184 protein-coding genes, 1 tRNA gene and 2 pseudogenes are annotated in these 187,282 nt (G+C 57.9%); 117 read left to right on the forward strand and 70 right to left on the reverse strand.

Annotation, left to right across the window (positions count from 1 at the left end; genetic code table 11):
• Nucleotides 1–320: 320 nt before the first annotated feature.
• Both AC2TAD_RS16785 and AC2TAD_RS16790 read left to right on the forward strand, forming a co-directional pair.
• On the forward strand, nt 321–695 hold the full coding sequence (locus AC2TAD_RS16785) for a DUF4345 domain-containing protein (protein ID WP_480869042.1): 375 nt from the start codon (nt 321–323) through the stop codon (nt 693–695).
• Nucleotides 696–711: 16 nt separating this feature from the next.
• Nucleotides 712–1,569 (forward strand): DUF302 domain-containing protein, encoded by an 858-nt coding sequence (locus AC2TAD_RS16790; RefSeq protein ID WP_480869043.1) that lies wholly within the window; start codon nt 712–714, stop codon nt 1,567–1,569.
• 240 nt (nt 1,570–1,809) lie between these two features.
• Here the strand turns inward: AC2TAD_RS16790 and AC2TAD_RS16795 are convergent, their stop codons facing one another.
• Nucleotides 1,810–2,235: a GFA family protein gene (locus AC2TAD_RS16795; RefSeq protein ID WP_480869045.1), complete on the reverse strand. Its 426-nt coding sequence runs from the start codon at nt 2,233–2,235 to the stop codon at nt 1,810–1,812.
• A gap of 947 nt (nt 2,236–3,182) precedes the next feature.
• Here AC2TAD_RS16795 and AC2TAD_RS16800 point away from each other — a divergent pair.
• From AC2TAD_RS16800 to rfbC, 5 genes are all read left to right on the forward strand, one after another.
• Complete coding sequence (locus AC2TAD_RS16800; RefSeq protein ID WP_480869047.1) at nt 3,183–4,250, forward strand: hypothetical protein; 1,068 nt, start codon at nt 3,183–3,185, stop codon at nt 4,248–4,250.
• A gap of 320 nt (nt 4,251–4,570) precedes the next feature.
• Nucleotides 4,571–5,875, forward strand: a complete 1,305-nt coding sequence (locus tag AC2TAD_RS16805; RefSeq protein ID WP_209195820.1) for an NAD(P)H-dependent oxidoreductase — start codon at nt 4,571–4,573, stop codon at nt 5,873–5,875.
• A 19-nt stretch (nt 5,876–5,894) separates the two neighbouring features.
• Complete coding sequence (locus AC2TAD_RS16810) at nt 5,895–7,004, forward strand: NAD-dependent epimerase/dehydratase family protein (RefSeq protein WP_480869049.1); 1,110 nt, start codon at nt 5,895–5,897, stop codon at nt 7,002–7,004.
• Entirely contained in the window at nt 7,004–8,353 is a 1,350-nt protein-coding gene (locus AC2TAD_RS16815; RefSeq protein WP_480869050.1) for a UDP-glucose dehydrogenase family protein, read from the forward strand. The genes AC2TAD_RS16810 and AC2TAD_RS16815 overlap by 1 nt, the downstream gene beginning before the upstream one ends.
• Nucleotides 8,354–8,384: 31 nt before the next feature.
• Nucleotides 8,385–8,918 (forward strand): dTDP-4-dehydrorhamnose 3,5-epimerase, encoded by a 534-nt coding sequence (rfbC, locus tag AC2TAD_RS16820; RefSeq protein WP_480869051.1) that lies wholly within the window; start codon nt 8,385–8,387, stop codon nt 8,916–8,918.
• Nucleotides 8,919–9,166: 248 nt separating this feature from the next.
• On the opposite strand, the gene AC2TAD_RS16825 is transcribed toward rfbC, so the two are convergent.
• From AC2TAD_RS16825 to AC2TAD_RS16835, 3 genes are all read right to left on the reverse strand, one after another.
• Nucleotides 9,167–10,336, reverse strand: coding sequence for a glycosyltransferase (locus AC2TAD_RS16825; protein WP_480869052.1), 1,170 nt, complete (start codon nt 10,334–10,336; stop codon nt 9,167–9,169).
• Nucleotides 10,337–10,445: 109 nt separating this feature from the next.
• Nucleotides 10,446–11,360 carry a glucose-1-phosphate cytidylyltransferase gene (gene rfbF / locus AC2TAD_RS16830; protein WP_170355784.1) on the reverse strand — a complete coding sequence of 305 codons (915 nt, stop codon included), beginning with the start codon at nt 11,358–11,360 and terminating at the stop codon, nt 10,446–10,448.
• A 187-nt stretch (nt 11,361–11,547) separates the two neighbouring features.
• Nucleotides 11,548–12,750 (reverse strand): O-antigen ligase family protein, encoded by a 1,203-nt coding sequence (locus AC2TAD_RS16835; RefSeq protein ID WP_480869053.1) that lies wholly within the window; start codon nt 12,748–12,750, stop codon nt 11,548–11,550.
• 394 nt (nt 12,751–13,144) lie between these two features.
• Between AC2TAD_RS16835 and AC2TAD_RS16840 the strand changes: the two genes are divergently transcribed.
• Nucleotides 13,145–14,572 (forward strand): oligosaccharide flippase family protein, encoded by a 1,428-nt coding sequence (locus AC2TAD_RS16840; protein WP_480869054.1) that lies wholly within the window; start codon nt 13,145–13,147, stop codon nt 14,570–14,572.
• Nucleotides 14,573–14,867: 295 nt separating this feature from the next.
• Here the strand turns inward: AC2TAD_RS16840 and AC2TAD_RS16845 are convergent, their stop codons facing one another.
• On the reverse strand, nt 14,868–15,218 hold the full coding sequence (locus AC2TAD_RS16845; protein ID WP_480869055.1) for a hypothetical protein: 351 nt from the start codon (nt 15,216–15,218) through the stop codon (nt 14,868–14,870).
• 258 nt (nt 15,219–15,476) lie between these two features.
• Here AC2TAD_RS16845 and AC2TAD_RS16850 point away from each other — a divergent pair, with 258 nt between their 5' ends.
• Together AC2TAD_RS16850 and AC2TAD_RS16855 are read left to right on the forward strand one after the other, a co-directional pair.
• Nucleotides 15,477–16,181, forward strand: coding sequence for a sugar transferase (locus AC2TAD_RS16850; RefSeq protein WP_170355789.1), 705 nt, complete (start codon nt 15,477–15,479; stop codon nt 16,179–16,181).
• 42 nt (nt 16,182–16,223) lie between these two features.
• Entirely contained in the window at nt 16,224–17,528 is a 1,305-nt protein-coding gene (locus AC2TAD_RS16855) for a polysaccharide biosynthesis/export family protein (RefSeq protein WP_353392688.1), read from the forward strand.
• Between the two features lie 120 nt (nt 17,529–17,648).
• Here the strand turns inward: AC2TAD_RS16855 and AC2TAD_RS16860 are convergent, their stop codons facing one another.
• Both AC2TAD_RS16860 and AC2TAD_RS16865 read right to left on the reverse strand, forming a co-directional pair.
• Nucleotides 17,649–19,484, reverse strand: a complete 1,836-nt coding sequence (locus AC2TAD_RS16860) for an AAA family ATPase (RefSeq protein ID WP_480869210.1) — start codon at nt 19,482–19,484, stop codon at nt 17,649–17,651.
• A 63-nt stretch (nt 19,485–19,547) separates the two neighbouring features.
• Nucleotides 19,548–19,883: pseudogene (locus AC2TAD_RS16865) on the reverse strand (Wzz/FepE/Etk N-terminal domain-containing protein); the annotation flags it as partial.
• 266 nt (nt 19,884–20,149) lie between these two features.
• On the opposite strand from AC2TAD_RS16865, the gene AC2TAD_RS16870 reads away from it, so the two are divergent.
• The 11 genes from AC2TAD_RS16870 (at nt 20,150) to AC2TAD_RS16920 (ending at nt 30,932) form a co-directional block, all read left to right on the forward strand.
• Nucleotides 20,150–20,950 (forward strand): WecB/TagA/CpsF family glycosyltransferase, encoded by an 801-nt coding sequence (locus tag AC2TAD_RS16870; RefSeq protein ID WP_170355795.1) that lies wholly within the window; start codon nt 20,150–20,152, stop codon nt 20,948–20,950.
• 73 nt (nt 20,951–21,023) lie between these two features.
• Nucleotides 21,024–21,905, forward strand: coding sequence for a sulfotransferase family protein (locus AC2TAD_RS16875; protein WP_480869056.1), 882 nt, complete (start codon nt 21,024–21,026; stop codon nt 21,903–21,905).
• Between the two features lie 37 nt (nt 21,906–21,942).
• Nucleotides 21,943–22,908: a glycosyltransferase family 2 protein gene (locus AC2TAD_RS16880; protein ID WP_480869057.1), complete on the forward strand. Its 966-nt coding sequence runs from the start codon at nt 21,943–21,945 to the stop codon at nt 22,906–22,908.
• Nucleotide 22,909: 1 nt separating this feature from the next.
• Complete coding sequence (locus AC2TAD_RS16885; protein ID WP_480869058.1) at nt 22,910–23,836, forward strand: glycosyltransferase family 2 protein; 927 nt, start codon at nt 22,910–22,912, stop codon at nt 23,834–23,836.
• Between the two features lie 334 nt (nt 23,837–24,170).
• Nucleotides 24,171–26,459 carry a glycoside hydrolase family 9 protein gene (locus AC2TAD_RS16890; protein ID WP_480869059.1) on the forward strand — a complete coding sequence of 763 codons (2,289 nt, stop codon included), beginning with the start codon at nt 24,171–24,173 and terminating at the stop codon, nt 26,457–26,459.
• Nucleotides 26,460–26,594: 135 nt separating this feature from the next.
• Complete coding sequence (locus AC2TAD_RS16895) at nt 26,595–27,029, forward strand: hypothetical protein (protein ID WP_480869060.1); 435 nt, start codon at nt 26,595–26,597, stop codon at nt 27,027–27,029.
• Nucleotides 27,026–27,691, forward strand: coding sequence for a MotA/TolQ/ExbB proton channel family protein (locus AC2TAD_RS16900; RefSeq protein WP_170755150.1), 666 nt, complete (start codon nt 27,026–27,028; stop codon nt 27,689–27,691). Before AC2TAD_RS16895 ends, AC2TAD_RS16900 begins: the two co-directional genes overlap by 4 nt.
• A 31-nt stretch (nt 27,692–27,722) precedes the next feature.
• The gene (locus AC2TAD_RS16905) at nt 27,723–28,049 is read left to right on the forward strand and encodes a biopolymer transporter ExbD (protein WP_170356050.1); all 327 of its coding nucleotides are present in this window, start codon (nt 27,723–27,725) and stop codon (nt 28,047–28,049) included.
• A complete protein-coding gene (locus AC2TAD_RS16910; RefSeq protein WP_170755151.1) occupies nt 28,046–28,423 on the forward strand; it encodes an ExbD/TolR family protein in 378 nt (125 codons plus the stop codon). Before AC2TAD_RS16905 ends, AC2TAD_RS16910 begins: the two co-directional genes overlap by 4 nt.
• The gene (locus AC2TAD_RS16915; protein ID WP_480869061.1) at nt 28,420–29,583 is read left to right on the forward strand and encodes a TonB family protein; all 1,164 of its coding nucleotides are present in this window, start codon (nt 28,420–28,422) and stop codon (nt 29,581–29,583) included. The genes AC2TAD_RS16910 and AC2TAD_RS16915 overlap by 4 nt, the downstream gene beginning before the upstream one ends.
• A gap of 341 nt (nt 29,584–29,924) precedes the next feature.
• Nucleotides 29,925–30,932 carry a porin gene (locus AC2TAD_RS16920; protein WP_170355807.1) on the forward strand — a complete coding sequence of 336 codons (1,008 nt, stop codon included), beginning with the start codon at nt 29,925–29,927 and terminating at the stop codon, nt 30,930–30,932.
• Between the two features lie 51 nt (nt 30,933–30,983).
• Here AC2TAD_RS16920 and AC2TAD_RS16925 read toward each other — a convergent pair whose 3' ends face one another.
• The 5 genes from AC2TAD_RS16925 to AC2TAD_RS16945 are packed head-to-tail and all read right to left on the reverse strand — an operon-like array spanning nt 30,984 to nt 35,181.
• Nucleotides 30,984–31,526, reverse strand: a complete 543-nt coding sequence (locus AC2TAD_RS16925) for a DUF3833 domain-containing protein (RefSeq protein WP_170355810.1) — start codon at nt 31,524–31,526, stop codon at nt 30,984–30,986.
• Nucleotides 31,523–32,140 carry a DUF3833 domain-containing protein gene (locus AC2TAD_RS16930; RefSeq protein WP_170355811.1) on the reverse strand — a complete coding sequence of 206 codons (618 nt, stop codon included), beginning with the start codon at nt 32,138–32,140 and terminating at the stop codon, nt 31,523–31,525. Before AC2TAD_RS16930 ends, AC2TAD_RS16925 begins: the two co-directional genes overlap by 4 nt.
• Complete coding sequence (locus tag AC2TAD_RS16935; RefSeq protein ID WP_480869062.1) at nt 32,137–33,360, reverse strand: MFS transporter; 1,224 nt, start codon at nt 33,358–33,360, stop codon at nt 32,137–32,139. Before AC2TAD_RS16935 ends, AC2TAD_RS16930 begins: the two co-directional genes overlap by 4 nt.
• Nucleotides 33,360–33,896, reverse strand: a complete 537-nt coding sequence (locus AC2TAD_RS16940) for a hypothetical protein (protein WP_480869063.1) — start codon at nt 33,894–33,896, stop codon at nt 33,360–33,362. The genes AC2TAD_RS16935 and AC2TAD_RS16940 overlap by 1 nt, the downstream gene beginning before the upstream one ends.
• A complete protein-coding gene (locus AC2TAD_RS16945; protein WP_480869064.1) occupies nt 33,859–35,181 on the reverse strand; it encodes an NAD(P)/FAD-dependent oxidoreductase in 1,323 nt (440 codons plus the stop codon). The genes AC2TAD_RS16940 and AC2TAD_RS16945 overlap by 38 nt, the downstream gene beginning before the upstream one ends.
• Nucleotides 35,182–35,370: 189 nt before the next feature.
• Between AC2TAD_RS16945 and AC2TAD_RS16950 the strand changes: the two genes are divergently transcribed.
• On the forward strand, nt 35,371–36,096 hold the full coding sequence (locus tag AC2TAD_RS16950) for an SDR family NAD(P)-dependent oxidoreductase (protein WP_480869065.1): 726 nt from the start codon (nt 35,371–35,373) through the stop codon (nt 36,094–36,096).
• A gap of 15 nt (nt 36,097–36,111) precedes the next feature.
• Here AC2TAD_RS16950 and AC2TAD_RS16955 read toward each other — a convergent pair whose 3' ends face one another.
• Together AC2TAD_RS16955 and AC2TAD_RS16960 are read right to left on the reverse strand one after the other, a co-directional pair.
• The gene (locus AC2TAD_RS16955; protein ID WP_480869066.1) at nt 36,112–37,764 is read right to left on the reverse strand and encodes a Y-family DNA polymerase; all 1,653 of its coding nucleotides are present in this window, start codon (nt 37,762–37,764) and stop codon (nt 36,112–36,114) included.
• A gap of 61 nt (nt 37,765–37,825) precedes the next feature.
• Nucleotides 37,826–38,113, reverse strand: a complete 288-nt coding sequence (locus AC2TAD_RS16960; protein ID WP_480869067.1) for an I78 family peptidase inhibitor — start codon at nt 38,111–38,113, stop codon at nt 37,826–37,828.
• Between the two features lie 129 nt (nt 38,114–38,242).
• Between AC2TAD_RS16960 and AC2TAD_RS16965 the strand changes: the two genes are divergently transcribed.
• Complete coding sequence (locus AC2TAD_RS16965) at nt 38,243–39,355, forward strand: S-(hydroxymethyl)glutathione dehydrogenase/class III alcohol dehydrogenase (protein ID WP_480869068.1); 1,113 nt, start codon at nt 38,243–38,245, stop codon at nt 39,353–39,355.
• A gap of 52 nt (nt 39,356–39,407) precedes the next feature.
• Here the strand turns inward: AC2TAD_RS16965 and AC2TAD_RS16970 are convergent, their stop codons facing one another.
• The 3 genes from AC2TAD_RS16970 to AC2TAD_RS16980 all read right to left on the reverse strand — a co-directional run bounded on the left by AC2TAD_RS16970 (nt 39,408) and on the right by AC2TAD_RS16980 (nt 43,861).
• The gene (locus AC2TAD_RS16970; protein WP_170355825.1) at nt 39,408–40,346 is read right to left on the reverse strand and encodes a DMT family transporter; all 939 of its coding nucleotides are present in this window, start codon (nt 40,344–40,346) and stop codon (nt 39,408–39,410) included.
• 134 nt (nt 40,347–40,480) lie between these two features.
• Entirely contained in the window at nt 40,481–40,894 is a 414-nt protein-coding gene (locus tag AC2TAD_RS16975; protein WP_480869069.1) for a group III truncated hemoglobin, read from the reverse strand.
• A gap of 48 nt (nt 40,895–40,942) precedes the next feature.
• Complete coding sequence (locus AC2TAD_RS16980; protein ID WP_480869070.1) at nt 40,943–43,861, reverse strand: error-prone DNA polymerase; 2,919 nt, start codon at nt 43,859–43,861, stop codon at nt 40,943–40,945.
• A gap of 110 nt (nt 43,862–43,971) precedes the next feature.
• Between AC2TAD_RS16980 and AC2TAD_RS16985 the strand changes: the two genes are divergently transcribed.
• Complete coding sequence (locus AC2TAD_RS16985) at nt 43,972–44,436, forward strand: DUF1203 domain-containing protein (protein WP_170755163.1); 465 nt, start codon at nt 43,972–43,974, stop codon at nt 44,434–44,436.
• Between the two features lie 11 nt (nt 44,437–44,447).
• Here AC2TAD_RS16985 and AC2TAD_RS16990 read toward each other — a convergent pair whose 3' ends face one another.
• Nucleotides 44,448–45,380: an ABC transporter ATP-binding protein gene (locus AC2TAD_RS16990; protein ID WP_480869212.1), complete on the reverse strand. Its 933-nt coding sequence runs from the start codon at nt 45,378–45,380 to the stop codon at nt 44,448–44,450.
• Between the two features lie 87 nt (nt 45,381–45,467).
• On the opposite strand from AC2TAD_RS16990, the gene AC2TAD_RS16995 reads away from it, so the two are divergent.
• From AC2TAD_RS16995 to polA, 4 genes are all read left to right on the forward strand, one after another.
• Complete coding sequence (locus AC2TAD_RS16995; RefSeq protein WP_170355833.1) at nt 45,468–45,659, forward strand: zinc-finger domain-containing protein; 192 nt, start codon at nt 45,468–45,470, stop codon at nt 45,657–45,659.
• Nucleotides 45,660–45,748: 89 nt separating this feature from the next.
• On the forward strand, nt 45,749–46,411 hold the full coding sequence (locus AC2TAD_RS17000) for a YrbL family protein (protein WP_480869071.1): 663 nt from the start codon (nt 45,749–45,751) through the stop codon (nt 46,409–46,411).
• A gap of 156 nt (nt 46,412–46,567) precedes the next feature.
• The gene (locus tag AC2TAD_RS17005; RefSeq protein ID WP_480869072.1) at nt 46,568–47,038 is read left to right on the forward strand and encodes a hypothetical protein; all 471 of its coding nucleotides are present in this window, start codon (nt 46,568–46,570) and stop codon (nt 47,036–47,038) included.
• Between the two features lie 70 nt (nt 47,039–47,108).
• Complete coding sequence (gene polA / locus AC2TAD_RS17010) at nt 47,109–49,904, forward strand: DNA polymerase I (protein ID WP_170355839.1); 2,796 nt, start codon at nt 47,109–47,111, stop codon at nt 49,902–49,904.
• 44 nt (nt 49,905–49,948) lie between these two features.
• On the opposite strand, the gene AC2TAD_RS17015 is transcribed toward polA, so the two are convergent.
• Together AC2TAD_RS17015 and AC2TAD_RS17020 are read right to left on the reverse strand one after the other, a co-directional pair.
• Nucleotides 49,949–50,179: a DUF2798 domain-containing protein gene (locus AC2TAD_RS17015; RefSeq protein ID WP_170356052.1), complete on the reverse strand. Its 231-nt coding sequence runs from the start codon at nt 50,177–50,179 to the stop codon at nt 49,949–49,951.
• A 62-nt stretch (nt 50,180–50,241) separates the two neighbouring features.
• Nucleotides 50,242–50,997 (reverse strand): hydroxypyruvate isomerase family protein, encoded by a 756-nt coding sequence (locus tag AC2TAD_RS17020; RefSeq protein WP_480869073.1) that lies wholly within the window; start codon nt 50,995–50,997, stop codon nt 50,242–50,244.
• Between the two features lie 173 nt (nt 50,998–51,170).
• On the opposite strand from AC2TAD_RS17020, the gene AC2TAD_RS17025 reads away from it, so the two are divergent.
• Nucleotides 51,171–52,109, forward strand: coding sequence for a DMT family transporter (locus tag AC2TAD_RS17025; protein ID WP_480869074.1), 939 nt, complete (start codon nt 51,171–51,173; stop codon nt 52,107–52,109).
• Here AC2TAD_RS17025 and AC2TAD_RS17030 read toward each other — a convergent pair.
• Nucleotides 52,106–52,696 (reverse strand): DUF1285 domain-containing protein, encoded by a 591-nt coding sequence (locus AC2TAD_RS17030; protein ID WP_480869075.1) that lies wholly within the window; start codon nt 52,694–52,696, stop codon nt 52,106–52,108. The two genes, AC2TAD_RS17025 and AC2TAD_RS17030, sit on opposite strands and share 4 nt — an antisense overlap.
• A 52-nt stretch (nt 52,697–52,748) precedes the next feature.
• Between AC2TAD_RS17030 and AC2TAD_RS17035 the strand changes: the two genes are divergently transcribed.
• The 6 genes from AC2TAD_RS17035 to AC2TAD_RS17060 all read left to right on the forward strand — a co-directional run bounded on the left by AC2TAD_RS17035 (nt 52,749) and on the right by AC2TAD_RS17060 (nt 62,409).
• A complete protein-coding gene (locus AC2TAD_RS17035; RefSeq protein ID WP_170755170.1) occupies nt 52,749–53,756 on the forward strand; it encodes an AAA family ATPase in 1,008 nt (335 codons plus the stop codon).
• Complete coding sequence (locus AC2TAD_RS17040; RefSeq protein ID WP_480869076.1) at nt 53,753–54,628, forward strand: DUF58 domain-containing protein; 876 nt, start codon at nt 53,753–53,755, stop codon at nt 54,626–54,628. The genes AC2TAD_RS17035 and AC2TAD_RS17040 overlap by 4 nt, the downstream gene beginning before the upstream one ends.
• Nucleotides 54,625–57,387: a DUF4159 domain-containing protein gene (locus AC2TAD_RS17045; protein WP_480869077.1), complete on the forward strand. Its 2,763-nt coding sequence runs from the start codon at nt 54,625–54,627 to the stop codon at nt 57,385–57,387. The genes AC2TAD_RS17040 and AC2TAD_RS17045 overlap by 4 nt, the downstream gene beginning before the upstream one ends.
• Nucleotides 57,384–59,426: a hypothetical protein gene (locus AC2TAD_RS17050; RefSeq protein WP_480869078.1), complete on the forward strand. Its 2,043-nt coding sequence runs from the start codon at nt 57,384–57,386 to the stop codon at nt 59,424–59,426. The genes AC2TAD_RS17045 and AC2TAD_RS17050 overlap by 4 nt, the downstream gene beginning before the upstream one ends.
• A 302-nt stretch (nt 59,427–59,728) precedes the next feature.
• A complete protein-coding gene (locus tag AC2TAD_RS17055; RefSeq protein WP_480869079.1) occupies nt 59,729–61,936 on the forward strand; it encodes a response regulator in 2,208 nt (735 codons plus the stop codon).
• A gap of 188 nt (nt 61,937–62,124) precedes the next feature.
• Entirely contained in the window at nt 62,125–62,409 is a 285-nt protein-coding gene (locus tag AC2TAD_RS17060; RefSeq protein ID WP_353392909.1) for a VOC family protein, read from the forward strand.
• Here the strand turns inward: AC2TAD_RS17060 and yaaA are convergent.
• The 3 genes from yaaA to AC2TAD_RS17075 form a co-directional block, all read right to left on the reverse strand.
• The gene (yaaA, locus tag AC2TAD_RS17065) at nt 62,397–63,167 is read right to left on the reverse strand and encodes a peroxide stress protein YaaA (protein WP_480869080.1); all 771 of its coding nucleotides are present in this window, start codon (nt 63,165–63,167) and stop codon (nt 62,397–62,399) included. The two genes, AC2TAD_RS17060 and yaaA, sit on opposite strands and share 13 nt — an antisense overlap.
• A gap of 33 nt (nt 63,168–63,200) precedes the next feature.
• On the reverse strand, nt 63,201–65,240 hold the full coding sequence (gene recQ / locus AC2TAD_RS17070) for a DNA helicase RecQ (protein WP_480869081.1): 2,040 nt from the start codon (nt 65,238–65,240) through the stop codon (nt 63,201–63,203).
• Nucleotides 65,241–65,318: 78 nt separating this feature from the next.
• Nucleotides 65,319–65,606 (reverse strand): YggT family protein, encoded by a 288-nt coding sequence (locus tag AC2TAD_RS17075; protein WP_480869082.1) that lies wholly within the window; start codon nt 65,604–65,606, stop codon nt 65,319–65,321.
• Between the two features lie 129 nt (nt 65,607–65,735).
• Here AC2TAD_RS17075 and AC2TAD_RS17080 point away from each other — a divergent pair, with 129 nt between their 5' ends.
• The 10 genes from AC2TAD_RS17080 to smpB all read left to right on the forward strand — a co-directional run bounded on the left by AC2TAD_RS17080 (nt 65,736) and on the right by smpB (nt 73,881).
• Entirely contained in the window at nt 65,736–67,103 is a 1,368-nt protein-coding gene (locus AC2TAD_RS17080) for an MFS transporter (protein ID WP_480869083.1), read from the forward strand.
• On the forward strand, nt 67,100–67,963 hold the full coding sequence (gene mepA / locus AC2TAD_RS17085) for a penicillin-insensitive murein endopeptidase (RefSeq protein WP_480869084.1): 864 nt from the start codon (nt 67,100–67,102) through the stop codon (nt 67,961–67,963). Before AC2TAD_RS17080 ends, mepA begins: the two co-directional genes overlap by 4 nt.
• On the forward strand, nt 67,936–68,820 hold the full coding sequence (locus tag AC2TAD_RS17090) for an esterase-like activity of phytase family protein (RefSeq protein WP_480869085.1): 885 nt from the start codon (nt 67,936–67,938) through the stop codon (nt 68,818–68,820). Before mepA ends, AC2TAD_RS17090 begins: the two co-directional genes overlap by 28 nt.
• A gap of 90 nt (nt 68,821–68,910) precedes the next feature.
• Entirely contained in the window at nt 68,911–69,555 is a 645-nt protein-coding gene (locus AC2TAD_RS17095) for a queuosine precursor transporter (RefSeq protein ID WP_170755180.1), read from the forward strand.
• A gap of 263 nt (nt 69,556–69,818) precedes the next feature.
• Nucleotides 69,819–70,238, forward strand: coding sequence for an alternative ribosome rescue aminoacyl-tRNA hydrolase ArfB (gene arfB / locus AC2TAD_RS17100; RefSeq protein WP_480869086.1), 420 nt, complete (start codon nt 69,819–69,821; stop codon nt 70,236–70,238).
• Nucleotides 70,239–70,293: 55 nt separating this feature from the next.
• On the forward strand, nt 70,294–71,037 hold the full coding sequence (locus tag AC2TAD_RS17105) for an SDR family oxidoreductase (RefSeq protein WP_480869087.1): 744 nt from the start codon (nt 70,294–70,296) through the stop codon (nt 71,035–71,037).
• Between the two features lie 81 nt (nt 71,038–71,118).
• Nucleotides 71,119–72,135, forward strand: a complete 1,017-nt coding sequence (locus AC2TAD_RS17110; RefSeq protein WP_480869088.1) for a P1 family peptidase — start codon at nt 71,119–71,121, stop codon at nt 72,133–72,135.
• Between the two features lie 113 nt (nt 72,136–72,248).
• Nucleotides 72,249–72,662, forward strand: coding sequence for a c-type cytochrome (locus AC2TAD_RS17115; RefSeq protein ID WP_170755183.1), 414 nt, complete (start codon nt 72,249–72,251; stop codon nt 72,660–72,662).
• 152 nt (nt 72,663–72,814) lie between these two features.
• Nucleotides 72,815–73,357, forward strand: a complete 543-nt coding sequence (gene idi, locus AC2TAD_RS17120; protein ID WP_480869089.1) for an isopentenyl-diphosphate Delta-isomerase — start codon at nt 72,815–72,817, stop codon at nt 73,355–73,357.
• A gap of 41 nt (nt 73,358–73,398) precedes the next feature.
• Nucleotides 73,399–73,881: an SsrA-binding protein SmpB gene (gene smpB / locus AC2TAD_RS17125; RefSeq protein WP_170755184.1), complete on the forward strand. Its 483-nt coding sequence runs from the start codon at nt 73,399–73,401 to the stop codon at nt 73,879–73,881.
• Between the two features lie 13 nt (nt 73,882–73,894).
• Here the strand turns inward: smpB and glpK are convergent, their stop codons facing one another.
• From glpK to panB, 3 genes are all read right to left on the reverse strand, one after another.
• A complete protein-coding gene (gene glpK, locus AC2TAD_RS17130; protein ID WP_480869090.1) occupies nt 73,895–75,373 on the reverse strand; it encodes a glycerol kinase GlpK in 1,479 nt (492 codons plus the stop codon).
• A 70-nt stretch (nt 75,374–75,443) separates the two neighbouring features.
• The gene (panC, locus tag AC2TAD_RS17135; protein WP_480869091.1) at nt 75,444–76,286 is read right to left on the reverse strand and encodes a pantoate--beta-alanine ligase; all 843 of its coding nucleotides are present in this window, start codon (nt 76,284–76,286) and stop codon (nt 75,444–75,446) included.
• Complete coding sequence (panB, locus tag AC2TAD_RS17140; protein WP_480869092.1) at nt 76,283–77,122, reverse strand: 3-methyl-2-oxobutanoate hydroxymethyltransferase; 840 nt, start codon at nt 77,120–77,122, stop codon at nt 76,283–76,285. The genes panC and panB overlap by 4 nt, the downstream gene beginning before the upstream one ends.
• 170 nt (nt 77,123–77,292) lie before the next feature.
• Between panB and AC2TAD_RS17145 the strand changes: the two genes are divergently transcribed.
• From AC2TAD_RS17145 to AC2TAD_RS17170, 6 genes are read left to right on the forward strand one after another with little or no spacing between them, the layout of a single operon-like run.
• On the forward strand, nt 77,293–78,780 hold the full coding sequence (locus AC2TAD_RS17145) for an ABC transporter substrate-binding protein (protein WP_480869093.1): 1,488 nt from the start codon (nt 77,293–77,295) through the stop codon (nt 78,778–78,780).
• 59 nt (nt 78,781–78,839) lie between these two features.
• Entirely contained in the window at nt 78,840–79,901 is a 1,062-nt protein-coding gene (locus AC2TAD_RS17150; RefSeq protein ID WP_170355880.1) for a ligand-gated ion channel, read from the forward strand.
• A 40-nt stretch (nt 79,902–79,941) separates the two neighbouring features.
• Entirely contained in the window at nt 79,942–80,889 is a 948-nt protein-coding gene (locus tag AC2TAD_RS17155) for an ABC transporter permease (protein ID WP_480869094.1), read from the forward strand.
• Nucleotides 80,886–81,701, forward strand: a complete 816-nt coding sequence (locus AC2TAD_RS17160; protein ID WP_480869095.1) for an ABC transporter permease — start codon at nt 80,886–80,888, stop codon at nt 81,699–81,701. The genes AC2TAD_RS17155 and AC2TAD_RS17160 overlap by 4 nt, the downstream gene beginning before the upstream one ends.
• On the forward strand, nt 81,698–83,296 hold the full coding sequence (locus tag AC2TAD_RS17165) for an ABC transporter ATP-binding protein (protein ID WP_480869096.1): 1,599 nt from the start codon (nt 81,698–81,700) through the stop codon (nt 83,294–83,296). Before AC2TAD_RS17160 ends, AC2TAD_RS17165 begins: the two co-directional genes overlap by 4 nt.
• 32 nt (nt 83,297–83,328) lie before the next feature.
• Nucleotides 83,329–84,780, forward strand: coding sequence for an aldehyde dehydrogenase family protein (locus tag AC2TAD_RS17170; RefSeq protein ID WP_480869097.1), 1,452 nt, complete (start codon nt 83,329–83,331; stop codon nt 84,778–84,780).
• A gap of 3 nt (nt 84,781–84,783) precedes the next feature.
• On the opposite strand, the gene pncB is transcribed toward AC2TAD_RS17170, so the two are convergent.
• Nucleotides 84,784–86,076, reverse strand: coding sequence for a nicotinate phosphoribosyltransferase (gene pncB, locus AC2TAD_RS17175; protein WP_480869098.1), 1,293 nt, complete (start codon nt 86,074–86,076; stop codon nt 84,784–84,786).
• 163 nt (nt 86,077–86,239) lie between these two features.
• Between pncB and AC2TAD_RS17180 the strand changes: the two genes are divergently transcribed.
• Nucleotides 86,240–86,773, forward strand: a complete 534-nt coding sequence (locus tag AC2TAD_RS17180; RefSeq protein ID WP_170755195.1) for a hypothetical protein — start codon at nt 86,240–86,242, stop codon at nt 86,771–86,773.
• On the opposite strand, the gene pncA is transcribed toward AC2TAD_RS17180, so the two are convergent.
• Nucleotides 86,770–87,363, reverse strand: a complete 594-nt coding sequence (gene pncA, locus AC2TAD_RS17185; RefSeq protein ID WP_480869099.1) for a bifunctional nicotinamidase/pyrazinamidase — start codon at nt 87,361–87,363, stop codon at nt 86,770–86,772. The genes AC2TAD_RS17180 and pncA overlap by 4 nt on opposite strands.
• A gap of 93 nt (nt 87,364–87,456) precedes the next feature.
• Here pncA and trhO point away from each other — a divergent pair, with 93 nt between their 5' ends.
• Together trhO and AC2TAD_RS17195 are read left to right on the forward strand one after the other, a co-directional pair.
• Nucleotides 87,457–88,362: an oxygen-dependent tRNA uridine(34) hydroxylase TrhO gene (gene trhO, locus AC2TAD_RS17190; RefSeq protein WP_480869100.1), complete on the forward strand. Its 906-nt coding sequence runs from the start codon at nt 87,457–87,459 to the stop codon at nt 88,360–88,362.
• A 69-nt stretch (nt 88,363–88,431) separates the two neighbouring features.
• On the forward strand, nt 88,432–88,932 hold the full coding sequence (locus AC2TAD_RS17195) for an ion channel (RefSeq protein WP_480869101.1): 501 nt from the start codon (nt 88,432–88,434) through the stop codon (nt 88,930–88,932).
• A gap of 3 nt (nt 88,933–88,935) precedes the next feature.
• On the opposite strand, the gene AC2TAD_RS17200 is transcribed toward AC2TAD_RS17195, so the two are convergent.
• Entirely contained in the window at nt 88,936–89,265 is a 330-nt protein-coding gene (locus AC2TAD_RS17200) for a hypothetical protein (RefSeq protein WP_170755199.1), read from the reverse strand.
• A 371-nt stretch (nt 89,266–89,636) separates the two neighbouring features.
• Between AC2TAD_RS17200 and AC2TAD_RS17205 the strand changes: the two genes are divergently transcribed.
• Together AC2TAD_RS17205 and AC2TAD_RS17210 are read left to right on the forward strand one after the other, a co-directional pair.
• Entirely contained in the window at nt 89,637–92,081 is a 2,445-nt protein-coding gene (locus tag AC2TAD_RS17205; RefSeq protein WP_480869102.1) for a GcvT family protein, read from the forward strand.
• Nucleotides 92,078–93,439: an MmgE/PrpD family protein gene (locus tag AC2TAD_RS17210; RefSeq protein ID WP_480869103.1), complete on the forward strand. Its 1,362-nt coding sequence runs from the start codon at nt 92,078–92,080 to the stop codon at nt 93,437–93,439. The genes AC2TAD_RS17205 and AC2TAD_RS17210 overlap by 4 nt, the downstream gene beginning before the upstream one ends.
• Before the next feature lie 19 nt (nt 93,440–93,458).
• Here the strand turns inward: AC2TAD_RS17210 and AC2TAD_RS17215 are convergent, their stop codons facing one another.
• From AC2TAD_RS17215 to AC2TAD_RS17235, 5 genes are read right to left on the reverse strand one after another with little or no spacing between them, the layout of a single operon-like run.
• Nucleotides 93,459–95,600, reverse strand: coding sequence for a hypothetical protein (locus AC2TAD_RS17215; RefSeq protein ID WP_480869104.1), 2,142 nt, complete (start codon nt 95,598–95,600; stop codon nt 93,459–93,461).
• The gene (gene motA, locus AC2TAD_RS17220) at nt 95,597–96,466 is read right to left on the reverse strand and encodes a flagellar motor stator protein MotA (RefSeq protein ID WP_353392759.1); all 870 of its coding nucleotides are present in this window, start codon (nt 96,464–96,466) and stop codon (nt 95,597–95,599) included. The genes AC2TAD_RS17215 and motA overlap by 4 nt, the downstream gene beginning before the upstream one ends.
• A 46-nt stretch (nt 96,467–96,512) precedes the next feature.
• Nucleotides 96,513–97,085: a MotE family protein gene (locus tag AC2TAD_RS17225; protein ID WP_480869105.1), complete on the reverse strand. Its 573-nt coding sequence runs from the start codon at nt 97,083–97,085 to the stop codon at nt 96,513–96,515.
• A complete protein-coding gene (locus AC2TAD_RS17230; protein WP_480869106.1) occupies nt 97,082–97,549 on the reverse strand; it encodes a hypothetical protein in 468 nt (155 codons plus the stop codon). Before AC2TAD_RS17230 ends, AC2TAD_RS17225 begins: the two co-directional genes overlap by 4 nt.
• Before the next feature lie 9 nt (nt 97,550–97,558).
• Entirely contained in the window at nt 97,559–97,999 is a 441-nt protein-coding gene (locus tag AC2TAD_RS17235) for a flagellar basal body-associated FliL family protein (protein ID WP_480869107.1), read from the reverse strand.
• A gap of 176 nt (nt 98,000–98,175) precedes the next feature.
• Here AC2TAD_RS17235 and fliF point away from each other — a divergent pair.
• The 4 genes and pseudogenes from fliF (at nt 98,176) to fliP (ending at nt 101,372) form a co-directional block, all read left to right on the forward strand.
• Nucleotides 98,176–99,765, forward strand: a pseudogene (gene fliF / locus AC2TAD_RS17240) (flagellar basal-body MS-ring/collar protein FliF).
• Nucleotides 99,765–100,361, forward strand: coding sequence for a FliH/SctL family protein (locus tag AC2TAD_RS17245; protein WP_480869108.1), 597 nt, complete (start codon nt 99,765–99,767; stop codon nt 100,359–100,361). The pseudogene fliF and the gene AC2TAD_RS17245 overlap by 1 nt, the downstream one beginning before the upstream one ends.
• Nucleotides 100,354–100,641 carry a FliM/FliN family flagellar motor switch protein gene (locus tag AC2TAD_RS17250; protein ID WP_480869109.1) on the forward strand — a complete coding sequence of 96 codons (288 nt, stop codon included), beginning with the start codon at nt 100,354–100,356 and terminating at the stop codon, nt 100,639–100,641. Before AC2TAD_RS17245 ends, AC2TAD_RS17250 begins: the two co-directional genes overlap by 8 nt.
• Complete coding sequence (fliP, locus tag AC2TAD_RS17255; protein ID WP_480869110.1) at nt 100,641–101,372, forward strand: flagellar type III secretion system pore protein FliP; 732 nt, start codon at nt 100,641–100,643, stop codon at nt 101,370–101,372. The genes AC2TAD_RS17250 and fliP overlap by 1 nt, the downstream gene beginning before the upstream one ends.
• A 4-nt stretch (nt 101,373–101,376) precedes the next feature.
• Here the strand turns inward: fliP and AC2TAD_RS17260 are convergent, their stop codons facing one another.
• Both AC2TAD_RS17260 and AC2TAD_RS17265 read right to left on the reverse strand, forming a co-directional pair.
• A complete protein-coding gene (locus tag AC2TAD_RS17260; protein WP_170355920.1) occupies nt 101,377–102,819 on the reverse strand; it encodes an ATP-binding protein in 1,443 nt (480 codons plus the stop codon).
• A complete protein-coding gene (locus AC2TAD_RS17265; protein WP_170755211.1) occupies nt 102,816–103,550 on the reverse strand; it encodes a response regulator transcription factor in 735 nt (244 codons plus the stop codon). The genes AC2TAD_RS17260 and AC2TAD_RS17265 overlap by 4 nt, the downstream gene beginning before the upstream one ends.
• Nucleotides 103,551–103,769: 219 nt before the next feature.
• Between AC2TAD_RS17265 and AC2TAD_RS17270 the strand changes: the two genes are divergently transcribed.
• Genes AC2TAD_RS17270 through AC2TAD_RS17285 form a run of 4 tightly spaced genes read left to right on the forward strand, consistent with a single transcriptional unit; the run spans nt 103,770 to nt 107,943 of the window.
• Nucleotides 103,770–105,014 carry an ABC transporter substrate-binding protein gene (locus AC2TAD_RS17270; RefSeq protein WP_480869111.1) on the forward strand — a complete coding sequence of 415 codons (1,245 nt, stop codon included), beginning with the start codon at nt 103,770–103,772 and terminating at the stop codon, nt 105,012–105,014.
• 58 nt (nt 105,015–105,072) lie between these two features.
• Nucleotides 105,073–105,945: a carbohydrate ABC transporter permease gene (locus tag AC2TAD_RS17275; RefSeq protein ID WP_170355925.1), complete on the forward strand. Its 873-nt coding sequence runs from the start codon at nt 105,073–105,075 to the stop codon at nt 105,943–105,945.
• Nucleotides 105,938–106,843, forward strand: a complete 906-nt coding sequence (locus AC2TAD_RS17280; RefSeq protein ID WP_180885230.1) for a carbohydrate ABC transporter permease — start codon at nt 105,938–105,940, stop codon at nt 106,841–106,843. Before AC2TAD_RS17275 ends, AC2TAD_RS17280 begins: the two co-directional genes overlap by 8 nt.
• A gap of 5 nt (nt 106,844–106,848) precedes the next feature.
• A complete protein-coding gene (locus AC2TAD_RS17285; RefSeq protein ID WP_480869112.1) occupies nt 106,849–107,943 on the forward strand; it encodes an ABC transporter ATP-binding protein in 1,095 nt (364 codons plus the stop codon).
• A gap of 72 nt (nt 107,944–108,015) precedes the next feature.
• Here AC2TAD_RS17285 and AC2TAD_RS17290 read toward each other — a convergent pair whose 3' ends face one another.
• Nucleotides 108,016–108,624, reverse strand: coding sequence for an MlaC/ttg2D family ABC transporter substrate-binding protein (locus AC2TAD_RS17290; protein WP_170355932.1), 609 nt, complete (start codon nt 108,622–108,624; stop codon nt 108,016–108,018).
• On the reverse strand, nt 108,614–109,411 hold the full coding sequence (locus AC2TAD_RS17295) for an MlaA family lipoprotein (RefSeq protein WP_480869113.1): 798 nt from the start codon (nt 109,409–109,411) through the stop codon (nt 108,614–108,616). The genes AC2TAD_RS17290 and AC2TAD_RS17295 overlap by 11 nt, the downstream gene beginning before the upstream one ends.
• 315 nt (nt 109,412–109,726) lie before the next feature.
• Between AC2TAD_RS17295 and AC2TAD_RS17300 the strand changes: the two genes are divergently transcribed.
• Genes AC2TAD_RS17300 through AC2TAD_RS17315 form a run of 4 tightly spaced genes read left to right on the forward strand, consistent with a single transcriptional unit; the run spans nt 109,727 to nt 112,469 of the window.
• Nucleotides 109,727–110,182, forward strand: coding sequence for a RidA family protein (locus AC2TAD_RS17300; protein WP_170355934.1), 456 nt, complete (start codon nt 109,727–109,729; stop codon nt 110,180–110,182).
• A complete protein-coding gene (locus tag AC2TAD_RS17305; RefSeq protein WP_480869114.1) occupies nt 110,179–110,946 on the forward strand; it encodes a glycerophosphodiester phosphodiesterase family protein in 768 nt (255 codons plus the stop codon). Before AC2TAD_RS17300 ends, AC2TAD_RS17305 begins: the two co-directional genes overlap by 4 nt.
• Before the next feature lie 45 nt (nt 110,947–110,991).
• Nucleotides 110,992–112,179 (forward strand): GNAT family N-acetyltransferase, encoded by a 1,188-nt coding sequence (locus tag AC2TAD_RS17310; RefSeq protein WP_480869115.1) that lies wholly within the window; start codon nt 110,992–110,994, stop codon nt 112,177–112,179.
• On the forward strand, nt 112,176–112,469 hold the full coding sequence (locus AC2TAD_RS17315) for a 4a-hydroxytetrahydrobiopterin dehydratase (protein ID WP_170355939.1): 294 nt from the start codon (nt 112,176–112,178) through the stop codon (nt 112,467–112,469). The genes AC2TAD_RS17310 and AC2TAD_RS17315 overlap by 4 nt, the downstream gene beginning before the upstream one ends.
• On the opposite strand, the gene AC2TAD_RS17320 is transcribed toward AC2TAD_RS17315, so the two are convergent.
• The 4 genes from AC2TAD_RS17320 to AC2TAD_RS17335 all read right to left on the reverse strand — a co-directional run bounded on the left by AC2TAD_RS17320 (nt 112,466) and on the right by AC2TAD_RS17335 (nt 113,995).
• Nucleotides 112,466–112,777: a hypothetical protein gene (locus AC2TAD_RS17320; RefSeq protein WP_480869116.1), complete on the reverse strand. Its 312-nt coding sequence runs from the start codon at nt 112,775–112,777 to the stop codon at nt 112,466–112,468. The two genes, AC2TAD_RS17315 and AC2TAD_RS17320, sit on opposite strands and share 4 nt — an antisense overlap.
• Nucleotides 112,778–112,805: 28 nt before the next feature.
• A complete protein-coding gene (locus AC2TAD_RS17325) occupies nt 112,806–113,153 on the reverse strand; it encodes an EF-hand domain-containing protein (RefSeq protein WP_480869117.1) in 348 nt (115 codons plus the stop codon).
• A 10-nt stretch (nt 113,154–113,163) separates the two neighbouring features.
• The gene (locus AC2TAD_RS17330; protein ID WP_480869118.1) at nt 113,164–113,409 is read right to left on the reverse strand and encodes a glycine zipper 2TM domain-containing protein; all 246 of its coding nucleotides are present in this window, start codon (nt 113,407–113,409) and stop codon (nt 113,164–113,166) included.
• A gap of 100 nt (nt 113,410–113,509) precedes the next feature.
• Nucleotides 113,510–113,995 carry a redoxin family protein gene (locus AC2TAD_RS17335; RefSeq protein WP_480869119.1) on the reverse strand — a complete coding sequence of 162 codons (486 nt, stop codon included), beginning with the start codon at nt 113,993–113,995 and terminating at the stop codon, nt 113,510–113,512.
• Nucleotides 113,996–114,094: 99 nt separating this feature from the next.
• On the opposite strand from AC2TAD_RS17335, the gene AC2TAD_RS17340 reads away from it, so the two are divergent.
• From AC2TAD_RS17340 to AC2TAD_RS17355, 4 genes are read left to right on the forward strand one after another with little or no spacing between them, the layout of a single operon-like run.
• On the forward strand, nt 114,095–115,306 hold the full coding sequence (locus AC2TAD_RS17340; protein ID WP_480869120.1) for an NAD(P)/FAD-dependent oxidoreductase: 1,212 nt from the start codon (nt 114,095–114,097) through the stop codon (nt 115,304–115,306).
• Nucleotides 115,303–115,860, forward strand: coding sequence for a 16S rRNA (guanine(966)-N(2))-methyltransferase RsmD (gene rsmD, locus AC2TAD_RS17345; RefSeq protein ID WP_480869121.1), 558 nt, complete (start codon nt 115,303–115,305; stop codon nt 115,858–115,860). Before AC2TAD_RS17340 ends, rsmD begins: the two co-directional genes overlap by 4 nt.
• Nucleotides 115,853–116,488: an HAD family hydrolase gene (locus AC2TAD_RS17350; protein WP_480869122.1), complete on the forward strand. Its 636-nt coding sequence runs from the start codon at nt 115,853–115,855 to the stop codon at nt 116,486–116,488. The genes rsmD and AC2TAD_RS17350 overlap by 8 nt, the downstream gene beginning before the upstream one ends.
• 22 nt (nt 116,489–116,510) lie before the next feature.
• A complete protein-coding gene (locus AC2TAD_RS17355) occupies nt 116,511–116,690 on the forward strand; it encodes a hypothetical protein (protein ID WP_170755222.1) in 180 nt (59 codons plus the stop codon).
• On the opposite strand, the gene map is transcribed toward AC2TAD_RS17355, so the two are convergent.
• Entirely contained in the window at nt 116,678–117,490 is an 813-nt protein-coding gene (map, locus tag AC2TAD_RS17360) for a type I methionyl aminopeptidase (protein ID WP_170755223.1), read from the reverse strand. The two genes, AC2TAD_RS17355 and map, sit on opposite strands and share 13 nt — an antisense overlap.
• Nucleotides 117,491–117,794: 304 nt before the next feature.
• Between map and AC2TAD_RS17365 the strand changes: the two genes are divergently transcribed.
• On the forward strand, nt 117,795–118,106 hold the full coding sequence (locus AC2TAD_RS17365; protein ID WP_480869123.1) for a hypothetical protein: 312 nt from the start codon (nt 117,795–117,797) through the stop codon (nt 118,104–118,106).
• Here the strand turns inward: AC2TAD_RS17365 and sfsA are convergent.
• Nucleotides 118,099–118,800, reverse strand: coding sequence for a DNA/RNA nuclease SfsA (sfsA, locus tag AC2TAD_RS17370; RefSeq protein ID WP_480869124.1), 702 nt, complete (start codon nt 118,798–118,800; stop codon nt 118,099–118,101). The genes AC2TAD_RS17365 and sfsA overlap by 8 nt on opposite strands.
• A 51-nt stretch (nt 118,801–118,851) precedes the next feature.
• Between sfsA and AC2TAD_RS17375 the strand changes: the two genes are divergently transcribed.
• The 4 genes from AC2TAD_RS17375 to AC2TAD_RS17390 are packed head-to-tail and all read left to right on the forward strand — an operon-like array spanning nt 118,852 to nt 121,765.
• The gene (locus AC2TAD_RS17375) at nt 118,852–119,574 is read left to right on the forward strand and encodes a competence/damage-inducible protein A (RefSeq protein WP_480869125.1); all 723 of its coding nucleotides are present in this window, start codon (nt 118,852–118,854) and stop codon (nt 119,572–119,574) included.
• Complete coding sequence (locus AC2TAD_RS17380) at nt 119,571–120,278, forward strand: GNAT family N-acetyltransferase (protein WP_480869126.1); 708 nt, start codon at nt 119,571–119,573, stop codon at nt 120,276–120,278. Before AC2TAD_RS17375 ends, AC2TAD_RS17380 begins: the two co-directional genes overlap by 4 nt.
• Nucleotides 120,279–120,293: 15 nt before the next feature.
• The gene (locus tag AC2TAD_RS17385) at nt 120,294–120,866 is read left to right on the forward strand and encodes a peroxidase-related enzyme (protein WP_353392798.1); all 573 of its coding nucleotides are present in this window, start codon (nt 120,294–120,296) and stop codon (nt 120,864–120,866) included.
• Complete coding sequence (locus AC2TAD_RS17390) at nt 120,863–121,765, forward strand: OmpA family protein (RefSeq protein ID WP_480869127.1); 903 nt, start codon at nt 120,863–120,865, stop codon at nt 121,763–121,765. The genes AC2TAD_RS17385 and AC2TAD_RS17390 overlap by 4 nt, the downstream gene beginning before the upstream one ends.
• 51 nt (nt 121,766–121,816) lie before the next feature.
• Here the strand turns inward: AC2TAD_RS17390 and AC2TAD_RS17395 are convergent, their stop codons facing one another.
• Nucleotides 121,817–122,722 carry a LysR family transcriptional regulator gene (locus tag AC2TAD_RS17395; RefSeq protein WP_170355969.1) on the reverse strand — a complete coding sequence of 302 codons (906 nt, stop codon included), beginning with the start codon at nt 122,720–122,722 and terminating at the stop codon, nt 121,817–121,819.
• 227 nt (nt 122,723–122,949) lie between these two features.
• Between AC2TAD_RS17395 and AC2TAD_RS17400 the strand changes: the two genes are divergently transcribed.
• Nucleotides 122,950–123,390 (forward strand): DUF4399 domain-containing protein, encoded by a 441-nt coding sequence (locus tag AC2TAD_RS17400; protein ID WP_480869128.1) that lies wholly within the window; start codon nt 122,950–122,952, stop codon nt 123,388–123,390.
• A 39-nt stretch (nt 123,391–123,429) separates the two neighbouring features.
• On the opposite strand, the gene AC2TAD_RS17405 is transcribed toward AC2TAD_RS17400, so the two are convergent.
• Complete coding sequence (locus AC2TAD_RS17405; protein WP_480869129.1) at nt 123,430–125,457, reverse strand: FAD-dependent oxidoreductase; 2,028 nt, start codon at nt 125,455–125,457, stop codon at nt 123,430–123,432.
• 139 nt (nt 125,458–125,596) lie between these two features.
• On the opposite strand from AC2TAD_RS17405, the gene AC2TAD_RS17410 reads away from it, so the two are divergent.
• Entirely contained in the window at nt 125,597–126,082 is a 486-nt protein-coding gene (locus AC2TAD_RS17410) for an RNA pyrophosphohydrolase (RefSeq protein ID WP_480869130.1), read from the forward strand.
• On the opposite strand, the gene AC2TAD_RS17415 is transcribed toward AC2TAD_RS17410, so the two are convergent.
• On the reverse strand, nt 126,070–126,747 hold the full coding sequence (locus AC2TAD_RS17415) for an NYN domain-containing protein (RefSeq protein WP_480869131.1): 678 nt from the start codon (nt 126,745–126,747) through the stop codon (nt 126,070–126,072). The genes AC2TAD_RS17410 and AC2TAD_RS17415 overlap by 13 nt on opposite strands.
• Before the next feature lie 143 nt (nt 126,748–126,890).
• Here AC2TAD_RS17415 and AC2TAD_RS17420 point away from each other — a divergent pair, with 143 nt between their 5' ends.
• The gene (locus AC2TAD_RS17420; RefSeq protein WP_480869132.1) at nt 126,891–128,264 is read left to right on the forward strand and encodes a radical SAM protein; all 1,374 of its coding nucleotides are present in this window, start codon (nt 126,891–126,893) and stop codon (nt 128,262–128,264) included.
• A complete protein-coding gene (locus AC2TAD_RS17425) occupies nt 128,261–129,100 on the forward strand; it encodes a DUF547 domain-containing protein (RefSeq protein ID WP_480869133.1) in 840 nt (279 codons plus the stop codon). The genes AC2TAD_RS17420 and AC2TAD_RS17425 overlap by 4 nt, the downstream gene beginning before the upstream one ends.
• 4 nt (nt 129,101–129,104) lie before the next feature.
• Here the strand turns inward: AC2TAD_RS17425 and AC2TAD_RS17430 are convergent, their stop codons facing one another.
• A complete protein-coding gene (locus AC2TAD_RS17430) occupies nt 129,105–130,094 on the reverse strand; it encodes an adenosine kinase (RefSeq protein WP_480869134.1) in 990 nt (329 codons plus the stop codon).
• Nucleotides 130,091–130,735, reverse strand: coding sequence for an endonuclease III (nth, locus tag AC2TAD_RS17435; protein WP_170355982.1), 645 nt, complete (start codon nt 130,733–130,735; stop codon nt 130,091–130,093). The genes AC2TAD_RS17430 and nth overlap by 4 nt, the downstream gene beginning before the upstream one ends.
• A gap of 116 nt (nt 130,736–130,851) precedes the next feature.
• Here nth and AC2TAD_RS17440 point away from each other — a divergent pair, with 116 nt between their 5' ends.
• On the forward strand, nt 130,852–131,694 hold the full coding sequence (locus tag AC2TAD_RS17440) for a bifunctional helix-turn-helix domain-containing protein/methylated-DNA--[protein]-cysteine S-methyltransferase (protein WP_480869135.1): 843 nt from the start codon (nt 130,852–130,854) through the stop codon (nt 131,692–131,694).
• Nucleotides 131,695–131,744: 50 nt separating this feature from the next.
• Here AC2TAD_RS17440 and AC2TAD_RS17445 read toward each other — a convergent pair whose 3' ends face one another.
• A complete protein-coding gene (locus AC2TAD_RS17445; RefSeq protein ID WP_480869136.1) occupies nt 131,745–133,184 on the reverse strand; it encodes an aldehyde dehydrogenase family protein in 1,440 nt (479 codons plus the stop codon).
• A 208-nt stretch (nt 133,185–133,392) separates the two neighbouring features.
• Here AC2TAD_RS17445 and AC2TAD_RS17450 point away from each other — a divergent pair, with 208 nt between their 5' ends.
• Nucleotides 133,393–134,043, forward strand: coding sequence for a peroxiredoxin (locus AC2TAD_RS17450; protein ID WP_170355987.1), 651 nt, complete (start codon nt 133,393–133,395; stop codon nt 134,041–134,043).
• Nucleotides 134,044–134,087: 44 nt separating this feature from the next.
• Here AC2TAD_RS17450 and AC2TAD_RS17455 read toward each other — a convergent pair whose 3' ends face one another.
• From AC2TAD_RS17455 to AC2TAD_RS17465, 3 genes are all read right to left on the reverse strand, one after another.
• A complete protein-coding gene (locus AC2TAD_RS17455; protein WP_480869137.1) occupies nt 134,088–134,810 on the reverse strand; it encodes a glycosyltransferase family 25 protein in 723 nt (240 codons plus the stop codon).
• 69 nt (nt 134,811–134,879) lie between these two features.
• Nucleotides 134,880–135,569: an outer membrane protein gene (locus tag AC2TAD_RS17460; protein ID WP_480869138.1), complete on the reverse strand. Its 690-nt coding sequence runs from the start codon at nt 135,567–135,569 to the stop codon at nt 134,880–134,882.
• Between the two features lie 133 nt (nt 135,570–135,702).
• Complete coding sequence (locus AC2TAD_RS17465) at nt 135,703–136,188, reverse strand: PACE efflux transporter (protein ID WP_480869139.1); 486 nt, start codon at nt 136,186–136,188, stop codon at nt 135,703–135,705.
• A 256-nt stretch (nt 136,189–136,444) separates the two neighbouring features.
• On the opposite strand from AC2TAD_RS17465, the gene AC2TAD_RS17470 reads away from it, so the two are divergent.
• Nucleotides 136,445–137,080: a DUF1326 domain-containing protein gene (locus AC2TAD_RS17470; protein ID WP_170355995.1), complete on the forward strand. Its 636-nt coding sequence runs from the start codon at nt 136,445–136,447 to the stop codon at nt 137,078–137,080.
• A 40-nt stretch (nt 137,081–137,120) separates the two neighbouring features.
• Here AC2TAD_RS17470 and AC2TAD_RS17475 read toward each other — a convergent pair whose 3' ends face one another.
• The gene (locus AC2TAD_RS17475; protein WP_480869140.1) at nt 137,121–138,002 is read right to left on the reverse strand and encodes an amidohydrolase family protein; all 882 of its coding nucleotides are present in this window, start codon (nt 138,000–138,002) and stop codon (nt 137,121–137,123) included.
• Complete coding sequence (locus AC2TAD_RS17480) at nt 137,999–139,012, reverse strand: ester cyclase (RefSeq protein WP_480869214.1); 1,014 nt, start codon at nt 139,010–139,012, stop codon at nt 137,999–138,001. Before AC2TAD_RS17480 ends, AC2TAD_RS17475 begins: the two co-directional genes overlap by 4 nt.
• A gap of 153 nt (nt 139,013–139,165) precedes the next feature.
• Here AC2TAD_RS17480 and AC2TAD_RS17485 point away from each other — a divergent pair, with 153 nt between their 5' ends.
• The 16 genes from AC2TAD_RS17485 (at nt 139,166) to AC2TAD_RS17560 (ending at nt 154,434) form a co-directional block, all read left to right on the forward strand.
• Nucleotides 139,166–140,212 (forward strand): ABC transporter ATP-binding protein, encoded by a 1,047-nt coding sequence (locus tag AC2TAD_RS17485; RefSeq protein ID WP_480869141.1) that lies wholly within the window; start codon nt 139,166–139,168, stop codon nt 140,210–140,212.
• Between the two features lie 75 nt (nt 140,213–140,287).
• Nucleotides 140,288–141,499, forward strand: a complete 1,212-nt coding sequence (locus AC2TAD_RS17490; protein ID WP_480869142.1) for an ABC transporter substrate-binding protein — start codon at nt 140,288–140,290, stop codon at nt 141,497–141,499.
• A 67-nt stretch (nt 141,500–141,566) separates the two neighbouring features.
• Nucleotides 141,567–142,589 carry a carbohydrate ABC transporter permease gene (locus AC2TAD_RS17495; protein WP_480869143.1) on the forward strand — a complete coding sequence of 341 codons (1,023 nt, stop codon included), beginning with the start codon at nt 141,567–141,569 and terminating at the stop codon, nt 142,587–142,589.
• 1 nt (nt 142,590) lies between these two features.
• The gene (locus AC2TAD_RS17500) at nt 142,591–143,745 is read left to right on the forward strand and encodes a carbohydrate ABC transporter permease (RefSeq protein WP_480869144.1); all 1,155 of its coding nucleotides are present in this window, start codon (nt 142,591–142,593) and stop codon (nt 143,743–143,745) included.
• 4 nt (nt 143,746–143,749) lie between these two features.
• Complete coding sequence (locus AC2TAD_RS17505; protein ID WP_170755243.1) at nt 143,750–144,280, forward strand: ester cyclase; 531 nt, start codon at nt 143,750–143,752, stop codon at nt 144,278–144,280.
• 11 nt (nt 144,281–144,291) lie between these two features.
• Nucleotides 144,292–145,623, forward strand: coding sequence for a histidinol dehydrogenase (gene hisD / locus AC2TAD_RS17510; protein WP_480869145.1), 1,332 nt, complete (start codon nt 144,292–144,294; stop codon nt 145,621–145,623).
• Entirely contained in the window at nt 145,620–146,672 is a 1,053-nt protein-coding gene (locus AC2TAD_RS17515) for an ester cyclase (RefSeq protein ID WP_480869146.1), read from the forward strand. The genes hisD and AC2TAD_RS17515 overlap by 4 nt, the downstream gene beginning before the upstream one ends.
• Nucleotides 146,672–147,436: an SDR family NAD(P)-dependent oxidoreductase gene (locus AC2TAD_RS17520; RefSeq protein WP_480869147.1), complete on the forward strand. Its 765-nt coding sequence runs from the start codon at nt 146,672–146,674 to the stop codon at nt 147,434–147,436. Before AC2TAD_RS17515 ends, AC2TAD_RS17520 begins: the two co-directional genes overlap by 1 nt.
• Nucleotides 147,436–148,191, forward strand: a complete 756-nt coding sequence (locus tag AC2TAD_RS17525) for a hypothetical protein (RefSeq protein ID WP_480869148.1) — start codon at nt 147,436–147,438, stop codon at nt 148,189–148,191. Before AC2TAD_RS17520 ends, AC2TAD_RS17525 begins: the two co-directional genes overlap by 1 nt.
• Nucleotides 148,184–149,227 (forward strand): LacI family DNA-binding transcriptional regulator, encoded by a 1,044-nt coding sequence (locus AC2TAD_RS17530; RefSeq protein WP_480869150.1) that lies wholly within the window; start codon nt 148,184–148,186, stop codon nt 149,225–149,227. The genes AC2TAD_RS17525 and AC2TAD_RS17530 overlap by 8 nt, the downstream gene beginning before the upstream one ends.
• Entirely contained in the window at nt 149,224–150,213 is a 990-nt protein-coding gene (locus AC2TAD_RS17535) for a nuclear transport factor 2 family protein (RefSeq protein ID WP_480869152.1), read from the forward strand. Before AC2TAD_RS17530 ends, AC2TAD_RS17535 begins: the two co-directional genes overlap by 4 nt.
• A gap of 142 nt (nt 150,214–150,355) precedes the next feature.
• Entirely contained in the window at nt 150,356–151,315 is a 960-nt protein-coding gene (locus tag AC2TAD_RS17540; RefSeq protein ID WP_480869154.1) for a cupin domain-containing protein, read from the forward strand.
• The gene (locus AC2TAD_RS17545) at nt 151,312–151,914 is read left to right on the forward strand and encodes a class I SAM-dependent methyltransferase (protein ID WP_480869156.1); all 603 of its coding nucleotides are present in this window, start codon (nt 151,312–151,314) and stop codon (nt 151,912–151,914) included. Before AC2TAD_RS17540 ends, AC2TAD_RS17545 begins: the two co-directional genes overlap by 4 nt.
• 11 nt (nt 151,915–151,925) lie before the next feature.
• Entirely contained in the window at nt 151,926–153,050 is a 1,125-nt protein-coding gene (locus tag AC2TAD_RS17550) for a cobalamin-independent methionine synthase II family protein (RefSeq protein ID WP_480869158.1), read from the forward strand.
• Complete coding sequence (locus AC2TAD_RS17555) at nt 153,047–153,742, forward strand: alpha/beta fold hydrolase (RefSeq protein ID WP_480869160.1); 696 nt, start codon at nt 153,047–153,049, stop codon at nt 153,740–153,742. Before AC2TAD_RS17550 ends, AC2TAD_RS17555 begins: the two co-directional genes overlap by 4 nt.
• A complete protein-coding gene (locus AC2TAD_RS17560) occupies nt 153,739–154,434 on the forward strand; it encodes an RraA family protein (RefSeq protein ID WP_480869162.1) in 696 nt (231 codons plus the stop codon). Before AC2TAD_RS17555 ends, AC2TAD_RS17560 begins: the two co-directional genes overlap by 4 nt.
• A gap of 17 nt (nt 154,435–154,451) precedes the next feature.
• Here AC2TAD_RS17560 and AC2TAD_RS17565 read toward each other — a convergent pair whose 3' ends face one another.
• Nucleotides 154,452–155,984 (reverse strand): phospholipase D family protein, encoded by a 1,533-nt coding sequence (locus AC2TAD_RS17565; RefSeq protein WP_170755255.1) that lies wholly within the window; start codon nt 155,982–155,984, stop codon nt 154,452–154,454.
• Nucleotides 155,985–156,206: 222 nt separating this feature from the next.
• On the opposite strand from AC2TAD_RS17565, the gene AC2TAD_RS17570 reads away from it, so the two are divergent.
• Nucleotides 156,207–156,620, forward strand: a complete 414-nt coding sequence (locus AC2TAD_RS17570) for a VOC family protein (protein WP_353392843.1) — start codon at nt 156,207–156,209, stop codon at nt 156,618–156,620.
• A gap of 9 nt (nt 156,621–156,629) precedes the next feature.
• Here the strand turns inward: AC2TAD_RS17570 and AC2TAD_RS17575 are convergent, their stop codons facing one another.
• On the reverse strand, nt 156,630–157,508 hold the full coding sequence (locus tag AC2TAD_RS17575; RefSeq protein WP_480869164.1) for an FCD domain-containing protein: 879 nt from the start codon (nt 157,506–157,508) through the stop codon (nt 156,630–156,632).
• Between the two features lie 168 nt (nt 157,509–157,676).
• Between AC2TAD_RS17575 and mgrA the strand changes: the two genes are divergently transcribed.
• The 11 genes from mgrA (at nt 157,677) to AC2TAD_RS17630 (ending at nt 172,595) form a co-directional block, all read left to right on the forward strand.
• Nucleotides 157,677–158,714 carry an L-glyceraldehyde 3-phosphate reductase gene (gene mgrA / locus AC2TAD_RS17580; RefSeq protein ID WP_480869166.1) on the forward strand — a complete coding sequence of 346 codons (1,038 nt, stop codon included), beginning with the start codon at nt 157,677–157,679 and terminating at the stop codon, nt 158,712–158,714.
• Nucleotides 158,674–159,654: an NAD(P)-dependent oxidoreductase gene (locus AC2TAD_RS17585; protein ID WP_480869169.1), complete on the forward strand. Its 981-nt coding sequence runs from the start codon at nt 158,674–158,676 to the stop codon at nt 159,652–159,654. Before mgrA ends, AC2TAD_RS17585 begins: the two co-directional genes overlap by 41 nt.
• 79 nt (nt 159,655–159,733) lie before the next feature.
• The gene (locus AC2TAD_RS17590) at nt 159,734–161,947 is read left to right on the forward strand and encodes a hybrid sensor histidine kinase/response regulator (RefSeq protein WP_480869171.1); all 2,214 of its coding nucleotides are present in this window, start codon (nt 159,734–159,736) and stop codon (nt 161,945–161,947) included.
• Nucleotides 161,948–162,085: 138 nt separating this feature from the next.
• The gene (locus tag AC2TAD_RS17595) at nt 162,086–163,192 is read left to right on the forward strand and encodes a cytochrome-c peroxidase (RefSeq protein WP_480869173.1); all 1,107 of its coding nucleotides are present in this window, start codon (nt 162,086–162,088) and stop codon (nt 163,190–163,192) included.
• 11 nt (nt 163,193–163,203) lie between these two features.
• On the forward strand, nt 163,204–164,391 hold the full coding sequence (locus AC2TAD_RS17600) for a cytochrome-c peroxidase (RefSeq protein WP_480869175.1): 1,188 nt from the start codon (nt 163,204–163,206) through the stop codon (nt 164,389–164,391).
• A 5-nt stretch (nt 164,392–164,396) separates the two neighbouring features.
• On the forward strand, nt 164,397–164,966 hold the full coding sequence (locus AC2TAD_RS17605) for an arsenate reductase (azurin) small subunit (RefSeq protein WP_480869177.1): 570 nt from the start codon (nt 164,397–164,399) through the stop codon (nt 164,964–164,966).
• 17 nt (nt 164,967–164,983) lie between these two features.
• A complete protein-coding gene (locus tag AC2TAD_RS17610; protein ID WP_480869179.1) occupies nt 164,984–167,665 on the forward strand; it encodes an arsenate reductase (azurin) large subunit in 2,682 nt (893 codons plus the stop codon).
• A 168-nt stretch (nt 167,666–167,833) separates the two neighbouring features.
• Nucleotides 167,834–170,041, forward strand: a complete 2,208-nt coding sequence (locus AC2TAD_RS17615; RefSeq protein ID WP_480869181.1) for a HEAT repeat domain-containing protein — start codon at nt 167,834–167,836, stop codon at nt 170,039–170,041.
• 16 nt (nt 170,042–170,057) lie between these two features.
• Nucleotides 170,058–170,543: a plastocyanin/azurin family copper-binding protein gene (locus AC2TAD_RS17620; RefSeq protein WP_480869183.1), complete on the forward strand. Its 486-nt coding sequence runs from the start codon at nt 170,058–170,060 to the stop codon at nt 170,541–170,543.
• Nucleotides 170,536–171,780 (forward strand): molybdopterin molybdotransferase MoeA, encoded by a 1,245-nt coding sequence (locus tag AC2TAD_RS17625; RefSeq protein WP_480869185.1) that lies wholly within the window; start codon nt 170,536–170,538, stop codon nt 171,778–171,780. The genes AC2TAD_RS17620 and AC2TAD_RS17625 overlap by 8 nt, the downstream gene beginning before the upstream one ends.
• 89 nt (nt 171,781–171,869) lie before the next feature.
• Nucleotides 171,870–172,595: a response regulator gene (locus AC2TAD_RS17630; protein ID WP_480869187.1), complete on the forward strand. Its 726-nt coding sequence runs from the start codon at nt 171,870–171,872 to the stop codon at nt 172,593–172,595.
• Here the strand turns inward: AC2TAD_RS17630 and AC2TAD_RS17635 are convergent.
• The 7 genes from AC2TAD_RS17635 to AC2TAD_RS17665 all read right to left on the reverse strand — a co-directional run bounded on the left by AC2TAD_RS17635 (nt 172,592) and on the right by AC2TAD_RS17665 (nt 176,311).
• Nucleotides 172,592–173,110 (reverse strand): N-acetyltransferase family protein, encoded by a 519-nt coding sequence (locus AC2TAD_RS17635; RefSeq protein ID WP_480869189.1) that lies wholly within the window; start codon nt 173,108–173,110, stop codon nt 172,592–172,594. The two genes, AC2TAD_RS17630 and AC2TAD_RS17635, sit on opposite strands and share 4 nt — an antisense overlap.
• Nucleotides 173,107–173,661: a helix-turn-helix domain-containing protein gene (locus tag AC2TAD_RS17640; RefSeq protein WP_480869191.1), complete on the reverse strand. Its 555-nt coding sequence runs from the start codon at nt 173,659–173,661 to the stop codon at nt 173,107–173,109. Before AC2TAD_RS17640 ends, AC2TAD_RS17635 begins: the two co-directional genes overlap by 4 nt.
• A 112-nt stretch (nt 173,662–173,773) precedes the next feature.
• Entirely contained in the window at nt 173,774–174,790 is a 1,017-nt protein-coding gene (locus AC2TAD_RS17645; protein ID WP_480869216.1) for an extracellular solute-binding protein, read from the reverse strand.
• Nucleotides 174,791–174,958: 168 nt separating this feature from the next.
• A complete protein-coding gene (locus AC2TAD_RS17650) occupies nt 174,959–175,336 on the reverse strand; it encodes a hypothetical protein (protein ID WP_480869193.1) in 378 nt (125 codons plus the stop codon).
• 78 nt (nt 175,337–175,414) lie between these two features.
• Nucleotides 175,415–175,816, reverse strand: a complete 402-nt coding sequence (locus tag AC2TAD_RS17655) for a DM13 domain-containing protein (protein WP_480869195.1) — start codon at nt 175,814–175,816, stop codon at nt 175,415–175,417.
• 203 nt (nt 175,817–176,019) lie between these two features.
• Entirely contained in the window at nt 176,020–176,145 is a 126-nt protein-coding gene (ykgO, locus tag AC2TAD_RS17660) for a type B 50S ribosomal protein L36 (protein WP_008755722.1), read from the reverse strand.
• 91 nt (nt 176,146–176,236) lie between these two features.
• A tRNA-Val gene (locus AC2TAD_RS17665) sits at nt 176,237–176,311 on the reverse strand.
• 149 nt (nt 176,312–176,460) lie between these two features.
• Here AC2TAD_RS17665 and AC2TAD_RS17670 point away from each other — a divergent pair.
• On the forward strand, nt 176,461–177,318 hold the full coding sequence (locus AC2TAD_RS17670) for an N-formylglutamate amidohydrolase (protein ID WP_353392869.1): 858 nt from the start codon (nt 176,461–176,463) through the stop codon (nt 177,316–177,318).
• 2 nt (nt 177,319–177,320) lie between these two features.
• On the opposite strand, the gene AC2TAD_RS17675 is transcribed toward AC2TAD_RS17670, so the two are convergent.
• On the reverse strand, nt 177,321–178,574 hold the full coding sequence (locus AC2TAD_RS17675) for a DNA polymerase IV (RefSeq protein ID WP_480869197.1): 1,254 nt from the start codon (nt 178,572–178,574) through the stop codon (nt 177,321–177,323).
• 348 nt (nt 178,575–178,922) lie between these two features.
• Nucleotides 178,923–179,627: an orotidine-5'-phosphate decarboxylase gene (pyrF, locus tag AC2TAD_RS17680; protein WP_480869199.1), complete on the reverse strand. Its 705-nt coding sequence runs from the start codon at nt 179,625–179,627 to the stop codon at nt 178,923–178,925.
• Between the two features lie 131 nt (nt 179,628–179,758).
• On the opposite strand from pyrF, the gene AC2TAD_RS17685 reads away from it, so the two are divergent.
• Together AC2TAD_RS17685 and clpB are read left to right on the forward strand one after the other, a co-directional pair.
• Nucleotides 179,759–180,091 carry a hypothetical protein gene (locus AC2TAD_RS17685; protein ID WP_480869201.1) on the forward strand — a complete coding sequence of 111 codons (333 nt, stop codon included), beginning with the start codon at nt 179,759–179,761 and terminating at the stop codon, nt 180,089–180,091.
• A gap of 126 nt (nt 180,092–180,217) precedes the next feature.
• On the forward strand, nt 180,218–182,836 hold the full coding sequence (clpB, locus tag AC2TAD_RS17690) for an ATP-dependent chaperone ClpB (RefSeq protein WP_480869203.1): 2,619 nt from the start codon (nt 180,218–180,220) through the stop codon (nt 182,834–182,836).
• Between the two features lie 127 nt (nt 182,837–182,963).
• Here the strand turns inward: clpB and AC2TAD_RS17695 are convergent, their stop codons facing one another.
• The 3 genes from AC2TAD_RS17695 to AC2TAD_RS17705 form a co-directional block, all read right to left on the reverse strand.
• Nucleotides 182,964–183,725 carry a hypothetical protein gene (locus tag AC2TAD_RS17695; protein WP_480869205.1) on the reverse strand — a complete coding sequence of 254 codons (762 nt, stop codon included), beginning with the start codon at nt 183,723–183,725 and terminating at the stop codon, nt 182,964–182,966.
• 131 nt (nt 183,726–183,856) lie between these two features.
• Nucleotides 183,857–184,672: a cyclase family protein gene (locus AC2TAD_RS17700; protein ID WP_353392880.1), complete on the reverse strand. Its 816-nt coding sequence runs from the start codon at nt 184,670–184,672 to the stop codon at nt 183,857–183,859.
• A 287-nt stretch (nt 184,673–184,959) separates the two neighbouring features.
• Nucleotides 184,960–185,151 (reverse strand): hypothetical protein, encoded by a 192-nt coding sequence (locus tag AC2TAD_RS17705; RefSeq protein WP_170755276.1) that lies wholly within the window; start codon nt 185,149–185,151, stop codon nt 184,960–184,962.
• 367 nt (nt 185,152–185,518) lie between these two features.
• Between AC2TAD_RS17705 and msrP the strand changes: the two genes are divergently transcribed.
• Together msrP and msrQ are read left to right on the forward strand one after the other, a co-directional pair.
• Entirely contained in the window at nt 185,519–186,430 is a 912-nt protein-coding gene (gene msrP / locus AC2TAD_RS17710) for a protein-methionine-sulfoxide reductase catalytic subunit MsrP (protein ID WP_170755277.1), read from the forward strand.
• Between the two features lie 4 nt (nt 186,431–186,434).
• On the forward strand, nt 186,435–187,049 hold the full coding sequence (gene msrQ, locus AC2TAD_RS17715) for a protein-methionine-sulfoxide reductase heme-binding subunit MsrQ (RefSeq protein WP_480869208.1): 615 nt from the start codon (nt 186,435–186,437) through the stop codon (nt 187,047–187,049).
• Nucleotides 187,050–187,282: the final 233 nt, after the last annotated feature.

Genomic DNA, 187,282 nt, shown 5'->3' on the forward strand with positions numbered 1-187,282 from the left:
TGGCACGCGATGTACCGGCACGACATCCAAAACACTCTGGCTGCATTATTTCGGTCAAACGAAAGCAGCAGTAGCGCCAGTCTGGTAAAGGCACATCTTGAAACCTTAGAGGAATTCTTCCGAGTGGGAAGCTGGTTTCCAACCAAGGTTAAGTTGAAGAATAGACATCAACCGAAGGTGTCATCTCTCAGAAGGTTAATGAGTCATACAATATGCCTTTCTGAGTGCTGTTTGGGCATCCGGCTCGGATCATCGGATGCCCCAAAAAACCGACTAGGAATTTCGCAAAAGAGCGAAACCTCTACGAGAAGGAGTCCTCCATGAGTGCTAGATTGGTCCTTCTGCTTGCTGCCGTCGGCCTCGTGCCAATTGCGTTATCATACGGTCTGATGCCCGGCAGTTCGATCCCAGTTTTGCTGGGATTTCCGGTGGAAGGGACGAACCAAACCCACGTGTTCCGAGCGATTATGGGTCTTTACCTGGCAAACGCATTGTTTTGGTTGGCGGCCGCTTCGAAACCAGAATTACAGCGCCCTGCGCTTTGGGTTCTGTTTTTGTTCATGTCGGGACTTGCCGTTGGACGCATGCTAAGCATTCTTATCGATGGAGTTCCAAACGAGCTACTTCTATTTTATCTTGCGGCCGAGATAGCTTTTGCAGCTCTGGCGGCGGTTTCCCTGAGAAAAGTACAATAAAACAGAAAGTGTTAAAGTGCTGAGGTTTTTCTTTGTTCTCTCGATGATTACAACAGCGTCGGTTTCGACATCCGGTCTGGCACAATCGATATCTGTCCAGACTGCGGTGGACAAAAACTTTTTAGAGCTTGAGACTGCCGTTGTCGAAGCGGGAGCTACTCCAATCGCATCAATAGATCACGCGCGCTTGGCCAAAGCTGAAGGCGTAGAAATGCCAGCATCACGTGTACTCATTTTCTCTGATCCAGAGATAAACACGCCCATTCTGGAAGAGAACGTACGAGCAGGTCTGGACCTTCCTTTTCGCGTTCTCTCCTTCGATCAGGATGATCGCCCGCAGATCGCCTATACAGACTCTCAGTTCCTCAAAGTGCGGCATGGTCTGAATGATACCCAAGCGTTAAATACATTTGATAGCAAGCTGCTCGAAGTTCTGAACGGCTTGGATGCAGCACCAGGGCCGACGAACGGATTGTTTGCCGACTATGGGGTCATCGAACTGCAATCTCAGCTCAGCGTACCAAAGGCAGTGGAACGTCTCAGTAAAGCAGTGATGGAGCAGGACGACACGGTCTGGTTTGGGGAAGTCGATTTTGCGGCCGAAGCGTCCCACCTGGGGGTGGAACTGCCGGATGCAGTTCTCTTACTGTTTGGCGGACCAGCACCCGGTGGCGTGGCAATGACGGGCTTTCCAGCAATTGGTTTGGATGCCTTTTGCCAAAAACTACTGGTCTATGCGAATGAAGAGGGCGGCTCCGTAGTCATTTTCAATGACATCGCTGCCTTGGCAGAGTTGCACTACGGTTCCTCAGCCGAGCCTCATCACGGTTTGAACAAACGACTTACCTCAACATTTCAAACCGCAATTGAGTAGCCGCTGTTTGGAAACCGCAATAGAAACCCGATACCGATTGGCCAACTTTTTATCTTGCGCTTTGTGCTCGATGAGCAAAATGACGATGTACGCTTTGGACGGCGAGTTGCCGGATGCAAGTGCAGCATGCCTTTAACTTTGCATTGTAGGTCTGGAATCGATGCAGAGGTTCACCAAATTGTTGCGAACAACCGCAATGCGGACAAAGCCGCCATATGGAACATCAGGTGAGTTCCCAACCTACTGATATCCGTCTGGGTCGTTAGGGGTGTGCAGTAATGTGCCTTCAAACGCGTCGAGATCATCTGTCATATGCAGCCAAGGCAACTTGCTTTGCTTGTTGACGTGAAAAGTGGGTTTGAAATCTTCCGGGTTTTCGAGAGACGCAGCGTAGAGGTGCATTCCGCCCGGATAGTGATCAGCTTCAAATCCAATGGGTGACCCGCACGTCCCGCAAAAGTGCCTGAAAACGCCTTTGGTACTTTCATAAGTACGGGGTTTATCACCAGTCCACTCAAAGCTCTCTATTGGCACACCGAACCACGCAACCACCGGCGCGGCACAATTCCGACGGCAGTCATCACAGTGGCAATAGCATGCCCATGTTTGATCACCCTGGTAGACCCAGCTTGTTTTTTTACACAGACAATACCCGCGCGTCGCCATTCGGTTTTCCTCCAACCCTTCGGCAACATAGGACGCAGGCGGGTTTTGAGATGGGTACTTTCGGACGTTTCATCAGTAGAAAACGTCGAAGCTCGGGGGCAATTCGGGCTCGAAACGGTCATCTGAACCTTTCTGTAAAATTTTGGCTGAGCCACGTAAACTAGCCCTTCAGAAGCGACCTGCGCGAGCGTAACGCCCGCTTTCACGCCTCAACGACCGCGGTTGGAGGAATCGGATATTGGGTTGAGGCGAGGCTGTTGCATGCAGGGTATCTCACTTTAGCATTGGACTAGCCTGGAAAAATTTCTACTAAGCCACTGATATAATGAAATCATTAACGGTCTTTTAATCAGTGGGTCGCAGGTTCGAATCCTGCACGGCTCACCACTTTTTCGAATAAACACAAGCTGTTGATTGGTTGCACAAAGGTGGCCATACGTTCTCACTTGGTTTCTGAAAGCAATACGGAAGCATAGTGACACCGATTGAACTGTACCCAACGAACCACAGCGAGAACGCCTTAGCAAAGGGTTTAAATTTCGAACCCTTCACGGATCACCGCTTTGCCGGAAAAGCGATATCCTTTTGGGAAAGGACCTCAGACACAAGAGCGACGCGGCCTGGCAAAGACCGAAGCTAAGGGTATGGTTAGTCAATATCGCTTTCACTGGGCAGCAGGAGCTTGGAAACTATCGGGACTATGGGTCGTCGCTTTGATGGAATAACTCGATTTTCGTACCCGTCTTGCGGCAAACGACGGCCGAGTTGCGAGAGAACTGCAAATGTGTCAAGTTTTCCAAGTAAGGTTTTACCGACAAGGAAGCTACGTTTTTTAGCGGGAACGACAGACCAGCTAATGGTCAAAAAGCTTTAGGTGTCTGTTAGCGAAGCAAGACGGCAGTTTTGAAACTTCGGTTTGTTACTCTGTTTTAGACTGGAATTCCATTGTGTTAAAAGAATTCGCCAAGCAAGTACTGCAGATTTCTCCGAAGATACCGCTTTTTATCCTCGATCGGCTAATTAAAGAATCGCAGCCAACCGACAAACGCGCAAAAGTCGTATTTTCGGCCCTGACAAAGGCTGGGCCACTCGCCAACGGAAAGGTTTCGGCATTCGAGTTCCTTCCGACGTTCTGTGACACTTTGCGAAGGAATGGGTTCGCAACCGAATGGGCGTCGAATGTTGCCGAATTGGATGCGTCTCTGAGCGATGAAGTGCCGGTTTTTCTGGTCCACCTATTTGGTGAAGACCATAGTGATATTTTCAGTGCGAAGGTGCTGGATCTCGAAAAGAAAGCCATCGCGACATTCAATACCGCCGAGGCTGGTCAGTTGTTGGCGGACAAGCTGGCGTCGCACAAGGCATTTGTGGATGCTGGTATCCCGGTTCCGACGCTCAGGGAAACCGGGGGCTTCGTCAGAAGTCGTTTCGGGACGGCCTTACCGACCGAGATTCAAGAGGGAACCGAGGCACTACCTGCTGAGGATGAACGGCGGATATTTACTGACTTCATTGACACGCGGATCGAGTACGACGGCCGACTGTTCTACACGACCGTCAGAATCGTTTGCATCGACGACACGATCCTTCATTCATATCCGAGGGCCCGCGACGCGAAGGAAGAGAACCCTAGTGTGCATGCCAAAGATACTCCCCTTGAACCCGCTTTGGTCGAATACCTGAACGACGCTCTGGTCGTCCCAAATGCTGAGGCATTCGAAGGCATAGCGCGGAATCTACACCATGTTCTTGGCCACGGTTTTTTCGCGCATGACTTGGTAATCGATAACGTTTCAGGTGAAATCTTTGTTTGTGAAGGGGGGTTTAAGTTCGACGACCCTTCCTACTGGCGGCATATGAAGCGCATTTCCTCTGATTTACCCAGTCAAGCTGTCCTGTTTCCAATTCAAAACTTTGCAAAACATTCGTCGGAAACATTTTGTCGACGCTGCCTGTCCATTCTTGAAGAAACCCAGGTCAAAGTGGCGTCTGCAGCAGGCCTAGGGTCCAATTGACAGAGCTGACAGATGCGGAGCGCACCGAGCCATTGATCACGAGGCGAGTGACGCATGGTTCGGATGGTTTTAAGGGAAGCACACCCCCGAATCCGGTGTCACTTTTGACTATTCTTTGGAATGCGCCGTGTTCAATCAGCCACTGAATGCTCAGATAAATCGAATCGTTTATGTGAATCACGATTCCAGTTTATCCTTTGATCAAGTGCTTGTGAGCAAAGCGCGTTGGTTTGCGCAAGGCCCAGTCTGACTAAAGTCTGCCATTTGCTATCTACTGGCGCAAAGATCGAACTGTTAGTTTTTTTATTGGTTGTATGTAAATGATCATTGTTGATACCCTTCTCAAGAACCGTGCTGCCGAGAATAATCCAGTCCGGATCGGTGTATTTGGCGCCGGGTTCATGGGACGCGGTCTGGTCAATCAGGTTGTGCGATATACCCCCGGAATGCATGTCGGCGTCTTGTGTAACCGCACTGTTTCCGCCGCGCGGCAGGCATTGCTGGATGCCGGCGTTCCCCCCAGTGATATCGTCGAAGCTGAAACTGTCGCTGCCGCTGACATAGCCGTCGAACAGGGCAAGTCCGTGATCACCGCAGACCCTTTGGTGGCCTGTGCGATGTCACAGGTCGATGTGTTGATCGAAGCAACTGGCCATGTGGAATACGGCGCTCGGGTCACGACAGCTGCGATTGAGAACAGCAAACACATGGTTCTGATGAATGCCGAGTTGGACAGCACGGTCGGGCCTCTGCTTAAGCAAATGGCAGATCAGGCGGGCGTTATTCTGACTGGATGTGATGGCGATCAGCCGGGCGTGCAGATCAACCTGCTGCGATTTGTTGAAAGCATCGGTCTGATCCCTCGGGTTTGCGGCAACATCAAGGGCTTGCAGGATCGTTACCGCAATCCGACCACGCAGGAGGGTTTCGCCAAGCAATGGGGGCAAACCCCGCACATGGTCACCTCGTTCGCGGATGGCACCAAGATCAGCTTCGAGCAGGCAATTGTGGCCAATGCAACCGGGTTCAAAGTGGCGCAACGTGGCATGATCGGGATTGAGCACAAAGGTCATGTGGACGAGTTGACCGGGGCCTATGATCTTGACCAGATCCGCGCATTAGGCGGGATCGTTGAGTATGTGGTCGGTAGTCAGCCCAGCCCCGGCGTATACGTCTTTGCCGAGGCGCAGGACGATATGCAGCGCCACTATCTGAACTATGGCAAACTGGGGCAGAACGACCTTTACAGCTTTTATGTGCCTTACCACCTGACGATTTTTGAGGTACCGCTGTCCGCCGCGCGTGTGGCTTTGGCCCAGGATACCGTGATCGCGCCTATCGCCGGTCCCGTCGTGGATGTAATCACCTGTGCCAAGACCGACCTGAAAGCCGGGGCCAAACTGGATGGTCTGGGCGGATACATGACCTATGGCATGTGCGAAAACTATGACGTGGTGCGGTCGCAGAACCTGCTACCGATTGGTCTGGCCGAGAACGCAACGCTAAAGCGCGATATCTCGAAAGATGCCGTCCTGACATATGACGATGTCGATCTGCCAACCGATAGCCTCACGGTCAAACTGCGCCAGCAACAAGACGAAATGTTCCCTGTTACCAGTCCTTAACTTTAAAGAGAAAACTCTCGTGAAAACTGCTCAAGATGTTGTTTCTGCTGATTTAGACTATATCGCCCGCAAGATTGGGCCCGAGTTTCAAGCCATGTCGGGTCAAAACCTTCTGATCCTCGGAGGCGCAGGGTTTCTGGGATTTTACCTTGTCCAATCCGTCCTGCATTGGAACAAGCTGTCCGGCCAAAAGCCGATCTCATTGACCGTTTTCGACAATTATATCCGGGGCGTTCCCGATTGGCTGAAAGCGATCGAAGGTGATGCCAACCTGACCTTGGCCACGCATGACATCACGAACCCCTTGCCGGATGATATGGGCGATTATGACTATATCATCCACGCGGCCTCGATCGCGTCACCGATCTACTATCGCCAACACCCGCTCGAGACGATGGACGCGAATGTTGGTGGCCTGAGGTATATGTTGGAATATGCTTTGAAACAGGCTCAAAAGGGCAAGCCGATCAAAGGGTTCCTGTTCTACTCGACCTCCGAGATTTACGGCGATCCGACCCCCGAAAACATTCCCACACCCGAGACGTATCGGGGTAATGTGTCCTGCACTGGCCCACGCGCCTGTTACGACGAATCCAAGCGGTATGGAGAAACGCTGTGCGTCGTGTTCGCGCAACAGCACGACCTGCCGATCACGATCGCGCGGCCCTTCAACAATTATGGGCCGGGGCTTAAGATCTCGGACCGGCGGGTTTTGCCGGATTTCGCCCGCGATATCTTTGCGGGGCGCGATATCGTAATGCTCAGCGATGGCGCACCAACCCGGACGTTTTGCTACGTCGCCGATGCGGTCTGTGGCTATTACAAGATCATGCTGAACGGAAAACCGGGTGAGGCCTATAATATCGGGATCGAAGAACCTGAGATTTCGATGGCCAATCTGGCCGAGCGTGTCACCGCGATTGCCAAGGATGAATTCGGGTATTCCGGCAAGGTCGTGTTTCAGGTCTCGGACGACAAGGACTATCTGGTCGACAACCCAAACCGCAGGTGTCCGGTGATCGCCAAGGCCCGCGCCGAAATCGGATATGACCCCGAGATCGGCGTGGATGAGGGCCTGCGGCGTGCGCTGCTGTGGTACAGCGACAATCAAGAGTCAGAGGATAAGTGATGCGCGTCTCGGTTATCGGAACAGGGTATGTTGGGCTGGTTTCAGGCGCTTGTCTTGCGGGTAAAGGGCACGATGTGGTTTGCGTGGACACGGTTCAGCAAAAAATCGACCAGATCAACGCCTGTACCCCGCCCATACACGAAGACGGACTGGCCGAGCTGTTGCGCGAAACTGTTGGCAAGACCCTGCGCGGAACAACAGACCTGCGCGAAGCGGTGCTCAACTCAGACATTTCACTGATCGCGGTTGGAACGCCGTTCGACGGCAGTGAAATTGACCTCAAATACATCCGCGACGTGTCCCGTCAGATTGGCGAGGTGTTAAAAGACAAAGACGCCTACCATGTCGTGGTGGTCAAAAGCACGGTGGTGCCCGGCACGACGGATACGGTGGTCACGCCCATTCTTGAGGAAGCCTCTGGCAAAAAAGCAGGCCAGGATTTCGGCACCGGTATGAACCCCGAGTTTCTGAAAGAGGGTGAAGCGATTGCCGATTTCATGCATCCCGACCGGATCGTGATCGGCGGCAATGACAGTCGCGCAATCGCCGTGATGGATGAGCTTTATTCGGTTTTCCCCGGCGTCGACATTGTGCGGACAAACCCGGCGACAGCGGAAATGATCAAATATACAGCCAACTCCTTGTTGGCGACGTTGATTTCCTTCTCGAATGAAATCGGAAATCTCTGTGCCAAGGTCGGTGTCGACGTTGTCGAAGCGATGGAGGGGATGCATCTGGACAAGCGGTTCACGCCGATCCTGCCGGACAACGCGGAAAGGGTCTGGCCGGGGTTCATAACCTATCTGGCGGCGGGTTGCGGCTTTGGCGGAAGTTGCTTTCCAAAGGATGTAAAAGCGTTGATTGCCTATGGCGAAAATGCAGGTGCACCCATGCCTCTGCTGAACGCGGTGATCCAGACGAACACCAAACAGCCGCATCAGATGATGGATCGGCTCAGATCGCATATCCCGGCTTTGGCCGGGCGGCGCGTCACTGTTCTGGGCGTGGCGTTCAAGCCGGGTACGGATGATATCCGCGAAAGCCCTGCTTTGACCATTATCAGCGAGTTGTTGGCAGATAAGGCTGTTGTGACCGCTTATGATCCAATTGCCCGGCATGAGGCCGAAGCACTGTTCGGGGACAGGATTACCTATGAGGACGATCTGAAACAGGCTCTAAATGGGGCAGATGCAGTCATGATCGTCACGCGTTGGCCCGAGTTTTCCGAGCTTCCCATGCTGTTGAACGGTCAAACGGTACAGCCTTTGGTGATCGACGGGCGCCGGATGATACCCAAGGACAGCGTTTCTCGGTACGAAGGTATCGGTCTGCAGCCTGCGGTGTCCTAACCATCGGCAGTGGAAGGAAAAGGGGACAACGATGATCTTTCAGGAAACGCCTCTGTCCGGTGCCTATCTGATCGAGTTGGAGCGGCGCGGCGATGATCGCGGCTTCTTTGCCCGGACGTTCTGCGCGCAAGAGTTCGCAGCGCATGATCTTGTGACCAATTTCGTGCAGGGGAACATGAGCCTCAGCCGTGACGCAGGGACTTTGCGCGGTCTGCATTTCCAACACGCCCCGGCGCAAGAGACCAAGTTGATCCGATGTGTTGCGGGCGCGTTGTTCGATGTAATTGTTGATATTCGCCCCGGTTCCAAGACCTATCTGCAGAGTTTCAGCGCTGAATTGAGCGCACAGAACGGACTTGCCATGTATGTGCCCAAGGGCTTTGCACACGGGTTTCAAACGCTTCAGCCAGACTCAGTCGCCAGTTACATGGTTGACGAGTATTACTCGCCGCAAAATGAGGGTGGGTTTCGGTACGACGACCCCGCGCTTAGTATAACGTGGCCGCATGAAGTGACTGAGATTTCAGCCAAGGACACAAGTTGGCCGCTGATCGAAAACGACTGATACGGGGGGCGTGTTCTCAGGCGAACGCGATTCCTGAAAGCGATCAATCGAATCGGTTTTCAAGCGATAGTTTCCAAAAAGCTAACAATCAGTTTCCATTCGAGGAGTGGACACAATTTTGCCACAATGTCATTCTTCTCGTGTGGGCGGCAAGTTTGATTTTAGCACGTTCTGGTTTTTTGACTGGTTTTGAGGGGGTACTGAGTGCGACCTGCCGCCCCACGACTTCACCACAGAAATGGGATGGATCAAGTGGCCGCCACGGCATTCGGACCAAGTGTCTGTTCCTGTTGCGTTGCACCTAGTTTCCCCGCGATATCTGAAAGGTGCTGACGACGTTTTAGCATACCGTCGGGCTCGGGCAGGTTAAGATGGTCCAACACTTGCGCCCAACGATGCATCCAGTCGTGTTTTTGCAGGCCGTGCGCAAAATTGACCCTGCGAATCCGATCCTGTTCGGCGGGATCATCCCAAAGGGCCACGATCCTTTCCAAGGCTTCATCGGGGTCTTCGGGCAATCTGATGACCGAGTCGGGCCAGTCGAAGAACCGATGATAGTCCTCCATATCCGGGGCGTATCCGACCTGAATAGCACCGCCTGCAAAGCCCTCAATGTGTCGCGGGCCCCAGGCGATATTGCCTGCTTTTTGGTCTGCATGGCCCAGTTTGGCGATATCCACCATGAACAGCTTTGAGTGCTGAATCAGATTCGCCAGCAAATCGCGATGCACCGTATGATCACCGGTGATCGGGGGTTTGGTGGCAGAATCGTAGATGTAAAAGCCCTGTCTCTGCTTGATTGCGGCAAGCAGGTTCTGGTGCAATTCAGCGCGGCGTCTGCCCATGGAATACATGTCGACCGGCCGATCGACGTTCAGGGAGTCGGGCGCGAACCGGACCATATCCGCGGCGGCGGGCATCTGGATGACGGGGGTGTCGGTCAGATCCTGAATCATGCCGCAAGTTTCGGCAAAGGCGCAGGCGATCAGGTCGAATTGCGAGAGGGACTTGATCAAAGGAGTGTATAGATCGATATCGCCGCTCCAAACCTCTTCCAGTACACAGACTGCCGTGTCGCATTGGTCGCGCCAGTTCGGTACCGCATCCAGTACCAATAGCTCATCAGGTCTTTGCACATTGCAAAGAAAAAGATCGTAATCCTTGGTCAAGCGAGATTGCGGCACACCAGAGGGCCAGTGCTGGAAAAGGTCCGTCCGTTTGGACAACCATCGCTTGGGATTCAACGGAATGCGAGGTTGTCTGGTACGGGTCGGTGTCAGAACCTGAGCGTCCTCGATCTCGGCAACGACATCCTCGAACTCATAGCCCGAGCACCGAGAGATATTTGTGTTGAGTTTGCGTTGCGAGAATATCAATACCTCGCGTCGCACCGGCGCGGAAACTGCGGAACTGGTCACACTTTTACTCCTTACACACAACGCACGCCTGGACCTGATCCAAGCTTAACGCCTTGTCGCAACGCCTTTCTGACAGACGGTCTATGCCCGGCCCGAATGGCGGTTTGTGTCACAGGGACTTGTATCTCACCCAATCGCCGGGATTGCCGCCTCGGCCTATTCCGGGGCGGTGTTTTCCGTTGCCATCTTCTGTGGCCTGGGGCGCGTTGCCGTTCGCGTTTTCCCAGGTTGCCCAGGGCCGGTTGCCGCTTTTCCACATATCTTCAAGGCGACGTTTGTCGGCAAGGTGATCCATGCAATACCAAAAGCCGGAATGGCGATAGGCCATCAGTTGGCCCAATTCCATCAGCTTGGGCAGAGGGCCTTCTTCCCACATGATTTCGTCGCCATTGACGTCCGCCACTGCGTCGAACACCTCGGGTTCCAGTACGAAAAACCCGCCATTGATCCAGTCAGCAGCCGTTTCGGGTTTTTCCATGAAGCCTTCGACCAAACCATCTTCGCGGACCTGCAAATGGCCGAACGTCGTAAGGGGTCGTACCATGGTGATCGTGGCCAGCTTGCCATGTGACCTGTGGAAGGCCAGCAACGCATCAAGGTCGACGTTGGACACGCCGTCGCCATAGGTCAGCATGAAAGTTTCGTTGCCCAGATAAGGCTGCAGTCGGGCAAGGCGCCCGCCGGTCATGGTATTGGTCCCAGTATCAATAAGATCAACCGTCCAGGGCGGCATCTGCGCGTCCAGCACACTGTTGTGATATTCGGGCTCGCCGAACAATTCGCGTTTGGCGAAATCCACTCGGAGGTTTCCGTCGTGCTGGCATAGATCGGATATATACTGCTTGATCAGATCGCCCATATACCCAAGGGCCAAGACAAAATCGTGATGCCCATAGGTCGAGTAGTGCTGCATGATATGCCAAAGGATCGGCCGGTTGGCGATTTCAACCAGAGGCTTGGGGCGGATGCGGGTTTCTTCGATCAGGCGGGATCCTTTGCCACCTGCAAATATTGCTGTCTTCAATTGGGCCTCCCCAAAAGTTCCTAAGATTAGAAAAAGACTCGAATTTTCAATATTCAAAGTCGACAACACTTGGCGGGTTGCTGTCAATCTTCCCGCAAGATCAAAGCGCGATTGCAGAAGCAGTTTTTGGAAACATTGCGCAAAATATGCAATATTATTTCCATAACGGAAACGCACGGCGCGAATTTTATTGTTGGGTTGAAGCTTGACCAGTGCGCACGGTTTTAACGATCAAGTTCATCTTGGTCGCATAAGCCACGAAAAACATCCAAGTGGCGGAAAGCCTCTCCAGAATAAAACTTTCAGTTATGTTGCCAAAGACGAACATCATCCCAAGAACTAGGGTGAAGGCGATCGAGTCGCGGTTCTGGATGAACCACAGGCTGTAGAAAATCGCGTAGAAGAACCGCATGAGCGCAAGAAAAAACAAAACAACGCCGACAAATCCGACATTCAGGAAAGTTTCAATCAGGCCATTGTGGGAATAGAAAGGCTGAAACGCCAGTTTGATGAAGTAAATGCGTAAGTACGGTGCGTCTTCGTACCAATGCGCAACATAGCCGTATCCCAGCCAAAACCTGTCCATCGCGTAAGGCCATACGATTTCCCACAGCGGAATACGGTCTGAAAGCGTTGGCTTGCGCCCGATCAGCGCGAACAAAGGCTCTGCGACAGTCGATGTCAGAACAAATGCAGTCACGCCCACCAAAAACAGCGAGATTAGTGTGAAGCAGATGGCCCACATGATTTCGCGATTTGGGAAGAGGCCGCGGAAAAAAAGGGCAGACATCGTCACCACAGCCAGGATCTGAGAGGTTCTGGATTCTGATGCAATAAGCAGAAACAGGGACAGCAGTGTTAGAAAAACAAACAGAGTTTTCAGTTTTCCCGTAAGTGTTTTCACTGCATAGGTGCAAGACAACAAGGCAGCTGTGGCCGCTGCCCCAAGCCCATTTTTGTGCATATAGATTCCATTCCAAGTGTCCCCCCACGGCGGGATACCCCTTGCTTGCGGGAACGCAATGATTGCCCCCATTGCCAGCACCATGGATAAGCCGAAAAATGTCGCAATGAACAAAAGCAACCCTCGCAGCGACATCATACTACCCATGGCCAGGCCGAATGCGGTTGTTACGATTAGCGGAATGCTGCGTTCCAAAGACTCGGCGGGATAGGTGCTCCACGTCACTGATGCTGCAGCAAGGATCACAATCAACACGATCTCGGGTGATGCGACGGCCCCCCGGAGCAAATGCCGATAATAGAGGCACGTGATCGCAAGCATCGGCGCCAGAGATAGGATTTCGATTTTATTCGCCAGCGAGTTTTGCCACAGCACGATGGACAAAAGCCCAGTTCCCGTCAGAACGATCAGAACCTGGCACACCATTAATACGACCTGATGGAATGTGCTCCCATCCAGGGTCTGGCTCGAAAATGTGCGGTATGTTGCTTTCATAGGGTCAAGGCACGATTCAGGGTTCTGATTAAAAGAGCCTATAAGCTCCAATAGACGGCTCAGGCCGGGAAAGCGTACTAACCACCCTACGCCTTGTCTATCTTCGTGAACTCAATCGAAACGGGTCGGTCTCGAGAACGCTCGTTCAAGTCTGCTTCAGAGCCCACTTTGCCTGCTCGAGCAAGGGGGAAAGTTGACAGGTCAAAAGGAGGGCTCCATCCTTGCTGCAATTCCAATGCAGTTGTGTATGAGTCGTGTAAGTGCCTGATCACGGCAGTTAGGTTCTAATGAGTTTCAAAGAGGCGACCACAGGGTGCCGGTCTCGATGACTTGGTTCTTTGTTCCCAGAATCCTGTCCGCAGTTTTTGTGGTGGCGATCCTAGTCGTAATTACCCGTGTTTTGGGGCCGGCAGATTTTGCCAGGTACAATCTGACAATGTTACTGGGGACTATTCTGTTCTCGTTCACGTTTCTCTGGCTGGTTATCGCGATCAGCCGATTTCACCATGCTAAGGAATTCGAAGGTACCACGATTGCAATGACCTTGGGCGCGGGCGCGATCTTGTCGGTCATGGTGTTGGTCGTTTCCGTAATTGCTTCCTTGATTTTGCCCGGAGCATGGGTGGACGGGCTGTTTTACGCTGCGATCTTCAGCGTCAGTCTGGCAATGCACGAAGTGGGAACAACGTGCCTTCGGCTGTATCACGAAGGCCCGAAATTCGCTGCGGTCACCCTGCTGCGTCATGCGCTTGGCGTAGCCTTCGCGATCGGGCTTGTGCTAAGTGGCGGGGGGTACAAAAGTGCGGTGATCGGAATGTCACTGGGGGCTGCGCTGACGGGTGCCTATGCGCTGGGTATCGCGTTAAAGAAGTCTGGTATCGCCTGGCCACAGCTCAGCGCAATAAAAACCTACCTGTGGTTCGGTTTTCCGCTGGCCGTGGTTGCGTCAAGCTCAACGTTCTTCGCGATGTCGTCGCAATCTCTTTTGGCTGCGTTGGCCGGGTTAGAGGTTGCCGGATACTTCGCCGCTGCGCAGGCACTGGCTACACGAACCTTGGGGCTACTGATGAGCACCATAATGCGCGTTGTCGCACCCTCTGTCTTTGAAATGCAGGAAAAGCATGGCACCGCAAGCTCGAACGCTTATCTGGAGCGTTACTTTTCGTTCTTGATGCTGGTGTCGATTCCCCTTGCTGCGGCGCTGATCTGCGCTCCTGAGGTCTTGGCCAGTCTTCTGTTCGAGGCTGATTTTGTCGAGAATTCTTCAGAATACCTTCGGATATTGACGCTTGGTTCGTTTATTTTCGGGCTTCAGGGTGCCTATATCAGCTTTTCTTTCACGCGGGCGAAACGGACGGGGTTGCAACTGACCATAACCTGCTGTGCCCTGATAGCGCATGTGATCCTGTCTTACTTAATCATCGAGCTCTTGGGCGCGCGAGGCGCCGCTCTTGCCTTTGCACTGAGCGCCCTCCTGAGTTTTATGGCCTATCAGTATTTCGGTCGCAAAATTGATCCGGTCACTGTGCCAGCGCCTGAAATCTACAAGGCCATTGCCGGGACCGTTGCCTTTGTTCCATTGGGGCTATTGGCCAACTCGTCATCGGGCTTGCCGGTTCAACTTGGCTTGTTGACCCTTGCCGCAGTGGCGATGTTTGCCACTCTTGTGGCCGTAAAACAAACTGCCGCTCTTGTTGTCGTCGCAAAAATCAGGCGCGGGCTGAACATCGGCGAATTTCCCTCTTTGAAATAGCGTATTATAAACAGCTTCTTAACCAATGCCCGCAAAGCCCAAAAATATTGGGTGGCACAATTTTGCCTAACGACGCTGCGTATTTTGGTTTTTTGTGCCGGATGAGTCGTTGTTCCAGAGATATGATGGTACTATGACACCAGCTTCAAAATTATGTGTCAAAGCATAACGAAAGGATTCACTGACCTATATTGGTGAGTGGGTGCCCCAAAAAACGCACATTTGAGGCGCATGATAGGCAGAGTAAAATACGCGAAACACCAAGAGCAAGAGCTTAGAGAACAATGCTAGCAGTCTACTTACTGGCAGGTCCGTTGATCGCCGCAATGTGTTTTGTAGCATTTCTTATTTCCGGAACGACCATTGGATCAGCTGCGTTGACCAGCTTGTTCATCGGATGTTGTGCTCCGGTTCTGATCGCGGGTCTTAATTTTGCGTTCAACTTAAAGTTGCGTGAAAAATTCACGCGTAAAGTGTCGATGAAAACCGAAAACTCTTCTGGTCGCAATGCCTGACGGCGTGTTGTACGATTAGCTAATCTGACTCTTCGAGCAAAAAATTCTACATCGTCCTGCGAACCGTCGGCGCCTGGAATTTGCGGAAAATTCAGGCAGCTGAGCCTATTCACTTTGTCAATTAATAACAAAAAAGTTGTTTCGCCTCGTCAGAAGTGCGATCATCTTGTGGGGCTACAATTCTGACCACGTTTTTTAGTGAGTCGGGAGAATATAATGGGTGGGTAAACGCGCATCATCGCGCGCGACCTCGAATCTATTGAGCGAAAATTAGGTTTGCTGGAACGTCGTGAGCCATTTGGGTTCCAGGCGTGTCTCGGGTGCATTTTGTTTGAAGAATGCTCCGTCGATGTGGCCGTTGTCCGAAAGTGCTAGTTTTGGGGGTTACCATGAACCAACTTCGAGGTTCTTTCCAATTAGAAGACGCTGAAATTTATCAAAATAATCAAGCTTCTGTACAGCTTGAGAGTGACAAAGACAGTTTGAAGAGTTTTTATGCCGTAAAAGGGAAGCGCATTCTGGATGTTTTTCTGGTTGTGATTGGTGCCCCATTTGTCCTTCCGCTGATGGGTTTAATTGCCCTTATGATCAAGCTTGAGGGGGGGTCTGTCATCTACCGGCAAAAGCGCATTGGATTGGGTGGCAGGGAATTCGACTTTTTGAAGTTTCGCTCGATGGTGCCTAACGCCGATCAGCTTTTGCAGAAACATTTAGACGATAATCCTAACTTTGCGTCTGAATGGGAAACAAAGCAAAAGTTGGACGACGACCCAAGGGTGACGAAACTCGGGCGATTTATCCGCATGACCTCCTTGGATGAACTGCCTCAGCTATGGAATGTTTTGATTGGTGACATGAGCCTTGTTGGACCACGTCCCATGCTGCCTGAACAGCAGAAGATGTATCCCGGGAAGGAGTACAATCTGATGAAACCGGGCATTACCGGACTTTGGCAGGTTTCCGAACGCAACGACGTTGGATTCTCGCATCGCGCGATTTTTGACAGCGACTATTCGCGGAAGATCAGCCTTTGGTTTGACCTTAAGATACTGGTTCGAACCGTTGGGGCGGTTTGCAACGGTACCGGCTGCTGACTGCGGCGTGTCACGGTGTTTTTCGGTAAGAGATATTTTGAAATGAAACGCGACGAAAGAAACGGCGACTGCGGCGTGCAACGGGCGAAAGCCATTCGCTTGGTCTCCGGAGTGATATTGGGCTTGTCCCTTAGCCAGTTGGTGGCGACCACAGCAGCCGCAGATTTTGATCTTGAGCCGGGGGACGAAGTGACTGTCGCCTTCACCGGGCTCGAGGATCTGTCCTTTGACGCGACCATAGATGCGCATGGGGATGTCAATTTAAAATGGTTGGGACAGTTTCAAGCTCAGGGCAGGTCCACGGATGAACTTGAACAACTCGTCCGACTGGATGCGGCCGGAAAAATCGTCAAGCAATACGACCAGAACGGCGAGATCTACATTATCCAGCTGGACGGCGATGAGATTGAAATCGTGCGCAACGGCTACCGGCCGATTATTGTAGGGGGCGATGTTGCGCAAACCGGTCAAATCGATTTTCGGGTGGCAATAACCGCGCGCGAGGCCGTGGCTTTGGCCGGTGGTGTCCGAAGCCGCCTGCTGACTGACGATATCACCATTGATCCTATTCAATTGCTGCGATGGCAAACCGCTTACGGACAAGCAGCACTAAAACATGCAGAAGGTATTGTTACGGCGTGGCGTGCCTCGTCCGAGATTGCTCAGGACATGGATTTGCTGCCTCCGGTGGAAACTGCGGTTTCGGTATCACCTAAAGTTCTGAGTGAATTGGTGGCCGAGCAAATCAGAATCCGGAAAATCAACCAGGAAAATGAAGCCGGTGAGCGGGAATTTTTCACGAATGCAAAAAAACAGGCTTCTGAAAGAATTCGGATTCTCGAAGAGCAAAAGACCGAATTGGCCAAGGCGCTGAAGGCCGACGAAGAGGAAGAAGCTAGAGTCGTCAGCCTGGTCGACAAAGGTCTGGCTCCTGGGTCCCGTTTGGCTGATACGCGGCGTACGACCGTTCTTTCAGCGACCCGCCTTTTGGATGTCGAGGAAGACCTCGCGGGCACAAGTCTGATCATGACCCGGCTGATACGGGACCAAGAGCAATACGAACAAGAGCGATCGTTGCGGCTGCTTCAGGAACGAAGGGCAGCTACTTTGGACGTTCGCGACGCGCGGCATCAGATGGACACTATTTCGAAGTATCTTGCGGGCGCCTCGGATGAAATCGGTACTGAAAGCCTGATTATGGATATCGACTACACCGTTACCGTTTTTCGGATGGTAGATGGCCAGTTGCAATCCCGAGAGGTCGACAAGCTGACTCAGTTGCTGCCTGGGGATAGCCTTGAGATCTCGGTCCAGGAAATCGCGCCGGAGCCTCCGCTGACGGAGTGATCGCGTTCTCTTCCGACCTTGTGCTGAACCGAAACTGGCTAAACTGTGTTTATCGGCAGGTCGCATTCAAACTCACGACGGCAGACGTTCTGCACGCTTGAACCCACCGGCTAACCCGGCTTAAGCCATTAGCGGATCGCCATATTTTCTAATTTGCTTCATATCCACGCGAGTTGCGACCAAGGCAGCCGGACGTACCCCTGCATTTTCCAGCTCACGCATTGCCTGCATAACATAGTTTCTGTCAGTCTTGTTCCAGCGCGTGAACAGAATGACACGCTGCGACACCTGAGAAAGATAGGCGGACTCCACGGCCTGCAAAAGTGGTGGCGTGTCCAACAGAATGACCTCGTATGAATCCGCCAACCCATGCAGTAGGTTCAGGAAAGTTTGAGAACACAGAAAATCCTCAACGGACTTGATCAGTTTGGTGTCTTTTTGCGTTCCGACAAGGGGAAGAACATCCAACCCGTCCTGTGGTGTTCCAACTATGAAATCCTGCAGAGATAACGGGTGGTTGACAGCGTATTTCAGAGACTCTTCGGTGACTTGAGACAGGTCTCGATAAGTCGATGTTACTGTGTCGCAATCCACGATCAATGTTCGATACCCCGCCTGGGCACCGACAGCACCAAGCAGTAGAAGCGTAGAGGTCTTGCCTTCATCCGCCAGCGCGGTTGCGCCTGAAAAGATCATGCACCCGTTTTCCGGAGTACGATGGTTGCTTTTGATGTCCAGACTCTTCGAAAAAAACTCAGCAGCTTGAGACGTCGACAATTCCCCATCCTGGCGAAGTGTTCGTAAGCCAAAATCGGCGTTCGCCAAAAGCTTGCGCCCGTAGTGAAGAAGCTGGGAATCGATCTTACCGTTCTTTGTAAAAAATGTTTCGAACGGACGGTTCCGTTTCATTTCTGGCACAATCGCCGACAACTTGATGCCAGTGGTGTTTTCAAGTTCGTAAGTCGTTCTCAGGCGTTTTTGGAATAGTTCGCGAATAACAACATATGCCAACCCAAAGAAAACAACCACGATCATGACCATAAGCGCAGTAACGGAGCGCCGTGGTTCGGAAGGCTCAACGGGAACCCGCGCGGTTTCGATAATATGCGCGCCAGCGTCCAGGTACTCTCCTTGCTCTGCACGACGGCCAAGCTGAGAAACAAAATCCCGATAGATTGCTTCAGCGACCAAAATTTCGTTTTCAATTCTCTTGGTGACTGAATCGTGCTGAACTTGACGAACCTGTTGTTCCTTGAAGTTTTCGATAGTGAGATTCAATGCCGCAAGTTGCCCTTTCAGAACGTCAGATCTGCGTTCTGCAGCATTTTGGGCATCTTCGAGCACCGCAACGCTTTCCTTAGAGTCGAGGGCCTTGCCCGGAACTTGGGACATCAGCCCGGTCTCTGTCGCGAACTCGACCGCTTCAATCAGTTGATCATTGCTTTTCAGGAAACGCAGGGTCTTTAACTTCCCGTCGATCTCGAACAGTTCATCACCAACCAGAGCTGCTCGTTTTTCGGCCTTAATTCTCTGCGCCTTGATTGTCGCGTATTCGTCCGGAGTGAAGGGGGTATCAATCGAGTGCGCCTCGAGATCCGAGCTGAGCGTGTTCAGGTCCTCGCGTATTTGACCGATCCGGGTGGCAAGCCATTGCTGCGATTGCACAAGGTCGTCGCGCTTCATTCTGGTCAAAAGCGTCATATATTCACTGGCCAGACTGTTTGCGATTAACGCCGCTTTTTGCGGAGATTCCGAGATTACCCGAATTTCGTAAACCGCCGAAAGATCGCCAATCTGTTCAATACTTCTTGAGTCTTGCAGGTTTTTTATGGTGGTTTCTCGCGTCAGGTCCAGTTCTGGTTGACCTTCACCGCTGGTCGCCAGCTCGTTGTCTTCTCCAACAAGGTAGGCGACCAGCTGGTCTTTCAGCCCCCGTGCCAGATCAATCGGAGACAACGAAATAGCTTCGTCTTGCCCTGAAAACTCGGGGTCGTTCTGCAACTCCAACCGGTCAACGACAGTTTCTATCAAGTCAGTCGAGCGCAATAAGACCAGTTCGCTTTCAAGGGAAGTTAGCGACAAGGGCAAACCGGATACTTGCGGTGTGAATTCAGTTTCCGTCTGAACGCGGGTTTCGATCATTACCTTGGCGTTCGACGTATATTTTGAAACCGACAGATACGTCAGGGCATAGGCCACAACTGCCCCCATGAAGCCTAAGCATAGTACCCAAAACAAAGAACGCCGGATTGCCCAGGCAATGTTTGACAGAACCCTAAGCTCCGGGTCGCCTGCCGAGGTCAGTCCCAGTCCTGATAGTTCCGCATCCAAACTTCTTCGGTACTGATCGGTCATAACTCACAAACAAACTAAATATCTATATCTTGAAACATAAGCCGAGAGGGGGGCATTCAACAGAAAAATCTGCAATTGCGCGAACAATAGACTAAAATTTTAACTATTGATGCTAAAAGTCGAGATAACGTGATAAGAATAGTCTTAACTTAAGTTAATTCGCCCGCAATCCGGGTTTCAGAGCCAAATTTAATAGTAAGAATCACTACGCCTGCTAACCTTACGCCGTACCTAGTATCTACCTTTGTTTTTAGGGACGACTGATTATGAGTAAACATGCCGAAATGCGTTTGCCGCATATTTTGGTGGGTGGAATGCCTGTCGCAGTTGCAAGTGACGAAGAACTCACGTCAGCCATGGTTGAAGACGTGAAGCAACGTAGGTCAGGACAGCTGGGCCGTGCGTTGACTGTGTTTTCGTCTAATGCGCATGCAATTTCCGCGTATTCCACGGATGAACGGTTCACAAAGGTCATGAACTCTGCCGATATTGTCCATGCGGACGGCCAGATTGTTGTCTGGGCCTCCAAGTTCATTAAGGGCCAACCCCGAATCCCCGAACGAACTGCGACCACTGACTTTATTCATTCGGCGGCAAAAGTCGCCGTGAAGAATGATCTTAGTTTTTATTTGTTGGGCGGCGTCGAAGAAATAAACCGCGACTGTACCGAAAAACTCAAGGATTTGTATCCCGGTTTGAAAATTGCCGGACGGCGCAATGGGTACTTCGACGAAAGCGAAGAAGATGCCATTATCGAAGATATCAATGCGAGCGGCGCGGATATTCTTTGGGTTGGGTTGGGTAAGCCGAAAGAGCAATATTTCGCTGCGCGCATTGCTCCAAAGTTGGAAAACTGCGCTTGGATTGTGACCTGTGGCGGGTGTTATCATTACATAGTTGGTGATTACGCTCGGGCGCCTTTGTGGATGCAAAAGTCGGGGCTGGAATGGTTGCACCGAATTGCAACTGGTCCGCGATACCTGATCAAAAGGTATGTGCACACCATTCCGCACGCGCTGAGTATTGTTCTGAGAAAAGACATATCCCGGCGATTGCGGCGGCAATAACACACACCGCCGGCGTATTTCGTATTTCAAGTCGTCGGGCGGGTTCTGTTGATGAGTTGGAAGGTGTTTTAAAGTGGCGAAAGTCGGATTTATTGGCATTGGCGCGCAAAAAGCCGCGACAACATGGCTGCATCATGTCCTCGCGGAACACCCGGAAGTGGTAACCAGCGAAACGAAAGAGCTGAACTTTTTCACTGCAAATTATGACCGTGGGTACACGTGGTACGAATCCTGTTTCGACGACAATTCTGAGGGCCGTATCAGGGGTGAGTGTTCGCCCACCTATTTTTTCAGTCGCGACGCAGCTCAGAGGGCACGGGCCTACAACAAAGATCTCAAACTGATCTGCATTTTGCGTGATCCGATCGAGCGGGCGTTTTCGAACCATATGCACGAAATACGCAAGGGCCACATTGATCCGGCAACTTCGTTCGAGACCGCATGGGCGCAAAACCCTGCCTATGCGCTTCAAAGTCACTACAAGGCCAATCTGGAAAGTTGGCTTGCCCATTTTGATCGAGATGCGCTGCTGTTGCTGTTCTCCGAGGATATTTCCGCCGATCCCCGTGGCACCTATGATAAAGTTTGCGACCACCTTGGCGTCGCGGCCGAGGCCAACCCTGTGTCCCTGGGTGCCCGCCACCATGAAAGCATCACGTATAGGATGCCCGGGGTGCAAAAAACACTCCGATATGGCGGCGATACAATCCGTTCGTTGGGCATGCCGGGTCTGGTAAGTTCCCTGAAGGAATTGCCGGGATTGAAACAGGCGCTGTCGATGAACAGGCAGCACCTGAAAACCAAAGTGGCACCGCCGATGCCGGAAACGCGGCAACGCCTGGCAAGTCAGTTCATGCCGGACATGGAATATGTGGCCCAACAAGCTGGTCGGGATGTCTTGCCGTGGCCGACATGGCGGGACGTGTTTGCTGACCGTTCCGAATCCCAAGGGTGAGTCATGGGGTTCTTCCAACCAGTTGGGGCGATTGAAAATGTGCGCTAAGGTTCAGCAAGACCCCGTTCTGCATGTCGCGATTTGCATTGCGACTTATCGGCGACCCCATGGGCTGAAAATGCTGATCGAAAGCCTGAATGCGCAGTATCTGGACGGTTGGAATGTCCGGATCACGCTGGTCATCGCGGACAACGCGCCGGATGAAACGGCACAATCCCAGTTGGGCGACATACACGGGCTCAGCCTTTGGCCGGTGATCTACGTGATCGAGCACGAGCGCGGAATTGTTTCGGCGCGCAACCGGACTCTGGCTGAGGCCCCATATGATGCAAGGTATTTCGCCTTTTTGGACGATGATGAAACGGCCTCTCCTACTTGGTTGGCGCGCATGCTTGATGTGATTGAAACACCCGAGACGGTTGCTGTGCAGGGCGCAGTCCAGCCCAAGTATCGGAAACAACCGCCAGATTGGGTGGACGCATTAGGGCTGTTTCAAATGGGGCCTTATGAACATCGGGCTCAGTTACCTTCTGCTGCAACGAACAACTCGATCGCGGATGCTGCGGTCATTCGGGCGCATGGCCTGCGGTTCGACATGCGCTTCAACACGACCGGAGGCGAGGATGAAGAGTTCTTTTCGCGGTTAAAGCAAACGGGCGGCATGATCCGGTCTGCAGCCGATGCGCTGGTTTGGGATGATGTCCCGGAAAACAGGACCACCATGCGTTGGCTAAGCCGACGTTGGTTCCGCAAGGGCAATACATTGGGGCGCATCGCATTGATCCGGCGTAAGGGGGTGGTTCTACGGATGGTCAAAGGCGTCGGGGCCATCGGGTGGGGGGCAACCTTGTGCCTGTGTTTGGGTTTCGGCTCCAGAGCAAGGATGTATCGGGGTGTTCTTGAAGTCTGTCGTGGTGCGGGAATGCTGGCGGCGATGGCGCGATTAACCTTTTCCGAATATAGCGCGGCGGCCGTTCAGGTCGATCGCATAGGGGGGCGTTGACATGCAGCAGGCAAACCCGGTGTTTTCGGTGGTTATTCCCGCACGCAACATGGAACGTTTCATCGAAGAAACGTTTCAAAGCCTTGTTGCCCAAACCTTCGCAGATTTCGAGGTTCTTTGTATTGACGACGGCTCGTCCGACGGAACTCGGGGCATCATCGAAGAGTTTGCCGGTCGCGACCCGCGTTTCATTCCCGTTGTCGGGCCGGCCAAGGGTGTTAGCGCCGCACGAAACTTGGGTCTAAGTCTGGCGCGTGGTGTCTACGTGTTATTCCTGGATGCGGATGATCTGCTGCACGCTGATGGGCTGCTGTTTTACAAGGACGCTCTCGAAGGTTCTGACGCAATCGGAGCGCTGGCGGGCGTCCAGCGTATAAATGTCGATGGTGAACATCTGCGCGGTGCTGATAACAGGTCGCTGGTACCGGACGGAGAACAACTGCCTGCCTTGTTGAAAAAGAACTTTGTCGTAAACGGAGGCGCGCTTGCCCTGCGCACCGAGGTGGCACGGCTGTCCGGAGGATATGACGAAGACCTGACCGCCGGGGAAGATTGGGAATTCTGGTGCCGTGTCTTGCTGCATGGCCAATTCAGCGTGATCCGAGGCCCGGCTTTGTTGTATTACCGTCAGGTCGCAAACGGGGCGAATTTCAAAACACGCAGTTCGCTGTTTGTGCAGCAGGTGCCTTGCGTCAAGAAGATTGCGGTTAATCCTGAGATGCAAAAAGAATTCGGCGCGCGTTTGCGTTTTCTTTTACGTGCGCGGCACATAGATGCGTTTTGGTCGGGTGTCCGAAATCAGTACCTGTATGGGCGCAAACCCGTCGCCTTGTTCGAAGGCTTGTGTGGCGTGATCATGTACCCGGACAGCTTGTTTCGCCCGAAATTGATCTGGCGCTTCGTTCGCAGTTTGGATCGAAGGGTGTAAGATAGGCGAATGATCAGAAGGGGGCGCATGATCAATGGCTTTGTCTCGGCGTATTTTTTTGTTGCAAAGCACCTGTTTGGCAGGGCTTTTGTCGATTGGGGCCGCGCCGGTTCATGCTCAGGCGCGACAGCATGTGACAGAAAATAGTGTTGGATTTATTGGCGCAAGTACTGTCCAGCTCACTCTTGTTGATACCAAATTGGCAGCACCTGAATCTGTTGAAGTGACCGCAAGTGACCGAGTCGTATGGTCGCCGGACCCAACAAAGGATTTCGGTTCGGTTGGGAAGTTGAATGGTCGGTCAGGGAACTTCTCGGGGAATGAGAGTGCAACCATGCCTCAACTTTTCACAAGTTGGGCCAAAGTCGAGAAGGGCAGCCGCTTGGGCGGGTTTCGTCTGGGCAAAGAAGACCATCAAAAGCAGGCTTTGGCTGATGAGGCTGATCAGTGGCAAGTGACCGTCGACGGTACAGCCGTGCAGGTGAAAGCGCTGTACCGCAAATCGACACCTGTTCAGACGATGGCAGTCGCAAACGGACGTTTCGAAAGCACGAAAAGGCATGTTGTAACCTTCGAACTGGATCAAGACATTCCCGAAGGTGCGGTCGTTGCCATCAAGGGGCCATCTGTAAAAAGGATCGAACACCGCCGAGAAAAAAACCCGTTCAGCGAAGCGATCCACGTTTGTCACGCCGGATATCCTTTGACCGGGCCAAAGAAGGCATATGTCGGTGCGTGGTGGGGGCAGGACCAGAACGGCCGGGTCGGAAACACGGATGGCGCAGTATCGGAGGACACGGTTTGGCGCCTCACGTCCACCCAAGACGGGGCCGAAGCGATGTCAGGTCGTCTGCGACTAGTGAAACCTGGGGCCGAGCCGCATCGGAAAGACCTTAATTTCAATGGCTGCGATATATATGAGGCTGACTTTTCTGACCTGAATCTCGAGGGAGATTTTCATCTTCATGTCGACGGGTTGGGTCGGTCCTTTCCCTTCCCTGTATCACTTGCACCTTACGACAAAGCCCTTCGACTGGCTGCCCGCTGGTACTATTACCAGAGATCCGGTTGTGAAATTGCGGAACCATTCGGCGAGGGGATATCGCGGCCGCGCGACGGCCACCCCGACGATGGGCTCAGAATATGGCAAACGGACGTTAAACTGGGCGTTACAAGCGAGGGCTACGGAAAAGCGCGCGTTTTTGAATTGCTGTCCGAGTATGTGCAGGGGGCAGGAGGTACCGACGCCGCGCCCGAACTGTCGACGATGTCGACCAATCCAAGCGCATGGGGTGGATGGCATGACGCGGGTGACTGGGATCGCCGCGTGCAGCACATGGATGTGGTCTTTCACATGGCCGAACTTGTCGAGGCTCATGATCACTGTCGAACTCTGGACCTGAATCTGCCTGAAAGCGGCAAACCTTTCGCGCATCCGGCCGTGAAGGCCAAAAAGAACGCGCAGGATATCGGAGATGGTCAAACCGTCCTGCCTGATCTGATCCACGAGGCACTTTGGGGCGCGTCTTTGTGGCGTCGCACACAGCACGAGGATGGTGCGATCATAGGGGGCGTCGAGTATTCCAGAAGCGGGATATTTGGATCGGTTTCATGGAACCCGGTGCAGAAAATCTATGCCTATGGACCCGAGGTCTGGGCCGCTTATCGGTTCGTCTTCGGCGCAGCCAAGCTGGGGCATGTGATCAAGAACACCTGCGCAGACCAGGTGCTGGGCGATGCGATCATTGCCGAAGCCCTGTTGGCGTGGAATTGGGCGGAACAGCAACCCGTGCCGGACATGGACGAAGCTGATGAGACGGCCGTTTTGTCGAAAAGCAGGGTCGCCGAGGCCCGTGTCGCTGCCGCGGCGGCTTTGTATCGGGCGACCGGTAACAAACAGGCGCGCGCCGCGTTTGAAGCTCATAACCCGTTTGCCCCGCAGGCTGATACGCCTGTGGACGGCGTTCGATTGGGTGTCTATCCCTACAGCAATACCGAATATATGAAGGCCGCCAAAGAAGGCAGGCCCGTAAACAGCAAGGTGTATTCCGCGATCGGTCGATGGATAAAATCGCGCGCTTTAAAAGGCGAAAGAATGGGGCGGGATTTCGGGTTGCACACGACGGCCACGTACCCTTGGGGCCGGGGTTGGATGCGTTTTGGTCCCGGCTCGAACTGGAGAGCCGGGCAGTTTGCCATGTACGGTGCGTTGGTAGAGGACGTCCCGCAGGATTTGCTGGACAAGGCTGCGGAAGGCATGTGGTTCGGGCTGGGCTGCAATCCCGCCAATGTCAGTTTTGTGCAAGGTATGGGGCATCGCGATTTTTCGGACCCTTTGATGACCGACCGGCGTGGAACGGCCACGATTCCCGGCCAGGTCAGCTTTGGAGTAGCAGGAGGCAAGATGCACAAATGGGAGCAGAGAAAGACACAAGGGTCGATTTACCCTTCTCTCCAGGATGACTGGCCGATTTACAATCAGATCTTCGAAAGTCGCAGTATCGCCGTGACAGCGGAACATGACATGAAGGCGAACGCGATGGAATGGTTGGTTGCCTGTGCATTCGCAACGCGTCGACCCTCTGATGAGGCGTCGGGAAATGGTGACACTACAACCGAATAGGCGCAGGTCTGCCACGAAATTCACAAAGCCGTCTGCTACTCTTTTACCGGCTTGCGGTGTTCGCTATGTGTAGCGGATCGCCAGTCAAGTGTCGTCGGTCTTCGATGTCCACTTTGAACAATCGGGAGCACGTAAATGCCGTTTCTCCGCCCGGCCCTTGTGGCTTTGATCTTCTGTAGCTTGCCGTTCGCGTCTGCCGCGCAGTCTCAGGACAGTGGGCCGGGGAATTTGCAGATTGAATTGAATGCCTTGCAGGATGTCGAACAGGGCTGTCGTATGAACTTCCTGGTCGAAAACAAAACCGGTGTCGACATAGAAGACGCCAGTTTCGAAACGGTTATCTTCGACACATCTGGCAGTCTGATCACCCTGACGCTGTACCCTTTTCGCGAACTGCCCGTGGATCGCCCCCGGTTACGGCGATTTGACCTGCGCGACGTAAGCTGCGCGTCCATCGGCCAAGTGCTGATCAACGGTGCAAAGAAATGCTCGGTCGACGGCGCAGACAGTCCGATCTGCATTGAGGCACTGAAGCTGCGTACCCGCACAGACGTGGAGCTTCTGGGATGAGCCCGATTGACGCGCTGCGCGAAATCCTGAACCTTGGCGGGCCGGTTGTTGCGATCCTGATTGCCATGTCCGTCGTGACCCTTGCGGTGACGCTCTATAAGGTCTGGCAGTTCACCGTGTCAGGTGTTGGACGGCACCGGGTGTTGTCGCAGGCATTGGCCGCCTGGGATGATGGCGACAAGCAGACGGCGCGCGCGCGGCTGGCCAAAAGCCGCAGCTATCTGGCCCCGTTGGTCGAAGTGGCCATGGATGCGCCGGATGCACCGGGGCTGGACCAACGTCTGGATGCCGAAGCCGGGCTGGCGCTGGCCGGGCTTGAACGCGGCTTTCGCCTGTTAGACACGGTGGCGCAGTTGGCCCCGCTGCTGGGTTTGTTCGGGACTGTTCTGGGTATGATCGAGGCGTTTCAAAGCCTGCAATCCGCTGGCTCGTCTGTTGATCCGTCACTTTTGGCGGGCGGAATTTGGGTGGCTCTGATCACGACTGCCGTAGGGTTGGCCGTGGCTATGCCGACCTCAATGGTCCTGTCTTGGTTCGAAAGCCGGACGGCACGTGAAAGAGTATTCGCCGACAAGGCGCTGCGCACGATCCTTGTGCCTGGGCAAGCGATCCCGCTCGCCGATACTGACCAACCCATGGAAACCGCACCGGGACATGCGTAACAGGGCGCCCTTTGTCAGACGACCGCTGTCGATGACGCCGCTCATCGACGTGATCTTTCTGCTGCTGCTGTTCTTCATGCTCACGTCAACTTTTTCGAAATACGCCGAAATCGAGCTGAGTAACGCGACCGGCGGCGGCACTCCCTCTGATACCCCGACCGAACGGTTTTTTGTTCAACTCGGGCCCGAGACGCTGACTTTGAACGGTGCTGACATTACGTTCGATGATCTGACGGCGCAGGTCGAAACCGGCCAGATTCTGATCAGTTTGGGCGAGGCGACCACCTCGCAGCGGTTGGTGGACCTTTTGGTCCGGCTCAGGGGACGCGAAGGTCTCAGCGTTTTGGTGCTGGAATGATCCGCTCAATCCGTCCCCGCCGCAAACGCGACTCCACGATCGCTCTGATCAATGTCATCTTTTTGATGTTGATCTTCTTTCTGATCGCCGGAACGGTTGCGGTGCCGCTGGATCCGGATCTTCAGCTTGTGGATACGTCCGAATTGGATGGGCGCGAACCTCCCGATGCTTTGGTAATGCACAGTGACGGCAGCCTGAGTTTTCGCGGAACAGAGATTGAGCCCGAAGCCTATATGCAAGGTCGAGAGCCCGGCCCGGTGCGGATCGTCCCTGATCGCGAGGCGCTGGGCGCGCGTCTGGTCGAAGTTACGGGGACATTGCGTCGTCTTGGGGCAACATCTGTATTCGTGGTGACCCAAAAGGCGTTGGAATGATCCGGGGGTCCATTTTCATCGCGGTTGTCGCCGTGCTGGTGTCATTGCTTCTGCATTTCATGGGGCTTGCTTTTACGACGCCAAATCTGGTTCAGGATGCTGGCACTTCGGACGCGCAAGATACGGTTGAACTGGGCAACAGTTTCGAATACCTTGCCGAACCCGCATCAGCACCGGAAGAGCCGGAGCCTGTCCCCGAGCCCGAGCCGCCAGCCGAAGAAGAAGTTGTCGAAGAACTGCCAGAGGAACCTGAAGTGCCGGTCAGCGAGGCGCTAGTCGCCTCGGAAAACCCTCAGCAGACCTTCTCACCGGATGTTGGTGAGGCCGAAGTTGTGCAGCCCGTAGAAACCGAGCCAGTCGAACCGGATGTGGCTGAGACTGAAGATACATCTGAAGGCGAAGAAGCCGCGAGCGATGAAATTGAAGAAACTCCGTCCGTGGAAACAGCAGAGGTGGTCGAGATACCCGAAGGCGATCCGGACGTTTTGCCCGAGGAACTTGAGGCCCCCACCGAAACGCCGCCCGTGACACCGGAGGTCGAAGAACTGGCAGCGCTTCCTGAACCCGAAGCTGAACCTGTGCCCGAAATTTCCGTCGTGCCGGTTGTGCCGCTTGAAGATGAAGCGGTCGATCCCGTTCTGCCCGAAGCAACCGCCGAGCCGGAAGAGACCGAGGCGGATTCGGAACTGGCTGTTCGGTCCTCGATCCGGCCACAACGGCCCGAACGCGAGCCGACACCCCGACGGCAGGGCGCAAGTAATGGCGCGCGGGATTTCAGTGATCTGAGATTCCCTTCGCAAGAGATCGAGTCGCCCTTATCCACCTATCGGCGCAGCGGGGTCGATAACTTCACCCGAGGCAACAGTGGCACTCGGTCTGGTGGGCGAGGGCCCGGGAATTCGGACACCACCAACTATGCGGGCGAGGTTCTGGTCCATCTGAACCGCGCCCCGGTCGTCTTTGTCTCGGCGCGCGGCTTTGCGCAGGTTTTCTTCCGGATCAATCCTGACGGATCACTGGCCTTTGTCGATGTGGTGGACAGTTCCGGCTCGCCCGAAGTCGACCGCGCTGCCCGCGCGCAAGTTCGCGCCGCCGAGCCGTTCCCTCTGCCGCCCGGAGGAACCAGCCGCAGTTTGTCGTTCTTTTACACCAGCAATTGACCACCATCGGACATGCAGATCGTTTTATCTGCACTCAAAAATTTGGGTTTTGAATTTACCTTTATTTTCAATGCGACAGTCCGGCGCTTGGCCGTTTCAAGGCCCGCCGCCATTTTTGTTGATCACACCTTTGTAATGTTTCTGGTGAATCCCCGAATGGTTCTTAAATAAACGCTAACCGCATGCGGCGGGATCAACGATCAGTGCAAAGATGCAACAAACTCCATTGCGCTGACAAAAAAACGCAAGATACATATTGCGTAATTTCTGTAAATCTAAGAATGGAAGCTCAAGTCGCAATTGCGCGGCTGTCCTCCTCTCGAAATTTATGGAATCACACCATGAAAAAACTCCTCATCGCATCGACCGCGCTGATCGCAACCGCAAGCGTTGCTGCCGCGGAAGTTAAATTCAGCGGCTACGGTCGTTTTGGTATTGGCTACGAAGAAGATCGTTCTGCACAAACCACAACCACGACCGCCGGCGGCGCCGTCAACGTGAACAATCCTTCGACCGACAATACCATTCTGGTGTCGCGTTTCCGCCTGAACATCGACGCCAATGTCGAAACCGACAGCGGTGTCGAATTCCAGGGCCGCGTTCGTTTGCAGGCCGACGACGACTCGTCCACCGGTGAACAGAACGAAGCTGGTCTGAACGGCGCCCGTTTCTCGGTCATCTACGGCGGCTTGCGTGTTGACGCGGGCAACGTCTCGGGTTCGTTCGACAACCTGGATGACTATTTCGGCAACGAACCCGGCCTGGAAGAATTCCTTGGCCAGTACGTTGGCGTTAACTACTCGTTCCTCGAGTACAGCTCGACCGGTTCCGGTGCAAACGCGGTATTCTTCCGTTACACCGTCGGCGATTTCGCGTTCTCGGCCTCGTATGATCAGGACACTCAATTCCTGGGCGCGGGTCAGACTGACGATCGCGATCGCTGGGACGTAAGCGGTTCGTACACATTCAACAACATCACCGCGTCGCTGGCCTATGGTGAGACCGACGAAGGCGCTGGTGTTGAAAAAGAAAGCCTGGCCGTTCTGACCATCGGCGCAGAACTGGGCGATTTCTACGGCACCCTGTTCCTGGCAGACGACGACGTTGCTGACGATGCCGAAAACGGCACTGCCTATGGTCTGTCGGCATCTTACAACGTTGGCGCAGCAACCACCCTGCAGTTCGTTTACGGTGACGGCAATGCGGATGACGATACGCGCAACATCGGTGTTGGTGCCATCTACGACCTGGGCAACGGTGCGACCCTGCGTGGCGCTGTTGGCGAGATCAAAGACGGTGACGAAGACGGCCGCATCCGCGCTGACTTTGGTGCTCAGTTCAACTTCTAAGTTGATCTGAACCATACAGTCTATTGGGCGGGTCCTTAGATCCGCCCTTTTTCATTTCTTTTCAAAGAACAGAATGACTTCGCCCAACCGCACGCCGTAACGCGAAACATAAGCGCGGTTCAGCAACCGGTCATCCGACAACAGCCACATCCAATCGTCGAAGTTCACGCGCATTGTGCCTTCTTTGATAGGCAGGTCGATTTTGTATTTCCAGTTGAACGTATCCCCACGCTCGACACCCGAGGCGGTGCCAAGCACGCCCGGAGCGGTTCCTGTCCACGTATCTTCACCTGTTTTGGTCAGAGTCCAGATCCGCTGTTCCGTGGCGCCATCGTCATAAACAAAATCTTCGACAAGCGTCAGCGTTTTGCCGTCCCATGTGCCGTCAATATCCACAGTAAACCGTCGCGGGACATTGCCCAGAACGTCTTGGAACTGCCCATAGGCTACGGTTTCGCCCTCAAAGAACTCTTCCAGATTCAATTGCCGGTCTGACAGGAACGTCTTTGGAACGCGCGGCTTGGCCGAACAAGATGCTAAAGCCACAATCCCCACGATCGCCAGAGCTGAGACAGTAAGCCGCCGGATCATCATTGCAGCGGCCTCATGTCGCTGTCTGCATCATATCCGTTCGCCCCGTTCAGATGCGCGGTCTTGACCTCGGGCGCAGGGCGCATCGTGGCAACCAGTTCGGCAACCTTTATTCCGAACTTGCGCATCTCGGATCGGTTCATGATCACACCGTTTTCGGTCAGATACATCCAATCGGTCACGTCCAGAGTATGCCCGCCTGAATCTTGCGGCAAAATGATCCGGTACTTCAACTTGACTGTAGACCCCGAGATCGTGCCTTGACCCTCGCCCACGATGTCATCTGCAGTGGCGGTAAATGTGTTGCCAGTGCCAAGTGTCAGATACCATTTGCGGGTCATCTGCTTGCCGTTGGAATAGGTGAAATACTCGGCCAGTGTACCGGTGTTTCCGTCCCATTCGCCAACCATACGGGCAACAAAGCTGTTGGTCATCTTGCCGTTGGGTCCATAGATCAACCCCTCGGACAGGATTTCCCCGTTCAGGTTCTGTTTCATGTTAAAGGCAGGGCCTGTGCTTGCGTAGTCCGCAGGCACCTGTGAGCGAAAGCTCAGGAACCTCCGCTTTGCAATGATCACCAAAAGGATGGCGGCAAGAAGGATGGCAACAAGTGTCATTTGGAAGTGACCTCCGTTGGCAACGTCAGAACCATTCCGAACGCGCCGAGTTTCAGGATGCAGGGCAGCACTGCGTAAGCGAGGTTGAGCGTATTCAGAGCCTCGGCCGAGTTTGCTTGTCCCGGAGCGAATCCGCTGCGTTCGAGCAGCGGCAAAGTGAAGAAGGCGGCCAATGCAAGGCCCAGTTTGCCCGCAAATGACCAGATGCCAAACGCCGCGGATGCGTTCAGGCCAGCGCGCGTCAGTACGACCGAGAACATCGCTGGCAACACGACCATATCCGCGCCCAATGCGGCACCAGATGCAATACAGATCACTGCGAACCCAGTCAGGTTCCCCGCCGACAGAGTGGCGGCACCGATGAAGCCTGCGATCGAAAGGGGCATGGCGATTATCAGAGTCTGTTTCGGGCCAATTCGGTTGCTTAGGCGTGCCCAAAGCGGAACGCTTGCCCCGGCGCTGAGGAAAAACAGGATCAATAGTGGCCCGGCTTTTCCAGGCAATTGCAGGCGATCTTCAACGAAGAACAAAAACAAGGTTGAAGTGATGGCCACAGGCAAACTGTTCACCAGCGCCAAAGCCAACAGACGCAGCGCACCTGCCTGACCCAGCCCTGCAAAAGATAACCCATCGCCGGTAATCGGCGTACGCAGCCAAATGGGGTACGTCACCGCGCATGTCAGCACCGCTAACAGGCCCAAGAATATGCCGAAAGCTGGATATCCCTGAGCGGCCGCTCCGAACGCCAGAAACAGAGCAGGGGCACTGGCTGCGACGACCACTCCTAACAATTGGCCGCCTTCGCGCCATGCGGCCAATGTCATCAGTTCTTTCGGATCTGTCTGTTTTGCAAGGGTGGCGCTGCGGCCATACAAAAGGATCGTGCCGAGGCTGTAGGCCGAAAACAGTAACACCAGAACAGAGACTAATGCTGTGATACTTGCGCCTTCGGGCAAGTTAAAGAGGACCGGAAAGCCAATGGCCAATCCCAGCGCAGCCATTGCTGCGAACACAAGTTGGGCCTTGGGCCAACGATCGATGGCCCAGCCGATCAAAGGATCCTGCACCAAATCGACCAACCGTATCACCAGCAGGACAGTACCGATTACGCCCAGTCCGATACCAAGATTGACGGCGGCGAAACGCGGCAGATGAATATAAAGCGGGATACCCGCTGCCGCGAGCATCAGCGCATAGAGGCTGACCCGCGGATACAGCATTATTGTCCCCGCAACTTCTGCGAGAAGGAGGCCGAGCGTGTGTTTTCACCCAAGAAAACAGACATGAAACTGCGCTTGATGCCCGGATAGGACATCGTGCAGGTCTTGGCTCCATTCAGCCAGAAAGATACGCGATCTGGTCCATCTGATACGGCCAGGTATCGGTCGCCTTTCTTCACGGCCTTGAAGCAGATTTCAAGCTGATCGCGCACTGGGGCCGGGCTGCCGATGCGCTCCATCTCATCCAGTGTCGAATTGATCAGCGCCTTTTTCGTCACGTTGCGGCGGTATTGAAGTTCAAGGGCAAAGTCCTGCCCCCAATCAAACGACGCACCGCGCTGTGTGAACAGCTGGGCATTATACAGAGGCAACCCCAAGTACCGGTAGGTTGCCGTGCCATGCAGTTGAGGGTTGTCCAGCGTGTTCAGGCCCGGTGAGGCTGCAAGCCCGCCAGAGGCCAGCAGCAACACCGAAATCAACGCCGCGCGGAAGCCACCCTTAGGCAGGGATGGCCGGGCCTTTTGCAAGAGTGTCATTTTCAGCTCCGAGGGTTTGCGGGGTGCCGTTCAGCTGCGCAACGACATGCATCGCGCTGGCAATCCCGTCTTCGTGAAAGCCGTGCCTGTTATAGGCGCCGGCAAACCAGGTTCGGTTCTGTCCCTGCATCTCGCGGATTTGCCCTTGTGCCTTCAGGGCTGCTTTGTCGAATACCGGGTGGGCAAATTCTACCTGATCATAGATTTTATCCGCAGAAATTTCTGATGAAGCATTCAGCGACACGAACAGGGGGTCACTGTCCGGAATATTCTGAAGCCGGTTCATCCAGTAGGTTACGCCAACATTTCCAGCCTGCGACCGATAGGTCCAACTGGACCAGCAGGCGCGTCGCCGGGGCATCTGGCGTTCGTCGCAATGCAGAATCGCTGTATTGGGCTGATACCGGATTGCGCCAAGTGCCGCGCGCTCGGCTTCGGTCGCGGCATCGCCCAGAATGGCCAGCGATTGATCGGAATGCGTGGCGAGGATAATCTCGTCAAACTGATCCGCGTGCCCTTGGCTGTGGACCGTAGCACCCACATCGTCGCGTTTCACGTGATCAACCGGAGAGGCCAATCGGATATCACATCCGCGCGCGCGCAGCGCGGCATCGATGCGGCGCACATATTCGATGCTACCGCCTTTGACGGTATACCACTGATGCTGCTTCGCGCGTCCACTAGCCAGCAGAGCGTGGTTTCGGAAGAATTGCACCAGCGAGCGGGCCGGGAACTGATCCACGAACTCAACTGGGGTCGACCAGATCGCGCCACACATGGGCATCAGATAGTTGTGGCGGAACCAATGGCCCAGGCGTAGCTGATCCACCAACTCTCCGATTGTGGTGTCATCGTCTTGGGCGGCCTCTGGGGCCTCCTTTCCGAACCGCAGGATGTCGGCGATCATTTTGTAATAGGCGGGGCGGGCCAAGTTGCGTTTCTGCGCCGTCAGGGTGCGCAGGTTGTTCAGCCCGTATTCGATGCGGCCATTGTCAATGGTAGCGCCAAAGCTCATTTCCGACTTGATGACCGGAACGTTCAATTCGTCAAATAGTGCGGTCAGGTAGGGATAAGTCACATAGTTGAAGACGATGAACCCGGTATCCACCGGTTGGTCGCCATTCTTTCCGGCCATAACCGTGCGCGCGTGACCGCCCAGCCGGGGTTCGGCCTCAAAGACGGTTACGTCGTTGTTTTCTGACAGGTAGTAAGCTGCGGAGAGACCCGAGATGCCTGCGCCAATGACTGCGATTTTTTTCCGGCCGCCCCGGGATTCGTCGAACATTCAAGCCTCGTTATGTAACGTATTACAATAAGATACGCAGGATAGGCGGGGGTGGATCAATCGGATTAGGTGTTTTTCTTGAATGCACTATGTTGTGACCTCGGGTTACAGAAGACCTGGCGGATCTGCTTTTGATCCAGCGCCCCGTCGCGGTCGTAAAAGAAACACAACATATGAAACGGTCGCGGAATGAGCAGCTTTGACGGAAAAACCTATTGGATCATTGGTGCCAGCGAAGGTCTGGGGCGGGCTTTGGCCCAAGCTCTCAGCCGTCAGGGCGCTCATCTGATCTTATCCGCGCGCAATGCCGACCGTCTGGCCGAGATGTGTGAGACTTTGCCCAACGCTCGCGCAATCCCCATGGATGTGACCGATTTGGATTCGGTTCGCGCCGCAGTGGCTGGCGCGGGCGCGGTGGATGGTCTGGTTTATAATGCCGGGGCCTATGATCCCATGCGCAGTGGCGATTGGGATACGGAAACCGCGCTGAGGATGGTCGATGTGAATTATCTGGGGGCCATGCGCGTTTTGGGGGAAACCGTGCCCGGTTTCGTCAAGGCCGGACAGGGTGAGATCACGCTTATCGGGTCTCTGGCCGGATACCATGGATTGCCTGCTGCAATTGGCTATGGGGCCAGCAAAGCCGCGCTGGTGTCTCTGGCAGAGACGATGCGGCATGATTTGGCTGGAACTGGTGTGACTGTGCGGATCGTCAATCCGGGCTTCATCAAGACCCGCCTGACCGAGAAGAACAGCTTCAAGATGCCCATGCTGATGACGCCCGAGGATGCAGCAAATCGCGTGGTCAAAGCGATGGGGCGTCGCCGGTTCCGCACCGATTTTCCCGCGCCGTTTTCCTGGGTGATCCGGCTGATCGATTACCTGCCGGATTGGTTAGTATATCGCAGAAAATAGACCCTAATTAGGCATTTATCCAAACTGACCGTGGCAAAACCAACCCGCCGACATGGTGCCTCCGTGGCCGTAAAACAGCCACAGCCGTTCGCCCTGTTCGGTCACAACCACCCAGTAATCGCGCACACCGCTGCGCCAGTTGGGGTCATCCAGCCACCATTCGGGTGCGATCCGTTCCGGCCCCGTCGCCTGCGCCAACTGCCAGTCTCGCCCGCGCCAGCGGAATGTGCTGGGCACGTCCGGGGTATCGGGGGCCGTTACCGGCTCGGGCTGCCACATCTGCAAGGGGCGCGGACGCGGTGGTGCAGGCCAGTCTTGCGCGGGCTCCGACCACGCAGCGGCCAGCACCTGTGCGGTTTTCTCGGGGATATGCGAGGCCGCCGGGTGCCGCCTTGTGATCGCCTCCAACCCGACCCGCGCGCCCAGCTTGGCCGTAAGGTCTTCGACGGCGGTGTTGCCGTCCAACCGGTTGCGGGCGACGCGGCGGGCCTCGGCATGGCCGGCCATGGTGCGGGCGTGTAGGGGTTCCGTCTGCACCGCCTCAAGCCGCAGCATGTCGATGCCATAGCCCGCGTCGATCTGGTCAATTTTCATCTCTAACAAAGGCCGAATACGGTGTTTGTCATAGGTTGGGCGGGCCAGTCCGACCTCGATAACCTCGGCGGCCTGATCGGCGCGATGAGCTTCCAGCCGTAGGGTGCGTACCCCGCGCGCTTTCTCCTCTAGCTTGGTACAGAGCGTTGGCAGAACGCGGTCGATGGCGGCCATCACATCCTCGGTCAGGCCGATCGGGTTGGGTAGGGTCATCCGCACCGCAAAGTGATGCGGCGGGCGGGCGGGGGAGACCGGCTCGGGCGCGCTGCCCATCGCCTGATCCAGCCGTAGCACCAGCCCCCGCCCAAATCGCCGCGCCAGCGAGGCACGCGGCTGCCCCAACAGATCGCCGATCCGGCGCAGACCCAGACGGTTCAGTTGTGCGACCACCTGATCCTCAAGCCGCAGCGCCGCGATGGGCAGGGGGCTGAGCGCGCCATAGGATTGCCCCGGCGCTGCGATCCGCGCGCCACTGCCCACAGCCACCACTTGCGGTGCGGCCCCGCCCTTGGTCCAGTGCCGCCGCTTGGTGGCGCGGGCGCGGGTGGCGCGAGCCTCTTGGCTGATGGCGTCGCCATTGCGGTCGGAGGTGGCCTGTTGCCCCGCGTAGCGCGCCAGCGCCCAGGCCGCGCCCAGCGTGTCGGCGATGCCCATCTGTACGCTCAGCCCCATATCTGCGCAGTCGGTTTCGATCACGTTCAACAACGCTTCTTCCCCGCCGAACAGATGCGCGCAGCCTGACAGATCCACGATCAGGCCATCGGGGGCTTCTTCGGCAACCCATGGGCTGAACTTGCCCACCCACCGGCGCAGGGCGGTCAGAAACGCAGCCTCGGCCGGGGCGTTGCGGGGGCGTGTCACCAGATTGGCGCACATGGCATGGGCATCGCGCACTGGTTGGCCCACGCGCAACCCGGCGGTCTGCGCCGTGGCGTTCAGCGATGTGATCACCTGCATGTTCGACTGCTCGGTCACCACAGCCAAAGGCCCATCCTGCAGCCCCCGCGCAGCGCGGATCAGCCGTTCAGCCCCCAGACGAGGAAACCAGAGCGAGAGTATTCGGCGTTTTGGCATCGGCAGACATCAAAATGTTCTCATTTTGTTCTTACCGTAGAATCGTCTGCCGAGTCCACGCCTAGCCGCAGGTCAGGCGCTGAATGATCCCGGTCTCATCTACAAACACATTCAGCCGGTCGATCCGGTAATCTTGCGTAGCAATGCCGTCGGGCCCCAGAACGCGGGACCGTTCAGGCAATTGGGCCTGAATGGTCGAGACAGGTTGACCAATGGAATTGGCAAAGGGCTCACCCAGACAAAACGCCAGATCAACCGGCGCAGGTTCGGGCGACAGGGGCGCGTCCTCGGGCGCGGGTGTCTGGGTGCAGGCGACCAGCAGGGCCAGCGCGGGGATAAAACGGTACATTGGCGTTCCTCTTTCCGGCAATGTCGTTTCTGCAATATCAGATATTTAACAAACCTGTCACCAAAGCGCAGTTGAAAACCTCCTGCGATTGCCGCAGGGTCGGGGCAAAGAAGACAGGGAGACAAAGATATGCGTACCCGTGCCGCCGTCGCCGTTCAGGCGGGCAAACCTTTGGAAGTGATGGATGTGAACCTTGAAGGCCCCAAAGCGGGTGAGGTTCTGGTGGAAATCAAGGCCACCGGCATCTGCCACACCGATGAATTCACCCTGTCGGGTGCCGACCCTGAGGGGCTGTTCCCCGCGATTCTGGGCCATGAAGGCGCAGGCGTCGTGGTTGAGGTTGGCCCAGGCGTCACCAGCCTGAAGCCAGGCGACCACGTGATCCCGCTTTACACCCCCGAATGCCGCGAGTGTGAATACTGTCTGCATCCCAAGACCAATCTGTGTCAGGCGATCCGTGAAACGCAGGGACAGGGCCTGATGCCTGATGGGACCTCGCGCTTTTCGACTTTGGATGGTGATCCAATCCTGCACTACATGGGCTGCTCGACTTTCTCGAACCACACGGTTCTGCCGGAAATCGCGCTGGCCAAGGTGCGCCCGGACGCCCCGTTCGACAAAATCTGCTATATCGGTTGCGGCGTGACCACCGGTATCGGCGCTGTCATAAACACTGCCAAGGTGGAAATCGGCAGCCGTGCCATCGTTTTCGGTCTGGGCGGCATTGGTCTGAACGTGATTCAGGGCCTGCGTCTGGCTGGGGCCGATCAGATTGTTGGCGTTGACCTGAACCCGGCCAAGGTCGAGATGGCGACCAAGTTCGGTATGACCGATTTTGTGAATCCGGCCGAGGTTGAAGGCGATCTGGTTCCTTATCTGGTCAACCTGACCAAAGGCGGCGGCGATTACACCTTTGACGCCACCGGCAATGTGGGCGTAATGCGCGCTGCGCTGGAGTCGGCGCATAAGGGCTGGGGTGAGTCGATCATCATCGGCGTGGCACCTGCGGGGGCCGAGATCTCGACCCGTCCGTTCCAGCTGGTCACGGGCCGCTCGTGGCGCGGGACGGCCTTTGGTGGCGCGCGGGGCCGGACCGATGTGCCAAAAATTGTCGACTGGTACATGGAAGGCAAGATCGAGATCGACCCTATGATCACCCACACCATGGGTCTAGACGACATCAACCACGGTTTCGACCTGATGCATAAGGGCGAAAGCATCCGCTCGGTTGTGGTCTACTAAGGCCCTGAACCTGCGATTTCGAGGACGGCGCGCTGTGAATGGCGCGCCGTTTTTATTTGCCGGGACGGCTTGCGCCTGTGTCGGACCGGGGCGAGCGGACCCTCAGAACCGGGGTATTGACCGACGAGGTGTTCGCCCGGCTTTCGCGCCAGACCACATAGACGCCTGAGGCTATAATGATGCTGGCCCCAACGGCGACCCAGCCATCGGGCCGCTCGTTGAAAAAGACCATGCCGAACAATGTAGCCCAGATGATCTGACTGTATTGGCTGGGGGCGACCACGCCTGCAGGCGCGGCGCGATAGGCAAGGATGATCAGGTGTTGGGCGATGACCGAAAACACGCCCACCAGCGCCATCATCGCCAGATGCAGCAGCGAGGGTGGTTGGTAAACAGCGGGCTGCATCAAGCTCATGACCACAATGGCCAGCAGCATCGGATAAAGGATCAGTACGGCCGAGCGTTCCTCATTCCCGATCTTGCGTACCAAAACAGACCCTAACGCGCTGGAAAACGCCGCAGTCAGGGCCGCGAGATGCCCCAGAGTGATATCCGTGGCACCGGGGCGCAGGACGATCAGAACTCCGATCAGGCCACAGCCGACGGCGGCCCAACGCTGTGCGCGCACGACTTCCCCCAGGATCGGGATCGACAGGACGGTGACGAACAGAGGGAAGGCGAATAACAGCGAGTAGACCTCGGCCAGCGGCAGCGCCGAGAAAGCGTAGAAGGCGCAGACCATGGATGTCACCATCAGGGCCGAGCGCAGCAGGACCAGCCACGGATGATGTGGTCGGAAATTGCCCGTTGTCCGGTCGGTCAGGATCGTCACCGCCATTGGCACAAAGGAAAACAGCGTTGCGAAAAAGATGATCTGCATCACCGAATAGGTGCTACCCAGCACTTTGATCAGCACATCGTGGCTCGCAAAAACGGCAAAGCCCGCAAACGCATAGCCAAGCCCCCGAAGGGTGGTGTTCTGAGTGCTCATGAGGCGGCCTCGGGTGATGTGTCGGTGTAGGGGCGCAGCGCATTGGGGCTGTCGTACCCCTGAGTAAACTCATTTGGCCGACCCGCATAGCCCCTATTTTACCGCTAACATGGCAAAACTGCCATGCCCTGGGATCAACGCAGGATGGGAGGTGCGTGTTTGGGTTGGCGTGCAGATTGCACACCGGCCGTCATCCCCACGCCGATTCTTCGGGCCAGCGCGACCCATGGTGTGGAGGTTTCCGGGGGTAAGGTCTGGGTGGCGACCTCTTCGAACAAATCCAGCCAATGGGCGAACATGTCGGGCTGCACGTCGGGCCGTTCAATATGGACCCGCTGCGGATTGCCGTCATAGCTGCGCTCATACAGGATGGCGTTGCGCCAGAAGGCGGCGATCTTTTCCTCATGCGTGGACCAGTCTTGGACATGTGTGTTGAAGACCGGTCCTAGCACCGCGTCCTCGCGCACGCGGGCGTAAAAGGCGGCGACCTGAGCATTGATCTGATCTGGGGTCGCGGGAAAGCGCGGCGGCAGCGTGGGGCGGGTCATGTTTGGTCCGTTTTCGACTCTGTTCTGGGCCGATACCCGGTTTGGGCGTCACGCAACAGGTGTGGTTTTGTCGCGCGGCTCGGGCGTCAGCAGATGCCGGATCAGGGCCACTGGATGCGCCTTGAGGCTGAGGCGGGTGGCCACGTAATCTTCGACTACCTGCTCGCCTAGCGTCATCTGTGGCAGATAGGCTGCGGGCTCGTCCAGCGCCTCGCCCTCCAGATCCTGCGAGAACAGCGGCAAGGGCTTCGCGGTGGCAATCGCTTTGGCCTGCCACAACGCCTCGCGCCTTGTCAGATCGCAGGCGGAGAAGGCATCGGCCTCAGCCAACCGTTCGATTACCGAGGGGCCAAGTCCGGCACGACGCCACACATCATCCACCTGATGGTAGCCATTACCGCGCGCGGCGGTCAGCCAGCTGGCATCTTCCTCGCTCAGGCCCTTGATCTGGCGGAACCCCAGCCGCAGAGCCAACCCGCCGTGACCGTCGGGTTCCATCACATTGCCCCAGAAACTGGCATTGATACAGACGGGGTGCACCTGAACCCCATGTTCACGCGCGTCGCGCACGATTTGCGCTGGGGCATAAAATCCCATGGGCTGTGAATTCAGCAGCGCGCAGGCGAAAATCCCCGGATGGTGGCATTTGATCCAGGCCGAGGCATAGACCAGCAGCGCAAAGCTGGCCGCGTGACTTTCGGGGAAACCGTAAGAGCCGAAGCCTTCGATCTGCGAAAAACAGCGTTCGGCGAAATCCTGTTCATAGCCGTTCCGCTCCATCCCGCGCAGGAACAAGGACCGGAATTCGCTGACATTACCATGTTTCTTGAACGTCGCCAGCGACCGCCGCAGCCGGTCCGCCTGTTCGGGGGTGAAGCCCGCGCCGACGATGGCGATCTGCATCGCCTGTTCCTGAAACAGCGGCACGCCCAGCGTTTTGCCCAGCACCTCACCCAGCGCGTCCGAGGGGAAGCTGACCTCCTCTTCGCCATTCCGGCGGCGGATGTACGGGTGGACCATGTCGCCCTGAATGGGGCCGGGGCGGATGATGGCGACCTCGATCACCAGATCATAGAAATTGCGCGGACGCATTCGTGGCAGAAAGTTCATCTGCGCGCGCGATTCCACCTGAAACACCCCGACCGAGTCCGCCTTACACAGCATGTCATACACCGCCGGGTCCTCGGGCGGCAGGGTGGCGAGGGTATAGCCCGTCTGATGGTGCTGGGTGATCAAATCGAACGCCTTGCGGATACAAGTCAGCATCCCAAGGCTGAGGACATCGACCTTCAGAATACCAAGACTGTCGATATCGTCCTTGTCCCAGCAGATGACTGTGCGGTCCTCCATCGTGGCGTTTTCGATGGGGACGAGTTCGTCCAACCGCCCCTCGGTGATGATGAACCCGCCGACGTGTTGCGAGAGGTGACGGGGGAAGCCGTCGATCTCATAAACCAATGTTAGAGTCTGTTTTAAGCGGCGATCTTCGGGATCAAGACCGATTTCGCGCATCCGTTCCGCCTCGAGCCCCTTGGCCGAGAAGAACCCCCATAGCTGTGAGGACAGAGCCGAGATCGTGTCTTCGGTCAGGCCCATCGCCCGGCCCACTTCGCGGATGGCGCGCTTGCCGCGATAGTGGATCACAGTTGCGCAGAGGCCCGCGCGGTGGCGGCCATAGCGGTCATAGATGTGCTGAATCACCTCTTCGCGGCGTTCATGTTCGAAATCGACGTCTATGTCGGGGGGTTCGTCCCGCGCCTCGGAGACGAAGCGTTCGAACACCATCGTGCCCAGCTCGGGGCTGACCTCGGTGATGCCGAGGCAGTAGCAGACGACGGAGTTGGCTGCTGAGCCGCGTCCCTGACACAGGATATCGCGGGATCGGGCGAAGGTGACGATGTCACGGACGGTCAGGAAATAGGGTTCATATTTCAGCTTGCCGATCAGGGTCAGTTCATGCGCCAGCATCTTTTTGGCTTTTTCCGAGGCTCCTGCCGGATACCGCCATTTCAGCCCCTCATGCGCCAAACGGTGCAGGCGTTGGGTCGGGGTTTCCTGGTCACTGCCCTCGCTGGGGTATTCGTAACGCAGCTCATCCAGCGAGAATTGCAACTGTTCGCTGAGCATATGGGCGCGGGTGACAGCGCCTTCATGGCCTTTGAAAATGCGCAGCATCTCGGATTCCGAACGCAGGCGCTGCTCTCCATTGGCTAGCGCGTCGCGGCCCAGATCGTCGACCTTGCGGCGCAGTCGGATGGCGGTCAGCACATCGGCCAGTTTGCGACGGGTACCATGGTGCATCATCGGCGCAGCGCTGGCGAGGGTGGGAAGGTTGAGTTGCTTTGATTCAGTCTCTAATAAAATGAAATATTCACTGTCTGCGCCATCATACCGAGGATGCATCAACAGATGCATCCGCCCGGCAAAGCGGCGCGTCAGCTGTTGCGCCTGTGTCCGCCAAGCACTCGCGCCGCCCTGCGACCGGGTCGCTTGTGGCCAGAGCAGCAGGTGCAGACCGTCAGAGAATTCCAACAGGTCGGACAGGTGCAGGATGCAGTCGCCTTTTTCCGCACGCAGGCGGCCTTTCGACAGGATACGGCACAGGTTGCCCCAACCCTGCCGGTTCAGGGGCAGGGCGGTGACGGTGGGCGCGTCGGTGAAGATCAGCCGGGCTGCCGGGATCAGGCGCGGCACGGCGTGGATCGGGTAGGAGGGCGGTTTGGGGATATGATCGGGGCAGGGCGGGCCGATGGGCGTGTTCTGCCCTTCCCATTCGATACGTTCGCGCACCTTTCGGGTGATCTCGCGCGCCTGGGTATGGGCACGCACGATCCCGGCGACCGAGTTGTCATCGGCAATCGCGATGGCGGGCAGACCAAGTGTGACGGCACGCTGCATATACTCCTCGGGGTGCGAGGCCCCGGTGAGAAAGGTGAAATTCGACGTGATCGACAATTCGGCATACATGGCGATTCCACATTATATTCACCTTTTGTTCTTTTTCGAGTCCTTTGCGCAGGAAACGGGTCGCTTGCAGTGTCCCCTCTGGGCAGGGTGGCAGAAAAAGGAGACCCGAGATGTTCAAGATCACAGCATTGCCCACCCGCCAAGTCCGCGCGCTTCAGGCCGGAGGGCCGGACGCATATGGCGCCTCGCCCGAGCGCGCCGTTTCCGAAGGTGCGGGCAATCCATGCCGCCATTGCCTGCAGAACATTCCGGAAGGAAAAGAGATGCTGATATTGGCGCATCGCCCTTTTTCTGAGACACAACCCTACGCGGAAACGGGTCCGATCTTTCTGTGTGCCGCCCCGTGTGAACAGTATGAAGGGGATGAGATGCCCGAGATTCTGACCACCTCTCCCGACTATCTGATCAAAGGGTACGGGTTGGATGATCGGATCGTCTATGGCACCGGAGAGATTACGCCCACAGATCGGATCGGCGCAAAGATCAGTGATATCTTTGCTCGTCCCGATGTGGCCTATATCCACATCCGGTCCGCGCGGAACAACTGTTATCAGGCGCGGATAGATCGAGTCTAACGGTCAAATTCTTATCCGCGTGCGGATGTCAGGGCGAGGAACACATCCTCGAGGTCTGCCTCTTCGGTGCGGACGTCGCGAATACGGATGCCTGCGGTGCGGACCGATTCCAGAACTTGTTCGGCGCTGGTCGCAGCGCTGCGATATTGCAGCACCAGGCTGCCATCGTCACGCAGAGTGGCCTCGACCCCTTGCGCTGTTGGCAGTTCGGTCACCGGGCTGTCCGGAGCAATGACCATTGTCCGGCTGTCCATGCGACTCAGCAGGTTGGCGGTGCTGTCCTGCGCGATCTTTTCGCCGTGGTTGATGATCGCGATCTCGTCACACATTTCTTGCGCTTCTTCCAGGTAATGCGTGGTCAGGATGATCGTCATGCCCTGTTCGTTCAGTTTGCGCACATTGGTCCAGAGCATCTGGCGCAGTTCGATGTCCACGCCCGCCGTGGGTTCATCCAGGACCAGAATGCGGGGATGGTGCACAAGAGCCTTCGCCAACAGCAGCCGCCTACGCATACCCCCAGACAGAGTGCGCGCATAGGCTTCGGCCTTGTCGCCAAGGCCGACCAGTTCCAGAATCTCGTCGCTGCGGCGCTGGGCCTTGGGGACGCCATAAAGACCGGCCTGAACCTCTAAGGCGCCACGCGGGGTGAAGAACGGATCGAGGTTCAGCTCTTGCGGCATTACGCCAATTGCTGCGCGGGACTGGCGCGGATTTTTATCCTGATCAAACCCGCCGATAGAGACCGTTCCGGCCGATTTAACCACTAGCCCGGCAAGAATGTTGATCAATGTCGATTTCCCGGCCCCGTTTGGCCCCAGCAATCCAAAGACCGACCCGCGCGGGACCGTCAGGTCAACGCCTTTTAGCGCGTGTTTCTCGGGCTGTGCCTTGCTGCCGCGATAGGTCTTGTGCAGACCTTCGATCCTGATTGCCGCATCGCTCATGTGGCTCTTGCCCCCGGTTTGCTCATCGCTCATAAACGCACCTAATACATGCCCGCGAGGCCGACAACCGAAGAAGGATCGCCAACCGTGACCATCGAAGCGCCGGAAACCAAGATCGTGGAAACCACCCGTGTCGCCTGTGACGGTGGCGAAGGGGCACTGGGCCATCCACGTGTCTGGCTGCAAATCCCTGAAGACACTGGTTGGGTCGAATGCCCCTATTGCGATTGCAAATACATTCTCAAAGGGTCCGCGGCCGAAGAGGCGCAATCAATCTGACATAAAACTGTTACAAGGGCTGACGCCGGGCAGGATATGCTGTAGCGTGCTGCGTCAGAATTCTTGTGTCATTACCACGCGGATCCGGAATGATCTTTCCAGTGCAACTGGTTCACCTGTCCGACAAAGATCTTGTTGCCACAGGTGGCCACAGAAACGTCTACGCCTACCCTGACCAATCCGATCTTCTGATCAAGGTGACGCGCTCGCGCACGCGGCCCAACCGATCTTTTGCCAAGCGCTTTGTGCGGTATTTGCTGCCGGACTCGGTCTATCGCAATGCATTGCAAGAGCTGGAGTGCGAGATGAAGGCGGCGTTGAAAAGCGGCCCGGATATCGCGAAAATGCCATTGGCCCGGTCTTTTGGCGTTGTGCAAACGGATGCCGGGCCGGGCATTGTGGTCGAGCGTATGGAATCTGAGGACGGCTCGCTGGCGCAGGATCTGATGTCGTTGTGCCAGCAGCGCCGGCTGCCCCCCGAGGTTCTGAACAAGCTGAATGATTTTGTTCACAAGCTGTTCGACTTTCAGATCGTGGGTCGCGATATTCATGCGCAAAATATCGTTTACGGCACGCGCGACTCAGTGTCGATGTTCGTGCTGATCGACGGGTACGGGGAACGCAATCTGGTCCCATTGCGCAGCCTGAGCCGTCGACTGAATGACAGGTCGTTGAACAAGCAGATGCACGGAATCGCTGAAAAAACCGGATTGCGATGGGATGCGGCGACCAGAGCGTTCAGCGCTCCATAGCTTTGGTTTGCTGCTTGCCTGACGGCGGATCGCTGAATCGAAGAGATATGGTCATACAGGCACAGTTGCGGTGCGTTTTCCGCAAGCAATAATGTTCTCCCAAATGCTACCGTGGTTTTATGCTATGGCCGATTTGCAGATATTGGGGTGAGTTCGATGACGGATGTTGCATCTACTGACACTGCTAGTCCGGTTTTCGGCTGGATCGGGTTTGGTATTGGTGCCCTTGCGCTGTTTGCCGCGTTGTTCGTGGTTTGGGCAGGGCCGTTTGCGCCGCAGCAATCGACGGGCGTTTCACTGGGCGAATTGGCCGCCGAGATCGGCAAGTCCACCCTGCGCTCGGCCGCGGGGCTGGAACAGCCCGAGCCCGTCGCGCGCAGCCGTGATCTGGATGACTTTCTACAGATCGGCGTGGCCATGCTTGGGGCCTTGGCAATCGTTGTATCTGTGATTGGGCTGCTGCGTCACGAAAGACGGCGCCCTGCAATTGCCGGTACCGTGATTGGCGTAGGTGCGATTCTGTTTCAGTTTTTTGCCATGGCCTTCTTCGCCTTTTTGGGCGTGCTGGTTATCATGGCGCTGCTCAACAGTTTTTCTGACGTGTTCAGCGGCTTGTTCGGTGGCTGACGCGCGTTCTTGACTGGCCACATGAGCGGCCCTGTGGCACAACGTCCCCTGACCGACAGGGAGAGCGCGCATGAGCAACTTCGGAAAAGGATGTCACCTGCATCTGATCGACGGATCGGCCTTTATTTTCAGGGCCTATCACGCGCTGCCTCCGCTGACACGTAAGTCGGATGGTTTGCCAATTGGCGCGGTGTCAGGTTTCTGCAACATGCTGCAGAAATATGTCGAAGGGAACGCGGGGCCGGATGCGCCGACCCATGTGGCGGTGATCTTCGACAAGGGGTCACACACGTTCCGCAACGATCTCTATGACCTATACAAGGCCAACCGCGAGGCCATGCCCGAAGATCTACGCCCGCAGATGCCCCTGACCCGCGAGGCGACCCGCGCCTTCAACATCGCCTGCAAAGAGTTGGAAGGCTATGAGGCCGATGACATCATCGCCACGCTGGCCGTGCAGGCGCGCGAGGCTGGGGGGCGGGTGACTATTGTCAGCTCGGACAAAGACCTGATGCAGCTTGTGGGCGGCGGCGTTGAGATGCTGGACGCGATGAAGAACAAACGTATCGACAAGGATGGCGTGTTCGAGAAGTTCGGTGTGGGTCCCGAACGCGTGGTTGATGTGCAGGCGCTGGCAGGCGACAGCGTAGATAACGTGCCCGGCGCGCCGGGGATCGGGGTCAAGACCGCCGCCTTGCTGATCAATGAATATGGCGATCTGGAGACCCTGCTGGATCGCGCTGAAGAGATCAAGCAGCCCAAACGCCGCCAGACCCTGATCGAAAAGCGCGACCAGATCGAGCTGTCGAAGAAACTGGTGCAGTTGGACGAAAACACGCCGCTGGATTTCACGCTGGACGATTTGGAGGTGCAGGACCCCGACCCCGAAACCCTGCTGGGGTTCCTGGCGGATATGGAGTTCCGCACCCTCACCAAACGCATTGCCGACAAGCTGGGGGCCGAGGCTCCGGTGATCGCTGATGCGCCTGCGCCCGAAGTGGTGACCGAGGCTGAGGATATCCCCTTTGACGCCTCGAAATACGAATGTGTGCGCGATGCGGCGGCGCTGCAGGCGTGGATCGACCGGGCCTATGAAACCGGCTGGGTGGCTGTCGATACTGAGACCACCGGATTGAACGAAATGATCGCCGATCTGGTGGGCATTTCTCTGTGTGTCACGGCGGGCGAGGCCTGCTACATCCCGCTGACCCACCGCGATGGGGCCGCTGATGATCTTTTCGGGTCGGATGCACTGGCCGAGGGGCAGATGCCGTTGGATGAGGCTCTAACTTTGCTCAAACCGATGCTTCAGGACGCCTCGATCCTGAAGATCGGGCAGAACATGAAATACGACGCCAAGATTTTCGCGCGTTATGGCGTAGAAGTGGCGCCGATCGACGACACGATGCTGATGTCTTATGCGATGCATGGCGGTGAGCACGGGCATGGGATGGATACGCTGTCCGAGCGTTACCTGAATCACACGCCGATTCCGATCAAACCGCTGCTGGGGTCCGGCAAATCGGCCATCACTTTCGACAAGGTGCCGATTGACGAGGCGACGGCTTACGCCGCCGAGGATGCGGATATCACCCTGCGCCTGTGGAAGCTGTTCAAACCGCAACTGCATCAGGTGCAGGTGACGACGGTTTATGAGACGCTCGAACGCCCGCTGGTGCCGGTTCTCAAAGAGATGGAGATGCATGGCATCAAGGTGGACCGCGATGTGCTGTCCCGCATGTCTAACGCTTTTGCGCAGAAAATGGCCGGGTTAGAGGCTGAAATCCACGAATTGGCGGGAGAGAACTTCAATGTCGGTTCGCCCGCGCAACTGGGTGAGATCCTGTTCGACAAGATGGGGCTTGAGGGCGGTAAGAAAGGCAAGACCGGGAAGTATTCGACCGGGGCGGACATTCTGGAAGACCTCGCCACCGAACACGAGTTGCCCCGTCGCGTGCTGGATTGGCGGCAGCTTTCAAAGTTGAAATCGACCTACACGGATGCGCTGCAAACCCATATCAACCCGGATACAGGCCGGGTGCACACGTCGTATTCGATCACGGGGGCCAACACGGGACGTCTGGCCTCGACCGATCCGAACCTGCAGAACATTCCGGTGCGCACCGAAGAAGGTCGCCGCATCCGCGAGGCCTTTATCGCCGAGCCGGGTAATGTGATGGTCAGCCTCGACTACAGCCAGATCGAGCTGCGCATTCTGGCTCATATCGCTGAGATACCGGCGTTGAAACAGGCCTTTGCCGATGGTCTGGACATTCACGCCATGACCGCGTCCGAGATGTTCGACGTGCCGCTGGATGAGATGACGCCTGATATCCGCCGCCAGGCTAAGGCGATCAACTTTGGCGTGATTTACGGCATCTCGGGTTTTGGTTTGGCGCGCAACTTGCGCATTCCACGCGCCGAGGCGCAGGGTTTCATCGATCGGTATTTTGAGCGGTTCCCGGGTATCAGAGCCTATATGGACGACACCGTCGCGTTCGCCAAAGAGCATGGCTATGTGCAGACGTTGTTTGGCCGTAAAATCCACACGCCCGAGATCAATGCCAAGGGGCCGCATGCCGGGTTCTCGCGTCGAGCGGCGATCAACGCACCGATTCAGGGGACAGCAGCAGATGTGATCCGGCGGGCGATGGTGCGGATGCCGGACGCCATCAATGGGCTGCCTGCCAAGATGCTGCTACAGGTGCATGACGAATTGCTGTTCGAAGTGGCCGAGGATGCGGTGGATCAGGTGATCGGTGTGGCGCGCGACGTGATGGAGGGAGCATCGGATCCCGCCGTTAAACTGGATGTCAAGTTGAGTGTCGATGCCGGGCAGGGCGCCAACTGGGCCGAAGCGCATTAAGTGCGCGCTGCTCATCGGGCCCGGCGGGCCCTCTTTGCAGCGGGTCAATCCTGCGTCTTGACCCAACCTTCGACCATACGTTTGACGAAAGGTCCAAGGCTTAGAATAACAAGAAATGCGATGGGCCAACAAAAGGCCCAGGACCCGAACCAGTCACCCAGGGTGGTGGGACCAAAACCAACTGCCTTGACGGTTGCGATACCTGTAACGATACAGGACATCAGTCCTGACATGATCAGACCGAAAAGGGCGTGGGCGAAACGGGCTGGTATCATTGAAGGCGCTTTCGAAGTCGAGACGTTCTTCATTTGCTGGATTTTTTGTCAAGAATCCAGAGTTACGGAGTCATCCAACCAAGACTGTCTGCGGAATTTTGCGTGGACGGGGTGTATTCGGCACTGACCCAACCTGTGTACCCATGTTGGTCCATTGCCGCGAACAGGGCCACGAAGTCCGTTGGGCCTTTGCCCGGTTCAGCCCGGTTCGGCGCGGCACCGATCTGAGCATGAACAACATGTGGGCGATAGCGGTTCCAGATTTCCAGCGCGTCGCCATGGATCATATGCGCGTGAAAGCTGTCATATTGCAGGCCTATATTCGGGCGATCCACCTGGGTCAGAACCTCGGCGGCAAGCGCGTAGTCGTTCAGGAAGTAATCCGGTTGCGAGACAGGGTTCAGCGGCTCGATCGTGAACTGCTGCTGTGGCGCGGCATCGGCGGCCCATTGCAGGTTACGCACAAACGTTTCAAGCGCAAAAGGGCCCGAAGAATAGCCCGACATGATGTGGATCAGCCCCGGTTTCAGCACTTCCGCATAGCGTATCACCCGGCGGATATCGGACTGAAATCGCCCTTCGCCGCCTGGTACGGCCGCATAGCCCGGCTGCCCGCCGGTATAGTTGGGAGGTGGTGCGTTGATCAGCACAAGTTCAAGCCCATTGGCCAGTAGGGCGCGGCGGGTTTCCTTGGCGGCCAAATCATAGGGAAACAGGATTTCGACGGCTTTGAACCCGGCCTCAGCCGCTGCTTGGAACCGGTCGAGATAGGGCAGTTCGGCGAACAGCAATGAGATATTGGCGGCAAATTTCGGCATGATCAGACCCGGTTTGATGGTGGCTGGACCTTAGCGGGCCGGGTTTGGCGGTGAAAGGGCTTGAAAACGACAGATTGTCGAAAATCGGCCAGAACGCCCGGCGCGGATCAGAGACATTCGGGACAATGCGGCGAATCATTTCCGGTCGCCGATCCAACAGAAGGTCTGACACCATGGCGATGAGCCCTGACCCCGTGCGCGGGAACGCCCTCTCTGTGTCTGCCGGGCGCAGTTCTGCCTTATCGGGCAATGGCTTGGCGGTCGCCAGTATGTTGACGTGGGCGGCTGGGTTTCCGGCGGCTGAGGTGCTGCTGCAAAGCTGGCCTCCGGTCGCGTTGCTGGTGGCGCGGCTGGCGTTGGCGGTGCTGGTTATGGTGCCGATCTGGGTGCTGTTTGACGGCCCGACCCGTGTGCTGCGAGCACGTTGGGGTCATGCGATGCGGGTCGGCGGCACGCTGGGCGTGGCAATGTTCCTGATCATCCTCGCGCAGAAGCTGACCGATCCCGTGACCGTGGCGATCATTGCATCCTGCGCGCCCTTGTTCGCAACGGTATTAGAAGTGGCGACGGGCGCACGGCGGCTGCGGTGGAATTTTGCGTTGGGCGTGATCGTGTCGATTGTCGGTGGTTTAATTGCCACCAGCGCGGTGGCCCCGGCGCAGCTGGGCTTGGGTGCGGTTTGCGCCATTGCGTCCACGGGCCTGTTCTGCTGGGCCAGCATGGCGATTGCGCGGGATTTCCCCGATCTCAGCCAGACAGGGCGCAGCACCATCACCTTTGTCGGGGGGCTGGGAACCGCTGCCGTGTTGTTCGCCGGTGCCGCGCAGATGGGGATGGAGGTGATGCCTACCACCGCACTCGACATGCAGCAGGCGGGGATGCTGGTGATTTATGCGCTGATCTCCATGGGGTTGAGTCAGGTGTTTTTCATCGCGTCCGTGGGCAAGATCGGCGTGGCGCTGGCCTCATTCCACATCAACATCGCGCCATTTTACGTGATGCTGATCATGCTGGTGCTGGGCGAGGAGTGGAACTGGACCCGCGCGCTGGGCGCGGGGATCGTGGCAGTGGCCGTGATCCTGGCACAAGAGCGTCAGGCGCAGGCGGCCTAATCCGGTAGATCATCCGAGCGGATCAGAGGAAAAAACTGCCCGCCGGACCAGACGCCGAACCACTCACCACTATGCTCGGCGATGTCGACCAGCCGGTAAAAGCTTTTGCGGTCGATCCGCGCCTCTAGGTTTGCGCGTACCAATATATAGGGGGCAGGCTCCTCTGTTTCGGTATCAATGACAATCCGGAGCGGATGGTCGGCACCTGCGACTGCCGTGTCGCCCACATGTGTGGTGAATGTCAGCTTTTGCGTCTGGCCGCTGCCCTCGACCTCGAAATCGACGGCTACGAAAGGCACGTCCTCGACAGTGATTCCCACCTTCTCGACCGGGGTGACGAGGTAATATTTCCCGTCTTCTTTCTTAAGAATTGACGAAAACAGCTTCACAAGCTCGAACCTGTTGATCGGCGACCCTAGATAAGACCAAGAGCCATCTTTGGCGACATGAATGTCCAGATCGCCACAAAACGGAGGATTCCAAAGGTGAACCGGCGGCAAACCCCGCGTTTTGGCAGCTTTGACTGATGCTTCAATGCCATCTGGTGACGGGGTCACAGGTTTTTGTCCGCTCATTGCTTTTGCCATTTCCTCTCAGCGCGATACACTCTGCTTATAATAGTCCACGGAAGGGAAAGTCATGACCGAACCTGCCGACCTCGTGTCCGAGATCGAAGCGCTGGAATCGAAACTGCAAGAGGCGAAGGCCTCGATCACCCGTCGCTTTATCGGACAGGAGAGGGTCGTGGACCTGACCCTGACCGCGCTGCTGTGCGGCGGGCATGCGTTGCTGATCGGTCTGCCCGGTCTGGGTAAGACGCGACTGGTTGAAACGCTGTCGACCGTGATGGGCCTGCATGGCAACCGCATCCAGTTCACACCGGACCTGATGCCTGCTGATATTCTGGGGTCCGAAGTTCTGGATACCGCTGAAGATGGCAGCCGCCATTTCCGGTTCATTTCTGGTCCGATCTTTTGCCAACTGCTGATGGCGGATGAGATCAACCGCGCCAGTCCCCGGACGCAATCGGCGCTGCTGCAAGCGATGCAGGAGCGAACAGTGACAGTGGCGGGCGAGGATCGCTCGCTGGGTACGCCCTTTCATGTATTGGCGACGCAGAACCCGATTGAGCAGGAAGGCACCTATCCGCTGCCCGAGGCGCAGTTGGACCGGTTCCTTGTGCAGATCGACGTGGAATACCCCGATCGCCAGACCGAACGTGACATTCTGCTGGCCACCACGGGCGTCGAAGAAGATGACGCGCATGAGATTTTCACCAAAGAGGAATTGCTAGCCGCTCAGGTTCTGTTGCGGCGCATGCCCGTCGGAGATTCGGTGGTTGAGCTGATCCTCGATCTGGTGCGCGCCTTCCGCCCGGATGAGGCTGGCGTGTCCGAACGTGTGGCGGAAACGGTCGCTTGGGGGCCGGGTCCACGTGCGGCGCAGGCGCTGATGATGACAGTGCGCGCGCGCGCAATGCTGCAAGGGCGGTTGGCCCCGAATGCCGAGGACGTCTTGGATATGGCGCGCCCTGTGCTCAGCCACCGGATGGCGCTGAACTTTGCCGCCCGGGCGCGCGGGGACAGCCTTGCTGATCTGATCGAAAGCACCGCTGCCGGCTTGATCCGCACCGAGGCTGCGGCGTGAATGCTGCGCTGACCCTTCGTGAAAGATCCGAGGCCGAGGCGTCTCGGCTGCCGCCGCTGTTGGCGCGGGCTGAGCATCTGGCCGGAACCGTTCTGCTGGGCGATCACGGGCGTAGGCGTTCGGGGCTGGGTGATGATTTCTGGCAGTACCGCCCGGCCCAGATCGGGGACAGTCGCCGGATGATCGACCATCGCCGCTCGGCGCGCGGGGATCAGCAGTTTGTGCGCGAACGCGAATGGCAGATTGCGCAATCGGTGATGCTGTGGGTCGATCAGGGGGCCTCGATGCGATTTGCGTCTGACAATAACCACCCTACCAAGGCCGACCGTGCGCGTCTGCTGGGGCTGGCCACGGCCATCCTACTGGTGCGAGGCGGAGAACGCGTGGGCCTGACCGGCACCACCCTACCGCCACGGCGCGGCAACGCACAGATCGTGCGGCTGGCGCAGGCCTGGTCCGAAGATGCCGAGGCCGATTATGCGCCGCCCGAACACCGCGCCATGATCCCACATGCGCGGGCTGTGTTCATTTCCGATTTTCTCGGACCGATGGATGAGGTCGAACTGGCCCTGACCAAGGCTGCCGACCGGGGCGTGCGCGGTGTTCTGTTGCAGGTTCTGGACCCAAACGAGGAAAGTTTTCCCTATCGCGGTCGGACCATATTCGAAAGCGTCGGCGGCACGACCCGCCACGAGACATTGAAAGCCGGAGAGCTGCGCGACCGCTATCTGGATCGGCTTGCCAGACGCAAGGACGCGCTGACGCAGTTGTGTCGCGCGACTGGCTGGCAGCTTGGGTTGCACCACACGGGTGACAGCGCGCAGGCGGCTCTGCTGTGGCTCTATCGTGCGTTGGATCGGGGGTCTGTATGACGGTTTTGGCGGGTATTGGCTTTACTGCGCCTTGGGTGCTGCTGGGTTTGCTGACCTTGCCGATCCTGTGGCTGATCCTGCGTGCTGTGCCACCTGCGCCGATCCGTCGGTTGTTCCCGGCGGTGACGTTGCTGCTGGGCTTGAAAGATGAAGAAAGCGTCTCGGATCGGACACCCTGGTGGCTATTGCTGTTGCGAATGCTGGCAGCTGCGGCGATCATCATCGGGCTTGCAGGTCCGGTTCTGAACCCCTCGCGTGATCAAGCCGGGTCAGGACCGTTGATGTTGGTGCTGGATGCCAGTTGGGCCGGGGCCACGCAGTGGTCGTCGACGCTGGACCAGATCGATGCGCAACTGGCTGAGGCTGGGCGCGCTGGGCGGACCGTTGCAATCCTGAGCCTGACCCAACCTGAGATGCCGGTGTTCCAGTCTGCCGAAGACTGGCGCGGCAGGTTGCCCGGTCTGGCGCCCGCCCCGTGGCAGCCAACCGAGATCCAGATAGAACAAAGCGCTGCTGCGTTGAACCAGCTAGATGGCGGGTTCGATACGCATTGGTTCAGCGACCGATTGGACTATGACGGGTATGACGCGATCCTTGCAGAGTTGCAGCGGCGGGGCGAAGTGACGGTGTATCAGTCTGCCTCGCCTGTATTTGCGATCCTGCCGGCGTCTTATCAGGACGGGCTTATACAACTGACCGCGCAACGGTCTGAGGCCGGACCGGCTGAGGAAATCTCTGTTCTAGCACAGGGCCGCGATCCAGCCGGTGCGATGCGTGTTCTGCAGTCGGTGGATATGACGTTCGACAGCGGTGAAACACAGGCCCAGGTCGATCTTTCCTTACCGTCCGAGTTGCGCGCCCGCATCACGCGGTTCGAAATCCAGGGCCAACGCTCGGCCGGCGCTTTGACACTGACCGATGACAGCCTGCGGCGACGCGAAGTTGCCCTGATCGCCGGCACCTTGAACCGCGAAGGGCTCGAGCTGTTGTCACCGCTGCACTACCTGACGCAGGTGCTGATCCCAACGGCAGATTTCGTCGAGGGTGGTTTGCTGGACGTTTTGCCCGCCAACCCGGACGTGATCGTTCTGGCTGATGTGGCGAAACTGTCCGCGGGTGAGCAAGAGGCCGTGGTCGAATGGGTTGAACAGGGCGGGTTGCTGTTGCGCTTTGCCGGGCCACGTATGGCCGCCAGCGATCTGGGTCGCGACGCCGAGGATGCTTTGCTGCCGGTGCGCCTGCGCAGCGGGGGCCGCTCGGTCGGAGGTGCGATGAGCTGGGGCGAGGCCAAGGGGCTGGCTCCGTTCCCGGAAGAATCGCCCTTTTACGGGCTCGAGGTGCCGTCGGACGTTTCGGTGACCACGCAAGTAATGGCCCAACCCGACCCTAATCTGGCGGATCGGGTGATTGCCTCGCTTTCGGATGGCACACCGCTGGTGACACGCAAGGCTTTGGGTCTGGGGCAGGTGGTGCTGTTTCATGTGACTGCAGATGCGGAATGGTCCAGCCTGCCGCTGTCGGGTCTGTTCGTCGAAATGCTGGACCGTCTGGCGGTCGCGTCGGCGGCCAAGTCACGGCAAGAGTCACAGTTGCAGGGCACCACGTGGGAGCCGATTCAGGTAATGGACGGCTTTGGTACCCTAACGGATGCAGGCAACCTGTCCGGTGTGGACGGTGTCGATCTTGTCTCGGGCCAGATCGGCCCGGATCTGCGTCCGGGGCTGTATGAAAGTGGTAAACAAAAGCTGGCGCTTAACGTTCTGACCGAGGATGCGGCTCTGACCCCTATTTCCTGGCCAGCTGATGTGCCGATCAAGGGGCAAGAGATCAGTAGCGAGACCCCGATCGGCGGCATACTCCTTAGCCTCGCGCTTTTGCTGCTGACGTTGGATGTTATAGCGTCACTTGCGCTGTCAGGACGTCTGGGATTGGCGCGCGCTGCGGCTGTGGCGCTGGGCGCTGTGCTGATTGCCCCCGACGCGCAGGCGCAGACGCCAGAAGATACCGAGTTTGCCTTGAATGCCACGACCGAGCTGGTGCTGGCGCATGTGTTGACCGGCAACGCAGAGGTTGACGATATCGCAGGCGCGGGCATGCGCGGGCTGGCGCAGACGCTGTTCTACCGCACATCGGTCGAACCGGCCGACCCAATCGGAGTGGATCTGGAACGTGATGAGCTAGCCTTTTTCCCGTTGCTCTACTGGCCGATCACTCCGGATCAACCGCAACCCTCGGCCGAGGCATATTCCAAGCTGAACGCCTATTTGCGGTCGGGCGGGATGATCCTGTTTGACACGCGCGATTCAGATGTGGCGCGGTTCGGCGCCGCCAGTCCCAATGGCCGCAAGTTGCAGCAACTGGCAGGACCGCTGAACATCCCATCGCTCGAACCTATTCCCCGTGACCATGTGCTGACGAGGACCTTCTATCTGCTGCAGGATTTTCCCGGTCGGTATGCAAGCACGGATGTTTGGGTCGAGTCTGCACCGCTGGATGCTGAGCAGATCGACGGGATGCCGTTCAGGAACCTCAACGACAATGTGACGCCTGTGGTGATCGGCGGCAATGACTGGGCCGGGGCATGGGCCGTGGATCGAAATGGTCAGGCGCTTTTGCCCGTTGGGCGCGGCTATGCTGGGGAACGTCAGCGTGAGCTGGCCAACCGCTTCGGGGTCAATCTGGTGATGCATGTGCTGACCGGAAACTACAAATCGGATCAGGTACATGTACCTGCGCTGTTGGACAGGTTGGGACAATGACCGGAACCGTACTTTTTGACCCGTTGATCCCGTGGACGGTTTTGGCTGTTGTGGCTGCCATTGCCGTGGCGGGTGTGGCGTTGGCCCTGTGGCGTGGGCTGTCGGGCTGGGCGTTGCGTGGTTTGGCGGCGCTGGTGGTGGTCGCGGCATTGACTGGGCCCGTTTATCAGGTCGAAGATCGCGCTCCGCTGACCGACATCGTATTGATGATCGAAGACGAAAGCGCCAGCCAGACTTTGTCGGACCGGGCTGAACAAACGGTCCAAACCGCCGATAATCTGGCCGCCGAGATCGAGTCTCGCGACAACACCGAACTGCGTCGTATCAAAGTTGGCGACGGTGAGGGCGACGAGGGTACTCAGGTCATGGCTGCGCTGAACGAAGCGCTGGCCGAAGAGCCCCGCGCCAGAATTGCGGGCATTCTGGTCGTCTCGGACGGTATCATCCACGACGCAGAGCAGGCGCCGGACCTTCCTGCGCCAATGCACCTTTTGCAGACGGGACGTGCCGATGATTGGGATCGTCGTCTGATCGTTCGTAACGCTCCGGCCTTTGCCATTATCGGCGAGCCCGTCACCCTGACATTGCGGGTCGAAGACAGCGGTGCCGCTCCGGCGGGTGCGGCAACCGCCCCGCTAGAAATCTCGGTCGATGGCGCCGAGGCAGAGCATTTTACCATTCCCATCGGTGTCGATGTCGAGTTGCCCATCACGCTGCCCCATGGCGGGCGCAATGTTCTGCAGTTCACGGTACCACAGGCCGAGGGCGAGCTGACCGACCGCAACAATACAGCGCTGATCCAAATGAACGGTGTGCGCGACCGGTTGCGGGTGCTGCTGGTCTCGGGCGAGCCGCACCCCGGCGGGCGGACTTGGCGGAACCTGCTGAAATCCGACAGCTCGGTTGATCTGGTGCATTTCACCATTCTGCGCCCACCCGAGAAACAGGACGGTGTACCGGTTGACGAACTTTCGCTGATCGCTTTTCCAACGCGCGAGCTGTTTCTCGAGAAGATCAACGATTTCGACCTGATCATCTTTGACCGCTACAAGCGTCGCGGCATTCTTCCGGCGATCTATCTGGACAATGTCAGCAACTATATCAACGAAGGTGGCGCTGTGCTGATCGCCGCGGGGCCGGATTTTGCCAGCGCCGACAGTATCTTTCGATCTCCGCTTGCGCCCATACTTCCCGCACAGCCGACCGCGCGTGTGATCGAGGAGCGGTTTGTTCCGATGGTAAGTGATCTGGGTCGCAGGCATCCGGTGACGACCGATTTGGGCGACTCGGATCAATGGGGGGCGTGGTTACGCCAGATCGACGTCAAGCAACGCAAGGGTGACGTGCTGATGACCGGAGTGGAAGACCGGCCATTGTTGGTGCTGGACCGGGTGGGCGAGGGTCGCGTGGCCATGCTGGCCTCGGATCACGCCTGGCTGTGGAGTCGCGGTTTCGAAGGCGGCGGGCCGCAGTTAGAACTGTTGCGCCGTCTGGCGCATTGGATGATGAAAGAGCCCGAGCTGGAAGAAGAGGCCCTGTGGGCCGAAGCCAACGGCCAAGTCATGCGCATTATTCGCCAGACTTTGGAAGATGAAGTTGGCCCGGTCACTGTCACGCAACCCAATGGCGAAACGCTTGAGGTGACATTGGACGAGGTCTCACCCGGTCGGTTCGAAGCGCAATATTACGGGCCCGAGATTGGCCTTTACCGTTTGCAGGAGGGTGAGCACTCGGCGGTGATCGGCCTTGGCCCGGCCGCGCCAAAAGAGTTCGAGCGCACGATTGCCACCTCGGAGGTGCTGGACCCTATTCTGGCGGAGCTGCGCGGAGGCACCATCCGGATCGAGGATGGTATGCCGTCAATCCGCAATGTGCGGGCCGGTCGACCGGCCTCGGGTCGCGGTTGGATCGGCCTGACGCCGCGCAACGCTTATGAAACGCGGGATGTGACTCAGGCCGGATTGTTGCCGCCATGGTTGGTTTTGCTGTTGGCTGGCGGTTTCCTGATTGGTGGATGGATGCGCGAAGGGCGGCGTTGATCCCGAAGTCTCTGACGACAAGGCCCCGTTTGGTCAGAGCACCGAGCGTCGTTCCGCCCGCTGGCAACAGGGTGGTCAGAGTATTTGGCATGCAAGCTTGGGCAAACCGATCTGGCCGTCTGTTACGCATTCTGACAGCGTCGAGCGACAGGGCCGATGGCTGACAATTTTCTGTGCGCGGCATGAAGCTCCTTAGGTTTCATCCAATCCCTGATCCACGATCAGCTGCTCAGGTGACGGCTTAAACACTTCTTCACGCTCTGCCGCGATGCTGGGTTGGAAATGCTTTGGGATCGTCACGGATGAGTCTTGCAACAAAACTGGCACAGGAAAGACGCGCGCGGCTGGCTGCCGAACGGTTGCTTGAGATGAAACAGGCCGAGCTGTCGGCGGCCAATCGCAAACTTGGCTTGCACGCGATGGCCCTGACCAAACGTATTGGCGAAACGCAGGCCGAGGTTGAGACCGTTCGCGATGAGAACGAAAAGGTCAAATCTGATCTGACGCTGGCCAATGCCAAGATCGAAGTGGCCGAGCGTCGGCTGTGGCATTCGATACAGACATTCCATGACGGGTTTGCGTTTTTCGATGGCGACAATCGCCTGATCGGAGCGAACACGGCCTACCTGAGTGTGTTCGAAGGTATTGACGAGGTTGCGCCCGGTATCGCCTATCCCCGTATTCTGGAAATTCTCACGACCGAGGGATTGATTGATCTTGGCGATGAAGATGCGTGCGATTGGATACGGCGAATGCAGGCCAGGTGGGCGAAAACGAACCCCGAGCCTGAAATTATTCGCCTTTGGAACGGCCACTACTTCAAACTGATTGACCAGCGCGGCAACGGGGGGGACGTGGTCAGCCTGGCGCTGAACATTTCTGCGTCGGTCCGACACGAGGCCGAGCTGAAAGCCGCACGTGAAAGGGCTGAAGCCGCAAACCGCGCAAAGTCTGCGTTTTTGGCAAATATGAGCCACGAAATCAGAACCCCGATGAATGGTATCGTGGGCATGACCGAACTGATTTCGGAAACGCCACTGGATGAAGAACAAAGGCTCTATCTCAATACTATCCGCAATTCGGGCGAGGCATTGTTGGTCATCATCAATGATGTTTTGGACTATTCGAAGATCGAAGCTGACAAGCTGATCCTGCATCCCGAACAATTCGATTTTGAGCGATGCATACTGGAAGTATCTATGCTGCTGCAGCCCAGTGTTCGGGACAAGGGGCTGACATTGCTGGTCGACTACGACCTTTTCCTGCCAACTCTCTTCATGGGTGATCCGGGGCGCGTGCGTCAGGTTTTGACCAATCTGGTTGGCAACGCAGTCAAGTTCACGTCACACGGTCATGTGCTCATTCGGGTAACAGGAGTACCCAATACGGATCTGCGCACCTGCGATATCCATGTGGCAATCGAGGACACCGGGATAGGCATCGATGCCGAGAAAATTGACCATATTTTTGGTGAATTCAACCAGGTCGAGGATGAACGCAACCGGCAGTTTGAAGGAACAGGGTTGGGTCTGGCCATCACTAAACGGTTGATCGCTTTGATGGGTGGCACGATCTGGGTTGAAAGTGAACCACGCGAGGGCTCGTGCTTCGGGTTCCGAATTTCTCTGCCGACAATTGAAGGCCCCCAGCCCGAACCGCCCGATCTGGCGGAGGGGCTGAGGCACGTCATCGTGGTCGAAGATATGGCTGTAAACCGTGCCATCCTGGCCAAACAGTTCAGTCGTCTGGGGGCTCGGGTAACGGTTTGTAGCTCTGGCAGCGAAGCGTTGTCGAAGATTGAAGACAGCGTGGGACTTATTCTGTGCGATCACGATCTGCCTGACATGGATGGATTAGAGCTTGCCACCACACTCAAGGACCGGGGACGGGACGACCTGCCCATTGTCCTGATGTCGGCCAACCCAGCAATGATCCACGCCAATCCAGCCCGCCATCTTATTGAAGGTGTTCTGCAGAAACCCATACCCAGAGCCGAACTCTATTCGCGACTGACCGCTTTGGGTCGCGCAGCGCAAACGGATGACGTACCGCCTGTTACAACCATAGCGGCTTCCTTGTCCAACGGATCGCAAAAACGGCTCATGCGGGTTCTGGCCGCCGAAGACAACAGGACCAACCAATTGATCCTGCAAAAAATGGTTAAAGATCTGAACATCGATCTGCGCTTTGCAGCAAACGGAACTGAGGCTGTTGAGGCTTATCAGGACTTCGACCCCGATCTTGTTTTCATGGACATATCTATGCCAGGCATGGACGGCAAACAGGCGACGGCAGAAATCCGACGACGAGAGATTGAGACAGGCCGCCACGTTCCCATCATCGCCCTGACGGCGCATGCAATGGCAGGAGATGATCAGGGTATCCTGTCGGCGGGGTTGGACCATTATCTGACCAAGCCGCTGCAAAAGCGGAAAATTCATCTGATGATCCAAAACCACCAACCTGATGGGACACACCCGTTGATTGCCGATGCGCATGTGCCGGGCTAGGCTTTCACAATGACTGAACTCCGCGGCTTTCACCCTCGCGCCTTGGGCGAGATCGCCATCCGCTGCGCTGATATGGCGGCGATGGTGGCGTTTTACGAAGACGTCATCGGCCTGCAGCGCCTGAGCGGCGACTACAACAGCGCCATCACCTTTTCCGCATTGCCGAAGGCTTTTCAGGTCATACGCAGGTGCTGGCCCTGTTCCATCATGCTGCCGCCCCACGACCGGGGCTGCACCCCAGCGGTGCCGACCGACCTGCCACAGGGGCCGGATCATCGCTGCACCACATCGCGCTGTCGCTACCGTTCGAAGAGCAAGAGGCCGTGATGCGCTGGTATGACAAAATGGGCCAACCCTACCGGGTTGAGCAGTTCGGCTGGATCGGGTGGCGAGGGATTTTCACCGAAGACCCCGAGGGCAACACTGTGGAGTTGGTAGCCTATGATCCTTCAATGCTGAATCAGGACGAATAGGGGCGCACAAAGACCGGTTTATCGTCAGACGAAAGGTCGGGACGATAGGCATATCCGCCAGTGTTGAAATCCAACAGACCAGCCGGATCGGTTAGGCGGTGCTGAATGATATAGCGAGCCATGGCCCCGCGCGCTTTCTTGGCGAAAAAGCTGACGATCTTGGGGGTGCCCGCCTTGTCCTCCATGAACACAGGAGTGATCACCCGCAGTTTCAGCGCTTGTGGATCAACCGCGCCGAAATATTCCTGACTGGCGCAGTTCACCAGCACGTCCGACCCGATCTGCGCGCCCTGCGCGTTCAAAGCCTTGCTCAGCTGATCGCGCCAGTATTCATACAGGTTCTTGCCGCGCCGGGTTTTCAGCTTGCTGCCCATCTCAAGCCGATAGGCCTGAATGGCGTCCAGCGGACGCAGCACGCCGTAAAGCCCCGACAGAATGCGCAGGTGATCCTGTGCCCATGCCATTTCGTCGGCATCCAAAGATGCGGCTTCAAGCCCCTGATAGGTGTCACCGGCAAAGGCCAGCGCTGCGGGGCGGGTCAGATCGGCCTCGGGCGCATCAGAAAAGGCGCGATAGCGGTCGCGGTTCAGGCGTGCCAGATCATCACTGAGGTCCATCAGCTTTTTCAGATCGCCCAGCGTCAGGTTGCGGGCGGTTTTCGACAGCCGGATCGCGTCGTCCTGAAAATCGGGTTGAGTGACCGTCACATCGCGCTCGGCCCAGTCCAGCCGCTTGGCCGGGGAAATCACTACCAGCATATCCGCCCTTACTCCTTGCCTGATAGGGCGTATTTAGCCCGCCTGTTCCAGCACGTCCAGAAAGGCGGCGCCAAACCTTTCGTGACGACGGTCGCCCAGCACCTGTTCCAGCCCGCGCTGATCGCCGGGCCGCAGTTGGGCCACCTTGGCCAGTTGCGAGGCCGAACACGTCAGCGGTTTGTCGATCCCATCCGGCCCGCGGGTCAGGTCATTCTGTGCGGCCAGAAGCTGGTCGTAGATCTCGCCCTGATCGCGCCCGGCCAGTTTGCGGCGGGCCGGGTGCAGGGCGGCGGCCTCACCCGCGATCACCTCAAGGAAAGTATCGCCATAGCGTTCCAGCTTTTTCGCGCCAATACCCACGATCCGGGCCATATCGTCCAGCGTCATCGGGCGGGTTTCCGCCATTTCGATGAGGGTGCGGTCGGGAAAGATGACATAGGCCGGAACCCGTTGGGATTCTGCCAGCGCGCGGCGTTTGGCCTTGAGCGCCGACAGCAGCGGCGCGTCTTCTTCGGCCACCATAGCCTTGACGGCGGGGCGCCGGGTGGCTTTGCGGATCGTGTCCTTGCGCAGGTTGATCTGCGCCTCGCCCTTCAGGATCGGCTTGGCGGCCTTGGTCATGCGCAGCGCGCCGTGGCGGTCGGGATCGGGACGGACCAGATCATGTCCCATCATCTGCCGGAAAATTGCCTGCCATTGCGGGCGGGACCAGTCCTTGCCAATGCCCCATGTGGACAGGGCGTCGTGCCGCCGCGCGCGGACCTTGTCGGTTTCATTGGCCAGCAGGATGTCGATCAGATGGCCCGATCCAAACCATTCCTCGGTGCGCAGGATCGCGGATAGGGCCATGCGGACGGGGGTGGTGCCGTCGAACACTTCGGGCGGGGTGTCGCAGAGATCGCATTTGCCGCAGGGCTCGGCCTTTTCGCCGAAATAGCCCAGCAGGGATTGACGGCGACAGACCAGCGCCTCGGCCAACCCAAGCAGAGCATTCAGACGGGCATGGTCGGCCATACGCCGTTCAGCCGGGGCCAGCCCTTCGTCGATTTGCGAGCGGCGCAGGCGGATGTCATCTGGTCCAAACAGGGTCAGAGTCTCGGCCGGGCCGCCGTCGCGGCCCGCGCGGCCGATCTCCTGATAGTATGCCTCGATGGATTTGGGCAGGTCCGCATGGGCGACCCAGCGGATGTCGGGTTTGTCGATGCCCATACCAAAGGCGACGGTCGCGACCACGATCAGTCCATCTTCGCGCGCAAAGCGGGTTTCGACAATGCGGCGATCTTCGGGGTCCATACCGCCGTGATAGTGACAGGCCGAGTGTCCCTCGGCGCGCAGGGCCTGCGCCAGCACTTCGGTCTTGTTGCGGGTGCCGCAATAGACGATGCCGGATTGCCCTTTGCGCGCGGCGGCGAAATCCAGCACCTGTTTGCGTGGCCCGTCTTTGGCAGCAAAGGCCAGATGGATGTTGGGTCGGTCAAACCCGCGCAGAAATTTGCGGGGCGCGGTGCCGTCGAACAGTTTCTCGACAATCTCATCCTGCGTTTCGGCATCCGCTGTGGCGGTGAAGGCTGCCAAGGGGACGTTCAGCGCGCGCCGCAGCTCTCCGATCCGCAGGTAATCGGGGCGGAAGTCATGGCCCCATTGGCTGACGCAATGCGCCTCGTCCACCGCAATAAGGCTGACATTGATCCGGCGCAGCATTCCCAAAGCCGACCCGGCGGCCAGACGTTCGGGGGCCATGTATAGGAGTTTCAGCCGCCCGGCCTCCAATGCCTCCCAGACCGCATCGGTTTCTTCGGGAGTGTTGCCCGAGGTCAGCGCGCCAGCCTCAACCCCGGCCTCTTGCAACCCGCGCACCTGATCGCGCATCAGGGCGATCAGGGGGGAAATCACCACCGTCACGCCGTCGCGCAGCAGGGCAGGCAGTTGGAAACAAAGGGATTTACCGCCACCCGTGGGCATGATGGCCAGAACGTTCTCGCCTGCCGTCACGGCGTCGACGATCTCTTCCTGACCGGGTCGGAAATCGTCGAATCCAAAGACATCTCGCAGCAAAGGCGCGGAGTCGAACATCTGCGGGGTTGCCCTGTTTTAAGGTTTATCTGCTCTTAAGACAGGACAATCACACACTAAGATTCGGTGAACAAGAGGTCAGACGAAATAGACCATATTGTTGATCAGAATGATCCGCGCCGCATAGACGCCGACCAGCACGACAAGAGGCGTCAGGTCCAGCCCGCCCATCGCGGGTAGGATACGGCGGATCGGTCCGTATATCGGCTCGAGTATGCGGTTCAGGCCGTACCAGATTTGCGCCACCAGCTGTTGATGCAGGTTTAGCACCTGAAAATTGATCAGCCAGCTCATGATCACATGGGCCAGAATGATGAACCAGACAATGTCCAGGATCAGCAGAAGGATTTGGATCAGCGACAGCATGGGGCCTCCGGGGTATTGCTTTGTCGAGACGTAAGCGCCCCGGCGTCAAAGAGCAAGCCCGCGCCAACACAACCCTTGCGAATTGGGGTAAAGCCCCGTCTTATAAAGACAACGATAACAGGGGCAGTCATGGCAGAGATTTCCAAGCGCAAGCGCATCTGGGGCTGGTGGTTTTTTGACTGGGCCAGTCAGCCCTATCACACGTTGTTGGTCACCTTTGTCTTTGGCCCCTATTTTGCGGGCGTTGCGGCGGGGTACTTCAGCGGCACCGGGCTGGATGCACAGGCCGCCGCCGCGCGGGCGCAAACGGTTTGGGCCAATTGCCTGACGATCACCGGGCTGATCATCGCTTTTGGTGCCCCCTTGCTGGGCGCTATGGCGGATGTATCAGGGCGGCGCATCCCGTGGATATTTGCGTTCTCGGTGATGTATGCGGTGGGCTCGGCTGCGCTGTGGTATACGTTGCCTGATGGGTCGAACATGTGGCTGATGCTGTCAGCCTTTGGTCTGGGCTTTGTGGGGGCGGAATACGCGCTGATCTTCATCAACTCGCAATTGCCTGATCTGGGCGATGACAGCGAAGTGGGTGAGATTTCGGGATCGGGCTTTGCCTTCGGTTATTTTGGCGGGCTGATCTCGCTGGCGATTATGTTGCTGCTGTTTGTGGAACAGCCCAATGGCAAAACACTGATCGGCCTGGACCCAGCCTTTGGACTAGACGCCGCCGCGCAGGAGGGGACGCGCTTTGTCGGCCCCTTCACCGCGTTGTGGTTCGTGCTGTTTATGGCGCCTTATTTCTTGTGGGTTCGCGACGATCCGCAGACCCAGAAAACGGGTAGCCTGGCTGAGGCGCTGCGGTTGCTGGGCAAATCCATCTCGGATCTGCGGCACCGGGTCAGTCTGGCGACCTATCTGGGGTCATCCATGTTCTACCGCGATGCGCTGAACGGGCTTTACAGCTTCGGTGGCGTTTACGCACGGTTGGTGCTGGAATGGGATCTGATCAAGATCGGCGTCTTTGGGATTGTCAGCGTTCTGGCCTCGGCCATCTTTGCGTGGATCGGGGGCAAGGCGGACAAGAAATACGGCCCTAAACCAGTGATTTTGATCGCGATCTGGGTGCTGATCTTTGTCTGTATCACCGTGGTGTCGATGGACCGGACACAGATTTACGGCATTGCTTTAACCGAGGGGTCGGGCCTGCCGGATATGGTGTTCTTTGGTTGTGGCGTCCTGATCGGCGGTATGGGGGGCATCCTGCAATCGGCCAGCCGGTCGTTAATGGTGCGCCACACGGACCCAAAAGCCCCGGTCGAGAGCTTTGGCCTGTATGGCCTGTCGGGCCGGGCCACCGCATTTGCCGCGCCTTTGTTGGTGGGGATTGTCACGGCGGCCACAGGAAGTGCGCGTCTGGGGGTGTCACCGATCATTGCTTTGTTTATTCTGGGCTTGTTCCTAATGCGCTGGGTTAAACCGGAAGGGGATCAGAGCAGATGATTTTATTACGTTTTTTGACCGTATTGGCGGCCATTGCATGGGCGGGCGCAGTGGGCGCACAGCCGCTGGCCAAACAGCTTTTCGGGGCGCAAAAGCAAAGTTCGCAGCAAAAACCAGCCGCGTTCGGCAGTTATTCGCGCGGATGTGCCGCCGGTTCGGTGCAGCTGCCCGAAACTGGACCTACCTGGCAGGCCATGCGCCTGTCGCGCAACCGCAACTGGGGGCACCCAGTGGCGATCGACTATGTGCAGGATCTCAGCCGGTTTGCTGCGAAACAGCCAGGCTGGAATGGGCTTTATGTCGGGGATATCAGCCAGCCGAGGGGCGGGCCGATGACATCCGGTCACCGCTCGCACCAGTTGGGCCTCGATATCGACATCTGGATGCTGCCCGGCGACAACATGCGACTGGGGCGCAAAGCGCGCGAGAACATCTCGTCAATTTCCCTGCGCCGGTCCGCAGGGGCCTTTGTGAATGACAACTGGACCCGACAACACCACGAGATCCTGAAAGCCGCCGCCAAGGACAAGCGCGTGGCGCGGATTTTTGTCTTTCCTGGCGCCAAGGTGCAAATGTGCAAGGATGAAAAGGGCAACCGCGCCTATTTGCGAAAAATCCGGCCATGGTGGGGGCATCACTATCATTTCCATGTTCGACTGGCCTGTCCGCGTGGTTCGAAAGGATGCGTCAATCAGGACCCGCCACCCAAGGGCGATGGCTGTGATCAAGCGCAGCAATGGGTGAACAACATTCTCAACCCGCCTCCGCCCGATCCCAATGCGCCTGCACCGAAGCCCCGGCGTGAATATCGTTTGGCCGATCTGCCTCAGCAATGCGCCGCCGTTCTGCAATCCAACTGATCTGCGCGCTGCCCTTTGCGGGGGCAGCAACAGCGGTCGAGGTCAAGTCCGCGACCCATCTGCAAAGCCATGTGTGGCGTCACACCGCTGATTGGTTCGGCGGGTTTTCGGCCCTGCAGATGTCAGAGGGTGGCCGCAAGATGGTCGTGCTTAGCGATCGGGCGACGTTGGTGAGCGCGACCATTGCGCGGGATAAGAACGGTATCCGAGATATCCAAATCACAGGCCACTGGCCGGTTCTGTCCAGCAAGGGGCGACCTTTGACAGGAAGGGTTGGCGATTCCGAGGGTATCGCCTTTGCGTCCGATGGCAGCTTTTACATCTCATTCGAGGCCCTGCACCGCGTGGCGCATTATCGCGCCCCAAGTGCCAAAGCCAGTGTGCTACCCCGGTCGCAAGCATTCCAAACCCATGACCTGAACGGGTCTTTCGAAGCTTTGGCAATTGACGCTGCAGGTCAGCTTTACACCATGCCCGAGAAAAGCCGGACTCCGCATGGCGACATCCCCGTCTATCGCTGGGATGGGCAAGCGTGGTCGACACCGTTTGTGCTGCCGCAGAGCGGAAAATTCCTGCCTGTATCGGCCGATTTCGACCCCGACGGCAGGCTTTACGTGTTGGAGCGTGCCTTGGGGTGGACGGGGTTTAAGTCCCGGTTGCGGCGCTGGCAGATTGACGCAGACGGGCCTCAGACCGAAGAAACCCTGTTCCAGACCGGCACCGGCGCGCATGACAACCTGGAAGGTCTGTCCATCTGGCGCGACGATCAGGGGCGGCTGCGGGCAACGATGATCTCGGATGACAACTTTCTGGCCTTACAACGCACCGAGCTGGTGGAATACCTGCTGCCCGATTGACTTAGGTCCCCCAAGCGTCTAAACGCACGGCTTGCCTTGGGATACCCCCTGGCCAAGTCGCCGCTACCTTGACAAAACGGGCATCAAAATATGCAACGCGCTTACATTCCCGGCATTCTTGCCATGGCCGCCATCGTCGTGGCCTCGAACATTCTGGTCCAGTTCCTGATCTTTGACGGGCTGTTGACCTGGGGTGCTTTCACCTATCCGCTGGCCTTTCTGGTCACAGACATCATGAACCGCGTCTACGGCGTGGCCACGGCCCGCAAGGTCGTGTTCGCAGGTTTCATCACCGGTATCATCTGCTCGCTGATCGGCAGCCAGATCATGCTGCAGGGCGACGGGTTCACCTATGCCGCCGTGCCGCTGCGCATCGCCGTGGCCTCGGGCACCGCGTTCCTGATCGCGCAGCTGACCGACGTCACCGTGTTCAATGCAATGCGCGGAGGCCGCTGGTGGCGCGCGCCGCTGGTCTCGACCCTGGTCGGATCGGCGCTGGATACGGCGCTGTTCTTCACCATCGCGTTCTCGGCCTCGATCACCGTGTTTGGCGCCAATGCCGACGCCGCGATCAACTGGGCGTGGGAGCCGGTACCCTTCATGCTGACCGGTCCAATGGCCCCCCTGTGGGTGACGTTGGCTTTCGCGGATTGGCTGGTGAAACTGTCGCTGGCCATGATCGCGCTAATCCCGTTCAAAGTGATCGTCTCGCGCCTGACCGCACAGCCTGCGTAAAAAAACGTTTGGAGATTGGCGCATCTTGTGTCACCATCCTTATCAACCGCAACAGATAGATAAGGAGGTGATCCAGTGTCGAGAAAGAGATTGGAGAGAGGTGTCGGAACAACCGGGGGGATCGCCTGTTAGGGCAGCCCTTGGCGGAGCGCTCGCTCCGGCTGGTCGATTGATCTAACCGACCCAACCTCCTGAACTTTCGAAGGGCTGTCCCGCCGGGGCGGCCCTTTTTGTTTTGTGCTCGGGCAGTTAAGGTCGCGCCTATGTTGCGCATCACCGACGATATCATTCTGCAAGACTGGGAAATGACCGAAAGCTTTGTGCGGTCCTCCGGTCCCGGCGGGCAGAACGTGAACAAGGTCTCAACTGCCGTTGAGCTGCGGTTCGAAGCTGCGCGGTCTCCGTCGCTGCCTGATCCGGTGAAAAACCGGCTGAAAAAGCTGGCCGGGCGACGCTGGACTAAAGAGGGCGCGATCATCATCCAGTGCGAGGAAACCCGCAGCCAGGCCCGCAACCGCGAGTTGGCCCGTGCCCGTCTGGCCGAGCTGATCGCCCGCGCACTGATCAAGCCCAAACGACGGGTTGCGACCAAGCCCACCTATGGCTCGGTCAAACGGCGGCTGGCGGCGAAAAAAGCGCGCGGAGACGTCAAGGCGCTGCGTGGGCGGGTCAGCGAAGATTGAACTGGCAGTTTCACCACGCCTTGCTAGTCTGACCTCCAAACGGGAGGGCAAGACCATGAGGCTTAAGGGCAAAACCGCAATCGTAACCGGCGGCGCGTCGGGTTTTGGTGCCGGTATCGTCGAGCGGTTCCTGGCAGAAGGCGCACGGGTCATGATCGCCGATATCAATGGCGATGCGGCACAAGCATTGGCGAAACAGCACGAAAACGCCACCGCCCAAACGGTCGATGTGGCCAACTCCGCCTCGGTTCAGGCCATGTCAGATGCGGCCAGCGATGCTTTCGGCCCCGTCGATATTCTTGTCAATAATGCGGGCGTCACCCATCTGCCAACCCCGCTCGAGGACGTGTCCGAAGATGATTTCGATCGTGTCTTCAACGTGAATATGAAATCCGTCTACCTGACAGCGCGCGCTTTTGTTCCGCAGATGAAGGCGCGCGGAGCGGGTGCAATCCTGAACGTGGCCTCGACGGCGGGCCTGTCACCGCGCCCGAACCTGAACTGGTACAACGCTTCGAAAGGTTGGATGATCACCGCCACCAAAACCATGGCCGTCGAACTTGCCCCATCAGGCGTCCGCGTCAACGCCATCTGTCCCGTGGCGGGCGAAACTCCGCTGCTGAAATCCTTCATGGGCGAGGACACCCCCGAAATCCGCGCCAAATTTCTGTCCACCATCCCGCTGGGCCGCTTCTCAACCCCGCAGGATATGGCGAACGCCGCCCTGTTCTTGTGCTCGGACGAGGCCAGCATGATCACCGGCACAGCTTTGGAGGTCGACGGTGGCCGCTGTATCTGATCCGCTCTTCATCTGGCCAAAAATACCTCCGCCGGAGGCAGCGCGCTTGCGCGCTTCCCCTCCCCACAGGATCACCTAGAAATGACGCCCGGACCGAAAAACCTGATCACCGATATCCCCGGCCTGCGCGTCGGCAACGCGCAAGACGGCGCGTTGAAATCCGGCACAACAGTGCTGACGGCGGACGCGCCCTTTACCGCCTCGGTACATGTGATGGGCGGTGCGCCTGGGACACGGGAAACCGACCTGCTGGCCCCGGACAAATCGGTGCAGCGGGTGGATGCGATTACCCTCTCTGGCGGTTCGGCCTTTGGGTTGGACGCCTGTTCAGGCGTCTCGGACGCCTTGCGCGCGGAAGGCAGGGGCTTTGCCGTCGGCCCCGCCATCGTCCCCATCGTTCCCGGAGCCATCTTGTTCGATCTGCTGAACGGGGGTGATAAGACATGGACCGAGAACCCTTATCGCGCATTGGGCCGCACCGCGTTCGAGAACGCAGCCTCTGATTTCGCTCTGGGCACAGCGGGCGCAGGCACAGGAGCTTTGGCCGCCCGACATAAAGGCGGGCTGGGTTCTGCCTCGGTGGTGCTGGAAAACGGTGTCACTGTCGGCGCATTGGTTGCCGCCAACCCGCTTGGCAGTGTCACCACAGCCAGCGACCGTCATTTCTGGGCCGCCCCGTTCGAACTGGGCGGCGAATTCGGCGGTTTAGGGCCTGATCCGACCGCGGGGCTTGGACAGCCCGCGCCCAGCCTCAAGGCGCAGGTCATGCACCCGGCAGCACCTGACAAGGGCAATACAACCATCGCCATTGTCGCCACGGATGCAACCCTATCGAAGCCGCAATGTCAGCGGTTGGCGGTTGCGGCTCATGACGGCATCGCCCGTGCGATCCTGCCCGCCCACACGCCCGGAGATGGCGATCTGGTCTTTGGAGTCAGCACCTGTGCGCGACCCCTGACGTCGCATGCGGATCTGGCGCTGATCGGCCACACGGCCTCGATCTGCCTTGCACGGGCCATTGCCCGCACCGTCTATCTGGCCACACCCGAGGTGGGCGATCTGCTGCCATGTTGGTCACAGAAGCACGACTTTGGTTAAGGACGACTAAAGTCGGGTTGTGACACTGTGTCGTTGCGCGGCAATCTGCGCGTTGACTCTTTTCTGTGCCGGCGTTCCATTCGGTGCAGCCAATATGTATCGGAGCAAAAGCCATGAATCGCATTCTCGCGACTGCAATTGTCGGCCTTCTGGCCCTTCCTGCCTATGCTGAAGGTGACGCAGAAGCTGGCAAGAAAGCCTTCAACAAGTGCAAATCCTGCCACATGATCGCTGATCCGGATGGCGAAGTGATCGTCAAAGGTGGCAAGACCGGCCCGAACCTGTACGGTATCGCGGGCCGCACTGCTGGCACGGTTGAAGACTTCAAATACGGTGACAGCATCGTGGCCGCAGGTGAAAACGGTCTGGTCTGGGATGAGACAACCTTTGTCGAGTACTCTCAGGACCCCAAAGCCTTCCTGAAAACCTATCTGGATGATACAGCGGCCAAGTCGAAAATGACCTTCCGGCTGAAATCCGGCGGTGAAGACGTCTATGCCTATATCGTAAGTGTTTCGGGCGAATAATATCTGACACCGATCTCCTGAGATTCATCGAAAGGCCGCAGTCCCCCTGCGGCCTTTCGTGCGATTGATATGAGTGCTCAACATCGCCACCTTGGAAATACGCAGCCGAACGAGTCCGACCTGTCCGTCGGGCAGGCAGCAGGAGTTGAAAGATGGGAATCATGATCCCGGCCTGGGTCGATGGCGAGTTGACCCCCGTGGACAAGCTTGAAGCGCATGAAAAGGGTTTGCGGCACAAGGCGGTGTCGGTCTTTGTCGTGCGAGGCACCGAGATTTTGCTGCAACGCCGGGCGATGGGCAAATACCACACGCCGGGCCTGTGGGCGAATACCTGCTGCACCCATCCTGACTGGGGTGAGACGCCCTCGGAATGCGCGGTGCGCCGCCTGCGCGAAGAGTTGGGGATTGCCGGGCTTTATCCAGAGTATCGCCACCGGCTGGAATACCACGCTGATGTGGGCAATTCGATGATCGAGCATGAGGTGGTGGACGTGTTCCTCGCCCATGTACGTGGGCCATTGCAGATCGAACCGAACCCAGATGAGGTGATGGATATCCGCTGGATCGACTATCACGACCTTCTGGCCGAGGTGCAGCGCCACCCCGCGCGATTCACGCCCTGGCTCAAGATTTATCTGCACAACCACGCCGACACGATTTTCGGCCCCGACCTGATCATCTCGGCCAAGACCTGAGGGCTTGCAAGGCCGCCCCAAGCCGCCTAAATCAACGCGTCATGGCCAAGCAAAAGCAGAAGACCGACCCGAATTACAAAGTCATCGCCGAAAACCGGCGGGCCCGCTTCGATTACGCGATCGAAGAGGATATAGAGTGCGGCATCATGCTGGAAGGCTCCGAGGTCAAATCCCTGCGCGCAGGTGGCTCGAACATTGCCGAAAGCTATGCCTCGGTCGACGACGGTGAGCTGTGGCTGATCAACAGCTATATCGCCCCGTATGAGCAGGCGAAAGTCTTCAAACACGAAGAACGCCGCCGTCGCAAGTTGTTGGTTTCGCGGAAAGAATTGTCGAGTCTGTGGAACGCTACTCAGCGCAAGGGCATGACGCTGGTGCCGCTGGTTTTGTATTTCAACCACAAGGGCCGGGCCAAGCTGAAGATTGGAATCGCCAAGGGTAAGAAACTGCACGACAAGCGTGAGACGCAAGCCAAACGCGACTGGTCACGTCAGAAACAGCGGCTGATGAAGGATCACAGCTGATCCTTCACCGGATTCAGAACGCCATCGCGGCCGACACGGCCCGTTTCCAACGGTCATAGGCGGCGTCGCGGTCCTCTTGCGACATCTCTGGTTTAAACCGGCGATCCAGCGCCCATGTTTCCGAAAACCCTTGCTGATCGGGATAGACCCCCGCGCGCATTCCGGCCAGCCACGCCGCACCCAGAGCAGTTGTTTCCTGCATCACCGGACGGTCAACTTCGGCCCCCAGATAGTCCGACAAACCCTGCATCGCCCAATCCGAGGCGCTGGCGCCACCGTCGACGCGCAGCGTCACATCGGTATCCGCGCCCCAGTCGCCCTGCATGGCGTGCCACAGATCGCGGGTCTGGTAGGCGATGCTTTCCAAGGTGGCTTTGGCGAACTCGGCCCGACCTGAGTTGCGGGTCAGACCAAACACTGCGCCCCGGCAGTCAGGTTTCCAGTAAGGCGCGCCCAGCCCGGTAAAAGCGGGCACCAGCACGACATGCTGATTAGGGTCTGCTTGTTGCGCCAATTCTCCGCTTTCGGGGGCCGTTTCGATGATTTGCAACGCATCACGCAGCCATTGCACCGCGGCCCCGGCGACAAAGATCGAGCCCTCCAACGCATAGGTCCGTTTGCCGTCCAGCTGGTAGGCGATGGTAGTCAGCAGGCGGTTTTTCGACTCAACCGGTTTGTCGCCCGTGTTCAGCAGCGCGAAACAGCCCGTGCCATAGGTGGATTTCATCATCCCCGGCTGAAAACACGCCTGCCCAATGGTGGCAGCCTGTTGGTCGCCCGCCACGCCCAAAATGGGGATATTCCCCCCTAATAGGGTCGTTTCCCCGAAGTCCGAGGCACAATCATGGACCTGCGGCAGCATATTCATCGGCACGTCCAGCAGATCACAGATCTCCGTGCTCCATTCGCCTTTGTGGATGTCGAACAACAGGGTGCGGGCGGCGTTTGTGGCGTCTGTGGCGTGGCTGCGGCCTTCGGTTAGACGCCAGATCAGGAAGCTGTCGATGGTGCCGAACAGCAGCTCTCCGGCTTCGGCCTTTTCGCGCGCGCCGGGGACGGTATCCAGCAGCCATTTCACCTTGGTGCCCGAGAAATATGGGTCCAGCAGCAAACCGGTCTGGGCCGTCACGTCGTCCTCACACCCTGCTTGTTTATAGCGGGCGCAAATATCGGCGGTGCGGCGGTCCTGCCAGACGATGGCGTTGTGGATCGGTTTCCCGCTGGCGCGATCCCAGACCACGGTGGTTTCACGCTGGTTGGTGATGCCGATACCGGCGATTTGGTCGGGGGTGACGCCATTGGTTTCCATCGCCTCACGGCAGACCCGCAAAACGCTGTCCCAGATTTCCTCGGGATCGTGTTCGACCCAGCCTTCCTGCGGGAAATGCTGGGTGAATTCGTGCTGTGCGGTGCCCGCACGCTGCATTTCAGCGTCAAACAGAATGGCCCGCGATGATGTGGTGCCCTGATCAATAGCGAGAATATAGGTCATGCCCCGCGCCCCCCTCCGGTATTGGTTTTGCAGGACTTTAGCGCAAACAATAGCGCGGGTGCCAGAGCGTTCAGACCGGAATATTGTCGATCAGTCGCACGCCATCTGCCCAAGCGGCCACAAACAGCCGGGCGGGGCGGTCGGCATGAGTCAGCGGCTCTAAGCTGTCAGCGCAGCGCAGTTGGATATATTCGACCTGCGTGAACCCTGCGGCCAGCAGACCGGTCTGCGCTTGCGCAACCAGAACGTCAAAGGCAGTGCCATCTTTCAAAGCGGAGGCCAGTTCGGTCATGATCCGGTGTTTGTGGGCAGCAACCTCCAACCCCTCGGGCGACAGACGCAGGTTGCGCGAGGACATCGCCAGCCCCGAGCGTTCGCGGACGGTGGGGCAGCCGATCACCTCGATCGGGATATCCAGATCGCGGGCCATACGGCGCACGACCATCAGCTGTTGATAGTCTTTTTCCCCGAAATAGGCTCTGTCTGCCTGTGTCTGCAGGAACAGTTTCGCAACCACGGTGGCAACGCCGTCAAAATGTCCGGGGCGGAATTCACCCTCCATCACATTGGTCAGGCCAGTGACGGACACAGTGGTGGCAAAGCCCTGCGGATAGATCTCATCCGGGTCGGGCACATAGATCGCATCCACGTCAAAGGGGGCCAGTTTCTGCGCATCGTCATGTTCCGTGCGCGGATAATTGGCCAAGTCCTCAGGGTTGTTGAACTGCTTGGGGTTCACAAAGATCGTGACAATGACGCGGTCGGCCCCCACCTTGGCGGCCTGAACCAGCGACAGATGCCCCTGATGCAGCGCGCCCATGGTGGGGACCACGCCAATGACCTCACCCTTGCGGTGCCATTCTGTCGTCAACGCGCGCAGATCGGCAAGGCGGCGCAGGATGGGGGCTGTCATGTCTTTGGTCCTTTGGACGGGGCCTGATCGGCAAAGACATGTTCGTCCGCCGGAAAGCTGCGGGCGCGCACTTCGGCGGCGTATTCGGCGATGGCGGCCTCGGCCAGCGGGCCAAGTTCGGCATAACGTTTGACGAATTTCGGTTTGAAGGCGGTGAAAAAGCCCACCATGTCGTCGACTACAAGGATTTGCCCGTCACAGCCAGCCGAGGCGCCGATGCCAATGGTGGGGATCGCAACGTCGGCCGTGATGCGGTCGGCCAGACCTTGCGGAACTTTCTCTAACACGACCGAAAACGCGCCTGCGCCTGCGACGGCGTGGGCGTCGGCCAGAACCGCCTCGGCCTGATCATCGCGGCCCTGTACCTTGTAGCCGCCCAGCGTGTTGATCGACTGTGGGGTCAGGCCGATATGGGCCATCACCGGAATGCCGCGCTTGACCAGAAAGCGGATGGTCTCGGCCATCTCGACCCCACCCTCCAGTTTGACGGCCCCCGCGCCGGTTTCAGCCATCAGTCGCGCTGCGTTGCGGAACGCGTCGGCAGGCGAGTGTTCATAGCTGCCAAAGGGCATGTCGATGACCATCATCGCATTGCTCAGTCCACGGGCGACGGCTTGACCGTGCATCACCATCATCTCCATCGTCACGCCCAACGTCGATTCCAGTCCGTGCAGGACCATGCCGACGCTGTCGCCGACAAGAACGAAGTCGCAATGGTCGTCCATCAATCGGGCCATCGGCGTCGTGTAGGCGGTCAGCGAGACCAGAGGCTCGCCCCCTTTGCGCGCCCGAATATCTTCGGCGTTGGGGGCTTTTTTGCGGGCGGTGGCGCTCATGATCGCTCCTCCGGGGTTTATGTTGCAGCGCGGCATAGCAGATTGCGGCACCGCATAGAAACCCCGGTTGCGCGAACATTTCCTTGATTGACTGTAGGTTTATGGGAAGATTGGTCTGACAATAGCCCGAAAAAACACGCGGCTGCATATTTCAGTGGGGAGTGATTTTCATGACAAAGCAGAGATTTCGGTCCTTTGCGTCCGCTTTGGCCGTCGGTGCCAGCTTGTTCGCAGGCGAGGCATCGGCCAAATCAGATATTACCATTGCGATGCAGCTTGAGCCGCCGCATCTGGACCCGACAAGCGCCGCCGCGCAAGCCATCGATTCGGTGGTCTATACCAATATCTTCGAAGGGCTGACCCGTTTTATGGGGGACGGCTCGGTCGTGCCCGGTCTTGCGGAAAGTTGGGAGATCTCGGAAGACGGGACGATCTATACGTTCAAGCTACGCGAAGGTGTGACGTTCCACGATGGATCGACCATGGATGCCGAGGACGTCAAGTTCAGCCTTGACCGCGCCCGCGCCGAAGACAGCGCGAATGCGCAGAAAGCTCTGTTCGCCGGGATCGACAGCGTCGAGGTCATGGACCCGCTGACCGTCAAGGTCACTTTGTCCGCGCCGAATGGGAATTTCCTGTTCAATATGGCTTGGGGCGACGCAGTGATTGTCGCGCCTGAGAGTATCGACAACATCAAGACCAACCCGGTCGGAACCGGGGCCTATACCTTTGGCAACTGGGTGCAGGGCGACAGCATCACGGTGAATCGCAACCCGAACTATTGGGGCGATCAGCCCAGCCTTGAGACAGCAACGTTCAAGTTCATCTCGGACCCCACCGCAGCCTTTGCCGCGATGATGGCCGAGGATGTGGACGTGTTCGACAACTTCCCGGCGCCCGAGAACCTGCCGCAATTCGAGGCCGACCCCCGTTTTCAAGTGTTGGTCGGTTCGACCGAGGGCGAAACGATCCTGTCCACCAACAATAAGAAAGCACCATTCGACGACATAAGGGTGCGGCAGGCTATGGCCCATGCGATCGACCGTCAGGCAATTATCGACGGCGCGATGTTTGGCTATGGAACCCCCATCGGCACCCATTTCGCGCCGCACAATCCGGCCTATGTCGATCTGACCGGCAATTCGGCCTATAACCCCGAGAAAGCTGCGCAGCTTCTGGCTGATGCTGGCTATGCCGACGGGTTCGAGACCACGCTGCATCTACCGCCCCCCTCATACGCCCGTCGCGGCGGTGAGATCATCGCCGCGCAGCTGGCGGAGGTTGGGATCAAAGCCGAGATCATCAATGTTGAATGGGCGCAATGGTTGGAATCGGTGTTCAAGGGCAAGGATTTCGGCCTGACTATCGTCAGCCACACCGAGCCGATGGATATCGGCATCTATGCGCGGCCCGACTATTACTTCCAATATGACAGCAGCGATTTTCAAGCGTTGATGAAACTTCTGAACGAGACCACGGACCCTGATGAGCGCAAGAACCTGTTGGGCGATGCGCAACGCCTGATAGCCACCGATTTCGTCAATGGCTACCTGTTCCAGCTGGCCAAGCTGGGTGTTGCCAAAGCCGGTGTGCAGGGCCTGTGGGAGAACGCGCCCACAGCTGCCATCGATCTGACGCAGATCAGTTGGTCTGAATGACCGGAACTGGGGTCGCATTTTGCGGCCGCAGTTTTTCAAGGGTCGGGGTGAACGGTATCATGACGTCTTTTCGTGTTCTTTTGCTATGCGTGTTAACGCTGTGCGGGCTGGCCTCGATGGCCGGTGCGCAAAATGCGCTGAGCACCCGGTTGGACGCACTGGCTGGCACCCCTGAAAATCCGCTGAATGTGGGCGTCGGGATCAGGATCGACCAGATCACCGGCGTTGATCAAAAAGCGGAAAACTATGGGGCGGTGGCGGTTTTGCGGTTCGAATGGACGGACCCTCTGCTGGCGTTTGACGCAGAGCAGACGGGGCGGGACATTCGGGTCTTCAACCCGTCTGACTTGGCGGACCACGCGGCCGAGATTGGCGCCGTCATGCCCGCTTTCGTGATCCACAATCAGCAATCCAACAAATGGATACACGAGGCCGCCGCCTCGGTGCGCAGTGACGGGCGAGTGGTTTACGTCGAGAAATCCTCGCTCACCTTGCAGGCACCTCACTTCGATTTCCGTAAGTACCCGTTCGACACGCAGGATTTCTATTTCGAGGTCGTTTCAGTCTTTCCCGCGGATTACGTGACGTATTACCCGCTGGAAGACTACTCGGGTCTGGGCGATCTGCTGGGCGAGGAAGAATGGGTTCTGGGCAATGCGCGAATGGTGAAAACTCAGGTTCAGGGTCTGTCGGGGAAAGATAGCGATCAGTTGGCGCTGGCCTTTCAGGGCAGCAGGCATCAAACCTACTACATGATCCGGGTGTTCATGCCCATGCTGGTACTCGTTGCTGTTGGCTGGGCGCTGTTCTTTCTGGACGAATACCGCAAACGGATCGAGATTGCGGGCGGCAACCTGCTGGTCTTCGTTGCTTTCAACTGGGCGATTTCTGCTGATCTGCCCAAGCTGGGCTATCTGACCTTTCTGGATTTCGTTCTGCAATGGATGTTCCTGATGACCGGGGCGCTGATTGTGTTCAATGTCGCCTTGCGCAGACTCAAGGTCGCCGGGCGCGAAGACACGGCGCGCAAGCTGGACAATTACGCGGTTAAGTGGATCTATCCTCTGGGCTATGCCGCGATCGTCGGCTACGCGGTTTCTGCTTATTTGCTGATACCTTAGACGCTGGACCAACGACACCTGTGACCCTAACGTGCGATCTATGCTGCGCTACGCTTTCAAACGCCTGATATCGCTGATGATCAGCTTGGCCGTTGCCTCGGTCGTGATCTTCGCGGTGATCGAGGTCGCGCCGGGCGATCCAGCGTCTTTCATGCTGGGCGTAAACGCGCAAGAGGACACACTGGCCGCGTTGCGGGCCGAGCTGGGCTTGGATGGCTCAAAGCTCGAGCGCTACTTCAACTGGGTCGGCGGAATGCTGGTGGGTGATTTCGGTACTTCTTATACCTATCGCACGCCGGTCTCCCAAATGATCGCCGACCGTATGTGGGTGTCCCTGCCGCTGGCGCTATACGCGCTGACCCTGTCGACGCTGATCGCGTTTCCCGCCGGGATTTATGCTGCTGCGCGTCGGGGCAAGCCTGGCGATCTGACCGTAATGGGGGCGACGCAGCTGGGCATCGCGGTACCTAATTTCTGGTTTGCTATGATGCTGGTGCTGATCTTTGCCATCAACCTGCGCTGGTTCAACGCCGGAGGGTTCGCTGGCTGGGATCAGGGGCTTTGGACCGGGCTGCATTCGTTGACTCTGCCCGCCATCGCGCTGGCCTTGCCGCAAGCCGCGATCCTTGCACGGGTCATGCGGTCTTCTCTGCTGGATATTCTGGGCGAGGATTTCATGCGTACCGCCCGCGCCAAGGGTCTGTCGCGCCGTCAGGCCCTGTGGCGGCACGGCGTTCGCAACGCGCTGATTCCGGTGCTGACCATCATTGGGCTGCAGTTTTCATTCCTGCTGGCCGGATCGATCATCATCGAACAGGTCTTTTACCTGCCCGGCCTTGGGCGCTTGGTGTTTCAGGCGATCTCGGCCCGTGATCTGATTGTGGTGGAATCGGTTGTCATGTTGCTGGTCTTTGCCGTCATCACCGTGAATTTCCTGGTCGATCTGGCCTATGCCGCCGTCGATCCCCGCCTCAGGAGCCGGACATGAGCCGCAACCTGATCCTTGGCGCCCTGCTGTCCTCGCTGGTTCTGCTGGCGGCTTTGGTGTCCTTTGTCTGGACACCTTACGACCACGCCGCGTTGGATATTCCCGGCAAGCTAAAGACGCCAAGCGTACAGAACTGGTTCGGGACGGATCATTTCGGCCGCGACATGTTTTCGATGATTATGGTCGGTGCGCGCACGTCGATTGCGGTTGCTCTGGTTGCCGTGGGGATCGGTATGGCGCTGGGCGTGCCGCTTGGCCTGACAGCGGCGGCGCGCAAGGGATCTTGGCTGGATGAGGTGATCATGCGCGGCAATGATCTGGTCTTTGCCTTCCCATCGCTGGTCATTGCGATCCTGATCACAGCCGTATTCGGTGCCGGGGCCATAAACGCCATCATCGCCATCGGTATCTTCAACATCCCTGTCTTCGCCCGCATCACCCGTGGCGCGGCGCTTTCCCTGTGGGAGCGTGAGTTCATCCTAGCCGCCCGTGTCTCGGGCAAGGGTGCTGCGCGCATATCAGCGGAACATATCCTGCCCAATGTCGCCAATCTGTTGATCGTGCAGGGGACCATTCAGTTCAGTCTTGGGATTTTAGCCGAGGCGGGCCTGTCTTACGTCGGACTTGGTGCGCAACCGCCTACGCCCAGCTGGGGCCGAATGCTGGCCGATGCGCAGACAATGGTCAGTTTTGCCCCGCATTTGGCTCTGATTCCAGGGCTGGCGATCATTGTCACGGTGCTGGGTCTGAACCTGCTGGGCGACGGGCTGCGCGATTGGCTGGACCCTCGGATCAGGGTGGCGCGCGCATGAGTTTGCTTGAGGTCGAAAACCTGTCGCTGTCCATCCACGGGGCGCCGATCCTGAAACAGGTCAACCTGTCCATTGATCCCGGACAGATCGTCGCTGTGACAGGTGAAAGCGGCTCGGGCAAGTCGATGACCGCTTTGGCCGTGATGCAACTGTTGCCCAACGGGGCGCAGACGCAGGGCGAGATCCGGCTGGAAGGGCGCGACGTGCTGACCACTCCCGAAGCCGAGATGTGTGCCCTGCGCGGGGCCGCAATCGGGATGGTGTTTCAGGAGCCGATGACAGCCCTGAACCCGGTGAAGACCATCGGCGATCAGGTCATGGAAACGATCCTGATCCATAAGGCTATGCCTGCCACGCAGGCTCTGGACCGCGCAAAGGAAGTGTTGCGCCGCGTGGGCCTTCCCCCGGACCGCTTTCCCCTGTCTCGCTATCCGCATGAGCTGTCAGGCGGACAACGCCAGCGCGTTGTCATTGCCATGGCTATTGCCTTGCGGCCCAAGCTGCTGATCGCGGATGAGCCGACAACGGCGCTGGACGTGACCACGCAGGCACAAATCCTCGATCTGCTGAAAGGGTTGGTTCGCGAATTTGGCATGGGTCTGCTGATGATCACCCATGATCTGGCCGTGGTCGCTGACATGGCAGACCAGATCGTCGTGATGCGGCACGGTGAGGTCGTGGAAGCCGGTTCCACCGACGATCTGCTGCGCAACATGCAGCACCCTTATACCCGTATGCTGTTTGAGGCCTCGGATCATCAGGTAGCCTTGCCCGACACAGCGGGGGATCGCCCGTTGTTAGAGGTCACTCAGGTCGTCCGCGACTATCGCTTGCTGCGCAAGGGTCTGTTCGACAAGCCGGGCCATCACCGCGCGGTGAATCAGGTCAGCTTTACGCTCAATCGTGGTGAACGGCTGGGTTTGGTAGGTGAGTCTGGATGTGGAAAATCGACCCTAACACGGGCTATTCTGGGCTTGGAAGAGGTACAAGCGGGGGAAATCCGTCTGGATGGTGCACTCGTTTTCACGGGCCACAAGCCAAACCCTGCGGTGCGCCGTAAAATGCAGGTGGTGTTTCAGGACCCCTATGGCAGCTTCAACCCCCGCCACAAACTCGCGCGTTTGATCACCGAACCGTTTCATTTGCTGGACACGCCGCCCACAGGGACCGAGCGGCAGGACCGGATCGCAGAAATGCTGACCGACGTGGGCCTCAGCCCCGATGATGCGGGGAAATACATCCACGAATTTTCGGGCGGGCAGCGTCAGCGTATCGCCATTGCCCGTGCCTTGATCATCCGCCCCGAATTGATTCTGTTTGATGAAGCGGTCTCGGCCCTCGATGTTTCAGTTCGTGCGCAAATCCTGGATCTGCTGGCCGAGCTGTGCGCGACCTATGACCTGACCTATCTGTTCATCAGCCACGACCTGAGCGTGGTGCGCACGATCACTGATCGGGTGATGGTCATGCAGGCGGGCAAGATCGTGGAACAAGGCGAGACTGAGCAGGTCTTTGCCAATCCGCAGCACGCCTATACCCGCACCCTGATCGACGCCGCGCCGGTGCTGCCTGATATCGGAGCGCTTGTTGGCTGAAATGTATGATTAGAGCTTGAATGGAGAGAAAGATGCCCAATCCTCTTTGGTTCAACCCCGCACTTTGTTTGATCGGTGGAGAGTGGATCGCGCCCTCTGCTGGAGTCGACCTGCCTTTGATCAACCCCTCGGACGGGACGGAAATCTGTCACATCGCTCGGGGGGACACGTCCGATATCGACGCGGCGGTCGCAGCCGCGCAGGCGGCACTGGATGGGGATTGGGGCCGAAAAACCGCCCTGGAACGCGGGCGCATCCTGACTCGTTTAGGTCAGTTGGTACTCGAACGCGTGGACGATCTGGCCGCGTTAGAGGCGATGGATGTGGGCAAACCGCTGACCCAAGCGCGCGCAGATGCGGTGGCCTTGGCGCGGTATTGCGAATTCTACGGCGGTGCGGCGGATAAAGTGATGGGTGAGACGATTCCTTATCTGGACGGCTATACCGTTTATACCCTGCGCGAACCCCATGGGGTGACGGGCCATATTGTGCCGTGGAACTACCCGATGCAGATCATCGGGCGTTCGGTCGGGGCGGCACTGGCGATGGGCAATGCCTGCGTCCTGAAACCGGCGGAAGAGGCTTGCCTGACCGCGCTGGCCTTAGCTCATCTGGCCCAACAAGCGGGTTTGCCAGCTGGTGCGCTAAACGTGGTGCCAGGTTTAGGGGCCGAAGCCGGAGCGGCACTGTCGGCGCATCCGGGCGTCCACCATATCTCGTTTACAGGGTCGGTCGCGACAGGGGCCTTGGTGCAGCAGGCGGCGGGGCGCAATGTTGTACCAGTAACGTTGGAATTGGGCGGAAAATCCCCGCAACTGGTGTTTGATGATGCCGATCTGGACGCGGCCCTTCCGTTTCTGGTGAATGCGGGTATTCAGAACGCGGGGCAAACCTGTTCGGCCTCGTCCCGTATTCTAGTGCAGCGTGGGGTTTATAGCCAAGTCAAGGCGCGCGTGGTTGCGGCCTATGCTGATCTGACCGTTGGACCTGCGGCGCAGGATTTGCGGGTGGGGCCGTTGATCTCGGCCCGTCAAAAAGAGATTGTCGAAGGGTTTCTGGCCAAAGGCAAAGATCTGACCATCGCCGGCCAAGGACAGATCGTTGAGGATGCTCCGGCTCAAGGTGCTTATGTGCGGCCAACCCTGTTCGCCGATGTGCCGCCTGATCACATGTTGGCGCAGGATGAGATTTTCGGCCCGGTGCAGGTGCTGATCCCTTTCGACACCGAGGACGAAGCCGCAGAGATCGCCAACAGCACCGACTATGGGCTTGTCGCCAGCATCTGGACCCGCGACGGCGCGCGGCAGATGCGGCTGGCGAAACGGCTGAATGCGGGGCAAGTCTTCGTCAATAACTACGGGGCAGGCGGCGGGGTCGAGCTGCCCTTTGGCGGCGTCGGCAAATCCGGTCATGGCCGAGAAAAGGGTTTCGAGGCGCTATACGGCTTTTCACAGCTTAAAACCGTGGCGAATTATCATGGTTAGGGTCTAAACGATCACCTCGATCGCTTTTTGCGCGCCAACGCCGAAGACGCGTTTGTAACGTTCGATCTCGTCCGCCGGTCCCATCGCCTTTTCAGGGTTGTCCGACAATTTCACCGTCGGACGTCCATTGGCCGAGACCGCTTTGCACACCAGCGAAAACGGCGCCAGTGCGTCATTCGGGACCAGCCCGCGGAAATCGTTGGTCAGCAATGTACCCCAGCCAAAGGATACTTTTGTCCGTCCGGCGAATTGGCCATGCAGCTCTCGGATCTTGTCCACATCCAGCCCATCCGAGAATATCACCCGCTTCTCGCGTGGGTCCTCACCGCGTGATTTCCACCAGTTGATCGCGGTTTCCGCCCCCGTTGCCGGGTCGCCACTATCAACACGGATGCCAGTCCAGCCTGCAAGCCAGTCGGGCGCACTGTCCAGAAAGCCCTGTGTTCCATAGGTGTCGGGCAGGATGATACGCAGGTTGCCGTCATGTTCTTCATGCCAGTCGCTGAGAACATCATACGGAGCTTGCGCCAGTTCCGCGTCCGTATCGGCCAGCGCGGAATAGACCATGGGCAGTTCATGCGCGTTGGTGCCGATGGCTTCAACCTCGCGCCGCATGGCGATCAGGCAGTTCGAGGTGCCGGAAAATGCAGACCCTAATCCTTCGATCATGGCTTGTACGCACCAGTCCTGCCACAGGAACGAATGACGCCGCCGGGTGCCGAAATCTGCAATGCCCAGTCCATCAATGTCGCGCAATTGTTCAATCTTTTCCCAAACGCGGGTCATTGCGCGGGCATAGAGCACCTGCAGCTCGAACCGGCGCATGTCGTTCAGCACGGCGCGCGAGCGTAGCTCCATCAGTACGGCAAGCGCGGGAATTTCCCACAGCATGACCTCATGCCATTTGCCCTCGAACGTCAGTTCGTACTGATCGCCCTTACGTTCCAGATGATAGGGGGGCAGGCGCAGATTCTCGAACCACTCCATGAAATCGGACCGGAACATCTGCCGCTTGCCATAGAACATATTGCCCCGCAGCCAAGTGCTTTCACCGCGGCTGAGGCTGAGTGAGCGGATATGATCCAGCTGTTCGCGCAGTTCACCCTCGTCGATGAGCTTCGCCAAAGGGATGTGATTCGACCGATTAATCAGCGAAAACACAACATCCGTTTGGGGCCGATTTCGAAACACTGACTGGCACATCAGCAGTTTGTAGAAATCTGTGTCGATTAAAGACCGTACAATCGGGTCAATCTGCCATTTATGATTGTACACACGTGCCGCAATATCGACCATGAGGAACTCCTGCGATTTCCGTTGTTAGATCAATCGGTGTGTGGAATGGCAAGAGTCGCTGGTTTGGTGACAATGACAATGTCAGGTCACAAAGCGAGCATATTGTGTGTTCTTTTCACCGGTTAGTGAGAAGAGAGGTCGAAGGACGAGGTTAAGTTGGTGAATGGTTCTCGAGTACGATTTTGACATTGTTGTCGTCGATCCGGGGGAAGGGGATTCAGATTCGGGCCCGGATGGTTTTTCGAAGAAACCAGTGCTGCGTGCGATGTTTCGCAGTGTGAAGACTGCGGATGCTCTGAGGGCGGCCTCTCCAAAAATTCGCAAGATTTTTCAGGATGCAGGCTTTGGTCTGGACGCAACCGGCAGCGATCTTGTGCACGGTCTATACCGGCCAAGGGATGAGGCTGAACGGGAGCGGATCCTGCGCGCTCTGTTTGCCAATATTCGCAAGATGGGCGTTCAGGGCGAATATTGCGGCGAGTTCGATTTCCGAAAGTTCCTTCGGGACATTAAAAACGCCCGTCCGCGCAATGGTCAACGCCGTACAGTTGCGGACTGGACGCCAAACCCTCGGTACAAATCCCCTGCATCGCCCGAACGCCGTACCTTGCCGGGACGGATCGGCGTGGCACTGGGGCTGGCCGTAATTCTGTTTGTTATTGTCAAATACCTGGCCGAGCGTGGCGCGACCCCTTAGGACAGCGTTACACCGGCGTCACGCATCGCGGTTTCAGCCGTCGCTAGTGAACCATCCAGATCAATAGCGCGGCAAACGTCCAACCGAACTGTGACCTCGAAACCCAGCTGGGCTGCGTCCACGGCCGAGAAGTGTACACAGAAGTCTGTTGCCAACCCTACCATCGTCAGTTTTCGTATGCCGCGCGTGTTCAGGTACCCTTCCAACCCCGTTGGGGTGGTCTTGTCGTTTTCGAAAAAGGCAGAATAGCTATCGATGGTTGGGCGGAACCCCTTGCGGATGATCAGGTCCGCATTTGTGCGCAGATTGGGGTGAAACATGGCGCCGTGCGTATCTTGCACGCAATGATCGGGCCATAGAACCTGCGGACCATAGGGCATTTCGGTCATGTCATAGGGGTTTTTCCCCGCATGAGAGCTGGCGAAAGACGAATGCCCGGCCGGGTGCCAATCCTGAGTCAGGACCACCGCGTCGAAGTCGTCCATCATCGCGTTGATAGGGGCCACGATCTGGTCGCCTTCGGGCACGGCCAGCGCGCCGCCGGGGCAGAAATCGTTCTGGACGTCGATTACGATCAGGGCATGGGTCATCGTGATCTCCTTTTTTGATATCGGTAAGGGTGCAGGCAGGGGGCGTCAATCCGGTCCCTTGCGACTCTGTGCGCGTGAGGCTAGACCGCGCGCATGTATACGATCGCTGCCCTCTATCACTTCACCCGTTTCGCTGATCACGCCGCCTTGCGCGCGCCCCTGTTGGAGCTTTGCCGCGCGCAATCCGTCAAAGGTACGCTGCTGCTTGCGCAAGAGGGGATCAACGGCACCATCGCGGGCCCCCGCGCCGGGATTGACGCGGTGCTGGCCCATATCAAGGCGCTGCCGGGTTGTGCCGATCTGGAGTGGAAAGAGGCCACCGCCGACCACCCGCCCTTTGGCAAGATGAAGGTGCGCCTGAAGAAAGAGATCGTGACCATGGGCCAACCGGATGTCGATCCGCTTGCCCGCGTCGGCAATTATGTCGAGCCTGAGGAGTGGAACGACCTGATCCGCTCGGACGATGTGGTGGTGATCGACACGCGCAACGATTACGAGGTGGCGATTGGTACGTTTGAGGGCGCAATAGACCCTGAAACAGCCAGTTTCCGCGAATTCCCGGCGTGGTGGGAAGAAAACAAGGAGCGCTTCCACAACAAGCGCGTGGCCATGTTCTGCACCGGCGGTATCCGCTGTGAGAAATCAACCAACTTCCTGCTGGGGCAGGGGGTCGAGGATGTCTATCACCTCAAGGGTGGTATCCTGCGTTACCTTGAGGAAATGCCCGCCGAGGACAGCACCTGGCAAGGTGAGTGCTTTGTGTTCGACAACCGCGTTTCTGTGGGGCATGGGCTGGTCGAGGGGCCTCATAACCTGTGCCACGGCTGCCGCCGCCCGATCCGGCCCGAGGATATGAAACGGCCCGAATATGAGCACGGCGTTGCGTGCCACCAATGCGTAGATGAGACCTCGGAAGCGGACAAAATGCGCTTCCGCGAGCGGCAAAAGCAGATAGGTCTAGCACGTTCGCGCGGGCAGGAACATCTGGGAGCAGATTAAGCCAATTCCGGTTGCAGGCCCCGGTGCAAACCGGGATGATCACACGCAGACCCTGTGACCGGAGGCCCAATGTCGCGCAAACCCACCACTCTGGAGGAATGGAAATCGACCCTGCTGGCGGCGGGTGGCATGGTTGTGGCCAGTTTCGTGGCGTGGTTCGGCCTATCACGCCTGAGCGAGGCCACCGCAGGCGATACGATCGGTACCCTCGCCTCGGTCGGTTTGCTGTTGTGGATCGTGTCGCAGTCCTGGTTCTACATGACCCAAGTGAAATCGCCGCGTCGTGTGCTGTTCTTGATGGGCGTTTCCTTTATTCAGGTCGTCCCCTTCCTGTTCGCCGCCGTCTACGGTGCGTTCGGCTATAAAGACAACTGCGTGGTCGGTGCCAGCGGACCGGGGGACATCCTGTATTTCTCATACGTCACCTTCACCACCGTTGGATATGGTGACATGGCCCCGACCGGCCTGTGCCGCGCGTTGGCCGTGTCCGAAGCGGTGACAGGCTACATCCTGCTGGGCCTCTTCGTCGCCGCTGCCGTGGCACTTTTTGCCCGAAACCACTCGGATTAGAGCCTATTTGTTGGTGTCAATCCACCGGGACATCATGTGCTTGTCGCGGAAACACTCAGACGGTATCGGCCTGCGTTTGGAACGCGAGATCCGTTCAGCAAAAGCGACCTGTTTGCCCGTGGGGTAATTGGCAAATGGCGACGGGTCATCTTGTTTATGCGCCGAAATCCACTGGGACATGGCCCTGCGGTCGCGTTGTGCCTCGACCGGGATTTCAAGCGCCGATTGCTGGGCAATCGCGCGCGCATAGCGCATCTGCCGGTCTGTGACGGGCAGCATGTGATAATCGTTGCTGGGTGCGTCGTACCAGCTTTGACGGGCAGCGTTGGCCATAGCTCGAATACCTCCGTTCCACCTCAGACATAATGATGGAACAAATATAGAACATTTTAGGAACTTTTTCAAGATTTCCGCTGATCCACACGGTTTTCACCGCGTTTCAAACCAGCCTGTCCCGTCGCGTTTCGACCAATTCGGCACGTATTTTCGTGCTTCCTAATTTAATCAAAGAATCAGTGCGTCTCATTTCAAGACACAAACGCTCACGACATCGCGCGTTTGGTGCCACCGGGCGATGATCCGCCGACGCGGCGTTTGCTTCCGGCGTTTTGATCGTCATTACCGACATTTTGCGTCGGGAACAGAGCATCAGTAGCCCCTGACCTGTGGCTGACTTTCCTGCAAGCTCTGTAGGAGGTGCGCCAATGAAAACCCATGCTCAGGCCGTTGTCATCGGAGGGGGGCTGGTCGGCTGCTCGATCCTGTATCACCTGGCCAAGCTGGGCTGGACTGATGTTGTCCTGCTGGAACGCGATGAGCTGACCAGCGGATCCACGTGGCACGCGGCGGCCAATATCCACGGGCTGCACGACAACAACAACATCACCCGTATCCAGCACTATACGATGAACCTGTATAAGCAGCTGGAGGCTGAAACCGGGCAGGGCTGTGGCGTGTTTCAATCCGGCTCGCTCTATTTGGCGCAGACTGAGGATCGCGAACACCAACTGCGCCTGCAAGAAGCCAAGGCGCGTTTCTACGGTCTTAACTTCCACGAGATCAGCCGCGAACAGGCTATGGAACTGCACCCTCTGGCGCAATTCGATGATATCCGCTGTATCATGTTCGAACCCGATGGCGGCAATGTTGACCCCTCGGGCGTGACCCATGCCTATGCGGCCGGAGCACGCGCGATGGGTGCCAGCATTGAGCGATTTTGCCCTGTGTTAGGCACTGAACAGCAACCAGATGGATCGTGGATCGTACGCACCGCAAAGGGCGATATCCACACGCAATGGGTGGTGAATGCCGGCGGCCTGTGGGGGCGTGAGGTGGCCGCATTGGCGGGTATTGAACTGCCCCTGCAACCGACTGAACATCAGTATTTCGTCACCCAAGCGATTGATGAAGTCGCCGCGTTGGGCCGCCGCTTGCCGTCCATCGCCGACCGGGATGGCGAGTACTACTTCCGGCAAGAAGGCAACGGTTTGCTGATCGGTGCCTATGAAAAAGACATGCGGTTTTGGGCTGAAAACGGCACGCCGCTTGATTTCGCCCATGATCTGTTCCCCGACGATTTGGATCGCATCATGGAGAACGTCATCCGCGCAACCGACCGTGTACCAGTGGCCGCGACCGCCGGTGTGAAGCGGGTGATCAATGGCCCGATGATCTGGTCGCCGGATTCGAACGCGATCTGGGGGCCTGTGCCCGAGCTGCAGAACTATTTCTGTTGCACCGGCATCATCCCCGGATTTTCGCAATCGGGCGGGCTTGGCCTGTTGTCGGCGCAATGGATGATCGAGGGCGAGCCGCAATACGACATGTTTGCCTGGGATCTGGCGCGGTTTGGCGACTGGGCCGACAAGGCCTTCACAAAAGCGCGGGTGCAGGACGTTTACACGCACCGCTTCGCCATTCACTTCCCGAACGAAGAACGCAGCGCGGGCCGCCCCGCCCGTGTGCGCCCTGCCTATCAGATACAAAAGAACATGGGCTGTGTCTTTGGCCTGAACTGCGGGTGGGAGCACCCCCTCTGGTTCGCCGATCAGCCTGGTGTGGTCGAGACTGCCGGCTTCACCCGCCAGAATTGGTGGGAACCGGTTGGCCGTGAAGTCCAGATGCTGAGGGACAATGTGGGTGTGATCGACATCTCGAACTTCGCCAACTACGTGATCAAGGGGTTGGGGGCGCACGATTGGTTGGATCGTCTTGTTGCCAACCGGGTACCGACCGAGGTTGGACGCTCCTGCCTGACGCCTCTGATCTCGGTACGTGGTGGCGTGGCGGGCGACTTTACCATCACCAAAGTCGCAGATGACGAATACATGATGATCGGTTCAGGCATGGCTGAGCGGTACCACCAGCGGTTCTTCAACATGGTTGATCTGCCAGAAGGCACCAGTTTCGAGGTTGCCACAAACCGCATCGCTGGCTTCAACGTTGCCGGCCCCAGATCGCGCGATCTGTTGCAACGGCTGACGAATGCAGACCTGTCTAACGAGGGGTTCCGTTTCATGCGGTCTCGTCAAATCGAGGTGGCGGGCGTTCAGTGTTTAGCCATCCGTGTCAGCTTTACCGGGGATTTGGGGTGGGAGTTGCACTGTGCCGAAGAGGATCAAGTTAGGCTCTATACTGCCCTTTTAGGCGCTGCAAACGATCTTGGCGGAGGCCCTGTTGGTGGTCGCGCGCTGGGGTCTTTGCGCATCGAAAAGGGGTATGGGTCGTGGGGTCGCGAATATTCACAGGAATATTGGCCGCACGAGGTCGGCCTGTCAGGATTGATCAAACTGGATAAGGACTTCCTGAACAAAAACGCCTATCTGGCAATCAAGGACACTCCGCCCCGAGAAGTACTGTCGATCTTTGAGATTGATGCCAAGATAGCCGATGCGTCGGGGGGAGAGCCCATTTTCACGCCTGATGGACGCCCGGTCGGGCGCGTCACATCGGGTGCTTATGGGTATTCCGTCGGCAAGTCGCTCGCCATTGGATATGTGAACCCCGACGCTGCGCAACCCGGCGACAAGGTCGAGGTATTCATTCTGGGCACTCCACACAGCGCAACTGTCTTGGCAGAGCCTCCGTTCGATCCGTCCGGGCTTCGCTTGCGCGGCCTCCATCAACCCGCAGCAGAGCCCGCCGAATGACCAATGCTTTCACCCGTGTTGCTGAGTTTACCTTGGACCGGCCAGCGGCGGATATGCCAGAGTCCGCCAAGGAAGCGGCTGCGCTGATGATGCTGGATACGATGGGTATCCTGATCGCGTCCGCCCAGATGGAGGCTGGTGTGATCGCGCGGGATACCGCAGCGCTGCTCTATGCCAGTTCCGATCCTGGTTTCAGCGCGCACATGATGTTTGACGGGCGGACCGTAAGCCTGGCCGGCGCGGCCTATGCTGCGGCAACGCAGATTGACAATCTGGACGGCCATGACGGCTACAACCCTACCAAAGGGCATATCGGCGTGGTGGTTTTACCGGCTCTGGTCGCTCTGGCTGAACATTGCCCGGACCTGACCGGCCCCGAAGCACTGGCAGCCGTCGTCACCGGGTACGAGGTTGCCGGGCGTGCCGGTATGTCACTGCACGCATCTGCCAGTGATTATCACACATCGGGCGCCTGGAATGCGTTGGGCGTTGTCGCCATGGCATCCCGGATGCGCCGCCATTCTAGCGAACAGATGCGACATGCCATGGGCATTGCCGAATATCACGGCCCGCGCAGTCAAATGATGCGCGAGATTGCGAACCCTACCATGTTGCATGATGGCTCGGGCTGGGGGGCATTGGTCGGGCTCTCTGCCACCGTTCTGGCCGAACGCGGGTTTACGGGCGCTCCAGCGATCACGGTCGAGGCCGAGTCGGCCGCGCAGTACTGGGCTGACCTGGGCCAGTTCTGGCAAGTCGAGCATCAATACGTGAAGCCTTACCCTATCTGCAGATGGGCCCACGCTGCCATTGACGGGGTGCGAATGCTGATGCTGAACAATGCACTATCGGCGGATCAGATCAAAACGGTGCAAATCAACAGCTTTCATGAAGCCGCCCGTTTATTCGCAGGAATGCCCGATACGACGTCTCAAGCACAATACTCGCTGCCTTTTGCGGTTGCCGTTCAGGCGATTTACGGGCGGATCGGGGTCGAACATATTTCGGGCGCGGGTCTGTGCGATCCAAAAGTTGCCGCCTTCATCACCCGTATTCAGGTATCCGAGGATCAACGTCATTCCCTACGGTTTCCCGAAGGACGTTGGGCGGATGTGCGTATTACTACAACTGACGGCCGTGTCTTGGCGTCTGGCGACGTTCACGCGCGAGGCGGGCCCGAAGATCCGTTCAGCCGCGCAGATGTGATCGCAAAGTTTAAAGACTTTGCCATGCCTGCGATCGGTGTCGAGCGCACAAACGCCATCGCCGCGGCTATTTTGGGCTGGACGGGTGAGTCTTCACGATTTTCCGATCTAAGCCCACAACTTTTTGCACCTGCTTTTAGAAAAGCACAGTAAATTTCAGAGACTCAAAGAGTTAGTCTTTCAACGTTCCAAGAAGCGTCGAGATATTTTCCCGTGTATCCGCACTGTCCTGCAAAAGGCCCTCTGCATCTGCCAAGGGTTTTCCGGGGTGTCGTTCAGGCGAACTGGCGAGAGTCTGCGTCAAGTCGTTGACCGTTCCATATTTGGCTTCAAGCTCTTTGGTGATTGCGTCGGATTGACCAGCGAGCCAGAATAACCTGTTGGCTTCATCATGGTCGTTAGCATCGCCCAAAAGTTGTCCCGCTTGTACAAAATCCCCGATGTCCTGCAAGGCTCGCGTCTTAAGAGCCATCGCGTCTTGGGATATGTCTCCCTCCAACTCCAGCAAAGCTTGATGTGGACGTCCCCGCAGTATTGATGAATGCGCCCTAAGCCTTGCTCTTTTGGACCTAAAAGACGTGTCCTGAGGCCGGTTCGCTAGCGCAAATGCCCGGCTGGCGAACCCAAGTTCTACCAAACGCTCTGCGACAGAGACAGCGGTTTCAGTGGTCAAAACCTTCGAGACATTACCGGATAAGCCGATTGTATGGCGCAGAAATGTTATGTCCTCGGACCGCTCAGCCAGAATTTGCACAACGCGGTTAACGGCTCCCTCGCGGTCTTGCCCATCGGGTATTTGCAGTGCGGTATTCATCGCCTGATCGAAATCATTGCTTAGGCTTAGTGCAACCGCATGCGCACGCTGTAACATTGGATGCATCTCGGACTCGCGATATTCTATCTCAAAGGCCGCAGCCAAACCCAATTCCTTGGGTGAAACCGCACCGCGTTCAGACCAACGTTTTTCAATAAGGCGCGCCAAAGAAAGGGGCGCTTCGGAACCCGCATCTTCCGCTTCGATTGCTTCTTTCAGACGGAGCTCTGTTTCTTGGCCGTCGCCTTCCGCCTTAGCTATCGCTGCTTTGGCTTTGGACGTATCGGCGCTGCTGGTGTTCTCAACCCGATCAACGGATCGAAGCACCCGTCTTGCGGCTTCCAATTGGCTGCCTTCCACCATAATTTCCGACAGTCTGGGGCCAATTTGCTTGCGCAAATGATCAGGTAGACGAGCAAATGCATGTTCGATTGACGTCAGTTGCGCATCTTTTGCTAGTACGCCTTCCGACAATACAGACCAAAAGGCTGCGTCACTGTCGCATCGCTGTTGCCTCTGAAACGGGTTCGGCTCATCCACCGAGCGTTCGTCAAGAATCTGGGCGATTGTTACAATCATATGCCGCTCGCTTTCGTCAGGCTTCGCAAGGTCCAACATGGCGAGCGCTTCAACGCCAAACCCGTGATAGGCATAGAGCCTCGCAAGCCCTAACGCGCGTGCGCGATCGACGCGGTCAAATTCATGAAACAGAGCGGCGCGGGCGCTTGCCACTTGTTTCGAGAACGGTCGCAGGTCAGACCAGGTGTCAAACCCAATCTCGGCGTTGGTAATGCAGGACGGCTGACGTTCAAGTTCAATGAGATTTGGGCCAAGCAGATCATTCAATTCGTCAAGAATTGAGGTGACGTTGATATTCGCCTCCAGATCTGAAGGCAGAAGAGGCGCGTTTTGGAATCCGGTTGATCTTGGGCCAGCAGGAGTAAGGTTCAGATCGACGATAGAACGGTCTGCACCTTGCAGCAGTTTTGTGGATAGCTGATTTTCAAATTGCCGCGCGTTCAAATTAAGCAAGGGAAGCGCCACCACCTCGGTTTTCTGGACTGTCTCAAGCGGGTTTTCCTGCACAGCCGCTTTGGGGAGCAAAGGCGGTGGGATATCTTCGCTGAGCGGTGGAAGGGAGGCAGCGGGCGCAATATCCACCACGATCATCGTGTCTTTGTAAAGAAATGAGGACGCCACACAGTCGCAACCAAATTGCAACTCTAGCGCATCCCCCGGTTTCTTTTGTGATAATGCCGACAGGCGGTTTTGCGTTAAACGGCGGAACACAGATCCAGTTTCGAAAGTCACGTCATCGAGTGCCACGTCGAGGCGGGCACCATTTTTCGTTTGAGCCAGAATCCAGCCGGTATCAGGCGGGATCTGTACAACCAATCGGGTATAACCATCATGTTCACCCGTCCGGACGGTCAATTCCTCGGCGAAAACGGCTTGAGCCGCCCCAAGCAAAATGGCCGCTATGCCCCAGGACTTTTTCATGCGGCTGCCTGCTTAAGCTCTTTCAGCGCCTCTTCAAGTTCCGAGAAGCCGGGGCGGTTATGCGTCGGTGTATTCTGTCGGCCAACCTCGATACACATCGCGGCATTATGGTTGTGTAAATTGGCGACCAGTACTTCCTTGATCAACTGGTAGAAATGGTTGTCCTCTTCAACCACGGCCTTCAGCTTGCCAGCGAAGGGTCCGACCAGACCATAAGCCAGAAAAACCCCTAGAAACGTACCGACTAGAGCACCACCGATCAACTTACCCAATACCTCGGGTGGTTGGTCAATCGAGCCCATTGTCTTGATAACCCCCAGAACGGCAGCAACGATACCCAACGCGGGCAGGCCATCGGCCACCGTTTGCAAAGCATGGCTGGAATGCATGGCGTGATGGAAATTCGCCTCCATCCGCTTTTCCAGAACTTCCTCGACCTGATGCGGATCGTCGTAATTCATCGACGCGGATCGCATTGTGTCACAAATCAGGTCAACGGCTTCCTTATCCGATTGGATCTTGGGATAGGCGGAAAAAAGAGACGAGTTTTGAGGGTCTTCAATGTGCTGTTCGACCTCGACCGGGTTCGCCTTGGCAATACGGATCATCGAAAACAGAAGACAAAGCAGATCGCGATAGTCTTCGGGTTTCCACTTGGGACCTTTGAAAACCTTGCCCATATCCTTGATGGTGTGTTTCACGGCGCTCATGTCGTTGCTGATCAAAAAGGCGCCCACGGCCGCGCCTCCGATCATCATCATCTCGAATGGCAATGACTTAAGGATGATCGTCATTTTGCCGCCCGCAGCCAAATAGCCGCCGAACACCATGGCGAAAATGACGACGATTCCGATTATTCCGATCATGTGGGCTCTCCGACGAAGTCAAATGCGGGATTAAAGGACATAGAGTTTATTCCTGAGGGGCGGCAGCATTTCGCCCCGCCATGATGACGCTGATCGTATAGGCCGCCTCGGGGCTGAGCCCGGCAAGGACGCCGGCAGCTGCGTCCGGCGGCATGCGCGACAAAAAACCTGCTGCGAAACCCGGATCCATTGTCTCAAACAAGGCTGCGGCGTCTTTCGGTTTCATGCTTTGGTACACATCGGTCAGCCGCGTCAAATCGGTCTCTGCTGCTTTTTGGGCATAGGACAACGTTTCCCGAAGGCTCGTTTCGGCGTCCTGTAATGCAACAAGGCGTGTCTCGATCGCCTGATCAGCGATATCGAGGGCTCTTTCCTTTTCCAAAATCGCCGCCTCACGCTCTTTCAATGCTTGTTCGCGGCGCAACAAAGCAGTTAGCAATTCTCGGGTTTTGGGATGGTCGTCCATTATCGGCTTCGCGGCAGTGACCGACGGCTCAGCGGCCTTAGCCAAAGCAGGTCCGGCTTCAAGCCCAACGCGGATTGCTGCAGACCCGACCATCAACAACGAGATCACTGTAAGAACGCCGCCTTTGGGCCGGTTGGAGGCCTTGCGAGTCATGCCGTTCCCTCACCGATTTTGCGCGTATGTCGCATAAACATGAGACCCATCGCGCGTTTGGGCTCGGGCTTTTCTGTCAGCTCGGTCGTGGATTCGGGTTCTGTTGAAACCTCGTCCTTCGGTAAAAAAGCGGTTTCGGTCGCCCCTGCTGAAACTGTTTCTTCTACCTCGTCTTTTTCTGGAATGACGTCGTGCATCGACGCCATCATCAACTCTAGCTGCTGGGCCACAGATTCCGCCCTGAGAGTTAGCGACTTGAGTTCATCACTGGCCTGATCTGACGTCACACGAGCCGAATCCAGTGATTTCTTAAGTTCGTCCGCCTGCGAAGACAAAACGGCCACCGTTCCGCCAACGCCTTTTTCAAGATCCGTGAAACGCCTGAGGCGGCGCGATAGAACAAAACAATACAGGCCTGCACCAAGAGCGCCGGCAACCAGAAAAATATCTGCGATCAATTCCAATTTCGCCTCCTAGTTCAGTACGAATTCCATCACGAGAACATCGCGCACGCGGTCTTCTCCGACGACGATCCCGATTCGACGTAGCAGATGGCCGCGTATGCGCATCAGCGCCAGGGAATCTTCCAGATCCCCAACTTGAACGGCACGCAAATATCCATTCAGGACGTCCATGATTCGCGGCTTCATTTTTTCAACGTCGCTCAGGTGTTCTGGATTCACCTCAAGCTGCGCATGAAACTTCAGGTGCCGCGAATCGCCCGACTTGATCGAAACGATGACCGGCGGCAGTTCGACAAAAACCACGTCGGGCAGGGCCTTGAGAGGTTTTTCCGTACCTTCTTTCATAGGTGCGTCAGCGGTTGGTTTCGGGCCAAAGGGCAACATTCCCAACGTGGTCAGGTAGTATCCGCCAGCTGCCCCGGCCACGGCTAGAATCGCACCGATAATCAACCCACTTTTCCCTTATTTTTCAGCCTCTTCTGCCTGTTCTGCAGTCGCGTCGGTCATGACGCCCTCATTCATCCGTTCCGCAACTGTCATAACCCGGCAGGGACTAACCGATTGTTAAGGGTAATCGTTCAAACAAGGGATGTGCCGGGCAGAATGCCGGCGAGTCGGAGGTGAGCGTGCAGCAGATCGGGACTGTCTGGGCAAGTTTGGACAGGCGTAAACAAATCATCGTTGCCGGTGCAGTCGTGCTGGTGTTTCTTGGGGTTCTAACGATGTCGCGACTGGTAAGCGCGCCGTCGATGACCTTGCTTTATGCGGGGCTGGAAAGTGGCGCAGCTGGCGATATCGTGCGGTCGCTGGACCAGCGTGGTGTGCCGTATGAGATTCGCGGCGGCTCGATCTATGTACCGGGTTCGCAGCGTGATGAACTGCGCATGACCCTGGCCAGTGATGGACTGCCTGCGAACGGAAATAGGGGATATGAGCTGCTGGATTCGCTGAGCGGCTTTGGCACGACGTCCCAGATGTTCGACGCTGCGTACTGGCGCGCGAAAGAGGGGGAACTGGCACGTACCATTGTCGGTGGTCCGCACATCAGTCAGGCACGGGTTCATATCGCGAACGGATCCTCGAATCCGTTCTAACGCAGCGTTGCTCCGACGGCATCGGCCTATCTGGTATCCTCAGGGGCCGACATTACTTCGGATCAGGCCAAGGCAATCCGCTTTCTTGTGTCGTCCGCTGTCAGTGGCTTGGCGCCGGAAAACGTCGCTGTGATCGACTCGAATGGTGCGGTCATTGGTGCGCAAGACAATCCTGTGGCGGGCGATACGGCCGACGACAAAGCCCAACAGCTGCGCGAGCGTGTTCTGCGCCTGGTTGAAGCCCGCGTGGGGACCGGCAACGCCGTGGTCGAAGTCAGCGTTGACACCGTTACCAAAACCGAGTCGATCCGTGAGCGTCGATTTGACCCTAGTGGCCGTGTCGCAATCAGTACCGATGTCGAAGAACGATCGGATAGTGCCCGGAACCAATCTGCAGATGTGACCGTTGCATCGAACTTGCCTGATGGGGACGGGGCCGGTGGCGATGAATCGAATTCGAATGCAACCCAAACGCGCGAGCGGGTGAATTATGAGGTTTCGGAAACCGAGCTGGAGGTCCACAACGCGCCAGGAGCCATCAAACGTTTGACGGTTGCCGTTCTGGTAAACGGTACGACATCGTCAGACGCAAGTGGCGTCGAGAGCTTTGTGCCGATGCCGGAAGTCGAGATGGAAGCACTGAAAGAGCTTGTCGCTTCGGCTGTTGGCTTCGATGCCGAGCGTGGTGATGTTATTACACTGAAGTCCATGAATTTGCCCGTGGTTGAACCGCAGGGAACCGTGGCTTCTTCCTCGATTTGGGGGAGTATCCATCTTGATGCGATGTCGTTGATCCAGATGACCATTCTGGCAGCGGTTTCGCTGATCCTTGCCCTGTTTGTCATTCGACCCATTCTGATGAAACCGGCTACCGTGCCTGCCTTGTTGCCGGCAGGTTCCGCGACAGAACCCGAAGCGTACCTGACCGGAGAGATCGCGACCGATGAAGTTGGCCAATACCAGCCGGTGCCTCGACAAGCTCCGGCAGGTGATGTTCCGACCCTCACCAACGCGCCCGGCGCCGATCCTGTGGACCGGTTGCGAACGATGATCGGCGACAAGCAGGAAGAGACCGTGGAAATCCTGCGCAGCTGGCTTGAAGAAGGTGAGGAGCGTGCTTGATGTCGATAGCCCATCTTCTTGAAGATTTCACTCTGCAAACCGGTGGAGGAAAGCTCCACCTGTTGGATGAAGACGCGCTTGAAGAACAGCGGTTGGCCTCATTCGAACAAGGCTACAGCGCAGGTTGGGAAGACGCTCTGCAAGCGCAAGAGCAAAGCCGTAAGCAAGCCTCAGCCGAGCTGGCCAAGTCGTTGGAGGACATGTCCTTCACCTACCATGAAGCCGTGACGCGTATGACTTTGTCGCTGGAGTCCATGTTCAACAGCCTTGTGAACGCGGTTCTGCCCGACACGCTAGATCGCGGGTTCGCCGCGCGGTTGGTTGAACAGCTCAGCGAGATGGCACAGGAACAGATCGGACAACCGATGCAAGTGTTTGTTCCCAAGGGGCGCGCGGTTGAGGTTCAGAATTTGATCCCACCCAGCCTGTCAACGGCGGCGAATGTGATCGAAGATCCCTCGCTCGAAGCCGGACAGGCAAGGCTGCAGGTTGGCGTGGCCCAGCGCGAAGTTGATACTGATGGGCTGCTGGCATCGGTCGCCGGGGCGTTCGACGCGTATGTATTTGAGGCAAAAGAGGCAATGAGCAATGAGTGATCCCCAAACCCCAAAACCAGAGAAAGCCAATCCGTTCGAGTCTGTTCCGATCGAAGTCACCGTATCCGTGGGGCGCGCCCGACCTTTGATCCGCGACCTGTTGAACATGGGTGAGAATGCGGTGCTCACGTTGGATAAACGTATCGAGGACCCGGTCGACCTCTATGTCGGCGACCAGCTTGTTGCACGGGGTCTTCTGGAAGAGTTGGAAGGGGATCAGTCGGGCCAACTGGCTGTACGCCTGACCGAGATTGCTGACCTGCAGAACGGGATCGGCTGATGCGCGTATTGCCGTGGCTTATCGTTGCGCTGATAGGGATGACTCCGTCCTTTGCCATGGCGCAGGAGCTATCTTTGTCGCTGGAGGATGGGGGCTCGATCTCGGCTCGGACGGTCCAGTTGATCCTGTTGATCACCGTTCTCAGCCTGGCACCCGGATTGGCGATCATGATCACCTGCTTCCCGTTTCTGATCACGGTACTGGCAATTCTGCGGCAAGGGATCGGGTTGCAACAATCGCCCCCCAACATGCTGATCGTCAGCTTGGCTTTGTTTCTGACCTATTTCATAATGGAGCCCGTCTTTACCGAAGCCTGGACCACTGGCATCCGTCCCATGGTCAATGAAACGATGGAGGTTGAGCCTGCTTTGGAACGGGCGTTGCAGCCATTTCGCGCCTTCATGGCCGCAAGGCTGGACCCCGATACATTTCACGCAATGGCTGCGCTTCGACCAGAAGGCAATACAGTCGATGTGTCACTGGATGCTCCGCTGTCGATCCTGATGCCATCTTTCATGCTGTCCGAGATCGCGCGCGCTTTTCAGATCGGCTTTCTCATCTTTCTGCCGTTCCTGATCATCGACCTTGTCGTTGTGGCGGTGCTGATGTCGATGGGTATGATGATGGTACCGCCGGCCACGGTATCACTTCCGTTCAAGCTGGCGTTTTTTGTAATTGCGGACGGATGGTCGTTGATCGCAAGCGCCTTGGTCCGAAGTTATATGGCCTGACAGATCAGTGCCGTGTAATCGTCAATCGGGCGCGCAACCCCTGATCTCCGGCCTCAAACCGCAGCGCGCCGCCATGCTGTTCCGCGACCGTCGCGGCAATGGTCAGACCCAGGCCGAACCCGTCTGACGACCCTGTATTGGTTCCGCGCTGGAAAGGGGCCATCAGAGCTTCGATATCCTGAACCGACAGATCGGTACCCTTGTCCTCGACCGTGATCGTGGCAGAATGCGCGTCGGTTTCAAGCTGGACCTCGGCATGGCGGCCGTATTTCAGCGCGTTGTCGATTAGGTTGGTCAAGGCGCGTTTCAGCGAAATCGGTCTGGCGGTGACCAGCATGCGCCGCGCTTCCTGCAAGGTGCCGTGCCCGCGCCGGGACATGAAAACGGATGGCGCACCTTCAACCGCAACAGGATCAATGTTCTGCAAGGTCACGGGGCGATCCATATCCTGATAGTCGTCGACAACCGACTCGACCAGGGATGTCAGTGAAATCTGACGAGGCTCTTCGACACTCAGTTCGGAGCGCGTGTATGTCAGGACACTTTCGATCATGCCTGTCATCTGATCCACATCCGCTTCGAGCTTTTCACGCAGTTCGTCATCCGCGATGAGCGCAGCGCGCAATCGGACTCGGGTTGCAGGGGTTCCCAGATCATGGCTGACGCCCGAAAGGACAGTGGCACGTTGTTCCAACTGAGCGCGCTCGGCATCGAGATGGGCGTTTACGGCAGACACGATGTCCCGCAGCTCGGTCGGGCCATCTGCGTCGTAACTATCGGGTCCTCCGCGCCTCCGACGGTCGCGCAGGGCATGGGCAAACCGGGTGAACGTGTCAGACACATTACCAACCGAGGTCAGGATCACCGCCAGCGCTACGATTCCCAGCAATATCGCAGGCAGGCGTAGATCGGTCGGGGCCGCGCCGCACCCCCAGATACCGGTTCCGTCCACGCGGTACCATGGCCCACGTCCAAACTGCGCGATCAGGATCGGCTCGCTGCAATAGGTGGCCAGCAATCGTGTCAGGTTACCCATCTTCTCGGGCCCTGTCTGATCGCTACGCGAGACGATATCTGACACCGGATAGACTAGACGATCGGACAGGATCGCCAGCGTCAATTCACGCCCGTTGAGCGGCGCTGAACTGTCGGTCAGGATCGAAAGGTTGGTCAGGAACCGACGGCCCGAAGACCCAGGCAATTGCTGGAACTCTCCCTTATCGGCCAGGACGGCATCCGCCGGTGACAAGGGCGTAATGGACAGCGGGGCTGCTGGGGCCATTCCGGTGCGCAGGTCTTCGTAAACCGTAAACCCCGCGACGAAGGATTGCGTCAGGAACTGATTCCAGGCGCGGGCCGAAGCAAACCACAGGCTGGCCGATACCAGCCCTGTTGCGAAGGCTGAGATCACCCAAAACCAGCCTAAATTGCGTAGGCGCAGCGTCATTCCTCTTGCACCGACACGTCGGCGGCAAAAACATAGCCGACGCCGCGTTCGGTGCGCAGCATCTGCGGGTCCTTCGGGTTGACTTCGATCTTTGACCGCAACCGCCCGACCAGCATGTCGATGGCGCGGCCCTGCGCCTCGGGTTTGTCGGTGCCGCCGGTGACATCCAGCGCGGCGACGATCTCATCCCTTGTCAGGGGGATATGCGGATTGGCCAGCAAAACCTTGAGCAACGCCGTCTCACGTTGTGACAGCGCCACCAAATAGCCCTCGGGCGAATGCACCTCATCGCGTTTGCCATCATAGAGCCAGCCGTCAAAGCGGAAGCTGTGGATGCGGCGGCGGTAGGCCAGTGACGATGACCGCCGCGCCCGTTGCATCACCGCCCGCACGCGGGCCAGCAGAAGCTGAGGGTTGAAGGGTTTGGCGATATAGTCATCGGCCCCGACTTCATACCCCGCCATGCGCTGATGGTCGGCTGAGAGGGCCGAGACCAGAATGATCGGCACATCCTGTTCGGCGCGCAGGCGGGCGCAGATCTCGACGCCGTTTTCATCGCCCAGCATCACGTCCAGCAGGATCAGGTCGATGCGGCCGGTGTTCAGGTGGCTGCGGATTTCATTTTCAGAACTGGCGGGCAGGGCGATGAACCCGTTCTGTTGCAGGAACTGGGTCATCATCGCCCGCATCTCGGGGTCGTCATCCACCACCAAAAGTCGCGGGATACTCACGCGGTTTGTCCTCCCAGTCACTGTTCCTCCGATATCGTCAATTGTAACGAACGGAAACAGATTCAATGTCAACGTAACACGCGGTAACAGAAGCGGTGAAAAATTGGGCTGATGCACGGGTTTGGCGCGGATTCCAAGTTGCCAGACGGCCTGTGCGCCCCAGTATGGCCGACATCGCTGCTGCGGCAGTCACTTCGTTCTCTAGGGAGGAGACAAGAAATGAAACGTTTTGCATTTGCCACCGTATCGACGCTGGCTGTTGTGGCCGGATCGTCGGTGTTGGCGGGCCCCCAGGCAGAAGTTCTGCATTGGTGGACATCGGGGGGCGAGGCCAAGTCGGTTGCCGTCCTGCAAGAGGAATTCGCGGCCAATGGTGGCAGCTGGACCGATATGCCCGTGGCCGGTGGTGGCGGTGATGCCGCGATGACCGCGTTGCGCGCTCGCGTTCTGTCGGGCAACGCGCCAACGGCCGTTCAGTTGAAAGGCCCGGCCATTCAGGAATGGTATGAGGAAGGCGTGCTGGCCGACATCTCATCCGTGGCAGAGGCCGAAGGTTGGGCAGACGTTCTGCCCGCCTCAATTGCGGGCCATATGAAATGCGAGGGCACGTGGTGCGCCGCGCCTGTGAACGTACACCGCGTTGACTGGATCTGGGCCAACGCCGACGTTCTGGCCGCAAATGGCATCGAGATGCCGACCACGTGGGACGAATTCAACGCTGCCGCGGATAAGCTGCAAGCCGCAGGTGTGATCCCGCTGGCCCATGGTGGTCAGGCATGGCAGGACGCGACCGTTTTTGAAACCGTGGTACTGGGCATTGGCGGTCCCGAGTTCTTCCAGAAAGCGCTGGTTGATCTGGACCCTCAGGCGCTGACCTCGGACACGATGGTGCAGGTGTTCGACCAGATGCGCACAATGCGCGGCTACGTGGACGAGAACTTCTCGGGCCGCGACTGGAACCTGGCCACCGCGATGGTCATGAACGGTGAGGCGGCGTTCCAGATCATGGGTGATTGGGCCAAGGGCGAGTTCCTGGCAGCGGGCAAAAAACCGGGTGAGGACTTCCTGTGCGCCTCGACCCCCGGTGACGGCTATCTGTACAATGTCGACAGCTTTGCAATGTTCGATGTGGACGGAGATGACAAGAAAGCCGGTCAGGACCTGTTGGCCAAGCTGATCGTCGCACCGAACTTCCAGAAAGTATTCAACCTGAACAAAGGCTCGATCCCGGCACGGACCGACGTGGCACTGGATGACTTTGACATCTGCGCCAACTTGTCGGCCGAAGATATGGGTTCGACCTCGGACGCAGGCTCGCTGCTGCCGTCTTATGCCCACGGCATGGCGCTGCGCGGGTCGCAGTCTGGTGCGATCACGGATGTTGTGACCGCGCATTTCAACTCGGATATGTCGTCGGCTGACGCGGTTCAGCAATTGGCGGCAGCAGTGGCTAACAGCTACTGATCCAAATCGCTCTGCCCCCTATACTGACGGGGCAGAGCATCTTTCCCCGGAGGAAATCATGTCCGAATGGCTGGAAAACCACCTGCCCAAGGTGGTGCTGGCACCGTCGTTCATTGCCGTATTGATCTTTGTCTACGGCTTTATCGGATGGACGGCCTGGGTGTCACTGACCCGATCGAAACTGTTGCCGAAATACGAGATCAAGGGATTCATCCAGTATGAACGCCTGTTTGACTCGCCCCGCTGGGATACGGCGATCAACAACTTGTATATCTTTGGCGCGCTTTTCATCATCATTGCGATGGTGCTTGGCCTGCTTCTGGCTATTCTGCTGGATCAGAAGATCCGGGTCGAAGGGGCCATCCGAACGATCTATCTGTACCCGATGGCGCTGTCGATGATCGTGACCGGCACCGCGTGGAAGTGGATCTTGAACCCCGGTCTGGGGATCGAATCCATGGTGCAGGGTTGGGGTTTCACGAATTTCGAGTTCGACTGGCTGGTGAACCCGGACTACGCCATCTACACCATCGTGATGGCCGCGATCTGGCAAAGCTCGGGCTTCGTCATGGCGCTGTTTCTCGCTGGCCTGCGTTCGGTCGATGGTGAGATTATCAAGGCAGCCCAAGTCGATGGTATCCCAACATGGCGCATCTATACGGCGATTATCATCCCGTCGATGGCTCCGATCTTCCTGTCGGCCTTCATCGTGCTGGCCCACCTCGCGATCAAGAGCTTTGACCTTGTCATCGCCCTCACGGGTGGTGGCCCCGGTTACGCAACCGATCTGCCAGCCACCTACATGTACGCCATGGCGTTCTCGCGCGGCGATATTGGTCAGGCGGCATCATCCGCGATGATCATGATGCTGGTCGTCTTTGCCATCGTCGTTCCCTATCTTTACTCAGAGCTGAGGGCGAAAAATGACTGATCTGTCGATGCCCCAATCCCAAACCGAACCTCGTAGCCAAAGTGCCGCTGGCAAGATTGCCCTGCGTTGGTTGCTCTACGTCCTGCTGGGCCTCTTTGCGCTGTATTACCTGATGCCGCTGTTCGTGATGTTGACCACATCGCTGAAAAGCCTTGAGGAAATCCGCACCGGGTCTCTGATATCGCTGCCGCGTGAGGTCAGCTTCGACGCCTGGAAGACAGCTTGGTCCGGTGCCTGTACCGGCATTCAGTGCGAAGGCCTGCGCCCCTATTTCTGGAACTCGGTCCTCATCGCGGTGCCTGCGGTGGCGATCTCGACCCTGCTCGGCGCGTTGAACGGCTATGTCGTGGCGCAATGGCGGTTCAAAGGCGCGAACATCATCTTTTCGCTGATGCTGTTTGGCTGCTTTATTCCGTTTCAGGTGGTTTTGCTGCCGATGGCGCGCCTGTTGGGTATGATGGGGATCGCCGGCACCATCCCGGGCCTGATCTTTGTCCATGTGATCTACGGGCTGGGTTTCACCACGCTGTTTTTCCGCAACTACTATGTCACCATCCCGTCCGAGCTGACCAAGGCCGCACGCGTCGATGGGGCCGGGTTCCTGCGGATTTTCTGGTCGATCTTCCTTCCGCTGTCGCTGCCGATCATCGTTGTGACCGTGATTTGGCAGTTCACGCAGATCTGGAACGACTTCCTGTTCGGCGTGTCCTTCAGCCAGGCGGGCACGCAACCCGTGACCGTGGCACTGAATAACATCGTAAACTCCACCACCGGCGTCAAAGAATACAACGTCGACATGGCCGCCGCGATCATCGCGGGCCTACCGACGCTGCTCGTCTATGTCGTTGCCGGTAAGTATTTCATCCGCGGCCTGACCGCCGGTTCTGTGAAGGGATAAGACCCATGGCACCCATCCTTGATATCAACAAACTCTATAAGAATTACGGTGCGACCGAGATTCTGAAGGACATCAACATCTCGATCGAGCCGGGCGATTTCCTGGTGCTGGTTGGCCCCTCGGGCTGCGGCAAGTCCACCCTGCTGAACTGCATTGCGGGGTTGGAGGAGATCACTGGCGGCACCCTGTCCATTGGTGGCAATGACATGACCCATGTCAGCCCCAAGGACCGCGACATCGCGATGGTGTTCCAGTCCTACGCTTTGTATCCGACCATGACCGTGGCCAAGAACATCACCTTTGGCATGAAAGTGCGCGGGGTCGATCAGGCAACGCAGGATGCCAAGCTGAAAGAGGTCGCACAGCTGTTGCAGATCGAACCACTGCTGAACCGCCGCCCAAGCCAGTTGTCAGGTGGACAGCGTCAGCGTGTGGCCATGGGTCGGGCGCTGGTGCGCGATCCCAAGCTGTTCTTGTTCGACGAACCGCTATCCAACCTCGACGCCAAGCTGCGGGTCGAGATGCGCACCGAGATCAAGAAACTGCACCAGACGCTGGATGCGTCGATCGTTTATGTCACCCACGACCAGATTGAGGCGATGACGCTGGCGACCAAGATCGTTGTGTTGAAAGGTGGGGTGGTGCAGCAGATCGGCACCCCGGCCGAGATCTACAACAACCCGGCCAATCTGTTTGTGGCGGATTTCATGGGCTCACCCGCGATGAACCTGATCCCGGCACAGGCGCGCAAGAATGGTTCGGGCACCCAGATCGCCATCGCGCGTGAGGGTGGCGACCTGCTGTTGACGGATTCGCGTGATCTGGCCCTTCCGCAGGATGTGATCCTGGGTCTGCGTCCCGAGGACATAGCTGAGGCCGGGTTCCGCGCAGGCGACGGGGTGCAAGAGGCTGAATGTCTTGTCGATATGGTCGAACCTGCAGGGGCCGACACCTATGTGGTCTCGGAGCTGGGCGGCAAGCAGGTCACGGCGCGTCTGCACGCGGAAACCAGCGCGCAGGCGGGGAAACCTCTGAACCTCGCCTTCGACATGAGCAAAGTGTCGTATTTCGCCAAAGAAACCGGCGAGCGCTTGAACTAAGGGTGTTCAAGCGCCAACAAAAAAAGCGCCGCGCGATGGGGGTCGCGCGGCGCTTTTGTCATGTGAACCCGATCAGCTCAGCTTGTTCTGCTTCATGTCCTTGATCAGACGGTTCAGATCGCCTCCGCGCGCGTCCAGCAGCGCGCCAACTTCGGTGCGCTCGGTCAGCAGCATGTTCACCCCTTCGATGAACATGTTGAAAAACCGGTCACGGCCCGATTTGTCCGACACCAGGAACGTCACCTCGAACGGGGACGAGCCCTGAAGTTTAACCGAGGTGCGCACCTCATACCCTGCTTTGATCTTGCGGGCGTTGCGCACGGTGACCTGACCGCCGATGAATTCACGGAATCGGCGGCCATATTTGTTCGAGATATAGCCCTGAAAGGCGTCGGTGAATTGTCGCAGCTGCGCCGGGCTGGCAGATCTGCCATCGGCCCCCAACACGTAACGTGCCATAATTGGTACGTCGGCATATTGCGCAAAAATCTTCTCGAAATCGCGGATCATCGACTTTTCGGACTTGCCCGAGGCGATCACGCGGTTGATATCGTCCACCACACTGACCACCAGCGCCTTGGCGCTGGCTTCGGTCTGGGCGTAGGCGGGCAGGGCGGCCATCAAAACACCGGCCAGGCCAGTGGCGACAAATCCGCGTCGATTTAGATGGTTATTCAGCATAGGGGTCCTCGTAGGGGTCTAGGTAGGGGTCCCTGACAGGGTCGGTTCCGATGTCTGCGTAGGGGTCGTCATATAGGCCCAGATAGGCGTCTTCATCGTCTCGCGCCAGTTCAAACCGGCGGTTTTGCAGGTAGATGGTCTGTGACTGCGCATAACTGTCGGCGCTTTCATACAGGATCGAGTCGACCGTATCCGAGAACCGACCCCGATCCCCGGCGCGCCGCACAACCTCGGCATAGACGCCGATATTGTCGATCGGGCGCACAGGCGAAAAGTTGATCGGGTTCGAGAAAAGATTGACCACAACACCAATTGCGTCGCGCTGGGTCGATGGGCCGTATAGTGGCAGTTCCACATAAGCGCCTTCTCCGACACCCCAGACATGCAGTGTCTCGCCAAAGTCGGTGTCAACCGGCGGCAGGTTCAACTCGTCCGCAGGTTTGGATAAGCCTGCCCCGCCAACGGTAGTATTGATTGCAAAGCGTAGCAGGGCATTGCCTGACTGTTTCAGATTTCCCTGCAACAGATAGTCCAGCGCCTGCCCCGGCATGGTCAGGTTTTCCGCGAAATTGCTGAAACTGGTCACAACCGGATCGGGGAAGATCTTCACATAGCCTTTCGAGGCGGGACGGAACAGAAACCGGTCAACGCCCAGATTGAACTTGTGGATACCCCGATTGTTTCTTTCGTAAGGGTCAAACACCTCACCCGGAGGGGTGCCTTCCGGCGGGCGTGTAGCGCAGGCGCCGAGAGTAGCCACTAGGGACAGGAGGATAAGGGGCCTCAAGCGGATTTTGCTTAGCACGGTCTTTGCCACTCCAACACGTCAGGAACGAATGCGCCTGAACGTTCAATCAATACTGCCTTTGGCCGTTTCTAACGGCGCAATTCAATGTCACATAGGTGTTTCACAAATCTATTGAAACAGCCAGCGTGTAACCCGGTTAAGAGGTCAAGGTAAAGTGACACGAGTTCAACACTAAAGAATAAGAGAAGTCATGCTTACAGCACCATTGACGCTTAATTCGGCGGTTTGGTGCTTTTCGAACCGGTCTTTCCCGGTTAGCGTCCGACCGACTCGAATTAAGGTGAGGACCATCACATGAGCATTGCAGCAAAACTGGACAGCATGGGCGTTACACTGCCCGACGCGCCGGCACCGGCGGCCAACTATGTGCCTTTCGTGCGCGTTGGTAACATCGTCTATGTTTCGGGGCAGATTTCGAACGATGGTTCGATGATCATCGGCAAGCTGGGCGATGACATGGAGGTCGAGGCTGGTGCAGCAGCCGCCAAAGTGTGTGCGATCAACCTGCTGGCGCAAGTCAAAGCGGCATGTGGCGGTGATATCGACAAGCTGGTGCGGGTGATCAAACTGACAGGGTTCGTGAACTCGACCCCTGATTTCACAGCACAGCCACAGGTCATCAACGGCGCGTCGGACTTTCTGGTCGAAGCGCTGGGTGAGGCTGGTCGCCATTCGCGCTCGGCTGTCAGTGCTGCGGCGCTGCCTTTGGGCGTGGCTGTTGAGATCGAAGGTATTTTCGAGGTCGCATGACACCCGCCTTGCCTGACGTGTTCCTGCAGGCTCCGATCGCGCATCGGGCATTGCACGACCTCTCGGACAACCGCCCGGAAAACAGCCGGGCGGCCATTCGCGCGGCTGTCGAGGCCGGATATGGTATCGAGATTGACCTGCAACGCACCAGCGACAACCGGGCGATGGTGTTTCACGACTATGACATGACCCGTCTGACGGGCCGTTCTGGCCCGATTCAGCAAATCTCGGCGGCCGAGGCGCAGACGACGCAGCTTTTGCATGCCGCAGACGGTATCCCGACGCTGGACGAGGTGCTTGAGATCGTGGCCGGGCAAGTGCCTCTGCTGATCGAATTGAAAGATCAGGATGGCGCGATGGGCACTGATGTTGGCCCTCTGGAGCAAGACACCGTGCGTGCTTTGCAGGGCTATGACGGGGCCGTGGCGCTGATGTCATTCAACCCTAATTCCGTCGCCGAACTGGCACGAATTGCCCCCCATCTGCCGCGCGGCATCACAACCTGTTCGTATCAGCCCAAGGTCGAACATCTGCCGCAAGCAGTCTGCGACCATTTGCGTAGCATTCCCGATTTCGAACGGGTCAGCGCCAGTTTCATAAGTCATGAGGCTGCAGACCTGGCGCGTCCCCGTGTGGCCGAGTTGAAGGCGCAGGGTGTGCCGATCCTGTGTTGGACCATCCGCTCGCCCGAACAAGAGGCAGAGGCCCGCAAGGTTGCCGATAATGTGACCTTCGAGGGGTATTTGGCCGCCCACCCGGGTTGAACCCCACCCCATCCGTCACAGATAAAGACAAGACGCGGAGGGCACATGGATCAGGCGCAAATCGAGGTTCGGGTACTGGGGTCGCTTTCGCAAATCCCTGCTGCAGAGTGGGACGGTTGTGCCTGTCCCGAGGCTGCGGATGGCGGTCGCCCACTTGATCCGTTTACCACGCATCGGTTTTTGTTGTCGCTGGAGAACAGCGGCTCGGTCGGGCGCGGGTCAGGCTGGCAACCGCAATATCTGACCGCGTATCTGGATGGAATGCTGATCGGCGCGGCCCCGTTGTATGCCAAGTCGCATTCGCAGGGTGAGTACATCTTTGACCACAACTGGGCGCACGCTTATGAGAATGCGGGCGGGCGCTATTACCCCAAGCTTCAAATTGCGGTGCCCTTCACACCCGCCACGGGGCGACGGTTTCTGGTGCGGCCGGGGTATGAGGGCGTTGGCCTGTCGGCCCTCGTACAAGGTGCGGTGCAACTGGCGGCGGATAATCAGGTCTCATCCATCCACGCGACCTTTTGCACCGAGGCCGAGGCCGAAGCGGGTGAAGAAATGGGCCTGATGGTGCGTCATTCGCAACAGTTTCACTGGCTCAATCATGACTATGCGGATTTCGACGGGTTTCTGGCGGCGCTCTCGTCGCGCAAACGTAAGAATATCCGTAAGGAACGTGCGCAGGCCTGTAGATTTGGCGGCCAGATTCGCACCTACACGGGCGATGACCTACGGCCAGAGCACTGGGATGCGTTCTGGCGGTTTTATCAGGACACTGGGTCACGTAAGTGGGGGGTCCCCTATCTGACCCGTCAGTTCTTTGACATCGCTCATGAAACCATGGCCGACGACATGGCGTTGGTGCTAGCTGAACGGGATGGATATCCAATTGCAGGTGCGTTGAATTTCATCGGGCGCGAGACGCTTTATGGCCGCTATTGGGGCTGCATCGAACATCACGCCTGCCTGCATTTCGAACTGTGTTACTATCGGGCAATCGATATCGCCATTGCGCAAGGCTTGTCACGGGTCGAGGCGGGCGCGCAGGGGGAACACAAGCTGGCCCGCGGTTATCTGCCAACGCGCACGCACAGTCTTCACTGGGTCAACGACCCTGGTTTTTCCGACGCGATCCGAAAATATCTGGACGCCGAGGCCCGCGCAGTGGGAGAAGAGATCGAGATTCTGACGGATTACGGCCCGTTCAGAAAAGCGAACCCGGAGGAACAGCAATGACCGAACTTTTGTCAACGGAAACGCGCGGCCCCCTTCTGGACCCTCTGTTTCAAAATGGCTGGACAATGGTGGAAGGCCGGGACGCAATCACCAAGACTTTCATCTTCCAGGATTTTGTCCACGCCTTTGGCTGGATGACCCAAGTGGCCATCTTTGCCGAGAAATGGAACCATCACCCCGAATGGTTCAATGTCTACCGTACGGTCGAGGTGACCTTGTCTACCCATGATGTGGGTGGATTGTCGGCGCTGGACGCAAAGCTGGCCCGAAAGATGGACAGTCTGGTTTAACCCCGGTCGCTTGCCGAGCCGACGCCACCCGCTAGCGAGGCAGCCACACCCATTTGCCGGAATTCATCAGGCGTTACAGTGCCACTGCTCACGTCGATATTTTTCGGGATGCGAGTTTCTCGAAGGCCATTCGATCGCACCGACCGCGCCGCCGGGTTAATGTCTAGACACCGCGTGTCATAACAGGTCAGCCCGCTGGTGTTTATTTGTATCCGCTGCTGACCATCCGGTCCGGTTACAATCGGCGCTTGCGGCACGTCACACGCTGCAAGCAAAGCCAGAACACCCAGAGAAATCCATTTTTTCATAGCGCGCTCCTGTCGGGTTGGGGCGGTCCTAGTCCAACTGACCATTCCTGTTTTTGTCGGCAGATGAGAAATCCTCAGTCATCTGCGCATCATATTCTGGTCGAGAGATAACGTTATCCCGATTGCGGTCAACGCTTTGAAATTGCTTTATGTCCAGAAAGGGTTTGGCTTCCTCCAGACCCAGCGTGCCACTCTTGTCCTCATCCATCGCCTGAAATGCATAGTCTGAAAAGGCGTTGAACTCGTCTTTGGACAGAAAACCGTCATTGTTGGCGTCGATGGCTTTCAGTTCGTTCTCATGCAGCTCTGCCACGGTTTCGGCCACACTGGTGTCGGCCAACAGTGTCAGGCCAAGTGTCAAAATCCCAAGTCTCATGATGTCCTCCTCAGCACGCGAATTTCTGACCTTCGATCCCGCCGACGGCAGCCCCTGCTGCTGTCAGGATCGTTTTGCCGGACCCGCCGCCAAACTGATTGCCGATGACGCCACCCAATAGCGCGCCGCCGACCGTGCCGCTGAGGCAGGCGATCTCATGCTGGCGGGCGGCTTGTTGTTGGGGTGTGGGGGCCGGACCGCACGCGGCCAGTGCGCCTGCCGTGCCCAGACATAGGGTAATGGACTTGACCTTCATAAAAGAACTCCCTGAACAACTAGGCCGAGTATTTGCCGTTCAGAGTTATCTATCAAGTTAAATAGGGCAAAGGCCCCGACAGAACCGGGGCCAAACCGGATCAGATGACGTCCAAAAGGCCCTCACCAGCAGAGATTTCGCATGCGCCGGGGCTTTCTTCCAGGTTCAGCGCGGTGACTTTGCCATCCTCGACCAGCATCGCATAGCGTTTCGAGCGCGCGATCAGCCCGGCCGGCGGAGCGTCGAAATCCATACCGATGGCCTTGGTGAACTCGGACGCGGCATCCGCCAGCATGGTCAGGCCCGCATCGGACGCGCCTGTGGCCTCGCCCCAGGCTTTCATCACGAAGGGGTCGTTGACCGACAGGCAGATGATTTCGTCCACGCCTTTGGCATCGAACTGATCCTTGGTGCGCATGAAGCTGGGCACATGAGCCGAATGGCAGGTGGGCGTGAATGCACCGGGGACGGCAAAGATCACCACTTTGCGCCCGTTTGTCTTGTCGGAAATCCGAACCTCTTCAGGGCCTTCAGCGCCCATCTGGGTCAGTGTGGCGTCGGGCAGCGTATCACCTGTTGAAATCATTTTTGTGCTCCTGTCGTTTGGATTTGCAGAGTCGGGCTCAGCCGCAATATAGGTGGTCGCGTGGAGGAGACCACGGGAATTCGACAGGGTGAGGGGAAGATGAGCCATATTGTCGTGATCGGTGCCGGGCAGGCGGGTGCATCGCTGGTGGCGCGGCTGCGCAAAGACGGGTTTGAGGGCGACATCACCCTGATCGGGGCCGAGCCGCATCTGCCTTATCAGCGCCCGCCCTTGTCCAAGGCTTATCTGCTGGGCGAGATGGAGCTGGAGCGCCTGTTCCTGCGCCCCGAGAGCTTTTATGCCGAGAACAACATTACTCTGCGTCTGGGCCAGCGCGTGACTGCGATTGATCCGCAAGCCAAGACCGTGTCGCTGGGTGATGAGGTCATTTCCTATGACGAACTGGCCCTGACCACCGGATCCGATCCGCGCCGCCTGCCTGCTGCGATTGGTGGTGATCTGGCGGGCGTACATGTGGTGCGCGATCTTGCCCATATCGACGAGATGGAGCCGCGCGTGACCGACGGCGCCCGCGCGCTGATCGTGGGCGGTGGTTATATCGGGCTCGAGGCGGCTGCGGTCTGCGCCAAGCGCGGGGTCAAGGTGACCCTGGTCGAGATGGCCGACCGCATCCTGCAACGGGTCGCAGCGCCTGAGACCAGCGATTATTTCCGCGCGCTGCATTCCGGATACGGGGCCGATATCCGTGAAGGCGTCGGGCTGGACCGTCTGCTGGGCGAAGATGGTAAGGTGACAGGCGCAATTTTGACCGATGGCACCGAGATTGCCGTTGATTTCGTCGTGGTCGGCGTGGGCATAGCGCCCGCGACTCAGCTGGCTGAAATGGCAGGGCTGGAGCTGGACAACGGCATCAAAACCGACGCCCATGGCCGCACCTCGGATCCGTCGATCTGGGCGGCGGGCGATTGCGCGTCTTTCCCGCATGGCGAAGGGCGTATCCGTCTGGAGAGCGTACCCAACGCCATTGATCAGGCCGAGATCGTGGCCCAGAACATGCTGGGCGCGGCCAAGGATTACACCGCGACGCCGTGGTTCTGGTCGGATCAGTATGACGTCAAACTCCAAATCGCCGGTTTGAACACCGGCTATGATCGCGTCGTGACCCGGCAGGGAGAGGGCGCAACCGTGTCCTTCTGGTATTACAAAGGCGATCAACTGATTGCGGTGGACGCGATGAACGATCCGCGCGCTTATATGGTTGGCAAACGCCTGATCGACGCAGGTAAAACCGCCGATCCCGCCGTGGTGGCCGACCCGAATGCGGACCTGAAACCGCTGCTCAAAGCGTGAGGATTATCGCCGGAGAATTCCGGGGCCGGGCTTTGGCCTCGGTCGGTAAGGGGGATGCGGGGGCGCATTTGCGGCCTACGACGGACCGGGTGCGCGAAAGTTTGTTCAACGTCCTAAGTCACCAGATTGATTTTGACGGGCTGCGCGTGCTGGACCTGTTTGCAGGCACCGGCGCATTGGGGCTTGAGGCACTGTCGCGCGGTGCGGCTCATGTGACCTTCGTGGATGACGGGCGCGTGGCACAGGGGCTAATCCGCAAGAATATCGACCTGACCCGCTGTACTGACCGAACCCAGTTGATCCGCCGCGATGCAACCCGGCTGGTTGAAAACACCAGCGCGCCTTATGATCTGATCTTTCTCGATCCGCCTTACGGCAAGTCGATGGGCCAAAAGGCTATTGCCGCGTTGTCCGGCTGGATCGACGATGACGCCCTCATCGTGTGGGAGGAAAACGCCCCCATGCAGCCGCCCGAAGGGTTCACCCTGCAAGATAGCCGCAAATACGGCGATACGCATATCACGCTGATGTGGAAGGGCGATACGGATGCATGATCTGGTGATCTTTGACTGCGATGGCGTGCTGGTGGACAGTGAGCCGCTGTCCAATCAGGTGCTGGTCGAAAACATTTCACGTTATGGGCTGGACCTGACTCTTGAAGACAGTGTGGGGTTCTTTCTTGGCGGCACCATGACCGGGGTGCGCGACAAAGCTCGTGCGCTGGGCGCGGATCTGCCACAGGATTGGGTCGATGAAGTCTATGCAGAGACTTACGCGCGTCTGCGCGGCGGAGTGGACCTGATGCCGGGTGTTGCCGATCTGCTGGCCACGCTGGACGCGCGCGGTGTTCCCTTTTGTGTTGCCTCAAATGGCAGTCCGGACAAGATGCAGATCACACTGGGCCAAAACGGACTGTGGGACAGGTTTCGGGATGTGGCCTTCTCGGCCCATGTTCTAAAGGTGGCGAAACCCGATCCAACCCTGTTTCTGACGGCGGCTGAACAGTTTGGGGCGAAAGCTCCCGTCGTGATCGAGGACAGCCCTAGCGGCGTCACCGCCGCAATGCGCGCCGATATGCGCTGTCTGGCTTATGCGCCACAGGGCGGAGGGCAAAAACTGGTCGATCTGGGGGCCGAGCTGTTTACGGATATGGCTCAAGTTCCGGTGATTTTGGGACTCTGACCGGGATGTGGTAAGCTGCGGTATGGATCGCGCACTCACCCCTCCGTTCTGGGCACCTTCGCAGGATGCCGACACCTCAACCAGCCCCGAGCGCAAGCCCTTGCGTGCCCCTGTGTTCATCCATGACGCCGTCATCCCGTGGCGGGATGAAACTTTGTTGCTGAAACTGCTCCGCGATCAGGCGCTTGATCAGGACGAATAGGTTGGGTGGAACATATCGCCCGGTGACAGGGTGAAAATCTCGACCCCATTGGCCGTTACACCCACCGAGTGTTCAAACTGCGCTGACAACGACTTGTCGCGAGTCACGGCGGTCCAGTCATCGGCCAGCGTCTTGGTCTCGGGTCGGCCCAGATTGACCATCGGTTCTATGGTGAAGAACATGCCCTCTTCCAGAACGGCACCGGTGCCGGGACGGCCGTAATGCAACACGTTGGGCGGTGCGTGGAATACACGCCCCAGACCGTGACCGCAGAAATCGCGCACGACGCTCATCCGGTGCGCCTCGACATAGGCCTGAATCGCGTGGCCGATATCACCGAAGGTATTGCCGGGCTTGACCATCTCGATGCCCTTGAACAGGGCGTCATGGGTCACTTGAATCAAACGCTCGGCTTTGCGGGGCAGCTTACCGGCCACATACATGCGTGAGGTGTCGCCAAACCAGCCATCCACAATAACCGTGACGTCGATATTCAGGATATCGCCGTCTTTCAGCCGCTTGTCGCCGGGAATGCCGTGGCAGACAACATGGTTTACGCTGATGCAGCTGGCGTGCTGATAGCCCTTGTACCCAATGGTTGCCGAGGTCGCGCCCGCGTCCTCGACCATCTGGGTGATCAACCCGTCAATCGCGCCGGTGGTCTGGCCCGGGAACACATGCGGGGCGATATCATCCAGAATCCGTGCAGCCAAGGCTCCTGCCGCATGCATGCCGGCAAAGTCACCCTGTTCATAGATGCGGATACCGTCCTTGGTCAGGCGGCCACGATGCTCTTTCATCGACGCTAGGCTCCAAATGTTTCGCGCAGCACTTTGTTTACGCTGCTTGTGCAGAAAGTTCCAGAGGGCGATGGGTCGCGGGTTTGCAGATCAATAGAAATGGTTTGATACTGCAGAAATTCAAGCATGCCTGCAGTTTAGATGCAATTGGATTGGCAGTCGGCGGGTAATTTCGCGCGATCTTGTGATCTGCGCACCCGCAGAATGACGATAGAGTCATGCCGCGCAACAAAGGACACGACGTTTGAAAAGAAACCTGATCCTTGCCCTTTGCGTCCTTGCCGGGTGCCGAGAGGAGGTGCAGATGCTGTCCGCGGATGACCTGTCCGCTTTGTTGACAACGGACCGCAAAATCGCGTTTCAGCGGTTTCATATCACCGGATCCGCCCGGATACATAGCGACGGCGGATTTCAAATCCGTGTGCCGCAGCTGGGGCAGGACACTGGTGATTGGTGGTTGGAAGGGATTGAAATTTGCAGCCGTTGGGCCACTTTCCGACAGGGCCGCAAGCTGTGCGCGGTCGTGGGACTGGCAGAAGATGGCACTTATCGCGGGTTCAATCCGCAAACCGGTGCATATCTGGGCGAATTCCGGTTCTCTGGTTTAGTTATGTGATTTGCCAGTCTTTGCCTGCGTCGACCCAAACACCTTGGGGCGAAATCGTCGTGCCGCAGATCAGCCGCTCCACTCCTCTAGCGGCTTCAAAAGCTGCCACATAGGCGGGATCGATGTCTGCAGCCAGAGCAAACCTGCCGCAATCGGTGCGCTGCACCAGATACAGCATGATTGCCCGATGTCCTTGTGTTGCCATCTCAGCCAACTCGCCCAAATGTTTGGTGCCACGCGCCGTGACGCTATCGGGAAACTCGGCCAGACCGGGTTGGCGCGACAAGGTAACGCTTTTGACCTCGACATAGGCGTCGGGCAGGCCGGGTTGGGTCAGTAGAAAATCAACGCGGCTGTTTTGTCCGTATTTGACCTCGGGCCGTACGGTTTCATAGGCAGCCAAAGCCGGGATGTCACGAGCCTGCAGTGCGGCGCGCAAGGCTTTGTTGGGAACGGATGTATCCACCCCGGTGAAATGCCCGTTTTCATGGTCGACCAGCCGCCAGCCGTATTTCAGCTTTTTCTTCGGGTCGTCATTGGGTTCCAGCCAGATTTTCTGGCCAGGCTCCGCTAGCCCCATCATCGAGCCCGGATTGGCACAATGGGCAGTCACCTCGCGCCCGTCTTCCAGCTGGCAATCGGCGAGAAAGCGTTTGTAACGGCGGATCAGGTGGGCGGGGACAAGAGGGGTTTCAAATCGCATGTCCCACGGCCTATACCTGCCCGTAGGGTCGATCAAGAGAGGGTATGCGCCATGGCCAATCCAACCGCTGCAATGCTGGTGATCGGGGATGAAATCCTGTCGGGCCGCACACGCGATGCCAATATGCACTATCTAGCCGGTGAGCTAACCAAACAAGGCATCGACCTGAAAGAGGTGCGCATTGTCAGCGACGACGCTCCGGCGATCGAGGCGGCCATCAAAGCGTTGGCGGACGCACATGACCATGTTTTTACCAGCGGTGGAATCGGCCCGACACATGACGATATCACTGCCGATTGCATCGCACGGGCCTTTGGTGTGGCCATTGATGTGCGCGCTGACGCCCGGGCTCTGCTTGAAGCACATTATAAAAATTCCGGGTTAGAGCTGAACGCGGCTCGCTTGCGCATGGCACGCATCCCGGATGGCGCGACCCTGATCGACAACCCGGTATCGACAGCACCCGGTTTCACGATCGAGAACGTGCATGTCATGGCCGGGGTGCCTTCGGTGTTTCAGGCCATGGTGGCCAGCGTTTTGCCGGGCCTGACCGGTGGAAGCCCGCTACTGTCTCAGACGCTGCGCGTCAATCGCGGCGAAGGCGACATCGCGGGGCCTCTGGCCGTCTTGGCTGCTGATTTTCCAGATTTGGCGATTGGCAGCTATCCATTTCAGGTCAACGGTGTCTTCGGTGCCAATATTGTCGTCCGAGGCACCGATGGGCCGCAAGTCGATGCCGCAATCACCCGGCTTGCGAAAGAGCTTCAGCTTTGACGCGCTGGGCCAGTATCGTTGACGGCACATGGCCTGCCGCACGGTACGAACGGCTTGGGCCGTTTCAACTGCGCGAAGGGCAGGGCGGCGGTTCTCGTGTGTCGGCAGCCAGTGCTCTTGGACCGGCGACCGAGGCACAGATCGACTCGGCCGAGACGGCGATGCTGGCGATGGGTCAGAAGCGCATCTTTTGTTTGTGGCCCGGCGATGAGGTGCTTGATCGGCAACTCGAGAACCGAGGCTATGAGGTTCTGGACCCCGTTAATATCTATTCCTGCCCGGTTGGTCATTTGACGGATATCCCGATTCCACGTGTGACAGCCTTTGCCATCTGGGATCCGCTGGCCATCATGAATGAGATCTGGGCCAAAGGCGGGATCGGACCTGCGCGATTGGCCGTGATGGCTCGTGCTACGGGGCCGAAAACGGGTCTGCTAATGCGGCGTTCGGATCAACCCGCAGGTACGGGTTTTGTCGCCATGCATGACGCTATTGCCATGGCCCATGCGTTGGAGATCCTGCCCGATCATCGTCGCCACGGGCTGGGAAAATGGGCGATGCGTGCAGCTGCGTTCTGGGCGCAGGAACAAGGCGCGCAAACCCTAAGCGTAATCTGCACCAAGGCAAATGCTGGGGCCAATGGTCTCTATCAGGCACTTGGAATGGAGATCGTCGGAGAATACCATTACCGTCAGTGTATCTAAGGAGAACAGCCTGACGTGACCGACCATCCTCTGCCGACTGCGCTGAATTTACCGATGGCTGATCCTCTGCCACCCGAAACGCAGAGGTATTTCGATATCTGCGTCGAAAAGCTGGGATTTGTGCCTAACGTGTTGCGGGCCTATGCCTTTGATGTCGACAAGCTGAACACCTTTACCGCCATGTATAACGATCTGATGTTGGCCGATAGCGGGTTGTCCAAGCTTGAACGTGAGATGATTGCAGTGGTCGTTTCGGCAATCAACAAGTGCTTTTACTGCCTTGTGGCGCATGGGGCTGCGGTGCGGCAGATGTCGGGCAACCCCCAACTGGGTGAGATGCTGGTGATGAACTACCGGGTCGCGCCTCTGGACGCGCGGCAACGGGCGATGCTGGACTTTGCGGTCAAAATGACAACCGCCAGCGCCGAGATCGAGGAGCCCGACCGCCAGCTTTTGCGCGACGTGGGATTCAGCGATCGCGATATCTGGGATATCGCCAACGTCACAGGCTTTTTCAACATGTCAAACCGGGTCGCCAGCGCAACAGCGATGGCTCCGAATGACGCGTATCACGCGCAGGCCCGATGATCCGCCGCGCGGTCCTGATATCCATGTTGCTGGCGGGGTCGGCGGTGGCGCAGGAAGTTGCTTTGCCGTCGGGGTCGCGTCTGGTGAGCGATCGCACCAGTGCACTGGACAGTTATAACATGCCCATCGGTCGCTTTGAATCGGGCAAAGTCCCAGATCGCGTGATTGAAGGCCGGGTTGAGCGGTTGACTTGGCGATTGCAATCCGGGTCCAGTACGACGCTGCAGATACTGGCGCCCCTGCGTCAGCAAGTCGTGGATCAGGGTTTTGACATAGCATTCGAATGCGAGGCGATTACCTGCGGTGGCTTCGATTTCCGTTTTGGCACCGAGGTCGTACCCACGCCCGACATGTATGTGGCCATTCAGGACTATCGCTTTCTGTCCGCCACACGCGGCGAAGAGGCCCTGAGTCTGCTGGTCAGCCGTACCCCCCCCGATGGCTATGTGCAGATGATCCGCGTGACGCCTGTGGATGCACCCGAACCGCCTGCGCTGGTTGTCGAAGAAACGGTAAATCAGGCCGGTGGTCTGCTGTCTGAGCTGGAGCAGAACGGTCATGTCATTTTGGACGACCTGCATTTCAGAACCGGAGAGATTACGCTGGGCGAAGGTCCGTTTCCGTCGCTGGGGTTGATTGCGGCCTATATGTCCGAAAATCCTGATGTTCGGCTGGCGCTTGTCGGGAACACCGACGATACAGGCACGCTCGAGGCGAATATCTCGGTCAGCACGGGGCGGGCGCAGGCTGTCCGGGTCCGATTGATCGAGGGTCATGGCGTTGCGGGAAGTCGTCTTGAAGCCCGCGGGATTGGGTATCTGGCACCGATGACAACGAACGCGACGCCAGAAGGCCGTGATCAGAATCGAAGAGTTGAGGCAGTCCTGCTGGTGAATTGAAAAAAAGGCCCGCACTTTCGTACGGGCCGTTCAGTCTTCACCGGGGAGAAATTACCAATCCATTGGTCCTCTGTCCTTGAAGGACTCGACCAGGAAATCAATGAATGCACGTACTTTGGGTTGCGTAAAGCGACCAGGCGGATAGACCGCAAAGACACCCTGAACCTCGTCTGGCAAAGATGGCATCGCGTCCAGAACTTTGCCGGATTTCAACGCACTGGCATAAAGGTAGCTGGGCAAATGCGCGATCCCAAGGCCCGAGATCGCCGCGTTCAGCAGAGACTGCCCATCATTCACGCTCAACCAGCCGGCGGTCCGAACCTGACGCTTTTCGCCCGACGGGGCGGTCAGCTTCCAGACATTGCCCGAAGACTGGCTGGAATAGTGCAGCAGCTTATGTTCGTTCAGGTCATCAATCTTCTGCGGCAAGCCGTATTTTTCCATATAGCTTGGCGCAGCAACCATTCGTTTCACGGTTTCTGTTAGTTTGCGTGCGCGCAAGGTGCTGTCTTCCAGCTCTCCGATACGCACCGCGACGTCGAAACCCTCCGAGATCAGTTCAACGTAGCGGTTGTTGAGGACCATGTTGACGGTGATATCGGGATAAGCTGACAAAAACTCGGACAGAACCGGTGACAGGTGATTGACGCCGAAATCGGTCGCCACACTGATCCTGAGCAGGCCGGACGGAGCGGACTGCATTGACGTAACCAACGCATCGGCTTCGCCTGCGTCATTGAGCACCCGACGGGCACGGTCGTAATACGCAAGGCCAATCTCGGTCGGTGAAACACGGCGCGTTGTGCGGTTTAAAAGGCGTGCGCCCAAGCGCGCCTCCAAGCTCGAGACGTGCTTTGACACGGCCGATTTGGAGATGCCCATTTTTTTCGCCGCATCAGTGAAGCCACCCTGGTCCACCACGTTGGCAAAGGCTTCCATTTCGGTCAGTCTGTCCATTCTCGTTCCCCAGGTCTTTTCGTTTCAACCAGTTTGGCCAGCAATCTGGGCGGAAACAGGGCATATTCGGGATAATAAAAGGGATTTAAAACGGATCGTTCGAATATAGGAAACGTGGAAACGGTGGTTTCTTAATTCGCCACAAACCCAATAAACGCTGGGTTTTATGGGGATCAAGGCAAATATGCTAAGATGAGAATGGCAAATTTGTGACCAAGGAGGAGATTATGAAAGCCTTTTTTTCCATCGCTGCTCTGATGTTTTCTGCCAGCATCGTTCTGGCCGCAGGAGAGACCCCATCGAACCCAGATGCCGAGGTTTATTTCGTTAATCTGTCCGACGGTGATTCCGTGCAGTCCCCAGTAACAATCGTCTTTGGCCTGAACGGCATGGGTGTGGCGCCTGCCGGGACAGAGGTCGAAAGTACCGGCCATCATCACCTTCTGATTGACCGTCCGCCTCTGGGGCAGGGCGAGGATGGCGCGGATGAGCTGGCCTATGGTCTGCCCGCAGATGACAACCACATCCATTTTGGCGGCGGCCAAACCGAGGTGACGCTTGAGATGGCCCCTGGTGAACACACGCTGCAGCTGGTGCTGGGCGATGCGGGGCATGTGCCCCATAATCCGCCCATCGTCTCCGAGGTGATCACAATCACCGTCGAATAAAAGCAAGTCGGGCCCCGCAACGAGGCCCGGCTTGCCGCTTTAGAAACCAGCCGCTAGTCGTGTACCCTGATTGATTGCGCGTTTGGCGTCCAGCTCTGCCGCAACATCCGCGCCGCCGATCACATGCGGGGTGATGCCGCGTTCGATCAGCGCATCCGCGAGGCTGCGGTCCGAAACCTGACCGGAACACAAAACAATCGTATCCGCCGCGATCACGGTCGGGTCGGCACGCTCTTCGCCAAAGCTGACATGCAGGCCGTCATCGTCGATGCGTTCATAATTCACGCCGCCGACGAAATTGACGTCCTTCATCTTCAGCGTGGCGCGGTGGATCCACCCGGTTGTTTTACCCAGGCCCTTGCCATGCGCTTGCTTCTTGCGCTGCAGCAGAGTCACCTGGCGCGCAGGCGCGGCGGGTTGCGGGCCTTCTGGGGCCAGACCGGCGCGATGCTCGGCGGGGTCGGTGACGCCCCATTCCTTCATCCAGGCAGGCAGGTCAGTAGTAATGCTGTGGCCGTCCTCCAGCAGGAATTCGGACACATCGAACCCGATACCACCCGCGCCAATCACGGCGACGGATTTGCCGACCTCGGCCTTGTGGCGCAGCACGTCAATATAGTCGATCACGTTGTCCCGATCCTGTCCCGGAATCTGCGGGTCGCGCGGGGTGACGCCGGTGGCAATGACCACCTCGTCAAAGCCGGTCAGGTCGTCAGCCGTGACTTCGCGGTTCAGTTCGACCTTTACCCCAAGATCAGCGATCATGGTGCGGAACCAATCGACCAAACCCCAGAACTCTTCCTTGCCGGGCACCTGTTTGGCCATGTTCAGCTGGCCGCCAATTTCGCTTGCGCGGTCGAACAGGGTAACGTCATGGCCGCGCTGGGCGGCGGTCATTGCGGTGGACAGACCCGCGGGGCCTGCACCGACGATGGCCACGGTTTTGCGGGTCTCGGCGGGTTCGATCACCAGCTCGGTCTCGTGACAAGCGCGCGGGTTGACCAGACAGGATGTCAGCCTGCCGCTGAACGTATGGTCCAGACAGGCTTGGTTACAGGCAATACAGGGCGCGATCTTGGCCGCGTTGCCGTTCATCGCTTTGGCGACGAAATCCGCATCGGCCAACATCGGGCGGGCCAAGGAAACCATGTCAGCACATCCGGTCGACAGAACTTCTTCTGCGACTTCGGGCGTGTTGATCCGGTTCGAGGTGATGACCGGAATGCTCACCTTGCCCATCAGCTTTTTCGTCACCCAGGCAAAGGCCGCGCGGGGAACGGATGTGGCAATGGTCGGAATCCGCGCTTCATGCCAGCCGATGCCGGTGTTCAGGATGGTGGCACCGGCCTTCTCGACCTCTTGCGCCAGTTGCACAACCTCATCATGGGTGGAGCCATTGGGCACAAGGTCGATCATCGACAGACGGTAGATGATGATGAAATCGGTGCCCACGGCCTCACGCGTACGGCGCACAATCTCAATCGGCAGGCGCATCCGGTTCTCATATGATCCGCCCCAACGGTCAGTCCGCTTGTTGGTGTGGGTCACAAGGAACTGGTTAATGAAATACCCCTCGGACCCCATGATCTCGACGCCGTCATAGCCTGCCTTTTGGGCCAGCTTGGCGGCGTTGACGATATCGCTGATCTGCTTTTCGATCCCGTCTTCATCCAGCTCATTGGGGGGGAAGGGTGAGATGGGCGATTTCACCGGGCTGGGGGCCACGCATTTAGGACCATACGCATAGCGGCCCGCATGCAGGATCTGCATGGCAATCTTGCCGCCCGCCTCATGCACGCGCTGCGTCACGATCGCATGTTTGGCGACCTCATCGTCATTGGTCATCATCGACGCACCCGGCAGAACCGAGCCTTCGAGGTTCGGGCCAATCCCGCCCGTCACCATCAGCCCAACTTCGCCGCGGGCACGGTCGGCATAGAATTCGGCCACGCGATTCCAATCGCCCGTTTCCTCGAGCCCCGTATGCATCGAGCCCATCAGGACCCGGTTTTTCAGAGTGGTAAAGCCCAGATCCAGCGGGGCCAGCATGTTTGGGTACGCAGTCACGGCGAACTCTCCCTCTCGGTTGTGTGAGCGTTAGATTGACGTTCACGTCAACGTTGTCACGTGAAACCTAACGTCAAAGTCTTTGCTGTTAGTCTGGCAGTTGATACAGAACCTGCATAGGAAAATTACGAGGCCCAGCATGACCCCCGACCAGATCGCTAAACTGCCCTATCGTCCCTGTGTCGGGTTGATGCTCATGAATGCAGAGGGCAAGATTTTCGTCGGGCAACGTAATGACCGCCACAAGGACGCCTGGCAGATGCCGCAGGGTGGTGTGGACAAAGGTGAAGACCCGCGCGATGCCGCCCTGCGCGAGTTGTGGGAAGAAACCGGCGTGACCGCAGATCTGGTCGAGGTGGTGGCCGAAACCCCCGGCTGGCTGCCATATGATCTGCCTCATGACATCGTGCCGAAAATCTGGAAGGGGCGCTATCGCGGGCAGGAACAGAAATGGTTCCTGCTGCGTTTCACGGGGCGCGACGATCAGATCAATATCGAAACTGAACACCCGGAATTCACCCAATGGAAATGGCAGGAGCCCGCCCATCTGGTGGACGAGATCGTGCCTTTCAAGCGGGGCGTTTACGAACAAGTGGTCGCCGCTTTTGCGGATCACCTGGACTGAGCGATTTGTTCAAACCCGTCCGGTTTGAGCCGCACATGTGCATTCTGACCAGCCGGGTCCAACTCATATAATTCAGGCTTGGATTTCAGGTATTGCCGCCAGGTTTTCTCGGGGCGGTCGCTAATCCTGATGCCGTGCTGCCGGTGCATTTTGGCCCCAAGGATGGTCAGTTGCATCCCTGTTCCGGTTTTGCTGTTGCTCGCAATGATATTGCGGATTTGGCAATCCAAATCCGAGACCGATTTGGGTCGCAGCGCCTTAGGTTCCGAAAGTTTTAACTCGACGAACCGAACACAGGACGCGCGTATGCTTTCAGGGGTTTTGCCCTCACCTGCACCGATTGTGGTCACGCCACGCTCGCGCAATCTCCGGTGCAGGTGAACGAAGTTCCCGTCCGAGCTTGCGATCACGACAACGTCGATACCTTGTTGCCGAGCCACGTCCATCGCGTCGATGGCAAGCAAAAGATCGGTCGCGTTCTTTCCGCTTCCGCTGTGGATCAGGTGAAAAGCGCCGACCTCATGCCAGGAGGAATTGCGCCTTGCATTCATGTATACCCGCGCGACGTCCACCCGACCCGCCTGATGACCGGCCTGTAGGATCATATCGCTGTGATGGGCACTCAAATTGTCGCCATTGACCAATACGGCAACGCGCTGTGTCATGCGTATTAAATATCCTTTGTTCAATTCTCGGTTTGATAGTCTCGGTTTAAGGCGAAACTTGGGCCCCCCCCTTCACTCACCCTGCGACAACTTGCCGTGAGGGGGCGTAGTTCGCACGTCGGCCCGTCTCTAGCTTGGTGCGCATGAGAGACACCGTTCACAGCCCCCCCGCCATCGTCCCCGCCGGGCGCAAATTCACCGGTTCCGACCGCCGCGCGCCTCTGCGCGAGGGATTGCAAAGCTGTGGGGAGTATCACGCCGGGCAGACGGCGGGGCGGTTCTATCCTATCGCCTGCGTCGCGCTTGAGGTCACGCAGCGATGTAATCTGGATTGCACGCTGTGTTATCTCTCGGACCGGGCCGAGATGACCTATGATCCGCCTCTTTCGGTTCTGTTCGCGCGGTTGAAGACGATCCACAGCCACTATGGTACCGGAGTGTCGGTTCAGTTGACCGGGGGCGACCCGACCCTGCGCAAGGTCGAAGACCTTGAGGCGCTATGCCGCGAAATCAAGCGTTTGGGGATGCGGTCCTGCCTGATGACCAATGGCATCCGCGCCAGTCGCGCTTTCCTGACGCGGTTGGCGGCGGCGGGGCTGGATGATGTGGCTTTTCACGTGGATATGACGCAAGAGCGCAAGGGGTTCACCTCCGAGGTCGAGTTGAACACCGTCCGCCGTGCTTATATCCGACGCGCGCGCGGGTTGGGCCTGCGCATCCTGTTCAACACCACCGTGTTCGAGGGGAATTTTGATGACCTTCCCGCATTGGCGCGGTTTCTGCGTGACCGACCCGAGGTCGCCTTTGTCTCGTTCCAGATGCAGGCCGATACCGGGCGCGGCGTGTTGCGCGAACGGCCCGAGATGATCACGCAGGACAGCGTCGCGCGTTCGATTGAAGCGGGATACGAGGCCCCGCTGCATTTCGGCACGGCAGCTGTAGGGCATTCCAAGTGCAACAGTTATGCCAGTGTTGTAACAGCAGGCGGGCGGGCTGTTTCGTTGTTGTCAAACCAACCGCTGGTGCATCGGGTGATGACAGCGCTGGAAGGGGTGGACGACAATCAGGATGCCCATATCCGCATTCGTCCCAAGGTCATGCGAATGATCCGGCGGCATCCTTTGCTGGCCTTGCGCGCATTGGGTCAACTTGGGCTGAGCATCACTCGTCTGGGCACTGGTCTGCTGCGTGGCCCGGTGAGGAGGCAGGCGGTGTTCATTCACAATTTCATGGCGGCAGATCAGTTGGACGAGGATCGCTGCGCCTCGTGTGTGTTTATGGTGGCCACGGCGAATGGGCCGCTGTCGATGTGCGTCCACAACGCGCAGCGCGACATGCATCTGGCTAGCCCTGACCGGATTGACGGGCCCACAGGCCCAAGCTGGTGGAACGCCGCTGTTCCGCGCCTGTCGAATGGGCCGGACCTGCCCGAGCTTAGCGACCCGGCCCTCGCCCCGATGAAACGGTTGAAAGGGCAGATGCGCGCCCTGCGCCAAATCCGAAAGGATGCCTCATGAGACGTTTGCTGATCCTTCTGTTGCTGCCCTTGCTGACCGCCTGTGCCAGTGTCGAACGTCTGGCCCTCCCTGCGCCCGAACCTTTGACGAACAGTGCCCTGACCCGCGCTGCCCAACCACCCGGAGAGCGTGTGGATCACCGCGACTGGACCGCCTTTTTGAACCGCTATGTCGCACCCGATGCGCAGGGGGTGAATCGCCTGGCTTACGGGCAGGTCTCGGCCGACGACAGGGTGCGTTTGGACGGGTATATCGAAGATTTGCAAGCGGTGGACCCTGCGGCGCTGACCCGTGATCAACAGTTGGCCTATTGGATCAACATGTACAACGCGGTGACGGTGGATGTGATCCTTGAAAACTACCCCGTCGCCTCGATCCGCGACATCAAGGACGGGCCGCTGTCGATCGGGCCGTGGAACCGGCCTCTGGTCACAGTCGCGGGGCAGAGCTTGACTCTGAACGAGATCGAGCACCGCATCATCCGCCCTGAATTCAACGAACCGCGCATCCACTATGCGTTGAACTGCGCCGCTGTGGGCTGCCCCAACCTGATGAACCGTGCCTGGCAGGCCGAGACGTTGGAGCGTGACTTTGCCGCTGCCGAGCGCGCCTATATCAACGACCCGCGCGGGGTGCTGTTCAATGACAATGGCGGGCTGATCCTGTCCAAGATCTTCATCTGGTTCCGCGAGGATTTCGGACCGAACGAGCAGGCGGTTCTAGCGTATATCCAGACGGTCGCAGATCCGGATCTGAAAGCCCGATTGCAGGACGCGCCGCGTGTCCGGGCCTATCAATATGATTGGGCCCTGAACGACGCGGCAGCGGGGTCTTAGGCGCTTACAGCAAGCCTTCTGCCCGCAGCAGCTCCTGCATGTTTGCCTCGGGGCGGGGGCCGATATGGCTGATCACTTCGCGGGCGCAGACATTGCCGATCTTGGCGCAGGTCTCGTAATCGCGCCCTGTGGCCATGCCAAACAGGAACCCTGCCGCGAACTGATCGCCCGCACCGGTGGCGTCCACGGGCACAACCTTTTCCACCGGTACATCCACGCGCTGACCGCCGAACAAAACCGTCACGCCATCACCCGACCGGGTACATACGACCAGAGGGCAAATCGCGGCAGTTTTGGCCAGAGCGTCCTCAAGATCATCGGTTTCGAACAGCGACTTGATCTCGGCCTCGTTGCCGATCACGAAATCCAGCTCGTTCTCGATCAGCAGCAGGAAATCGACCCGGTGACGTTCCACGCAGAACGGATCGGAAATCGCGATCCCCGCCTTGCCGCCACCCTTGTGACAGGTGCGCGCAGCCTCAAGAAACGCGGCTTTGCCCTTTTCCTTGTCGAACAGATACCCCTCAAGGAACATGATCTGGCTGTTGCCTGACACGTCCTCGGATACGTCCCGAGATGACAGTTCCGAGGAAATGCCCAGATAGGTGTTCATTGACCGTTCGCCATCGGGCGAGACAAAGATCATCGAGCGTGAGGTCGGCAGCTCGCCACCCGGCACCGGCGGGTTGACGAAATCGACGCCGTCCTCATTCATCGCATCGGCATAGAACCGCCCCAGCGCGTCGTCATGCACCCGGCCAATGAATGCCGCATCCAGACCCAGCGCGCCCGCACCCGCGATGGTGTTGGCAACCGAGCCACCCGGCGTCTGCACGCGACCCTCCATCGATGCATAGAGCACCTCGCCGCGTTCCTGCTCGATCAGCTGCATGATGCCTTTTTCGATGCCCATCAGCTCCAGAAAGCTGTCATCGGCCTGTGAGATCACGTCCACAACGGCATTTCCGATACCGGTGAGCTGGTAGGTTTTCATAGGGTTTTGTCCTCGAATTGACAGAGATCGCGGATGATACAGGTTCCGCAGAGGGGTTTGCGCGCCTTGCAGTGATAGCGTCCATGAAGGATCAGCCAGTGATGCGCGTGAAGTTGAAAATCTGCGGGAATATTGTCTTCGACGGCGCGCTCGACCGCGTCCACGTCTTTGCCGGGGCAGATACCGGTACGGTTCCCGACGCGAAAGATATGCGTGTCCACCGCCTGTGCCGGTTGCCGCCACCACATGTTCAGCACCACATTGGCCGTCTTGCGCCCGACACCGGGCAGCGATTGCAGCGCGGCGCGGGAATTGGGCACTTCGCCACCATACTCATCGACCAGAATACGACTGAGTTTGATGACGTTCTTGGCCTTCTGGCGGAACAGGCCGATGGTCTTGATATGCTCGGTCAGGCCCTCTTCGCCCAGATCCAGCATCTTTTGCGGCGTGTCGGCGATTTTGAACAGCTCTTTGGTGGCTTTGTTGACGCCCGCATCGGTGGCCTGCGCCGACAGCGCGACGGCGACGACCAGAGTGTAGACGTTCACATGATCCAACTCGCCCTTGGGTTCGGGGTCGGCGTCCTGAAAACGCGTAAAGATCTCGCGGATCGTGTGGTAGTCGAGTTGCTTTGCCATCCGGGCCTTAATGCCGCCCAAGGGCCTGTGACACAAGCCCAAAGCCAATGCGCAGGTTTCGGGTCGCGGGGATGAGCGTGGCGGGATATAATCGGGGACAGAAGATGAGGTGAGATATGAACGTCCAGACACCGGAAAGCGGATACCATTACAACGTCATGCGCCGCGCGATCGAGCTGATCGATCAGGGCGGCGAATCCCTGTCGCTGGACGAACTGGCCCGCCAGATGGACATGAGCCCGGCGCATTTTCAGCGCCTGTTCTCGCGCTGGACCGGGGTGTCGCCGAAACGCTATCAGCAATATCTGACGCTGGGCCACGCCAAGGCGCTGCTGCGCGAGCGGTTCACCACGCTGGAGACGGCGCATAACGTGGGGCTGTCCGGGTCCGGTCGCCTGCATGATCTGTTCCTGAAATGGGAATCCATGAGCCCCGGCGAATACGCCCGCAAAGGCGATGGCCTGACGATATACTGGGGCTGGTTCGACTGCCCCTTTGGCCCGACTTTGGTGATGGGCACCGACAAGGGCATCTGCGGCATGGCCTTTGGCGCGGAAACCGGCGAAGCGGCGGCGATGGAGGATATGACCTCGCGCTGGCCCAAAGCCCGCTATGTCGAGAATGCCGAAAAACTGCGCCCCTGGGTCGAGGCGTCATTTGGTGCCGATCGCGCGGTGACGCCGCTGCACCTGATCGGCTCGCCCCTGCAGATCAAAGTGTGGGAAGCGCTGATGCATATCCCTTCGGGGCAGGTCACGACCTATTCCGAGATCGCGCAGCGGGTGGGGTCACCACAGGCGGTGCGGGCCGTGGGCACGGCGGTTGGGCGCAACCCGGTCAGCTGGCTGATCCCCTGTCACCGGGCGTTGCGCAAATCGGGCGGCCTGGGCGGTTATCACTGGGGTCTGCCCGTCAAACGTGCGATGCTGGCCTATGAAGCCGCGCAGGCGGATGCCTGAAACAGAGCGAGGCACCGCAAGGTGCCTCACTATTGGATCACTAGGGATGCTTACTCGGTAGCCCAGCCGCCGACGGCTTTGACCTCAAGGAAATCTTCAAGCCCCCAAACACCGCCTTCACGCCCGTTGCCTGATTGCTTCATCCCACCAAACGGAGACCCAGCACTGCGCGACTGGCCGTTCATCTCAACCATGCCGGATCGCAGCACGCGGGCCATGCGGTTGGCGCGGTCACCGTCCTGTGTCTGGACATAGTTGGTCAGGCCATAAGGCGTGTCATTGGTAATCTCGACGGCCTCTTCTTCGGTGTCGAAGGGGATCATGGTCAGGACCGGGCCAAAGATTTCCTCTCGCGCGATGGTCATCTGGTTGGTGGCGTCGGCAAAGACGGTGGGGCGCACGTAGTAGCCCTTGTTCAGACCCTCGGGCCGTCCGGTGCCACCGGCAACCAAACGAGCGCCTTCGTCGATGCCCTTCTGGATCAGGTCTTGTATCTTAGTCCACTGCAGTCCGTTCACTACGGGGCCGATATGGCGACCCTCTTCCAGCGCGGGACCGACGGCGACTTTGGCGGCCACCTCGGCTGCGGTTTCAACCGCTTGGTCATAGATCGGGCGCTGAACCAACATACGGCTTGGCGCATTACAACTTTGGCCGGTGTTGTTCATCATGTGCAAAACGCCACGTTTGACCGCTTTTTCATCGGCGTCCGCAAAGACAACGTTTGCGCCTTTGCCGCCCAGTTCCAGATGCACTTTCTTCAGTGTATCTGCTGCATTCTTGGAAATCGCAGTTCCCGCGCGGGTCGAACCTGTAAAGCTGATCATATCCACGTCCGGGTGCGCCGACAGCTGAGACCCCACGTCCACACCATCACCGTTCACCAGATTGAACACGCCTGCAGGAAAGCCTGCCGCGTCCATCATCTCGGCGAAGATCATCGCGTTCAGGGGGCTTTGCTCGGACGGCTTCAGCACCATCGTACAGCCTGCAATCGCCGCTGCGCCAACTTTCAGGGTAATCTGGTTCATCGGCCAGTTCCATGGCGTGATCAATGCGGCAACACCCACCGCCTCGTAGATGATCCGGTCATTGGGCGCATGATCGCCCAGCGGGCGTTCAAATTGGAATGCCTTTGCGGCGCGGATAAAGTTCTTAAGATGGTAAACCCCTGCGCCTGATTGCTGCGTACGGGCCATGTCGATTGGCGCGCCCATTTCCATAGACATCGCCTGCGCAAGGTCTTCTGAACGTGATGCGTAGACCTCGACCAGTTTCTCGACCAGAGCGATGCGGTCTTCTACCGGGGTTCCCATCCAGCCCGGGAGGGCCGCCTTTGCCGCCGCTACAGCAGCGTCGGTATCCGGTTGTGATCCAAGGGAAATGACCGCACAGGGCTCTTCGGTCGAGGGGTTGATGACTTCGAAATCATTGGTCGCTGCAGGACTTATCCATTCGCCATTGATGTAGAAGTTACGCTTTTCGATCATGCTGCAACCCTTTCGTAGTTGACCCGACCGGTTGGTCGGTTTTTCGCCGCAACCTTGTCACCATGGTAGACGCCGGGCAAGGGACAATTCCGTGTGGGCTTCAAATCGAAATGCGTGAATTTAAACTCGATCTGGAAACAGCAGTTTAACTTATGGGCAAATTGATTAAGTTCTCATCAGGCTTACCAGTATCAGAAGGAGAGGCCCCATGGGTTTGCGTATCAATGACACCGTCCCGAATTTCACCGCAGAAACGGATCAGGGCACCATTCAGTTTCATGACTGGATTGGCGATAGCTGGGCGATTCTGTTCTCGCACCCAAAGGATTTTACCCCTGTCTGCACCACCGAGTTTTCCGCCGTTGCGCAGTTGAATGACGAATGGGCGGCGCGAAACACCAAGGTTCTTGGCGTCTCGGTCGACGGCGTAGAGGACCACAAGAAGTGGAAAAAGGACATCGAGGCTTACGGCAACGCCAATCCCGGTTTCCCTATCATCGCTGATGACGGGCTTGCGGTTTCAAAAGCCTTCGACATGCTGCCCGCCGAAGCGTATTTGCCCGACGGCCGTACCCCTGCAGACAGCGCCACGGTGCGCTCTGTCTTTATCATTGGCCCCGACAAGCAATTGAAGCTGTCGATGACCTATCCGATGACAGTGGGCCGCAACTTTGCGGAAATCCTGCGTGCGCTGGACGGTCTGCAAATGAGCAGCAAGGGCGTTGCAACCCCGGCCAACTGGGTACCGGGCGAGGACGTGATTATCCCGCCTGCAGTTTCCAACGAAGAAGCCAAAGAGAAATTCGGCGAGTTCGAAACGATCTTTCCCTATCTGCGCAAAACCAAAGCGCCAAGCTAATACACAGAGCGGGGCGTAAAGCCCCGCTTTTTTAACTGCGCGTGTTAGGCGTTAACCCGTTGAGGGTGTTGCATCAGTTTTGCCCTGTATGCCGCGCGTTTGAACTCGCGTGTCAGCTTGTCGCTGACCGGGGGTCGGAATTGAATAGTCGAGCCGCCAATCTCGCCCGCGACTTCCTGATTGCCGCTGCCTTGCAAAGAATGGATCGGTTGTCCGGTAAGCCAATGCATCTGCAGGAACGTATCTATCGGGCGGTCGATTCGATTTGTCACCGCAAGCAAACGTTCCGCAGCCCGACGCCCGACCAGTTGGCAGACGCATTGCAAGCCAATGACTTTGGGCAAAATAAGCCTCAAATCCTTTCGTCTTGCCAGCACCTCCGCAGCGGTTTCACGCTGTTTGACAGGGATACGTATGTAGTGATCCGGAGTGGCAATCGGCTTGATCAGCTCAAGGGCCTGCTTCATGCGTTCTGGGTCGATGCGCAGGTCGTCTTCGGTGGTGATGGCCAGATCAATCTTTTCATCGACCATTTTTTGCCAAATTCGCCGATGGCTTTGAAACACTCCGATCTCGGCCGGGCGTAATTCAAACGGGTATTCGGGGCGGTAAAGATTACCCGGAAATAGTTGGACATCGTTTATTTGTTGCGGATCGCGACCATCCACAGCCTCGATTAACTCGCCATTTGGCAGATCCTGGCACAGCTTTGCAGCGTTCTTCTGCCGGGCGGTGCTGGAGGACATATGAATGATAAATGAACGCATGCCCCCGTGCATAGAGCACAGGAACACGCGGGGGAAGAGAAACCGGAGAGAAACTCTTCCCCTATGCTATCAGAACTGCTGGCGGACACCGAAATTTACGCTAAACGCGTCGATATCGTCTTCGACAGTTCCGGTCAGCGCTCCGTTCGGGGCCAGACGATCAGACGAAACGTCAAAGGCGCGCGAATAGCGGGTATCCAGCGTCAGAGAGGTGTTGGCGCTTACGTCATAAGATACACCTGCGATGATCTGGGCTGCAAAGGTCGTGTCGCTGTCGTCCAGTTCGACACCCGGACCATAGGCGAAATCCAGGTCGGTATAGATCGCACCCAGGCCCAGGCCTACGTAAGGGGTGAAGGCTCCGGCCTGCTTGAAGTCGACCAGAACGTTCGCAAACAAAGACGTCTGGGTCACATCGCCCGAAACATTGCCTTCGGCGGCCGGGCCGTTTCCGGAAAAGTTCACGCCGTCCACATCGTTGTCACGATAAGACAGTTCCAGTTCGATCCGGGTACCAATGTTGTCGTTGCTCCATTGCGGGATCTCTTTGCCAACGGCCACACCCAGGCCGAAACCACCGTCGAAATCGGTGTCGACGTTTTCTGGGCCGCCATTGACGGTGCCGCTGAAGTCGCTGTCCTGCAGTTGGCTGTAACCAGCGAAGCCCTGAATATACAGGCCGTCTGCCAGACTCTGTGCCGACAATACCGATGCGCTGATCGTCAGTGCCGCCGAGGCGAGAAAAATACGCTTAACCATGTCCATGTCCTTTGTTCCAAATGGTTACGAGCGCACATGTGGGCGAACGCTTCGGCAATAGGAAGGCATGGAGGCTTCACTTCGATTCACAGGTATTTGGGGCTGTGTGAGCAAATAATCGCAACCCGTTTTTTCATACGTTTTGCGGGGCTGACAATTCCAGCGGTTGCATAGCCGCCTTCTGAATTGCGCGCACAGGTTGAACGGGCCGCAGTCGGTCATAAACGATGTGAAATACATAGGTATAGACGGAGTATGTGATCGTCAGGCCGAGGTTAAAGGCCAGCGCGGTTTTTAACGAATGCCCTCCGACATACATCATCAACGGGCACGTGATGATCACCGCTGTGACCTCGTGCAGCACGGCATGAATAATTCGCATCCGATGCGGCCGGGCGCAGGCCAAACGGCAGGTTTGGTTCCTTTCCAGCAGGTCGAACAGGGTGTTGAAGATAGGCGACCATATCAGAATGACGATGGACAGCAGTGTGATCAACGCAAATCCATGCGCCATAGAAGATCCCGCGATATAGGCGTAGACCGGTGAGACAAAGGCAATGCCTATAAGCTCAAAACTGCCGGTTTGTATGACGCGTTCTTTGAACGTCCTCAGTGTCATGACCCATCCCTTCACACACGTGATGACCTTGCTAATTCGGTCTTTTGTCCGAACCTGTCTTTTAGGTCGGCAGGAAATTGTTTCCCTTGGGTAAACTGTCATGCTGAGAGCTCGTTGACTGTGAACTTGGACACAGACCTTTGAGGCGTTCCAGATGATTGGCACCTTGGTTCGGAGTTCTGGGCTAAATGTGCTAGGATACCGGCGTCGGGGCAGATGAAGACAGGTATCGGGCTTTCATTTCAGGAGGGTCACGATGGCATTTACAGATTGGTACGTTGAGGGCGCGGCATTCGGGAACTGCAATTGCGGTTACGCCTGTCCCTGCCAGTTCGAAGAACTACCCACCCATGGGAATTGCCGAGGGTTCGAAGTGCTCGAGGTGTCCAAAGGGCATTTCGGCGAGATCGACCTGACGGGCACCAAGGCGGCACTGATATATGCCTGGCCCGGCCCGATTTTCGAGGGCGGAGGGGAAATGCAGGTGATCATTGATCCGGGTGCGACAGACGCGCAGCGGAATGCGCTGGAGAAAGTGTTCCACGGGGAAGAAACCGACGAAATGGCCACCCATTGGTTCGTGTTCCGTGCCATGTGCAAAACCGTGCATGATACCCTGTATCTGCCGATAGACTTTGATATCGACATTGAAGGGCGCAAGGCCAATGTCACAGTAGGCGACGTGTTGCGATCAACCGGACGCCCGATTCAGGCCCCGCATGGTGGCGGAGAGCACCGGGTGCGCATTGATATTCCCGGTGGGATCGAATTCACCATCGCCGAGATCGGCAGCGCCTCGACCACGGCGAATGCTGCGATCACGTTGGACCTCAAGGATAGCTTTGGCCAGTGGCATGTGTTGAAACACGGGCCGTCGGGGGTCGCCCACTAGGGGCGTTCTGACCGTTTCCGCCCCCTGTTTCACTGAGCCGTTAACGCGCTGCTTCAATGCGGTAAAAGCGTTTCGCCGTGTTGTGAAAGACATCGGTATGACTGGCGACCGGGACGATGGCCTCATGCCGGGATACGGTGTCCTGGTATGTCGCGCTTAGGCTGTCGACCGGGAAATTCGACCCGAACATGCAGCGGTCAGATCCGAATTGGGACAGGCAGGTCTTTATGATGGGCGAAACGCTGTTGGCGCTCCAGCTGTGATCAAACATCCCCAAACCGGACAGCTTGCAAAAAACCTGCGGCAAACAGGACAACGACGTCATGGCATCGGACCACTGGCGCAAGCCTTCATCCGTTCGATCATGCGGTGATCCGGCATGGCACAATGCCACCTGCGTATCGGGGGATTGGGCAAGAACGGCAGCGGTCTGTTGCATCAACTCGGGCAGAAGTTGCAGGTCAAAGGACAGGCCACGCGCCCCCAATTGTTGAAGGCCGGATAGGAAATTGGGGTCCTCAAGCAGCGCATTGGTGCCAGTGACTGCGTCCTCGCCAGGCGCGCGGCCTATGATCTGTCGAACACCGCGCAGGGACGGCAAGGTTTGAAGACGATCGAGTTGTTCACTCAGATCATCAGCCGTCAGATCGCAGAAGGCCACCTGTACCAGAGGCCAGTCCGGAAACTGGTCGGCCACGGATTGAACCCAACGCGCTTCGGCCCACGGGTCTGCTGCTCCTACCTGGATATGTACCGACGCGCCAAAGCCCTGTGCTTCGGTATCCGCGCGGAACTCTGGCAGCAGATAATCCCGTTGGATGGACGCGGGGTCACCGAAAAATCGAACAACCCCTTTTTCGGCCAGCCACGGATATGTCACAGCGGACAGGTCCCAAAGGTGGTGATGCGCATCTATCTTCATGGCGTTTCTATCCCTGTGCTGCGTTCCAGAATGTCGACGCCTTGCCCTTTCCAGAAATGCAGCAGGTCAATGAAAATCCAGTTCTCAGCCAATTTGTCACCATCACGGCGATAAATATCGATCACCCGAAATTCGCCGGTCTGGCCGGTGGCCGGCATCCCCATGAAACCGCCGGTTGTAATGGCCGTAAAGTTGGGCCAGCCGAAAAAGCCGCCGTAATGTCCCTCGGCCAGTCGGCAAATATGATTGGTCTTGGAGCGGTTCGTGAAAGCGGCGCGGAACGGGCCGGAGTGCTGCTTGGCATAGCGTTCGATCGTATAGGTCGCGCCGATACCTTCGGGGCCCCACCACAGCATGTCGCCGTGCCAGCTTTGGGCCAGTTCATCCTCAAGCGATAGCCCGCTGTTCCATTGGCCCAGATCTGCAATCATTGCATTGATCACGGCCAGAGTTTTCTGCCCCTCTTCGATGGGCTGTTCAGTTATCAGCAGCCCGTCATGCGTTCTTGGACCTGGCTGCACCACATGCATGGCGGTCTGCGGTGGGAAGGGGTTCTGCCCGGCCTGCACCATCAGATGCGGAATGTCGAAATACATAGCTGTTTCGACAATCTGCCCCTCGGCGATCCGATAGAAGGCACAATATCGTAGGAAAGTCAGCTTGCCTGTCGGGCGGATGCCCAACCACGGTTGGTCAAACAACCCCATAAGATGCCCCATTGAGACGACCCAGATATCGGCCTCGTCCCGCAATGAGTTCTGTCCGGCAAACAGAATGTCCTCGCGTATTTGAAGATGGGCTAAACTGTGTTTGAGCGGCTGCCAGAATCGGTCCCCTACTTGCGCGGAACCGCTAAGCTGATTGAATGGATGAAAGCCACGCCACAGCATATCTGGTGCGCAAAATTGGCCCAGAACCTGCGTGATTTGATGCTTGCCTGCGCCTTCCAACTTCTTGTGAAAGGCAATGATTAATTTTTTTGCTTTCTGAAAGTGTTCGGAATTTACCATGTTTCTCAGCGTTTTATCAGTTTCATCCGCCAGGGATGAGTCGGGTTTCAGCTTCATTTTTGCATACGTATGCAAAAAAGTCTTGCTCGATTTGATACATGCGAATTACAGTTTTGCAAACGTATGCAAAGCGAATCCTAGTTGGGGGGCTCCATGGCGGAAATCAAATTGCGCAACGTCGGCAAACGCTGGGGTACCTTCGTGGGGGTCCACAATTTTGACCTGACGATCGCAGATCGCGAGTTTCTGGTGCTGTTAGGCCCGTCGGGCTGCGGCAAGACCACCACGATGCGCATGATCGCCGGGCTTGAGGATGTGACCGAGGGCGAGATTCTGATCGACGGCAAGGTCGTCAACGATCTGGAGCCCAAGGACCGTGATGTTGCGATGGTGTTCCAAAGCTATGCGCTTTATCCCAACATGAACGTCTATGAAAACATCCGCTTTCCGCTGAAGGTGCGCGGCATCGACCCAGCGAACCATGACGACAAGGTGCGCCGTGCCAGCGCGATGGTTGAACTGGACGATTTCCTGCATCGCAAACCAGCCGAACTGTCGGGCGGTCAGCGGCAGCGTGTGGCGCTGGCCCGCGCCATTGTGCGCGAGCCCAACGTGTTTCTGATGGACGAGCCGCTGTCGAACCTTGATGCCAAGCTGCGGGTTTCGACCCGCGCGCAGATCAAGAACCTCAGCCACGAACTGGCGGTGACGACGATCTATGTAACCCACGACCAGATCGAGGCGATGACACTGGCCGACCGCGTTGTGGTGATGAAACAGGGCGTAGTGCAGCAGGTCGGCAGCCCCACCGAAATCTACGACCGACCAGCGAATACCTTTGTGGCCAGCTTTATCGGCTCACCGGCCATGAACCTGATGGAGGGTGAGGTCGCGGGCGGGGTGTTCCGCGCGGAACATGTGGAGATACCGGTGGACGCGCCGGACGGCCCCATGACGCTGGGCTTCCGGGCCGAGGATGCCAGCCTTGCCGAAGGCTCGGGCCAGATTACCGCGCCGATCTACACGCTCGAATTGCTGGGCGACGCGACCATGATTTCGGTCCGGGTTGGCGGGGCTTTGGTGTCGGTCAAGGCCGATAAATCTTTCCGCGCCGAGATTGGGGACAACGTCTCGTTCTCGGTGCCAACGGAAATCTGTCACCTCTTCGAAGCTGGAAGCGGTGCGCGGATCGGGGGCTAACCCCAAAAACAGCCCATACGGGCATAACAGCGGTCCGGACGTCGACGACGGACCCATCCTGACAGGGAGAAACGCATGAAACTCAAGACGATCCTAATGGCAGGCGCCATGGCCATCGCGGCAAGCGGTGCATCTGCGGCCTGTTCCTATGAAAACGAAGTGCCGCTGAAATCGCTTTCGGCAGGGTTTGAGGCCTGGAAAGCCGTCACCGATGCGATGGCCGAATGCGGCAATTTCAGCGCATCGCTGGATCAGGAATTCCGCGAGAAGCAGCCCGAAGCCTTTGCGGCCGACCCGTCACTGTATCAGATTGGCGGTGTTGCGAATGAAACCATGATCCCGCTGCTAAACGCGGGCACGATCCGTCCGCTGGATGATCTGGTTGCGAAATACGGTCAGGGCCTGCTGCCCAACCAGTTGATCAAGGTGGATGGCAAGGTGATGGCGATTGCCATGATGGTGAACGCGCAGCACCTGATGTACCGCAATGACGTTCTGGCAGACCTTGGCATCGAAGAGCCCGCCACCTACGACGACGTTCTGGCCGCCGCTGCCAAGATCAAAGAGGCCGGCGTGATGGAATACCCCATCGGCGGTACGTTTAAGACGGGTTGGAACCTGGCCCAGGAATTCGTCAACATGTATATGGGCGAAGGCGGCACGTTCATCGGCGAAGGCAACATGCCCTCGATCAACAATGAAAAGGGTGTCAAAGCGCTTGAGACGATGAAGGCCATGACCGAGTTCATGGATCCGGAATATCTCGTGTCCGACTCCACTTATGTTCAGCAGCAGTTCCAGCAGGGCAAGATCGCCATGGCGAACCTGTGGGCCAGCCGCGCGGCTGCCATGAATGACGAAGCTGAAAGCCAGGTGGTTGGCAAAGTCACCATGGCCTCGGCTCCGATGGGGTCCGAACGTCCCTCTACCACGATCTGGTGGGACGGCATCGTTCTCGCCTCGAACATGAGCGATGAAGAGGCCGACGCTGCTTTCCGTCTGGTCATGGAAGGAATCGACGGTGACATGGTCAGCGCCAACAATGACACCGCCGTCTGGCTGAACGCCGCCTATAAGCCCGGCGATCTGGCCGCTGGCGCTGCGGCTTCGGCGGAAAACGGTGCTGGGGCCTACCCGGCCAGCGCCGCAATGGGTGTTCTTCACAGCGCATTGGGCAATGGTCTGGCCGATTACCTGACCGGTGCCAAGGACGCACAGACCGCGCTGGCCGATATCGAGGCGGATTACATCACCGCCGCGAAAGAGGCTGGTCTGATCAGCAACTGATCCTCTCTGGGGAGGGCCCCGTGCCCTCCCTCTTTTCCCACTTGAGAACCATGAGAAAGGCAGAGCCATGAATTTTCGGACATTTGCCGCCTTTGTTGGCCCCTCTGTCTTTATGATGCTTCTCTTTATCGCGTTCCCGTTGGTCAGCGTGTTCAAGCAGAGCTTTTACATCACCCAACCCGTCTATGAGACGGTCGAGGTCGAAACCTGCACCCCCGGCTTCCTGACCCAAACCTGCGTGACCGAGCAGAAATCGCAGCCCAAGCTGGATGAACATGGCGAGGTGATCACCCAGACCGAATATGTCGGCCTGCAAAGCTATCGCAATGTGCTGGAGCCTGAACGCGCGTGGCGCGCGATCACCGAGGGCAACTGGTCGGTCCTGTCCACCATCAACTTCTGGAAGGCGCTGCGGTTCACTCTGACGTTCACGCTGATCACGCTGCCTCTGGTCATCGGGTTCGGGCTGGGCATCGCGGTTTTGATCAACAACGCCGCGCGGTCGATCCGTGGGCCGGTGATCTTTATCTCGCTGCTGCCCTTCATCATCACGCCGGTGATCGGCGCGCTATCGATCAACTGGCTGTTCCGTGGGGACGGCATCCTGACGGCGCTGCTGGAGTGGTGGCTGAACCGCGACATAGCTCTGTTTGCGCAGGCGTGGACGATTGAAATTCTGATGATGTTCTACCGCGTCTGGCACGTGGCCCCGTTTGCGGCCGTGGTGTTCTATGCCGGGCTTCAGACCGTCAATCAGGACAGTCTGGAAAGCGCCGTGATCGACGGAGCGACCCGCTGGCAGCGCATGAAGTACATCGTCATTCCGCATCTGATGCCGCTGATCATCTTCGTGTCGATGATCCACCTGATGGACGCCTACCGGGTGTTCGAAGAGATCGTCGGTTTCTCCAGCCAGGCTTACGTCATCTCACTGCAATGGCTGACCTTCGACTTCCTCGTGCCGGATCAGGCGGGCAACCGGTCGATCAGCCGGGCCTCGGCCAGCGCGATGCTGACCATGATCGGGATCGTCCTTCTGCTGATCCTGCCGCTGCGCCGCACTTGGCGCGACCATAAAGGAGGCCACTGATATGTCCTCGCGCGCGCTTCGCCAACCTCTCAGCCTGCGGCTGACCTCGAACATCTTCCTCGCGTTCTGGTGTCTTGTCGCCGCCTTCCCGATCGTCTGGATCGCGATCATGAGTGTCAAATCCCCCGTTGACGCCTATGACAGCAACGCGCTGAACGTGATCTTTGGCCCGGCGACGCTGGCCACAGGGAACGGGCTTTCGGTTCTGGATATCATCGTTGGCATCGCGGTGATCTGGGGCGCGGCCATGGTCGTGACCAAAGTGCTGCCCGCGAAGATCAAGGAATACACGTCACCGGGCCAGGAATGGTTCGGTTGGGTGGTCGGAGTGCTTGTCGCCCTGATCGCCTTCCTGCTGGTGTTCTTTGTGGTCTTGCCTGCGGTTCTGAACGTGCTGAACCCGCTTTTCGGTCCCCTTGGCCGCGATGTGCTGGGCGTGACAACCGAGCATTATAAGACCGTTTGGGTCGATCGGGGCTTTTCCAACAATTTCAAGAACTCGCTGATCGTGACCGCCGGGGTGGTGACCGTGTCGCTGACCGTGGGCACGCTGGCGGGCTATGGGCTAGCGCGGTCGGGGTCAACGCTGGCCTTCTGGATCTTGCTTATTGCGCTGATCTTTCGCGCGTTGCCGCATTCGGTTCTGGTTGCGGGCTATCTGCCGGTCTTCATCAACTCGGCCGAATGGCTGGCGCCTATTCTGGGTGAAAATGCACCGACGCTCTATGGCAAGCCTTTCGCCGTGATCGCGGTGCTGGTGGCGATCAACCAGCCGTTCACCATCTGGATGCTGCGCTCGTTCTTCCAGAATATCCCAGCCGAACTGGACGAGGCCGCGCGGGTCGATGGCTGCAACCACTTTCAGGCCTTCCGCCGCGTGATCATGCCGGTGATGTGGCCGGGGGTGATCACCACCGGGCTGTTCAGCTTCCTGCTGGCTTATAACGACTTTCTTGTGACCTCGCTGCTGCTTGATGCGCAGAACCAGACGATGGTCCCCGCCATTGCGGGCATGTTCAACCGCGAGACAACGACGACCGATCAGGTAGTTGCCGTGGCCGCTGCTGTGTCGATCATCGCCCCGCTGTTCTTCCTTGTGATGATCTTCCAACGCCAAATCGTTAGTGGCCTGACCGCTGGCGCAGTAAAAGGATAAAGAAATGAAGGGTTCCCGCCCGGAACAAGCCGTTCTGACCCGTGATACGGACATGTCCAAAACGGATGAAACGCGCCGTGTGATCGAGACGATGGTCGATGGTCTAAATGACCACCGCATTGATGATATCGGCGAGTTCTTCTCGCAAGGATTCCGCTGGTTGGGCAATCAGGGCTGCGGTACCAAGACCGGCTTGAAAGAGTTTCAGGACAACTGGCAGCGCCCCTTCCAGGCCGCGTTTTCCGACAAGACCTGCATCGATGAGGCTCGTCTTTACATGGGCGAATGGGCCGCCGCCTTTGGCCGGCAAGAGGCCACGCATTCCGGCGAGTTTCTGGGCATCGCCCCCACCGGCAAGCGGGTTGAAATCCGTTACATGGATTTCTGGAAAGTGGTCGATGGCAAGATCGTTGACAACTGGGTGAATGTGGATTTCGCCCACGTGGCCGCGCAGCTGGGTGTGGATCTGTTCAATGGCGAGGGCTGGGAAGCCTATGACCGGGGTGAGAAAACCGCCCCCCGCCCCGACAAGTAAGGATCAGGACTATGGCAATCGAGTATCTCAAACGCGGCAAGTCCGACGCTGACCGGGCCGAGGATGACGCCAAGACCCGCGCAGTGGTCGAGGCCACGCTGAAAGACATCGAAACCCGTGGCGACGCCGCCGTGCGCGAGCTGAGCGAGAAGTTCGACAATTACTCGCCCGCCTCGTTTCGCCTGTCGCCAGATCAGATCGACGAACTGATCGGCCAACTGACCGAGCGTGAGCTGGACGATATCAAATTCGCGCAGGAACAGGTGCGCAACTTTGCGCAGGCGCAGCGGGACTCGATGCTGGATATCGAGGTTGAAACCTTGCCCGGCGTCATTCTCGGCCACAAGAACATCCCGGTGCAATCGGTTGGCTGCTATGTGCCCGGCGGCAAGTTCCCAATGGTGGCTTCGGCTCATATGTCGGTGGCGACAGCCAGCGTGGCGGGTGTGCCAAGGATCATCGCCTGCACACCTCCGTTTCAGGGTAAACCGAACCCGGCAGTGATCGCCGCCATGCATCTGGGCGGCGCGCACGAGATTTACGTCATAGGCGGCATTCAGGCCATCGGCGCGATGGCGCTGGGGACCGAAACCATCGACCCGGTTCACATGTTGGTCGGTCCCGGCAACGCCTTTGTGGCCGAAGCCAAGCGCCAGTTGTTTGGCCGCGTGGGGATTGACCTCTTCGCAGGTCCTACCGAGACCATGGTGATCGCAGATGAGACTGCAGCGGATGCAGAGCTTTGCGCCACCGACCTGCTGGGTCAGGCCGAGCATGGCTATAACAGCCCCTGTGTGTTGCTGACCAATTCGCGCAAGCTGGCCGAAGATACTCTGGCCGAGGTCGACCGCCTGCTGGGTATACTGCCAACCGCCGACACCGCGAAAGTGTCCTGGGAAGAATATGGCGAGGTGATCGTCTGCGACACCTATGACGAGATGCTGCAGGTCGCCGATGACATCGCCTCTGAGCATGTGCAGGTGATGACCGACCGCGATGACTGGTTCCTTGAGAACATGACCTGCTACGGCGCGCTGTTCCTTGGGCCGCGCACCAATGTGTCGAACGGTGACAAGGTGATTGGCACCAACCACACACTGCCCACCAAAAAGGCCGGGCGCTATACCGGCGGGCTTTGGGTGGGTAAGTACCTGAAAACGCACAGCTACCAGAAGGTTCTTACTGATGAGGCGGCGACGCTGATCGGCGAATATGGCTCGCGCCTGTGTATGCTGGAAGGCTTCGTGGGCCATGCCGAGCAATGCAACGTCCGCGTCCGCCGCTATGGTGGGATCAACGTGCCCTATGGCGAGGCGGCCCCGTATCGGGACGCCGCCGAATGAGTGATATTCATACGCAGCATAAAGCCCTGATCGCGCCGGTCAGGGCGGCTATGTATGACTTTACCGAAACGGGTGTGCGGCAGGCGCTGGCCAAGGCCAGCGCCCCGGACGCCCTGTTTCGGTTGTGCCATCCGTTTGGCGACAGCACCGGCAGCGATGCCTTCTACGACACCGCCTTTAAGGGTCTGCTGGACGCATGGCCTGATTTGGAGCGGCGCGACTACATCGTCATGGCCGGGCCGGATGAACACGGTGCGGATTGGGTCGGTTGCGGCGGCTATTATACCGGTACCTTCACCGGGCCGTGGTTGGAGATTCCTCCGACCGGCCATCAGGTGACAATGCGGTTCCATGAATTCTATCGCTTCAGTGACGGCAAGATCGTCGAGATGCAGGCGCTGTGGGACATCCCCGAAGTGATGATGCAGGCCAACGCTTGGCCCATGGCCCCCAGTCTTGGGCATGAATGGCAGGTGCCGGGCCCCGCGACGCAGGATGGTCTGGTGCCGGGGCCATATGATGCCGATAAAGGTCAGCAGACATGCCAGCACATCATCGACATGCTGGATCACCTCAAGAAACACCCATCAGAAGGTGGGCCGGAGGTGATGGAGATGGAAAAGTTTTGGCATCCCCGCATGAACTGGTACGGCCCCGCCGGGATCGGAACCGGGCGCGGCTATGCTGGGTTTCGCAACTGGCACCAGATTCCGTTTCTGAACGGAATGCCGGATCGCGGGCAGTATGTAGATGACATAACCTATCACTTTTTCGGCGATGGCGAATATGCCGCCGTCACCGGCTGGCCGAACATGATCCAGACGGTGACCCATGACGGTTGGATGGGGATTGCGCCCTCGGGCCAGCGGATCACCATGCGCAGCCTGGATTTCTGGCGGCTCGAGAATGGCCTGATCCGAGAAAACTGGGTTCTGGTCGATCTTCTGGACGCTTATCGCCAACTGGGAGTTGACGTGTTCGCCCGTCTGCGGGAATTCAACAAGGCCCGGAATATGGGCCGAATTGAAATACCGGATGGAATGAGCTGATGACTGACCTGCCCCGCACCCCCTCGTTTTCGCTAAGCGGTAAAACCGCGCTGGTTACCGGTGCCTCTTCGGGTATTGGTCAGGGCTGCGCCGTGGCACTGGCAGAGGCCGGGGCGCATGTGGTCTGTGCCGCGCGCGGGGCGGATCGGCTGGCTGAGACCGTCGCCGCACTGCAGGCGCAGGGCTGGTCGGCTGAGGCGGCCGTGGTGGATCAGGGCGACTTGCAGGCGCTGAAACAGCTGTTCGAAGGCCGTACTTTTGACGTGGTCGTCAACTCCGCCGGAACCGCCCGCCACAGCCCGGCTGTCGAGACCACGCCCGAAGATTTCGACGCAGTAACCAGCGTTAATCTGCGTTCGGCCTATTTCCTGTCGTCCTATGCGGCCAAGGCGCTGCTGGCGGCGGACAGGCCGGGGTCGATCATTCATATCTCAAGCCAGATGGGCCATGTGGGCGGCGTGGACCGGGCGCTCTATTGCGCCACCAAACACGGGCTTGAGGGCATGGTCAAAGCAATGGCGATCGAATGGGGCAAACAGCGCATCCGCATCAACACGGTCTGCCCAACCTTCATCCGCACGCCGCTGACACAATCCACGTTTGATAACCCCGAACGCGCCGCGTGGATTATGGACAAGATCAAGCTGGATCGCGTGGGCGAGGTCGAAGATATCATGGGTGCCGTAACCTATCTGGCCTCGGACGCTTCGGCGCTGGTGACGGGCACCTCGATGTTGATTGACGGGGGGTGGACGGCGGACTGATGCGCTATGACGACAAGGATATCAGCATTCAACGCCGACTACGGGATGCGATCCTTAATGCTATCGTGGAAGAAGGCAAAACGATGATCTATCGACCCTCTGCCGGGATGGCGAATGAAGAACCGCATCACTTTTGGGGGCGTTTTGGCCCGATCTTGGACGAATACGGATTGAAACAGATCGACAAAGACTCTGTTCGGGAAGATGCGCAGCAACGGATCGGTAAACTGAACGAACCCGATGCCGATACGGTGCATCAGCTATTTGTTCAATTTCTGGGCGAGCGCCCCGGAAGCCAACTGCCGGACACCCGGGGTGACTTTCATGTACCGGACAGTCTGCGTGGGGTCATGGATGCCTGTTGCGATTTGACCTTTGCGGTTCCTACGATCTCGCGCGGTTTTCGTTGGACCGAGCGGGTTGCCCCCGTCATGCGTGACGCAAAACGTTGGGACCATGAAGGTGTGTCCAAGCAGGACGAAAGCCAGGCTATGGTTTCCGAATTTCGTGCGCAACGTGAACAGCGCGGTCGTGAGTTTGAAAAAACGGCACCGATCCATGCCATAGACGGTCTGCGGGACATAGCAAAAGCCGAAGGCCCAATGGCAGCATTGCAATCCCTGAATCAATACCACGATGGCAATGCATGGCTAAGCATTCACGACCCGACCGTACCGCGTGGTGTGCCGACGATGGGGCTAGATGCTGGGATGATATTGCTGGCTGCATTGTTGAGAGAGAAACCGGATGGCTGAAAAGGTCACATCCCTGCAGGTTGCGCAACTGGCCGGTGTCAGCCAGTCAGCGGTCAGCCGGGTTTTCACGCCCGGTGCATCCGTCAGCAAAAAGACCGAAGACAAGGTGCGCAAGGCGGCTGCTGAGCTGGGTTACAGGCCCAATGTTCTGGCCCGCGCCATGGTGTCAGGCAAAAGCCGGATCATCGGTTTGGTGGTGGGGTATCTTGAGAATTACTTCTACCCCGAGGCGCTTGAGAAGCTCTCAAATGCGCTGCAGGAACAGGGCTATCACGTGCTGATCTTCATGGCCTCACGCTCGGCCGGGAATATTGACGACGTGATGGATGAAATTCTGGACTATCAGGTCGATGGGGTCGTTCTTGCCTCGGTTCCAATGTCGTCGGATATCGCCATGCGCTGTCAGCAGGCCGGCGTTCCGGTGGTGCTGTTCAACCGCACGCAGGATCTTGACGGGATCACCACGGTGGCCTCGGACAACTATGCGGGCGGGCGCAAAGTGGCCGAGTTTCTGCTGGCCGGAGGGCATAAGCGCATTGCTTATGTTGCGGGCTGGCAGGGCGCCTCGACCCAGCGCGACCGCGAGGCGGGGTTCCGCGCGGCATTGGCTGAAGGCGGGCAGGATGTGTTCGCCCATGATGTCGGAGATTTCCATACAGAGAACGCCCGGGCCGCCGCCCGCCGGATGTTTGATGTTGCCCCCGGCAAAAGGCCCGACGCGGTGTTCGTGGCCAATGACCACATGGCTTTGGCGGTGATGGACGTGATCCGCTTTGAACTGGGCCTGCGCGTGCCCGAGGATGTCTCGGTCATCGGTTATGACGACGTGCCGCCCGCCGGGTGGCCCGCCTATAACCTGACGACCATCCGCCAGCGCGCCAATCTGATGGTGGCTGAAACCGTCACCGCATTGCTTGACCATATCGACACCCCGGCTACGTCCAAACCGCGGAAAGTGGCCATTGACGGGCCGCTGATCGTGCGGACCTCGGCGCGGTTGCCGAAGGGGTGGGAACCACAAAGGACTGAGACATGAAGGGCTTTGATCCGAAATTCCGGGATTTCCCGGACTACATTATCGGCATCACCAAAGAAATTTGGGAGGATCGCGGCATCGCGACCCTGCACGAGTATTACGGCAAGGATATCGTGGTGCGGATGCCGGGCAGTGTCTCGACCGGCAATCAGGGTGTTATCGGCGCGACTATGGCGACGCTGGCCGAATTCCCCGACCGTACCCTTCTGGGCGAGGATGTGATCTGGTCCGGCTCGCCCGAGGATGGGATGCTGTCGAGCCACCGCATCATGTCCACCGCCACGCATCTGGGCGATGGCGCGTTCGGCAAGGCGACCGGGTCCAAGCTGCGCTATCGCATTCTGGCTGACTGCCACGCGCGCAACAATGCGATCGACGATGAATGGCTGATCCGCGACAATGGCGCGATCGTCCGGCAGATGGGGTGGGAGCCCAAGGAATTTGCCCGCGACCTGATCGCCCGCGAGGGCGGGGCCGAGGCATGCGTCAAACCTCTGACCCCGGCCAATGATCTGGACGGGCCGTACAAAGGGCGGGGGAATGACAACGAATGGGGCCAGCGCCATGCTGACCTGCTGACCCGGATGATGGGCGCGGATATGGGGGCGGTTGAACGCGACTATGATCGTGCCGTGCAAAGTGAATATCCCGGTGGGGCCACCGGCCACGGGCGCGACGCGGTGGACCGGTTCTGGATGTCTCTGCGTGCCGCGCTGCCCAATGCGACCTTTACCATTCATCACCAAATCGGGCGCGAGGATGCCAACATGCCGCCCCGCTCGGCCATCCGTTGGAGCTTGCATGGCAAACATGATGGCTGGGGGGCGTTTGGCGTGCCCACCGGGGCGGACCTTTTTGTGATGGGCATCAGCCACGCCGAATGGGGCGAACTGATCGGCGGCGATATCCGCCTGCGCCGCGAATGGACCCTGTTCGATGAAACGGCGATCTGGAAGCAGCTTCTTCTGGCGACCGGAGACCTGTGATGCCAACCTGCCTCAAACCCAGCGAACAGGCGCGGCGGTATCACTGCCACCGCGCCGCGCTGCGGGCGCGCCGGCTGAACAATCACCCTCCTGGGGCGACGGGCTAACCCCCATCGCAACACACCCCCTTTAGGAGATCACCATGAGCACCATCCAACAACGCATCGTCCGCTACGGCGAGTTGCAACCCTGCAAAACCGCATTCATCGACGCCCACACACCGGGCAGCGATCAGAAAGAGAACTTTACCATCGTCGGCGGCGGCGTTTCTGAAAGCCCCGATCAGCATGTCCACATCACCGACAAGATCGGCTTTAATATCGGTGCTGCAGGCCAGCCTCCGAAATGCCGGAACTCTCTGCACAGCCACACCACGGCCGAGGTGTTCTTTGTCGCCAAAGGCCGCTGGCGGTTCTTCTGGGGACGCTATGGCACGGCGGGTGAGTTCATCGCCGAAGAGGGCGATATCTTCAACATTCCCACCGGTATTTTTCGCGGGTTCGAAAATGTGGGTCAGGACTACGGGATGATCATGTCCATCCTGGGCGGCGACGATGCCGGAGGTGGTGTCACTTGGGCCCCGCAAGTGATCGAGGATGCGCAGGCTCATGGTTTGATGCTGGGTGACAATGGCGTGCTGTACGACAGCAAGAAAGGGCAAGAGCTGCCCCACAACGTGCGCCCTATGCCTTTACTGACCGAGGAAGAGCTGAAAGCCTATCCCGAGGTGCCGGTCGAAGATGTGGTCGGCAAATACGTTGCGCGGTATTGGGACTTGATGGCCCTGTCGGCCAACAAACCGGCAGTGGTGATAGGCGAGAGCGGATGGATCAAGGACAAACCCGGTTTCGAAGTCGATTTTCTGGGCCGAGGATCGTGTGTGCCAGACGCAGTCATAAGCGACAAACCCGTGGTTCTGATGCCGGCCAGTGGGCATTGGCGGATTGCTGTAGACGACCATGAGACCACATTGTCCGTGGGCGACACCGCTCTGGTTCTGCCGGGTGAATCCTATAGTGTTGTCCCATCCATGACCGGGCAGGCTGGCCTGTACCGGATTACCGCAACCAATGATCCGGCCGGAGCAACCTGGACAGGATGACCGCAGACCCGCAGGATACCCATGCTGTCTATGAGCGGCAGGCAACAGAGTATGACAAACGTCGCTCCAAAGCTCTGTTCGAAGCGCGCTGGTTGGCGCGCTTCACGGCCAGTCTTAGACCGGGTGATCACGTGTTGGATCTGGGTTGCGGAACAGGTGACCCAATCGCCCGTTGGTTCATGGCCGAAGGGTTTGACGTCACGGGCGTCGACTTTTCCAAGGCCATGCTGGCCATCGCCCGCGACCGGTGGCCTGACGGAGACTGGCTGCATTCCGATATGCGGGATTTCGATCTGGGCCGTCAGTTCGATGGTATTATCGCATGGAACAGCTTTTTTCACCTGACGGCCGCGGAGCAAAAAGCCTGTATCGCCCGCATGGCGCGCCACTTGCGATCTGGTGGGATGCTGATGTTGACGGTCGGTCCGCGCGCAGGCGAGGCAAGCGGTACAGTCGGCGCAGAAACGGTCTACCACGCGTCTCTTTCGCCCGCCGGATACGCCGGGTGCCTTGAAGACAACGGGCTTCAGATGACCGGATTTCTGGCCGAGGACCCGGAAACGCAAAGCCACACAGTGTTGATGGCGCGAAAACTTTAAGGAGGCCAAAGATGCCTGTAAAAACCACGCATGTCGGGTCTTTGCCACGTAAGCAAGAGGTCGTGGACTTTATCTTTGCCCGTGAAAATGGCGAACCCTATGACGCAGCAGCCTTTGATGCCTGCATGGCGGGCGCCGTCGACGAGACTGTCCGCCAACAAGCCGACGCTGGTATAGACGTTGTCAGCGACGGAGAGACGTCGAAGATTTCCTATGCGACTTATGTCAAAGATCGCTATACCGGGTTTTCCGGAGACAGCCCGCGCAATGCGCCGGCGGATCTCAAGATGTTCCCAAGCTTTCTGCAGCGGCTGGCCGATGATGGCGGCACCCCGAAATATGCGCGACCCATGTGTACGGGCAAGGTCCGCTCGAAGGGGCAAGGTGAATTGCAGAAAGACATCGCCAACCTCAAGGCGGCCATGGCGCGGCACGATGTTGGTCAGGGTTTCATGAATGCCGCGTCACCGGGTGTGATCTCGCTGTTTCTGCAAAATGATTTCTACCCAACCCGCGAGGCTTATCTGGCCGCATTGGCAGATGCGATGAAAGAGGAATACGAAACCATTGTCGCGGCAGGTTTGGACATTCAGCTGGATTGCCCCGACCTTGCCCTGTCCCGCCACATGTTGTTCACGGACCTGTCGGATGACGAATTTCTCAAGATCGCGGATATGCATGTCGAGGCCCTGAACCATGCGCTGCAAAACGTGCCGCAGGACCGGGTGCGAGTGCATATCTGCTGGGGGAATTACGAAGGCCCGCATTGTTGCGATATCGCGATGGACAAGGTGTTCAGCACCCTGATGGCAACAAAATCGCGCTATGTCCTATTCGAGACGTCGAACCCGCGCCATGCGCATGAGTGGACAGTGTTCCGGGATCGTAAAGCCGAGATCCCCGATGACAAGGTTCTGGTCCCCGGAGTGGTCGACACCACCACCAATTTCATTGAACACCCCGAGCTTGTGGCGCAACGGATTGAACGCTTTACCGGTATTGTCGGCGAGGATCGGGTTATCGCAGGCAGCGATTGCGGTTTTGGGACGTTTGCGGGATTCGGCGCGATTGATCCGCAGATCGCCTATGCCAAGCTTGAGGCGCTGGCCCAGGGGGCAGAGCTGGCCCGCGCATGACACCGTTGATTCTGTTACCGGGCATGATGTGCGATGCGCGGCTTTTCGGCCCGCAGATCGACGCGTTGTCCGGCAAGGTACCGATGATGACCTTTCCCCTGTGTCAGCACGACAGCGTGCAGGAACTGGCAGCGGATATCCTGCGCAACGCGCCACCCGTATTTGCACTGGCGGGTTTGTCGATGGGCGGGATTGTTGCCATGGAGGTTCTGCGTCAGGCCCCCGAGCGTATTGAACGCCTGGCCTTGCTGGACACGAACCCGATGGCCGAGCTGCCCGATGTCAAAGCCCGCCGTGCTCCGCAGATGGACGCGGTGCGCGAAGGGCGGCTGTGGCATGTAATGCGAGACGAAATGAAACCCAACTATCTTGCAGACGGGCCGCGTCAGGGGGCTGTTCTGGATTTGTGCATGGAGATGGCAACTGGTCTGGGCCCTCAAGTCTTTCTGCGTCAATCGCAAGCCTTGATGGACCGACCCGATCAACGTGCAACTTTGTTCGCCTATACCGGGCCCGCGCTGGTTCTTTGCGGTCGCGAGGACGGGTTGTGCCCGGTCGAGCGCCACCAGTTGATGCACGATCTACTGCCAAACAGCGTACTGCACGTCATTGATGGGGCTGGTCACCTGCCCACATTGGAGAAACCAAACGAAACAACGGCGGCTTTGGCGCGCTGGTTGGAGGACATATGACACCATCCCTTTTGTCACTGTTGCGCAAAGTGGATACGCCCACTGTCTGCAACGCCATAGAAGTCGCTCAGGGTAAGCGAGGATTTGACAGATTTACGCGCGGTACCATGATGTGTTCGGCCCCGAATGAGCCTGCAATCGTGGGCTATGCGCGCACGGCAAAAATTGCAGCAGTTGCACCCCCGACCGAGGAGCCCGACGTTATCCGTGCCAGACGCATGGACTATTACAAATACATGGCTGAAGGCCCCGCGCCCTCGGTCGCTGTGATAGAAGATGTGGATTACCCCGACTGCATCGGCGCCTATTGGGGCGAGATTAACACCACCATTCACAAAGGGTTTGGCATGTCAGGGGCGTTGACCAATGGCGTAATGCGCGATCTTGGTGATCTGCCAGACGGATTCCCGGTTGTTGCAGGCTCAGTTGGTCCAAGCCATGGTTTCGTCCATGTACGCGATCTGGACACGCCGGTCTCGGTATTTGGTATGACGGTAGATCCGGGTGACTTGATCCATGCAGATCGACACGGCGCATTGGTCATTCCAAAGGATATCGTCGATCAGCTGGAAGGCGCGATCCAAAAGCTGCTGACGACGGAGCGTATCATTCTGGACGCCGCCACCCAGCCGGGTTTTGATTTCGACGCGTTCGAAACCGCATGGACGGCCTTCGAAAAAGCAAGGGTCTGAACCCGAACTGCCGTGTTTTAAAGCTGCGAACCGATCGGTAAAATGGCCAGAACGCCCGAGATTATGTGATCCCATGCCGATCCTGTCGGCTCGGCGTCATATCGCAGGACAGTGCCGTCCTGTTGCCGGGTTGTCCAAACCAGTTTGCCAGCCTCTTCAAGCGTCACGTTGTACGTGTACGCGGGCAGCGCCTCGTCCAGCGCGCCCATTGTCCGAACCGCCAAGTCGGGCGAATCGATCAGGATGCCCATCTCGGTGTTGATATTGACGGATCTGGGATCCCAATTGAACGACCCGACGAAAACGTAGCGATCATCAATGGTGAACGCCTTGGAATGCAGACCCGAACGGGATTGTGCCCAGTTAATACCGCGTTGTTGAACCTGATAGGCATCCGGGCGCAGCTCGTACAGCTCGACGCCGGCGCGCAACAGGGCGCGGCGCTTTTTGGCGTAATGGGCATAGACCGGTGCCACGTCGTTTGACGCCAGCGAATTGGTGACGACCTTGATATCGACGCCGCGGTTTTCCAGCTCGGACATCCATGCAACCCCTTTGTTTCGAGGCACAAAATACGCCGAGATGATGTTGACCTCGTTTTTTGCTGTCTCAAAATAGGGCAACAATTGCGACGCGAGTATCTGTTCGGGATCATCCGCGCCGGCTGCTTTGGATGGAGGGTCGGCGTATAGCCGGGCCTGAACCCAATCAACCGACAATGCGTTGCCGGCAAAGGTCTCTTGCGCTGACCTGCGCAGGGCGTTGCCATAAGGCGTATCGCGCGCCTCGTCGACAAGGTCATTCAGCCGGTCGCGTGCCTCGTTCAGTGAAACGCCCTGGGGTTCATCAATCACCACAGCGGCAGGAACGGCGAATTCACTGTTCCAGTAGGTATCGAAACTGTCCGAGACCTGACGGACCACTGGGCCAGTGGCCAGCACATCCAAATCCGCATAGTTCATTTCCTCGCGGGCCAGAAAATACTCGGCACCGATATTGCGCCCACCTACAATGGTGAATGTATTGTCTGCGGTCATCGACTTGTTATGCATCCGACGGTTGATGCGTTTAAAGTCGGTCAGACCGGCGATCAGCAGGCTTTGATCTCGCCAGAACGGGTTGAACAGCCTGATCTCGATATTCTCATGCAGATCAAGGGCGGCAGTCATCGCATCGTATCCGGACGTGTCCATATCGTCCAACAACAGGCGCACGCGGACACCCCGGTCCGCAGCACGCAACAGGCTTGCAGCAAACAGATGCCCGGTCGGATCGTCGTGAAGCAGATAGTATTGCGCATCAATCGTTTGCTCTGCCGCTGCCGCCATCAGCAGCCGAATGACCAGCGCCTGTTCCCCATCGCTGACAAGTCGTACGCCCGATCGCCCGTCGCCGGGATCGCCCAACCTGCTGGCCGCGCGGTAAAGCTGGCTTGTCGGTTCGGCGGCGACGGATCGCGTCACCGTCTTTTCATAGGTCCGGGACGTGGGCGCGCATGCAGCAAGGGCCAGCATGCAGCAGACATGAACCGTGATGATCCATGACTTCATGAGTTTTTTCCGATCTTCATACTGACAGTGACACTCTAAACGGGCTGTTTTTCAAGGTTGTTGTTTTGAATCCCTGCAAATTGCCTGCGGCTGCGGTTCGATTGCAAATGCCGTTAGGTCCGTTCTTCAGGGATCTCTGTCAGATTTGTGATTGTTGAACTCATCGGGTTCTGATCATCTGCGATCTGAAAAAATATGCTCAGCCGATGGAAAGACGCGGATATGAAATTGGAATTCCACCATATCAACTTTGTCTCGCAAGATGTGGATCGTCTCCACGATTTTTACACGGGCGTTCTGGGGTTGGATGACATCCCGATCCAAAATTTCCCACGATCCGAGGATACGAAGGACCGGGGCTATAGCGGCAAGATCCGCTTTGCGACCGATGGGCAGATGCAGATGCACCTGGCCGAGAAAGACCTCGGCGTCGCCTTTAAGCATGGCGAAACGATAAACCCGGTCGAACGCGGCCACATCGCTTTTAGAACCGATGATATTGCGGCCTTCATGAAGCTGCTGGACGACAACGGCATTCCCTATTCGGATTATGGAACTGCCTTTGCCAAAGAATGGCATCAGGTGTTCTTTCACGACCCCGAAGGCAACGTCATCGAAGTCCATCAGGCGGTCTGAGTTTGGGTCTTAGGATGTGGCCTCCTCGAACCGGTGCCGGGTGGCGTCGAGATGGGATTGCATCGCTGCGCGGGCTTTACGGTGGTCGCGCTCCAGAACCGCCTGAATGATCTGCAGGTGATCTGAGGTCGCGGTCAGGTGATGGTGCATCTGATTTTCCAGCGGCCAAAGGTAGTGGTGGTTGAAGATCATCGAGATCGCGTCCTGAAACCCCACGATCAGCCTATTGTCGGCATGCGCGTTCAGAAACCGATGAAACTTGGTGTCCAGGGCGGGGAAATCCAAGTCAGCGAAATCGGAGTGCGCCGAAATCTCGAGATGATCCTGTTTCAACCTGATGAGCCCGCCCCAGAACGGGTCATTCTCGGGGATCTGGCAGAGCTTCTCGACTGCTCTGCTTTCGAACATCACGCGGACCTCATGCAGCTCTAGCGCGTATTTTCGGGTGACGCCTTCCAAAACCCATCGGCGGTGGTGGTCCTTGCGGACGAAACCGAACCGGCTGAGCCCGATCAGAAATTCGCGCATGGTCTGGACCGAAACGTTGAGCTGTCGCGCCAGAAGCCTCTCGTTCAGCAGCGCGCCCGGACCGATATCCTCGCTTCGGATCATTTGCATGAATGTGGCCTCCAAGGCATCGCGCATGTCCATGGTTTCGCTGGCGGCGAAATAATCCCGCCGCTGAGGGACCCGAAGCAATTGCCGGTCTGGCCCGGCCTGCGTCAATATCCCTGCTTTTTCCAACCTCTTCAGAATTGCGCGCGCGGTTGTTCTGCTGACATCCAATTGTCGCGCGATCACCGAGATGTTCTGGATGCTGGGATTGGCGACCAAAGCGTCCAGCATGGCATTATAGGCGGCTTTGAAAACGCGATCTGGGCGTGCCATGACCATGTTCCTGATGTTCAATAAGATGTTTTTAATAGGGTTAAAGACATTTGAGCGCAAGTCGCCGACGGAATATGATCCGGGCAACCTGCGCTGAACATCAGCCACGCATTTGGTGCCGTGGCGAGCGCGGGGCGCAATGACATCACTGATTCAGGACACCCGAAAATGACGTCGAACACCTATGTGCACAGCGCGACACGCTATGCGGAGATGACCTATAACTATTGCGGCAACAGCGGTCTGAAACTGCCCGCGATCTCGCTGGGGCTGTGGCATAATTTTGGTGCTGACCGGCCTCATCAGTTGAAACAAAAGCTTTGTCGAACGGCATTTGACCTGGGGATCACGCATTTTGATCTGGCCAACAATTATGGCCCGCCTGCGGGCAGCGCTGAAGAGGCGTTTGGTGAAATCCTGAAAAATGATTTTGCCGGTTACAGGGATGAATTGGTGATCTCGTCCAAAGCCGGATATGACATGTGGCCAGGCCCTTACGGCGAATGGGGCAGCCGTAAATACCTGATCGCGTCCTGTGACCAAAGCCTTCGGCGGATGGGTCTTGATTATGTGGATATCTTCTATTCGCATCGGTTTGATCCGAACACACCGCTCGAGGAAACCATGGGCGCGCTGGATCAGATCGTACGCTCTGGCAAGGCGCTTTATGTGGGGATTTCGTCCTATAATTCCCAACGCACGCGCGAGGCTGCGGCGATCCTGAAGGACCTTGGCACGCCCTGCATCATTCATCAGCCCAGCTACAACATGATTAACCGTTGGGTTGAGACGGACGGGCTGAAGGCCACCCTGCAAGAGTTGGGGATCGGGTCGATCGCGTTCACCCCTCTGGCGCAGGGAATGTTGACCGGCAAGTATCTGAGCGGCGTGCCGGAAGGCAGCCGAGCAACCGAAGACAAATCACTGAACCCCGATCTGCTGACCGAAAGCACGATCGAGAACCTGCGCAATCTGGATGCGATTGCCAAGAGGCGCGGTCAGACGCTGGCGCAGATGGCGATTGCCTGGGTGTTGCGCGATGGCGGGATCACCACGGCGTTGATCGGTGCATCCCGCAGTGAACAGATCGTCGACTGCGTCGGGGCGCTGAACAATATTGAATTCACGGTCGATGAACTGGCCGAAATCGACCGCTATTCGCAGAATGGCGAGGTCAACCTTTGGGCTCAATCCTCGGACAGCTAAATCCAATCGCCGGATCAGAAAAGGACTGAACATGAACAAACCCGTTATCGGATTCATTGGCGTTGGGCTGATGGGTCATGGCATGGCCAAAAACATCGTCGAAAATGGATACCCCCTTGTGGTGATGGGGCATCGCAACCGACAACCCGTCGAAGATCTTGTGCAGCGTGGTGCGACCGAAGTCACCTCGGCGCGTGAAATGGCCGAGGCCTGCGACATCATCCATTTGTGCGTCTCGGGCAGCCCGCAGGTCGAACAGCTGATCCGTGGCGAAAACGGTATCCTGGCCTCGGGCAAAAAAGGGTTGGTGGTTGTTGATTGTTCGACATCGGATCCCGTGTCGACCTTGCAACTTGTGCAAGAGCTGCGGGCTGCGGGCATGGATCTTGCAGACGCGCCTTTGGGCCGAACTCCGAAAGAGGCCGAGGCCGGAACGCTGGATACAATGGTCGGCGCATCGCCCGAAACCTTGGCGCGCATCAAACCAGTACTGGAATGCTGGGCCGGTCTGGTCGTGCACATGGGTGAGGTCGGGATGGGTCACAAGATGAAGCTGGTCAACAACTTCGTCGCCATGGGCTATGCTGTTTTGTATTCCGAGGCGCTGGCCGTAGCCCGTAAGGCCGGGCTGACCGTAGAACAGGTGGATTCTGTTCTGCGTCCAAGCCGCCTGTCCAACGGGTTCTACGATACATTCATGAAATGGACGCTCGAAGGGGACGAAAACGCCCATCGCTTTGCCATCACGAACGCGCATAAAGACATGCGATATGTCGCGAACCTGGCCAATAGTATCGGCGCGGTCACGCCGGTACAGGCGACTCTGCGTAACGCGTTTGCGGCGATGGAGGCTGCAGGTCGGGGTGATGACTATGTACCCATGCTGGCTGATTTCGTTGCGGAAACCAATGGTCTGACCACGGACAAGTCCAAAGCTTAGGGCTGTACGCGCGGTTGTGGCGCATTCCACCTGTCAGGCAACGCCCTTATCCCGGTTCTCAACGGGATAGGGGACAAACATGGACAGCAACTCCCAACAGGAAGATGGATCACTGAAGCGGCCTCTGGCTGTTGCATTTGTGATTGGCATCGCTTTGGCGATCATTCTGTCCGTTTTTCTGTATATGTCCCGTGAAACCGGGAACCGGATAGGTGACATGCGAATGGCATGGCAGGACTATTCGGTCGAGACCACACCGCGTGGCTACTGGATATCGGACATTCGCGAAGACTTTGGCTATGGCGGACTGATCCACAACTTCAAGAATTATGTGCTGCGCAATGACCCCGATTTGGGTCCACGCCTGCGACGGCAGTCCCAAAGTCTGCTGGATACCATCGCAGCCTATCGCGCCTCGGACCCATCCCCCACTGAATTGGAAGCGTTAGCGCAGATCGAAGCGGTGGCCATGGAATACACTGGCAATATCCCTTTGATCGAGGAGGGTATCGGCGCAGGCCTGAGCGCAGAGCAGATCGATGCGTTGGTGCGTGTGGATGACCGCGACGCCCTGGCGGCGTTGCAGACCCTTGAAACCCTGTGGGTGCAAGAGCGCGACCGCAGTCTGTCCAGTATGGTGCGCGCGTTCTCGGACGGAGAACGTCTGGTCCGAAATTTCTCGTTTCTGCTGGTGGGGTTGATCGTTTTGGTGGGCGTGATCGCGATCCTGACCACTTTGCTGATCGCCAATATCTTGCGCACCAACCGTCGCCTAAAGGCCGAACTTGCCTTGCGTGAACAAGTGGAACTGGCCGAGCGCAAACTGGCGCGGGCGGTTGAACAAAGCCCGGCCTCGATCATCATCACCGACACCGACCTGAGGATTGAATACGCCAATCGCAAGTTCTTTGACCTCAGCGGGTACGGTCCGCACGAGGTCTATGGCCATTCGCCCAAAATGCTGCAATCGGGGCATTCGGGGCAGGGGGTCTATAGCGACCTGAAGGCCAAACTGAAAAGCGGCCAAAGCTGGTACGGTGTGTTTCGCAACCTGCGCAAAGACGGGACGCATTACTGGGTTTCGACCGCGATTTTCCCGCTGGTCGATCAGAATGGCAGCATCACCCACTATATCGGTATCGGCGAGGACATGACCGAATCCCGCCGCACGCGCGAGCAATTCGCTCAGGTCCAGAAGATGGAGGCTGTGGGCATTCTGGCCGGTTCGGTCGCGCACGACTTCAACAACGTGCTGATGAGCGTGATCGGAAATGCCGAGCTGATCGAGTTGGACGCCGAGGACAACGAGGACATTCAGACCTCGGTCAACCATATTCGTATCGCGGCACGTCGCGCTCAGGCGCTTGTGCGCAAGATGCTGACCTTTGCCCGCCAGCGGCCTCGAAATCCGCAACGCGGCGATATGGTCAAAGCCACGCAAGAGGCGTTGGACCTGATCAAGGTTGCCGCGCCTCCCAGCGTGAAGACCCGCTTTGACATCGACATTGAACAGGCTTTTGCTGAATTCGACGGTACATTGTTTTTTCAGACCCTGCTGAACCTGTGCCACAACGCGTTCGAAGCCATCGGCGATCACCCGGGCGACGTTGTGTTGCGCATCAGTCAGGCCGAGGATGAATCCCTTGACGATCTGCCGGACGATGCGATTGGGGTGATCCGACTGGATGTAACCGATGACGGGCCGGGGATGACGCCCGAGGTGCAAGAGAAGATATTCGAACCCTTTTTTTCTACCAAACCGGTCGGGAAAGGCACCGGTCTGGGTATGGCGATCGTCCGCAACAGCGTCGAGGAATGCCGCGGGCGGGTCGAACTGTCCTCGACGCCGGGCAAGGGGACCCGGTTCAGCCTGTTCTATCCCATGATGCCGATTCTGAGTGGGCAACAGCAGCAAGAGGCCCGCGCAGTCACCGGGGACGAACACATCCTGCTGGTCGATGACGATGAGAACATTCTATATGTCACGCGCCGGTTGCTGACGCGATATGGCTACCGGGTCGAGGCCTATTCGCAACCAATGCGCGCGTTGGACGCCTTTCGGGCGGCGCCCGACAGCTATGATGTGATCGTGTCAGATTTGATGATGCCAGAGCTTATGGGCACTGACCTTATCGCCTCGGTGCAGGCCGTCCGACCGGATGTTCCTACGATTCTTGTCAGTAGTTATTTCGATGATGCAGACAGTCCGGCTGAAAGCGATCAAACGGTACGGATGCAAAAACCGTATGATGTTCAAAGTCTTGCACGTATTATCCGGAGCCTTATGGCCTAGGGTCTCGTTACATTTCTTCACAACTCTTCACACTCTTTAATCCATTTCAAATTCTGGTGACACATCTGCCCCCTAAGGTTCGCTCAGCCGGTCCTCGGCCAAACCGAGTGATCGGAATAGCGATAAAGGGGCTTTTAGATGATGACCAAAGCCAGAACATGGTTCTCGGCGCTGTCGACAGTTTCGCTGCTGACGATGAGCGCTGCGTTCCCGGTTCACCAGGCCCAGGCGGATGAGCCGGGCCCGGTAGAAGCCATAGAGTTCGACCCAGCCAAGGCGGCCCTTGGCAAACGACTTTTCTTTGATCCGCGACTGTCCGGCGACGCTGCGCTGTCCTGTTCCAGTTGCCACCAGCCGGAAAACGGGTTCACCGACGGGCAGGCCCTGTCGGACGCCTATACGGGCAACCTGCATTTCCGCAACGTGCCGACGCTGATCAACAGCGCCAAGCGCGAGGCATGGTTCCATGACGGGCGGATAGGCACCAACCTGAATGACGTGACCCGCGAAAGCATCACCGAGACCTATTCCATGAACATGGACATGCGTCTGATGCAGGAACGCATCAAGCAGGACCCGGTCTATGTCGAGATGTTCGAAGCCGCGGGATTTGGTGAACCTTCGAACGGTGGCGTCCGTAACGCGATCCCGGAATATCTGAAAACGCTGATCTCGCGCGGCGCGCCCTTCGACACTGGAGAGATGTCGGACGAGGCCAAGGCGGGGTATGAGCTGTTCAACGCCAGCGGCTGTAATTCGTGCCACTCGGGCGAACGGTTCACCGATGACCTGCCGCACAATATCGGCGTCGGTGACAACCCTGACATCTGGGCGGACCCGACCCGTCACATCACCTTCGTGACGATGATGAAGTTCCTCGGCGTCGAGAACTACATGAACCTGCGCGCCGACCCCGGAGCGTATATCCGCACCCACACTGCCGACACGTTCGGCACCTTAATGACCCCCACGCTGCGCGAGCTGACCTATACCGCGCCGTATATGCACAACGGCACGATGGAAACGCTCGAAGATGTGGTGGCCTTCTACAACGCCGGTGGCGGTGACGATGAAAACAAGGATCCGCGCATCAAGCCGCTGAACCTTTCTGAGACCGAACAAGCGCGGCTGGTGGCCTTCCTTAAGGCTCTGTCAGGCGAGCCGCTGACCGGGCCCGAATTCGTCGCCGAAGAGATCGATACGGACTATGCGCCGATCGAAAACTGGCGCGAAACGACAAACTGAGGAGTGGACCCATGAAAGACCTTAAGTCTTACCTTTCAGGCACAATCGCCACCGCTGCCTTGTTTGCCGCCATCGGTTCGCAAGCGTTCGCTGCGGACAGTATCGCGATTGAGGCCGGTATCGGCGGCGCAGACCCCGATCCCGATGCGCCGTTAGTGGCGCTGGGCGAGCCGCCCATCCCGCTGGACAACCCGCAGACCGAGGCCAAGATCGAACTGGGCAAGATGCTGTTCTTCGATCCTCGGCTGGGCGGAAACGAGACAACGCCGTGTTCGGCCTGTCACCTGCCCGATGTGGGCTGGGACGTCGAAGCGCCGATCTCGTTCGGTTATCCCGGCACGACTCACTGGCGCAACAGCCAGACCATCGTGAACTCGGCGTACTACGGCAAACTGTTCTGGGCGGGATCAAGTAAGAGCCTTGAAAGCCAGGCCAAATCCGCTGCAGGCGGTGCAGTCGCCGGCAACGGCGAGGCCGACATGATGGAGGCCCGCCTGGCCTTTGTGCCCGAATATGTCGAACGCTTTAACGATGTCTTCGGCGATCAATGGCCGCGCATCAGCAACGCATGGCGCGCAATCGCTGCGTTTGAACGCACCATCGTTCAGACCGACACGCCCTTCGACAACTACCTGCGCGGGGATGATGCGGCGCTGACCAACGAGCAGAAACGCGGGCTGGAGCTGTTTACCGGCAAGGCGCAATGTTCCGAATGCCACAACGGCGCGCTGCTGTCGGATGAGAAGTACTACAACACCGGCGTTCCACCTTATAGCGGCTGGGAAGATGACGGTCTGGCGCAAGTGACCTTCCGGTATGAGCTCTATGCCAAAGGCTCGACCGAGGATTTCTATCGCCACACCAAAGACGACCCCGGTTTCTATTTCCGCACCAAGGAAAAGGCCGATCTGGGCAAGTTCCGCACGCCAAGCCTGCGCTACACCCTCTACACCGAACCCTACATGCATAACGGCATGTTGGAGACGCTCGAGGACGTGGTTGAATTCTACAACCAGGGCGGTGGCGAGAATGAATTCGCAGCAACCAAATCCGATCTGATCCAGCCGCTTGGCCTGAACGATCAGGAAAAGGCGGATCTGGTGGCCTTCCTGAAATCCCTGTCCGGTGACGAGATCTTGGTCGAAGAGCCCGATCTGCCGGATTACCAGCCGCTTTCTGCGGTTGCAGCAGAGGAGTAAGCGTCATGAAAGATCATAACGCAACCGGATGCAGCTGTTCTGGCGAGGCCAAGAAGGCCTGCACCGTGAACCGCCGCCAGTTCCTATTCGCCTCGGGCGCAACAACCTTTGCCGTGATGGTGGCCATGCCCACTCGCCACGGCCAGGCTGAACAGGTTCCTGCCCTTGTGTCCACCTATCCGCGCAAGCTGATCGGCAAACTGTCCGAGCTGGAACAGGATGTCCCGGTCGAGTTCTACTACCCCGATGAGGGCGACTATTCGGACTCGATTCTGGTCAAGACCGGCGTGGAAAGCGGCGGTGGCATCGGTCCGCAAAAGGACGTTGTGGCCTTCAACCTCACCTGCACCCACCAGGGCGGGTCGATGTATGACAGCTACAAACCCGAACATAAGGTGCTGGGCCCGTGCCCGCTGCACCTGTCCACCTATGACCTGACACGGCACGGCATCCTCGTTTCGGGGCAAGCCTATCAGTCGCTGCCGCAGGTCCTTTTGGAACTGGACGGTGATGACATCTACGCCGTCGGCATGTTCGGCCTGATCTACGGCCGCTACGACAACCTGATTGCATAAGGGAAGGGGATACTCACATGGCAACCCCGTATTACGTACCCGAAACCAACGTCCCGCTGCCGCCCAAAGGCGCCGAGGTCATCTCGACCGCCTGCGACTACTGCATCGTGGCCTGTGGTTACAAAGTCTACCGCTGGCCCGTGACGGCCAAACCCGGTGGCCCCACCGCAGACGAAAACGCCTTTGGCGAGGATTTCCCTGTTGCACCGCTGGGTGCATGGGTCGCGCCGAACCAGCACAATATCGTTCTGCACAAAGGTCAGCCGCACCACGTGGTGATCATCCCGGACAAGGACACGCAATACGTCAACACCGACGGCGACAGCTCCTTGCGGGGCGGGTGTATTGCGCAGAAATGCTATAACCCGCAGACACCGACACGTGACCGTCTGAAGACACCGCTGATGCGGATCTACGGCACGCTGATGCCGGTTCCGTGGGATCTGGCGCTGGATGTGGCGGCTGAGGTGGGCAACCACGTCATCGCCAAGCACGGCACCAATGCCTATGGCGTGAAAACCTTCAGCTATCAGTATATCGAGAACACCTATGCGATCTCGAAATACGCGCTGCGTCATATCAACACCGCCAACTTCACCTTCCACGACACGCCGTCCGACGTGACCTCAACCCCCGGCTTCCGGGATGCGGGTTTCGACAACTTCGGCCCGTCCTACGAAGACTGGCGCGATGCAGAGACCCTGCTGGTCTGCGGTACCGACCCGTATGAGACCAAGACCATCCTCTATACCCAGTGGATGATGAAGGGGATGCAGAACGGTCAGAAAGAGATCTATCTGATCCCGCGCAGCTCGGCCGGTGTGGCCCATGCGGTCAAGATGGGTGGCCTGCATATCGACGTTCTGCCCGGCACTGACCTGCTGGTCGTCAACGCCATCGCCCGCGTAATCGTGGAAAATGGCTGGGAAGACAGTGACTGGATCAAGAAATGGGTCAACAACAAGTGGGAAAGCTCGTCCGGCTTTGGCCAGGGCACCCGCAACACGCCATGGCAGTGGCGCACGACCTGGGGCAAGTTCCAGACCAAAGGCTTTGAGGACTGGAAAGAGTGGCTGCTGTCGCAGGATGAGTTCGCGCCCGAGACCGCTGCCGCAATGGCCGAAATCGATGTGCAGAAAATCTATACTGCCGCCGAATGGCTGGCCAAACCCAAGGCAGATGGCACACGACCCAAAACCTCGGTCATGATCGAGAAAGGGTTCTACTGGTCCAACAACACCGGCAACACGCAGGCGATCTCGGCTCTGGGTATCATCTGTGGCTGTGGCGGTCGTCCGGGTCAGGTCATTGGCCGGGCCGGTGGTCACCAGCGGGGCGGCGTGAAGGGCGGGAAGTACCCGCGCAACAAATCGCCCGAGAAACTGCCCGGTCGCCGTCGCCGCGCCATGGATACCGACCGGTATTTGATCGCAGGTCATACCCGTATGGCCCACGTGATCGGCACCACATGGATCCAGTCCATGTGCGGCAGCCAACAACTGGCCGACAAGTTCGAGGAGCTGACCGTCCGCAACCCGCACCAGATCGCCTCTTTCGACAAGCAAGAGATGATCGACACGCTGAAGGCCCGCGCCGACAGCGGCGGTATGGTGGTGATCAACCAGGACATCTATCTGCAGGACCCGATCGGCAACCGCTATGCCGACATCGTGTTCCCCGCAGCGACCTGGGGTGAGGAAGATTTCCTGCGCGCAAACGGCGAACGCCGCTTGCGTCTGTACCAGAAGTTCTATGATGCCCCCGGTGCGGCGAAACCTGACTGGTGGATCATTGCGCAACTGGCACAGCGGATGGGCTTTGACGGGTTCGACTGGCAGAACTCGAACGAGGTCGCGGAAGAGGCCGTGCGCTTTACCCGCGGGTCGCGCAAGGACTTCCACGCGGTTTATCGTCTGGCCAAGAAGGAAGGCAAAGGTCTGCACCAGAAGGTCCGTGAGTTTGGCACTGATGGGGTTCAATGCCCGGTCATGCTGGATGCCGATGGGGTCACGCTGATTGAGACCAAGCGTCTGCATGACACAACCCGCGAACTGCCCGATACCGGTGCGGCTGGTGCGGATGTGTTCAACAAGAAGCTGACGCATTTCAACAGCCAGACCGGCAAGTGCAACATCCAGAAATCGCCCTGGGGCCTGTTCTCGGACTATTGGGAATGGCTCAGCCCGAACAAGGAAGAAGGCGAGTTGTGGGCGACCTCCGGTCGGATCAACGAACGCTGGCAGTCTGGCTTTGACGACCGTCGCCGCCCGTATATCGTGCAGCGCTGGCCGGAAAACTGGGTTGAGATTCACCCCGACGATGCGGCCGAGCGTGGTATCGAAAGCGGCGACTACGTGATGGTCTATTCGGAACGCGTTCCGGGCAACAAGACCACGCTGCTGGGTGTGGAAGGCGATGACTTCCAGTTTTCGAAACTGATGGAGAACGGGCATATCGAACTGACCAAAGCGGCGATCACCGCCGTGGCCATGGTCACGCCCGCCATCAAGAAAAGCGTGGTCTACATGGACTTCCTGCACATGCAGCAGCCCGCGAACGCGCTTGAGGGCCGGATCGTCGACTGGATCAGTGGCAACTACAACTACAAGATGGGCGTTGCCAAGCTGCGGAAACTGGGGCCGAGCCCCTACAAGACCTCGTTCCGCACGATGTCCTTTGCGCCGCGCGACATCGCCTGACGGCTTTCCGGGGGGGCGGTCGCCATGCCGCCCCCCGGGTCTGGTCCCACTGCAGAAGGGACCATGGGCCGGGCGTCCCCGGCCTAACTGGAAGGCAGGTATCGGTTGGGAAATCTGCCTTCCACTTTCACCCAACCCCACCCAACCGCAAAACATGGCAGACCCGATATGAACATGCATTCCGATACCGCCCTGCGTGATGAGGCCACCAGCCTGTTCTCTGACTACGCAAAATCCGAATATGACGTGATCCGCCTGCGCGCCATTCAGGCCCTGAGTGCCATTGGTGCCGCCAATAGCCCGGCCTTGGTCGAGGCGCTGTTGGATGACGATGAAGACGTCCGGCAGGACGCCGCCCAAGCGCTGGGCGCGCTGGGTGTTCAGGACGCAGCACCTCAACTGCTGGAAAACCTGATCCACGATCCGTGTGGCGAGGTAAAACTGGCCTGCGTCACCGCTCTGGCCGAGTTGAAATCCGAAGACGCTGCCCCCTATCTGCGCACACTCGTCACCGGGCGCGGCGAGGACATCACATGGGACGAGGACGAGCTACACCAGGACGAATGGGACGATTGGCTGGACACGCAGATCGCCTCGATCAAAGCGCTGGGCCGGATGGGCGATGTGGCGGCGATTGAACCCATCGTCATGGCCCTGATGGATGAAGACGGGCAGGAACTGGGCGATGTAGCCTGCGAAGCGCTGGGCCGGATTGGTGAGGCATCAGTGCCGACGCTGGGCGTTTTCACCCAATCCTCGAACCGCCGCCTGCGCCATCGTGCCTTGCGGACGCTCGCCGCCATCGGTGGGGCCGAGGCCGAAGCGATCCTGCGCGAAGCCACCACCGACAAGGATGGGGCCGTGCGCCTGATCGCGTATGAAGCACTGATGACAAACGATGCCGCGCTGGTCGAACAGGCGCTGACCGATGCGGTCGAGGACATCCGTATTGCCGCGCTGAACCAAGCTGGGTTTTCGGAACCCGAGCTGCTGGACCGCATGATGCGCGACCCCGGTGCCAAGGTGCAACTGGCGCTGATTGAGCGGCTGGATCGCACAACGCCGATTGCCGACCAGGACGATCTGCGCTGGCAGGTGCTGGATTTCCTCGCCACCGGTCAACAGCCCGAAGTGTCCGCGCAGGCGCTGGGCCTGCTGGCGGCGCTTGCCCCGGAATTGGTGGCCGACCGGCTCAATTCGCTGTTCTCGGTCGATGCCGATGACCTCAAGGCCGAGCGCCTGCAATGGGCTATCGTCGATGCGCTGGCGAACTCGCCCCTTCGTGAGGCGACAGAATGGCTGCAACGCGCCTGCCGCGCGCCCTTCCGGTCAGTGCGGTTGAAGGCCGTTGCGTCGCTGGCGATGATCGTCACGGATGCCGACCGTCCGCATGTGAACCAGCAACAAGGGCGCGAGTTGCTGCTGTCCTTCGCGCTGGCCCCGATGCCTGTTGCTGCCGACGAAGCCGCAGAAGAAGAGACCCAGCCAACCGATATCGCCGCGCTGGAAGAGGCCGGGTTGGATGTGTCCGAGGGCGGCGAGAATGGCCCGACCTCAAGCCTTGGTGCGATTCTGGGACATGACGCGATTGCCGCCGAGATGACGCAGGAAGCGCAAGAGGATGAGGTGCAACCCCTGACTCCGCGCGAACAGGCGCTGCTGGCCAAGGCGACCCGTCACCCCAAACGCCGCCGCGTAGCGCTGGATGACGATGCCGATGCGCTGCAGCGTGAAACCCGCATGTCCGCCATCCGCCTGTTGGGCGAGGTCAAGGGAATGCAGGTCATGCTGGCGCAGATTGCGCAAGACCCGGAAACCGAGATCGCGCTGCAGGCGTTTGCCGCGCTGGGTGTGGCCGTCACGCGCCATGGTGCGGAATTGGATCAAGCCCAGCTGGTCGATTTGATCACCAAGGGGTTGTCGCACACGGACTCCGCGCTTTCTCTGCAAGCATTGAAGCTGCTGCAACAAGCTGATCTGCCGCCGCAGGACAACCTGCGGGGTAAGCTGCGTGCGATGGTGAAAACCGGCGATACGCCGTTCCGCATCGACGCCATGCATATCCTGACCCGATGGGACGGCACCCCGGATGTGGCACGCAGCCTGCTGGACGATGTCTCGGCCCCGGTACGGCAGGCGGCTATGCGGCTGCTGTCGGAAACCGCTCCAGATCAGGCGGGGGCGGCCATCGTACCTTTCCTGCTGGCCAACCCCGAGCAGCGTATTGTGACCTATGTCAAGGACAGCCCCCCCGCGATCGTGTCCATTGGCCGCGAACTGCTGGCCGAACTGCGCGACGAAGACCGACGCGCGCAATGGCCGGTGATGATAAACGCATTGGCTGATCTGTTGGGGGAACCCGCACGGGCAGCCTAACTGCCCGGAGGGACAGATGAGCATTTCGCTGAAACTGGCTGCAGCGATATTGGCGGGCGCAATGACCATTGCTCCCGCCCTTTATGCCGATGACCTCCCTGACGTTGCCGTCGTTCACCAGATCATCGACCTGAATGCAGACACCCCGGTCCATGCATTTCGATTCGAACCCAAGTTCCTGCAAGTGCCCGCTGGTTCCACGGTGCGGTTCAAGGGCTCGACCGGGCGGCATACGGTGACATCCATCCGTCCGATGATCCCCGAGGACGCACGCAGTTTCGAAATTCGCGGCAAGCCCGAGCTGGATCTGACCTTCGAGCATGAGGGCGTCTATGGCATTCGCTGCCGCGTTCATGGCCGGCACGGCATGGTTATGCTGCTGGTGGTGGGCGACCCCAACGCAAATCTCGAGGACGCCCGCGACCACCTGCCCAATCTGGGCGAGGCGGAACGCGCGGAGTTCGAGGAACTCTTGACATATCTGGAGGCTCAAAATGGCTGATGGCTGCGCCTGCGATCGGCAGGCTCATATGTTTCTGACGGTTTCCCAGGCCCTGACCAAGGGCCTGTCGGTGGCCGACCCGATCACCAAAACGGAAACCCTGCCGTTGATTGACGCTATTGGGCGGGTGCTGGCCGAGGATTGCACCAGCAAGGTGGATATGCCCGCTTTTGATAACTCGGCGATGGATGGCTATGCGGTGCGCACTGCCGACTTGGGCGAAGGTCCGCTGTTTGAACTGCCCGTCGCGGGACGGATCGCTGCCGGGGATAGCGGCGCGCATGACGCTCTTGCGGGCAGTGCGCTGCGGATCTTCACGGGCGCGCCGGTCCCGCCGGATTTCGACGCCATTTTGATGCAGGAAGATTGTGATGCCACCGTCTCAGGCATTCGGTTCTCGCGTCGCCCCAAGCCCGGCCAGCACATCCGCCGTGTGGGCGAAGACCTGAAGGCTGGCGCCCCGATCCTGCGCCGTGGTTGTGAGATCACTGCGCGTGAGGCTGCCGCGCTGGCATCGTCCGGCTATGGCGAGGTCACGGTTTATCGCAAGCTGAAAGTCACGATCTTTTCCACCGGTAGCGAGCTGCAACAACCCGGCGAGGCGTTGGGACCGGGGCAGATCTACAACTCGAACCGCTATATGCTGCGGGCGCTGCTGGACAAGCCGTGGATCGCCCTGACCGACAAAGGCCCGGTCGAGGACAACCCCGCCAAGCTGGAACAGGTGCTGCGAGAGGCTTGCGACAGCTCTGATCTGATCATTACCACGGGCGGCGTATCGGTCGGAGATGAAGACCACATGCCGCGTCTGTTCGAGACCATCGGCGGCAAGCCGGATGTGATGAAAGTGGCTATGAAACCGGGCAAGCCGATAGTGTTCGGGCGGCGTGGGGATGCGCTTTATGTTGGGCTGCCGGGCAATCCGGTTTCGGCCTATGTCACATGGCAGATTGTCGGATCGCACATGATGGCGCGGCGCGCCGGTTTGCATCACGCGGCTCAGACCCCGGAACAGGCAGTTCTAGCCGAGCCGCTGAGCCGCCGGGCCGGTCGTCAGGAATACCGACCCGTTGTGATCGAGGGGGCAGAGCCTGACGGAACACCGCGTCTGCGCCTGATGGCAGCGTCTTACAGCGGACGTGTTGCGCTGTTGGCGCAGTCGGATGGGCTGGCGGTGATCCCTGCGGAAACCGAAGCCTTGCCGCAGGGCCATAGCTTGTCTTTCCTGCGGTTCTGATGTCGGGGCAGAGCTCGTTCTTGCAAGTGTCGGGGGGCTGCGGCTACAACAGTTCCGCGCCAGCCCACTATGCCCGCCCGGACTCGAATATGGTTCAAGAACATATCCTTGTGGTTGATGACGACCCGCAGATCACGTCTTTTCTGCAGCGTTACCTTGAAAAGCAGGGCTGCGCAGTCACGTGCGTGGCCGATGGCGATGCGATGGATGCTGTTCTGGCGCGGGCCGAGGTTGATCTGATCCTGCTGGATATCGGATTGCCCGGCCGCAGCGGGTTCGACATCACCCGCGAATTGCGGATGAACTCGAACATTCCCATTATCGTTCTGTCTGGTCGGGATGAGATTTTCGACCGCGTAGTGGGGCTGGAATTCGGGGCAGATGACTACATCACTAAACCGTTCGAGGCGCGCGAGGTTCTGGCCCGCATCCGTACCGTGCTGCGTCGGTCAAAACCCGACGACAAACCTACCAACGGGTCCGAGTCCCAAACGATCACCTTTGGGGACTGGGTGCTAAACGTGAACGAGCGGACCCTGACCGTGTCAGGCGCGCCCGAGGCCACACCGCTGACCACCACCGAATTCGAGGTGCTGCTGGCTTTTGTCACTAACCCTCATGTGGTGTTTTCACGCGATCAGTTGCTGGACAAGGCGCGCGGGCGTGACGTCGTCGTAGGCGACCGTACTATCGATGTGCATGTGGCCCGTTTGCGTAAAAAAATCGAGCCTGACCCGGCCGCCCCCGTCTTCATCAAGACCGTTCACGGGATCGGCTATTGCTTTGCCGCCAATGTCCGCAAAAGCCCGGCCTAGGTCAGGTCTTTGAACATGAATGTTGTGGGCTCCAGCCGGTTCTCGAACGGGTTGCGGCAATAGTCGGGGATCTCTCCGGCGATCTGAAACCCCATGCTTTGATACAGTCGCAGCGACGGGTCTGAACTGCGCGTGTCCAGAACCAACACATTGCGCCCGAGTTGAGCCGCGCGCTCTTCCAAGGCGGCCATCAAAGCGCGGCCCAGTCCTTGGCGGCGAGCATTTGGATGCACCAGCAGTTTAGCGACATCGGCCCGGTGCGGTTGGTTCGGCATTTTGGCCGGTATAAGTTGAACCGTCCCCAAGACATGCTGGGCGTTGCGGACCACAAATAGATCCAGCGCGTTCTCGGCAACACCAGACCACACATGGTTTAGCCAATAGGCGCGCGCTTGATCAGGTGCGAAGGGCAGGATGAACCCTACGCTGGCACCGTCATGCACACAGGCGTGCAGAATATCCGTCAAATCGTCCAATGCGCCGTCCAGATCCGATGAGGTCAAACGTTCGATCATATCAGCACCAACAAGTAACGCGCACCGCGCTTGGATGAGGTTTCAAACCGGGTCGAACCGGAAAGGTGATAGCGCAGGCAATCTCCGGCCGTCAGGTCGTGCGCCACGCCGTCCACTGTTAGAGACAAAGCGCCGTCCAGCATGATCAGATGGTGTTCCTGTCCCGGCTTCGGGGGTGCGTCATAGGTGATAACTGTCGAAGACGGCAGGTGCCCCTCCATGACTTCACCGCTCAGACCGGTGGCCGGGGGCGAAACCGACCTGCGCGTGAACCCGGTTTCAGGGTCGCGCCATTCAGGTTGACGTTCCAAGGGAACCCGTGGCGCAAAGCTGTCTTCCACCATCATCAACAGGCGCGACATGGGCAAACCGTAGGCGGCACACAACCGGCCGAGCGTTTCTGCGGTCGGGCTCACGCCCCCCTTTTCGAGCCGGGATAAAGTGGCGCGGCTGACAGAGCTGCGTTCTGCCAATTGGTCCAAGGACCAACCGCGCATCAGGCGCAGCTCGTTTAATCGGTTGGCGAGGCGGTTTGAGAGATCATCCAACATTTATCAAATATGAGAATCATTTCCTTTTAAGAGATTATTGACTATTTTTATTACAATACAACAAAAAAGAGCGCGGAAAACCGCGCCCTTTCCCGTTGTCTGGTCTAGAGGATTATTGCCAGCCAACTTCGTTAAAGATTTTTTGTGCTTCGGGGATGTTCTTGGCAACTTCGGACAGGTTCACTGTATCCGCTTTGAACTCACCCAGCGAAGCTACGTTGTCGGCCAGTGCGACACCTTCGACCGCGGGAAATTCATCATTGCCGTTCGAGAAGTAGACCTGTGCCTGTTCGCCTGCGAGGTATTCAAGGAACTTCACTGCGTTCTCTTTGTTCGGCGCATGGGCTGCGATGCCCGCACCTGACAGGTTCATATGGGCGCCTTCCGCGTCTTGTGCGGGAAACTGAATGCCGATCATGTCGATATCCGCGCTCAGGCCCTTCACGTCTTTACGCAGTGCACGGGCGAAGTAGTAAGAGTTGGAAACGGCGATCTCGCATTCACCCGAGACAATCCCGCGCAGCTGATCGGTGTCACCGCCCTGCGGGTCACGTGCCATGTTGGCGACAACGCCTTTGGCCCAGGTTTTCGCGGCCTCGGCACCATGGTTGGTGATGATCGCAGCAAGCAGGGTTTGGTTATAGGTGTTGCTGGACGACCGGATGCAAACCAAACCTTTGTATTCCGGCTTGGCCAGATCCAGATAGTTTGCCGGCGGGTTCGCGACGTCGGCTTTGTCAAAGAAGATAATCCGCGCGCGTTGCGAGAAACCGTACCACTGGTTGTCTTCGTCTTGCAGGTTGGCAGGGATACGCTCTTCCAGAACCGCGCTGTCGACCGCTTGCAGGATGCCTGCGTTCTTGGCGCGGGCAAGGCGAGAAGTATCGACGGTCAGCAGAATGTCGGCAGGTGAGTTCGCACCTTCGGCTTCCATTCGGGCGATCAGCTCATCGGCCTTGCCTTCGATACGGTTGATGGTGATGCCAGTGACCTCTTCAAAATCCGAATAAAGGCGTTCGTCGGTGTCATAATGGCGCGAGGAATAGAGGTTCAGCTCGCCCTCAGCCGCGGCAGAGGTCGCTATAAGGGCCGTCAGAGCGGCAGCAATACAAGTGGAGGATTTCAGCATCATGTGTCCCAACTTTGAATGTCGTGGCGGGCAATAACCCGACTGATTTGGTCAATTAAACGATTCTGACGGGGATGCAAGAAAAACTGACAAAATTAGTTGGTCAAAATGGTCGCTGCTGGAAAGGCGCAACGCACTAACCTTGACGTGCGGAATATCCGAAAGGCGTTAAGGGTGCCTACGTTGCAAAACAGCGGCCAGTATAATGGCCCATCCGAGTATGCCCTGCCCATGGGCGCTGAGGTTTTTCTGGTGCGAAAAAAACAGCATTTCAAAAGGGATGAGGGCGTCTTTGGGTGGCCAGATGACCCATTGCAGCGGCAAATCCGGAATGATCATGCGATAATACATGTAGTAAACCTGCGGCGAGGCCCACACAAACACCCAGAAAAGGATCAGCGCCCCCAAAAACCTTGCCCATATCGGAAAACGTCTCAGGCAGCGCCGTGCCAAAAGCACCATCATCAGAAACAGAGTAAGGCTGATGAAGACAAGCCCGGCCTGTCCCCAAGCGGACAGATCAAAAAAGGAATCCTGACTGTACATGTTCGCCCTCCGCAAAGCCGGGCAAAAAAGAAACCCGCCCACGCATGCAGGCGGATTTCAAACAGCGCAAGGCGAGAATTAGCTGAGTGGCGCGACGGCCAGAATCACAGTGAATTTCTCACAATAGATATACAGCTCGTTGTATTTGGAGACGTCGATGCCGGAAGGGATCTTGAATGAGGCTTCGCCCTTTTTCACGGTCAGTTTGTCGTGAATCTTGGAGCCCTTCGCGTATTTCTCGCCGTTGCCAAAGCCGATTTTGATATCTGGCGGGTTCTTGCTGGGGTCGAAGACATAATCGCTTTTGAGCGTGACGGTGTCGCCGGAAACGGAAACCGTCCCCTTCACCTTATAGCCGCTGCGGCCGGAAAGGCTGCCGGTGCGTTCCTTGCCTGCGGCAAATGCAGAAGGTGTTACCAGTGTCAGAGCGGCTGCGGAAGCAAGCCCCAGCTGTACGAATTGGCGGCGTTTGATTGTCATAGCGAATTCCCTATCTCATTCTGCGACTGCAGGATGCTGCGCAGACAAAGGGGGCGCTGCCAACTCACATCGCGTCAAGGGAATGTGAGTATCTGAAACATGCAAGCGACCAGCTAAGCGGGAAATCAACGCAACATGCGATTTGAAAACAAAAAAACCGCACCCAACCGGCGCGGTTTCCCTGAATTCGATTTGTGCAGTTCTTAGCCCTGGCGAGCTTTGAACTTGCGCTGCGTCTTGTTGATCACGTAGACGCGGCCTTTGCGACGCACAATCCGGCAATCACGGTGCCGGTTCTTGAGCGAGCGGAGCGAGTTCTTGACCTTCATGGGTCTGTCTCCAATCTGCGGCGCCTTCATCAAAGACGTGGCCAGCGCCTGGGTTAATCGGGTGTCCCGGAGCCCCGGAACAGTGAAATCATGGTGGGCGGTACAAGGATCGAACTTGTGACCCCTTCGATGTCAACGAAGTGCTCTACCGCTGAGCTAACCGCCCACTTTACCTTTGCGTGCCCTGCCCCATAACGAAATGGGGCGCGGAACCCCGCGCCGGTAGCGGGGTCTATAAAAGGAGTCGCAAAGGGGTTCAAGGGGTTTGGTATAACTATTTTCCGGTCTATGTTCAGACCGAACCAAGGAGCCACCATGCCGAACGCCGCCTATGTATTGGATATGCCTGCCAAGCGCACGTCTTGTGTGGTCTTTGCTTCTCCGCATAGCGGCCGGAACTACCCTCAGGAGCTGATGGAGCGGACAATTCTTAGCCGCGACGTGATTCGATCCTCTGAGGATGCGTTCGTGGATCAGTTGTTCGCACCCGCTTCGGATTTTGGAGCGCCGCTGATTTCTGCGACTAAGCCAAGGGCTTATCTGGATCTTAACCGCAGTGCCGAGGAGTTGGATCCGGCGCTTGTGGAAGGCGCGCGTCGGCAGGGGCACAATCCGCGCGTGTCCTCGGGGCTTGGTGTAATCCCTCGGGTGGTTGCGAATGGTCGCGCGATTTACCGCGGTAAGCTGACAATGGACGAGGCGCGGCTGCGCATCGATACCTGCTGGCGGCCATATCACACGCGACTCAAGGCATTGTTGGCCGAATCGCACAAGGCGTTCGGGCAGGCGATCCTTGTGGATTGCCATTCGATGCCGCACGAAGCTGTGGCCATGGCCGGCACCGCAAATTCACGCCCTCAGATTGTGTTAGGGGACCGGTTTGGCGCCGCAGCCTCTGGCGAAGTCGTGGACCGTATCGAAGCCGCGTTTGTGGCCGCTGGTCTGACAGTGGCGCGAAACGCACCGTTTGCTGGGGCGTATGTGACGCAGACCTATGGTCGACCCGCGCGCGATCAGCACGCGGTGCAGATCGAAATAGACCGTTCGCTTTACATGGACGAAACGCGGATTGAGCCAAACGGGAATTTCACCGCCTTTCGCGAGCTGTTGCGGCAGGTCATTGGCGAAATTACGTTGATCGGTGAAGAGCCTCTGCGCCTTGCGGCCGAATAAGATCAGCGCAAAGATCGCCCCTTCAAGATAGCATCATGTCCGAATCTGCGACGGATTTCATCCGTGGCGCGTTCGGCCTGCGACCGCTGTGCTGCGCCGGGGTCAAGCAAGTCGCCCGTGATATCGGCCTGATCCTCGGGGCACAAATCCGACAAACCGCATCCAAGCAAGCGATAGGGTCCCTGATCTCTGACCTGATCGAACAAACTGCGGGCCGTGCGGTAAATGCGGTCGGCAATCTGCGTCGCATCACGTAACGAGACACGGCGGGTGATAATCTTGTGATTGGCCTTCTTCAGCTTGAGGGTCACGACCCTGCCAGCCAGACTTTTGGCCTTGGCACGATCCGCCACCTTTTCGGACATGCGCCACAGATGACCATCAAGTATGTCAGGGCTGGCCGTGTCTTCGAAAAAGGTAGTTTCATTACTGATGGACTTCATCGGTTCATGGGCAGAGACGCGGCGCTTGTCCTGTCCTCGGGCCAGATGCCACAACCGATACCCCATCGCGCCGAATCTGGCTGTCAGGGCCTCCTGATCCCAGCGCAACAGGTCCGAAAACGTACGAATCCCTGCGCGCTCGAGCGATTCTTGTGCAGCTGGTCCGATGCCCCAGATCAGCCGGACGGGCTTGTCGTGCAGAAACGAAGCGGTCTCGGCCTCGCCGATTACGGAAAAGCCACGTGGTTTGTCGAGGTCGGATGCGACCTTGGCGAGGAACTTGTTATGTGAAAGCCCGATTGAACCAGTCACGCCCAGCTCATCCTTCATCCGTTTCACAAGGCGCGCCACCATCACTGCGGGTGGTGCACTGTGCAGTCGCTGGGTGCCGGACAGGTCCATGAAAGCCTCGTCCAATGACAAAGGTTCGACGACTGGGGTCAACTCGTCCATCATCGCTCGAATCTGACGCGAGACTTCCGCATAGACCGACATGCGGGGTTTGATGACCACAGCATCGGGGCAAAGTTGCAGGGCTTTGAACATGGGCATCGCTGAACGCACTCCGCGAATACGCGCCACATAGCAGGCCGTCGACACGACGCCGCGTTTCCCGCCGCCAATAATGACGGGTTTGTCGGCAAGTTCAGGGTTGTCGCGTTTCTCGACCGAAGCGTAGAACGCATCGCAGTCCATGTGCGCGATGGTCAGGTCAAACAGTTCAGGATGCGTCTTGATGCGCGGACTACCGCAGGCAGGGCAGCGGCGGTCGTCCGTCACAGTGGTTAGGCAGTCTCGGCACAGACCGGGCATGCGGTGTTCCCGTCTCTCATTCGATCAATTCGCGGGGTTTGAATATACCACCCAATTGGTCAAGAAAAACCCCGCCGCGTGGTTGTTTGATGCAAAAGAAGACCCCCCGCGCGTTGCGGGGGGAGGTGACGGACCTCAGGAAGAGACGGTCCGCGGGGAGTATCACGGGACCAGATTCGCTGAAAATCAGAGGTTTCGATAGGATCGAGTTCACACAAGGAAAACAGGCAGTTTTCATGTGTGTTTTCGGGCACAGGGACGATTTGGCGCGGTTTTCATTAAAAGTTACGTAAGGTCAACTGTTTGGCTGACAGAAACCGGCTTTTCCGCGGTTTCTGACGTCCGCGATTAGTGCCGTGTCAAGGAATTTAACTCGGCAAGAACCGCCTCGGCGGCGGCTTTCGGGTCGTCAGATTGATAGATTGGGCGGCCGACCACGATGTGATCCGCACCGTCACCGATCGCGGTCGCTGGGGTGGCGACGCGTTTTTGATCTCCAAGCGCAGCACCTGCCGGGCGCACACCTGGGGTCACAATCAGGCGACCTTCGGCCTGTGGTAAGGCCCGGATCAGCGCGGCCTCTTGCGGGCTGGCGATGACACCATCTGCCCCGGCCTCAAGCGCCTTTGCCGCGCGTTCGACGACCAGTTCCTGCACGTCGCCATCCTTCAACAGGCTGGCATCCAGATCATCGCGGTTAAGAGAGGTCAGGATGGTTACAGCGAGGATTTTCAGATCCTTGCCCGAGGCACCCTCTTTCGCGGCGCGCACTACATGGGGGTCGCCATGGACGGTCAGGAAATCCAGATCGAACTGCGCCAACCCACGTACCGCGTTTTCGACGGTGTTGCCGATGTCGAACAGTTTCATATCCAGAAAGATGCGCTTGCCGTGATCCTGTTTCAGCTCATTGGCCAGTGCCAGCCCGTGGCCTGTAAGCATGCCCAAACCAATCTTGTAGAAAGAGACGCTGTCGCCCAACCTTTCGGCCATGGCCAAACCCTGCAGGGCGTTGGGGACATCTAGGGCTACGATAAGGCGATCGTCGGACATGGGGGCGCTCCGTTTTTGGCAAACGTCTGCGTCCTAGCGGGTTTGCAAGGTTCTGTCCATGTTGGACGAGTAGGTGATTCAGGTCACGGCAGGATTTACCAGATGTGGTATAATGTGCGCGGATTGAAGGAATGGAATTCAAAGTGAAACAGTTTGCACCCGCCGTAATCATCTTATTGCTGACAGGATGTCAGGATATGCCATTGGAAACCGAGGCCGCTGACACGGTCGTAAGGACTCCCACAAACGACAACCTGCGGCTTTTGCGGGGCTATCGTTCGACCGATGATGATTGTCAGATCACAGGTGAGACTGCGTTTACAATTGATTTTCTGGATGATGCCGCTGATCTGGTATCTTGTCCAACAGGTGGTGAACCGGCGCAATCTCTGGTCCAGATGTATGGCGCGCGAGAAGTGGCTGAAACCGGGGGATACACTGTCTATTCGGTTCCGCGCAGGTAGGGCGGAAATAGCGTTTCGACCTCTTGAACCGGGACAGATATTTCCCAGATTGAATGTGAGGCCCAGATCCGAAGCGTGCCGCCAAGCGGGCGCATCGACACAGGGCGCTTGGAAAAGGAGAATAAAATGGACTTGAACAAGTTCACCGAGCGGGCACGGGGTTTCGTGCAAGCGGCGCAGACTATTGCGATGCGGGAAGAGCATCAGCGTCTGACGCCCGAACATTTGCTAAAAGCATTGATGGATGACGATCAGGGGCTGGCCAGCAACCTGATCACGCGGGCCGGTGGTGCGCCCAGCCGTGTCGTGAATGCGCTTGATGCCTCGATGGCGCGTATTCCAAAGGTCAAAGGCGACACAGGACAGGTCTATCTGGACGGCCAGACTGCCAAAGTTTTGGACGAGGCCGAGAAAATCGCGACCAAGGCAGGCGACAGCTTTGTCCCGGTCGAGCGCATTCTTATGGCGCTGTGCATGGTGAAATCGAAAGCCAAGGTGGCGTTGGAAGACGGTGCCGTCACCGCGCAGAAACTGAACGAGGCGATCAACGATATCCGTAAAGGGCGCACTGCCGACACCGCGTCGGCGGAAGAAGGCTATGACGCGCTCAAGAAATACGCGCGTGACCTGACCGAGGCGGCGGCTGAGGGCAAGATCGACCCGATCATTGGGCGGGATGAAGAAATCCGCCGCTCGATGCAGGTTCTGTCTCGACGGACCAAGAACAACCCTGTTCTGATCGGTGAGCCCGGTGTCGGTAAAACCGCGATTGCCGAGGGCATGGCCCTTCGCATCGTCAATGGCGACGTGCCGGAATCGCTGAAGGACAAAAAGTTGCTTGCGCTCGACATGGGCGCGCTGATTGCTGGTGCGAAATACCGTGGTGAGTTCGAAGAACGCCTTAAGGCCGTTCTGACCGAAGTGACCGAGGCCGCTGGTGAGATCATCCTGTTCATTGATGAAATGCACACGCTGGTTGGTGCCGGTAAATCCGACGGCGCAATGGATGCGGCCAACCTGATCAAGCCTGCGCTTGCCCGGGGTGAGCTGCATTGTATCGGCGCGACCACGTTGGATGAGTATCGTAAATACGTCGAAAAAGACGCGGCCCTCGCGCGTCGCTTCCAGCCTGTATTGGTGCAGGAGCCAACAGTCGAGGATACGATCAGCATCCTGCGCGGCATCAAGGAAAAGTATGAGCTGCACCATGGTGTGCGCATTTCCGACTCGGCGCTGGTCTCGGCCGCGACCCTGTCGCATCGCTATATCACCGATCGTTTCCTGCCCGACAAAGCCATCGACCTTGTCGATGAAGCCGCGTCGCGTCTGCGGATGGAGGTGGATTCGAAGCCCGAAGAACTCGACCAGTTGGATCGCCAGATCCTGCAGATGCAGATCGAGGAAGAGGCGCTTAAACTGGAAGACGACGCGGCCTCGAAGGATCGTCTGGAAACCCTGCAAAAGGACCTCGCCGATCTGCAGGAGCAATCCGCCGAGATGACCGCCCAATGGCAGGCCGAACGTGACAAGCTCGCGGGTGCTCGTGATCTGAAAGAACAGCTCGACAAGGCGCGCGCTGATCTGGAAATCGCCAAACGCGAAGGCAATCTGGCAAAGGCCGGTGAGCTGTCCTACGGCATCATCCCCGAGCTTGAGAAAAAGCTGACCGAGGCTGAAAACGCCGAAAGCAACGCCATGATGGCCGAGGAAACCGTGCGTCCGGAACAGATCGCATCCGTGGTCGAACGCTGGACGGGTATCCCGACAGCCAAGATGCTGGAAGGTGAGCGCGAGAAACTGCTGCGGATGGAAGACGATCTGCACTCCCGTGTGATCGGCCAGGATGCCGCCGTGACCGCCGTGTCCAACGCCGTGCGCCGCGCACGCGCGGGCCTGAACGATGAAAACCGCCCGCTGGGCTCGTTCTTGTTCCTCGGGCCCACCGGCGTAGGTAAAACCGAACTGACCAAAGCCGTAGCGAACTTCCTGTTCGACGACGACAATGCGATGGTGCGCATCGACATGTCCGAGTTCATGGAGAAACACGCGGTTGCGCGTCTGATTGGTGCCCCTCCGGGCTATGTTGGGTATGACGAAGGCGGTGTGCTGACCGAAGCCGTGCGGCGCAGACCCTATCAGGTCGTGCTATTTGACGAGGTCGAAAAGGCGCACCCGGATGTGTTCAACGTGTTGCTGCAGGTCCTCGATGATGGCGTGCTGACCGATGGTCAGGGCCGCACTGTTGATTTCAAGCAGACGTTGATCATCCTGACGTCAAACCTTGGGTCTCAGGCGCTCAGCCAACTGCCCGAAGGGGCCGACAGCGCGCAGGCACGGAGGGATGTGATGGATGCGGTCCGGGCACATTTCCGGCCGGAATTCCTGAACCGACTCGATGAAACGATCATCTTTGACAGGCTCAAGCGGGCCGATATGGATGGTATCGTCGATATCCAGATGGCACGTCTGCAAAAACGTCTGGCCGCTCGAAAGATCGAGCTGGTTCTGGACGAGGGCGCAAAACAGTGGCTGGCCGATGAAGGCTATGACCCGGTCTTTGGTGCCCGTCCGCTGAAACGTGTGATCCAACGCGCGTTGCAGAATCCGCTGGCCGAGGCATTGCTGGCCGGTGAGATCAAGGATGGTGAGACCGTCCCGGTTACTGCGGGCTCAGACGGCCTGATTATTGGCGACCGGTTGGGAACGTCGGATCGTCCAAGGCCGGATGATGCGGTCGTGCACTGAGCTTTAAGCCTTAAAAGACCTACCCATTCGGTAGGTCTTTTTCGTTTGCGAAAGCATGTGTTTTGTTGCCCAGATAAACGATCGTTTTCTTTCGCGCCCGAGCGCCAAAGCTGCCCACGCAATAAACCTACGGGCCTTTTCGGACAATCAGCCGTTTCGCACCACCTTGCGCCGCATCCACAAGTAAAGAAACCTGACCCAAGGTTTCCAGAAACGCAGAACCTTCGCGGAGTTTGCGGGTTCTCACGTCGAGAATGACGGCACCGTCGTCTTCGACCACGTCGCGAAAAAAACCTGCATAGGTCTGCGCGGGATAGTGGAAGCCGCACGAGATAAAGCTCATCGCCAGATCAACGGTGCCTATTGATGAGAGTTCGTCTGAACCGGGATTCAGGCAGGTGATGTCGCCGGCGCGGACGCCGTTTTCCATCAGGAACGATCGCGCGACAGACAGATTGGAATAGGCCGCGCCGGTTTCCGCGTATCCGAAATGCCGTTCTGTAGTGGTTTCTAAATCAATCAGGTTCAGGTGACACTTGTGGTCCTGCCACAAAAACAGATCGAACATAGCATAACCACAGCCGATATCTGCAATCGATGACGGAGCGAGGCTTTGTATCGTATCCCGAAGTTCCAGATACTCTAAATAGATAATTGCGGCAGCGCGGCGCGCCAGATCGGTTCCGTGATCCCGCACAAGCGATAGGGCGGGTTCGGGATTTCCGGCGGCCCAGGCGCGGTTAATCCTGCCGGAGCGGGGTTGGTCATGAATGATCTCTGACCTTTGCATGATCAGATTGACCAGATCGTTTTGGGAAAACGCGTCGAAGGATAGTCCGGACACTTCAGGCAGGGCAGTGGCCTTCATCATCCGCTCGGTCGTGATCATATCGTGGTTTCTACATGTCTGGGATTGGAATTGCAGTCCGGACTTTGTGGCAGGTTTATTCGATGTTCAAGACCCGCTCATTGGCGGTGCCGAAAAGGATCGGGCATTCGATCCTTTTCGACTGTTATCATTCAAACCATCGCGAAAATGCGCGCGGGTCCGCCTGTGCCGCCTTTGTGCTTTGGCGCTCCGATAACCAGCGTTGCTCCCGAAGCGGGGACGCGGTCCAACCCAGCGATGTTTTCGATCCCGAAACGGCCCGTCGGCAGCCACGCGTAGTGGGTGGCAAAGTCGGCCGACATTCCGTGATCCAGCGACAGGGTGTCTGAAGCCAACGACCGCGCGCCCGTTTCCTCGATCAGCATCTGAGCGGCTTCGACATGAAAGCCGGGGTAGTGCTGCGCCTGCCCGTCAAATCCGCGGTAGGCGTCACTGTCGACCTTGGCGGCCCAACCAGAGTATAGGGCAACGCAGGCGCCGTCCGGAATATCTCCGTGGGTTGCCATCCACGCCTTCAGATCGTCCGGGGTCAGTAGAGTATCGGCATCTTCGGCCGCCCGCGCAGCGATATCGACAACACAAAGCGGTGCCACGAGATCTGTAACCGGGATTTCGTCGACCGCTGCTCCATCCGCCGAGAAATGCAATGGCGCATCAATATGAGTTCCGGTGTGCTCGTTTACAGTCATGCGTTGCAGGTTGAAGCCGTGGTCGCCAAAATTGAACAGTTGTTCGGAAGCGTAGCCGGGCTCACCAAAATAGGTGGGAAAGTCAGGGCTGATCGTGTGGGTCATGTCCTCAACCTTGCCGTGCCCCGCGGCCATCGCCATTGGCGCTGCTGCACTGGTCGCCGCTACGGCCACGCCCGAGGCTGCGGCGGCTTTGAAGAAACTCCGCCTTGAAAGCATCCGGTCCTTGACCGCGTTCATCACACAGATGTCACACATTTGTCTTCTCCCTTTCGGCTGTCCCGGTTGTCGGGTTTCGAAGGATCCCTACAAGACCCTTTCGGAACAGACTGCATTTTGCGAGAAGCAGTTGTAAAGATAGCGTTCGGAGAGGGTGCAGTGTTTCGGGGAACGATGCTTCAACTCACCGTGATCGGTTCTGTGTGTTTTGGTTAGCGTTGCATCTAACGAACGACTGATTTCAAGGACCGCAAACGACAAGAGCCTGCCGAATGGCAGGCTCTTGAATACGTGAATGACCCAGAGGGGCCAAAGGATCGGAAACCTTAGGTGCCGGTCGGCAACGCATTCAGGTCTTGTGCGTTGCTCTGATCGAGATTGGTATCTTCACCGATTTCCTCGCAGGTCACGGGGAATGTCTCATTCGAGTCGCACCCAGAGATTGGGTAGGTCTCTTTTTCAGCGCATGCCGCGATGAACAGGGCCAGCGACAGGCCAGCTACCAGCTTCATTTTCATGTCTCGTCCTTTCCGATCATATCGTCGTATTTTTTGTGGCGCTATCTGCGTGATCAGCCTTGGGGTGATCTCAACTCCGTCCCTTCACGCCTTGGGAAAACTTAAGCGGCTGGGCTGCGGGTTGGCTAGCGCCAATATCAAGGGTGACGCTAGGTTCTGTTTGGTTAAATGTACATTTCGTATGAAAAAGCGGCTACTTTTAGCCGAAGTTTATGAATGATTAGACGTTTAGTATTGTATTGAGCCTTAGTTGCGCCGCCTGGTGGTTCGTTACAGTCTCGTCTCCCAATCGTGACGCATGTTGCCTTGGTCCTGTGCTAAGAGCGCACTAACTGACAATTAACAATGTACGATCACGGAGACAGAGATGGCGCGTCGCTGGACCAATGCACTGACACATGCGGATGTCACCCCAAGGGCGATGTTTATGAACCGGCGGCAGGTGATGGCTGGGCTTGCAGGTGCCGGGCTGGCGGGGATTGCGCAAAAGGGTTCCGCGGAAGAGTCTCCTGAGGGTTTGACGCCGAACACTTGGGAAGAGATCACGTCCTACAACAATTACTACGAGTTCGGCACCCGCAAGGATGATCCTGCGAAATACGCCCACACGCTGGTCACCGAACCCTGGAGCGTTCAGATTGATGGTCTGGTGGACCGCCCCGGTGAATACGACTTCAAAGACATAATGTCCGAGATGACAGTCGAAGAGCGAATCTATCGGTTCCGGTGTGTCGAGGCTTGGTCGATGGTTGTTCCCTGGAACGGGTTCGAACTGGCTGATCTGCTGAATATGGCCGGTGTTCAAGAAGGTGCCAAATATGTGGCGTTTGAGACTGCCTATCGTCCGGATGAGATGCCCGGCGTGCAATTCCCGGTCCTGGACTGGCCCTACCGTGAAGGTTTGCGACTGGACGAGGCAATGCATCCGCTGACGATCATGGCGACGGGAATCTATGATCGTCCGATCCCGAACCAGAACGGCGCCCCTTTGCGTTTGGTTGTTCCATGGAAGTACGGGTTCAAGTCGATCAAGTCGATCGTCCGGATTACCCTTACGGATGTTGAACCTCCGACAAGCTGGAACATGGCCAACCCGCGTGAATATGGATTCTATAGTAATGTGAACCCGAATGTGGATCACCCGCGTTGGTCTCAGGCGTCTGAGCGTACCATCGGGGGCGGGCTGTTCTCAAAACGTATCCCGACGTTGATGTTCAACGGCTACGAGGCCGAAGTCGCCGGTCTTTACGAAGGCATGGATCTGTCGGAATACTACTAAGCGCATGCAGACCGTGAACCAGATACTCCGCCGGGTGCCTGTTTGGGCCGTCTATCTGCTGGGCCTGATCCCGGCACCATGGCTGTTCTATCAGGGTCTGACCGGAGGATTGGGTATTGATCCAATCGAAGCGCTGGAACATCGCTATGGCGAGCTGGCGTTGCAGTTGTTGATTGCTGTGCTTGCGATATCTCCGTTGCGGCGGTTTGCGGGGCTGAACTTGATGAAGTTCCGGCGGGCTTTGGGGGTGCTGACCTTTGTCTATGTCAGTCTGCATCTGTTGGTATGGTTGGTTTTGGATGTGCAACTGCCAAGCCAGATCTGGGCCGACATCCTCAAACGTCCCTATATCACAGTGGGCATGGCCGGGTTCCTCCTGCTGCTGCCCTTGGCTGTGACATCAAACAATCTTTCGGTGCGCCGTTTGGGTCCACGCTGGCGCGTCTTGCAACGTCTGGTCTATCCAGCCGCGATTTTGGGTGGGCTACATTACGTGATGCTGGCGAAGGGGTTCCAGATCGAGCCATTGATCTATCTGAGCGTGATTCTGGGCCTTCTGGCCTTGCGTCTGCCACTGTCGAACCCGCTCAGCCGATTCCGACAGGTCGATTCCGCCTGAGTCTGTGGGTAAGCCTGTGCAAAACCCGGGTTACACGGTGAAACGGTGGCGTGGGGAGTTCGTTTTGGAGATGGATTTAGTGATAAGTGGCTGAAACTAATATTAAATTTTAAAATTCTGAGTTTTTTCGAATTTTTCAAATTTTCTGCTTGCGGCTTTGTGGGGTAGACCTTAGAACCCCCTTCACCGGCGCTGCTGAGGCGGTGCTGGGGCGCTGGAGACGGTGCTGACGG

Source organism: Ruegeria sp. HKCCD7628, from assembly GCF_057221005.1.

What these genes read in the sequence shown, in the direction of transcription:
- rfbC (WP_480869051.1), top strand. Translation starts at nt 8,385, where the DNA reads ATGATCTTTCAGGAAACGCCTCTGTCCGGTGCCTATCTGATCGAGTTG.
- AC2TAD_RS17195 (WP_480869101.1), top strand. Translation starts at nt 88,432, where the DNA reads ATGTCGCGCAAACCCACCACTCTGGAGGAATGGAAATCGACCCTGCTG.
- hisD (WP_480869145.1), top strand. Translation starts at nt 144,292, where the DNA reads ATGGCAATCGAGTATCTCAAACGCGGCAAGTCCGACGCTGACCGGGCC.
- AC2TAD_RS17705 (WP_170755276.1), bottom strand. Translation starts at nt 185,151, where the DNA reads ATGAAAATGAAGCTGGTAGCTGGCCTGTCGCTGGCCCTGTTCATCGCG.
- AC2TAD_RS17610 (WP_480869179.1), top strand. Translation starts at nt 164,984, where the DNA reads ATGGCAACCCCGTATTACGTACCCGAAACCAACGTCCCGCTGCCGCCC.
- AC2TAD_RS17210 (WP_480869103.1), top strand. Translation starts at nt 92,078, where the DNA reads ATGACCAATGCTTTCACCCGTGTTGCTGAGTTTACCTTGGACCGGCCA.
- AC2TAD_RS17005 (WP_480869072.1), top strand. Translation starts at nt 46,568, where the DNA reads ATGACGGATGTTGCATCTACTGACACTGCTAGTCCGGTTTTCGGCTGG.
- AC2TAD_RS17270 (WP_480869111.1), top strand. Translation starts at nt 103,770, where the DNA reads ATGAAACGTTTTGCATTTGCCACCGTATCGACGCTGGCTGTTGTGGCC.
- AC2TAD_RS17305 (WP_480869114.1), top strand. Translation starts at nt 110,179, where the DNA reads ATGACACCCGCCTTGCCTGACGTGTTCCTGCAGGCTCCGATCGCGCAT.
- AC2TAD_RS17640 (WP_480869191.1), bottom strand. Translation starts at nt 173,661, where the DNA reads ATGTTGGATGATCTCTCAAACCGCCTCGCCAACCGATTAAACGAGCTG.
- AC2TAD_RS16870 (WP_170355795.1), top strand. Translation starts at nt 20,150, where the DNA reads ATGAGTAAACATGCCGAAATGCGTTTGCCGCATATTTTGGTGGGTGGA.
- AC2TAD_RS17695 (WP_480869205.1), bottom strand. Translation starts at nt 183,725, where the DNA reads ATGATCACGACCGAGCGGATGATGAAGGCCACTGCCCTGCCTGAAGTG.
- AC2TAD_RS17330 (WP_480869118.1), bottom strand. Translation starts at nt 113,409, where the DNA reads ATGAAGGTCAAGTCCATTACCCTATGTCTGGGCACGGCAGGCGCACTG.
- AC2TAD_RS17310 (WP_480869115.1), top strand. Translation starts at nt 110,992, where the DNA reads ATGGATCAGGCGCAAATCGAGGTTCGGGTACTGGGGTCGCTTTCGCAA.
- AC2TAD_RS16955 (WP_480869066.1), bottom strand. Translation starts at nt 37,764, where the DNA reads ATGCCAAAACGCCGAATACTCTCGCTCTGGTTTCCTCGTCTGGGGGCT.
- AC2TAD_RS17225 (WP_480869105.1), bottom strand. Translation starts at nt 97,085, where the DNA reads ATGACTCGCAAGGCCTCCAACCGGCCCAAAGGCGGCGTTCTTACAGTG.
- AC2TAD_RS17590 (WP_480869171.1), top strand. Translation starts at nt 159,734, where the DNA reads ATGGACAGCAACTCCCAACAGGAAGATGGATCACTGAAGCGGCCTCTG.
- AC2TAD_RS17400 (WP_480869128.1), top strand. Translation starts at nt 122,950, where the DNA reads ATGAAAGCCTTTTTTTCCATCGCTGCTCTGATGTTTTCTGCCAGCATC.
- AC2TAD_RS17645 (WP_480869216.1), bottom strand. Translation starts at nt 174,790, where the DNA reads ATGCTGAAATCCTCCACTTGTATTGCTGCCGCTCTGACGGCCCTTATA.
- polA (WP_170355839.1), top strand. Translation starts at nt 47,109, where the DNA reads ATGAGCAACTTCGGAAAAGGATGTCACCTGCATCTGATCGACGGATCG.
- AC2TAD_RS16950 (WP_480869065.1), top strand. Translation starts at nt 35,371, where the DNA reads ATGAGCAGCTTTGACGGAAAAACCTATTGGATCATTGGTGCCAGCGAA.
- AC2TAD_RS17045 (WP_480869077.1), top strand. Translation starts at nt 54,625, where the DNA reads ATGACGGTTTTGGCGGGTATTGGCTTTACTGCGCCTTGGGTGCTGCTG.
- AC2TAD_RS17445 (WP_480869136.1), bottom strand. Translation starts at nt 133,184, where the DNA reads ATGATCGAAAAGCGTAACTTCTACATCAATGGCGAATGGATAAGTCCT.
- AC2TAD_RS17375 (WP_480869125.1), top strand. Translation starts at nt 118,852, where the DNA reads ATGGCCAATCCAACCGCTGCAATGCTGGTGATCGGGGATGAAATCCTG.
- AC2TAD_RS16880 (WP_480869057.1), top strand. Translation starts at nt 21,943, where the DNA reads ATGTGCGCTAAGGTTCAGCAAGACCCCGTTCTGCATGTCGCGATTTGC.
- AC2TAD_RS17205 (WP_480869102.1), top strand. Translation starts at nt 89,637, where the DNA reads ATGAAAACCCATGCTCAGGCCGTTGTCATCGGAGGGGGGCTGGTCGGC.
- AC2TAD_RS17325 (WP_480869117.1), bottom strand. Translation starts at nt 113,153, where the DNA reads ATGAGACTTGGGATTTTGACACTTGGCCTGACACTGTTGGCCGACACC.
- AC2TAD_RS17355 (WP_170755222.1), top strand. Translation starts at nt 116,511, where the DNA reads ATGGATCGCGCACTCACCCCTCCGTTCTGGGCACCTTCGCAGGATGCC.
- AC2TAD_RS17675 (WP_480869197.1), bottom strand. Translation starts at nt 178,574, where the DNA reads ATGCCCGGTCTGTGCCGAGACTGCCTAACCACTGTGACGGACGACCGC.
- AC2TAD_RS17035 (WP_170755170.1), top strand. Translation starts at nt 52,749, where the DNA reads ATGACCGAACCTGCCGACCTCGTGTCCGAGATCGAAGCGCTGGAATCG.
- fliP (WP_480869110.1), top strand. Translation starts at nt 100,641, where the DNA reads ATGCGCGTATTGCCGTGGCTTATCGTTGCGCTGATAGGGATGACTCCG.
- AC2TAD_RS17545 (WP_480869156.1), top strand. Translation starts at nt 151,312, where the DNA reads ATGACCGCAGACCCGCAGGATACCCATGCTGTCTATGAGCGGCAGGCA.
- AC2TAD_RS16840 (WP_480869054.1), top strand. Translation starts at nt 13,145, where the DNA reads ATGACTTGGTTCTTTGTTCCCAGAATCCTGTCCGCAGTTTTTGTGGTG.
- AC2TAD_RS17650 (WP_480869193.1), bottom strand. Translation starts at nt 175,336, where the DNA reads ATGTACAGTCAGGATTCCTTTTTTGATCTGTCCGCTTGGGGACAGGCC.
- AC2TAD_RS17485 (WP_480869141.1), top strand. Translation starts at nt 139,166, where the DNA reads ATGGCGGAAATCAAATTGCGCAACGTCGGCAAACGCTGGGGTACCTTC.
- AC2TAD_RS17420 (WP_480869132.1), top strand. Translation starts at nt 126,891, where the DNA reads ATGAGAGACACCGTTCACAGCCCCCCCGCCATCGTCCCCGCCGGGCGC.
- AC2TAD_RS17390 (WP_480869127.1), top strand. Translation starts at nt 120,863, where the DNA reads ATGATCCGCCGCGCGGTCCTGATATCCATGTTGCTGGCGGGGTCGGCG.
- AC2TAD_RS17315 (WP_170355939.1), top strand. Translation starts at nt 112,176, where the DNA reads ATGACCGAACTTTTGTCAACGGAAACGCGCGGCCCCCTTCTGGACCCT.
- AC2TAD_RS17250 (WP_480869109.1), top strand. Translation starts at nt 100,354, where the DNA reads ATGAGTGATCCCCAAACCCCAAAACCAGAGAAAGCCAATCCGTTCGAG.
- AC2TAD_RS17685 (WP_480869201.1), top strand. Translation starts at nt 179,759, where the DNA reads ATGGAATTCAAAGTGAAACAGTTTGCACCCGCCGTAATCATCTTATTG.
- AC2TAD_RS16905 (WP_170356050.1), top strand. Translation starts at nt 27,723, where the DNA reads ATGACGCCGCTCATCGACGTGATCTTTCTGCTGCTGCTGTTCTTCATG.
- AC2TAD_RS17535 (WP_480869152.1), top strand. Translation starts at nt 149,224, where the DNA reads ATGAAGGGCTTTGATCCGAAATTCCGGGATTTCCCGGACTACATTATC.
- AC2TAD_RS17165 (WP_480869096.1), top strand. Translation starts at nt 81,698, where the DNA reads ATGAGTTTGCTTGAGGTCGAAAACCTGTCGCTGTCCATCCACGGGGCG.
- AC2TAD_RS17620 (WP_480869183.1), top strand. Translation starts at nt 170,058, where the DNA reads ATGAGCATTTCGCTGAAACTGGCTGCAGCGATATTGGCGGGCGCAATG.
- AC2TAD_RS17290 (WP_170355932.1), bottom strand. Translation starts at nt 108,624, where the DNA reads ATGCTGAATAACCATCTAAATCGACGCGGATTTGTCGCCACTGGCCTG.
- AC2TAD_RS16920 (WP_170355807.1), top strand. Translation starts at nt 29,925, where the DNA reads ATGAAAAAACTCCTCATCGCATCGACCGCGCTGATCGCAACCGCAAGC.
- AC2TAD_RS17260 (WP_170355920.1), bottom strand. Translation starts at nt 102,819, where the DNA reads ATGACGCTGCGCCTACGCAATTTAGGCTGGTTTTGGGTGATCTCAGCC.
- AC2TAD_RS17630 (WP_480869187.1), top strand. Translation starts at nt 171,870, where the DNA reads ATGGTTCAAGAACATATCCTTGTGGTTGATGACGACCCGCAGATCACG.
- pncB (WP_480869098.1), bottom strand. Translation starts at nt 86,076, where the DNA reads ATGGTCGATATTGCGGCACGTGTGTACAATCATAAATGGCAGATTGAC.
- AC2TAD_RS17300 (WP_170355934.1), top strand. Translation starts at nt 109,727, where the DNA reads ATGAGCATTGCAGCAAAACTGGACAGCATGGGCGTTACACTGCCCGAC.
- AC2TAD_RS16980 (WP_480869070.1), bottom strand. Translation starts at nt 43,861, where the DNA reads ATGTATGCCGAATTGTCGATCACGTCGAATTTCACCTTTCTCACCGGG.
- AC2TAD_RS17600 (WP_480869175.1), top strand. Translation starts at nt 163,204, where the DNA reads ATGAAAGACCTTAAGTCTTACCTTTCAGGCACAATCGCCACCGCTGCC.
- AC2TAD_RS17000 (WP_480869071.1), top strand. Translation starts at nt 45,749, where the DNA reads ATGATCTTTCCAGTGCAACTGGTTCACCTGTCCGACAAAGATCTTGTT.
- mgrA (WP_480869166.1), top strand. Translation starts at nt 157,677, where the DNA reads ATGACGTCGAACACCTATGTGCACAGCGCGACACGCTATGCGGAGATG.
- recQ (WP_480869081.1), bottom strand. Translation starts at nt 65,240, where the DNA reads ATGTTCGACTCCGCGCCTTTGCTGCGAGATGTCTTTGGATTCGACGAT.
- AC2TAD_RS17105 (WP_480869087.1), top strand. Translation starts at nt 70,294, where the DNA reads ATGAGGCTTAAGGGCAAAACCGCAATCGTAACCGGCGGCGCGTCGGGT.
- yaaA (WP_480869080.1), bottom strand. Translation starts at nt 63,167, where the DNA reads ATGCTGGTAGTGATTTCCCCGGCCAAGCGGCTGGACTGGGCCGAGCGC.
- AC2TAD_RS17455 (WP_480869137.1), bottom strand. Translation starts at nt 134,810, where the DNA reads ATGCGTTCATTTATCATTCATATGTCCTCCAGCACCGCCCGGCAGAAG.
- AC2TAD_RS17320 (WP_480869116.1), bottom strand. Translation starts at nt 112,777, where the DNA reads ATGAAAAAATGGATTTCTCTGGGTGTTCTGGCTTTGCTTGCAGCGTGT.
- AC2TAD_RS16805 (WP_209195820.1), top strand. Translation starts at nt 4,571, where the DNA reads ATGATCATTGTTGATACCCTTCTCAAGAACCGTGCTGCCGAGAATAAT.
- AC2TAD_RS17335 (WP_480869119.1), bottom strand. Translation starts at nt 113,995, where the DNA reads ATGATTTCAACAGGTGATACGCTGCCCGACGCCACACTGACCCAGATG.
- AC2TAD_RS17515 (WP_480869146.1), top strand. Translation starts at nt 145,620, where the DNA reads ATGAGTGATATTCATACGCAGCATAAAGCCCTGATCGCGCCGGTCAGG.
- AC2TAD_RS16835 (WP_480869053.1), bottom strand. Translation starts at nt 12,750, where the DNA reads ATGGTGTGCCAGGTTCTGATCGTTCTGACGGGAACTGGGCTTTTGTCC.
- AC2TAD_RS17475 (WP_480869140.1), bottom strand. Translation starts at nt 138,002, where the DNA reads ATGAAGATAGATGCGCATCACCACCTTTGGGACCTGTCCGCTGTGACA.
- AC2TAD_RS16890 (WP_480869059.1), top strand. Translation starts at nt 24,171, where the DNA reads ATGCCTCAACTTTTCACAAGTTGGGCCAAAGTCGAGAAGGGCAGCCGC.
- AC2TAD_RS17340 (WP_480869120.1), top strand. Translation starts at nt 114,095, where the DNA reads ATGAGCCATATTGTCGTGATCGGTGCCGGGCAGGCGGGTGCATCGCTG.
- AC2TAD_RS17585 (WP_480869169.1), top strand. Translation starts at nt 158,674, where the DNA reads ATGGCGAGGTCAACCTTTGGGCTCAATCCTCGGACAGCTAAATCCAAT.
- AC2TAD_RS17565 (WP_170755255.1), bottom strand. Translation starts at nt 155,984, where the DNA reads ATGAAGTCATGGATCATCACGGTTCATGTCTGCTGCATGCTGGCCCTT.
- AC2TAD_RS16910 (WP_170755151.1), top strand. Translation starts at nt 28,046, where the DNA reads ATGATCCGCTCAATCCGTCCCCGCCGCAAACGCGACTCCACGATCGCT.
- clpB (WP_480869203.1), top strand. Translation starts at nt 180,218, where the DNA reads ATGGACTTGAACAAGTTCACCGAGCGGGCACGGGGTTTCGTGCAAGCG.
- arfB (WP_480869086.1), top strand. Translation starts at nt 69,819, where the DNA reads ATGTTGCGCATCACCGACGATATCATTCTGCAAGACTGGGAAATGACC.
- AC2TAD_RS16945 (WP_480869064.1), bottom strand. Translation starts at nt 35,181, where the DNA reads ATGTTCGACGAATCCCGGGGCGGCCGGAAAAAAATCGCAGTCATTGGC.
- AC2TAD_RS17700 (WP_353392880.1), bottom strand. Translation starts at nt 184,672, where the DNA reads ATGTGTGACATCTGTGTGATGAACGCGGTCAAGGACCGGATGCTTTCA.
- AC2TAD_RS17180 (WP_170755195.1), top strand. Translation starts at nt 86,240, where the DNA reads ATGGTTCTCGAGTACGATTTTGACATTGTTGTCGTCGATCCGGGGGAA.
- AC2TAD_RS16985 (WP_170755163.1), top strand. Translation starts at nt 43,972, where the DNA reads ATGTTCAAGATCACAGCATTGCCCACCCGCCAAGTCCGCGCGCTTCAG.
- smpB (WP_170755184.1), top strand. Translation starts at nt 73,399, where the DNA reads ATGGCCAAGCAAAAGCAGAAGACCGACCCGAATTACAAAGTCATCGCC.
- AC2TAD_RS17170 (WP_480869097.1), top strand. Translation starts at nt 83,329, where the DNA reads ATGCCCAATCCTCTTTGGTTCAACCCCGCACTTTGTTTGATCGGTGGA.
- ykgO (WP_008755722.1), bottom strand. Translation starts at nt 176,145, where the DNA reads ATGAAGGTCAAGAACTCGCTCCGCTCGCTCAAGAACCGGCACCGTGAT.
- AC2TAD_RS16960 (WP_480869067.1), bottom strand. Translation starts at nt 38,113, where the DNA reads ATGTACCGTTTTATCCCCGCGCTGGCCCTGCTGGTCGCCTGCACCCAG.
- AC2TAD_RS17215 (WP_480869104.1), bottom strand. Translation starts at nt 95,600, where the DNA reads ATGAAAAAGTCCTGGGGCATAGCGGCCATTTTGCTTGGGGCGGCTCAA.
- pyrF (WP_480869199.1), bottom strand. Translation starts at nt 179,627, where the DNA reads ATGTCCGACGATCGCCTTATCGTAGCCCTAGATGTCCCCAACGCCCTG.
- AC2TAD_RS17150 (WP_170355880.1), top strand. Translation starts at nt 78,840, where the DNA reads ATGACGTCTTTTCGTGTTCTTTTGCTATGCGTGTTAACGCTGTGCGGG.
- AC2TAD_RS17095 (WP_170755180.1), top strand. Translation starts at nt 68,911, where the DNA reads ATGCAACGCGCTTACATTCCCGGCATTCTTGCCATGGCCGCCATCGTC.
- AC2TAD_RS17540 (WP_480869154.1), top strand. Translation starts at nt 150,356, where the DNA reads ATGAGCACCATCCAACAACGCATCGTCCGCTACGGCGAGTTGCAACCC.
- AC2TAD_RS16855 (WP_353392688.1), top strand. Translation starts at nt 16,224, where the DNA reads ATGAAACGCGACGAAAGAAACGGCGACTGCGGCGTGCAACGGGCGAAA.
- AC2TAD_RS17490 (WP_480869142.1), top strand. Translation starts at nt 140,288, where the DNA reads ATGAAACTCAAGACGATCCTAATGGCAGGCGCCATGGCCATCGCGGCA.
- AC2TAD_RS17460 (WP_480869138.1), bottom strand. Translation starts at nt 135,569, where the DNA reads ATGGTTAAGCGTATTTTTCTCGCCTCGGCGGCACTGACGATCAGCGCA.
- AC2TAD_RS17530 (WP_480869150.1), top strand. Translation starts at nt 148,184, where the DNA reads ATGGCTGAAAAGGTCACATCCCTGCAGGTTGCGCAACTGGCCGGTGTC.
- AC2TAD_RS17625 (WP_480869185.1), top strand. Translation starts at nt 170,536, where the DNA reads ATGGCTGATGGCTGCGCCTGCGATCGGCAGGCTCATATGTTTCTGACG.
- AC2TAD_RS17090 (WP_480869085.1), top strand. Translation starts at nt 67,936, where the DNA reads ATGCGCCGCCGTTCTGCAATCCAACTGATCTGCGCGCTGCCCTTTGCG.
- pncA (WP_480869099.1), bottom strand. Translation starts at nt 87,363, where the DNA reads ATGACCCATGCCCTGATCGTAATCGACGTCCAGAACGATTTCTGCCCC.
- AC2TAD_RS17570 (WP_353392843.1), top strand. Translation starts at nt 156,207, where the DNA reads ATGAAATTGGAATTCCACCATATCAACTTTGTCTCGCAAGATGTGGAT.
- AC2TAD_RS17115 (WP_170755183.1), top strand. Translation starts at nt 72,249, where the DNA reads ATGAATCGCATTCTCGCGACTGCAATTGTCGGCCTTCTGGCCCTTCCT.
- AC2TAD_RS17635 (WP_480869189.1), bottom strand. Translation starts at nt 173,110, where the DNA reads ATGATCGAACGTTTGACCTCATCGGATCTGGACGGCGCATTGGACGAT.
- nth (WP_170355982.1), bottom strand. Translation starts at nt 130,735, where the DNA reads ATGGCAAAGCAACTCGACTACCACACGATCCGCGAGATCTTTACGCGT.
- panB (WP_480869092.1), bottom strand. Translation starts at nt 77,122, where the DNA reads ATGAGCGCCACCGCCCGCAAAAAAGCCCCCAACGCCGAAGATATTCGG.
- AC2TAD_RS16990 (WP_480869212.1), bottom strand. Translation starts at nt 45,380, where the DNA reads ATGAGCGATGCGGCAATCAGGATCGAAGGTCTGCACAAGACCTATCGC.
- AC2TAD_RS16885 (WP_480869058.1), top strand. Translation starts at nt 22,910, where the DNA reads ATGCAGCAGGCAAACCCGGTGTTTTCGGTGGTTATTCCCGCACGCAAC.
- idi (WP_480869089.1), top strand. Translation starts at nt 72,815, where the DNA reads ATGGGAATCATGATCCCGGCCTGGGTCGATGGCGAGTTGACCCCCGTG.
- AC2TAD_RS17450 (WP_170355987.1), top strand. Translation starts at nt 133,393, where the DNA reads ATGGGTTTGCGTATCAATGACACCGTCCCGAATTTCACCGCAGAAACG.
- AC2TAD_RS16925 (WP_170355810.1), bottom strand. Translation starts at nt 31,526, where the DNA reads ATGATGATCCGGCGGCTTACTGTCTCAGCTCTGGCGATCGTGGGGATT.
- AC2TAD_RS17020 (WP_480869073.1), bottom strand. Translation starts at nt 50,997, where the DNA reads ATGCCGAAATTTGCCGCCAATATCTCATTGCTGTTCGCCGAACTGCCC.
- AC2TAD_RS17520 (WP_480869147.1), top strand. Translation starts at nt 146,672, where the DNA reads ATGACTGACCTGCCCCGCACCCCCTCGTTTTCGCTAAGCGGTAAAACC.
- trhO (WP_480869100.1), top strand. Translation starts at nt 87,457, where the DNA reads ATGTATACGATCGCTGCCCTCTATCACTTCACCCGTTTCGCTGATCAC.
- panC (WP_480869091.1), bottom strand. Translation starts at nt 76,286, where the DNA reads ATGACAGCCCCCATCCTGCGCCGCCTTGCCGATCTGCGCGCGTTGACG.
- map (WP_170755223.1), bottom strand. Translation starts at nt 117,490, where the DNA reads ATGAAAGAGCATCGTGGCCGCCTGACCAAGGACGGTATCCGCATCTAT.
- AC2TAD_RS17055 (WP_480869079.1), top strand. Translation starts at nt 59,729, where the DNA reads ATGAGTCTTGCAACAAAACTGGCACAGGAAAGACGCGCGCGGCTGGCT.
- motA (WP_353392759.1), bottom strand. Translation starts at nt 96,466, where the DNA reads ATGATCGGAATAATCGGAATCGTCGTCATTTTCGCCATGGTGTTCGGC.
- AC2TAD_RS17075 (WP_480869082.1), bottom strand. Translation starts at nt 65,606, where the DNA reads ATGCTGTCGCTGATCCAAATCCTTCTGCTGATCCTGGACATTGTCTGG.
- AC2TAD_RS17155 (WP_480869094.1), top strand. Translation starts at nt 79,942, where the DNA reads ATGCTGCGCTACGCTTTCAAACGCCTGATATCGCTGATGATCAGCTTG.
- AC2TAD_RS17555 (WP_480869160.1), top strand. Translation starts at nt 153,047, where the DNA reads ATGACACCGTTGATTCTGTTACCGGGCATGATGTGCGATGCGCGGCTT.
- AC2TAD_RS17595 (WP_480869173.1), top strand. Translation starts at nt 162,086, where the DNA reads ATGATGACCAAAGCCAGAACATGGTTCTCGGCGCTGTCGACAGTTTCG.
- AC2TAD_RS17145 (WP_480869093.1), top strand. Translation starts at nt 77,293, where the DNA reads ATGACAAAGCAGAGATTTCGGTCCTTTGCGTCCGCTTTGGCCGTCGGT.
- AC2TAD_RS16975 (WP_480869069.1), bottom strand. Translation starts at nt 40,894, where the DNA reads ATGACCCGCCCCACGCTGCCGCCGCGCTTTCCCGCGACCCCAGATCAG.
- mepA (WP_480869084.1), top strand. Translation starts at nt 67,100, where the DNA reads ATGATTTTATTACGTTTTTTGACCGTATTGGCGGCCATTGCATGGGCG.
- AC2TAD_RS17430 (WP_480869134.1), bottom strand. Translation starts at nt 130,094, where the DNA reads ATGAAAACCTACCAGCTCACCGGTATCGGAAATGCCGTTGTGGACGTG.
- AC2TAD_RS16930 (WP_170355811.1), bottom strand. Translation starts at nt 32,140, where the DNA reads ATGACACTTGTTGCCATCCTTCTTGCCGCCATCCTTTTGGTGATCATT.
- AC2TAD_RS17110 (WP_480869088.1), top strand. Translation starts at nt 71,119, where the DNA reads ATGACGCCCGGACCGAAAAACCTGATCACCGATATCCCCGGCCTGCGC.
- AC2TAD_RS17365 (WP_480869123.1), top strand. Translation starts at nt 117,795, where the DNA reads ATGCTGTCCGCGGATGACCTGTCCGCTTTGTTGACAACGGACCGCAAA.
- AC2TAD_RS17415 (WP_480869131.1), bottom strand. Translation starts at nt 126,747, where the DNA reads ATGACACAGCGCGTTGCCGTATTGGTCAATGGCGACAATTTGAGTGCC.
- AC2TAD_RS17410 (WP_480869130.1), top strand. Translation starts at nt 125,597, where the DNA reads ATGACCCCCGACCAGATCGCTAAACTGCCCTATCGTCCCTGTGTCGGG.
- AC2TAD_RS16850 (WP_170355789.1), top strand. Translation starts at nt 15,477, where the DNA reads ATGAACCAACTTCGAGGTTCTTTCCAATTAGAAGACGCTGAAATTTAT.
- AC2TAD_RS16940 (WP_480869063.1), bottom strand. Translation starts at nt 33,896, where the DNA reads ATGACACTCTTGCAAAAGGCCCGGCCATCCCTGCCTAAGGGTGGCTTC.
- AC2TAD_RS16785 (WP_480869042.1), top strand. Translation starts at nt 321, where the DNA reads ATGAGTGCTAGATTGGTCCTTCTGCTTGCTGCCGTCGGCCTCGTGCCA.
- msrQ (WP_480869208.1), top strand. Translation starts at nt 186,435, where the DNA reads ATGCAGACCGTGAACCAGATACTCCGCCGGGTGCCTGTTTGGGCCGTC.
- AC2TAD_RS16935 (WP_480869062.1), bottom strand. Translation starts at nt 33,360, where the DNA reads ATGCTGTATCCGCGGGTCAGCCTCTATGCGCTGATGCTCGCGGCAGCG.
- AC2TAD_RS17525 (WP_480869148.1), top strand. Translation starts at nt 147,436, where the DNA reads ATGCGCTATGACGACAAGGATATCAGCATTCAACGCCGACTACGGGAT.
- glpK (WP_480869090.1), bottom strand. Translation starts at nt 75,373, where the DNA reads ATGACCTATATTCTCGCTATTGATCAGGGCACCACATCATCGCGGGCC.
- AC2TAD_RS17480 (WP_480869214.1), bottom strand. Translation starts at nt 139,012, where the DNA reads ATGGTAAATTCCGAACACTTTCAGAAAGCAAAAAAATTAATCATTGCC.
- AC2TAD_RS16795 (WP_480869045.1), bottom strand. Translation starts at nt 2,235, where the DNA reads ATGGCGACGCGCGGGTATTGTCTGTGTAAAAAAACAAGCTGGGTCTAC.
- AC2TAD_RS16915 (WP_480869061.1), top strand. Translation starts at nt 28,420, where the DNA reads ATGATCCGGGGGTCCATTTTCATCGCGGTTGTCGCCGTGCTGGTGTCA.
- AC2TAD_RS17560 (WP_480869162.1), top strand. Translation starts at nt 153,739, where the DNA reads ATGACACCATCCCTTTTGTCACTGTTGCGCAAAGTGGATACGCCCACT.
- AC2TAD_RS17470 (WP_170355995.1), top strand. Translation starts at nt 136,445, where the DNA reads ATGGCATTTACAGATTGGTACGTTGAGGGCGCGGCATTCGGGAACTGC.
- AC2TAD_RS17505 (WP_170755243.1), top strand. Translation starts at nt 143,750, where the DNA reads ATGAAGGGTTCCCGCCCGGAACAAGCCGTTCTGACCCGTGATACGGAC.
- AC2TAD_RS17160 (WP_480869095.1), top strand. Translation starts at nt 80,886, where the DNA reads ATGAGCCGCAACCTGATCCTTGGCGCCCTGCTGTCCTCGCTGGTTCTG.
- AC2TAD_RS16815 (WP_480869050.1), top strand. Translation starts at nt 7,004, where the DNA reads ATGCGCGTCTCGGTTATCGGAACAGGGTATGTTGGGCTGGTTTCAGGC.
- AC2TAD_RS17200 (WP_170755199.1), bottom strand. Translation starts at nt 89,265, where the DNA reads ATGGCCAACGCTGCCCGTCAAAGCTGGTACGACGCACCCAGCAACGAT.
- AC2TAD_RS16965 (WP_480869068.1), top strand. Translation starts at nt 38,243, where the DNA reads ATGCGTACCCGTGCCGCCGTCGCCGTTCAGGCGGGCAAACCTTTGGAA.
- AC2TAD_RS17670 (WP_353392869.1), top strand. Translation starts at nt 176,461, where the DNA reads ATGCCGAACGCCGCCTATGTATTGGATATGCCTGCCAAGCGCACGTCT.
- AC2TAD_RS17050 (WP_480869078.1), top strand. Translation starts at nt 57,384, where the DNA reads ATGACCGGAACCGTACTTTTTGACCCGTTGATCCCGTGGACGGTTTTG.
- AC2TAD_RS17245 (WP_480869108.1), top strand. Translation starts at nt 99,765, where the DNA reads ATGTCGATAGCCCATCTTCTTGAAGATTTCACTCTGCAAACCGGTGGA.
- AC2TAD_RS17495 (WP_480869143.1), top strand. Translation starts at nt 141,567, where the DNA reads ATGAATTTTCGGACATTTGCCGCCTTTGTTGGCCCCTCTGTCTTTATG.
- AC2TAD_RS17575 (WP_480869164.1), bottom strand. Translation starts at nt 157,508, where the DNA reads ATGGCACGCCCAGATCGCGTTTTCAAAGCCGCCTATAATGCCATGCTG.
- msrP (WP_170755277.1), top strand. Translation starts at nt 185,519, where the DNA reads ATGGCGCGTCGCTGGACCAATGCACTGACACATGCGGATGTCACCCCA.
- AC2TAD_RS16970 (WP_170355825.1), bottom strand. Translation starts at nt 40,346, where the DNA reads ATGAGCACTCAGAACACCACCCTTCGGGGGCTTGGCTATGCGTTTGCG.
- AC2TAD_RS17655 (WP_480869195.1), bottom strand. Translation starts at nt 175,816, where the DNA reads ATGACAATCAAACGCCGCCAATTCGTACAGCTGGGGCTTGCTTCCGCA.
- AC2TAD_RS16895 (WP_480869060.1), top strand. Translation starts at nt 26,595, where the DNA reads ATGCCGTTTCTCCGCCCGGCCCTTGTGGCTTTGATCTTCTGTAGCTTG.
- AC2TAD_RS17275 (WP_170355925.1), top strand. Translation starts at nt 105,073, where the DNA reads ATGTCCGAATGGCTGGAAAACCACCTGCCCAAGGTGGTGCTGGCACCG.
- AC2TAD_RS17285 (WP_480869112.1), top strand. Translation starts at nt 106,849, where the DNA reads ATGGCACCCATCCTTGATATCAACAAACTCTATAAGAATTACGGTGCG.
- AC2TAD_RS17025 (WP_480869074.1), top strand. Translation starts at nt 51,171, where the DNA reads ATGGCGATGAGCCCTGACCCCGTGCGCGGGAACGCCCTCTCTGTGTCT.
- AC2TAD_RS17500 (WP_480869144.1), top strand. Translation starts at nt 142,591, where the DNA reads ATGTCCTCGCGCGCGCTTCGCCAACCTCTCAGCCTGCGGCTGACCTCG.
- AC2TAD_RS17280 (WP_180885230.1), top strand. Translation starts at nt 105,938, where the DNA reads ATGACTGATCTGTCGATGCCCCAATCCCAAACCGAACCTCGTAGCCAA.
- AC2TAD_RS17030 (WP_480869075.1), bottom strand. Translation starts at nt 52,696, where the DNA reads ATGGCAAAAGCAATGAGCGGACAAAAACCTGTGACCCCGTCACCAGAT.
- AC2TAD_RS17015 (WP_170356052.1), bottom strand. Translation starts at nt 50,179, where the DNA reads ATGATACCAGCCCGTTTCGCCCACGCCCTTTTCGGTCTGATCATGTCA.
- AC2TAD_RS17395 (WP_170355969.1), bottom strand. Translation starts at nt 122,722, where the DNA reads ATGGACAGACTGACCGAAATGGAAGCCTTTGCCAACGTGGTGGACCAG.
- AC2TAD_RS17350 (WP_480869122.1), top strand. Translation starts at nt 115,853, where the DNA reads ATGCATGATCTGGTGATCTTTGACTGCGATGGCGTGCTGGTGGACAGT.
- AC2TAD_RS17550 (WP_480869158.1), top strand. Translation starts at nt 151,926, where the DNA reads ATGCCTGTAAAAACCACGCATGTCGGGTCTTTGCCACGTAAGCAAGAG.
- AC2TAD_RS17465 (WP_480869139.1), bottom strand. Translation starts at nt 136,188, where the DNA reads ATGACACTGAGGACGTTCAAAGAACGCGTCATACAAACCGGCAGTTTT.
- AC2TAD_RS17615 (WP_480869181.1), top strand. Translation starts at nt 167,834, where the DNA reads ATGAACATGCATTCCGATACCGCCCTGCGTGATGAGGCCACCAGCCTG.
- AC2TAD_RS17080 (WP_480869083.1), top strand. Translation starts at nt 65,736, where the DNA reads ATGGCAGAGATTTCCAAGCGCAAGCGCATCTGGGGCTGGTGGTTTTTT.
- AC2TAD_RS17605 (WP_480869177.1), top strand. Translation starts at nt 164,397, where the DNA reads ATGAAAGATCATAACGCAACCGGATGCAGCTGTTCTGGCGAGGCCAAG.
- AC2TAD_RS17425 (WP_480869133.1), top strand. Translation starts at nt 128,261, where the DNA reads ATGAGACGTTTGCTGATCCTTCTGTTGCTGCCCTTGCTGACCGCCTGT.
- AC2TAD_RS17440 (WP_480869135.1), top strand. Translation starts at nt 130,852, where the DNA reads ATGAACGTCCAGACACCGGAAAGCGGATACCATTACAACGTCATGCGC.
- sfsA (WP_480869124.1), bottom strand. Translation starts at nt 118,800, where the DNA reads ATGCGATTTGAAACCCCTCTTGTCCCCGCCCACCTGATCCGCCGTTAC.
- AC2TAD_RS16900 (WP_170755150.1), top strand. Translation starts at nt 27,026, where the DNA reads ATGAGCCCGATTGACGCGCTGCGCGAAATCCTGAACCTTGGCGGGCCG.